A 230686-nucleotide genomic window follows, 5' to 3' on the forward strand; every position below is an offset into this window, starting at 1 on the left:
GAGACTGTCGTACATGTTCGCGCCGGACACGGCGACGGCGAGCGGGATGCCCTGGGCCTCGGACAGCACGTGCAGCTTGCTGCCCTTCTTGCCGCGGTCAACCGGATTCGGCCCCGGTCAGCGGACCCCCCTTTTCGCCCGCACCGACGCGGCGTCGACGATCACCGAGTTCCAGTCGATCTCGCCCCGGGCGCCGAGTCCGTCCAGGACTCCCCGGTGCAAGCGGCGCCACAAGCCCGCCCCGGTCCACGCGGTGAACCGGCGGTGTGCCGTGCGGGCTCCGAACGTCTCCGGCAGATACCGCCAGGCACACCCGCTGGTTAGCACGTACACCATCGCTGTGAACACCGACCGCTCGTCCAGTGGGGCAGTCCCGCCGGCCTGCGGACGGGAGTTGAACGGCGGCGGCCAAGGTTGCGACGAGTTCCCATAGTCCCTCAGGAACCAACCGCTGCGACAGATCGGCACTCACAAAGACACATCATGCCTCGGCTCACACCATCACCACGTGAGACAACCTCTTACTGTCACGTCTATGACCTACCGACGGACGTCTTTTGAACTTCATGACCGGCGAAGGTTACGGAGGCTGAGCCACCCAGGTATAGGTCGGAAAGGCTCTCTTGCTGGTGGGCTTTTACCTCACGGCACTGACACATGGCGAGTGTGGCTTCAGCCAGAATCGCCACGATGATCAGCACGGCTCCGGCACAGATCGCTAGTGCGGCCAGCGTGGTTAGCTGGGATGGTCTCCTCGGAGGTCGTGGCATGGTCCTTCCTTGTCACTGTCAGGGCGGGGGTATCTGCACAGACAGCGCACCCGCTATCAGCTTCTTCTGCTCTTTGGAGGTATAGGTGCTTGTTAGTCAGCGTGGTGTCCGGGCTGTGGTCAGATAGCAATACCGGTTCAGAGTCGGACACTGCTGCGATCAGTACACGATAGGCAAGGCACTCAGCAGGGCTCTGCTGGGGTACCACGTTGCACAGCTCCCCCGCTCCGACTGGCAGAAAATCAGCCTAAGTGGGTTGTCACCCTTGAGTGCAGCTTGCGGACCGGGCTGATGTGAACGGCTGACGAATTCGAACCAGCCCTGGGAGCCGATTCAAAACTCTCTGCATCACGAGAAGGCAGGAATCATATCGGTGATTCGATCAATGTCTCATCGCTGGCGGGCGCCCTGATAAAGCGGCCTCCGTCTGCGCGAGGGCCCCTGAGGAGAACCCCCACCTCCGACGCGCATAAAAGGCTCCCTGGGTTCTGTTGCTCAATTCACAGGATCTGCGGATCTGGCTGATCTTGGTCGCCAGGCAAACTATGCCGATACAGGTCTTGGCAGTCGATTCGGCTGCTACGAGGTATGCAGCAAAAGAGTCGCCCCGAGCTGGCTGGATAAGCGAGGTGATATCAGGGTGTTTGTCAAATACCTCTATTCTGCACGTCATGAAGGAGGCTGGTGAAGGCGATGGAGTCTCCCAGGTGTTACCAACGGTGTCTCGGGGAGAGGCAGTCGCCGGTGAAAGCCTGCAGGTGCCCGTGCGGGTTGTCGTAGACCAGGGGTATGCAACTCGGCGTGTGCCCCATAAGGTGGCGTGCGATCAGCTCGACGTGCCCGCGCGGTGGTAGTGTCCCGGTCGTCGACGTGAACGTTGATGGGGGCAGTGACCCACTCAGCACTGTCGCCCTCTCTTGTTGCTGAGCGCGTATTCATCGCATTCACAATTTTTCGCAGCGCCCCAACTGATCCTCGTGCCGGCGCGCACTCAGGACGGAATCCAGACCGCCACCAATCGTCCGCAGGCTGTGCCCGGTTCGGTAGCCGCATCGATAAGCAGTTCTCGCCGGTGGCCTGGCAACGCGCAGGCAGGTGTTGTTGTTCCAGAGGACCTACCGCGACCCGCAATGCCCAGGTTGCCAAGGTGACGACCGCTGCCGAGCCGCCAACCGTGGCTAGTCCGCCACCATAGCAGGCCTTATGCAGGGCATGGAGTGACCTCGCCCATCTTATCCCAGCCGTTCCCTCCCGGGATTTCGGTGTAGACGATCTGCGGAGTCATGGCGACCGCGTACGATATGTCCTCCATGGCTTTCTTGAAGTACGTGGATTCCACGTGTTCCCGGCCCGCCTCTCTGTCACGGAACGCCTCCACCAGGAAGAACTGGTGGGGGTTGTCGAGGCTGTGGGACCACTCGAAGAAGAGGTTGCCGGGCTCCCGACGGGTAGCTTGGGTGAAGCTGTCGACGAGGTCCAGCCAATCGTCGGCACGCTCGGGAAGGATAGTGAACTTGACAGTAATGAATATCACAGCAATGCCTTCTTTTCAGAGAAAAGGGGTTCAAAGGGAGAGAGCGGGAGCTCTGTTTTATGCAGCCCGGTAGGCTCCGTAACAGATTCGGCAGGTGATGCGCCGGGCCGGGACGGGCGAGGAGGCCCGTCCCATGCCTACTGTGTAGCGCACATCACGCCCGGTGGTGATGCTGTGCTGCTGACACAAAGCCGCGCCGCACCCGGTGCAGATCGCAGTCGCCACCGTGTCGTGACCGCTCGAGGCGCAGTCGAAGCACCCCATCAGTCTGTGAGTGGGGCACTCTGCCGCAGGAGCTTCAGGAACTCGCGGAAGAGTTGCGGGTTTTCGGACCAGTCGCGGGCACCGACGAGATTGCCGTCGACGACAGGAGCCGCGTCGACGAATGTGCCGCCGCCAAGCTCTACCTCGGGGGCAACCTGCGGGAACGTGGTTGTTGTTCGCCCCTTGAGAACGCCGAGCGGCGCGAGGGCGATCGCAGCGTGGCAGGTGTGGGCCACGGGCTTGTTAGCAGTGAAGAATGCCATGACGACGCGTCGAAAGTCAGCATTGTGGCGCAGGTGTTCGGGCGCACGGCCTCCGGGCACGAACAATCCAGCGTAGTCCTCGGGATTGACGTCCGCGAAGGCTATGTCAGCGGGCCAGGACTTTCCGGGGAACTCGGTGTATGTGTCCTCGTAGGTGCCGTCGAAGTCATGTGAAACGAGCTTGAGCTTCTTCGCCTTAGGGGCGGCGATGGTGACCTGATATCCCTCTTCAGTCAGGCGCTGCATTCCATAGAACAGCTCCAAGTCCTCGGTGGCGTCACCGGCGACTATGAGGATCTTCGAGGCTGGCATGAGAGGTACTCCTTACGTTGCAGGGCTGCCGGGCAGCGGGAAGGGAGGCGCGGTAGGACGGTGGGGCGGGACGATGCCGGGGATGAGCACGCGTCTGAGAGGGATGCGCGTCTGCTCTCGGTCAGGGCGTGGGGACACCACAGGAGACGGCGGCTTGGCGCCGACCGGTCTGGCCGCTGGTCTTCTTGGTGTACTCGGCCTCGTAGTTGACCATCGCGTCTATCAAGGGCGCCCACTCACAGGTGGGGTCGTAGCGCAGGCCAAGCCACTGGTCCACCAGGGCCAAGGCGTGGTGCAGGCTCACACTCATCTGCCCCATGGCCATCACTTGGGCGTTGTTGAGGAGTACCGAACCCTCCACCTGGTAAGCGTCGTTGACGGTCACGGCACGGATGCCCGGGACCAGACCCGCGCTGATGGCCATGCCGAGGCCTGTACCGCAGATCAGCAGGGCTCGGTCGGCCTCTCCGTCGGCGACGATCTCAGCGGCGTCCACGGCAATGTGCGGGTAGCCGGTATCGGTGTCCTTGGTGGTGCCGACGTCCTGCACGCACTCTACGCGCTGGTCATTGCTGAGGAACTCCTTGATGGCCTCCTTGTATTCAAAACCACGGAAATCGCTTCCGATGACAATGCGCAACTGGCCACTCATGACATTCCCTTCAGGGGCCAGGGAACTTCTAGATAGTCCCACTGGATTCCCGATCCAATTTCAACGATGTGTCCACTGTGTGGGCACATCCATCCGAAAACAAGCCCCCAGGTAGGCCTGCTGCTCCCCTCGGTTTGTAAGTGCCAGTCTCTGGCATCCATGGGTGCAGCGTTCCTGGGTCTCTTGGTACCACCCGCAGCGCACGGCATGATGGGGGCATGGATCGTCGATCGGAATTGCGTGAGTTCCTGCGTTCACGACGGGCCCGGGTGCGGCCTCAGGACATAGGCATGAAGGGCTATGGCGTCCGCCGCCGGGTGCCAGGACTGCGCCGCGAGGAACTGGCGCAGCTCGCCGGTGTGAGCGTGGACTACTACATACGTCTGGAGCAGGGACGCGGCGGCAAGGTATCCATCGAGGTCCTCGACGCCATCGCCCTGGCACTGCAACTGGATGACACTGAGCGGCAGCACTTGCACTCCCTGGTGCACCACGGCAGCGGCACCACCAAGACGAAGGAGGGGTACGCCACACAGCAACAGCACGTCAGGCCCGGCCTGCGATGCATCCTCGACACTCTAGAAAATGCACCTGCTTATGTGGTCGGCCGACGCCTGCAAATCCTCGCCTGGAATGACCTGGCCCGCATACTCATCGCCGATTTCCCCAGCCTGCCGCTTGAGCGCCGCAACCTGGCACGCCTGACGTTCCTCGACGAGACGGCACGGCAGCGGTACGTCAACTGGCAGAAGAAAGCCGATGACACGGTGGCGTTCCTTAGGGTCGACGCGGGCCGCCATCCACACGACGATGAAGTGGTGAAGCTGATCGCCGAACTCTCCGAAAAGAGTGAGGACTTCCGCCGGATGTGGGCAGACCATACCGTCCGAGACGAGACGCACGGCCACAAGCCCTTGTACCACCCAGCCGTCGGCAAACTCGACCTGTCCTTTGAGACCTTCCGTATCCCCGACGACCCGGACCAGGCACTGACCGTCTACACTGCCGTACCCGGCTCACCAGCCGCGAGCAGCTTGCGCGAACTGGCTGCAACCGCACAAGCCGGGGAGTGGGGGTAGGGCCCTACGACACCGACGCCCACACACCGGCACGGTGTCGTAGAACACGCCACCCTCGGGGCCGTGGACCACCCGCCATCGCTAACCTCGCGCTTTCACTTGGGGTGAGTGCGGTCACCGTGTTGTGAACGCGAAAGTGCCTCCTGACCAGGGACGATGAGACTTGTTGAGGGTCTCTGCTGTCTCGGTTGGAAGGCACTTTCTGCGTGAAGGCTATCGGTTCGCGTCCCAAGGTCCATGTCACGGCGGACGGTTCGGGGGTGGTCGGGCATGCCGGGGCACGCCTGCTCGTGGATCTCGCCGATGCGACGGGACTGACGGCGGCGTACTCGAGCGTGCTGGGTTCGCTGCGGCCACGCGGGACCGGCCACGATCCCGGCCGGGTCGCCGTGGACCTTGCGGTGATGATCGCCGACGGCGGCGAGACGATCACCGATCTCGCGGTACTGCGGGACCAGGGCGAGGTGTTCGGACCGGTGGCGTCCACAGCCACCGCCTGGCGGCTGCTCGCCCAAATCGACGACAAGGTGCTCACCCGGGTGCGGACAGCTCGCGCCCAGGCCCGGGAGATAGCCTGGCTGCAGGCCGCCGAGAGCGGCGAAGGCATTCCCACAGTACGAGCCGGCGGACGCGAGGTGCCCGGTCTCGTGCTGGACCTCGATGCCACCCTGGTGACCTGCCATTCCGAGAAGCAGGACACCGCGCCGGCATACAAGGGCGGCTTCGGCTACCACCCGCTGCTGTGCTTCCCGGCCAGCACCCGCGGTGCCCTGGCCGGACGACTGCGTCCCGGAAACGCCGGGGCGAACACCGCGAGCGATCACATCACCGTGCTCGACGATGCCCTCGCTCAGCTCCCCGACGCCCACCGGCACGGCACCGACATCCTGATCCGCACCGACAGCGCCGGATGCTCCAAGCTGTTCCTCGCGCACATCCGTGACCTGCGCGAGCGCGGGATACGTACGTTCTTTTCGGTTGGCCATGCCGTCACCGAGCCCATCCGCAGGGCGATTCGCGCTGTTCCCGACCGGTTGTGGCATCCGGCCCTCGACCAGGACGGCAGCCTGCGCGAGGGCGCCGAGGCCGCCGAGCTGACCGGCATGGTCAGCCTGGTGGGCTATCCGGCCGGAACCCGGATCATCGTGCGCCGTGAACGCCCGCACCCCGGCGCCCAGCTCTCCTTGCTCGACACCGTCGAGTAGGACTTTGTTAGGTGGGTTGGCGTAGTTCGGGGTTGGTTGTTGGCTGGGGGTATGACTCCGGAGGAGCTTGCCGGGTGCCGGGACCGGTTGGAGGAGTTCGCGGCGGAGGTGTTCGCTCCGCTGGTGCGGTCGGACCAGCGGGCCAAGGGCGGGTTGTATCTGCGGGGCCTGCTGCTGGACGGGCGGCGCAAGTCGATGCAGCCGATGGCCCGCCGCCTCGGTGTTGATCACCAGCGGTTGCAGCAGTTCGTCACGTCGTCGACCTGGCTGGCCGCTGTGGTTCAGCGGCGGCTGGCCAGGCGGGCGGTGGCCGCGGTCTGTCCGGAAGTGTGGGTGGTGGATGACACCGCCTTCCCCAAGGATGGTGATCACTCGCCGGCGGTGGCAGTGCAGTACTGCGGCACGCTGGGCAAGAAGGCCAACTGCCAGGTCGCGGTGAGCGTGCACGCGGCCACCGATGCCGCTTCCTGCCCGCTGGCCTGGCGGCTGTTCGTGCCTGCGTGCTGGGACGGGCCAGCGGCCGCCGAGCGGCGCCGGCGCTGCCGGATCCCGCCCATGGTGCGTCACCGGCCCAAGTGGCAGCTGGCGCTGGACATGCTGGATGACCTGGCCGGGACCGGACTGCGGCCGCCAGTGGTGACCGCGGATGCCGCCTACGGCAGCAACGCCGCCTTCCGCACCGGGCTGGAGGAACGGCACCTGGCCTACGTGCTCCAGGTCAAAGGCGAGCTGACGGCCTATGCGGCGGACGCCCAGCCGGTGACACCGCCCTATGGCGGGCGGAGACCACGCCCGCTGTCCCGCTACCGCACCCGTCCGCTCAGCCTGCGCGGCCATGTGCTGACCGCCGGCCGCCGCCAGGCCGTCACCATCACCTGGCGCCACGGCTCCAAAGACCGTATGCGGTCCCGGTTCGTACTCCTTCGCGTCCGCCCGGCCGGGCGCCGCCCCCGGCCCGCCGCCGACGGCACCCTCTCCCTGCGCTGGCTGATCGCCCAGTGGCCCCCGGACGCCGACGAGCCGGTCAGGTACTGGCTGTCCAACCTGCCCGCCGACCTCCCGCCCAGTGTCCTGGTCCGGCTGGCCAAGACACGCTGGCGCATCGAGCACGACTACCGCGAACTGAAGACCGCCCTAGGTCTGGACCACTTCGAAGGCCGCAGCTGGAACGGCTGGCACCGCCACGTCACCCTCGTGACCGCCGCCCACCTCTTCCTGACCGAACAGCGCACCGACCCAAAAGCCCCTGCCAGGGCCTGACCCTCTACCAGGCCCTCGACCTCCTCCAGCACCTCCTCGCGACCTGGAACGGCCGCTGCCCCACCTGCAACCAACCCGCCCCCTGGCAGCCCTACGACACCACCTAACAAAGTCCTACGAGGGCCTGCGCCACCAGGTCTTCCTCACCGACACCCCCGTCGCGGGGAGTGGACCGGCCCAGTTCCCGGAAGTACGCCACCGCGGACATGCCACCGTGGAGGATCGCATCCGCTGCGGGAAGGACACCGGCCTCGGCCGTTTTCCCTCCCGCCAGTTCAACATCAACACCGCCTGGCTCGAACTGTCCCTGGCCGCCGGCGACCTGATCGCCTGGACACAGCTCCTGCTGCTGGACGGCGAACTGGCCACCGCCGAGCCGAAGCGACTCCGCTACCAGTTCCTCCACCTCGCCGCCCGCCCCACCCGCAGCTGCCGCCGTCTCCGCCTGCGGATCTCCGCGACCTGGTCCTGGCGAAATGAACTGGCCGACGCCTTCCATCGGCTCGCCGCCCTGCCCCGACCCGCCGGCTGAACGGTGCACCCCTGACCGCCCACGACCTCAAGGATCTCGAAGACCCGGCCACCGCGCCGGAACTCAGCCATGCCCCACGGCCCGAACTCATCGGGGCCACCCACAAATTAACGATCAGCAGCACCCCACCACCCCAAGTGAAAGAGCCAGGCTAGCCCTGCGTGATGCGGCGCCCCGGCATGCGGCCATCCTGCGCCGACAGGTCGGCAACCCCCACCTCACCGAGCCGGAGGCCACACAGATTCGCGAGATCCTCACCGTCACTGGAGTCCGCAAACACGTCGAGCACATGATCAGCCAACGGCGCGAGCAAGTCCTGCGACTGCTCACCACGTCGCACACCCTCCGCCCTGACGCCCAGCAGGCCCTGCGCAAGCTGGCCGACATCACGACCAGACGGACCTCATGAGCACCCCCGTCGGCTCCACCCACAGGCAGATGCTGCTGGCCACGCCGCACCCACCTGCGCCGACGTCGTCCACGCCATCACCGCCGTCGAGAAGGCCCTGGGAGACCTACGGCCCACCCATCTACATGCGCCACGTTCCCGAACCTTCTGTCCCCACCGAGCGATGACATCTGCAGTCGTATCGCTGACACACCCTTCCGCGCGACATTGCCTGACCTTGAGAGCTCCGTCACCCGGCAACAGAGGCGGTCTGGACATCGGCGTCCGGTCCTCCCCCCTCCCCGACACATGTGAGGGCGCCCCACGTCACGAATCGCACAGCAGTTTCGGCCGCAGGCCAGGCTTGGGATGCCGAGTTGGCAGAGACCAGTTCATCACCGCGCGTACCCGGTCGGCCTGCACCTCATACGGGTCCGCCTCTGCTTCCAACTCGAGGGCTCGCGCCCGGGTAGCGCGGACCTCGTGGAGGTGCTGTTCGAGAAGGTGGTGCGCAGTCTTCCACCGAGCGGTCTCGGAGGCTTCCCAGGCTGCTTCTTTGGCCGCTTCCCAACTGCCGTGGTTGTGGCGGCAGCGCATCTCGGCCGCGAAGACGCGTTCGGCCTCTCTACCCGCAGTGTCCCCGGTGGCTAGGCAGTGGAGCGCCTTTTCACGCACGGCATGTAGCTGGGATTGGATAGCCAACCGCTCGGCCAGGTCCAGGGCCTCGGATTCGTTTGTGCCCGCATGGCGCAGGTCCCGTAGCACTTGCTCAACCGCTTGTTGTAGGTCCCCTCTAGTCTGCTCGGCGAACTGCTGAGCCTGTTCCTTGGACGAACGGCCCCAGGTCGCCACCGCAATGTCGACGGCCTCGTCCTTGAACGCCAGGAGCTGACGTCCATCACGGCATCTCCCACAGAGTCCTGCCGACTGAGGATGCCCGCAGTCGACACAAGGCTGAGCTTTCGAGACGGTGAAGCGGCCCTGAAGCTTGGCATCGTGTTCGGCTGCGGCGGCCGCTGTGGTTTCCCGCATGCGGATGGTCCGCGCGTGCCGGGCGGCGGTTGCTTTAGCCTCACGCAGCCACAGCGCACGCAATTCGCTGTCCCTGACGGCCTTGGGCACATCCCCGTCGCCGTGGACAGGTACCGATGCCAGCTGTGCGGCGCGCGCGCGCAGGGTACGCCTGTCGAGGATGTGCAGATTACAGGCCTGGCAGTCGGCCCGGGAGTCCATCCGGCGTCCGTCATCGCAGCGGGACTCCAGGCACACCGACCGGCGAGGCAGGGCACGGCTCATCAACCACCCCACAGGGTCGGTGATCTGGATATGCCCCTGCTCGGCGAGGCGGCGCTTGAGCCGCTCCCGCAGCACTCCTTCGGCATCCGCGTCCGGGCCGCATACGCTGAGGACCTCGCAGAGATGGCGTCGGACAGCCTTGATGAGCATCCTTCGAGCACCCACGCGGTCGACACGGCCCCAGACCATGGCTACCGGCTCCAGCACATTCTCCAGGCCAGTAGGAAGCGGCGCCCACACCCGCGGCGGGCCTCCAGTGACAGAACGCCAGGAGTCCAACGCTTTCGCCGCAGTGGCCAGCCCCGTCTCCACTCCCCCGTCAGATGCCTCGCGGTTTTCCCCGCGCAGCGGGCCTCCAGTGTCGGGAGCTGCCAGTACTGGGGAAGCGGCTGAACCCAACTGATTCTCGCGAGCGCTCGTGCGTCCCCGCAATGACGAGCAACCCCCAACGGCAAAGCCGGAAAAACTTCCCATGGAGCGCGCAAGAATCGCAGAGGGAGTAACCCCAGGTGCGTGGTCCGTGTGGAGATGCGCACTGGTTTCTGCCAACGAACTATCCGCAAAAATGGCTTTGACCTGCTGTGATGCATCAGAGTCAGGGCCCAGTAGCGGGGTTTGATCTCCACATGCACTACCGGTCTGTTCCACCTCAGCCGTCACATCCTCAAACGAAAGCTGCGCCCACCCCTCCCCCTCGAGCGCCATCTCGTCGCCCGTGTCCTGGAAGCCAGTAGCATCTGCGCACCGAGTGCATGACGATGCCCGCGAAGGTGCTGTGCCCTCCCCTGTGGGGGGCTCCTGTGGCACTGACGTCTCGTCAACTCGCCGACGTGCACGATCGAAGGCCTCCCGCACTGTGGGGATCACCAGGCGCTGCTCGCCGTGGACCCCAGGCCGGTCCCATGCCAGCACGCCAGAATCCAGTAGTCGCTGTAGCACCGCAGCACCAACCTCGGGCGGACGGCGCAGCAGCCGCGCCACGGTGACCTCGGCACGGCTGTATCCGGCGGGCAGGCGACCGGGAGCCATGCGGACCCGCCCATCCTGACGGCCCTCGAGAACGAGCAGCAGCATCGCCAGCCGGTCCGATGCCGAGCCCTTTGCCGGCCGATGGACAGCCATGAAGCCCGCAGGCGTCGCCTCCTTGTCCTTGGGGTTCCAGCCGGGGCAGAACACTGCCTCACAGAGACTGAGCATGGTGGCCAGTTCCCGGCGCATCAGCACAGACAACGGCGTCACAGCTGCGGAGGCGCGGGCCTCACGCAAGGGCAGCAGCTCCAACCGCAAACGCTCGACCCGACCCGTCGGACCTCGCTTGACCTCGCAGGTGAGAGCCTCATTGCCTCGCACGCGGGGAACGACGGTGTGCGCGACGTGGGAGAGCCCGTAGCCGAGCCACCCGCCGAGGTCCCGCTGCGACATCATCACGACCGCGGACGAGACCGGAGCCTTGGCCAACAGCACTACACAGACCAAGCGGACGAGATCACAGGCTTCTGCCAGGCGTGAGTCATCCAGAAGGGAGCGCACGGCAGACCGAAGAGCTGTACGCATGCTGCGAGTGAGCAGCAGTGCCTCGTCTGAGGCACGAACAGTGGACGGGAGGCTGGCTGTACCTGTGCGGGAATGGAAACGGGAAGGGCCATGAGGTGCGGCGCGGGGTGAAGTTGTGGCTGGCGTGCTCGTCTGACCTGAATCAGGCATAAGTGAACCAGCCCTCTGACGGGTAGCTATGATCTGCTCCTGTCGAGGAGGTGAAAGGGAAACCCTCATCGCCGACTGGCTCTGCCTGTAGGAGGTAGGGAAGTCAGCCGTGCGACGGTATTTAGCTAGGTGTTAGAGGGTTCACCTCTTTCTGGACAACGTGGGTGGTCTGGGACTGGGGGTCCCAGGCGCTCCGCATGCGATGGAGTTTGCGTCGCCGACCACACGGAGAGCGCGAGCATCCCCCGTCAGCAGCGGTCGGCGAGGGCTCATGAGACAAGCCCAGGAGCTGTGATGAGCTCCCGGGCTGCCGAGGGGTGGGCGTGCCAGCCTGTTCGGAGAGCACGGTATGTGCGGGGCGGGCTCACCAGGCTTGGATCAAACGATGCGGGGAACCCTGTGTGAGTTCCATCACGTGTTGGTGATGACAGCATGGGCTACCAGTTCCGGTGCGTCGTGATGGGCAAAACACATCGAGCCGGGACCCCTGGGCGTAGAGACGTCTCGGCTGGATGGCTGGTAACCTCAAGGTGGCGAGAGAGGCTACTTGGCCTTTTCGAGACGGCACCCACTCTGTTTGCGGCAGGTATGTGGGTGCCGTTCTGTTTTCTATGCGGCTATGTGCCCCTCCTCTTCGAACGGCGACGAGAGGCGTGCCTGAAGGTCGGCATGCCAGGCCCCGACTGGCAGGACATCAACTGCGCACTGCTGCTCCAGAGCCTGCTCGCTGAGATGGAGCAACTCATAGTCCTGTTGGATCAGGTAAGCGGACTCAGGAAAGGCCACCAAGCGAGTTCGGGGGTGCACCTCGACGTCCGTGCTGGGGTCATCGGCTGCGATGAGTAGCTCCATCACGACGCGAACGGCGTCCCAGTCACGCTGGAAGGCAGTATTGGTTCTTTCGCCCTGCTGGGTATCCCGGTTTGTCGAGCGTGTCGCCCCGAGTGCCGCGGCCACTCGGGCAACGACGACATCGTTCGGACGAAGCTGATTCGCGTCGGGTAGCAGGCCAATACGAGCCAAGTTCTTGAGTGTGCCTGCGCTGACGCCAGACCACTCGGACACGGTTCGCTGGGACATGGTCCCGTTTCGGCGCACGGGCGAGCGTCGTGGTGACACCTGAACCTCCCTCGGTGTGCAGAGAATCGTTCCGATATGAGCGCAGCACGAGCGTACTCAACCCACACCGCGAATCATACGACCCTCGTGCACCTTCGCTGCAAAACGCCCCTTGCTCCGCGTGTCGACTCTCTGGACGGGCGCGCCGAGTTCAAACCTGACGAGAAGGCATTGATGCAGGTAGGCGAGGTGGAGCACAAGTGTTGCTGGCCTAGGTGCGGTGATTGCCTCGGAGTCGGCTCGGCCAGGAAACCAGCTCGCGATGACGAAGGTTTGAGCAGGGTGCACGAGGGTCGCGCAGCGCCAACGGCAACAGTGGGGCGTTGGCTTCGTGAAGCGCGGCAAGATGCCGCGAAGCGTCAAGCCGCGAGCCGCGCCCTGAGGAGAAGCGCCGCAGCCCGCAGTCTTACTGCAGCGTGGACGTGGACAGAGGGGGCGCGGAAGGCTGCCGTGTCCTCGTGTTCTCTCGCGTGTCCCGACGTGTAGCCCGCATTGCGCAATTGTGAACACAGGATGGGGGAAGGTCATTTGAAGTCGGTGGATCTTTTGTGGAGTTGACCGCTGAACGCAAGATCGGTCCCCTCGGCCTAGCGTGTGAAATGACAACCAGCACACGCTCGTTCGTGGGCCGATGCGTTTCCACCGTACTGTCGGGCTGAGTCCGCATCAGCTGCCGTTGCTCATCGGTCGGGTGGAACGAGGACTCCCGGGCGGGGACGGGTTGACAGGCCGTCAATGCCCTCGCGCTGTGGGGATCTTTCGAGTGGCCAGTTCCATCGTGGGGTCGGTGAGCTACCCCGGCGGTGTGGACACTCTGATAATCGGATCTTGTGGTCCGAGGAAGGGTGTCCTAGTGGGACGTAGGTCTCCGTATCCGGTGGAGTTCAGGAAGGATGCGGTGGCGTTGTACCGCGTGGAGGGCGGGGAGCGCACGTATGCGGCGGTCGCGGCCGATGTCGGGGTGACCGGCGAGACATTACGCAGTTGGGTGCGCCAGGCCGGCGAACTGGCCGGCCGCGGCACGCGTGGTGAACAGCCCGTCGAGAGCCGGGACGAGGAACTGGCCCGGCTGCGGGCGGAGAACGGCCGACTGCGCGTGGCCGAGAAGGAATGGGGACTCGAGCGGGAGATCCTGCGCCGGGCGGCCCAGTATTTCGCGCGGGAGATGAGGGCGTGACCCGCCGCTGGGACTTCATCTCCCGTGAGCGCGCCGCCTTCGGCGTGAAGCGGTTGTGCCGGGTCCCAAGGTCTCGCGGTCCGGCTTCTACCGGCACCTGGCCTCGGCGGAGTCCAGGGCGGCCAGACGGCGGGGCGAGGAGGAACTCGTCGGAGAGATACGCAAGATACACGCCAGCCACAGGGGCGTCTACGGAGTGCGGCGCGTCCATGCCGAGCTGCGGGGCTTCGGGCACACAGTCAACCGCAAGCGCGTCGAACGGCTCATGCGGCGTGAGGGGATCGAAGGCCGGCACCTGCGGCGGCGCAAGCGCACCACGGTCCCCGACCGCCTCGCGCCACCCGCCCCCGATCTTGTCCAGCGAGACTTCACCGCCGGGCTGTTGGATGAGAAGTGGTGCGGGGACATTACATACGTGCAGGTCGGCGGCGCGTGGCTGTATCTCGCCTGCGTCCTGGACATCTGCTCGCGCCGCGTACTGGGCTGGTCGATGGCCTCGCACATACGCGCCGAACTGGTCATCGACGCGCTGAAGATGGCCGTGACGGCCCGGGGCGGCCGCGTGACCGGAGTGATCTTTCACGCGGACAGGGGATCCCAGTACACCTCCGCCGCGTTCGCCCAGGTCAGCGACCAGCTCGGGATCCGCAGGAGCATGGGTCGGGCCGGCTCGAGCTATGACTGTGAGGATGATCAGGTGCCGCTTCGGGCGGTGGCCTGACCCGAGTTACGACTGGCGTTGTTACCTTGGCGTTGATCTGTCGGCCACTGCCGGGAGCGGCATTCGCTGCCGCCGGGCAGGGGACGTGTCCCGATAGGGGCCTTCGCGACAGGCACGTCACAGTCTTGACCGCCCCGGCCCGGCGACGGCCACCCGTATCCGAGGCGATCAGGAGACAGGCAACCTTGCCCAGCATCACGCAGCCCACGGCCCGATGTCACATACCGGCCCATTCCACCGAGGAAGTCCTGCTCGGCGTCGACACCCACAAGGATGTTCACGCCGTGGCCGTCATCACCACACTCGGCGCCACCCTGGACGGCCGCAGCTTCCCGGCGACCGCCGAGGGCTATCGCCAACTCATCTCCTGGGCCCGTGCGTTCGGCGTTCTGCGACGTGCTGGGGTAGAGTGCACCGGCTCCTACGGGGCCGCCCTGACACGGCATCTGCGGGCCGAAGGCATCAAGGTGACCGAGGTCAACCAGCCGACGTCACGGCAAGACCGACGCCGTCGACGCCGAAGCCGCTGCCCGAGCCATGCTGTCCGGCCGGGCCACGGCGAAGGCGAGCGACGGCCCGGTGGAGATGCTGCGGCTGGTCAAGCTCGCCAAAGGCTCGGCGGTCACGGCCCGCACCCAGGCCATCAACCAGCTCGAGAGCGTCCTGGTCCGCGCCGATGCCGAACTCCGGGAATTCCTGGCCGGGCTGAGCAACCCCAAGCTGTTCCAGCAGTGCGCCACCGGCCCGGAATCTGCCGTCTCCGGGCCGGCAGGGGCCGCGCGGCATACCCCTGAGACTGCTGGCCCGCCGTATCCAGAGCCTGACCGAGGAGATCAACGACCTCACCCAGCGGATAGCAGAAACGATCACCGCGAGTACCCCTGCTCTGCTCGACGTGAACGGTGTCGGCCCGGACAGCGCGGCGGCCCCGCTCATCTCCGCCGGTGACAACCCAGAACGCCTCGACAGCGAGGTGTCCTTCGCGGCCCTGTGCGGCACCAGCCCGGTCGAGGCCTCCTCTGGAAAGACCCAGCGCCGCAGGCTCAACCGCGGCGGCGACCGCCAGGCCAACGCCGCCCTGTTCCGGATCGTCCTCTGCCGTCTGCGCTGGGAGGAGCGTTCCCGGGAGTACATGCGGCGACGCCTCGCCGGGGCAAGACGCGCAAAGAGATCATCCGCTTTCTCAAGCGGTACGTCGCACGAGAGATCTATCGAATCATCGTTCTCAAGAGCATCGTGCCAGACCGCACGTGACCGGCCCGAGACGCTACTTGACATCCATAGGGGCATCAACGCCCTCGCCGAGAGCTTCTGGCAGGGACTCAAGAGGGAGACGATGCGCCGGGCGAGGCTGGAGATCTTCCAGCGGCTCACGTACTACAACGCCCGCAGGTGCCACTGTCCGTCCTCTCTGTGTGTGGAGGGTTTCGTTAAGTGGCCTGGGGCTGTTGTTCTGTGGTGTGGTGTCGGTTCTCGTGGTCGATGGGTGACGGCTGGTCGCAGGCTGAGTGTCTGCGGCGGGGGTTGTGCCAGTCGGTGGTGCAGGTCGCGGTCTTGATTGGGGCCTCGGCCCGTGTCGTGAAACGGCGCGGGTGGATGGACTCGGTCTTCAGGGTCGAGTTGGTCGCCTCGGCGGCCGCGTTGTCCAGGGCGGAGCCGGCACGTCCCGTGGGTTGCACCACGCCCAGGCGGTCACATGCCTCGCCGGAGATCCTGGGCGTACTCGCTGCCCCGGTCCGTGTGCGTGATGACGCGGTGCGCGTTGCCGCCGCGGGTGGCGGCGGCCATGTGCAGGGCGCCGACGGCGGGTCCGGTGTCGTGGCGGGTGTCCGTCGCGTGGCGGAGCAGGCGGCGGGAGTGTGTAGGTCGATGACGGTGGCGAGGCAGAGCTTTGCCTCGTCGGTGGAGATCTCGGTCATGTCGCCGCACCAGGCGGCGTCCGGGGCCGGCGCGGTGAACTTGCGCCGGGCCAGGTCCGGGGCGACGGGCCGTTTGCCCTGCCGGGTCAGTGACCGCCGTCGCTTCCTGGCCCGGCCGGCCAGGCCGAGCTCGGCCATGACCTTCGCGACCGTGTTCTTCGACATCCGCCAGCCCTTCGCCTGCGGCTCGATGCGGACACGCGGGGAGCCGCAGGTGCCTCCCGGGGCGTCGAAGACTCCGCGGATCGCCAGGGCGAGATCGGCGCGGGTGGTCGGGGCTCGTCCCAGCCACTTGCGGAACCAGGACTGCGAGACCTCAAGGGCCCGGCACGAGACGGCGTGCGGCACGTTGTGGTCGGCCCTCCGGGAGGCGATGAAGTCCGCAACCGTCACTTCGTCGCCTCCTTGACCCACAGGAGCACCGATCGCTTGAGCACGTCACGCTCCATGCGCAGCTCGTGGTTCTCCCCGCGCAACCGCTGCAGCTCAGCGCGTTCACTCGGGGCCAGGCCGGCCCGGGACGTCTCCTCCTTCCGGGAGATCCACGTGGCCAGCGTGCCCTCGCTGACCCCGAGGCCCCCCGCAACCCGGGCGATCGGCTTCCCGGCCTCACGGACGATCCGGACGGCCCCGGCCCAGAACTCCGCCTCGAACCTCTTGCACATCTCTGCCATCAAACTTCCTCATAGCGGACATCTCCAACACTACGAGGAGAGAGACAGCGAGCCGTACGTGCCACCCGGCGCGTCGAAGACCTGCCGGATCGCGGCGGCCGGCTTCCCGCGCCGCACCCCGCGGAGAACTCAAGAACGAGCGCGTGTTTGCTGGCACTTCACACGATACGCCGAGGGGACCGATCGAACTTGGGGCTCACCGCCACCGCAACGAAGTGAGCAACGGTTTTGAGATTGCTTCGGGGTGGGACCTCAGAGGAGATCCCACCCCAGCAAGCACAGCGTGTATGCGTCAGCCTTTTTGCGGACCTTCGAACTGGTCCAAGTAGGCCTTGATGATGACGTTGATCATGTGACCGTGCAGACCTGTGGTGTTCGCTAGGAGAAGCTCATCCACCATGTGGTCGAGCCAGGCGTAGTTTCCAAGACTGATGCTGTAGTGGTTCGGAGAGGCGAGGACGTCCTTTTCTCCAAGATGGCTGTCCCGAAACTCGTCGGCCGCCCTGATCAGATCCGAAACCGAGACGCCCTGAGCAAGAGTGATGGCTGCGTCGACGTACTGACTGCTCTTGAGGTCCGTCAAGCCCAGCATGCGCTTGTCAGAGACGAGTTGGTGGTTCAGACGCTGAACCACCTCTTGATGCAGTCTGATGTTCCGTTTCCTCGTAGGCTTGACGCCTCTACGAGTCGACTTTGCGATGCGGTAGCTCTTTGCTAGCTCCTCGTATACCAGGGGAAGCCCGTCGATCTTGTTAGCGAGTGCCTCCGGAAGGGCCTTCTGCATGCCTGACTCGGAGTAGCCGGAGGTGCTGAGGAGAGGAGCAGAAGCGACTGCCCGAACCGCCAACGAGGACCCATCAGACTGAGAGGCCTCGTGCCTGAGGTCAGATTCCGGTTGCTGGAGACGGTGTACTGGCCCCAGACCCAGTGTCGCGGCAGACCGGTCCACTCCCGAAGTCGATTGCACCGTAGGAGGTTCCGGCGAAGCCGACTGAACACTTACATCTTGCGTGGGGAGTACATCTTCCAGCGCAGGATCAGTGATGTGAGATGCATGTTCCGCAGCAGGTGACGGCGCCGGAGCATGGTGATCCTCCGAGCTGGGAGACGGCACACGCAGGGCGTTGACCTCTGGCGGCGTAGAAGGCTCCTTGGCAGCCTCTGGCGACGGCGAATTTGAGATGGCCATCGCCGAGGCCTCTGGAGAAACTACCAGGGACTCCTCCCCGGGAGCTTGGGGGGAAGCCTTGTCGATAGCCCGAAGCGCTCCGCTCGACGAGAGGGCGTTCAACCTGCCGAAGGCGGCGCTAGCGGGTGGCTTCTTCCGCCCTGAAGTGCTTTTCTTGCTCGTCGCCATTGCTACTGCTCCTCAAGTGAAGCCAGCCACTTGGCTTCGCGCTCTACGATCACTGCTCGCGGTACACCCAGTGCCTCCGCAAGAACAGAGCCGAAGTGGGAGAAGTCATCCGGAATCGATCCCCAGGTCTCGGCGATGTCTTCCAGGAGCGGGACGGTGGTCTCCAAGAGGCCCACCGAGGGTAGGCCATCAGGGTGATCGGCGCTCCTGCCTTCGATGAGGTCGACCACGTAGTTCCGGGCGTTTGTGTAGCTACGGCGCTTAGGGAAGGACTTGGCCAACATGACGCTGAGGTCAATTGGCTCGCCCATCTCTTCAAGGAGGGCAAAGGTCGTGGGTAGCTGAACGACGTCGCCGACGTGCTGTTGGGTAGGCACAATACCGCGCTTCGTGAGCATCCAGGCGGTCTTGAGGACACCGACGTCCTGTGGGCCGACGTCAATGATGAGGTGTTTGAAGCCGCGAGCCATCAGGTCGTTTACCTGCTTAGCCATGGCAGGACTCGTGTACCCGACGACCGTGATTGAGGACGGCCAGTCCTCGCCAGCGGCAATTTGCCACTTGAGGCATGTCTTGTTGGTGCCATCCGCGTCCACGAGGAGGACTGGCTCCCCGGTCAGGGCAAGGATGAGTGCGATGTACACCGATAGCGTTGTCTTCATAACGCCGCCCTTGGCGTTTCCCATGGTGAAGCTGACTCCGTCGGGGGTGTTGACGGCGGCAACCACAGCAGTCCGAAGAGGCTCGGGCAGCCCTTCGATGATGCTACGGACCTCAGGGGCAAGGTCATCCGGGAGCGCCAGAGAGGGAGTAGCTCTTTGCTCGGGGAGGAATGCCTCTGGGACGAGCTCGGTGGAGGGAGCCGCTGCGGCTGCGGCCCCCCCGGTCGGCTCCTGAGTGATTTGCTCAGGCATATCTGATGTCTACCTGCTTCTTGTTGGGCGAGTTAGTACTTGGCGCCCCTTAGGGGCTGGTTGTGCGAGGCGGTCCGCTTCGCAAGGTTGGTGCTGCTGAGGCCCTCAAGTTGCGGTGAGTTCCATCGCTTCGGTGATGCCCCTCAAGCTGTGCCTGAGTGAAGACATTCCTGCATCTCACCTCTTCAAGCGCTGGTCGGCCTTAGCGGCATCGGCTCGCGTTAGCGGACTGCCCGCCACCACTCCTGCTGGGAAGTTGCGTAGACACGCTAGCAGAGCGCCGCGTGCCCTCTCAGCTGGACGTGGCCGTTGAGGGGCGCAGGAGACCTCAGATGCGCCTAGGGGGATGCCCCCTGAGGGAGTCGCATCCCCTCAAGGAGGCAGGAGTCGAGTTGGTCCGCCAGTTGATTTCGTGCGCTAGATCGCAAGTTGTGTCCCCGTGTCCTTCCGCGTGTCTCCCCTCGTGTCCCGATTAGTGAATATGTGAAAGCGCAGGTCAAGGGGCATTCCTTGCTCTCTCTTTGCAATTCCTGAGTCCCTTTGGATCGCGGAACTTCTTGCACAAAACAGATCTTCGCGGCATCTAGCTGCAAGTGGCATGAATCTTCTGTTCTTCTCCATGGGCCCAAACCCAACGCGAGTTGGATGCCATAGGCTAGGGCGGTCTCGACTCTGGGGCGATGCTCATCCTCAGCTGGCGGGCCGAATGAACGTGCCTGGCGGTGCCGTCATGTGACGTGCTGCCAGTGCGCGAAGTGCCAGAGTGACGCCTGACGGGAGATAGTCATCCCCCTGTGCCCTCACTGGTGGAGCCGTTCAAGACATACTTCACAAAGGCGCATTCTGGAACACAGGGCGGGCTACAAAGCGGGACACGAGGACACGAGTGGAGGGCCGCCAGGCCCGTTTGTGGCCCTCGCGGTGGATGCCGCATGCCGAGGACGTTCCATGTAAAGAGGCGCGAGGTAGCGCTCCTTGCTGGCATGTGTCATCCCGCCGATGTTGCACACACATGCTCGCGAGTGCGTCTATGGAGGAGGGATGACACATGAAGATGTCGGCGACCAGCCACTCGACCCTCTGTAGGGCCTTCGATCGGGACAGGGTGACCAGGCGCCGCCGGTCGGCCTTGTGGATTCCCGTGGGCGAGCTGAACTGTTCCAGCAGCGTGAGCACGGTCGAATACTGGATGCGTGGGCCCAGACCTCGTTTCAGGTGCGGGTGGATCTGGGCGAGCAGGCTACGGAGCCGGTTGGTGACGCGGGTGGCCTCGCCTACGAGGCCGTCGTCGAACCCGACGATAATGTGGAGTTCGGTGACGGCCTCATTCGCCAACTCGATGGGGTGGAGTGCGTGGGACATGGTGCGGGCGGCGTCCGCGATGATTGCCGCGTCGCGGACGCCGGTCTTGCCCTCACCGGGGTAGAGGTCGGTGGTCCGCCGCATGGTCAGTCCCGGAAGATGGGCGGCTTCACCACTGCCTGCGTCGCGGGCCGGGTCACGGCCAGCGGCAGGGCGCCGATCGAGGCGGGCTGGTCGACCGCCACGAGCACGCGGTGGCACTTCTTGTCAAGCATGGTCCGCATCTTCGGGCTCGCTGTTGGGCAGTGGCTTGTCGATGACCTGCCGGTGGCTTGCGGGCCGGTGATCAGTCGGCCACTGGTTTTGTGTCAGCGTAGTGTGCTGCCTCGTACTCGGTGGGGCTGATCATGCCAAACTGGAATGCAGGCGGCGGTTGTTGTACCACTCGACCTACGAGGCTGTGGCGTACTCGACGTCGGCGACGGTCCGCCAGGGTCCGTCGTGGAAGACCTTCGTGTGTATGCGCTCGCCTTTGTAGAGGCCGTTGATTGTCTCCATCAGCGCGTTGTCGTAAGCATCTCCGACGCTGCCGATCGACGGGCGGATGCCCTCGATGTGCAGGTGCTCGGTGAAGCGCACCCTCGCGTATTGGGCGGATTCATCTGATCGTCGTAACACCTCTGTGAGCTGGGGGTTTGCGGTTGGGTGTGGGGAATCGGCAGGGGGCGGCGCGGGAGTATCGCGGGCGGGTGCCTTTGCCGGGTCGGCCGGGTGTGGCCTGGTGTGAGGACCGGGTCGGGTTCTGGCAGGCGATTGCGCGAGGGCTGAGCTCGGTGGACGCGGTGGCCGCGATCGGGGTCTCCCCGGCCGTGGGGTCGCGGTGGTTTCGGCATGCTGGCGGGGTGGATCCGTGTCTTGCGCCGACTGTCCCGGGCCGATATCCGTCGTTCGCCGAGTGGGAGGAGATCGCTCTGCTGCGGGTCCGGGACCTGGGCGTCCGTGCGATCGCGCGGTGTCTGGGGCGTTCGCCCTCGGCGGTCTCACGGGAGCTGCGGCGCAATGCCTCGGCCCGGAGCTGCCACGTGGAGTACCGGGCCTCGCTGGCGCAGTGGCGTGCTGAGCGGCGTGCGCGGTGGCCGGAGACTGCGAAGCTGGTGGCCAGCCAGCGTCTGCGTGGCTACGTGCAGGATCGGCTGGGATGGTGTCCCACTGGGGACACCGTTGGCGAATTCGGCGGTGTCTCATGCGGGGCGAAGGCGCGTGAAGCGTGAGGTTCGGGTCTTGGCGAGTGGGGTCTGGGTCAGCCAGGCGTCCGTGCGGATGAGGTTGAGGGCGGTGGCGGTGAGTACGTGCTGGAGGCGGGTCTTGTGCAGGCCGGTGAAGCGGCTTCTGCGCAGGCCGCAGCGGCGTAACCCCTGGGCGAGGGTGCCTTCGACGCCGGCTCGGGTGGCTTAGTGGCTCCGCCACTGGTCGGTTTCCTGGAGCTGTCGCCTGGCGCGGATCGCTTCGTGTTCCTCGCGCGGGGCCAGGGAGAGTTTGCGTGGCTCGGTCTTCGAGCGGGTGCATTTCGACCGTACCGGGCAGGCGGCGCAGTCGTGGCGGGCGAAGAACACGTCGGACTGCCAGTAGCCGGGCCGCTGCTGGTGGGGTTTCCAGCGGACGCTGCGGTGCCCTTGCGGGCAGACGGCCGTGCGGGTGTCCCAGTCGATGAGGAAGCCGTCGATGGAGAAGCCCTCGTTGGCCCTGCCCTGCCAGGTGATGTCGTGGCGGATCGGGCCGGTCAGTTCCACGCCGTGGCTGGAGACGCTGGTGGCCAGCAGTTTGGCGCTGACATAGCCCCGGTCGACGAAGTGCTCCCCGGCCAGCAGTCCGGCCCCATCGAGAGTGGCGTGAACCGACTCGGTCACCTCGACATCGGTGACGGTGGCCTCGGTCGTAACGACATGCGTGATCAGGTGCGGGGAGTGCGCGTCGCAGGTCTCGGTCAGATGGACCTTGTAGCCGGTCCATTCGGTGGCGTTCTTGACGCAGTAGCGGGCCTCGCCGTCGTAGGGGGACTCGATGCGGTCATGGGAGGGCGGCATGTCCTTCGGGGCGCGCATCCGCACCCGGTCCTGCGTGATGAAGAACTCCTGGACCCAGTAGCGACGCAGGGCCTCAACGGCCGGGATCTGCCGCAGCCACGACGGGGCGCCGGGATCGTGGATCGCGGTCAGCAGCCGGATGCCGTCCTGGCCGGTCTGCTCCATGTACTGCGTGCGCGGGCCCTCGCCGCGAGGCAGGCGATAGTCCTCGATGCGCCGCTGGTAGCGGTCGAACCAGTCGGCCGGCGCAGTCCCCAGCAGCCAGTCGGGAGCCGCGGCGGCCAGCGCGTTCAGGGCGGCGCGCAGGTGTTCCGCGGTGTTCTCCAGGCGGTTCAGCCGTCGCACCGCAGCCAGGACATGCGTGGAATCGGTGCGCTGGCCGCCGGGGCGCGGCAGCAGACCGGCCTCCCGCAGCCGGTCCAGGACCAGGTCCAGCACCCGCTGTGGTACCCGGTCATTCACCAGACGGTCCCGGAACTCGCTCAGCACGGAATGGTCGAATCCGGGATCGGTCAGTTCCAGCCCCAGAAGAAACTTCCAGTCGATGCGTCCACGCAGGGCAGCCGCCGTCTGGCGGTCCGACAGGCCCTCCGCGAACTGGAGCACCGAAACGATCGCCAACTGGTGGGGCGGCCAGGCGGGTCGACCTCGCTGCGGGAACAGATCCACGAAGTCCTTGTCGGCGAACAGCGGCCCGAGCGCCTCCCGGATCCGCATGCACAGACAGCCCTTCGGGAACGCTAGCCGGGCCACCTCGGCGGTCCGGGCCGGAACCTCGCCCGGCAGACGTGGACGCAGCGACACGTTGATCACCTCACGCTCGCGCCCCCACGCCGCTCCGGCCATCATCCCGCCACGACAACAGCACGTGAAGGCCGCCGCTGAATTCACCAACGGTGTCCACTGGGGGACATGACCTTCAACGAACTGGCAGCGGTTCACCAGCGTGCCTCCATCGCGAATTGCCGGGCCGCCTTGCGGAGGATGTCGCGCTCTTCCTCCAGCTCACGGATCCTTTTCCTGGAGCGGCGCCCGCCGGAGGCCCGGATCCAGTTGCGCAGCGTCGCGGCGTTCACTCCCAGGCCGGCGGCGACCGACTTGATCGTCGCTCCCGGACGGGACCGGTACAACGCGACCGCGTCCGCCTTGAACTCGGCAGGGCAGTGAGCGTTTTCCAACCTCACGCTGATGCCTGGTGGAGGATGAGGGCGGCCTTCACGACGTCGGTGATGCGGTTGGTGCTGCGGCGGAGTTTCCGCAGGAGGCGCCAGCCTTTGAGAACCGTTCTCGAATCCGGTGACCTTGAAGCGGTCTCTTGATCGTTTTGGCTGGGGAGGGATGGGCGGGGCAGGTTCGGTGCCGTTCATGTCCCCGGCTGACAGGGAGATCGGTTCGTGTCGCAGCTGACGCGTGACAAGGTCGTCGATGAGTGGCTGGCCGAGGCTGAGTCGGAAGTGCGGGCCGCGCGGGAGGTCGTCGAGGCGGCTGAGCGGGGACTTCAGGCAGTGCAGGGGCGGTTGGTGCGTCTGCGGGCTGCGCGGGAGATCGCGGCCGGGGCTGATGCGGTGGTGCGGGAGCAGGCCGGCCAGGTGCCGGAGGGCGGCGTGCCGGAGGCTTCGGCCGAGCAGGCCGTGGTCTCCAAGTGGCGCCCGGAAGCCGATCTTGCGCAGCTGCCGCGGGACTGCCTAAAGATCGCCTCGGTGGTGAGGGAGGCCGGGCCGGCGGGGATCCGGGTCATCGAGGTGCACCGGCTGCTGGGCCGGCCGGACACCGACAGCTCGCGGCAGAACGTGCGGAACCGGCTGCAGCGTCTGACGCAGAAGGGCTGGCTGCGGCTGGTGAGCCGCGGTGTCTGTGCCTGGGCCGGGACGTCCTCGGCCTGAGTTCCGGCGGTGACGCGGCGGGCCATGATGCGGATCATCGCCCGCTTCACCATCGCCTCGTGCACGAGGGGCAGGTACTCGTAATCCCTCGCCAGGCGGCGGGAGTTGACCAACCACGCGAGTGTGCGCTCCACGATCCACCCGCGCCTGAGCAAGACGAACCCCTTCGCCTCGTCGGGACGGCGGACAATCTCGACGTCCAGCCCCAGCTTCGCGGCGGCCCATTGGGTCAGCGAGCCGGTGTATCCGCCCTCAGTCCACACCTTGCGAACCGTGGCGAAGCCGCGGCGCAGTCGCGCAAGCAGGGGCACGGCCACGTCCCGGTCCTGCAGGTCGGCCGTGGTCACCGGCACCACGAGGAGCAGGCCGAGGGTGTCCGCCACCAGGTGCCGCTTACGGCCCGTGACCTTCTTCCCGCCATTGAAGGCGCGGGGCTCCGCGGCGACGTGCCAGGACGCCTTCACGCTCTGAGAGTCCACGATCGCGGCCGTCGGCCGCGCCTTCTTCCCCGCCGCCTTGCGGGCCAGCTCGCGCAGCGCGTCATGCAGACAGTCGGGGAATCCGCACTGCTGCCAACGGCGGAAGAAGCGATAGACCGCCTTCCACGCCGCGAAGTCCACCGGCACCTCGCTCCCACTTGACCCCGATGTTCACCAGGTACAACACCGCGTCGATCATGACCCGGTGGCAATAGCCTTCCGGCCGCCCGCCCCGCCCCCGCAACCACGCCGGCACCGGAATCAGTGCCCGGACCACCCGCCACTGCCGCCGGTTCAGATCCGAGGAGTACACACGCTCACGCTGAGTGCCGTCGGCTGCGTTCCCCGCCCGATGCGCCAGGCAGTCACAGTCGTGACCAGCCGACTTGCCCGACACCGACGACTCGGATGTACTGACGCGCACCAACGGGACCTCGGATCCCGCGTGTTGAGGAAGTAGAGACCCCTCACGCCAGAACCAGGTCCCGTCGCCATGCCGCGAACTCTCGCCGCCCGGACCACCTCGCACAACAGTCCAGATCACACCCTCGCTACCCGGATTCGCGAAGGGTTCTCAAACCCGGAACCCGCCAGTGCCCTGCTCCGTCGTCTGGAGCAGGACACCGCGATGCCCGGCATCACTTCTGGCCTTGCGTACGGACTCGCTGGTCAGCCGGTCTACGCCCTGGACGAGTTCTGCCGCCTCATCCAGATTCCTGTCGGGTTCGCACTGTGGGGCTCTAAGTCGCGTACGGCTCAGGCGGTCCTCCGGTTCTTGAGGCAAGCGGCGAACGCGTGGCTGGCCATCACACAACGTGCCGCCGCCGACGTGGATCTGGCCTCAGTCGATCACTACGCGTTCTTCGGCCCTGTCCCACCCCATGCCGCGTCGCCGTGCGGCATCCTGCGGCTGGCAGTGCCGATCGTTCCCGGAGCACCCTCCTCCCGGCCATCCCCCTCCCAGAAGGCACTGGCCATCGCCGCGTAGCCCCCGTGCGGGCCGCGGCCCTGCATGAGGATGAACGTGAACGCCACCTACCTACTGGTCGCCTTCGCCGCGATCTCAATTCCGCGCGTGGTGAGCTGGTACGGCACCAAGCTCCGGCGGGGTGCCCGCCGACTCCACACGTGGCTGGGTCAGCTGCAGTCCAGGGCTGCTGCGGCGCTGCGGTACCGGCTTCGTCGCTTTCTCACCGAGGAAGACGACGTCAAACGCGCACCTGGAGTGCCGCGGTCCTGAGTGAGGCCGCCAACCTCCGGTTGGCGGCCTCTGGTTCAGCAAGCTGCTCAGCTCATGGGCCACTCGTCGAACGGCACGGGAGCCTGACTGTTCGCCTCGCGGATTGCCTCGTCGGTTCCGCACGCCGTGCAGATCATGACGGCCCTGGCGATGGTGAGACGTGAGCGGGCGGGCCGCTCGCCGAGCGGTCCGCCGCAGCGGGGGCAGCGGTCTTCGGCCACGTCACTCCTCGGGGTGTTCACGGGCCGACTTCAAGATCAGGTTCCAGGTCGGACGGGAGTACGTCTTCTCGGTCTGGAGCTGGAGCTGGGGGATCAGCTCAGCGTTCGTCGCTCCCGGGTTCGCCGTGATGGCCTTGCGCGCGAGCGCGAGCCGCTCGTCCCCCTGGTAGGGGTAGGCCAGTCCGCGACGGCCCTTGGGCCGTCCGCCGGCGTGGCCGCGCCCTTTGCGGTTCGCGACGTACTGCCAGAGCTTCCACCGCTTCCACTTCGGCCGCTGGCGACCGCTGGGCAGCATGTCGTAGTCGTCGGGGGCAGGCCAGCCCTCGGGCGGGTTCTTGACGTAGTGGGAGACGGTGGCGCTGTCGGCGAATCCGCAGACGCGTGCTGTTTCGGCGGGGCCCACTTCCTCGTCCGGGTCGTCGGTGAGGTTCGGGGTGTTGGTGGTGACGGCGGCGGCGCGCTGCCGCTGGAGCTCTTTGTACCAGACCACCCAGGCCGTGCCGTCCCAGTGCATGACGCCGTCGGTGACCTCGTTGTCCGGGTGGCCGTTGTTGGCACGGTCGGTCCAGAGGTTCTGGAGGGTGGATTCGCTCAGGCCGTGGACCTTCTGTAGATCGGCGCGTGAGTAGAGCGTGCGGCCGTTGTCGCGGTGCACGGGGTCTCCTGTTCGTGCTGGGGATGGCTGGTGACCGGCGGGATCATGTGTCGGCCTCCGGGTCGGCGGCGGGCGACCATGTCCGGGCGCCTGCGGAGCCCAACCTGGTCAGGCTGGCGACCTCGCGTTCCGAGATGGCCGCGGCCCAGTCCTCGCGGTTCGGGTGGCCGACGGGAAGGTTGAGGACGACGCGCTCGATGCCGGGTGGAACGTCCTCGGCGATGACGAAAGCGTCACCTGGCTCCGCGTCGATGCTGTTACCGGCTCTGAGCTGGGCGATGTCTCCGGGGCGGGGACGGTCGGGGTGCGGGTCGCTTAGCATGGTGGGGTTCTTTCTGGTGAGAGAACATTGACGGCCAGCGCCTTGTTGCCCTTGTGCGCTGGCCGTCGCTTCATGTCTGGTGAGCCGGACGCGGTGGCGCGCCGGTGCCGAGAGGGGGTTACCCTCCCCGTCTCAGCGATGGATTTAAACCACCTTTCTTGATGGGGGTGGGAGACGCGCCCGAAGGTCGCCTTGAAGGTTCAGAAGAACGCCCCCTGGCCGTTGCTTTCGAACGCCTTGTCCTGATGAGCTTCCGGACACGGAGTTCGTACCGGGAGCGGCGGCTGTGCGGCAGCTGGTGGAGGTCGGTTCGGTGGCGGGCCCAGACCACTGGTGTCCTGCGCCAGAAATCCCGAGGGTTAGTTCTGCTCGGGTTTGTGAGTGTTGGCTCCGACCTTGGCGAGGTAGTCGGCGAGGGAGTTGAGGATCTCGTCGGCGGTCTTGGTCCAGGTGAAGGGCCGCGGGTTCTCGTTCCAGGTGTCGATCCACGCGGTGATGTCGTCCTCCAGGGCCTTCACCGACGTGTGGACGCCCCGGCGGATGAGTTTGTCGGTCAGCAGGCCGAACCACCGCTCGACTTGGTTCATCCAGGAGGAGCCGGTGGGGGTGAAGTGGACGTGGAAGCGGGGGTGTTTGCCCAGCCACGCCTTGATCTCGGCGGTGTTGTGGGTGGCGTAGTTGTCACAGACCAGATGGACGTCGAGGTCGGCCGGCACCGCCTTGTCGATCCGGATCAGGAACTTCTTGAACTCGATGGCCCGGTGGCGGCGGTGCAGTGCCGATATGACGGTGCCGTCGGCGATGTTGAAGGCGGCGAACAGGCTGGTGATGCCGTGCCTGTAGTAGTCGTGGGTACGCCGCTCGGGCATGCCCGGCATTATCGGCAGCACCAGTTGTGACCGGTCCAGCGCCTGGATCTGGGACTTCTCGTCGACGCACAGCACCACCGCCTTCTCCGGCGGGTGGTGGTACAGCCCGACTACATCGACGACCTTCGCGACGAACTGTGGATCGGTGGAGAGCTTGAAGGAATCCTGAAGGTGCGGCTTGAGGTCGAACCGCTTCCAGATCCGCCCGATCGTCGACTTGGACAGTCCCGAGTGCTTCGCCATCGAAGCCCGTGACCAGTGGGTGTCCTTGCCGGGGCTGGACTCCAAAGTCGCCACGATGACGTCCTCGACCCGGTCGAGGAGGATCGAGGGCGGCCGGCCCACCCGGGCCTCATCGGACAGACCGTCAAGACGTTTGACGATGAACCGGGCCCGCCAGCGTTCCACCGTCGATTCGTCGACGCCGAGGTCGGTCGCGGCCTGTCGGTTCGTGCCGCCCTCCGCGCAGCGGAGCACGATTCTTGCGCGCAGCGCCAGGTACTGGGCGGTCCTCGCCCGCCTCTCCCACCGGATGAGCTGATCCCGTTCACCCTCGCTCAGGACCAGGTCGGCCTTCGGCCGACCGATCGGGCCGGTGTCCTCGAGCCCGGCCATCCGCTCCATCGCGAAGGCCCCGCGCCACTTCCGTACCGTCTTGAGCGCAACGCCAACGGCCCGCGCGGCGCCCGCATTCGACATCCCATCGGCACACGCCAGGATGATCCGGGCCCGCTCGGCGGGCCGCCGATCCGGCGACCCCGCCCGCCGCAGCAACTCGACACGCTCGTCCTCGGACATCGTGATCTCCACCGCGGAAGGCCCCGGATGCGACATACCAAGCAGGGTACTTACTAACCCTCGGGATTTCTGGCGCATCACACTACTGAGTTTTTCGTTAGTTCTGTGGTGGTTTGGGGTGGAGTGTTAGTCCGGTATGGGTGAGGAAGGACCACGGGAGTTGTTCGTTGGAGCAGATCCGGTGGATGCCGCTTTCGGCGGCGTCGGCGATGTCGGCGAGGTGGTCGCCGGCGAGGTTGGCCAGCTCGCGGGTCTTGATGGCCGACCACAGCAGTTCCACCGGGTTGAGTTCGGGTGCGTAGGCCGGTAGCCGCTCCAGGGTCAACCAGTCCTGTTCGGCCGCCCAGGCCCGCATGTCCCGACTCCGGTGGGCCGACAGTCCGTCCCACACCAACACCACCGATTCGCCAGCGTAGAAGGCCTTGACCTGTTCCAGCACCTCGTTCAAGGAAGTGGTGTTGCAGCTGCCGGGTTTGAGGTGGAAGCACATTCGCGGGCCGCGTTCGGGGTCCGCGGCGTGGTAGCCCAGCGCGGCGGCCATCCCGGCGCGCTTCCAGTTCAGCCGGTGCCGCAGGATGGGAGTGTGCCCGCGGGGTGCGTAGGTGCGGCGTACCTGGGGCAGCAGCGACACGCCTGATTCGTCGAAGAATACGATCCAGGCACGTTTCTTCACCGCCCCTTTTTGATGCGTGGCCACTCCTTGGCGACCCATCGGGCGATCTCGGGCTCGTCCCGCTCGACGGCCTGACGTCGGGGACGCTGCAGACTCCACCCCAGCCGCCCGGTCAGCAGCCGCCACACGGATGCCCGGGCCAGCCTCACCCCGGTCACCCGCTCCACCAGCACGCCGACCCGTTCCAGGGTCCACAGATCCGCCTCGAACCCGTGCGCCTGGGCGCCTTGTTCCAACGCGGCCCGCACCAGCCCGACTTGGGGGTCATCCAGCTTGGGCGGCCGGCCGGTGGCAGGCCGCCGCCGCAGAGCTTGAGCTCCACCCTGCTCCCACAGGCGTCTCCACCGGCGCACGCTCTCGGGATGCATCCCCACCATCCGCGCGACCTCGGATGTAGAACGTCCCAGTTCGAACAACTCGACCGCGCGCATGCGACGGGCCTCGGCCAACTGCGGCCGCGTCAAAGGCAGAACGGAGACATCGGAAACAACAGCCTGCGACTCGGAAGACACACCAGCATGCTCACACCGCCGAAGCCCCTGCACTCACAGAACCAACGAAAAACTCAGTAACGGTAGTTCGTTAAATCCGGCGGTAGAGGTCGAGGGGTTTGCCGGTGGTGACCGCGTCGATCAGGGACTGGAGGTGAGCGGGTGGGTCCTTGTCGGTCCAGGCCTGCCACCAGCGTTGCAGGGTGGTGGCGGGGGTGAGCCAGGCCCGGATGGCGCGTAAAGCCCTGGGCCAGCAGGGCAGTTGGGGCTGGTGGGGCATGGGGGTGCCCCCTCTCTGCCCGGTCGTCGGGGCAGGGGTCGGGAGCGGTGGTGTCCACGGGTCCGGGTGGGGCGAACCATTGGTCCCAGCAGAAGGAGAACGCGCAGTTCACCAGGGTCTGGTGACGTGCGATAGCGCGGGCGGACCGGACCTGGAAGTCGGCCCACCCGAGCTCGTCCTTGATCTGTTTGTAGCTCTGCTCGATCCAGGGCCGCAACCCGTACAGCCGGACGATCTCGGCGAGGTCGGCGGGCGGGTGGGGGTCGGTGGCGGCGTGGGGTGCGTCGGGGTGGGGCAGGTTGGTGGCCAGGTACCAGGTGGCCTTGGGCGGCAGGGTGGCCGGGTCGGTGGTGGCCACGACCAGCCGTACCCGGTTATGGGGTCCCCAGCCGCTCAGGCGGGCGTCGGCGGCCCACCAGGTCTCGGTGTGCCCGTCGCGGAAGTGGCGCTCAACCGGTGTCCAGTCGCCGGGGTGTTCGGGGTCGTGCCAGGCCAGGGCGCTGGCGGCGTCGACGGGGGTGTGCGGCTGGTGGGCGGGTGCCCAGGTGCCGCGGTGCGGCTTGAGGTGAACCACGTAGGGCAGGCGGGCCTCGCGCAGCGCGAGATACCAGTCGTCGCTGACGGAGTAGGCGCAGTCGGCCACCACCGCCCGGCACGCGAAGCCCGCCTCCTTGCCCCGGGCCGTAAGAGCTGCGGCGATCTGCGGCTTGGTGCGGAAGGCGGGATCACGCCGGCCGCGCGGGAAGTGGTGGGCGGGGGTGTAGGGCTGGGCGTGCAGCGGGTAGTACACCCGCCCATCGGTCCATACCGTGGTCACTGTGACGATGCAGTTGTCTGTCTTGCCGTACCGGCCCAGCCACTGCCGGCCCACGTGGGCGGTGGCCGTGCCGTCCTTGCGGTCTCCGGAATCGTCGATCACGATGACCCCGCCCGGGTGCGGAGCGGTTTCCGGCTGCTCGCGCAGCAACTCAAGCCGTCTGCTGTTGACTTGCCCGGCGTCCCAGGCAGACTCGGACAGGAAGAACTGCAACCGTTGCACCGCCGGGTTGCGGGCACCGACGACCGGTTCCGCACCGGCCAGACAGGTCAGCGTCTTGTTCCGGTCCCGCGGCGCCAGCAGGCCCGTGAGGTACTCGCGGAATCCCCGCCGTTGGGCCAGGGAGGCGAACAGGTCGTCGAAGCACGCGGCATACCTCTCCAGCGGTCCCGGCGCCGGTGGACACGGGCGACGAGCGGTCATCGTCACCACCCCCACCATCCGGACTACCGCTGCCCTGCCCCCAAGTCAACGAACTACCGGTAAGAGATCATCTCATTTGGCCAGTCGGCGATAGCGGATGAGGGTGCAGGCGATGCTGGCGAAGGCAGGGAAATGGATGGCTTTGCGTTCGTAGCGGCGGTGGAGTCGGCGGCATCCTGCGGGCCAGGACATGGTGCGCTCAATGGTCCAGCGGTGGCGTCCGAGTCGTTCTGAGGACTCGATGCCTTTGCGGGCGATGCGGGGTGTGATGTGCCGGGACCGGAGCCATTGCCGCAGGCGGCGGTTGTCGCAGGCCTTGTCCGCATGCAGTTTGGCGGGGCGGCGCCGGCGGGGTCCGCGGCGGGACCGGATGGGCGGGATGCCTCGGACGAGCGGTTCGAGTGCCTGGCTGTCATGGAGGTTCGCGCCCGAGATACCGGCCGGAAGGGGCAGGCCGGTCCGCTCGGTGATCAAGTGGATCTTCGAGCCGTACTTGCCCCGGTCCAACGGATTCGGACCCCTCAGGTCCCCTTTTCCAGGGCGCGCATGTTCACCGAGTCGATCGCGCACCGCGACCAGTCCAGCTCGCCACGGGCGCCGAGGCCATCCAGCACCAGCCGGTGCAGCTTCGCCCACACCCGCAGCCGGCCCCGCTCCATGAACCGGCGGTGCGCCGTTACCCCGGACGGCCCGAACACCGCCGGGACCTGCGACCACGCGCATCCCGCCGTCGCCACGAAGAGGATCGCCGCCAGCACCTCACGGCCCCCGTACCGACGCCGCCCACCGCCCTGCGGACGCGACGGCGCCTCCGGCACCACCCGCTGAAACAACTCCCACAACCCGTCCGGCACCAACCACTCAACCATCAACACCCAGACAGACTACCGGCACCCCAAATGAGATGATCTCTAAACCGCGACCACGTCGCCCGCCGCCCCGGCTCCTTCATCACATCGAACCCACTACACCGCTCACCCGCCGGCACCACCAGCAGGTTCGCGATCCGGGCGAGGGTGGCCTCGCTCATCCGCCCCACGATCCCCGCACAGATCTCCCCTTCCACCCGCGCCCGGACCGACGCCGCCATCCGGTCCAGCGTGGAGAACCCCGGCAGCTCCAGCCGCGCCCGTACCAGCTCCTCCAGCGCCACATTCACCAGATCCGCCGCATGCGCCCGCACCGGCGCCGCCGCCTCCATCGCCCCCGCCGCAACCTCCCGCGCCCGCGCCGGATCCCGCACCAGACCGATACGTTCACGGATCCAGGAGCGGTAGCGCTCCTGCGACCGGGACGAGCCGGACTCCAGCGGCACCCCGGGCGCCAGCGCCAAGACAGCGAGTACCTGCTCGGTGACCGCATCAGGCACCTGTTCCAGGTCCGGGAAGTGCCCCAGCCGCCCGCAGGACTTCAACAACACCAGCAACGTGAGCATCCGCCCCGGCCGGTGGTGCGTACGCTCCGCCGCCCACCCCACCTCCTCCACGGACGGCGTGAAGAATTCCCGCAACTCCCGCGCCGACGTGATCCGCTTGAAGCGCGGATACGCCGTCCGCTCCACCGACGCCACGCCACACACCCCACAAGATCACGAACAGGATGTGTGCACCGTAACCGCCCCGGAAACTCCCACCCCAGGCGGCCCCAGCAGCGACACCAATCACTACACACAGCACGCAAAGCTAACCTAACGTCATCAAGTGGCGGGTCTCACACGTATCTCCTCCGACTCCCTGACACAGGCCGTACGCTCCAGGCCCCAGGACGGGAAACTGTGGGCCCCGTCCGGGCGCCTTCTATCAGGTGCGGCCGCCGTGCCTGGGCGTTTCCCGGATTTCCGCGCCTGGTGTACAGCGCCGCCTCTACTGTCCAGCCCGATACCAGGTACGGGGTTGGCGGAAGGGGCTGTGGAGTGGGGCGGGATCTGGGTCTGGACGGGGTGGTGGACCACTTCACCCTGTCCGGCGACGAGGCGGGATGGTTACGGAACAAGACCGGGGCCACGAGGTTGGGCTTCGCCGTTCAGCTGAAGTTCCTCCTCTGGCGCGGCCGGTTCCCCAAGATGCGCCTAGTACTCCAGCAGCGGTTCGCTATCTGGCCTGGTCGAAGGCGTCGTCGGGAGTGTAGTGGTTTGGTCGTGGGTCGGGGGTGGTCTGGCCGGACCGCCCCTCCAACGTGTGGAGTCGTCGCTGGTAGTGGCAGCGGCGGGAGACGGCCTGGTGTCTGCGGCGCCAGCGAGACCAGTTCAGAGCGTGCGTGCGAAGCGGCCGCCCGGTTTGGCGGTTCGGGCCGAGGCGAAGTGCCAGGAGCCGGCGGACTTCTGCCACGGTGAGCGGAGCCAGGGTGCCGGAAGCGTTTCTGCACCCCCCTTTCCCGCCGCGTCGGCTGCCATGACCGCGAGGTAGGCGTGAGCGAGCATGGCCAGGGTGATGTGCCGGAACCAGCCGACGTAGCGGCGGACCTCGTACTGGTCCAGGCCGCACTCGTTCTTTGCCGCCTGGAAGCACTCCTCGATCTGCCAGCGCATCCCGGCGATCCTCACCAGGTCGGCCACTGTGGTCTCCCGCGGTGCGTAGGCGAGGAAGTAGGCGATCTCCTGGGACTTGCTGATGCTGCGGCGGGCCAGTGCCCAGCGTCGGCGTACGGGGGCCTCGCCCTGGCAGTCGAACTCGGCCACCGTGGGCAGCTCCAGTGCCGCCCAGTGGTAGCGCCTTGGTCCTTTGGCGCCGTCACCGCACGAGATCGTCTCCCACGCCTCGCCGGGGGCCTGGGCAAACAGGTAGTCGATGCGCGGGCCGAAGACCTGCTGGGACTTGGGCACTGCGAGCACGTAGCCGAGGCCGGACTGCTCGATCAGGCGACGAAAGCGTCCCTCCTGCCCGTAGGCGGAGTCCGCAGCCACCCACGCAAGAGGGAGATCCGAGGCCAGAGCACGCAGCACCAGGCGCTTGGCCAGCTCGCCCTTCGTGGCGAAGCCTCGTTCGTCGGGGACCTTCGCCGCCCGGCAGCGTTCCCGGTCCTCCGTCCAGGACTTGGGCAGGTAGAGCTCCTGGTCCACCAGGGCGCGGCCGCGGGTGGTGGCGTAGGCGGCGAAGACGCCGATCTGGCAGTTCTCGGTGCGGCCGGCGGTGCCGGAGTACTGACGCTGCACCCCGGCGGAGGTGGTGCCCTTCTTGACGAAGCCGGTGTCATCGATGACGAGCACCCCGCCGTCTACGCCGAGGTGCTCGGCGACGTATGCCTGAAGGTCGTCGCGGACGTCGTCGGCATCCCAGTTCGCCGCGTTCAGCAGCCGCTGGAAGCCATCAGGGGTGTGGTGCCCGGCGAACTCGGCCAGCTGCCAGCCGTTTTTACGGCTGACGGGAGCGAGAAGCCCCCGCACATAGTCCCGCATCCGACGCCGCAGGTCCGCGCGGCCGAAGCGGTGGCCAATGCGCAAGAAGAGAGTGTCGAGTTCCCGCTCCCAGGTCACGTCCGCATGCTCGTCGATCACCTTGGAAGGCTGTCGGCACCGGAGTCGGCCAGCCAAATCCTGACCCACACGTGGGAGGGGCGGTCCGGCCAGACCACCCCCGACCCACGACCAAACCACTACACTCCCGACGACGCCTTCGACCAGGCCAGATAGCGAACCGCTGCTGGAGTACTAGTACTCCAGTTGCAGTTCGCTATTCCTGCTGTTCAGGAGCCTGTTTCCGAGTGTAGCGAGCTGACGTTCCGTCATGTTGCTGGAGTTCGTGACTGGCAGCGCGTGATTGCTGTTGTGCTGATCATGCAAGACGATGTGCGGCCTGATGTCTGGGCGAGGGAGCTGGAGGAGATGCTGCTGCGGGTCGGTCACCGGTTCGGCCGGGCCGACCTGCGGCGGCGGATGCGCGCGTATGTGCACGGGCTGCTGGGGTCGGTGGGCCGGAAGAACAGCTGGCAACTCGCAGAACATGCAGGTCACAACACACCACATGGGCTCCAGAACCTCCTGAACCGGGCCCGGTGGGACGCGGATGAGATCCGCGACGACGTGCAGGCATACGTCGCCGAACGGCTCGGCGAGGACGGCGGCGTACTCGTGAGCGACGAGACGGGCTTCCTCAAGAAGGGCGACACCTCAGCCGGGGTGCAACGGCAGTACTCGGGCACGGCAGGACGTACCGAGAACTGCCAAGTCGCCGTGTTCGCCGCCTATACCTCGTCCCGGGGACGCACCCTGGTGGACCGGGAGCTCTACCTGCCCAAGTCCTGGACATCCGACCGCGAACGGTGCCGGGCGGCAAAGGTGCCCGACGACCGCGGCTTCGCCACCAAGACCGAGCTGGCCCGAACCCTGGTCACCAGGGCGCTGTCCTCACCACTGCCCGTCTCATGGGTGACCGCGGACGCGCTCTACGGCCAGGACTGGCACTTCCGCCGCATGATCGAGGAGGCTGGCCTCGGTTACGTCGTCGCCGTGCCGAAATCGCAGCAGGTCAAATCGCTTGCGGGATGCTGGCGCATCGACCAGCTCGTCGTCGACGCACCCGATGACGCCTGGGAACGGCTCTCGTGCGGAGACGGCGTCAAGGGCCCGCGTGTCTACGACTGGGCGGCCGCGCAGCTGCCGGCCGTCCCGTTCTTCGACGGCGGTGAGCCCTCCCACCGCGGGTGGGTGATGGCCCGCCGCAGCATCGCCCGGCCCGACGAGATCGCCTACTACCTCGCCCACGCACCCACCGGCACCACCGCGGACCAGCTGGTCACCGTGGCCGGCAGCCGCTGGTCCATCGAATCCTGCTTCCAGAACGCGAAGAACGAGTGCGGCCTGGATGAGTACGAAGTCCGCCGCTACGTGGGCTGGTACCGGCACATCACCCTCGCCATGCTCGCACACGCCTTCCTCGCCGTCATGACGGCCCAGGCCAGAACCGAAAGGGGGGCCGCAGAAACGGATCACCCCTCGCCCCGCTCAGCCTGGCAGAAATCCGCAGGATCATGGCAACTTGCGGCACCGGCCACCACCGCCCTCGCCACACCGGTCACGCACTGAGATGGTCCCACTGGCGCAGCCAACACCAGGCCACCGCCATGCGCTGCCACTATCACCGACGCACCCGGTATCACGAACTCCAGCAACATGACGGAACGTCAGCTCGCTACACTCGGAAACAGGCTCCTGAACAGCAGGAATAGCGAACTGCAACTGGAGTACTAGTACTGCAACGGTGCTTGCTGTGATTGGTGGCCAGTTCGGTCGTTGGCGTGGTTATGGGTGGAGACCTTGCTGATGTCAGGTTGTGGGCGGGTGAGCTCGAGGTGGTGCATGAGCGGTTCGTGCATCGGTTCAGCCGGGAGGAGCCGTGTCAGTCGGCGCTGGCGTATATGCGGGGGCTGGTTGCTCCGCTGGAGCGTAAGAACGGCTGGACACTGGCGGAGGAGGCCGGGCATAGCGGTCCCGATCGCATCCACCGGCTGCTGAACTGCATCGAGTGGGATGCCGACGAGGTCCGTGACTACGTCCGTGACTACGTCGTCGAGCACCTCGGAGACGAAGGCGCCATTCTGATCGTTGATGACACCGGCTTCCTCAAGAAGGGCATCCGCTCGGCCGGGGTCCAGCGGCAGTACTCCGGCACCGCGGGACGCACCGAGAACTCCCAGATCGGCGTGTTTCTCGCCTACGCCACCGGCCAAGGACGCACGCTCATCGACCGGCGGTTGTATCTGCCCACCTCCTGGACGGACGACCGCGAACGCTGCCGCCGGGCCGGCATCGACGACGACGTCGCCTTTGAGACGAAGGTGGCCATGGCCAAGGCAATGGTCCGCCGCGCGATTGCGGACCGGGTTCCGTTTCGGTGGGTGACCGCGGATGCCGCCTACGGCTTTTCCAAGGGCTGGCGTTTTGAGCTGGAGCAGGCCGATGTCTTCCACGTCATGGCCACCACCCGGCACGACACCGTCGTCACCCGCTGGGCGATCGACCACCCCGTCCACGAGCTGTTCACCAGGCTCCCCCGCCAGAAGTGAAAGCGCCGGTCCTGCGGCAGCGGGGCTCACGGCCTACGGATCTACAACTGGGCACGCGTCGAGGTCAGGCCCTGGCACCGGCCCGACCGCCGCCACTGGGTCCTCGCGCGCCGCAGCGTCAGCCGGCCTGGAGAGGTCTCCTACTACATCGCCTACTGCCCCGCCCGGACCACCCTCGACGACCTGATCCGCATCGCGGGCAGCAGATGGGCGATCGAGGAATGCTTCCAGAGCGCGAAGCAGGAGTGCGGCTGGACGACTACCAGGTCCGCCGCTACCCCGGCTGGCACCGCCACATGACCCTGGCCATGGCCGCCCACGCCACCTTGACCATCCTGCGGGCCCGCGAACTCGACACGGACAAAGCAGAAACGGATCCTCCGACCTCATCCACCTCAGCCTCGCCGAGATCAGACGCCTGACCTACCGCCTCACCCAACGCCGGCCCGTATCCGTCGAGTGCATCCTGCACTGGTCCCGCTGGCGCCGGAAAAGGCAGTACCAAGCCCGCCGCAGCCACTACAAACGACGCGGCCACACACCACCAGAAACTGCCCACCCGTCACAGCAAGCACCGTTGCAGTACTACGGCATCGCCACCAAGCTGGGCCTCGATAAGAAGGACTTCCAAGGCCCGGCTGACAAGGGGCGCGTGCCCGGCGTGCTGCCGCTGGCCCAGGACAAGAAGGTCATGGTGCTCGGCGGCGGTGGAGTGGGCGAGTCCGCGAAGGCCACGGCCCGCACCGCGATCGTGGACCTGGACGGCCCCCGGCCGGCCTTCAGGCCCGGCCCCCGACTGCCGGAGAAGAGCCGTTACCCGAACAGCGTGATCCTCCCCGACGGCACGCTGTTCACGACCGGTGGCAGTCGTGGCTACCCGGGCCGGAGCCGGGGCGGAAGCGACATCCTGCGCGCGCAGATCTACCACCCCGCCACCAAAACCTTCACCCGGGCGGCAGCCCCCGCGGTGGGCCGCAACTATCACACCGAGGCGCTGCTCCTGCCCGACGGGCGGGTCGCCGCCTTCGGCTCCGACCCCCTCGGCCCCGACTGGACGGCGTGACTGCTTCGACGCGAACTTCGGACAGCGACCGCATCCGTCGAAGGCGCGATGTGTGCACGTCCGGCAGGCGCGACAGGCGTCGGCGCGCCTGCCGGTACGGGGGCCGAGGGGGCACGTGAGAGCACCGGTCAGACGACGTGCGAGGCTGGCGCGTCCGCCCACCCCAGCGGGCACACGGTCGGGCTGCCCGCTGGGGTGGCGGGGGGCTCGCCGCCCGCCTCGTTGAAGGCGGTGAGCGCCTCGACGAGAGCCGCGCGCGGCTCCGGCTCCATGCGTTCGACGATCGAAGCGATCTCCTGATGGCGCCGCGCGGTGACGTTCTCGACCGCGAGCCGTCTTGCGTCGGTGAGTTCCAGCAGCGTCTCGCGCCGGTTCGCCGGGTTGAGCCGCCGGTGCGCCAGGCGGCTTTGCTGCTGTAGCCCTGCTCCATGAGCTGGAAGTATGCGGCCCGTTCCCGGGTCAGCTTCTTCCTGCCCTGCGGCTTCGTCCGGTCCTTGCGGATCTCGAACTCCATCGAGCACCCCTGTGAACTGGGGTGTTGCGACAACCGCTAGAACTCAAGGCCGGGAGGCGGGGCCTTTTCGTGTTCTCCGTAACCGTCGGCGGGCATACGCTGGACATCCAAGAGCACGACACCACACGCACTAGGCGGGGACCATGAGCGCTCTAGGGGAGAACGTCAGGAAGCACCGGCGGCTTGCCGGACTCACACAAGAAGAACTGGCCCACGCGGCCGGGGTCGCGCCGTCGACGGTAAGGAAGCTGGAACAGGGCGGAAACGTCCGTATCGAAACGCTTCACATTCTGGCTCGCGCACTGCACCTGAAGACCTCACAGCTTATGGCGTCAGGTACACCAGAACCTGTGCGCGCGGAAGATCCGACGCGCGTAGGGTTGGCCGAACTACGGAGTGCGCTCAATCCTGCTGCAAGCCTGACCAACACCGGAGGCGAACGGCCGAACGAAGATCCGAACCTCCCGGCACTATTGGAAGTAGTTCGCGCTGGTTCCGCTGCGTACGACTCGGACAACTTCGATTGAGTCGCCGGAAAGATGCCTCAGATCATCCGCGATGCGGATTCCGCTGTTGCCCACTTCGACAATGGAGATGACCTGTTCGCGCCGTTCCCTGATCATGTGCTCGACGTGTGTGCGGGTTCCGGTGATGGTGAGGATGTCGCGGATCTGGGCGGCCTCGGCTTCGGTCAGCTGTGGGTTGCCGATCTGTCGGCGAAGGATGGCCGCGTGCCGGGGTGCGGCCTCTTAGAGGGCGAGGGCGACGAGAAGGGTGTGTTTGCCCTCGCGGAGGTCTTCCAGGCGGGACTTGCCGGTGGTCTTCGGGTCGCCGAAGACACCCAGGAGGTCATCGCGTAATTGGAAGGCTTCGCCGAGTGGGAGTGCGTATGCGGACAGCTCCTTGAGCAGTTGCGGGGAGGTACCGGCGAGGGTGGCGCCGATGCGCAGGGGCCGTTCGATCGTGTATTTGGCGGTCTTGTAGCGGATGATGCCCAGGGCGCGTTCCAGGTCCGGGGTGGGGGTGCCGGTGGCGGTGACGTCCAGGTACTGGCCGTAGATCACCTCGGTGCGCATGGTGTCCATCACCGGTAGGACGGCGGCGAGTTGGGGACCGGTCAGACCGGCGGTGTGCAGGAGTTCACCGCTCCAGGCCAGGGCCAGGTCCCCGATCAGGAGGGCGCAGGAGGCGCCCAGGTGCTCGGCGGGTGGGTCATGGCGGCCGGCTGTATGCCGTGCGGTGAGGGTGCGGTGCATGGTGGGGGCGCCGCGGCGGGTGGTGGAGTTGTCGATGATGTCGTCGTGGATGAGGCAGAAGGCGTGGAACATCTCCAGGGCGGCCGCCGCGCGTATCACCGCCCGGGTGGGCGGCTGTGCGGTGGCCGCCTGCCAGCCCAGCACACACAGGATGGGGCGCAGCCGCTTACCCCCTGCGGCCAGGAACTTGGCCGTCATGTGGGCGGCTTCGTCCGGCAGGTCGTGCGCGAGCGCGGCTGCCGCCTTGCCAGCCAGAAATTCCTCAAGCACCTTTTCGACATGGCGGCGTACGTCGGTGAGGTCAAGCGGCTGCGGACAGAGTGCGGGAGTGGTGGTCATGCTCGCTCACCCGCCCCAGCCTGACCGTCGGTGCTTTCGGCGAGCTTGAGGGCTTCGGCAAGGAGGGTGTCAACGATGCGGGATTCGGGGACGGTCTTGATCACGTGGCCGTGGCGGTAGATCTGGCCTTTGCCGTTGCCGCAGGAGACGCCGAGGTCGGCTTCGCGGGATTCGCCGGGTCCGTTGACGACGCAGCCCATCACCGCGATGCGCAGGGGGTGGGGAAAGCCAGTGAAGGCGGCCTCGACCTGGGCGGCCAGTTTGTGGATGCCGACCTGGAGGCGGCCGCAGCCGGGACAGGAGACGATCTCCAGTGCCCGGGGGCGCAGGCCCAGGGAGGCCAGGATGTGGTTGCCTGCCTTGACCTGCTCGACCGGGTCGGCCGACAGGGAGACTCGGATGGTGTCCCCGATGCCCTCCGCCAGCAGGATGCCGAAGGCGACGGCGGATTTGATGGCGCCCTGGAAGGCGGGACCGGCTTCGGTGACGCCCAAGTGGAGGGGGTAGTCGCAGCGTTTGGCCAGCAGCCGGTTCGCCGCGATCACCGTGAGGGGGTCATGATGCTTCACCGCGATCTTGAGATCGGTGAACCCGTGTTCCTCGAACAGGGAGCACTCCCACAGCGCGGACTCCACCAGGGCTTCCGGAGTGGCAGCCCCGTACTTCGCGAGGAGGCGGGCGTCGAGGGAGCCTGCGTTGACCCCGATCCGGATCGGCACGCCCGCGGCTGCGGCGGCTTTGGCGATGTCGCCCACGCGGTCGTCGAATTTCTTGATGTTGCCGGGGTTGACGCGGACGGCGGCGCAGCCGGCGTCGAGGGCGGCGAAGACGTAGCGGGGCTGGAAGTGGATGTCGGCGATCACCGGGATCGGCGATCTCGCCGCGATCTTGGGGAGGGCGTTGGCGTCGTCCTGGGTGGGGACGGCGACGCGGACGATGTCGCAGCCGGCGGTGGTGACCTCGGCGATCTGTTGCAGGGTGGCGTCCACGTCGGCGGTCAGGGTGGTGGTCATGGTCTGCACGCTGATGGGTGCGCCGCCGCCGACGGGCACCGACCCGACGCGGAGTTGACGGGTGGGGCGACGGCGCACCGGAACCGGAACAGGCGGGGCAGACGGGGTGGGTGGGGTGGGCATGCCGATGTTGATCGTGGTCATCGGGCCCTCCCGGAGGCAGTGGGAGTAGGACCTGCGGCGGTGTGGCCTGGACGGTGGCCGGTGAGGGCATCCAGCACCGTCCGGGCGATGCCCGGCCCGTCCAATCCGGCCCGGGCCAGCAGCGTGGTGCGGGAGCCGTGGGGGATGAAGGCGCGGGGCAAGCCAAGCGTGAGCATCGGGGTAGTGACGTGGGCGTCACGGCAGGCCTGAGCCACCGCCGATCCCACCCCGCCCGTGCGGATGCCGTCCTCGATGGTGACGGCCAAGCGGTGGCGGGCCACCAGCGCGGGCAGGGCCGGGTTGACGGGGAGTACCCATCCCGGATCGGCCACTGTCACACCCAGCCCCTGCTCTTCCAGCAGTACGGCGGCCTCGAGGGCAGCGGAGGCCAGGGGGCCGATGGGGATGAGGAGGATGTCGAGGGGGCGGTGGGGGCTGCGGTACAGGATGTCGATGCCGCCGATGCGGGCCACCGCTTCGATATCGGGCCCGGCGGTAGTTTTGGGGATGCGTAGTGCGGTGGGCCCGTCCTGCACCTGGCAGGCGGCCTTCAGCAGGGACCGCAGCCGAGCCGGATCACGGGGAGCGGCGATGCGCAGGCCGGGCACCGCGGAGAGCAGGGCCAGGTCCCACATGCCGTGGTGGGAGGGCCCGTCGGGGCCGGTGATGCCGGCCCGGTCCGCCACGAAGGTGACCGGCAGGCGGTGCAGGGCAACATCCATGAGAACCTGGTCGACGGCCCGGTTAAGGAACGTGGCGTAGAGGGCGACGACGGGGTGGAAGCCGCCCATCGCCAGCCCCGCCGCGCAGGTGACCGCATGCTGCTCGGCGATCCCGACATCGAAGACCCGCCCGGGGAAGCGTTGCGCCATCAGGTGCAGGCCGGTGGGACGGAGCATCGCCGCGGTCAGTGCGACCACGTCCTGCTGCCCGGCCGCGATCTCCGCCAGCGTCTGCCCGAACACGTCGGTCCACGACAGCCCCGACGGTGTGTGGGGTGCGCCGGTGGCCGGATCGACGGATCCGACCGCGTGCAGGCAGTCCGCCTCATCCGCCTCCGCCGGACCGTAGCCCTTGCCCTTGACTGTTATCGCATGCACCATCACCGGACGGCCCAGCGCCCGCGCCCGCCGCAGCACGGCTTCCACCTCCGCGACGTTGTGGCCGTCGACGGGCCCGAAATAGGTGAAACCCAGATCGGTGAACACGTTCCGGCACGCCTGCATGCCACCGTCCTGTCTCAGCGCCGCCAGGTGGGCGGCCAGGGCGCCGGTGGTGGGGGCGTACGAGCGGCCGTTGTCGTTGAGGACCACGACCACCGGACGCCCGGAGGCGGCACCGATGTTGTTCAAAGCCTCCCACGCCATCCCACCGGTCAACGCCCCGTCACCGATCACCGCGACCACCGCCCGGTCGCCCTGGCCGCTCAGGGCATATGCCTTGGCCAGCCCGTCCGCGTACGACAGAGCGGTGGAGGCGTGCGAGTTCTCCACCAGATCGTGCACCGACTCCGCCCGCGACGGGTACCCGGACAGGCCCCCCTGCTGCCGCAGCGTGCCGAAACCCTCACGACGGCCGGTCAGGATCTTGTGCACATACGCCTGATGCCCCGTGTCGAACACCAGCGCATCCCGCGGGGAATCGAAGACCCGGTGCAGGGCCAGGGTGAGCTCCACCATCCCCAAATTCGGCCCCAGATGCCCACCCATGGCGCACACCTTCTCGATCAGGAACGCCCGGACCTCCCCCGCCAGCCGCGGCAGATCTCCCACCGGCACCGCCCGCAACTTCCCGGGACCGTCAAGGCCCGACAACACCGGGGCGCTCGTCTGCACAGGCGAGGACACGGCCATCAGGACCCTCTCTTCAACCGAGGTAGGGGTACCGGCGGCCGGGCCTCACCCGGATGCGTCATCCACCCGCTCCCGCCACAGCGACAGCGGACCAGAGCCCGACCGGCTATCACGCATCAAGCCGGAGGAAGGATCCCCACCCGGAGCGAACACGCAAACGAAAGGGGCACGTTCATCGGGAGCGCGGGGAGCACGCGGCGCATCCACCCCCGCCTGCATGTACCCCTGGCCTATAGTGTGCGCCCCGACACCCCCTCAACCGCCCCCGCACGCCCCGCCCGGCCACCCAACGGCAGGCTCCTCTGCGCGGCCGATTGCCGGCGGGGGGCACGTGCACCGTGTGGCGTAGCGGTGGGGAGTTGGCCTTGAGCGTCGTGGTCGGTGCAGATCTCGCGTCCATGCTTCCAGCTCATGACGGACATCTGCCGCTTCGCTTTCCTCATCGACGACTTCGTTGGCGGACCCGTCCCCGTCGAGGGGATGTCCGGGGACATGCGAACCGTGCCGCAGGTCTGCCATGCCTCCCTCCAGGTGCTGAAGGAACCAGACTCCCGCACTGAACAAGCAGCACCGTCAGATCGGGCGTGGCGTAATCGTCCGAGTCTTCCAGCATCGCGACCGACGACATCTCGTACGGGGCCAACGTCTCGGGGAGGCGGGGTTCGATCTGCACCCGCAGACGGCGGGTGGTACCCGCACGCTTGCCACGCGGGGCGGGGGACACCACGAGGCTGCCTCCGATGATCAGGCCCGTCGACACCTCGATCCGCTCAGCGACCTCACGCAGATTCCCCGGCGCGGATGCAGCACGGAAGCATCACAGCTGCCCACCTCCTCAACGGCGGCCGGTCAATCGTTACGGAACCGGCCCAGACCCCGCACGGCAGACACAAGCCAAACGGGCAACCGTGAGCCGCGAGAGCCTAGGAGATCCACCAGGAGAGCACGGGAACAAACAAACCCCAAAAATCACGGGCCCCTGCCACTCCCAGCGAGCACTACCGCGCCCACTGATGGGCACAAAAAGTACCCTCCGAAGCCGCGTTTCCGCAGGTCAGAGGGCATTTGATGGTGGAGCCTAGGGGAGTCGAACCCGGAACTGAGACCCTTCTCACCTGCGGTCTTACCCAAGAACCCGAACAATACAGCCCTCTTGTATCCTGCTGCGTCCTGTTGAGTCCTGCTCTGTTGGGGAAGGGTGCCCACTCGTGGGCACGGCGCACTCATCCATTGCATCAGCAATCACAGGGCATCGATATCCCTTACAAGGAGAGACTCCCCGGCGTCATGACGCATATTTGCGCAAATCTTTGTGCCTCGGCCACCAACAGCCTATCGAGACCCCGTCGACCGTGGGGGCGAGCGGTCGAGCGGTGAACCGACCGGTTTCAGCAGGTGGGCTCAGTCGTCGAGTTCATGTTGGACGCGGCGGGAGGGTTGGAAGGTGTAGAGGTCGAGGATGTCGGGTGGGTCGGCGAGGCCGGGGCCGCCGTTCTTGACCCAAGTGGTGATGTCGGCGGCGGCGTCGGGGTCGGTGACCTGACCGAGCCAGACGGGTCGCCCACCGGCCTGGCGGCCTTCGGCGGAGGGCTGGATGACGATGACGTTGGCGCGTTCGCAAGCGTCCAGGCAGTCGGTGCGCCGGACCATGGCGACCCCGGCCAGGGCGGTGCGCAGGTCGGTGAGCTGGGCTTCGTGGTCGAGGCGGGGGACTTTGGCCTGGGTGCCGCAGCAGCAACCACGGCAGACAGTGACGGTGGGTCGGGCCGCTCCTACCTTCGTGGCGGAGACGGCCCGGCGGGTGCGCTTGCTCATTGGCCCTCGGTGCCGGCGCGCTTCCAGGCGGCGTCGCGCAGCAGGCGCAGGCCGTTGAGGCCGACGATGACGGTGGAGCCTTCGTGGCCGAGGACGCCGAGCGGCAGCGGCAGGGTGGCGACGAGGTCCCAGATGACCAGGCCGGTGATGAACACCCCGGCGATGAGCAGGTTCTGCACCACCAGGCGGCGGGCGGCACGCGACAGGCTCACCACGGTGGGGACGGTGGCGAGCTCGTCGCGGACAATGACGGCGTCGGCGGTTTCCAGGGCGAGGTCGGAGCCTGCGCGTCCCATGGCGATGCCGGTGTGGGCGGCGGCCAGGGCGGGGGCGTCGTTGACGCCGTCGCCGATGACCAGCACCTTGCGTCCTCGGGCCTCCAGGCGGCGTACCGCTTCGACCTTGTCCTGGGGCAGCAGCCCGGCGTGGACGTCGTCGGCGACGATGGCGACCTCGGCGGCGAGGCGGGCCGCGGCGCGCGGATTGTCGCCGGTCACCAACAGCGGGCTGGTGCCTGTCAGCGTTCTGAGGGCGGCGACCGTGGTGGCGGCGTCGGGGCGGAGCCGGTCGGCGATGGCGAGGAGCCCGACCGGGATGCCGTCGCGTTCGACGAGCACGGCGGTGCGGCCGCCGTGCTCCAGCCCCTCGGCGACGGACGCCGCCCTGGCGGAGCGCGCGTCGGTAGCGCCGCCCAGGAGCCGGGCCGGGGCGCCGACCGCAACCGCGGCGCCGTTGATGGTGGCGGTCACGCCGATGCCGGGGGCGGAGTTGAAGTCCCGCGTCTCCCGGATGTCGAGGCCGCGCTCGCGGGCGGCGTCCACAATGGCGCGGGCCAGGGGGTGCTCGCTGGGGTGCTCGGCGGCGGCCGCCAGGGCTAGCAGGGCGTCCTCGTCGAGGCTGCTGCCGGTCAGGGGGCGGATGTCTGTGACGCGGGGGGTGCCTTCGGTCAGGGTGCCGGTCTTGTCCAGGGCGACCGCGTCGACCTGGCCGAGGCGCTCCATGACGACGGCGGATTTCACCAGGACGCCGTGGCGTCCGGCGTTGGCGATGGCGGACAGTAGCGGCGGCATGGTGGCCAGTACCACGGCGCACGGTGAGGCGACGATCATGAAGGTCATGGCGCGCAGCAGCGAGCTGGTGAGGTCGGCGCCGAATCCGACGGGGATGGCGAAGACGGCCAGGGTGGCGGTGACCATGCCGAGGGAGTACCGCTGTTCGACCTTCTCGATGAACAGCTGGGTGGGGGCCTTGGCCGCGGAGGCTTCCTCGACCATGGCCACGATCCGGGCGATCACGGAGTCGGAAGCGTCCCGCTCCACCTTGACCCGCAGGGCGCCGGTGCCGTTGAGGGTGCCGGCGAAGACCTCGTCACCGGCCTCTTTCGCGACCGGCAGGGGCTCGCCGGTGATCGTGGCCTGGTCGACCTCGCTGGCCCCGTCCAGGACCCGGCCGTCGGCGCCGACCCGCTCGCCGGGGCGGATGAGGATCGTGTCCCCCACAGCCAGGCCGGCCGTGGCGACCGTCTCTTCACGGCCATCGTCGCCCAGGCGGGTCGCGGTGGCCGGGGCGAGGTCGAGCAGGCCGCGCACCGCATCCTGCGTGCGGGCGGTGGCCAAAGCCTCCAGGGCGCCGGAGGTGGCGAAGATGACGATCAGCAGCGCGCCGTCCATCACTTGCCCGATGGCCGCTGCACCGATCGCGGCCACGATCATCAGCAGGTCGACGTCCAGGGTCTTCACACACAGCGCCGTGAGCCCGGCCCAGGCAGGCTCCCAGCCGCCCGTCACGTAGGCCAGTGCGTACAGCGGCCCCCACGTCCAGGCCGGGGCCCCGGTCAGCTGGAGCGGCAGCGCGATCTGGAACAGCACCAGGGCGGCCGCCGCCCAGCGGGCCTCGGCCAGCGCGAACACCCGGGTGCGGCGCTTGGGGGCGGCCGCGCCGTGCGCAGCCGTTGCCGCAACCGGTGCTGGTTCGGTAAGGGTGGAAGGCATGACGAATGGACCCTTCGCGGGCGTGGGGACTGCAATACCCCCACCATACAGGAAAGAATGAACACCTCTTCATTAGTTGTCTGTAGGATGGCTGCCATGGGTCATGGAGTCGACGACAAGAACGCTGCCACCCCGCGCGAACGGCTGGAGGCGGTGGGTGCTGGTGACGTCGCCGCCACATTGCAGGCGCTGGCCACGCCGTCCCGGCTGCGGATCCTCGCGCGCCTCCAGGAGGGCCCCTGCGCAGCCGGTGAACTGGCCGACGCGGTGGGGATGGAGCAGTCCGCCTGCTCCCACCAGCTGAGGCTGCTGCGCAACCTCGGCCTGGTTACCGGCGAGCGGCGCGGCCGCTCCATCGTCTACAGCCTGTACGACAACCACGTCGCCGAACTCCTCGACCAGGCGCTGTACCACGTGGAACACCTGAGGCTCGGTCTGCACGACGCCCCCGCAGGGGCCGATATTCCGGCAGCGGTCGAACCGGCCGTCGCCCCGCACTGACCTCCGCGCCAGCAGGCGTCATCTGTGCCCGAGTGCGCCTTGGGGCTGCTGCCTGTGTGAACGGCAGCATATGGCAGCGCTCCATGGAGGGTGCCGGTCGAGGTGTGTCGCCGCTGGCGTCACAGGGCTTCTGGCGTCTGCCGGGCGGTGGCCGTCTCGCGGGCGGGCGGGCCGATTGCCGCGCCAAGTACGGCGTTGTTGGGCAGGAGCATCTTGCCGTAGTCGCTGTGGAGTTCGATGAACAGCAGGGGCATGTCGGTGACTTCGCCCTCGATGCGGCCGCCGAGCGGGCCCGACTGGACACTGATCTTCTCACCGATCGTGAAGGGGTGCGCGACCAGCAGCACCAGACCGGCGAAGATGTTGCCGAGGACCGGCTGGGCGGCGATGTCCAGGATCACGCCGGTCAGTGCCCCTCCGACCAGGAGTTTTTCCCACGGGACCCGGACCAGGCTCAGTGTGCCGAGGATCACGAGTGCGTAGCCGGACAGCAGGCATATCACGCGCAGTGCGGCGGACCGGTTGTCTCTGAGCCGTCCGGTCAGCAGCTTCACCAGGTCGTCTGTGGCCCCGCGCACCGCGATCAGTGTGCCCACCAGGAAGACTCCCACGCTGATACCGGCGATCACCCGGGAGGTCATCGACTGGTAGCTGTCCGGATTGCCGAGCAGTCCGCCGAAGTTGAGCGACACGATGAGCCCGCCGCGGGCGAGCGACGTGGAGATGACGGCCCGCCTGGTGCGGATCTCCCCGCGCCAATGCAGGTGGTGTCCAACGGTGGCACTGCCTGCGGGTTTGTGGTCGTGGTGCATCGATGGGCCCCCAGCGGCGTGAACGTCGCGGAGCAGAGTATCCGCGCCCCGGGCCCCGGTTCGATTGCGGTGCCGTCCCACAGGTTGAGCAGTCGGCCCGCGTCAAGAGTTCCCCAAGCAGTTGCGTGATCACGCAAGAAGGAGGCTATGCTTCTGGAGGTTTGAAGAAGGCACCTCGTTCGGTGAGGTGTCTGCGCGGACACAGGCCACTGACCCCACGACGTCGAGAGACGCCCAGGTTCAGGACAGGTCTCCCCGACTTAAGGGGTGACCCCAAGTGGCTTCCCCCGTCCGGGGATTACGCCGTGCAGTGCCAAAGCTCTGACGAGTCGGGGTGAACCGGGTCGCACCCGGTCTACTCCTTGCTGTGTCGTTCGGCGCCCGCGTGCGCCCTGGCCGGGAGGAGGCGAGAGACATGGATTGCAGTTGCAGTAGTCCGGGCCGCAGTAGGCCCCGCACCCGTATGTCTTCTTTGACCTCCGGTACGCGGTAACCACCTTCCCTGCGCGTCTTCGCGCCCCCCCATGTACCCGTGCGGCCTTCGCCGTGCCGGGTGTCCGGGTTGCGCGCTCGCAGGGCGGATTGCTGCCGCGTGCCCTCAACACCTCTCCCTGCCAGGGGATTTGGGGGCTCTTGCCATGACCAGCGTGATCAATGACAAGACCATTCCGGCACCGCGCAGCGCGGTCCTGGACGACGCGCACGTGGGCGACATCCGCGGCGCGCTCGGCACCATCAAGCAGGACGACCGCGGCGAGCGCCGGGGCCTGTCCGCCAAGCTCAAGATCCTGCTCGCGATAGTCGGCCCGGGCCTGATCGTGATGGTCGGCGACAACGACGCCGGTGCCTTCGCCACGTACGGCCAGGCCGGACAGAACTACGGCACCAATCTGCTGTGGACCCTGCTCCCTCCTGGTTCCCGTGCTCTACGTGAACCAGGAGATGGTGCTGCGCCTGGGTGCGGTCACCGGCGTCGGACACGCCCGCCTCATTCTGGAGCGGTTCGGGAAGTTCTGGGGCGCGTTCAGCGGGATCGACCTGTTCCTGCTCAATGCGCTGACCCTGGTCACCGAGTTCATCGGGATCACGCTGGCCGCGGGGTATCTGGGGCTGTCCAAGGTGGCGTCGGTGGTGCTGGCCGCGGTGGGCATCATCACTTTCGCGTTCACCGGATCCTTCCGCCGCTTCGAGCGCATCGCGATCTTCCTGTGCGCGGGTTCGCTGCTGCTGGTTCCGCTGTACTTCATCATCCACCCGGCCTCCTCGCAGATGGCGCACGACTTCGTGGTGCCCAACATGCCCGGCGGCTCGGGCGAGTCGGCGACCGTCATGCTGCTGATCATCGGTATCGTCGGCACGACGGTGGCTCCCCGGCAGCTGTTCTTCCAGCAGTCGTACGTCATCGACAAGGGGATCACGCCGCGCTTCATGAAGTACGAGAAGGCCGACCTCGTCATCGGCATCGCCATCATCGGCACCGCCGCGATCATGGGTATGGCCGCCGCCGCATTCGCCGGGAGCAACGCCTTCGGCAACTTCGACGACACGGCCGGTGTCGCGGCCGGTATCGAGGCCCCCGCGGGCAAGGTCGCCGGAGTGCTCTTCGCCGTGGGCCTGCCGGATGCCTCGATCATCGGCGCGTTCGCGGTCTCGCTCTCCACCGCCTACGCCATCGGTGACGTGTTCGGCATGAAGCACTCGCTGCACCGCGGGGCCAAGGGCTTCTACGCCATCTACGCCGGTCTGGTGGCCGTGGCCGCCACATCATCCCGATCCCCGGCTCCCCGCTCGGTCTGCTCACCCAGGGCGTGCAGACCCTCGCCGGCGTGCTGCTGCCCTCGGCTTCCGTCTTCCTGCTGCTGCTCTGCAACGACAAGGCCGTCGTGGGCCCCTGGGGCAACGGCCCGAAGACCAACGCGTTCACCGCGGCGGTCGTCGGTGTCCTGGTCACCCTCTCCGTCATCCTGACCGCCTCCGTCCTGTTCCCCGACATCACCGCGAGCGCGATCCTCGACATCATGGCCGCCTGCGGGGTGGCCGGAGTTCTGGCGGCCGGGTACTCCTTCACCCGCCGGCGCACCGGCACCAAAAAAGGACCCGATCGACCGCACCGGCCGAGAGGGCTGGCGGATGCCGCCCCTGGAGACGCTTACCCGGCCGACCATGTCCACCACCCGCACACCCGCAAGATCGGCATGGGCGCCCTGCGCACCTACCTGCTGATCGCGATGATCCTGGTCGTCATCAAGATCGTCCAGGTCGCCCTCGGCCAGTGAGCCCCGCGCGGGGCGGCACCAACGCCGCCCTGCGGGCCGCATAACCAGACCATCGCCAACTCCCCTTGAACAAGGAAGGACCCCATGCATCTCCTTCAGCGCCTCGCGAAACTGACCGCGCCCGCCGTCCGCCGCCTCGCACCGGCCGGGTGTGCCTGCCCGTCGCTGCCTCTGACCCTGTTCGACGGCACCCCGCGCACCTATCTCCTGGACGACCCGGCCGGATGCCCCGGCCCGCACGCCCGGCACGCCGCCTACCACCCCCGCGTCCACCTCGCCTACCTGCTCGCCCGCCAGGGCCACGAAGCCCGCTGGCTGGCCCAGTTCACCGACCTGCCACTGGCGGCCGCCCACCGCATCAGCCGAGCCGCCACCAGCGCCCCGTCAAACCACCCGTCCTCTCCCGCCCGCGCTACGAGCCCCGCACGGAGGTGAGTCACCCATGTCCGCCCTGACCGCCATCCACTTCCCCGTCCACCGCGCCACACCCCGTAAGCACGGCGCCGTGCGCGAACGGCTCACCAGCGTTCTGCGGCGGCTCGCCGACAGCCCCCTGGACATCCGCGCTGCCCCCGGCCCGGCGGCGGCGCGAACCCCCTCGGCGCGCGCTCAGAGCAGTACCGCCCCGCACGCTCACTGGCACCCCGTCACCGGCCCCGACGGCCGACGCCACCTCGAAGCCACCTGGCACTAGCACCAGCTGCCGGCAGGCGACAGTGCCCGTGGGCGCCCATGGCGCCCTTCGCCCGGTGCGGCTGGAGCGCATTTCCCGCCCGCGACACCAGCTTGCAGGGGGCTTCGTTTCCCGGACCCGCGCCCTGTGGCACTGCGCTGACCTGACAGGAGAGGATATGTCCCTGAGTTACCGATCGGCCCACCGGGTTCACCACGATCCGCTGACCGCGCCCACGGGTACGCGGCGGCATCGGCAGGCCCCGGCACGTACCGCAGCCACCGGCCCGGACCGAAGCAGCAGAACTGCCGATGGCCCCGGAGTACCGCGCGGGCGGTCTCGTCGTCGACTGCGGAACCCGCCGCATCTCGGTCGACGGCCACCAACTGGAACTCACCTGCATGGAGTTCGAGCTGCTCGCCCACCTCGTCGCGCACCCGAACCGCGTCTACACTCGCCGCCAGCTGATGGAACTCGTCTGGCAGCAGAGCCCCATGGGCGATATGCGCACCGTCGATGCCCACATCGCCCGCCTGCGCCGCAAACTCGGCCCCGGCCACCCTGCGCTGATCCGCACCGTTCGGCAGGTCGGCTACGCCTTCGACCCGTCACCCGCCCCGGCGTTACCCGCAACCGACTGACCCGTTCCCTTCCGCCGCAACCCGGCGGAACGCATACCTCAAGGAGGCGCTCACGTGTGATTCCTGCCCCGTGTACGGGTGAGGAGGGCGGGGCCGCCTGCCGCCTCGCCGTCATCCCTTGCCACCGTCCACATCCACTGCGACCAACGTGCGGAGACCAAGGTACGAGCACTGTGCGTGCTGACCCTCGCCAAGCCCAGCGCCCGCCTCCTGGGCCTGCACGTCAACCGGCACGACGCGGCCACCGCGCATCTGCGGCTTGCGATCGCCCTGGACGGCGTGGGAACCGTACCCCCACATCCCGAGCTGGGCCACGCCGCCCATTGTCCGGGGAAAGCTGGAATCTCAGCACCACTGTACGGAGTGGCCTCACCATGAGGAAGCTCCTATAGATCGTCAAGCGGTCTGTGGGAGCGATTGAGCGGGGTAGGTCGCGTGGGGTAGGTGCCGGTAGATCTCACGGGCGACGAACCGTTTCAGGCACCGGACGATGTCCTTCTTGGTCATGCCTTGGGCTGTGCGTCGGGCGACGTACTCCCGGGTGCGCTGGTCGTACTTCATGCGGACCAGCACGATGGTGTGCAGGGCGTTGTTCGCGGCACGGTCGCCGCCTCGGTTGAGTCGGTGGCGGTGGGTGCGGCCGGAGGACGCGGGAACCGGAGCGGCCCCGCACAGGTGGGCGAAGGACGCCTCCGAGCGGAGCCGGTCGGGGTTGTCGCCCGTGCTCATCAGCAGTTGGCCGGCGGTTTCGGGGCCGACGCCAGGCAGGGCGATCAGCCTGGGGGCGGCCTGGGTGACCAGCGGTCCGATCTCCCTGTCCGCGTCCTTGATCTCCTCGTCCAGCTGCTGGTAGCGGCGGGCGAGCCGTCGTAGCGCGATTCTCACCGCGCAGGCCGGGTCGTCGAGTTCGCCGGTGGGGCGGCAACGGGCCAGGGTGTCGACCAGCTCCCGCGCGGACAGGCCGCGCAGCTTGTCCCGTACTGCGGACGGCGCGGTGACGATCAGGGTCCGGATCTGGTTGATGGTCTGGGTGCGGGCCTTGACCGCGCTCTTGCGGACCACCCGCAGGGCCCGGATCGCCTTTACGATCCCGTTGCGGGACTTCGGGATACCGTCGGCCCGGCCGGACAGCACGGCGGTCGCGGCCCCGTAGGCATCGATCGGGTCGGACTTGCCGTTGTCCCGCCTCGCCTTGCGGTCCGGCCGGTCCACCTCGATGACCGTGACCTCGTTCGTGGTGAGGAACCGGGCGATCTCAGCTCCGTAGGCACCGGTGCCCTCGATCCCGACGGCGAGGACCTCTCCGTGGGACCGGAGCCAGTCCAGCAGCCGCTGGTATCCCTGCGGGGTGGTCTCGAACTGCTGGGTGGCCAAGTGTCGGCCGATGCTGTCGATGACCGCGGCCTGGTGCAGGTCGGTGTGGGTGTCAATCCCGCCGAGCACCGCTATCTCGTCTGCCATGCTGTTGTGTGCTGCCCTTCCAACGCTCACCGGTGGGAGGGCGCGAGCCGGTCGGGCAGACGGACAAGACAGTGATGGGACCTCTAGCCAGGCTCCTATGAAGTCACCCAAGCCCGACCGGCCACGCGCCAGACGGCATCGCCCGGTCGGCCGACGATTCCCCCAAAGGACAACCGAAGCGTCAGTCAGGTGAAGAGTCAGACCTTCGGGCGATGCCATGGTCAATCCTCACTGTCAGGAGTCGACGAGCGCGCTGATCAGCTTGCGGGCCGCCTTCGTCAGCTGTTTCGCGGCCGTGCTGGTCCGCTCCCTGGAAGCACGCGGCGTGGTCGTCCGTTCAGACGAACTGTCCAGCGATCTCGAGGAAAGCGTCGTTCGCTTCGGAGGTTGTCATCGTGACTCGGACGCCTTCGCCGGTGACTGGATGGACTGTTGCGTCGGCGGCGGTGCACGCGGCTGCGAAGTCGAGGATTGAGGTACCGAGCGGAAGCCAGGGGACATTGGCTTCGCTGTGCGGGAGTGCCCAGCCCTGCCCGCGCAGGGCTGTTGCCAGGAGGTTGCGTTCCCTGACGACAGCGTCGCAGCGCTCTATGAGTTCGTCGGCAGCGTGCAAGGAGGCGATCGCGGCAGTCTGCGCGAGTGAGTTGACTGCGTAGGGCACGGAGGTGGTGCGTACGGCGTGGGCGAGCGGGTCAGGGGCGATGAGGTATCCCACACGGAGTCCAGCCAGCCCGTGCGCCTTGGAAAAGGTCCGCAGGATGGCGACGTTGGGGTAGCGACGGTAGATGGCCACGCCATCCGGGACTTGAAGGGCGCGGACGAATTCGTGGTAGGCCCCGTCGATGACGACGGGAACTTGGGCTGGGATGTTGCCGAGGAAGTGGTCCAGTTTCGGCTCTCCGTGCTGCCGTTCCCGTGGGGCTGTTGGGGTTGCACAGGATGACCAGCCTGGTGCGGTCGGCAATTGCGGCGGCAATGGTGTCGAGGTCGTGTGCCTCGTCAACGAGCGGTATGGGCACGAGGTGGACACCGGGGCTCAGGATGAGCGCCGGGTATGCCTCGAACGATCGGCAGGGGTAGATGACTTCGTCGGCGCTGTGGGCTACAGCCCTGATGAGTTGCTGTGTCAATGCCACCGACCCAGCGCCGGTGACGACATGGGGGGGACCGGGACGTCGAGATGCTCGGCGATTGCCGTGGTCAGCTCGGTGCAGAGCATGTCCGGGTAACGGTTGAGGCGTTGCGCAGCCCCGTTTACAGCGGACAGGACGCTGGGCAGTGGCGGGTAAGGGTTCTCATTCCTTGACAGGTCGTACACGGTCGTCTCCTGGGGCTGGTGCTGAGGATCTCCAGGTGTCGAGCACCCGGTGCCGTGTCTCGGACGGGTAGTTGTCGGCGAAGGCCGTACTGCGGGGCCGGCCGGTACCGTCGGGCAACAGACAGTCGAAGATGCTCTTGGAACCGGTGGCCGTGGACCGTTCGACGGCGGAGTAGCAGACCTGCAGCGGGAGGATGGGGACGTCGTCGACGGGGATGACACCGTGGGTGGGGTGGGACCGGGTGGCGAAGGCCCACAGAACATCGCGGAGATCGGTGGGATCGATGTCGTCGTCGATGATCATCAGTCGGCTCAGCCAGCAGGCCACGCGGGGGTAGGTGAGGCAGGCGTCGAGAATCGCCCGGCAAAATGCGGCGGAGGTGGTGGCGCCGGAGCGTTGCTTCCAGTCCCGTGGCACGGTGATCGCCATGATGTGAATGGCGCTTTCCGGGATCAGCCAGGTGGCGGTGACCGGCAGGCCGGCGGCGCGCAGATGGTGCATCCACATCGCCGAGTTCACCAGCGCGACCAGGGAATGGTCTTCGTCGACGGGCTTGCCTGCGCAGACGATCGGCAGGATCGGGGCGTTGCGGTGGGTGATCGCGGTGATGTGGTAGACGGGACGGAGTTCGGGGGCGGTTGTCACGTAGCCTGCGTATTCGCCGACGGGCCCCTCGGGCGCCATCTCAGTCAGGGAGACATGGCCCTCGATGACGATCTCGGCGGTCGCCGGGACCTCCAGATCGACCGTTTTGCACCTGACGAGCTGCAGGGGTTCACCGAAGTACGCGCCGAGGTAGTCGGCTTCGTTCACGTGCTCGGGCAGGGCCATGCCCGAGATGAACGGTACGGCCGGCTCGGCACCCTGGACCAGGGCGAAGGGCATCGGCTCGCCCTGTTCCCGCCACAGCTCGCGGATCATGCCGTTGTGCTGAACGGGCAGGATGAGTCCGGTCATCCGGTGTGCGTCGATCTTCATCGCCCGGGCGATCGACCAGTTGGTCCAGGATCTGTCCGGACTACGCAGGACGAACGTGCCGAAGGTGTTGACGTAGCTGCCGCCGTCTCCGTGGTGCAGCAGCGGTATGGGAAACGTGTCGAGGTCGGCCTGGTCGCCGAGGAGGACGTTGTCCTGGCAGGGGCCGGAGTCGAGGACGACCGGTGGGACGGGTGCTGCGTCCTGGGCAGCTGTGAGGCCGTCCATGATCTGCAGTGGTGGGGTCGCCGGGTCCAGCCCCAGGGCGATCGCGCATCGCGCGTAGGGGGCTCCGGGAACGGTACTCAGTGAGGCGGGTCCGCCTAGCACACGGAACCCAGCCCGATAGCCGCGTACGCGGTCGAACAGTACGGCAGGGCCACGGGTCTCGGTGGTATGCCGGGCAAAGGCGCCGATCTCCAGGTCGGCTTCCACCTCGCGGTCGATGACGCGCAGGTCGCCGAGGGCGTCCAATGTCGCCAGGTAGTCCCGCAGGCTGGTCAGGTGTTTCATCGCTCGGCCTCCCTTGCCTCGTCCTCTGCGCCGGTCCAGGCGCTGTCTCCGGGATGGTTTGGAGCATCGGCCAGTAGGCTGCCCTGGGCTGGATGGAGTGGTGCATGCCCTGCCAGCGGCGGGCGTGGGCGGTGTCGATGCCGAACTGGTCGAGGACTCTGGCCACAATGTGGTCGACGACGTCCGAGGCACGCACTGGGTGGTTGTAGAAGGCCGGCACGGGCGGGGCGAGCACGGCATCCATCCGCGCGAGCGCGAGCATGTTGTCCAGATGGATCTGGCTCAGTGGGGTCTCCCGAGGCACCAGCACAAGTTTGCGGTGCTCCTTGAGCGTGACGTCAGCCGCGCGGGCAATGAGCCCCTCGGCGCAACCCGTGCGGATGCCGGCCAAGGTCTTCATGCTGCACGGGATGATCACCATGCCGTCGGTGCGGAACGAGCCCGAGGAGATCAGCGCGCCCTGGTCGTCAGGGGCATGGCTGACGTCGGCGAGCGCAGCGATATCGCGGATCCTGCGGCCAGTCTCCAACTCGATGTTCACCCGGGCCCAACGGCTGATCACCAGGTCGGTCTCGATGTCTGCGTGTCCGCGTAGCTCCTCGAGCAGCCGCACGCCCAGCACGGCGCCTGTGGCACCGGTCATGCCGACGACCAATCGCATACGCCCGCCCCTGCCTCATGGCCCCGGCGATCAGGCGCCGTGCAGTCGGACGCTGCCCCGGATGTCACCGAGTGCGTCTGGGGCAGCGAGCTGAATGGCTTTCAACTCGTGGTACTCGTCCAACCCGTAGGGACCGCATTGCCGACCGAGGCCCGACTGCCGGTATCCCCCGAAGGGGGCGATGAAGTTCAGCGGGGCGCCGTTGATGTCGACCTGCCCGGTGCGCAGTCGCCGCGCAACTGCGAGTGCCTCGTGATCGCTGCCAGACCATACGGATCCGTGCAGGCCGTAGGGAGAAGTGTTGGCCATCCGTACCGCGGCGTCGGTGTCCCGGTACGGGATAATGGATAGCACCGGACCGAAGATTTCCTCTTGGGCGAGCGTCATGTCGTTGCGGACACCTGCAAACACCGTCGGTCGAACGTAGTAGCCGCGATCGAGGTCGGCCGGCCGGTCGATTCCCCCGGTGCGCAGGTCTGCGCCCTCCTCGATGCCTTGGCCGATGTACCTGCGCACCCGGTTCAACGCTGCTTCGGACACCAGCGGACCCAGGTCGCTCGCCGGATCGTATGGATCACCGACCCGATAGGAGTCGGCGGCCTCGACCGCGAGGGCCGCCGCCTGGGCGTGCTGGGTGTCTTGGACGAACATCCGGCTCCAGGCCAGACAGGTCTGGCCGGAGTTGACGCACAGCTGATCCACACTGCTACGGACGGCAGAGGCCAGATCGGCGTCACTAAGGATGATGTTGGCGTTCTTTCCGCCCAGTTCGAGGTGGACCCGTTTGGTCGTCGGTGCCGCCAGCTCTGCGACTCTTCGTCCCGCGCGGGTTGATCCGGTGAGCGTGACCATGTCCACCAAGGGGTGTGCGGCCAGCGCCTCCCCCACGCCGGGTCCGTCTCCGCTGACCAGGTTGAATACGCCCGCGGGCAGATCACAGTCGGCAAGGACGTCAGCCAGCAGAAAAGCATTGAGCGGGGCGACCTCGCTCGGTTTGAGAACCGTCGTGCAGCCTGCGGCAAGGGCCGGTACAACCTTCTGCAGGATGAGTGCCAGCGGGAGGTTCCACGGCGTGATGCAGACGACGACCCCGATCGGTTCGCGGACGACCAGGGAAGACCCGAGCCGTTCCTCCAACGGGTAGTCGGCGAGCACCTGCAGATAGGAGCGCACGGTCTGCAGGCCGAAGCCCACGTGCAGGGCGCGGGCGAGCGTGACGGGCGCGCCCACCTCGAGGCAGGCGAGCGCGGTGAAATCGTCTGCCCTCGCCTCGAGTCCGGCGAGTAGGCGTTCCAAGAACGCCACCCTGGTCTTGGGCGGGGCGGCCGACCAGCGCGGGAATGCCGCCGCTGCCGCGGCCACCGCGCGGTCGACATCTTCTGAGGTTCCTGCGGGTACTCTACCCGCGGCCCGTTCCGTGCTGGGCTCGATCACCGTCAGGCAGTCGTCACCCGTCGTGGGGTGCCACCGGCCGTCGATCCACAGGTCGGTCCGTTCGGTGAGTGACTTGGTCAGCATGGTCTGCCTCCGCTCAAGACCGGTGCGCCTGCCGTGACTTACGACTCTTTGGGATCGTTGAGCACGATGACGCTTTCCTGCTCATTGGGGTCTGTGCGGGCGACGATCGCGATGAGCGGCTCGGTCTGGCTCCGGTTGGCCGGCTGGTGCGGCACGCCTGCGGGGATGTACACGAAGTCACCTGCATCGGCGGTCAGATGCTTCTGCATGCCTTCGCCGTACCAGCCCTCGGCCTGGCCGGAGATGATGTAGATGGCCGATTCATGGTGCTCGTGCAGGTGCGGTTTATCCTTGGCGCCCGGCGGGATCGTGACCACGTGCATGCACAGGCCCCGAGAACCGGCAGTCTCCCGCGAAATACCAGCGAAGAAGGTGTGGCCCTGCTTGCCCTGGTAGGTCTCTCCGGTGTGTACGAGTACGAGTTCTGTCGGGTTCGGCGTTTTCATGATGGTGTCCCCCCTCACAGAGCGGCGGTCGGTGATCGTCCCCTCGACGGGGACGGGAAGCGGTGGCCGGTCGGTCCGGTAGCGCGGCGGAGGATTGACACTGTGCAGCTCGGGCGACCAGTAGGCCTTCACCCGGTACTGGCCGGACGCTGGCCGCAGCGAGATATAGTTGTGCAGGCCACCTGCTGCGGACAGGGGGCGGCGGGCGACCCCGGCAAGGCAGCGGTCGTAGAGGGCCGTGGGGTGGCCGAGCCGGGCGAGGACCTGATGAGTGTGCTGGCGGACCAGGTCGTCGCGCGATTCGCCGCCCCACAGCGGGACATAGAGTGTTGCGGAGCCTAGGGGGGTGTCCGGTGTGAGGGAGAGGCAGGTGACCGCCGGTTGAACATCGAAGTCCGGTCGGCCCCCGGTCGCCAGGCGGCAGAACTCCAGGATCTCCACCGCCTCGAACCCGTTTGGGGCAAGGAGCGCTGCAAGATCCTCGGAGCGCGCGCCGTAGTGCCGGAAATAGATCTTCGTGCGGGCCTCGGCGGCTGCCGTCAGGTCCAGGGAGAACAGGATGGGGCGGCTTCTGCCGAATCCGCCCCAGGCATGTGCCTGAACCGCCTGCCAGCTCGCCTCCAGCTGCAGCAGGGCCAGCGCCTGACGCATCAGACTCTGCGCCCGCTCCCGCCCCGTGACGGACGGATAGAACCACACCTTGCAACCCGCAAGCCCTGAGCGGGAGATCTCCGCCCCAAACATGGCGACGTGCCGCTGCGCGGCACCGGCGGGCAGAAAGATGCCAGCAACATCCATCCACTGATCCGCACGCGAGCTGTACCGATTCGCCAGACTCTCCATGACCCGGCGCGCTGCCAGCACCTGTCCTGCCGGGTCTCCTTCCGTCGCCATGGGTTCGATCGCGAACTGCAGTGACGGGTCAGGCCCACCGATCTCCGCGGCGAACTCGACGGGAGACCCGTCCGGGGAGACGTCCGACATCGGCAGCGCGGACACCGGCTTCTCGTTCCACGGATCAGTCAACTCGCGGAAGAGTTCCACGGCCAGGTCCGCATATGCGCCCAGGTCTAGACCGACTGCCAGCCGACGCAGTTGGAGCTCACACACTTCGGAGATTGTTCCCGTAAGCACAGTCATGGCCTGGTCCTCCCGAACAGGCGCGGCGCTCTCATCAAGAGAGGCGATTGAGCACCCGGTCAATATCGGCTACGTATCAGGGTCAGGAGAGTTTCCTGCTTCCACACAGCAGCACCACAGCAGCACCACAGCACACGACTCCCAGGATCACCTGTCGGATCGAGTTCGCAAAGGCGCACACCACTCACGATTGATGCGTACACGCACGACGAAGTGCGCCGTGTCGCACGCAACGCCGATCCGTCGGCAGCCGTGCTCCTGAACGGACACGGAGCGCACTAACGACCTCGCGCGCCCCGGGGCGCGTAGCCCGACACCCGGGTGTCGGGAAGGGAACGAATAACGACAGGCGTCGCAGGCGTCCAATGAGCTTCTTCGAGTTGGCCACCGATCAGGTGACGGCCTATAGCGCAGCGAGCGAGGCCCCCGGGATGTTGATCGAGATGTCTGACGTCTCAACCATGCTGCTCGGGGGCCTCGTTGGTCATCCATCCTGCCGCACTCGACCTGCCCCGTGCACTCGTGGAGTGGGTCACCATGCTCATTGTCACGCGTGAGGGCGACCGGCGCTGCAAGCTCCGCCCGTCTCAGCGCGCGATGGTGGCACCGGTGTACCTGCGCGAACACACCACCCTGGCGAAGATCGCTGCCGGGTTCGGGATCAGCCAGCCCACCGCCCACGCCTACACCAGCACGGTCATCCACCTGCTCGCCGAGCGTGCACCGGGACTGCTGAAGGTCCTGCGCGAGACCGGTCCCGACTTCGTCCTGCTGGACGGCACCCCCGCCGAGTGCGACCGGATCGGCGACGGACGAGCCGACTACTCCCACAAGCACCGCCGGCACGGGGGACAACTCCCCAAAGCGGCAATGATTCCTTTTGCTGCTGGAGCCCATAAATGCATCGCAGATGGCTTCGCCATCACCGAGATAACTACCGCGCTGGCGGTCGTCTGCTCCCGCTGGCGGCTGCGTCCGATGCCCGACTACGCCGTTCAAGAAATCGCGGCCGCCACCGTACACCCCAGCCGACTGCCAATGATCGCCGAAGCACGGTCTCCAACGACCGCAAGTACCTAGCTCCTTGACAGTTGGAGGAGATACGCCCGAAGGGCGCCCCCGCCCTTCGGGCGTATCTCCTCCAACTGCCTCGATGGCGTCTGTCTTGCCTCGCTTGCGTCGGGTGGCACGGTCGGGCTGGTTGATCTCGACGACGTCGATGCCTTCGCGGCGCAGGACCCGGGCCAGCGCGGTCCCGAGGGATCCGGTGCACTCGACACCCGCCCGCCGCAGCACACCGAACATCCTGCCCCAGGCCAGCAGTTGACGATATCCGGTGGCAGTTGCCGAGAACTCCTGGTGGGCGAGTGAGGCACCCAGGGTGGTGATGACGGCGGCGACGTGGATGTCCTTGTGGGTGTCCACTCCGAGGATCACCTCCTCCGCCGGGCCCGAGAGCCGCTGCGCGGGCAGCGTCGGCTGGGGCATGCTGGTGACGCGGTCACGAGGCTCCCTTGGACTGGTGTCACACAGACGGGGAAGCCGAACGGCCGCCAGCGGGGAGCACGAGGGCTCATCCAAGATTTCCGTGAAATCGGTCATGAAGCTGTCGCCGTTGTGACTCTGGGTGTTCGGCGACTGGCAGCCACGAGCAGGACGCGCTTCCGCAGCAACGGGAAGCCTGCACGTCCTGCCATCTGCCTCCTGATCGATTTCAGATCCGTGACTCGGCCTTCGACGATGCCCGAGCTTGAACGGACTGGTCAGGCCCTGGATGACGGCGTCGAGGTCGTTGCGGAGGTTGCGCGCGAAGCCGCGGATCACCGGAAGCTCGGCGTTCTCGGCTCGGTCGATCCAGCCGGGCAGTCGATAGGCGCCGTCCAGCCGGTCCATGATCTTGGCGAACTCCCGGACGTGAGCGGCGGTGTCGGCCAGCTCCGGGCAGCGGTCCGCGAGTTGCTTGAGGCGAAGGGATTCTTCACTGGTCAGGCCGTCGGGGTGACGGGTGAACCAGGTGGTGGCCTGGCGCACGGTCGGTGCCTCGGGCAGCCCGTTCAGCGGCGGGTTGGTTCCGCGCAGGGGTTCCAGCCAGCGGCGCACGCTGCGGGCGCTGCCGAGATAGCCGAGCTCGCGCAGTTCGCGGTGCAGCCGTCCGCTGTCGGTGCAGCCCTCGTTCCACCGCTGGTTGAGATAGGGGGCGTAGCGGGCGAGGCCATGGCGGCCGCGCCGAGGAGCGTTGCCGATGATGTCGTCGGTGGTGTCGGCTTGGGCGTAGCGGCGTACGGTCTTGCGGTCCAGGCCGAGTTGGGCGGCGGTGCGGTCGATACCGACACCCTTGTCGTAAAGGGCATGGACTTCGGCGTGCCGGCGCCGAGTCTGTGCGGCCTGCACTCCCTCCGTTCTGGCGGCCTTGGCAGGTGCGAGCCGGGGTTCGTTCGGCGGATCCAGGCAGCTGCGGTGTGCGCCGATGGCCTTCTCGACGGTGTCGCAGAGGTTCCGCCAGACATGCCACCGATCTGCGATCTGGACAGCGTCCGGGGCCGCGGCGGAGGCGGCCGAGGCATACGCCCCGGCACGGTCTCGGCAGATCGCCTCGATGCCCTCGCGTCCGGCGAGCCAGCGGGCGAAGGTGTCCGCTTCCCGGTCTTCCAGCAGGTCAACGGGTGCGCCGGTCTCGCAGTCCACCAACACGCTGCCGTACACGTACGAGCGTTTGAAGGCGAAATCGCCCACGCCGAGCACCCTCGGTGTCGGCGCGGGAGCGTCCGGCGTCAGCATGACCAGGCGCAGGATGGTGGTCCGGCTCCCCGGCGTGGGCAACAGCGCCGCGAGCCTCGCGCCCGGCAGGCCCGACAGCGCGATGCCGATCGCCGTGAGCAGACGGTGAAGAAGGGGCGTGCGCCTTTGGTACCGCCCCGTCAACCCTTCGGTCTGTTCGGCGAACGTCACCCGCTCGCAACGAGAGTTGTCACAGAACAAGCGCCGGACCACCAAGGCGATCACGACCATGCGCCCGCCAACCGCACCGTCGGCCACCGTGCGCTGGTATCCGCTGTGTCGCCGTCTCGATCGGGCCCCGCAGTCTGGACACGGCAGCGCCGCCTCGCCGCGAGTGCGCGCCGCGATGCGTAACATCCGCTCTCTACGCTCACTTGCTCCACCAGTACACCACTCAGGTGCGGCAACAGTGTCTTCAGCAGGTCCTCACACGGCCCTAGTACTCCAGTGGGACTTCGCCATTCCTGCTGGTCAGAGGCGTTCTTTCGAGCCTAGTGGGCTGATGGTGCGGCAGGGGCCGGTTCCGGGAAGGTGTCGTGGACGGCGGGCCGGGACGTGCAGGCTCGGGGCATGATGGCGGACTTCGTCACGGGACGCTGGGGTGCCGAGCTTGAGGACCTGTTCCTGCGGGTGAGCGGAAGGTTCGGCCGGGTCGAGGTGCGGCGCCGGATGCGGGATTACGTCCGGGGCCTGCTGGGTCCGGTCGGCCGCAAGAACAGCTGGCAGCTGGCCGAGTACGCCGGTCACAACGGCCCTTACGGACTCCAGCACCTGCTGTCGCGGAGCAAATGGGACCCCGACGAACTCCGGGACGACGTGCAGGAATACGTGGCCAAACGGCTCGGCGCCGCGGACGGCGTCCTGATCGTCGACGACACCGGATTCCTCAAGAAGGGCGTCGTCTCAGCCGGGGTGCAGCGGCAGTGCTCCGGCACGGCCGGGCGGACCGAGAACTGCCAGATCGGCGTGTTCGCCGCTTACGCCTCCAGCCGCGGACGGGCCTTGGTGGACCGGGAGTTGTATCTGCCCAAGTCGTGGACGAACGACCCGGACCGCTGCCGGGCCGCTCGCATCCCCGCTGAGCGCGGCTTCGCCACCAAGGGAGAACTCGCCCACACCCTGGTCCTGCGGGCCCTGGCCTCACCACTGCCGATCACCTGGGTGAGTGCCGACAGTCTCTACGGGCAGGAGTGGCGCTTTCGCCACCTGCTCGAGCAAGCCCAGGTCGGCTACGTGCTCGCGGTGCCCAAGTCCCAGCAGATCAAGTCGCTGTTCGGGATCTGGCGCATCGACCAGCTCATCGACGACGCCCCCACCGATGCCTGGCAGCAGTTGTCCTGCGGCAACGGCGCCAAGGGCCCGCGCGTCTACGACTGGGCCGCGGCGAAGCTGCCCGCCAACATCGTCTTCGACCCCGATCCGCCCACCCACGAGCGGTGGGTGCTGGCCCGCCGCAGCCTCAAGCGTCCCGACGAGATCGCCTACTACCTGGCCTACGCGCCCGTCGGCACTACGGTCGAGAAGCTGGTGGCCGTCGCCGGCTCCCGCTGGGCGATCGAGGAGTGCTTCCAGGCCGCCAAGGGCCAGTGCGGCCTCGACGAGTACGAGGTGCGACGCTATCCGGGCTGGTATCGGCACATCACCCTGGCCATGCTCGCGCACGCCTTCCTCGCCGCCATGGCCACCGCGGCAATCGAAAGGGGGGCGGCAGAAACGACACAGCCGACCTGGCCCCGCTCACCGTGGCTGAAGTCCGGCGCCTGCTGGCAGTTGTCGACCCCCGGCCCGCGCACCGCGGTGTCGGCGCACTGGCCTGGTCGCGCTGGCGCAGACACCACCAGGCCATCGCCCGCGCCTGCCACTACCGCAGACGCACCCGCGCCTGAAACACCTTCCCGGAACCGGCCCCTGCCGCACCATCAGCCCACTAGGCTCGAAAGAACGCCTCTGACCAGCAGGAATGGCGAAGTCCCACTGGAGTACTAGTGCTGCGTTCCCGTTTGGGGGGTAAATGTGCTGGTAGCGGGGCATGCGCGGATGCTCGGGGTGGGTGCTGAGCGATGGTGCTGTGGGCGCGGCCAGGCCGCGGCGAGGAAGAGCAGAAGATCGTGAACCGGCTGGTGCGGGCCCGGAAAGCGCCGCGCGATCTGTCGATGCGGGCCTGCATGGTTCAGCTGAGCTGGTCCGGACAGCGGGTGCCGGCGATCGCGGACACGTTGGGGTGCAGTGCCAAGACCGTGCGGCGCTGGCTGCACCGCTTCAACCGTCAGGGCATTGCTGGGCTGGAGGACCTGGGCGGGCAGGGCCGCAAGCGCCGGATCACCGAGCAGGAACGCTCTCGCATCATCGCGCTGGTCAGAGGGCTGCCACCGGGCCGACTGCGCTGGGAACCCGTCGGCGAGCTGTGGGCACCAGATGAGTTGGGCCCGGCGGAGTGGACCTTGTCCGCGCTGGCCGCTGCAGCCCAGGCCGGGGGAATCCAGGTCGGCCGTTCACAGGTCCGCCGGATCCTGTTGGCCGAGGGGGTGCGATGGCGTCGTCCCCGTTCGTGGACCCGCTCGCGTGATCCGGACGCCCCAAAAGGACGCGGATCATCGGCCTGTACACCAGTCCGCCGCCCGGCGCCACGGTCATCTGCGCCGACGAACTCGGTCCGGTGATCCCGCGTACGTTTCCACCCGCACCGGCCTGGTCGCGGATGGGCACCGGATCAAGTCCGAACTTGACTACGGACGCGGGCCGGAGAAGACCTGGGTCTTCGGCGGGCTGCGTATCCGTGACGGTCATGAGGTCACGATGACCGCACCATCGCGCAGCAGCGTCTGCTACCAGCAGTTCCTCGAGCGGGTCGAGCAGGCCAACCCGACCGGGACGATCTGGATCGTCACCGACAACCTGTCCGCGCACCGCAGTGTGTCCACCCGGGCCTGGCTGGAAGACCACCCGCGTATCCACCACGCGTTCATCCCCGTCGGCGCCTGCTGGCTCAACCTGCAAGAAGGCTGGTGGCGGCTGTTCCGCAAGGCCGCCCTCGCCGGTCGTTCCTTCTGCAATCCTCACGACATCACCTACGCCACCGAAATAGCCACCACCCAGCTCAACGCCCACGCCAGACCCTGGGTCTGGGGCCGACCGGCCCCTCCCACCCGCACACGCAAGCGTCGATATGTGTACGTCTTATGAGGAACGCAGCACTAGTGTCCACGGAGGTGTGACTGAGCGGCACGAGCGCATGGTGACACACTTCGATTTCACGGAAATCTTGGATGAGCTGCACGAGATGGCCATTGACACCTTCAACGCCGCCCTCATCGAGACCGAATAGCGACGTCACAGCCACACACAGGGCCCGACCGTCGCTGATGCACCGTCTGGTCTAACCTGCTGTGCCCTTGGTGGATGGCCAGGGCATGCTCAGCCGTATGGAAGCTCCATCGGTCGGGGCTTCAAGCGATGTCCCGGATCAGGGCAGGGTTCGGTTCACCATGTCCGTCCGTTCCTGCCCTGTCTGACCAAGATCAGTCACAGATGGAGATGTCATGCTCGCTCGCGCGCGTATCAGGGTCAGCCTGCTGGCAGCCACGGCTCTCGCTGCTGTGGTTTCTGTCCTGCCACCTCCTGCAATGGCGGCCCAACCGGCAGGAATGGAAACCTCTCAGGCTACCCGCACAGGAGATCCTTGTGATGGTTGCCTACCCGCTGAACACGATCTTTTTCCTAGTCTCTCAGTGTGGGCCAAGGACAATTGCGACGACGAATTTTCACAAACATGCTACGAGGCCTACCTAGTAGCTGCTGCGGCCACTCAAGAGGCTAGACCTGAGGTTGCGAAGCCATGTTTGTACCGGACTAGGGGAGAAACCGTCTTGTACAAGTATGAGGAGGAAAAGGCGATCGGGGGTGGCTATAAAGTCGTAGCCACTTCGGACAAGATTGCTGATCCCGGTCGGTGCATCACCGAGGTCGGAAAATATCTTCCCGATATGCATGACCGTCGACGGCGCTTCCTGCACCTCAAGGAGGACGAGACGAGGAGATATGATGACAGAGAGGTCTTCGTCCAGTTGGAGGAGGGGGTGGTGAAGTGTCCGAGTCAGGAGTGCACCAGGCTTGAGGAGAACCGAAAGAAGCCGAAATCCCAACGCTGCGAGGCCCGCGTAAGTGCGGCAAAGGGGCTGCTCTACCATTATGAAGAGACAGGGCTCGGCGGGACATATAAGATGAAATTCGAGGGTCGCGGATATGGTACGAGATACCTCGAGCGCGGCACGTGTCTGATGTCCTTCGGGAAGACCATCAGTGGCCTCTTCGAAGTCGAGTACGTCGAGACAGTCAACAGGCTCGTCAGAGTTGGTTATTCGTATACCGGACTCTTTGGAGAGCAGAAAGCGTTCTATAGGCTGCTCGATACCCCGGGTAGTAGCTTCAGGAATGAAGAGGTTTACCTCGACGACGCGGATATCGTCGTCTGCTCGTCGAATCCCGAGCGGTGTGCCCAGCTTCCAGATCCGGTGCAGGTGAGGCCCTCCCAGGATCCAGAGGAAGTTATCCATTGAGGGGCCTCGCGTTTCCCGGATAGGCGTCTGACGGCCTATTTCACGCGGCGATTCGCAACTTCTCGTATTCGGCATGAACTTCGTGCGGAGGGTGCGGTAACCCATTGCCGAAGGGAGGCGTTTGTGATTGTGTCAGAGTTCGATGAAGCGAGTGATGTCCTGCCGGGTGGCCTCGCGGGTCAAGTACGTCACGCGGGATGCGCGCTCATTCTTCAGGACTCCGAAAAATGATTCAGCCATCGGGTTGTCGAAACAGACGAAGAGCGCCGCCACCGCCAGCGCGGCGGCAACCGGCGTCCAGGCACCCGCGGCGGCGTGTTCCGGCAGAAGATCACCGACGGCGACCGGATCCTCGCCGCGATCCTCTACCACCGCCGCGTCTGCGGCCTCGACGCTCTCGCCGAGCTGTTCGGCGTCTGCAAGAGCACCCTGTGGAACGCGATCCGCGACGTCCTGCCCATCCTCGACGACCGTCGCATCGACATCGCCCCGGCCGACCATCGTCACCCCACCGCAGCCGACCTGCTCACCTCAGTCGGCGCCGATATCCACCAGGTTGTTAATTGACGGCTTCACCTGATCAGGGCGTCGTTCCGTTACGCGGCCCGGCAGGACTGGGACAAGATCGCACGTGCGCTCAAGGTCGTCTGCACCGCCGCCACTCAGGACATCGCGGGGGAGCGGTTCCTTGAGTTCCGCGACGCCTGGGGCGGCGAGTACCCGGCGATCGTGCGGTTGTGGGAGAACGCGTGGGCCGAGTCCGTGCCCTTCCTCCAGGGGTGTGGCTCTCTTCGAGTGAGCTCGCCGATCAGGCTGTGAGAGCGTATTGGGCCTGGTCGGGGGTGGGGTAGAGGCGTTGGTCTTCTTGGTCGATGTGGAATCGCCAGTAGGTTTCGAGGTGCCCGTTGGCGGTGACGGCGCGGAGTTTGAGTATGGCTTCGGCGCCCTCGAGGCCCCACCTGGATCCGGTCACATCGAGGCGGTCGGCGAGCAGGTGTCTGGCTGCGCCCTCAATGACCCCAGTCGCGATGGGCCAGCCGGCGGCGAGGGCCTGGTCGTAGTGTATGAACTCGGCGTTCGCATACAGATAGTTGACGCAGCGGTCGGCGCCGCGACGTTGATCGTCGTCCAGCTGGGCGGCGTCAGCCTGGGCTTCGATGGCATCGGCGACCTGAACGGCTCCGCTGGCCAGGAGTGTCAGCGCATGGGTGGCGACCCAGTCCTCTGCCACCGGATCATCGCCTGCGTGGAAGCTCCATGCCCCGGCCCAGAGGTATTCGAGAGCGTGGACGATATCGATGACGATGTCCAGGGTGACACCACGGCGTTCGGCTTCAGCTTGGATCATGTCGAGTTGGTGGCGGGCGCCGTCGACCAGGACGACCCAGCGCCGCCAGTGGCCAGGGTCTCTGGCCTCGGCGTGGTCGAACACGCGGGAGATGACGTGGCCGACGCCGTGGATGACCGAGCCGCACAGCCACTTTCCCCTCGCCTTGGGACCGGGCCGTGGGACATCGCCGTCCTGGCGGCCGCCGGGCAGGGTGATCACATCATGCGGACGGTGGGGTGCGGGCGTCGTGTCGTAGACCACCCCCAGGGTGGCCATGCGTTTGCGCGCGCTCCTCTCCCCAGAGGCCAGGCAGCTCGAACAGCCCGGGATCGCTGGATGCGGTCCGAACCGTCGCTACCCCCGGATCAGCAATCCGAGCGCCCTGCGGGCGCCGCCCCGAGGGCGCGAAAATGGGCCTGCGGCCGTCCGGTTGACGTCGTTCAGCCTTGGCGTGTCCGACCCCGTGGATTTGCAAGACGCTGGAGATCACTCGACAGGCACCCGGAAGTGTTGCTTCGAGCACGAGTATCAGGATCTTTCGCCTTCCGGATCTCCCCGGGCGGCCGTGCTCGGGGCGAACGGCCCAAGGGAGGTGCCGGAGCGATGGACGTGGTCTACGAGCGGTGTGCGGGGATCGACATCAGCAAGGCTGACGTGAAGGTCTGTATCCGGGTGCCCGGCGCCGGCAGGCGGCGCCGCGGCGAGGTGCGGACCTTCACGTCGATGACCTCAGGCCTGCTGGCCATGCGGGACTGGCTGCTGGCCGAAGGGGTCACCGTGGTCGGGATGGAGGCGACCGGGATCTACTGGAAGCCGGTGTTCTACCTGCTGGAGCACGACATGGAGTGCTGGCTGCTCAACGCCCGGCACATGAAGGCCGTGCCGGGGCGCAAGACGGACGTGAAGGACGCGGAGTGGATCGCCAAGCTGGTCGAGCACGGCCTGGTCCGCCCCTCGTTCGTGCCACCCGAGCCGATCCGCCAGCTGCGGGACCTCACCCGCTACCGCACCGAGGTGATCCGCGAGCGAACCCGGGAAGCCCAGCGGCTGGAGAAACTCCTGGAGGACGCCGGGATCAAGCTGTCCTGCGTGGTCAGTGACATCCTGGGCGTGTCCGGGCGGGCCATGCTGGAGGCTCTGATCGCGGGCGAGCGCGACCCGCGCGTACTCGCGGACCTGGCCAAGCGCCGCCTGCGGCTGAAGATCCCGGACCTGATCGAGGCCCTGACCGGCCGCTTCGGCGACCACCACGCGTTCCTCGCGAGGGCGATGCTGGACCGGATCGACGCCGCCACCGCGATGGAGGCCCGCCTCAGCACCCATATCGGGACCGCGCTGGAGCCGATGCGCCGCAGCGTGCAGCTGCTGGCCACCATCCCCGGCGTCAGCACCCGGGCCGCGGAGGTGATCCTGGCCGAGATCGGTACGGACATGTCCCGCTTCGCCTCGGCCGAGCACCTGGCCTCCTGGGCCGGGGTCTGCCCGGGCAACCACGAGTCCGCCGGCCGCCAGCCCACCGGCCGGACCCGGCACGGCGACCCCTGGCTCAAGGCCGCCCTCGGCCAGGCCGCGATGGCCGCCGCCCGCACCAAGAACACCTACCTCGCCGCCCGCTACCGACGCCTGGTCGCCCGCCGCGGCAAACGCCGGGCGGTGGTCGCCCTGGAACACTCCCTCCTGATCGCCGTCTGGCACATGCTCACCGGCGACGTCCCGCACCAGGACCTCGGCGGCGACTACTTCCTGGAACGCACCGGGAAGACCCGGGCCACCCGACGGCTGGTCAGCCAGCTCAACCAACTCGGCTACCAGGTCAGCCTGCAGCCCGCCGGGACTTCCTGACCGCCAGTTGATGTTTGCCAACGAAGAATTTTCGTATCAGGAGGGCGAGCGCCTGGGCCCGGAGTTCGGGGACTTCGCAGGTGACTGCCTGTTCAGCCTCATGACTCTTCACACCACGAGCGCCATACATGCCGAACTCGCCATTCCTCTCCGGCATCCGTGCTTTCCCTCTCCTGATACCCGTACACCACGGATTCTTGCATACCTCAAGTGCCTTCACTCTGCTGTGAATTAACGGGTACCCAACGTGCGAAATCCGCCAATGCTCTGGGTCGGCAGATAACAAGGCGCTACAGCTCGCGCTCCGGTGCAGCGAGACAAAGAGCGTTTTCCAACCTTACGCTGATGCCTGGTGGAGGATGAGGGTGGCCTTCACGACGTCGGTGATGCGGTTGGTGCTGCGGCGGAGTTTCCGCAGGAGGCGCCACCTTTGAGGGTGGCCATGGCCTGCTCGCCGAGGCAGCGGATCTTGGCGTGGGTGGTGTTGTGGCGCCGCTTCCATCGCTTGAGTCGGCGGCCGCGAAACGGGACTCGGATGGTTCCGTCGGCGCCTTGGTATGCCTTGTCTGCCCAGCATTTGAGGTCCGTTTCGGCGAGGGTTTCGATGAGCTTCTTCGATGTGGCCACCGTTTGGGTGACGGTCCGTGAAGCGCAACGAGCGAGGCCTCCGGGCTGTTGATCGAGATGTCTGACGTCTCAACAACGCTGCTCGGGGGCCTCGTTGGTCATCCATCCTGCCGCACTCGACCTGCCTCATGCACTCGTGGAGTGGGTCACCATGCTGATCGTCACGCGTGAGGGCGACCGGCGCTGCAAGCTCCGCCCGTCACAGCGCGCGATGGTGGCACTGGTGTACCTGCGCGAGCACACCACTCTGGCGAAGATCGCTGCCGGGTTCGGGATCAGCGAGTCCACCGCCTATGCCTATACCCGTGCGGTCATCCACCTGCTCGCCGAGCGTGCTCCTGGTCTGCTGAAGACGCTGCGCGAGCATGATCCCGACTTCGTCCTGCCCGACGCCACTCCCGCCGAATGCGACGGGTCGGCGACGGCCGGGCCGACTACTCCCACAAGCACCGACGCCACGGCGTGAACGTGCAGGTTGTCACCGATCCCGGCGGCCGGCTCCTGTGGCTCTCGCCCTCTCTGCCGGGCCGCACCCACGACCTGACCGCCGCCCGCACCCACCGGATCATCCGAATCTGCGAGCGCCAGGGCGTTCCCATCCTGGCCGATCTCGCCTACCAGGGCGCCGGTCCGTGGCTGACTACCGGCGTCAAACGCAGGCCTCTGCAGGAACTGACCCCCACCGAGAAAACCGTTAACCGGGCCCTGGCCGCAGTACGCGCACCCATCGAACGCGGCATCGCCCGCCTGAAGTCCTGGCGGATCTTCCGCAGATCCCGAGGCAGCCCCAGCCGCATGATGTCCATCGCCAAAGCCGTCCTCACCCTGGAGCGGCAACGCTGAAGAACGATGATGTCGTGGTGTCGTGCGGCGGTCAGGTCGTGGGTCGAGCCGGGCAGGGCCGGTGAGGCCCGGAGCAGCCGTCCGAACGGATCGGTGAGCACCTGGACGTTCGTGCCGTGGCGTTTGTGTTTCCCGGAGTAGTACGGGGTGTCGGCGGCGGTGCGGTCGATGGGCAGCAGGGTGCCGTCGAGGATGACGAACGCCTTCTTCCGGATCGTCTTCATCGCGTCGGCCAGGGACGGGGCGAGGGCGGCCAGGACGTCGACGGCCTCGCGTATGTAGCGGAAGGCGGTCGTGATCCCGATGCCGAAACCGGTCGCGAGAGGGGCGTAGGTGCCACCGCACCGCAGGTGGGCCAGGGCCAGCAGGGCCTGTCGTGCTGCGGGAAGCCGCCGCCACCGCGTGCCGGTCTCCTGCCGCCTGGCGGTCAGGTGCCCGGTCAGGAACCGCAGGGTGCGGGTGGACAGATCGATCGACGACGGGCAGACAAGCAGCCGAAGCTCCTGGCGGACACGGGTGATCTTGGCCGAGAACCCGTCTGCCAGGAGCTTCGTCGTTGCGCAGGACTGTCCAACTCGCCGCCAGCACCGCCAGCTTGGAAAACGCTCATTGTGCGCCCCCGTACTACTCGGCGATCGCGGTGCTGTAGGCGAACTGGAAGACCGGAATCTGCTGCCCGTCGACCAGGGCCACCTCACCCGTGGCCTCGAAGCGCTGATGCCGCCCGTAATAGGCCACCACCACCCGCGAATCATCCGCCGCACCGTCCAATACCTGGTGCACTCGCGGGATTTCGGGAGGGCTGCCCTGTAGCACCGCCAGCCGCCCCGAGTTCGTCAGCACATACCTGACCATGAGGCCCTCCTCTCCAACTCAACTTCTGTGGTGCTCGGGGGTCACACCGTGCTATCGATGTCACTCCCTTTGCACTGCACAGAAAAGCCTGATCAGGGGGCGCACTGATCGGAAAGGAGCACTTCAACTTTGCTGCGGACGTCATAGGGGCGCTCCGAGCGCAAGAGCCCCCCCTTGAACTCCAGTGCGCAGCCAAGAGTTCTGCCGTGCAATGCGGCGCCGTCATCCGCGAGGACGCATCGGCCAGGCCCAAAGCCAAGGGGCAACGCTGCATGCTTCTCACAGATGGGTGAGAAGCAGCCTCGGCCGTCCACCCGGTGTCCGAAATGACCGCCCTCCACGTTCTCAATCGGCTTCTTGGAATGCTTTCTTGAAACGTCGTCACACCTGCAGCTTCTGAGGGATGACTGGCGAGGAGTTCGACGCCGCCTGCGCCATCGAACGTCACCCCTGCCCGACCTGCGACGCGCCCGCCGGGTCGGCCTGCCGCACCGGTGCGGGGAAGACCGCGGCGAAGTACCACACCCGCCGCCTTCAGCTCGTGCCCCGCGTCGCCGAGGAACTCCACGTCCTCACCCCGCCCGACCGCCACCCCGGCAAACGCTGGACGCTCGGGTCCGAGCTCGGCGCGCACGTGCCCGCCCAGGCCCCACCCCTGGAAGCGGGGATCACGGCGGTCCGCATCGGCTACGCCCGCTGCACGACGGCCCCCCAGGAACTCCAGTCCCAGCTCGACGCCCTCAACCCCGGCCTGCTTCGACGTCTTCCACGAGAAGGTCTTCACCCGCGTCAAGGTCTGGCCCGAATACGAGAAGTCAGGGGCCTCCTGCCTGGGGGCGAAACTTCTCTCACCTGGACCGAGCATCGTCCGCTCCCGGCCGGAGCGGGAGGCTCCGCCCCTTCATCGCATCAGGTGAAGATCAAGGCCCCGGTCACGGCGGTGAGGGTGTTCAGGCCCGCCATTGGACAGCTCGTATTGAGGGTAACCACTGGTACGGCGTAGAGGGTGTCACCCTCCATTGGTCCGCTGGTCACCGTGCCGCTGAGCTTTACCCCCTGGCTGGGGTCGGTGCTGAGGGTGAAGCTGATTCTGCTCTTCTCACCATTCTGCCAGGCCAGGGTAGCGGTTGCCGTTACGGTCAGCAACGCTGGGCACCGAAGGACGAAACCGGTCGCCGTCGCTGTGCCCTCGGTGCCGGTGATGGTGGCCGACTTCAGCTGGGAGAACTTGCCGTTGGCCGAGGCGCACGTGGGCAGCGTACCGGTGGCGCTCACCGAGGACTCGGTGGCTGGTCTGAGCGCCGGGCTGAAGGTCACCGTGGCCTTTGTTGTACATGCCAGGTCGCCGGTGAGGGCGTGGGCCGGTGCGGTGGGGAGAATCAGTCCCGCACTGGCCAGGGCTACCGAGACGGCCATCGCCGCAGCGGTTTTGAGCCCGGCGTAATGGGGCCGTGCCGAACGCGGAATCATTATGTTCGTCCTCCTTGTAGACGCGGTGCCTCTTGAGCTGTTGGGGCACAGCATGCGCCCGTTTTGAACGCGTAGCGCCCGCTCGTATGGGAACGTACCGGTGGAATCGGACCGCGTACGGTTGCACACACTGGCGCACTGGAGGTCCAGTGCGCCCAGCGCCGCCCGGGCGGCTTCTGAGGTCTTTGCTCGGGGGTGACGGGGTGGACTGGCGGGTGTATGTCGGTAGGTGTGCGGTATCCCGATGGGGGTGGCCTGACCCCGAAAGAGCGGGCTGTGAGGGAGCAGGTTCGTTTTGAGGCTGCTGCGTTGTTTGCTCGGCAGGTTCCGCCGCAGGCAGTGGCTAAACGGCTGCGGGTGTCGCGGAAGACCGCTTATGTCTGGTGTGCGGCGTGGCGGTCCGGTGGTGTGGAAGCACTGCGGTCGCGGGGCCCTTCGGGCCGGCCGTCGCGGATGAAACCCGCCTGGCGGGCGTGGCTGGCACAGGCTCTGGAGGAGGGGCCGGCCGCGCATGGCTGGGCGGGGGAGCAGAGATGGACGACGGCCCGGGTAGGGGTGCTGGTCTCACGCCGTTTCCATGTCCGCTTCAGCGACGTACAGATCTGGCGGATCCTGCACCAGATGGGGTTCACGGTACAGGTCCATCGGGCGGCTGGGCGGGACGAGAAGGTGGTGGTCACCTGGGGCAAGGAGACCCAATCAGGCGTGGAATGAAGGTGAGCGGTCGTGCCGACGGGAAGCTGGCTGTCGGCGGGTGAATCGTGGCTCTGAGGTTCCCGGCGTGTGGGAGGTGTCGATTAGCTGGTCAGCGAGGGTTTGGCGGGTGTTCAGGTTTCGCTCGTTCGGTCGATGCCTGTTCGGCGTAGTGCTTCTCTTCGGACTCGATTGGGCTGAGGTAGCCGAGCCGCTCTGGATGCGCCGGAGGTTGCAGAAGCCGTCGACGGACCCCGTTGCGCAATTGATCTCACGCGGCGAAGTTGAGGTGTCCCCGGGAGTGTGGCCACAGGGGTTCATGCTGCGAGTGTGAGTCTATGGACTCGCTGGTGTTGTTGTTCGAACTCGAAGACCGTGAAGTTCCACCTGTTGCTTGGGTGCCTGGATACGGGGACATGTGAGCCCAGGGAAAGCAGTGCCGGGTGGGAAGTAAGTACACGGAGCGGTACACCGCGGAGTCCAAAGGGGATGCGATCGCGCTCGTCGGCTCCACGGGCCGCACGGTCGCCGAGGTCGCCCGGGAGGTCGGGGTCAGCCCGGAGTCGCTGCGCGGCTGGTACAAGCAGGCCAAGACCGACCGCGGTGAAGGCCGCCCCGGCGAGCTCAGTACGGCGGAGCGCGAGGAGCTCAAGCGGCTGCGCAGGCTCGCTGCCGAGCAGGCCAAGACGATCGAGGTACTGCGAAAAGCCGCGGTCTTCTTCGCGAAGGAGAGCGACCGGTGAACGACACGTTCGCGTTCATCGAGGCGGGGAAGACCATCCATGGCATCGCTTTCCTGTGCCGGCTGCTGAGTGTGGCCCGCTCCTCACTTCTACGCCTGGCAGGCCGCCGCGAAGGCCCGGGCCGCCCGGAAAGCGGCCGACGAGGCCCTCGCGCACGAGATCACCGTGCTGCACACCGTCTCCAGGGGCACCTACGGTGCCCCACGCGTCCACGCCGAACTCCGACGCCTGGGCAGGCGAGTGAACCGCAAGCGGATCGAGCGCATCATGCGTGAGCGCGGCATCAGCGGCGTGACCCGCCGCAGGCGCCGGAACCTGACCCGGCAGGTGAAGAAGGCCGTGCCCGCACGCGCCCTGCCCGGCCGCGACTTCACCGCGCACACGCCAGGCACCGAGCCGGTCGGCGACGTCACCCACATCCCCACCGCCGAGGGCCGGCTCTCCCTCGCGACCTGGCTGGACCCGGCCACCCACGAGACAGCCGGCTACTCGATGGCCGACCACCATCGCGCCGGCCTGGTCGTCGACGCGCTGATGACGGCCGCTGGCCGTGGCCCTCTGAAACCCGGCTGCATCGCACATTCGGACCGCGGCAGCGAACACCTCGGGTGAACTGCGCCGCGACATAGGCAAGTTGAACCTGAGGCAGAGCGTGGGAAGAACGGGCTCCTGTTACGATAACGCCGCGGCCGAGAGCCTTTTTCGCCGTGCTGAAAGAGGAGATCAACACCCGTATCTGGCCCGACCGGGCCACCGCGAGAGCGGAGATCTCCTCCCTCGCCGAGACCTTCTGCAACCGCCGACGCCTGCGCAAGCATCCGCAGCGGGGCTGTCCCACCCCGCTCGAGACGCGTCAGCGCCACGAACAAACTCACACCCTCACAGCGTAACGACCGACTGTCCAGTCGCGGTGGAACTCCAGGGGCTGCTCGATGGATCGCCCACTGCCGACGCCAGCTAGCAGAACGAGTTGCTTCCGGAACTTGAAGAGTCTGGCGCGGCGGACAGCGAGCCGATTGTCAGCGCAGCGCAGCGGGTGCTGGAGTTGACCGATCCGTCCGGCGTTGCGAATGGAAAGTACCTCGTCGACGCACGACAGGCAAAGGGTGTTCAGGTCGGTGACCACAACGTGCAGCACAACACTTTCTCCTGAGCAGCGCCCGGCTGGCTAGGCATCCTCGAAGGACGGTGAAGGGTGGTCGCGTGCGGAGGCGCAAGGACTGAAGCGACGCAAGCTGACTGACAGGACACCGCCGAGGCCAGCGGGTGTCGCGCTTGCACATGTCGACCTAGGCCCAATACCGGTGGCTTTGTGGCTGGTTGGTCGTTGGTTGTGGTGTGCCGAGGCCTGGACAGGTGAAGTCGTCGGATGAGCGGTTGTCGGATCGGATCGCTCTGGGTGTGCTGACGCGGGTGTTTCCGCCTGAGCTGGTGGATGAGGTGGTTGCCGAGTGTGGGCGTACGGAATTGCGGTCGCGGTTGCTGCCGGCTCGTGTGGTCGTGTACTTCGTGTTGGCGATGTGTCTGTTCTCCGGGCAGGGCTATGAGGAAGTCGCCAGGTTGCTGACCCAGGGGTTGGAGCGGGTGCGGCGGTGGGAGAAGCCGTGGCGGGTGCCGACGACGGGGCGATCGGCCGGGCCCGCTCGCGGTTGGGGCCGGAGCCGCTGAAGGCGTTGTTCGCGCGGGTCTGTCGGCCTGTTGCGACGCCCGAGACGGTCGGTGCCTGGTATCGGCAGTGGCGCCTCGTCGCGGTGGACGGCACCGTTCTGGACGTCCCGGACACCGATGCGAACGCCGCCTTCTTCGGCCGGCCCGGCTCGGGGCGCGGGTTGCAGCGCAGTGCGTATCCGCAGATCAGGGTTGCCGCACTGGTCGAGTGCGGCACCCACGCGGTGTTCGCCGCCGCGACAGGCCCTTTGCCCGTGCACGAACAGCGCCTCGTCTCGGACCTGTTGGAGCACCTCGCGCCGGGGATGCTGGTACTCGTGGACCGGGGCATCAAGCGAGCGCGAGGCCCGTCTTTCAGCACTCAGCCAGCTCGGCGCGTCAGGTTCGTGACGGCATAGGGATCATGGTCAAATTGGGACCATTGCGACTTGCCCCAAACAGGGAGGTACCTGTAATGAGGCGTCATCCGCGTTCCACGGTGGTCAGAGCGTCACTGGCCGCGTTCAGTCTGCTCAGCACCGCCCTGCCCCTGACCCTTGCCACCCCCGCCCACGCCCGGCCCCTTGGGCCCTGCCCCCGCGTCTTCACCACACCCGGCACCACCCTCTGCTTCATCCCCAGGGGCGTCACTGCCTTCACGATGCATGTCGTTGGCGGGGGCGGGGGCGGGGGCGGGGGCGGGGGCGCGGCGTTCAATTACTCTGCCGGGGGTGGGGGCGGAGGCGGGCAGGCAGGCAGTGTCGTCTCCCACTGCGCCGCGGACCTCTCGAGGGACTTCTTCCTGCTTGCGGTTACTGTCGGTGGCGGGGGCGCGGGGGCCGGGGGCGGAGTCAGCTCGTTCCCCGATTCCGGTGCTGGTGCCGGTGGCAGTGGTGGGGGGCGAGGAGGCGGTGCCTCCAGGGTCGTTGGCCTCACCCTGATCGATAGCCAGTTGCGGCCGGCCCACGTCCTGGCTGCTGCCTCCGGTGGCGGCACGGGTGGCGGTGGCGGAGGCGGCACCTCCGACCCCAGCTCCCCCGGGGGTGGTGGTGGCGGCGGCGCGGTCGCCGGCGCCTCCGGAACCGGCGCCTCGCCCGGCGTCGGCGGTGCCGGCGGCGTCGGCAGTGGTGGCGGCGACGGCGGCAGCGCACAGAGCAATAACGACTTTGTCCCCGGTGGGCCGGGAGGCAAGTCCCCCAGTGCTGGTGCCGCCCACTGCTACGAAGAGAGTGGCACCGGTATCGGCAAGCGCGGCAGTAACGGCGCAGGACGCACGGGCAGCAACCCTGGCGGTGACGGCGGGGCACCGAGCCTGGCACCACCAGCCGAGTGCGGTGCCGTCGGCGGAGGCGGCGGAGGCGGCGGAGGCGGCAGAAGGGATTTCCCCGCCACCCCTGCCTCTGGTGGTGCCGGAGCCAGCGGCGGCGGCAGCGGCAGCGGCAGTCGTAGCAGCGGCGGCAGCGGCGGCTTCCCCGACAACGGTGGGGCTGGCGGGACTGGTGCGGGCGGCTGCGTCGTCATTGAGCCCTTTCCAAGCTCACGCTGATGCGTGGTGAAGGACGAGGTCGGTCTTCACGATGTCGGTGATGCGGTTGGTGCTGCGGCGGAGCTTTCGCAGGAGGCGCCAGCCTTTGAGAGTGGCCATGGCCTGCTCGCCGAGGCAGCGGATCTTGGCGTGGGTGGTGTTGTGGCGGTGCTTCCATCGTTTGAGCCGACGGCCCCGAAACGGTACCCGGACGGGTCTGCCGGCACCTTGATACGCCTTGTCTGCCCAGCATTTGAGCCCTGCGTCAGCGAGGGCTTCGACGCTCCCGTGCTGTCGTGCGGCGGGCAGGTCGTGGGCCGAGCCGGGCAGGGCCGGTGAGGCTCAGAGCAGCCGTCCGCACGGGTCGGTGAGGACCTGGACGTTCATGCCGTGGCGTTTATGTTTCCCGGAGTAGTACGGGGTGTCGGCGGCGATGCGGTCGATGGGCAGCAGGGTGCCGTCGAGGATGACGAACGCCTTCGTCTGGATCGTCCGCATCGCCTCGGTCAAGGTCGGGGCGAGGGCGGCCAGGACGTCGACGGCCTCGCGTATGTAGCGGTAGACGGTCGCGATGCCGAATCCTGCGGCGAGCTGGGCGTAGGTGTCGCCGCACCGCAGGTGGGCCAGGGCCAGCGGGGCCTGACGTGTGGCGGGAAGGCGTCGCCATCTCGTTCCGATCTCCTGCCGCCTGGCTGGTCAGGTGCCCGGTCAGGAACCGCAGGGTGCGGGTGGACAGATCGATCGACGACGGGCAGACAAGCAGCCGAAGCTCCTGGCGGACACGGGTGATCTTGGTCGAGAACCCGTCTGCCAGGAGCATAGCTGTTCCACAGAACCGTTCAACGCGCGGTCAGCACCACCAGCTTGGAAAAGGCTCAGTGAGGTTTTCTCAGCGAGTGGGTGCAGGGATGGAGGTGTTCGTCCTGTCTGGGCTCTGAACAGCACGTGAAGCCCCTGGTAGGACGGGACTTGCGACAATTCCTGTCCGACTCTGGAGGCTTCACGTGGTCTCTCATCGTGCCATGCCCGATGTCCCACGTCCCGTGGTCGAGTACCTCGCTCGTTTGCTCGCCGGACATCGGCGTGCGATCGGTACCCGTCGTGGGACACGGGCACTGGGCCCGTTCCGGCAGGCGGTACTGGTCCTGCGCTGGTTCCGCGACTGCACATGTGTCCACTGCCTGGCCCGGGATGCCGGTATCTCCCAGGCCACCGGATACCGCTACCTGAGGGGTCTCGCGCTTTCCGGGCAGGTGTCTGGTGATGACTTCACGCCGTGATGTGCAATGTCTGGTATTCGGTGTGGGCTTCGCGAGGTGGGCGGTTACCCACTGCCGAGTGGAGGTGTTTGTGTTTGTGCCAGGATTCGATGTACCGAGTGATGTCCTGCCGGGTGGCTTCGCGTGTCAGGTAAGTCATCCTGGATACACGCTCGTTCTTCAGCGCCGCGAAGAATGATTCCGTCATAGTGTTATTGAAACAGGTCCCGGTCCGTCCGGCGGAACGTGGAAGGCCGAGGTGTTTCAATGTCTCACCGTGCTCGGCTGGCCTGTAGTTCGATCCGCGGTCCGAGTGGAATATTGTGCCGTCTGTGAGTTTCCTGTTCCGGGCTGTGTTGCGGATGGCCCGGGATGTGAGGGGGGTGTGGTAGTGGTCGTCCATGGCGTAGCCGATGGCTTCCTTCGTGCGGCGGTCGATGGCGGTCGCCAGGTACAGCCACCTCTCACTGGTGGACACGTAGGTGATGTCCCCGACCGGCTTTTGGCCGGGAGCGTCGGCGGTGAAGTTCCGGCCGGCGAGGTCAGGCGCGGGGCCGGGGGTGCCCTGGGTGAGGCCGAAGCGTTTCGGCTTCGGCTGGGAGGGCTCCAGGCCCGGTTCGCGCGTGAGGCGGCGGGCCGGCTCCAGGCCGGCGGTGACGTCCCGGCGGTGCGGTTGTGCGTGGATGCGCCGGTGGCTGTAGGTGCTGTCGGAGTCCTCGAACGCCTTCGTGATGAGCAGTTTCAGTTCCTCACGCCGTTCGGCTGTCGCGGATTCGGGACGGCCTCACCAGTCGTAGTAGCCGGATTTGGAGACGCCGAGTCGCTTGCACATGTACTCGACGCTGTACGCGTACTCCGTCGTGTCGAGCCGCGTCTCGTTGATGAACTCGTACGTGCTCGCTGCCGGGGATCCCCCGCGAAGTACGCTGCGGCTTTTTTGAGGAAGGCTCTTCCATCTCGGCTTCGCGGATCCGGCGTTCCAGCTCTTTGAGGCGTGCTCGTTCGCTGAGCGTCAGTTCCGCGTCTGGCGCCGGCTCCTGGCGTGCCTTGTGTTTCTTCACCCAGTCCCGGAGGGTTTCGGGGTTCATCCCGGGCTCGCGGCCTGCTTCGGAGATCGTCTTACTCGAGCTCAGCGCGATCCGGATGGCTTCTTCACGGAACTCGGGTGTGTACTTGCTGAGTGGCGCCACTTCGTGCTTCCTCGTTCCCTGTTCAGGGAAACCCTATTGGGTCCCTGTCCGGAAACTTCGGGGCCCTCACCTGGACCCCGCCGAAGCCGCGAGGCCGACCGCTTGATCAAACGGCCCGATTCAAAGTACTCCTACCGGACCAAAGGGCAAGTACTCCGGCCCACCCGCAAGGCCTCGGCGAAGGTCATCACCTTGCACCCAGCGATAGTTCAATGACTCAAGCAACGGCATTGAGTACCGGGAGGAAAGTGACACACGGTGATGTCCAGGCCGGTCTCCAGAGCCAGGGTGGCCAGCTCGAACTTCCAGGCGCGGGTGCGGTAGCCGTTGGAACCACCCGCGTCCGCGGTGATCAGCAGGCGTCGGGAGTTCGGGTAGGCATCACGCCCGATCGTGTGCCACCAGCGGCGGATAGAAGCGACGGCGAAGGCGGCGGTGTCGTGGTCGGTGCCGACGTTGACCCAGTCGGCATCCGCGGCCAGGTCGTAGATCCCGTACGGGATCGCCTTGCCCAGATCCGCGTCGGGAAAGTCGTGGGTGCGGACCCGGACCGGATCACCTTCACGCCGCCACTCGTGGCCGGCGTTCTTGTAACTGGCCGACGAGCTCCTTCTTCTTGGTGTCCACGCTGACCACCGGGTCCCCGGCGGCCTGGAAGTCCTTGGTCTCCTCGTTGATATAGCGGAACTGCCCGTCCCGGTCGGGGTGTTGGGCGCCCTCGACGGTCTTGGCGTTGCCCTGGAGGCTGAACCCCTCCTCACGCAGCACGGCGGCCACCGTGTCTGCCGAGACCCGATGCCCCAGGCGGGTCAGCTCGGCGGCCAGCTGCCGCGTCGACTCCGTCGTCCAGCGCAGCGGCGACATCGGATCCCCGCGCATGTCCGGCTCCACCGGAGCGAGCAGCGCGAGCCGCAGGCCCGGATCGAGGTCCACCGCCCGCTTTGCGGCCCCCGCCAGCCCGGCGGACCCGCCCCAACGGAGCTTCACCGGACTCCAGTTCCGTCACCCCACGCGACACCGTCCCCTCACGCACCCCGGCGGCACGGGCAACGACACGAATCCCGCCATGCCCCAGCGACCGCGCCTCCGCCCCTATGGCCAGCCGCCGCTGCCGCTCGTCCAGGTGCGGAAACAGCGCCTGGAACTTCGCTGCCAGCACGGTCTCGATCCCCTCCGGCGTCCCCATACCACAACAACGACACTCGACCACGGAAGCGACGGCTTGTTTCCCGGCAGGCCCCAACTCCGTGGCCTTGGGGGAAGCCCCCTATCTGACCGAGCACATCAACAGGTTCGGCGAGTACAGCACACACGAGCTCGGCATCCAGCCCGAGGCGTACGATCCGAAGCTGGACGTCGACTTCACCCAGCTCCGCGACCAGGACCAGGCCGCCGCTGGCTTCGGCCAGGCCGCCTGACCGGCCGCGGCCGGGTCGGCATCATGAGGGCGATGGACGAAACGCGCGAGCTCACCGAGGACGAGCTGGACGACCTACCCGGCGTCGCCTTCATGCTCCGCCCCGCTGCTTGCGTGCCGCGAAGTCGGTGAGGGTAAGTTCCCACTGCACACGCCCGAAGTCTGGCCAGAGCACGTCGGTGAACTGGAGTTCCGCTTCGGCCGCTTGCCACAGCATGAACCCCGACAGGCGCCGCTCACCGGAGGTACGCACCACCAACTCGACCGGTGGCTGACCGGCCGTGGCTAGGGACGCCTCGAACTGCTCACGGGTGGGGCCGTCCCATCCGGCGCATGCCTGCGCTGCCTGGAGGATGTCCCAGGTGCCGTTGTAGGAGCACGCCAGGTTCACCACCATGCCTCCCACCTGCGCGGTACGGATGCGGGCGTCCTCCAGCACCTTTGTAAAGGGCTGCGGGAGCAGTGACAGGTCACCGATCGGGACCAAGCGGTACCGGGCCGAGGATGCCAGGGTTTCCACCGCTTGGCGGGTGTACTCCAGTGCCGCTTCGACCTGCTCGGGTGGGCGCTTGGCCACGTTGTCTGGCGAGGACAGCCACAGGGTCACCACCTCTACCCCCGCCTCGGCGCACCAGCTCAGCACCGGCGCGAAGCGGGCAGCGCCCTGACACAGGCCCTCGGCCATGGAAACACCGCGAGCGCGCGCCCAGCGCCGGTTACCGTCGGGGACGAACGCCACGTGCCGAGGCACCCGCCTAGCGCCTGGCCGAGCGTAACCACTGTCATAGGCCGAGTGGGCCCCGCTGTCCGAGTAACGCGCAGTGCCCAGGCGCAGCCACTCATAGGCACCCCGCGGCAGGTCCCGCATCGCCTGCACATGGAAGGAAAGCGCGGCGGCCCCAGGTGCATCCAGAGTTGCGGCCAGTGCCGGCAGACGCTGCTCCAGATAGAGGAACCGCTGCCCGGCGTCGCGGACCATACAGCGGACGTCGCCGATCGCCTGTTCACGAGTGCAGCCGGTAGTGGCCTCCAGCACGGTGACCATGTTGCGTACCTCGCCCCGGACCCGCTCGCTCTCCAGCGAAAACAGGTCATTGAGCAGGGCGAACATCCGGAAAGACTCCTCCTCCAAGTCCCGAACTACTGCGGAGTTGCGGGCCGACTTGGGCAGCTCGTAGTGCCCCACCCGTTCGTTGAGGTCCAAAAACACCGGCAGGCCGACGTTAGCGCGCCGCCATTCCAGATAGTCCGCCGGGGACAGCAAGTGCTGCTCGCCCAGGTTCGTCTGCCACATGCGCGTCAGGTCCCGGCGGGCGCGGACACGCCATTGGAGCGACATACCCGCGCCCAGGGTCGGCCACAGCGAGCACCACGCCGCACCGACCGCCGTGCGCGCCTTCGTCAGTTCTGGGGCGTCGTCGATCAGGAGATCCAGCAAGTCCTCGAGGATGTCCCGGGCGCTCTCCGTAGCGCTGTCGGCCTGGTCGTCGACCAGCAGGCCGAACGCAATCATCAGGGCCGCCAGCTCCAGGTGCCGCCCCCTGGCTCCCGGATAAGTCAGGGCCGCGCACAGTCCCGTACGCATGGACGCGAAGTATCCGGCCTGGTCGGCACCGAGGAGCAGACCCTCCTCCTCCAGCCACGCCACCACCGCGTCATCGGCCTGCTGCGCGCCCGGAGCACGGCGTACGGGGAAGGGGATGTCCACACGCTCATACGGCATTGGTGGCCTCCCAAGCACTTGCGCCCGGGATCGCCAAATCGGTGAGGGTCCGCAGCGCATCCTTGGCGTCAGGCTGGAACGGCGCCGTATCCAGCACATCCAGCGCCTGCCGTCGGCGGGCGCCGACCATCGCACGCACGATGGCCGGCGCACCGGAGTCGGTGATCAACTCACGCGCTTCCCTTACGCCGTCCTCGTCCAGCCCGCCGTCCGCCACCAGATTCCGCAGACGACAGGCGTTGCGCTCTCCAGCGTGGCGCAGAGCCAACGCCAGCACTACCGTGTGCTTGCCATCCCGCAGGTCCGCGCCGCTAGCCTTTCCCCCGTCCACGTCCTCCAAGTCGTCGTACATCTGGAACGCCTCGCCCAGCGGGTGGGCAAAGGCGCGGCATGCTTCCAACACGGCACCGCCAGCGCCGGCCAGCGCCGCGCCGATCTGCAACGGTCTCTCCACCGTGTACTTCGTCGTCTTGTAGTGGATCGTCCGCAGCGCGCCCTCCACGCTCCCGAAGTCCTCGCCGCAGGAGTTGAGGTCGAGCAGTTGGCCGAGGACAACCTCGCTGCGCATGCGGTCGATCACCCCGCGGACCGTGTCGGGTGCGGCTCCCTCCGGCGCCCCCAGTAGCTCCGCGGACCACGCTTCGCACAGGTCGCCCAGCAGGATCGCCGACCCCTGCCCGAACCAGTCGACACGCGGCACGGAGCTGCGCGCACCGAAGTCACGGTGCACAGTGGGCCGGCCGTGGCGAGTGTCGGAGCCATCGATCAGATCGTCATGGATGAGCACGTAAGCGTGGAACAACTCCAGGCCGGCGGCTGCGCGCAGCACAGACCGCTCCAAAGGTCCGGTTGCGACAGCCAGCCAGCCCAAACAGCAGAGCAGTGGGCGCAGTCGCTTACCCCCGCCGTCCAGGAAGTTGCCCAGCACTTGCAGTGGGATTCCCAGCAGCTGGCCGTCCCCCGCGCGTTCCTTGTGCTCTAAGAAGGTCCGCAGGAACGCCTCGACCTCGCGACGGATGGCGTGCAGGTCGGTACGGGCATCACCGGTACTTCCGACATTCATTCGCAGAACCCGCCTCTCAGGCCCCGAACAGATTCGGGCGCATTCGACTCAACTCTCAGAGGAACGCCGTCGGGCGGGTAGAGTCGCGTGCCCGGCGCACGGAGGTACTCGGGAATGAGAGCGCGTCCCCCCTGGTGGAACTTCTCACAAATGAGTAGTTCTGAGAGACCGGAGACTCTCACCGGACCATGTCCGGTTTGCCCCTGATCTTCGTCCTCACAACCTCTCGCACAACAGCCTTCGCATCATGCCCCTCGCGATAGGTTCTGCGGCATGCCAGACCTCGCCAAACCGGCCGCTGCCGTAGAACAGTTCGACTGCCCCACCTGTGAAGTGCCCGCCGGAAGCACCTGCCGGACCCACGGCGGCAAAGTCGCCCCGAAGTACCACACCCCCGCGCTTCATGCTCGTCCCCCAGCTCCGCGCCGAGCTGGAGGTGAAGACCCCCGCCGATCGAGGCCCCCGCCGCGCATGGGAGATGGGCCCTGCGATCGACGCTGCGGTGCCCGAGGCCACAACAAAGCCCACGAGGGTGGGGTACGCCCGGTGCAGTACCGCCTAGCAGGAGCTTCAGAGTCAGCTCGATGCGCTCCAGGAAGCCGGGTACTGATCTGGTCTTCTCGGAGAAGACCAGATCAGTACCCGGGTCAAGATCCGGCCCGAGTTCGTCAAGGCGATGGACTTCGCCCGCACCATCAAGAAGGCCGTCCCGCACCAGCGGGTGATCTTCACCGCGTATGAGATGAAGCGCCTGGGCCGCGGTGCCGCCGAGCTGCTCACAATCGCGGAAGACCTGCGCCACCACAACATCCAGCTCGAACTCCTCACCGGCCCCCTCCAGGGGGTCTACGACCCCTCCGGGCACGGCGCCGCCCTGTTCGCGTTCTTCGCGGCGATGGCCGATACTGATCTCGGCGCGTCAGGGTGATGTGGGGGTATCCAGGGGCAGGCCGGTTTCGGCTATGAATCCGTTGAGGATGCCGGGGCGGTACTGGAGACGTTTGAGCCGGTTGCGGACGAGTGCCTCGAGACGGTCGAGAGTGGCAACGGCGAGGTTGGCCAGGCTCCGTTTGATATGCGCCCACGCCCATTTGCACCGGGTCCAGCTGCGGCGAGTAGGCGAGCAGCAGGAACACCGTCAGCCACGCGCGTCCAGAGATCAGCTGCCGCATCGTCTTGGAGACATGGGTGTTGAGCCGGTCCCACACCAGCACGAGGGGCGCCTTGACCAGCTGGTGGACCCCGTCCGGGAGCGCGATGCAGTCGCGTTCGCTCATGCTGCGCCGCTGGCCCTTGCCCGCGGGGTGACGGAGCGGGCGGTGGCACAACCAGGTACGCGAGCCCGGCCGCCAGGCGATCAGCCCGGCCACCGACAGCCGCCCGGAGCGCCGCCCGCTGACCGTCACGACCGGGGTGATGCCGCGCCGGCCCCAGGTGCGTCCACGGGGCGGCCGACGGGTGAAGCCTGCCTCGTCCTCGAAGCAGATGGGAATGGCGTCCCCGGGGCAGCGACAGCGCCGCGTCGGCCGGATGCACGTTCGATGCGTCCAGACGGCGTCAGGCACACCGCGAGACCGTGACGAAAACCGTGGCCAGCAGCCGCTCATGGCCCCACTCCAGCCGCAGCCGCACCAGCCCCTCCGGACCCCTCACCAGAGGCCAGCACCGGTGCACGGCCTCCGCCTCGCGCCGCTCCCGCAGCTGAAGGTGGTCCTGGAATAGCTGGCGCAGGACCACTCGCCCGCGCGTGTCGATGAATTCCTCCAGCTCGTGATAGCTCAACTCGCCCGCGGCCGGGGCCTGGAGATCCTTCACGAGGGTGCCGAACAATTTCGTCGTGGCCTCAAAGGAGTCAGACTCCCAGAGCACGTAATAGCATTCTACCTGGCTCTTCTTCCTACGGGGGTTGCTTGTCACTTCCGACGGTAGGAAGAAGAGCCCTCACCCGCCAGAGTCCTCCCCAGGGCCACCGGTGTGCTCCACCAGGCCGAACAGCCCAGGACTGCGCTCGGTCAGCCACCCCCTGGGGGCCAGACGCTTCAGCCTCACCCGCATCGACTCCACCTTCTAGGCCCCCTCACCCAGCCCCAACACCGGACGCAGCGCCTTCGACCGCATCGCAGAGCCCGCGTCCGCGAGGGTCTCCAGGACCTCCTGATACACCTCCAGCAACACCAGCACATCCAGGCCCGACCGCCACACCGTGGCTTGAACGGGTGTGGTGCTGGTCGTGGCCGGTCCAGTGGGCGTCGAGCCGGATGATGTTGAGCGCGGTAGCGGAGAAGGTGTGTTGGAGGCGGACTTTCGGCAGGCCGCGGTAGCGGGCCCGACGAATTCCGGTGATGTCGAGGGCCTGGTTGGTGGTTCCCTCGACGCCGACGCGGAGGGCGTACTCGTTCTTCCAGGTGTCGGTCTTCTGCTCGGCACGGGCCCGGGCGAGGTTCTCGTGGAGTTCCTCGGGTCGCAGGGTCAGCATGCGGCGCCCGAGTCTCGAGGTGGTGCACTCCTGCTGGAAGGGGCAGTCACAGCAGGTCAGGACGCTGAAGGCGATCACGATGGCGTCGGTGCCGTGCTGTGTGACGGGGTTCCAGTGGGAGCTGGTTTTCCCGGCGGGGCAGCGGACCTGCCTGGTCTTCCAGTTGATGGTGAAGGCGGTTTTGTCGAAGCCGTCGGCGCCCTTGGCCCGCGCGGAGTGGTCCAGGAGGACCGGGGTGACCATACGGATGCCGTTCTTCATGGCCTTGGTGATCAAGTCGGCCGACGGGTAGGCGGAGTCGAGGTAGTGCTCGGCCGGTTTCAGGCCGTGCTTCGCGAGGCTCTGCTGGACGGGGGCGGTGGCCTTCACGTCGGGCACGGTTGCGTCAGTGGTGTGCACGTCGGTGATCAGATTCGGCATCTTCCCGGCTCCGGCGTCGGGGAGAGTGCCGCACGTTTCGCTGAGATGGATCTTGTAGCCCATCCAGAACAGGTCCTCGCCCTTGGCCGCCCAGCGTGCGTCCGCGTCGTAGGGGGAGGCCAGACGGTGGAGTTCCACCGCGACTGGACAGTCGGTCGTTACGCTGTGAGGGTGTGAGTTTGTTCGTGGCGCTGACGCGTCTCGAGCGGGGTGGGACAGCCCCGCTGCGGATGCTTGCGCAGGCGTCGGCGGTTGCAGAAGGTCTCGGCGAGGGAGGAGATCTCCGCTCTCGCGGTGGCCCGGTCGGGCCAGATACGGGTGTTGATCTCCTCTTTCAGCACGGCGAAAAAGGCTCTCGGCCGCGGCGTTATCGTAACAGGAGCCCGTTCTTCCCACGCTCTGCCTCAGGTTCAACTTGCCTATGTCGCGGCGCAGTTCACCCGAGGTGTTCGCTGCCGCGGTCCGAATGTGCGATGCAGCCGGGTTTCAGAGGGCCACGGCCAGCGGCCGTCATCAGCGCGTCGACGACCAGGCCGGCGCGATGGTGGTCGGCCATCGAGTAGCCGGCTGTCTCGTGGGTGGCCGGGTCCAGCCAGGTCGCGAGGGAGAGCCGGCCCTCGGCGGTGGGGATGTGGGTGACGTCGCCGACCGGCTCGGTGCCTGGCGTGTGCGCGGTGAAGTCGCGGCCGGGCAGGGCGCGTGCGGGCACGGCCTTCTTCACCTGCCGGGTCAGGTTCCGGCGCCTGCGGCGGGTCACGCCGCTGATGCCGCGCTCACGCATGATGCGCTCGATCCGCTTGCGGTTCACTCGCCTGCCCAGGCGTCGGAGTTCGGCGTGGACGCGTGGGGCACCGTAGGTGCCCCTGGAGACGGTGTGCAGCACGGTGATCTCGTGCGCGAGGGCCTCGTCGGCCGCTTTCCGGGCGGCCCGGGCCTTCGCGGCGGCCTGCCAGGCGTAGAAGTGAGGAGCGGGCCACACTCAGCAGCCGGCACAGGAAAGCGATGCCATGGATGGTCTTCCCCGCCTCGATGAACGCGAACGTGTCGTTCACCGGTCGCTCTCCTTCGCGAAGAAGACCGCGGCTTTTCGCAGTACCTCGATCGTCTTGGCCTGCTCGGCAGCGAGCCTGCGCAGCCGCTTGAGCTCCTCGCGCTCCGCCGTACTGAGCTCGCCGGGGCGGCCTTCACCGCGGTCGGTCTTGGCCTGCTTGTACCAGCCGCGCAGCGACTCCGGGCTGACCCCGACCTCCCGGGCGACCTCGGCGACCGTGCGGCCCGTGGAGCCGACGAGCGCGATCGCATCCCCTTTGGACTCCGCGGTGTACCGCTCCGTGTACTTACTTCCCACCCGGCACTGCTTTCCCTGGGCTCACATGTCCCCGTATCCAGGCACCCAAGCAACAGGTGGAACTTCACCACCCCCTCATCCAGAAGGTAAGAGCGATCAGCATCCACGGCCAGCCCAGCAGGGAAAACCCCAGCTCAGCCAGTCACTCAAAACGAGCCGGACCCGTTTGAAATGGTGGGGGGATGCAAGCGAAGCATCAGTTACCGCGCCAGCCGCCGACTTTACCAATCCGTGATGGACCCGAGTGCGCAGGAGCGCTCTTTTGAATGCCCCCGCCCCTATATACGCGCCGCGCTCACTCCCCCCAGTGAACTTCGTGTCAAGTGCATAGACCAATGCTTGGTGTGCACGTTGCACTGGCGGGGCCTCACGAGCGGTGCGGTGCTGACGCCGAAGTGCCCAGCACACCCGTTCTTTCGCCGTGGTGCGGTGTCGGTAGACGCCGCAGGGACTGCTGCAGAAGGGAAGCTGTGATGGCACTGATGAGAATGAGGTTTGGCGCTTCAGAGTGGCTTGCAGCCGCTTCCGAGGATCCTCGGGCTTGTAAGCGTGAGTGGCGACTGAGCATCTGTGGGATTGCGCTGCTTCCAGCGGGACGCCTGTGGGACGTTCTGATCGTTCCGGAGGAGCTGGGGTTGCGTGTCGCCGACATTCTCAACGACCTGCCGCTGCTAAGGCCTGGACCTATCCTATGGGATGCCAGGCACTGTCAGGTGGGCTTCTTCGTACCGCTGGGCACCGCGTCCCACGCCAAAACCGGTAAGTGGTGCCCTGGCCTGCGCTGTGCGAGCAGCGGCGTGTGGATCACAGCCCCAGCGCCTTACCGTCGCTGGGGATCTCTACGCTGGCTGGTTCCCCCCGACGGCGTCGGCACACTCAACCGGCCAGAAGTCCTAGAGCTAACACTCCGGCGCACCGTACACTCCCTTCAGTTGTAGGTCAGCGGGCCCGCTGTCGTTCCCTGATCTCCCGGCTCGGGTAACACCTGGTCATGCAGGTGAAGTTGCTGGACGTCGCGGAGTCCGTGGCCGATCGGGAACGTGCAGAGGAGTGGAGGCGCCAGCTCGAAGAGCTGATCCTTCGGGTAGGGAAGATCTTCCCTCGTGACGAGCTGGAATGCCGTGCGGCCCTGTGCCTGCGCGGACTGCTGGCTCCTGTCTCCCGCAAGAACGGCTGGCAGTTGTCCGAGCAGGTGGTGAGACGAGCCCGTGGGGCCAGCAGCACCTGCTGGACCGTGCGGTGTGGGACGTGGACGGGCTGCGCGACTTCACTCGTCGCTATGTTGTCGGGGGTCTAACCGGCGATGGTGAGGGCGCCGGTCCGGGCGGGTGCGGGGTACTGGTGGTCGACGAGACCGGCTTGGGTGCAGGTTCGCGGCTCATACAAGATTTTCGTGAGCGTTGATCGTCCATGGGTCGTCGGTGGCGTCTGGGGGTGGGGTGCGGCGGGTTTGGGCCATGAGTAGGACTCGCTTGCGCAGGAGGCGGATGCCAGCACGGTCGGCCATCTGCCTCTTGAGCAATTTCAGATCCGTGATCCTTCCCTCGGTGACGCCCGGGCTGTAGGGCAGGGTCACGGCCGCGGTGACCGCGTCGAGGTCGTTTGAGTAACCCCGCGGTGAAGCTGACCAGTTGGGCGATGCCGCGGGTACGGGCCCGGCGGATCCAGTCGCCAAGCTGCGCGGGGCGCTGTTTGCTGAAAACCGTCGTGAAGGCGCGGATGATCTGGTGGGTCGTGTGCAGCGTTGGAGAAGCTCCTTGGCGAAGACGCGCTGGTCCTCGTTCAGGCGGTCGGGGCGGCTCATCAGCAGGCGGGAGACCTCGAAGGCGCTGCGGGCTGGAGCGGGAGGGGACAGGCCGGCATCCAGGGCTTCACGGTGGTCGGTGACGTAGAGGCGGACGGTGGACTCGCTGCCCTTGAAGCCGCGCGGCGTGCTGTCAGGTGTCCGCGCGGGCGAGGCAGCGGACTACGTTGCGGTCCAGGTCCAGGTGGCGGGTGATGGCGCGCAGGGCCATGCCCTGCTCCAGCAGCCAGTGGACCTCGGTGTGGTTGTGGCGGACGCGGGCGGCTGTGCGGCCCCCGAGGTGGCGCGGTGCGGTGGTGTGTGCCGCGGGGCCGGGCAGGCAGCCGCGGTGGGCCGCGACCACTTCGTAGACCTTGCGGCCGAGCCCCTGCCACAGGTGAAAGCGGTCGCTGACCTGGACAATCTGCGGGGAGGCGGCGGTGATTGCACCGTGGTAGACCGCCGAGCCGCCCCGGCACACGGTGCGGACGTGTGGGTGCGCGCGCAGCCAGTCGGTCAGCGGCTCACGGTCGCGGGTGTCCCAGGCGTCCAGGGGCAGTCGGCTCTCCACGTCGGCGATGAGAGTGCCGTAGCGGCGGGAGCGGCACAGGGCGAAGTCATCCGCGGCCGCTCCCCGCACGGACGGTGGCGTTGGGGCGGGCGATCTCATCAGGCAGCCTAGCAGGGCCGCCCAGCTCAGGTACTGGTGCAGGAGCCGGGTGTCGGCCATGCCGGCCAGCACCGTGACCACGGCGATGACGATCGCCTGCAGCCCCGGAGTGCGGCTCTGGTAGCGCACGGTGAGCCCGTCGACCTGCTCGACGAACGTGACCTTCACACACTGCGGATTCCCGCAGTACAGCCGGCGCACCGACAGGTCGATCCGCACCGGGCGGCCGCCGACCGCCTCGTCCGCGACATGCCGCACATACCGGCCCCAGTCCGCTACCGTTCCGCACCCCGGACAGACGACGGGACTGCCTCGCGTGTGCGCGGTGATGGCCAGCACGTCATCGGCCACCGCGACCGACTCGACTGCCACCGGCGCCAGTTGAGGAAGCAGCAGCAACAGCGTCTCGTCACACAGCTCCAGCATCCCGCCGAGCGCGTTTGGTGTCACGCCCTGCCGACAGCCAAGTGATCAACGCTCGCGAAAAACTTGTATGAGCCGAGAGCCGCACCCATGGCTGACTCATCGCCGGACGGGTGCAGACCGGCCAGAGGAGCTCAGCTCCACTACGGTAAAAAGGGTGAAGAAGGTAAAGCATGATAGATCCTGAAAGCATAGCAAGTAGATATTTTTGTCTTAATGGTATACTGCATCCCGATAGGGGGCCTTTGGTGTCGTTGGCGATACTGCTGGTTGAGGATGATGAGGCGATTCGGCGCTCGGTTCAGTTGGCGTTGGAGCGTTATGGCTACGCCGTGGCCGTGGCGGGTGACGGTCTCAGTGCGCTGGAGCTGTTCCGGCAGGACGCATACGATCTGCTGATCTTGGATGTGATGCTGCCCGAGTTGGACGGCATCGGGTTGTGCCGCTGGGTCCGGGAGTCCAGCCAGGTGCCGGTCCTAATGATGTCCGCTCGTGGGGACGCGTTGGATGTCGTCTCGGGCTTGGAGGCAGGCGCCGATGACTACGTGGTCAAACCAGTCGATACCGCAGTGTTGGTGGCCAGGATCCGCTCTCTGCTCCGCCGAGCCAACCTCACCTCTCACGTGTCCGTCACCGAGCTTGAGCAGAGCTCGGACGCAGATTCCACCCCTGGTTCTGATGTGCTGGTCTTCGGCGACCTAAGCGTGGACAGGCTGGGGATGGAGGTGCGTTTGCGCGGCGCGCGGATAGCGTTGACTCCGACGGAGTTGCGGGTGCTACTGGAGTTCGCGGCGCAGCCGGGAACAGTGCTGAGCCGTCAAGTGCTGCTACGTGAGGTGTGGGACTACGACTGGGAAGGCGATATCCGGGTGGTCGACCTGTGCGTGCAGCGACTGCGGAAAAAGATCGGTGCCGGACAGATTGAGACGGTCCGGGGATTCGGCTATAAGCTGCGCCGAGCATGAGGGGCCTACTGAGTCCGGCTAGGCTGTCATTGCGCTGGCAGATCGCCGCGCTGGTGACCATCTCATGCTGCGCGGTGTCAGTCGTGGTTGGGATATTGGTGCACGACACTACGCAGGCCCGCTCGCTCAATGAGTACCGGATCAGGGCCGAGGAGCAGTTGGAGAGCGCTCTTGAGGCACACGCACGCGGCGAGGAGAAGCCGGGTGCCGAACTCGAAGACCCCGCAGGCATCTTCGAGGAATTGCGAGGGGCAAGCACAGGGAGCCCGGCCACCTGGCATGACCAGCGCAACCCGCAGGAGCCTCGGATGTGGGCGGCCGAGCCAGCCGGTGACCAGGTGATGGTTGTGTCGGTTGACATGACCTATGACCGTCTGGCTCGGGATGGTTTGGACCGGGACATGGTCAAGGCCGTGCTGGTCGCCCTGGCCATCGTTGCGCCCCTGGCCGCGCTAGTGGCCGAGCTTTTGAACCGGCGCTTGCGGCGCGTCGCAGCGACCGCGCGCCGGATCACCGCCGGAGCCTTGGAGGCCCGTATCGGAGCCAAGAGCCCCCTCTGCGATGAGATCAGCGACATCTCTGCTGCCCTTGACACCATGGTAGCCGCACTCCAGCGGCGCCTGCTGAGCGAACAGCGGTTCACCGCGGACGTCGCCCACGAGCTGCGCACTCCGCTGATGGGCCTGGTCACCTCGGCAGGGCTTCTTCCTGAATGTGAGGCCACCGAGTTGGTACGGGGTCGGGTCCGGGTGCTGCGGAAGCTGGTGGAGGACCTGCTGGAGATCTCCCGGCTGGACGCGGGCGCCGAACAAGCCCATCTCGTCGAGGTATCGCTGCGGGAGGTCGTGCGGGACTGCGTTGCCCGTACCGGATACCGGGCCCGTGTGAAGGCCGTAGGTACCGCGGTTGTCGAGACGGACCCGCGCCGCCTCGACCGGATCATCGCCAACCTCGTGGTCAACGCTCACCGGCACGGCAGCCCGCCCGTGGAGGTGACTGTGCACGGCACGAGCGTGGTGGTCCGCGATCATGGTCCGGGCTTCCCCGAGGCAGTGCGGGAAGGAGGACCACAACGCTTCCGCACCGGTGCGGCTGAGCGCGGGAACGGACACGGGCTGGGGCTGACGATCGCTCTGGGGCAGGCGCTGGTCCTCGGAGCGAACCTTACCTTCACCAATGCCCCCGGCGGCGGCGCCACCGCCACGCTCCACCTCACACCCGGACACCACTAGGCACTGTTTCTCGGATCACGTGCGAAGCCAGATGGCGAGGGCTGCGAGGGTGATGGTGCCGAGGTAGATGTAGCCGCGTTTCTCGTAGCGGGTTGCGACGGCGCGGAAGCCCTTGAGGCGGTTGATGGCCCGTTCAACGGTGTTGCGCTTCTTGTAACGCTCGCTGTCGAATCCGGTGGGCCGACCGCCGCGGGAACCTCGGTTTCGCCGGTGTCTTTGCTGGTCGAGGCGTTCGGGGATGGTGTGCCGGATTCCGCGTCGTCGCAGGTAACGGCGGTTCTTCCGGGACGTGTAGGCCTTGTCGGCCAGCACGTGATCGGGGCGGCTCCGTGGCCGCCCAACTCCGCTGCGGGGCACGGAAATCTGGCTCAGCACCCGCTCGAACTGAGGCCCGTCACCGTAGTGTCCGGGTGTCAGGACAAAGGTGAGGGGTCTGCATCGTCCGTCGGCAGCGAGGTGGATTTTGGTGGTGAACCCGCCGCGGGAACGTCCCAGGCATTCGCCGAGCGGACCACCTCCTCCAGCCGGACGACCAGTTTCCGCACCACCGGATCGACCTGGTTCGTACCCCGCCCCGCCCCCTTTTGAGGGGGCGGGGCCGAGGGGGCTTTCCTCGCGCCGGCAGCATGCTGGTGCGCCCGCACCGTGGTGGAGTCCACCGAGATGTCCCAGTCGATCCGGCCCTCTGCGTCCTCGGCCGCCTGGGCGCGAGACAGCAGCATCGCCCACGTTCCGTCCGCCGACCAGCGGCGATGACGTTTGTAGACCGTCTCCCACGGTCCGAACCGCTCCGGCAGGTCCCGCCACTGCACACCCGTCCGCACCCGATACAACACCCCGTTGATCACCCGCCGATGGTCACTCCACCGGCCTCCACGCGCACCACCACGAGGCAGGAGCGACTCCAGGCGATCCCACTCCGCATTCGTCAAATCCCCACGACCCATACACCCAGCCTGACCCCAACACCCATGTCACGTCAGGAGATCCGAGAAACAGTGCCTAGTACTCCAGCAGCGGTTCGCTATCTGGCCTGGTCGAAGGCGTCGTCGGGAGTGTAGTGGTTTGGTCGTGGGTCGGGGGTGGTCTGGCCGGACCGCCCCTCCAACGTGTGGAGTCGTCGCTGGTAGTGGCAGCGGCGGGAGACGGCCTGGTGTCTGCGGCGCCAGCGAGACCAGTTCAGAGCGTGCGTGCGAAGCGGCCGCCCGGTTTGGCGGTTCGGGCCGAGGCGAAGTGCCAGGAGCCGGCGGACTTCTGCCACGGTGAGCGGAGCCAGGGTGCCGGAAGCGTTTCTGCACCCCCCTTTCCCGCCGCGTCGGCTGCCATGACCGCGAGGTAGGCGTGAGCGAGCATGGCCAGGGTGATGTGCCGGAACCAGCCGACGTAGCGGCGGACCTCGTACTGGTCCAGGCCGCACTCGTTCTTTGCCGCCTGGAAGCACTCCTCGATCTGCCAGCGCATCCCGGCGATCCTCACCAGGTCGGCCACTGTGGTCTCCCGCGGTGCGTAGGCGAGGAAGTAGGCGATCTCCTGGGACTTGCTGATGCTGCGGCGGGCCAGTGCCCAGCGTCGGCGTACGGGGGCCTCGCCCTGGCAGTCGAACTCGGCCACCGTGGGCAGCTCCAGTGCCGCCCAGTGGTAGCGCCTTGGTCCTTTGGCGCCGTCACCGCACGAGATCGTCTCCCACGCCTCGCCGGGGGCCTGGGCAAACAGGTAGTCGATGCGCGGGCCGAAGACCTGCTGGGACTTGGGCACTGCGAGCACGTAGCCGAGGCCGGACTGCTCGATCAGGCGACGAAAGCGTCCCTCCTGCCCGTAGGCGGAGTCCGCAGCCACCCACGCAAGAGGGAGATCCGAGGCCAGAGCACGCAGCACCAGGCGCTTGGCCAGCTCGCCCTTCGTGGCGAAGCCTCGTTCGTCGGGGACCTTCGCCGCCCGGCAGCGTTCCCGGTCCTCCGTCCAGGACTTGGGCAGGTAGAGCTCCTGGTCCACCAGGGCGCGGCCGCGGGTGGTGGCGTAGGCGGCGAAGACGCCGATCTGGCAGTTCTCGGTGCGGCCGGCGGTGCCGGAGTACTGACGCTGCACCCCGGCGGAGGTGGTGCCCTTCTTGACGAAGCCGGTGTCATCGATGACGAGCACCCCGCCGTCTACGCCGAGGTGCTCGGCGACGTATGCCTGAAGGTCGTCGCGGACGTCGTCGGCATCCCAGTTCGCCGCGTTCAGCAGCCGCTGGAAGCCATCAGGGGTGTGGTGCCCGGCGAACTCGGCCAGCTGCCAGCCGTTTTTACGGCTGACGGGAGCGAGAAGCCCCCGCACATAGTCCCGCATCCGACGCCGCAGGTCCGCGCGGCCGAAGCGGTGGCCAATGCGCAAGAAGAGAGTGTCGAGTTCCCGCTCCCAGGTCACGTCCGCATGCTCGTCGATCACCTTGGAAGGCTGTCGGCACCGGAGTCGGCCAGCCAAATCCTGACCCACACGTGGGAGGGGCGGTCCGGCCAGACCACCCCCGACCCACGACCAAACCACTACACTCCCGACGACGCCTTCGACCAGGCCAGATAGCGAACCGCTGCTGGAGTACTAGCCCTTGCCCTGTACGTCACCCACGATCACGTGGACGCCGTGCGAGGAAGCCACGACCTCGTACAGGTCACCGCCTGCCCGTGCGCCGGCGACGGCGGACATGTAGGAGACCGCCACCTGCAGGGGGCCCGCGGTGCGTGGCGCGGCAGTACCCGTTGGGTGACCTCCGCGATGGAGCGCATGGTGGCGAGTTCCGCCTCGCGTCTGCCGCGCATTACTGCGGCTGTGACGCCGGCTGCGGTGACGCCGCCGACGGACGCCAGTGCCGTGTAGCCGGGGCGCGAGTCGAACAGTCCGTCGTAGATCCCCAGCGCCGTGCGGAGCAGCAGGGCCACCGCACCGATCGCCGCTGTACGTCGCCAGGTGCCGACCAGCCCGGCGAACGCGGGCCCGAGCGAGACCAGCGGCAGGAAGCCCACCCCCGGACTAGTGTCCAGGGGAGGCAGCAGGGGAGGAGCCGGTGGGCAGCAGGCCGAGGGAGTGCGCCAGCCCGTACTCGTCGGCGAAGAACCACGCCTCCGCGACCTTGCCGTCCACCAGGCGCCAGATGCCGAGCTCAAGGACGCGCAGGCGCCTGCCGGTCGGCTCGACGCCGAACAGCGGTCCGGTGTGGGTGCCTTGGATCGTCCACACCGCCCAGACGCGGTCCCCTCGGGCGATGATGTCCTCGATCCGGTCCCGCCGGTCCGCGATGGACCCGGCCGTGTAGCCGGTGCCGTCGGTGAAGCCGCCGAGCGCGGCCAGATGGGCCATGCCGTGGCGGTGCACCCGGTAGCCGGGGGCGAAGAACGCCGCCCGGCCCTCGACGGTGGCGCGGCGCAGCGCCAGGACCGTGTCGAGGTTGCGGTGCTCCTCCGGAGTGTGCGGGCCTGGCCCCGCCGGGCCCACCAGGGAAGTCACGGGCCCCTACCTCCCCGCCGCGAAGTAGCCGGACACGTCTATCGGCCGCTCCGCCAGGCCGTAACTGTGCATCGCCGAGGCGATGCGCCGCACCAGCGGCCGTACGGTGGCGGTGTCCTGCCGCTCCAGGTACCGGTTGATGACGACGTCAGCGGCGACGTCCGCGTCCGTGCCCGTGAATGTGGGCAGCAGCTTCCGCACCTCGTCGGGGTGCGTGTTGGCGTACCGCGTCGCCTTGTTGAGGGCCGTGCGGAAGGCGCTGATCTCCTTGGGGTGTGCCTTGGCGAAGGCGGAGGTCACCAGGTAGCCGCCGACCGGGTAGCCCTTGAGCTCGCCGGTGTCGGTGTCGAACACGGACCGGGCGCCGAGCTTCTGGATCATCTGGGTGCGGAACGGCTCGCTGGTGCAGGTCGCCGCGACCTCGCCGGAGGACAGCACGTTGGCGTGCTCGGGCGGAGAGACTGGAGTGAACTCGATGGCGTCGGTGGGCAGTCCGCGCGCCGTCAGCTCCGCGCGGACGTTGAGGATGCACACGGTCGTCGGCGCGAGCACGGCGAGCTTCTCCCCCTTGAGGTCGGCGAGGTCACGGGCCTTGGACGCGCGGGGGACCAGGACCTGCTGGTTGCCGTGCGTCGCGGTGTCGGTGACTGCGACCAGGCGTACGTCGATGCCTTTGCTGTACGCGGTGAGGCCGCCCACCGAGTTCGCCCACGCCATGTCGACCTGACCGCCGACCACCGCCTCCACCGTGCTGCCCGAGCCCAGGTCCGCCTCGGGCTTCACGGTGAGGCCCGAGGCCTTGAAGTAGCCCTTCTTCAGGGCGATGTGGAGGGGGACGTTGCTGACGTTGGTGGGGTAGGTGACGCGGATGACGGTACGGCCCGCGTCGTCCTTCGCGGCCTTCGCGTCCCCGCCGCCGCACGCGGCGAGCAGCGCCAGGGCACAGGCTGCGGCGGTGCCGGTGAGGGCGGGGGCGGGGACGCGAAGGCGGGCGTATGGGGTGATGTGGCGGCGGAGGGAGGGAGAGTGGGGCATGGGGGGCCCTTTCCGGGTGCGAGGTGCGAGGTGCGAGGTGCGGGGTGTGGGGTGCGGGGGTGTACGGGGCCTGGGTCTAGGACGGCACCGCGTCACGGGGCGGTACGGGAGCCGGGGCGGACGCCGTGCGGATGTGCTCGGCGACCAGGCGGCGCTGCCCGACGAACTCCGGCAGCGCCCTCGTCGTGATCTGGTCGCGGGCGTCCGGCAGGTCGACGGTCAGCTCGGTGAGGACCGCGCCGGGCGAGCGGCGGAGCACCAGGACCCGGTCGGCGAGGTACACGGACTCGTCGATGTCGTGTGTGACGAAGAGGATCGTCATCCGCGACTCCTGGTGGACGCGGCGCGTCAGGTCCTCAAGCCCGGCCCGGGTCTGCGCGTCGACGGAGGCGAACGGCTCGTCCATCAACAGCACGCGCGGGCGGTACGCGAGCGCCCGGGCGATCGCCACCCGCTGCTGCATGCCGCCGGACAGCTGCCACGGATAGTGGTCCGCCCGGTCGGCGAGGCCCACGGACGCGAGCGCCGCGGCCACCCGTTCCCGCCGCTCCGCACGGCGCAGACCGGCCGAGCGCAGCGGGAAGCCGACGTTCCGGCCGACGCGCATCCACGGGAACAGCGACCGGCTGTAGTCCTGGAAGACCACGGCGAGACCGTCCGGCACGCCGTGGGCCCGCTGTCCGAGGACCCAGGCGCCGCCCGAGGTCGCGGGCAGCAGCCCCGCCACGCACTTCAGCAGTGTTGTCTTGCCGCAGCCGGACGGGCCCACCACGGAGAGGAGTTCGCCCTCGGCCACGTCGAAGGAGACGCCGCGCAGCGCTGTGTGCGCGGTCGGTCCCCTGCCGTACTCCTTGGTGAGGTCCCTGACCTCCACTGCGCTCACGGTCGTCCTCCTGCGGTCGGGGTGCGCGCGGTGCGAATCCGCGCGGCTCCGGGCGGCTTCGGGCGGTGGGGACGCGGACGGCTCAGCCTCGGGCGGAGAGATGGCGGTGCCAGCGCAGCAGCCGCCTCTCGGTCGCCACGAACAGCAGGTTGAGCAGATAGCCGACGATGCCGAGCAGCGCGATCGCGGCCCACATGTCGAGGATGTCGAAGGAGCGCTGCGCCGTGATCAGGAAGTGCCCGAGCCCGCTGTCGGCGAGCAGCCACTCGGACAGGACCATGAGGATCAGCGAGAGCGACAGGGTGATCCGCAGGCCCGCGGCGGTCTTCGGGAGTGCGGCCGGGACGACGACGCGGACGAGCTGGACGCGCGTGGGCACGTGGAAGGCGCGGGCGGTCTCCCGCTGCACGGGATCGACGGACCGCACGCCCTGCATGGTGTTGAGGAGCACCGGCCAGGTGCAGCCGAACGCGATGAGCCCGACCCGCATCAGGTCACCGGCCCCGAACACCAGCAGGAACACCGGGACGACGGCGGGCTTCGGCAGCGAGCGCAGGAACGTGACCGGCGGGTCGACGTACCCGGCGGCGCGCGGCCACTGCCCGGCGACCAGGCCGACGACGACCCCGACGGCCCCGCCGAGCGCCCAGCCGCCGAGCGCCCGCAGTAGGCTCGGCCCGGCGTCGTCCCGGAACCGGCCGGTGAGCACGCCGTCGGCGAGCGAGGCGCCGAACCACAGCTCGCGCACGCGCGCCGCGGTGTCGAAGGGCGGCGGGAAGTAGGGGGACTGCTCGGCGGTCGCCGCCCACTGCCACAGCAGGACCGCGACCAGGGCGGGGCCGACCCGGATCAGGACGCCGCCGAGCACCCGAAGCGCCCGGCGCGCCACGCGCCCGCGGGTCACGGTGCCCTGGGCGGCGTCCGCGACCGAGGCCGGCGTGAGGGCCGTCGTCACGACGCCTCCCGGGTGTCCCACCTCGTCACCCGCCGTGCGACGACGCTGGTGAGGAAATTGAGCAGGAACCCGATGAGACCGGCGACGGTGACGGCGGCGAACACCTCGTCGGCGTGGAAGCCCGCGTACGACGCGGCGAGGATGACGTGTCCGATGCCCTGCTGGGTGCCGACGGCGATCTCGGCGGCGACGGCCACGGTGAGCGCGGTGGACAGGGCCACGCGCAGACCGGTGAGGATCAGCGGCAGTGCGCCGGGCAGCACGACCCGCCACCAGGTGGCGAGCGTGCCCACGCGGAAGCTGCGGGCGGTCTCCACGGCGACGCGGTCCGCGCCCCGCACGCCGTACATCGTGTTGAACAGCAGCGGCCAGGTGGTGACGAACGCGACCAGCGTCACCTCCATGCGCAGCCCCTGCCCGAGCACGAGGACGAGCAGCGGGATGATCGCGATGCCCGGCACCGACCGCAGCGACTCCACGATCGGCGTGAGCGCCTTGGTCAGCGGCGCGTACGAGCCGAGCAGCAGCCCCGCGGGCACGGCCACCGCGCACGCCAGTCCGGTGCCGGTGACCACGGCGCGCAGCGTGTGCCCGGCCTCGCCGAGGAACTCCGGGTCGACGAGCAGCCGGGCCGTCTCCGGCAGGATCACGCTGGACGGCGGTAGGAGTTGACGGTCGACCAGGCCGAGCCGGGCGAAGCCCTCGAAGGCGAGCGCGAGCACGGCGGCCCCGACGAGCCCCCGCCCCAGCGGGGCGAGGCGCCGCCGCACGGCCTTGCCGCGCCCGGCCGCCGGATGCGCGGTCGCCGGGCCCGGGCCCTGGGCGGGCGTCCCGGCACTGGCGCGTCCGGCGTCGTCCCCACCGCCGCCCCGCGCGCGGCTCGCCGACACCGCAGCCCCGGCGAGCGCCCCGGCCGCCACGGACACCCACCCCCACGGCCCGAAGTCGTCGCGGACACCGGCGAGTTCGTCCAGCGACCAGGTGCCGGGCCCCGCGAGCGCCACACAGCACGCGCAGGCGAGGAGGACCAGCTCGTACTCGAAGCCGTTGCGCTTGCGCGACAGGCCGTTGCGCACATGGAGTAGCAGGATGTTCACGAACGTGCCGATCAGCGCGGCGGTGGCGAGCGGCGTGAGCGCGCCGAGCGCGAGGAGCACGCCGCCCGCCGTCTCCGTAAGGCCCGCGACGGCCGCCATCACGCGCGGCGGCCGGTAGCCGACGCGCGCGAAGAACGCGGCCGTCCCGTCCAGGCCTTCGGCTCCCCACCAGCCGAAGAGCTTCTCGGTGCCGTGGTACGTGATGATCACGGCCACCGCGAGGCGCAGCGCGCACAGGCCCGCGTCGACGGCGGCCGGGACGTCGATGGCGTACGAGGCTTCCATGGCGGCTCCACGGAGTCAGTAGGGCGGGGGAGGAGGCGGTGCCGGGCGGGCTCAGCTTCGGAACGCGGGGAGCACCTCGTCGAGGAACAGGCGCAGCGAGCGGTCGGAGGTGTCGGGGTCCATGAAGCCGTAGTGGAACAGCAGCGCGAGGTGGCGGATTCCGGCGCCCTCGTAGGCGCGGATCTGCCGGACGACCGAGGCCGGGTCGCCGACGAGCATGGCGTGCGTGAGGAACGCGTCCGGGTCCCGAGGTGACACGCCGACCACGCTCGTGAGGTGCTCGGCGTCGCGCAGGTCGCGCACGGCACCGAAGCTGCGGCGCTGGTGCTCGGCCATCAGGACGAGCCGCTCCCGGATCTCGCGCTCCGCCCGCTCGCCGGATTCGGCGAGGTAGACCTGCTTCTGCACCATGCTCCAGTCGAGCCGTTCCTGGACCTGGTCCTCGGCCAGGGCGGGTTCGGCGTTCCGTAGCGCCTGCTCGTACACCCGCCAGCGGGCGGCGAGCGGTCCCGGTGTCTCGCGGGCGGAGAACAGGTACCAGCCCCGGTCGCCGGTCCACCGGGCGCCGCTGTCGCTCTGGGTGGCGCGGGCGAACGGCGGGGCCGCGCGGTGGTAGCCCGACGGCATGATCCGGGTGTGCAGGGTGCCGCGTTCGAAGGCGGTCTTCCACTCCAGGGGCGGGTCATCGGGGCGCTTGGCGAGCGCCGCTCGGAGGACGTCGAGGTTGTGCGACAGCTGGGTGTGCCGTTCGCCCGGGTCGCGGCCCATGCCCGCGTACTCCAGCGGCGAGCCGCCCGCGGCGAAGCCGACGATGAGCTGCCCCCGGGTGAGGATGTCGAGCAGATTGCACTGCTGGGCCAGGCGCATCGGGTGGTGCAGCGGCGGTACCGCCACCGCGAGGCAGAACCGGACGCCCGCGCGCACCCGGGGCGCCAGGTGGGCGGCGAACAGGAAGTTGTCGCCGTACGTGTTGTAGCCGGAGAAGTGGTGCTCGGTGAGCACGACGCCGTCGAGGCCCGCGTCGGTGGCCGTCACGGCCTGCCGGATCAGGGTCTCGATGATGCCGACGTCCTCGTGCGGGCCGCGGGTCTGGGCGTTGAGGTAGATGGAGAAGCGCATACGGGGCTCCCTCACTGGGGCGGGCCGGCCTCGGGGACCTGCGCGGTGGCAAGGAGTGTCCGGAGGCGGCGCGACCGTGGTCAATGCGGTTGTGGAGTTCTTCACGTCCGGCGGCGCACGGGGTCGTACGGCCGCGGGGGCGGACCGCGGGACCCGGCCGGTTGGGGTAAGGCAGGTCGGGGCGGGGTGAGGGCGGGTCAGGGTGGGGGCGGGAAGCCCGCGTAGCGCCTGCGGTGGTACAGCAGCGGCAGCACGTCCGGCCGCCCGTCCCCCTCCACGACCAGGCCGATGACCATGGTGTGGTCGCCCCCGTCCACGGTCCGCAGTACCTCGCACGCCAGGTGCGCGACCGTGTGCTCGGTGAGCACCGGGGCCCCGGCGCGGCCCGGCCGCCAGCTGACCCCCGCGAACTTGTCGGCGCCCCGCCCGGCGAAGCGCTCCGCCAGGGTGGTCGCGTCGGCCGCGAGCACGTTCACGCAGAACGCCCCGTGACCGAGCACGGCGGTCAGCGTGCGGGACCGCTCACCCATGCACACCAGCATCAGCGGCGGCTCACACGACAGGGAGCACACGGCTCCGGAGGTCATGCCCATCGGCGCGCCCAGCACGTTCAGGCTGGTGACGACGGACACCCCCGTGGGCAGCGCGGCGGCGAGCGGCAGGAACTGGTCGGCGGGCAGACCGCGCGGGGCGGTGGCGGGGCGGGACGGGGCGTTGGACACCGGGGCCTCCACGGCACGGACGAACATGGACGTGTTCAGCCTGGCCGGACGGGCGCGCCCCGCACCGCGCCCTGTGGAACACCGCACACCCGGGAAGCGAGCACGGCGCGCTGACGCACGCGCGCGGCCCCGCGCCCTCATAGCAGCAGCCGCACCGGCTGTTCCAGGAGCGCGGTGAACTCCCGCAGCCACGCGGCCGCCACCGCCCCGTCCACGGCACGCGGGTCCACCGAAAGCGTCGCCCGCAGCACCGTCTCGACCCGCACCCGGCCGTCCACCACCACCGCTTCCGGGCGGGCCGCGCCGACCGCGAGCACCGCGGACCGGGGTGGTGTGACGGACACGGTGGCCTCCTCGACGCCGTAGCCGCCGAGGTTCACCAACGTCAGGGTGGCGCCGTCGGGTCGGCCGGGCCGTGGCCCGTCCGCACGGGCGCGCCGCACCAGGTCCACCACCGCGTCGGCGAGCGCGGTCAGCGGCAGCCGGTCGGCGTCGCGCAGCACGGGCGTGACCAGGCCGCGCTCCGTCGCGACGGCGAGCGCGAGGTCCACGGCGGTGTGCGGGCGGACACCGGTCCCGGCGGTCTGGCCGGCCCGCATCGAGGGCACCGCCCGATGGGCGAGCGCGGCCGCCCTGACGAGCAGATGAGTCAGGGAGACATGCGGCACCCCGCCCACCTCGTTCAGCCGGTGCCGCAGGTCGAGCAGGTCGCCGACGGGGACCGGGCCGCGCAGCGTGAGCGCCGGGCACGCCACCGTGTCCCGCCGTCGCCGACGGTGCGTGACCGCCGCGAGCACGTCGCGGCGTACGACCCGGCCGCCCGGGCCGGTCCCGGGAATCTCCTCGCACACGAGCCCGGCCGCGCGTGCCAGACGCCGGGCCAGCGGGCTGCTGAAGACCCGGCCGGGCGGCGGGGCAGCCGTCGTCGCCATCTCAGCGCTCCGTCGTCTCGGGCACGTCGGATACCTCGGCCATCTCGGTCGCCTCGGTCATCTCGGTGAGTTTCGCGGCCACTTCGGCCTCGCCCGCGAGCGCCGCCCGCTCCAGGACCTCGCTGATCGCGGGGGACGCCTCGCCGCCGGTGAGCCGCTCGACGGGGTGGTCGAGCCAGTCGAAGAAGCGGCGCTGGATCTCGTCGGCCAGCCAGCCCCCGTACGAGGTGCCCGCGGCGCCCTGCTCGGCCACGAGGACGACCCCGGTCCTGCGGACGCTCCCGCCGATGGTGTCCCAGTCGACGCTCGCCCGGTCCAGCCAGCGCAGGTCCACCACCTCGGCGTCCACTCCCGTCCGGTCCACGGCCCGCAGCACCGGCTCGGTCATCGCGAGGTACGTCAGGACGGTCACGCGTTCGCCCGCACGGCGGACGGCGGCCTTGCCGACGGGCAGGCAGTAGTCCCAGTCGTCGACGGGCGCCGGGCCCCGGCTCCGGTACAGGTCGACGTGTTCCAGGACGACCACCGGATCCTGGCAGCGCAGGGCGCTGTTCATCAGGCCCACGTAGTCGAACGGAGTGGACGGCGCGACCACTCGCCAGCCGGGCGCGGTGGCGAGGACGCCCGCCGGGTCCATGGAGTGCTGCGCGCCGTAGCCGGTGCCGATGGCGACCTTGCTGCGCAGCACGAGGGGCACGGGCGTGGCGCCGCCGAACATGTGCCGGACCTTGCCGATCTGGTTGAAGAGCTGGTCGGCGGCGACCCACATGAAGTCGGCGTACATCAGCTCCACGACCGGGGTGAAACGCCCGTCGAGCGCGATGCCGCCCGCCGTGCCGGTGAAGGCGTTCTCGCAGATCGGGGTGGCGAGCACCCGGTCGGGAAAGGCCTCGGCGAGCCCGCGCGTCGCGCCGTTGGTGCCGCCCTTGAGCCGGTGCACGTCCTCGCCGAGCACCACCACCGAAGGATCGGTCTCCATGCGGCGGGCCATGACCCGCGCGACCGCGTCGACGAACCGGGTCTCGGTGAGCCGCCCGGCGAACGTGCCGGCCTCCGCGTACCGGGCGCCGTCGAACTCCGACAGGTCCCCGCGCACGCCCACGTCGGCGAAGGCCGCGTCGGGCCACTCCGAGGGCCGGATCCGCCGCTGCCCGGCACGGCCGCCGGGCGCCGGTTCGAGCAACTCCGCACCGAGGCCCGCCATCAGCTCCGCCGCCCGCTTGCCGCACCCGGCCACCTCGTCGGCAGTGAAGAGGCCGAGCCACTCCAGCTGACGGGCCATCAGCTCCACCGGATCCCGCTCGCGCCAGGCGCGCTCCTCCTCCTTGCCGCGGTAGCCGAACGCGCTGCCCGGCAGTGCCCCGTTCTGGTGGAAGTAGCGGTACACGTCCACCTCCACCAGGGCCGGGCCGAGCCCGGCCCGCAGATGCGCGAGCGCCGCCCGCATCGTCAGATGCACGGCGAGCGGGTCCATGCCGTCGGTCTTCCAGCTCGCGATGCCGAAGCCGGGGCCGCGCGCGGACAGGCGCGGTTCACCCGTGGCCTCCGCCACGGAGGTGGCCACCGCGTACTGGTTGTTCTCGACGAAGAAGCACAGCGGAAGCCGCCACGCCGCGGCGAGGTTGAACGTCTCCAGAGTCGAGCCGATGTTGATCGCGCCGTCCCCGAAGTACGTCACCGCGACGGCGTCGGTGCCCGCCCGCCGGTGCGCCCACGCCGATCCGGCGGCGAGCGGCACGCCCCCGCCGACGATGGCGTTGGTGCCCAGCGCCCCCGCCTCCCGCCAGCGCAGATGCATGGAGCCGCCGCGCCCGTGGCTGAACCCCCGGTCCAGGCCGCAGATCTCCGCGAGGGTGCGCAGGAGCATGGTCCGCACTTCCTCGGAGACCTCCGCGCGGGGATCGAAGCCCTGGGGCTCGACGTGGTGCAGGGCCTTCGCCAGGAACTGGTGGTGGCCCCGGTGCGAGCCGTTCACGGTGTCCCCGTCACGGAGCGCGAGGACGGAGCCGACGGCGCCGCCCTCCTGGCCGACGCTGGAGTGGGCGGGCCCGTGCACGAGCCCGGCGTCCGCGAGCTGAAGGACGTACTCTTCGAAGGCGCGGATCAGGACGAGCTGCCCGTAGACCGTGGTGAGCAGCGCCGGGTCGGCGGCGTCCCAGTCGGCGGCGGTCGCGGTGACCTCGGTCCAGGGTGCCGCTTGTGCCAGGTGGCGTTCACTGGTCATGGCGTTCTCCACAGTCGGTTGCGGCGGGCGGGGCGCCCGCGTGAACGTGCCGGTGTGCCACGGGAGTCGTGGCCCCGGCAGCGCCGAAGGAGCGTGCGTGATGAGCGAGGGTATTCCGGGCCTGGCCCGCCTCGACCACATCGGCTTCACTGTCCCCGACCTCGACGAGGCCCGAGCGTTCCTCGTCGACGTCCTCGGGTGTGCGTACCTGTACTCGCTCGGGCCTTTCCGCGACGACGACGGCGACTGGATGGCCCGGCACCTGAACGTCGACCCGCGGGCCGTCATGCGGGAGCTGCACTTCTTCGGCTGCGGCGGTCAGGCGGTCTTCGAGGTGTTCGCTTACGAGGCGCCCGACCGCTGTGCGCGGGTGCCCCGCAACAGCGACATGGGCGGTCACCATGTGGCGCTGTACGTGGACGACCTGGACGCGGCCGTGGAGTATCTGCGGGCCATGGGCGTGCGGGTGCTCGGCGGGCCGACGGTCAGCCGGGGGCCCAGCGAGGGGCAGCGCTGGGTGTACTTCCTCGCGCCGTGGGGGATGCAGTTCGAGCTGGTCTCCTATCCCGGCGGCAAGGCCTACACCCGTATGCGACACGGGAGTTGACGGCAATGCCGGTGTCACCAGTCGACGGCGGTGTACTGCGTCTCCAGGTAGTCGAGCAGCCCGTCGTGCCCGCCCTCCCGGCCGATGCCGCTCTGCTTGACCCCGCCGAAGGGCGCCGCTGGCTCGCTCACCAGACCCCGGTTCACGCCGACCATGCCCGCCTCCAGGAGCCCGGTCAGGCGCAGGGCCCGGGCCAGGTCACCGGTGTACACGTACGACACCAGGCCCATGTCGGTGGCGTTGGCGTGCCGCACCGCCTCCTCCTCGCGGTCGAACGGCACGATCGGCGCGACCGGAGCGAAGATCTCCTCGGCAAGGATCGGGGCGCCGGGCGGCACGTCCGCGAGGACGGTCGGCGGGTAGAAACAGCCGGGCCCTGACGGGCGGGCCCCGCCCGTCAGGGCCCGGGCGCCGCTCGCCACCGCGGACGCCACGAGCCGGTCGGCCTTGGCGACGGCCGCCGCGTTGATCAGCGGCCCGATGTCGGTGCCTTCGGCGTGGCCAGGGCCCACGGTGAGCGCGGCCATGCGCGTGGCCAGGCGGCGGCCGAACTCCCCGGCCACGGGAGCCTGGACGTAGAACCGGTTGGCGGCCGTGCAGGCCTGCCCGGCGTTGCGTGTCTTCGCGAGCACCGCCCCGGCGACGGCGGCGTCGAGGTCGGCGTCCGCGAAGACCAGGAACGGCGCGTTGCCGCCCAGCTCCATCGAGACGTTGAGGACCCCCTCCGCCGCCTCGCGCAGCAGCAGGCGGCCCACCTCGGTCGAGCCGGTGAAGGACAGTTTGCGCACCCGAGGGTCGCGCAGCAGGGCCCCGACCACCTCGCCCGGCCTGCGGGACGGCACGACGTTGACCACACCCGGCGGTACCCCGGCCCGCTCCAGGAGCGCGGCGACGCACAGGGCGGTCAACGGGGCGTCGCTCGCCGGTTTCAGGACCGCGGTGCAGCCCGCGGCGAGCGCGGGCGCGAGCTTGCGGGTGGCCATGGCGGCGGGGAAGTTCCACGGCGTGACGAGCGCGCAGACGCCGACGGGCCGGTGCTGGACGAGGATCCGGTGACCGCCGGCCGGCGCGGGCACGAGCGACCCGGCGGCGCGGACGGCCTCCTCGGCGTACCAGCGGAAGAATTCGGCGGCGTAGCGCACCTCGGCGCGCGCATCGGACAGGGCCTTGCCGCTCTCCCTGGTGATCAGCGCGGCGAGCTCCTCCGCCCGGTCCTGGAGCAGGCCGAAGGCGGCCAGGAGGAGTTCGGACCGGCGGCGCGGGGACGTGGCGGCCCAGCGCGTCCCCGCCTCGTGCGCCGCGGCCACCGCCCGCACGGCGTCGTCGGCGGTGCCGTCGGCGACCTCGGCGATCACGGTGCCGGTGGCGGGATCGCACACGGGGAAGCGGGCGTCGGTGGCGGTCGCGTGGCCGCCGATGTGCAGGTCGGTGTGGAGGGCGTGGCGGCCGGTGCGCGTGGCGGTGGCCCCACGCGTGCCGGTGCCGGCTCCGGTGAGCCCGGGTGTGCCCATGGCGGAACTCCCCTCGGAGGGCGGGTGTCGGGTCCGTGCCGCGCCGTCAGCAGGCGGCCGCGACGATCAGTTCGTCGGCCGGGAACAGGGTCAGGACGTGCGCCCCGCCCGCGGTGACCACGACCTCCTCTTCGATGCGCGCGGCGGAGAAGCCGTCGTCGGCCGGGCAGTACGTCTCCAGGGCGAACACCATCCCGGCCTTGAGCTCCACGGGCTCGCGCAGGCTGTTCAGCCGCGAGATGACGGGGCGCTCGTGCAGGCCGAGCCCGAGCCCGTGGCCGAACTGGAGCCCGAACGCGGCCATCTCGTCCGCGAAGCCGAACGAGGTCGCCTCCGGCCACAGGCGCGCGACGGCGTCCGTGCCGACGCCCGGCCGCACGGCCGCGATCGCGCGGTCCATCCACTCCCGCGCGCGGGCGTAGGCGTCCCGCTGCGAGGCGGTGGCGCGGCCCACGCCGAAGGTGCGGTAGTAGCAGGTCCGATAGCCGTTGTAGGCGTGGATGATGTCGAAGAAGGCCTGGTCGCCGGGGCGGACGAGCCGGTCGGAGAAATTGTGCGGATGCGGGTTGCAGCGCTCGCCGCTGACCGCGTTGACCGCCTCGACCTGCTCTGAACCCAGCGCGTACAGGCGCTCGTTGACCAGTGCCACGATCTCGCTCTCGCGCACGCCGGGCCGCAGCGCCGCGAGGACGTCGTGGTACACGCCGTCGACCATGGCCGCCGCCTGGCTGAGCAGAGTGATCTCGTCCGGTGACTTGATCGCGCGTGCGTCGAGGAGGTGCTGCTGGGCGTCGACCACGCGCAGCCCCTGCCGCTCGGCCTCGAACAGGAACGGCGGCTCGACGAGGTCCACACCCACCGGCTCCCCGGCTACCCCGGCCTCGTGCAGCAGCGCCTTGACCTCCCGTACGGCGTCCCGCATCAGCCCGGCGGTCGGGGCGATGGCGCCGCGCAGCCCCAGCATCCCGGCGCGGCAGCGGTCCGGCGCGAGCCAGCGGCAGTGCGCCTGGTGGTGGCGGGCCGCGGAGCCGAAGTCCCACAGGTACGGTTCACCGCCCCGGGGCAGCAGGGCGTAGCGCGTCATCTTGTCGCCGAGGCCGCCGCCGATCCACGTCGAGGTCGTGTAGCGGATGTTGGCGGCGTCGAAGAGCAGGAAGGCCCCGCAGCCGGAGGCGTTGAGCGCCGCGCGGGCGCGGTCGAGCCGGTAGCGGCGCAACCGGTCGACGTCGAGGCGCTGTTCGTGGTCGACGCTCATGTGACCGGGCGCGGGCAAGGGGGCCGAAGGGGGCGACACGGCGGGGGATGCGGCGGCCGGGCTGGTCATGACGGCGCTCCCGGGTTCTCTGGCTCGGGCGCGGTGGTCAGGCCGTCGGACACCGCGCCGTCGTCCGGGGCGAGCGTGAGGCCCGACGCGGCGGCCTGGAGCTCGAGGAGGACCGCGAAGTCCGCCGCGCCGCGCCCGGTGCTCACGCAGGACTGCACGAGCTGCGCGGTCGCCGCAGCCAGGGGGAGCGGCACGTCGAGGGCGCGGCCCGCGTCGAGCCCCAAGTCGAAGTCCTTGCGCAGCAGGACAGGGGTGAACGTCGGTGTGTAGTCGCGGCTGACGAGCGCCGGGGTCTTGTACCGCGTGAACTCCGAGCCGAGCACACTGTCGTTGAGGAACTCCAGATACGCCCGGCGCGGCACGCCGCCCTTCTCGGCGAGCACCGCCGTCTCGGCGAGGGCCTGCGTGACGATGCCGAGCACCAGGTTGTGCGCGATCTTCACCAGGCGGGCGCTGTCGCCCTTCCCGGCGTAGGTCACCGAGCGCCCGACGAGCCGAAGGAGCGGCGCCACCCGCTCGTACGCCGCCCGCGGCCCGGACACAACGACGCCGAGGCGGCCCGCCGCCACGGCCTTCGCGTTGCCGCTCACCGGCGCCGCCAGGAACGCGGTGCCGCGCTCGGCACAGGCCTTCTGCAGCGCCCGCGAGGCGCCGGGTGAGACGGTGGAGCAGTCCACGACGATCCCCGGCCCCCGGTCCGGCCCGGCGCGCAGCAGCCCGTCCTCGCCGAGCAGGACCCGCTCCAGGGCGCCCTCGTCCGCCACCATCGTGAACACCACGTCCCGGGAGCGGAGTCCGGCGAGCGAGCCGACGACCTCCGCCCCGTACGCGGCGAGCGGCGCGGCACGCTCGGCGGTGCGGTTCCAGGCCGCCACCGCCACACCCGCCTCCGCGAGGCGGCGCGCCATCGCCACGCCCATCCGGCCCGTCCCGGCCCAGCCGACACTCAGGTCGCATCGCTCCACGGGACCCTCGGAGCTCTCGTACATCACAGGGGTGCTCCTTCGAAGACATGCGCTGACAATCGATTGCGGTCACTCCAGCGTCTTCCCTCGCCTCCCCCTTGTCATGGGCGAGTTGAAGTCTCCACAATCGATTGCACACAGATGGAGTCCACCACGGAGCCCTCGTCCCCCTCCAGGAGCGCACCTCATGCGCCATCGCTCCCTCGCCGTCGGCGTGTTCAGCCCGTCCGTCCTGCTGCGCGTCGCACGCGCCGCGGGCCTCTTCGACCAGCACGGCCTCACCGTCACCGAGGTGCCCGTCGCCTCCTCGCCCGACCAGTTCCGCGCGCTGCTCGACGGCGAGCTCGACGCGGCGTTCACCAGCCCGGACAACGTGCTCGCCTACCGCTTCGTACCGGACAACCCGCTCGCCCGCACGGGCGATGCCCGCATCCTGGCGGCCCTCGACCGCGGACTCGGCCTCGGCGTGTACGCGGCGCCGGGGATCACCGGCGCCGACCAGCTGCGCGGTGCCGCCGCGGGCGTCGACGTCCCGGACTCGGGCTTCGCCTTCGGTCTGTACGCGGTGCTCGAGTCCCTCGGCCTGAAGTGGCCCGGTGAACCGGCCGGAGCGGCCCGGGAGTCCGGGCAGGCGGAAGCCTGCGGCCCGGCCCCGGCGGCGTCCGGCCGGGCGGCGCCTGATCCGGGCGCGCACGGACCTGCGGCGTCCGGAACCGCCTTCGGCGACTACGCCATCGTGTCCCTCGGCGCGACCCCCCGGCGGCTCACCGCCCTCCTGGACGGCCGCTGTGCCACCACCGTGCTCGGCGCGGGCAGCGACCTGCGGGCGGAGGCCGCAGGAGCGGCGCGGCTCGCCGGGCTCACCGACGTGTGCGGGCCGTATCTCGGCACCGCCCTCACCGCCGTCGGCCCCCGGCGCTCCCAGGCCGCGCACGCGCTGACGTCCGCGCTCGCGCAGACCTCCCGCCTGATCGTCTCGCGCGTCCTGGACCCGCTCGTCCTGCGCGAGACCCAGGATGCCCTCGGCTTGCCCCTCGACCTCGCGACCCGGTTCGCCGAGCGGCTGCGGGACCCCGCCGACGGCCTCGTGCCCGACGGCGTCGCCGACCGCGCCGCCCTGGAGACCGTGCTCGGCCTGCGCCTGCGCTACCGCCCCGGAGACGACACGCTGGCCACCGCCCTCGACCCCGCCCGGGGTTTGCTCGACCCACAGGCATGCTGAGCCCGCGCCCGGTCCGCCTGCAGGACGTCGCCGACACCGCGGGCGTGCACCCCGCCACCGCCTCCCGCGCGCTCAACCCCGCGACCCGCACGCAGGTCAGCGCCGACACCGCGTGCCGCGTCCTGCGCGTGGCCGAAGACCTCGGCTACCGCCCCAACCCGATCGCGCGCAGCCTGAAGACGGCCCGCTCGCACACTGTCGGCCTGGTCCTGCCCGACCTCACCAACCCGTACTTCCCGCCGGTCGTGCGCGGCATCGAGAGCGCCCTGGAACCGGCCGGGTACCACGCCTGGATCGTCGACACCCACAACGACCCGCTGCGCGAGCGCGCGCAGATCGAGTCGCTGCGGGCCCGGCGCGTCGACGGCCTGATCGTCGCCACCGCCCGGCGCGACCACCCCCACCTGCGCGCCCTGCACGCCGACGGGGTCCCGCTGGTCCTGGTCAACCGCTCCGTCGACGACCTCGACGTGCCGTGCGTCACTCCCGATGACGCCTCCGGCGTCACACAGGCCGTCGGCCACCTCGCGGCCCTGGGACACCGCCGCATCGCCCTGGTCGGCGGCCCGTTCACCACCTCGACGGGCGCGGCCCGCACCCAGGCGTTCCGGCACGCGGTACGCGACCTCGGCCTCGCCGACGACCCCGCCCTGCAGGCGGAGGCGACCCGGTGGAGCGAGGCGGCCGGGGCGGGCGCCCTGCGGCGGCTGCTTGACGCGGGCGCCGACTGCACGGCCGTCGTCGCGGCCAGCGACCTGCTGGCGCTCGGCTGTTACGACGTCCTCGCTGAGCGCGGCCTGCGCTGCCCGGGCGACGTCAGCGTCGTCGGCTTCAACGACATGCCGTTCCTGTCCCGGCTCCGCCCGGGCCTCACCACGGTGCGGGTGGCGCACCACGACATAGGCGCCGAGGCCGCCCGGATGCTCTTCGAGGCCATGGCCGAGCCGCAGCGCCCCGCCCGCTCCTCGCTGCTCCCGGTCTCCCTGGTGGTCCGGGAGTCCACCGCGCCCCCACAGCGCGCCGAGCGCCCGCCCGCCTGACCCTGGAGGTGGCCCATGGACACCCCGTACGCCACGCACCGGACCGAAGGCCCGCGCACCGCCGCCGCGCCAAGCACCGTCGCCGCCGTCACCGCGGACGGCCACCGGGACGTGCCGCTCCTCGCGGGCCTGCCCGGCGCGGCACGCGCGGACTTCGACCGGGTCGCCGTGCGCGGTACGTACCGGCGCGGCGCCCGCGTGTTCGTCGAGGGCGCGGCGGGCGACTGCGTCTTCGTGATCCTGGGCGGCAAGGTGAAGGTCACGCGCGTGGACAGCGAAGGCAGAGAGGTGCTCTTCACCATGGCTGGGCCCGGCCAACTCCTCGGTGAGCTCTGTGTCTTCGACGGCGGGCCCCGGCACGCCACCGCCACCGCCGTGCACGTCACCGAGGTGTGCCGGGTGCCGGTGGCCGCCATGCGGGACTGGCTGGGGCGCCATCCCGAGGCGGCCCTGCGCATGATGCGGCTGCTCGCGACGCGGATCCGGGGCATCAACGACCGCCTTGAGGACGTCACCGGCGTTGACGTCGCCACGCGGGTCGCGCGCGCCCTGGTGGAGCAGGCGAGCCGGTTCGGCCGTCGTACGCCGCTCGGGCCGCGCTTCAGCCTCGACCTGAGCCAGGACGAGCTGGCCCGCCACGTGCGGGCCTCGCGGGAGCGCGTCAACCAGGTCCTGATGGACTTCTCGCGGCGCGGCTGGGTGCTTCGCGAGGGCGGCGAGTGGATCGTCCTCGACCCGCCCGGCCTGACCCGCCGCGCCCGCTACCGCGCGGAGACGGCGGCACGCCGCCCGTCGCTCGCCCCGGCGGCGCGGGACCGGAGCCTTGGCCTCGGGAGGTCCTGGGCAGCCCCTTCGGAGTGAGCTCGAATGACCGGACGGCCTCGTTCCGCAGCCCTCAGTCGGTCAGCGCCTTGGCGTAGGCGCCGTCGTCGATGAGGCGGTTGAGCGCCTTGTGGGGGGCCTCGACCAGGCCGTTGTCTGTGACTTTGACAGGTAAATGGCGCGGAATACTCGGAGGTATGTGGCGTCATCGGGCTGCCGGTGCCTGCTCTACGGTCGCGGCTGCCTGCCGCTCGTCGTGTTCGCGCAGCATGCGCATCACGGTAGCGGGCGAGGGGTGCTCGCCCTTCTTCTTTCCGGTGGTGATGACGAGCTTCTTGGCGATGTCGCGCAGGCTCATCTTCTGGTCGCGCAGTTGGAGGGCCACGGTGAGCATGTTCTCGTCGGTGACGCCGGCGCCGCCGATGGTCTTGCCGCGCTTGCGGGCGGACTCGTGGCCTTCGAGGGTGCGGTCGCGGATGTACTCGTGTTCCATGCCCGACATCGCGGCCAGCACGGTGAAGTGAGGGGCCCCGAAGTTTCCGGACAGGGACCCAATAGGGTTTCCCTGAACAGGGAACGAGGGAGCACGAAGTGGCACCACCCAGCAAGTACACACCTGAGTTCCGTGAAGAAGCCGTCCGGATCGCGCTGAGCTCGAGTAAGACGATCTCCGAAGCAGGCCGCGAGCCCGGGATGAACCCCGAAACCCTCCGGGGCTGGGTGAAGAAACACAAGGCACGCCAGGAGCCGGCGCCAGGCGCGGAACTGACGCTCAGCGAACGAGCACGCCTCAAAGAGCTGGAACGCCGGATCCGCGAAGTCGAGATGGAAGAGCCTTCCTCAAAAAAGCCGCAGCGTACTTCGCGGGGGATCCCCGGCAGCGAGCACGTACGAGTTCATCGACGAGATGCGGCTCGACACGACGGAGTACGCGTACAGCGTCGAGTACATGTGCAAGCGACTGGGCGTCTCCAAATCCGGCTACTACTCAGGTTGGATCGGCGATGTCCGGTTCGTCGATCAGCCCGTGGAGATCCAGGCCGGTGGTCGGCAGGCAGCCAGCGGTCAGATGCGGCCGGTACTGGATCTTCTTCAGCTTCTGCTTGATCGCCCGGGTCAGGTGCGCGAGGTCGGTCGCGGCGAAGTCGGCCAGTGATCGTTTGAGCAGGCTCCAGGTTCCTTCCTGCGGATTGATCTCGGGTGCGTACGGCGGCAGGTGGAAGAAGACGAGCCAGTCCTTGTGTTCCGCCTCGAAGTCGAAGAGCTCCTGCTGGAGATGCACGTTCAGGTTGTCCCACACCCACACCACGGGGGTGCCGAGTTCGGTGTGCACCATGCGGATGAAGTCCCGGTAGTCGTTCCAGGTGAAGGTCTTCGGCTCGCCTCGTCGCTGGTGGTAGACGTGCAGCTTGAAGAACATCCGCGGCCGACAATCGGGCTTGAAGCACACCGCGTCGGCGACGTTTACCCGGCCTCCGCGCCGCCCGGCCACCCGCACCACGGGTCTGGCCCCGCGCGGCGCCCAGGTGGTGCGCGGTACTTTACCCGCGGCCACACCTCGGCCTTCCACACCTCGATGGCCGCCTCGTCGCGTTCCAGTGCGCGGCGGACGGGAACCTGGCAGCTCCAGCCGTGCCGGCGCAGCAGCCGCCACACCCCCTGGATCGTGTAGCCGACGTGGAACAGCCGCCCGATCAGCAGCTTTACGCGCTTGAGCGTCCAGCCCTGGTCCTCGTCACCGAAGCCGTGTGCCAGCGGGCCGCGACGCAACCCGCTCTCCAGCCGCTGCCATTGCCGCGGGCTGAGCCGCTCCACCGCCATCGGCCCCGCCGATGCCAACGCCGCCGCACCTCCGCGCCGCCAGGCCGCCTTCCACCGGCGCACCGACCGGTCCGTCACCCGCAGCTCCGCGGCGATCTGCGCCGTGCCGGCCCCGGCCTCGAACCATCTGGCCGCCTCCAGCCGCACGGCCTCCCGCTTCTCCTGCTCCGCGGGCGTCAGCCCACCCCCTTGCGCATACCGCATGCCGCCGTCGTACCGCAGGGATCACCGCTCGTCACGGCCGCCCGGACATCACCGATTCAACCTGAGTAGTTGTCATGAGGTGTCGTCCGCGTTCCGTTGTGGTGAGAGCGTCGCTGGCCGCGTTCAGCCTGCTGGGTGCTGCTCTGCCCCTGGCCGCCCCGGCCAGCCCTGCCCTCGCGGCCCCTGCGGTTGCCCCGGATCCCAGGTGCCCGTCCGGTCCGGGCACCTACTGGTACACCACCGGGACGGACCTCCACTGCCCCTCCGGTACTTTAATGCAACCTACATGGACATGGAGGGGATCGGTGCAGGAGGCGGCAGTATCGACGGTGGCCAGATCGCAGTACTGCCGTTGGGCCTGAACGGGGGCGGGGGCGGGGGCGGCTCGGGTGCCCACGTGGAATGTACCTTCACGGTCATCCCGGACGCCACGGTCAATTTCAAGGTTGGTCCCGGCGTTGAGTCCAACCTGTATGTCTTTCCCGGCGAGCGCAGTAGTGCGACCCAGGTCCTCCTGAATAGGCGAAACGAGGAGAGGCGGAATCTCCTGACTGCAGAACCAGGATTGGGCGCCGTCGCTAGTACTGGGGGCGCTGGTGCGCCCGTCGGATCGTCTACCAATCCTTATGCGAAAGGGAGTTGCCAGAACAGCCAACTCAAGAGCGCCCAGCCCGGAAGCCGGGGAGGTAACGGCCAAGTCAAAAATCTCCTAGCCGATCCCAGTTCCGGTCCCGCGCAGGGTGGGACTGGTGGTGTGGCGGCAGCGCCGGTACCCGCAAAGTGCATTGACCCTGCCACCGGTATTGCTTCCGGTACTGGTGGTAAGGGAGGCAGCTCGGGACTCTTCGGGATCCAGCGCGGTGGGAACAGCCAGTCGGGGTGCCTGAAGATCGTCATCCGCCGGTAACAGCTAAGGTTGCTGGAGGGGTTGACAGTTCCCCCGGGCCAGGCATCTGCCCCTTGCGTGTTGTTGCGGGGGGCCTCTATGTCCTTCGTCAAGGACGTGGGGCCGAGTTTGAAGCGATTTGGGAGGGTCATGCGGCGAGGGTGATGGTGGGGGTTCTTGACTCGTAGAAGGTGCCGTCGCGGAGCATCGCGAAGAGGACGCTGATGCGTTGGCGGGCGAGTCTGAGGAGGGCTTGTGTGTGGGTCTTTCCGCGGGCTCTTTGCCGGTCGTAGTAGGTGCGTGATGCCGGGTCGGCGTTCATGCAGGCGAAGGCGGAGAGGAACATGGCGCGTTTGAGCTGCCGGTTTCCGCCTCGTGGCGCGTGTTCGCCATGGATCGAGGTCCCTGAGGATCTGGTGGTGGGTGCGAGGCCGGCGTAGGAGGCGAGGTGGGCGGCGGTGGGGAAGCCGGTGCCGTCGCCGATGGTGACCAGGAGGACGGCTGCGGTCCTCACTCCGACTCCCGGCATCGAGGTCAGGACCGGGTGAAGAGGGTGGGCCTCCAGCAGGGTGCTGATCTGGGCTTCCAGGGCCCGGCGCTGGTCGTGGACCGCGGTGAGGGAGGCCGCCAGGGACGGGATCACGATGTCGAGGGTGCCCTTGCCGGGAACGATCACGGTCTGCTCGTCGAGGGCTTCGAAGACGTCATCGATCAGCCGGGCGGCCATGCGCGGGGCCTTGGGCCGGATGACTTCGACGAGTCTGCGGCGGCCGGCCTTCCTCAAAGCGGCGGGGGATCCGTATCGCTCGAGGAGCCAGGTGACGGCGGGATGGTCGAGCCGTGGATCCAGGACTCGTTCCAGGGAGGGGTGGAACTGGGTGAGCAGGCCGCGTATCCGGTTGGAGGTGCGGGTGGCTTCCGCGGCGAGGTCCTGGTCGAAGCCGGTCAGGACGGTGAGCTCGGCGGTGATCTCGTCGGTCAGCTCGAGCGAGCGCAGGGTGTGGGGCATGGTGCGGGCGGCGTCCGCGATGACCGCGGCGTCCTTCGCGTCGGTCTTCGCCTCGCCCGGGTAGAGGTCGGCGATGCGGCGCATGGCGAGTCCGGGCAGGTAGGCGACTTCGCAGCCTGCGTCGCGGGCGACGGTCAGGGGCAGGGCGCCTATGTACGCGGGCTGGTCGACGATGACCAGGACGGTGCCGAACTTGGCCTTGAGCTTGTCGAAGACGGCCCGCAGTTTCGGTTCGCTGTTGGGCATCGGCTTGTCGAAGACCTTCTTCCCGGCCGGGGTGACCCCGTGGCCGTGGTGGGCGGTCTTGCCGACGTCCATCCCGAGGAAGACGCCCACGCCTTCGGTGTCGAACATCACACCCTTCCTGAGGTGTTGACCGTGCCGGCCTCGGCGGTGGCGCCGTGCTCGCGCATTCACGTTATGCAGACCTGCCGCCCGCAGACTGTCCGGCATTGCGCCGGACCGGGTGGTGGCCGGGTCTCTCATCAGCGTCTCCGACGGCACCTCCCGGGCCCGGCGACACCCCCCCAGGTCATCCGTTCGACAGAGGGGACACAGTCATACCGGACCCGGAGGCCAGCGGCCCCATTGCAAGACCGCGAAGAACATAACGGGGGCAGGTGGGGTCTGGGAGGTGATGGTGTTGCTGCCACCTGGGCCAGCCGGGCACGGGTGTGCCGATGATGGTCTTCCAGGTACGGAAGCGTTCGTTCATCTCAGTCCGGTATCCACTCGCTGTGATCAAGTGGCGTCGGGGCCGGAAGAGGGTCGTGTCAATCCCCTCGCTGCGTGGAGACGATCTATGCGGCCGGTCCCTCGGCGAGGGTGGCTCGGTAGTCACGTTCGTAGTCGATCGGGCTCTTGAACCCGCATACGCTGTGTAGCCGCCTAGCGTTGTAGAAGTCGGTGATCCAGGTGGCGATCCTGATCCGGGCCTCGGTGCGGGTGGCGAAGGTGTGCCGGTAGACGTACTCAACCTTGAGGACGCTGTTGAACGCCTCGCTCACGGCATTGTCGAAACAAGATCCGACTCTGCCCATGGACTGGACCACGCCGAGCTTGCGGCAGGCCCGCCGGAACTTCCCCGAGCAGTATTCGCTGGCCCTGTCCGTATGCATGATCACGCCACGGACGTCGCCACCTCGGGTGGCCGCGGCCATGTGCAGGGACGCGACAGCGAGTTCGGCATCCTGCCGGGCGCCCATTGCATATCCGAGCAGCCGACGGGAGAACAGACCGATGACGGTGGCGAGGCAGAGCCTGCCCTCGCCGGTGTCGATCTCGGTCATGTCGCCCGCCCAGACGAGGCCGGGCTCCTCGGCATGGAAGTCGCGGCGCACGAAGTCCGGGGCCGGCGCCCGCTTGCCCGGCCGGGTCAGGCCCCGGCGCCGGCAAATTTTCCGCCCGGCCAGACCGAGTTCGGCCATCAGCCTGGCGACGGTGTTCACCGAAACCCGCCATCCTCGGCAGATCAGCTCGATGAACACCTTCGGCGAGCCGTAGGTGCCGCCCGAGCCGCGGAAGATCTCCTCGATCTCCTCTGCCAGGTGCTGTCGGCGTATCTCCCGCGCGGTGGGCGGACGGTCGCGCCACTTGTAGAACCACGACTCCGACACCCCCAAAGCGCGGCAGGCGGCTCGGTACGGAATCTTCTGCCCGGCCTTGCAACTGCTGATCACCCCGACCGCGACGGCCGGGTCAGCGTCAGCTGCTTCACCCACAAGGCCACGAATCGCTTGCACACATCACGCTCCCTCTCCAGCTCCCGGATGCCCTTGTCCTTCTCCCTCCTCTCGGCCCGCAGCCGCTCCAACTCCGACCGCTCACTCTCCCGCAGCCGGCCACCAGGCGGCTCGGCCACCGGCCGGTCCGACGACGGCGAGCCCGTTTCGCCGGGCCCGCGACACCCAGCTGTGCAGCGTCCCGGCATGGATGCCCAGATCCGCAGCCACCTCCGGAATCGGCTTCCCGGTCTCCAACACGATCCATACCGCCCCCTCGCGGAACTCCGCATCGTAGAGGCGCTTCTTAGAGGACGTTAAGTCCGTTTCTGGTAGCGGCCGCGTTCGGGTTGGGTGAGGAAGCCTTGGCGGGTGAGGCGTCCGAGGCGGCTGGGGGTGATGTTGACGGATGCCTCGTCGGTGGGCATGCCGAGGAGTTCGTGCAGGTCACGGGCTCGGAACACCTGGCCGGGGTGCTGGTTGAAGGCGTTCACGATGGTCTGGTGGGGGGTGTTCGTCTCGGGCGGATCGGGGTCGCCTCCAGCGGGTGCGAGTTCGGCGATGACCTTGGCGGTGGTGGCCAGGTCCGCGAGTCGTGCTTCGGTCTCGGCCAGGGCGGTGGTCAAGTGCTGTATCTGGTCGTGTAGTTCACCGGCCCGGGCGGCGGTCTCGTTATGCCGGGCCTGGAGGCCGGCCAGGGGCTCGGTGACGTTCACGCGGCCAGCCCGAGGGTGTCGCGCCAGGCCGGAGACGGTGTGGTGAGGCGGCGGGCCATGTTCGCGACCGAGGCCCAGGAGACGCGTGAGGCGGAGGTGTCGGGCCGGTGGTCGTACTCACGGGCCAGACGCCGGTGCAGCATCAACGTGCCGTTGACCTGCTCCACGATCCACCGCCTGGGCTGGGGGATGAAGCCTTTGCCCTTGTCAGCGGGGTCGCGGCGGACGATCTCGACGTCGTGTCCAGCAGTGCGCCGTGGATGAGGACCTCGTCCTTGGAGCCCTGGTCCACCAGGGTCTTCTCCAGGCGGTTGCCGCACCGCTCGGCGGCCTGGCCGAGCAGGGCGGTCCCGGCGGCGTTGTCGTGGGCGGAGGCGGCCATGACGACGACGCCGATGACCAGCCCCATCGCATCGACGGCCAGGCCGCGCTTGCGGCCCGACACCTTCTTGTGCGCGTCCAGTCCCGTCGTGGTCTTCGGGACACCCGCCGCGGCGCGGACGGACTGGGTGTCGATGATCACGAGGGACGGGTCCTACTGATCTCTTCGGGGTGTTGTCGGGTGGTGACGTTCCTTGATCCCTGCGGTAAGCCGGGACTATGCGGTATGCGCAGGGTGGAGGGCTGACTCCGGAGCGGCAGCGGTTCCGTGAAGGGATCCGGTTTGAGGCCGGTCAGCGGTTCGAGCGGGGTGAGAAGACCGCGGCGATCGCGAGGGAATTGCGGGTGAGTGAGCGGTCGGTGGAACGCTGGCGGCATGCGTGGCGGCACGGCGGCATGGGAGGTCTTGCCTCATCGGGGGCGGCGAAGCTGCCCAAGGTGTCCGATGGCCAGTTCGCCGCTCTGGAGGCTGAGCTGGCGCGGGGGCCGGCCGCACACGGCTGGGAGGACCAGCGGTGGAAGAAGGAGGTGTGGCCGCAGGTGGAACTATAGCGGCGACGCTCGGGGCCTACCTCGTGTTTGAGGACGAGGCCGGATTTGCAATGACGCCGTCCATCGCCCGCACCTGGGCCCGACGTGGCCACACGCCCGTGGTGCAGGTCCGGGGCCGGTCCTGGCGCCGCTACTCGATCGCCGCAATGTGCTGCTACAAGCCCGGCGAGACCTCAAGGCTGATCTTTCGGCCGAGGCGAAACCCGTCCCCCAATCGCTCCGGACGCAGGAGCTTCGACTGGTGCGACTACCGCGACCTGGCCGTGCGCGCGCACATCCAGCTCGGCGCCCCCATCGTGCTCGTCTGGGACAACTTGAGCACGCACAGAGCCGCCGCGCTACGCAAGTACGCCGATGCCCATGACTGGCTCACTATTGTCCACCTTCCCTCCTACGCGCCGGAGTTGAACCCGGTCGAGGGAGTGTGGTCGCTCCTGCGCAGAGGACCGCTGGCCAGCGTCGCCTTCACCGACGACGACCACCTCGAACGTACCCTCCGCCGCGGACTACGGCACATCCAGCACCACCCCGAACTCATCGACGGATGCCTCGCCAGCACCGGACTCACCATCACCGACTACCACCCGACAACACCCCGAAGAGATCAGTAGGTCACGAACGCCTGGCCGGCCACGCGCACTGCGGCATCGCTTCGGAGGACCGACAATTCACGAGCCGGACAGCCCAAAGGCGTCGGTGGGTGATGGGGTCAGGCCCGCGGTGATGCTCCGCAATCATCACTGTGCATGATGGCGCCCTTGAGGCTGCCCCGGGTCCGCTCGGCTGCCGCCAGGGCATCGATGACGAGCTCGGTGCGCATGTGGTCGGCCAGGGCCCAGCCCGCAGGCGCCGTGATGCCAGGCCGATCACGGTCGCGAGATAGCAGAACTTCCCGCCGCCGACGCTCACGTATGTGATGTCGCCGACGTACTTGGTGTTGACTTCCCCGGCGGTGAAGTCGCGGCTGATCCGGTCCGGGGCCTTCGCGGCGGCCGGGTCCGGGACGGTGGTGCGGTGGCGGCGGCGCAGGCGGACGCCGGCCAGGCCGATCGTGCGCATGACGCGCGCGATGCGCTTGTGGTTGACGTGCTCGCCGTCCTCGCGGAGTTCGGTGGTGATCCTCGGGACGCCGTAGGTGCCGTCCGATTCCCGGTGAACGGCGCGTATCCGGGCGGCGAGTTCCGCGTCGGCCGCCTGGCGGGCGGCTCGGTCGGCAGCGGTCTTGCGCCAGTAGCAGAAGCTCGAGCGGGCGATGGCCAAGACGGTGCACAGCCGCTTCACGCCGTGACGGCGCTGGTGATCTCCAACGAACTGGAAGCGGTTCACCAGCGCGTCTCCGTCGCGAAATACCGTGCCGCCTTACGCAGGATGTCCCGCTCTTCCTCGAGTTCACGCACCCGCTTGCGCAAGGCAGTCACCTCCGCCGAATCGGGAGCCGGCGCGGATGGCTGGGTGGCCGAGTGCGAGCCCGCGCGCCGCCCGTCGGCGGCCCGTATCCAGTTCCTGAGCGTCTCGGTGTTGACCCCCAGAACAGCAGCGACCGACTTGATCGTGGCTCACGGCCGTGAGCGGTACAGCGCGACCACGTCCGCCTAGAACTCCGGCGGATAGTGCTTCATCCCCACAGGGACTCCGTTCTCCCAGATCCTCAAGATCCAGTGTCTACGGTGTCCAGGACGCAGGGGCAGGGCCCGTGGCACAGCTCGCCTGGAACTCAGGCATCGTCGAGGACAACGTGAACCGCATCAAGACGATCAAAAGAGCCATGTACGGCAGAGCCTCCTTCCGACTCCTCCGCACCCGTATCTTGCTGCGATCATGACCCGGGGATTCACGCAATCACGGCCAGATCCGCGATTTTCCCCAGCCTGAACGTTACGCATTGGGCCAGGTGAGGGGCCCCGAAGTTTCCGGACAGGGACTCAACTTGTGATTTATGGTGTGGCGTCGAATGCGACTCGAACTTGATCAGTGTTTTCGCAGTTCAGCGGACGCGAAGGCGGCCTTCGTCTGATCCTGTGCTCCGTCACAGAGGCAGAGGAACAGCACGAAGGCCGTGGTTGTGAGTCTGGAGCATCAGGATGTCCTGCGGGATGCGTTCGCGGAAGTGTCACGCTTCAGGACGGAGTTGTACGCATCTCTGACCGCGCGGGGCGACGCCATGTTCGAGTTGTGTGATGCGTTGTTGTGCACGGACGGGCCAGTGCGGACGCTGGTCGATCTCGCACTCGCACCGGAACACCGCCGCGGGCACGGTGCCCTTTACGGTGGCCTGAACCAGGGGCGGATCGATGTCGCCCGATTGCGTCGCGCGCTGGCCGGGATGCCGCTGCCGAAGGCGGCGGACGGCCGGATCGTCCTGGCCGCGGACGTCTCGCCGTGGCTGCGGCCGGGCGCCGGTACCTGCGCTGACCGGGCCTTCGGCCACACCTTCGGCCGCGGGGAAGGCAAGCACCAGATGGTCCCGGGCTGGCCCTACTCGTTCGTCGCCGCGCTGGAGACCGGCCGCACGTCCTGGACGGCAGTGCTTGACGCGGTCCGTCTGGAGCCCGGCGCTGACGTCGCTGCAGTGGCCACGGTCCAACTCCGCGAGGTCGTCGAACGGCTCGTGGCCGCCGGCCAGTGGAAGCCGGGTGACCCGAAGGTCCTGGTCGTCCTGGACGCCGGCTACGACGCACCCCGCATCGCCCATCTGCTGGGCGGCCTGCCCGTCGAGATCCTCGGCCGTCTCCGCTCCGACCGCGTCATGCGGCGCCCGACACCACCACGAGTGTGTCGGCCAGGCCGTCCGCCCAAGCACGGGGGCGAGTTCGTCTTCGGCGACCCCGCTACCTGGGACACCGAGCAGGTGGTGACCGTCACCGACACCCGGCTCTACGGGAAGGCGACCGCGCAGGCGTGGGACCGACTGCATCCGAGGCTGACGCGTCGGGCGGCCTGGCTCGACCACGAGGGCCGCTGCCACTCATCGAGGGCACTGTCATCCGCCTGGTCGTGGAGAAGCTGCCCAGCGGCGGGGTCAACAAGCCGGTCTGGCTGTGGTGGTCGGGCACCGACGCCACCGCGGACGACGTGGACCGCTGCTGGCAGTCCTTCCTGCGGAGATTCGACATCGAGCACACGTTTCGCCTGTTCAAGCAGACCCTCGGATGGACCAAGCCCCGGCTTCGCAGCTCGGAGGCGGCCGACCGGTGGACCTGGCTGGTGATCTCCGCATATGCCCAGCTTCGGCTCGCCCGTCCCCTGGCCACCGACCTCCGGCGTCCCTGGGAGAAACCGTCTCCGCCGAACAGACTCACACCCGCCCGCGTCCGCAGGGGTTTCAGAAACCTGCGCACGAAGACCGGCTCTCCGGCCGGTGTACCGAAACCGACACGGCCCGGCCCCGGCCGTCCGCCCGGCTCGAAGAACCACCGCCCGGCCACCCGCCATGACGTGGGCAGAGTCCTCGCGACCGGCGAGGCCTACGCACGACCCGCCCACCACCAGAAGGGCACGAAACCCCGGCGAACTGGATAAATGACAAGCTCAATAGGGTTGCCCTGAACAGGGAACGAGGAAGCACGATGTGGCGTCACTCAGCAAGTACACACCCGAGTTCCGTGAAGAAGCCGTCCGGGTCGCGCTGAGCTCGAGTAAGACGATCTCCGAAGCAGGCCGCGAGCCCGGGATGAACCCCGAAACCCTCCGGGGCTGGGTGAAGAAACACAAGGCACGCCAGGAGCCGGCGCCAGACGCGGAACTGACGCTCAGCGAACGAGCACGCCTCAAAGAGCTGGAACGCCGGATCCGCGAAGCCGAGATGGAAAACACCTTCCTGAAAAAAGCCGCAGCGTACTTCGCGGGGGATCCCCGGCAGCGAGCACGTACGAGTTCATCAACGAGACGCGGCTCGACACGACGGAGTACGCGTACAGCGTCGGGTACAGGTGCAAGCGACTCGGCGTCTCCAAATCCGGCTACTACGACTGGCGAGGCCGTCCCGAATCCGCGACAGCCGAACGGCGTGAGGAACTGAAACTGCTCATCACGAAGGCGTTCGAGGACTCCGACAGCACCTACGGCCACCAGCGCATCCACGCACAACCGCACCGCCGGGACGTCACCGCCGGCCTGGAGCCGGTCCGCCGCCTCACGCGCGAACCGGGCCTGGAGCCCTCCCAGCCGAAGCCGAAACGCTTCGGCCTCACCCAGGGCACCCCCGGCCCCGCGCCTGACCTCGCCGGCCGGAACTTCACCGCCGACGCTCCCGGCCAAAAGCCGGTCGGGGACATCACCTACGTGTCCACCAGTGAGAGGTGGCTGTACCTGGCGACCGCCATCGACCGCCGCACGAAGGAAGCCATCGGCTACGCCATGGACGACCACTACCACACCCCCCTCACATCCCGGGCCATCCGCAACACAGCCCGGAACAGGAAACTCACAGACGGCACAATATTCCACTCGGACCGCGGATCGAACTACAGGCCAGCCGAGCACGGTGAGACATTGAAACACCTCGGCCTTCCACGTTCCGCCGGACGGACCGGGACCTGTTTCAGTAACACTATGACGGCATCATTCTTCGCGGCGCTGAAGAACGAGCGTGTATCCAGAGTGACTTACCTGACACGCGAAGCCACCCGGCAGGACATCACTCGACACATCGAATCCTGGCACAAACACAAACACCTCCACTCGGCAGTGGGTAACCGCCCACCTCGCGAAGCCCACACCGAATACCAGACATTGCACATCACGGCGTGAAGTCATCACCAGACACCTGCCCGGAAAGCGCGAGACCCCTCAGACGAACCTCAAGATCCCCGACAGAGTCGCTCAGTGAGCTTCTTCGAGTTGGCCACCGATCAGGTGACGGCCTATAGCGCAGCGAGCGAGGCCCCCGGGATGTTGATCGAGATGTCTGACGTCTCAACCATGCTGCTCGGGGGCCTCGTTGGTCATCCATCCTGCCGCACTCGACCTGCCCCGTGCACTCGTGGAGTGGGTCACCATGCTCATTGTCACGCGTGAGGGCGACCGGCGCTGCAAGCTCCGCCCGTCTCGGCGCGCGATGGTGGCACCGGTGTACCTGCGCGAACACACCACCCTGGCGAAGATCGCTGCCGGGTTCGGGATCAGCCAGTCCACCGCCCACGCCTACACCAGCACGGTCATCCACCTGCTCGCCGAGCGTGCACCGGGACTGCTGAAGGTCCTGCGCGAGACCGGTCCCGACTTCGTCCTGCTGGACGGCACCCCCGCCGAGTGCGACCGGATCGGCGACGGACGAGCCGACTACTCCCACAAGCACCGCCGGCACGCGGTGAACGTGCAGGTGGTCACCGATCCCGGCGGCCGGCTGCTGTGGCTTTCACCCACGCCGCCGGGCCGGTCTCACGACCTGACCGCCGCCCGCACTCACTGGATCATCCGCATCTGCGAGCGCCAGGGCGTCCCCATCCTGATCCTGGCCGATCTCGCCTACCAGGGCGGCGGCCCCTGGCTGACCACGGGCATCAAACGCAGACCCCTGCAGGAACTCACCCCCACCGAGAAAACCGTCAACCGGGCCCTGGCCACAGCACGGGCACCGGTCGAACGCGGCATCACCCGCCTGAAGTCCTGGCAGACCTTCCGCAGATCCCGATACAGCCCCAACCGCATGACGTCCATCGCCAAAGCCGTCCTCACCCTCGAGCGGCAACACTGAAGAAGCTCAATGATTTGCCTGCGTGCCCGAAAAGTTCGGGGCCCCTCAGAAGAGCCGTCTATTGGTACTCCCCACCGGTCGCACGGGCGGAGCCTGCGCCGCAGACGAGCGCGTTGTCGATCAACTGTCCGTTCTGTTTTCCCGGCCCGCCACTGGCCCTGGACCGGTGTGATCACCAGTGCTTTCGCATTCCTGCACGCCCTGCCGAACCCGGTTGGCCAGCAACAACGCCCCATCCCGCCGAGCACTTGGCAACCTCCAAAGCTGTGGGACTCGGCGCCTACCCGACGCGACAGCCGGGCCCCTCGCCATGTCCACAAGCAGAAACACCCAGCCATGACACGCAGAAACGGCCCGCCAGCCGAGCTGACGAGCCGTCATGCCAAATCGAAGCTACTCTTCTGGTACTCGCCGCTCCGTCCCGCCAGGGCGGACCCGAGGCATCACACCCGTGTCGGAAGGCGCCCAGGCGCTTCCATTGCCTCGAAGGAGAGGTACCGTGCGACGGATCAATGTGTCAACGAAGGCAACAAGAAAGCTGCTGTCTTGTGCGGCGGCTGGGGCGCTGATCGCGGCCTCCGCCTCGGCGGGCGCGTCGGCGTCCTCAGGCGACCCGACGTTGCTGACCTGCAGCGTCAACGGCGAAGCGAACTTCAACCGGTCCGGTCCCGTCCTGGGCACCAGGAAGGGACTGGTCGCCTTCAACTATGTCGGTTGTTTCCCCCTGTTGTCCCCAGCCGAGTCCAGTGACCTGGCCACGTGGACGGCTGCACCCCAACCCGCGACGATCACAACGCTCGCCCTGCCCACGGTCCTGTCGATCGACGCCACGCTCAACATCACCTGGATCCGAAAGGGAACACCGCCCGCCACCAGCACCGGAACCTCGCACCTGCACCTGGACATCACGCTGTCCGGGGCGACGCCCGGGGTGGAACTGGAACACAGAATCGTCACAGGCCCCATGGCCGGTAAGGGCTTCCACGTGTTCGTCCCTCTCGGGGCCGTCAAGACCGAACTAGTCGAAGGTAAACTCACCCGGCTGACGCTCGAGAACGCCTCGACCACTCTGGGGCCACCACCCTTCTGATCAACCAGCGAGTCCAGCAGGGTTGGACCGGCGGGCGTGTCTGGAAGGTAGCGTAAGTCCGTGATCTGATGACTCTGGCGGGGCCCGGGTGCCCCGCCGGGGCGGAGAGGCAAGATCGCGTGACTGAGACTCAGATCTCCAAAGCTGCTGGTGACGGGCAGCTCCCGCAGGAACAGGCTGGGTGCGTTGCTTCTTGAGTGATGTGGGTGGTTGCGGTCACGCTGCGGGGGCGGGTTGTCCCTGGTAGCGGACGGCGTGGGTGTGCAGGTGGTCGAGTTCGGTGAAGGAGCGCCAGTACCGCTCGACGTTGCCGTTGTCGATGACGGCGCGCAGGAGGAGGACCGCCTCGGTGCCGGGCAGGCTTCCTCTGGCCCCGGTCGTGTCCAGGCGGTCCTTGACGAGGAGGCGGCAGCTTCCCTCGATCACCCCGGTCGCGATGGGCCAGCCCATAGTGAGGGTGAGGTGGTAGCGCAGGCAGGGCTCCTTGGCCTGCAGGGGAGGCGGCGGTGCGGGCGACGGCGGGCAGTTGCTTCGCGTCATCGGGGCGGGTGCGCAGGTGCTGGCGCAGTGCGACGACGCGGGGACTGTGCCCGTCCAGCACGGTGCGGGCGGCGCCGGCGGCCCAGGCCGCGCGCGCTGCGTGGCCTGGGTGGAGGTCCTCGGCGGCCCGCCACAGATATTCGATTACATGCACGATGTCCACGGTCGTGTCCGCATGGACGCCGCGGGTGCCCGCTTCCCTTGCGATGCACCCGGTCGGGTTGGTGGTTGGCGCCGTCGACCGGGACGATCCGGCGGCGCCGGTGGTCGGGGTCTCGCTGTTCGGTGTGGTCAAACATGGCGGTGACCATGGCCGCGGCGGACCGCTGAAGGGAGCCCAGGTGTCGGCCCCGTGCGCGCGGGCCGTGGGTGCGGGCAGCGCGTTCGGCCGCGGTGGCCGGCAGGACGTCCGCACCGGTGCGTGGGACCCCCACGCACCGGTGCGTGGGACCGGGTCGGCGTCGTAGATAACGAAGACGGTCGCCATCCGCCGGCGACCGGTGTGCTCGCGACTGGACAGCTGGGCCGAGGGCGGCTTGGGGCCGTCGGCTGCCCGTGCGGTGCGGACCGGCTCCCGCGGATCAGACGGGATCATGTTCACGCCGGTCGCGTCGCAGCTGAGCACCAGCAGCCGGTCCCCCTCGCTGCCGGCGGCCGGGGCGGACACACCCTGCTGGCAGAAGGCGGGGATGCGGGCGGCGACGCGACAGGCGATCTCCATCAACTGCCCGGTGCCGGGCCGGCGGCCGGTGGTGCGCTCAAGGTGCGCGCCCGCCCGGCGCAGGGGTGTCTGTGCGGCCTCGAGGGCGACGGCGCGCTGCAGCGGGGAGGAGCAGACCTGCTGCGGCAGGGACAGGGCGGCGTCGCCGGGGTGCAGGTTGGCCGCACCGGGGGCGCGGTAAGCCATCCCGGTCGCCTCCACCCGGCCCAGCGTGGTGGCCAGCAGCCGGCGGTGGCTCCGTTCGGCCCAAGGACGCACCACCGTGTCGCTGCCCGTGACGACCTCCACGCGCACCTCGGCGGCGGCGCGGGCATCCACCTGGGGTAGCGCCGAGGGAAGCCCAAAAGCCGCCAGATCTTGATCGTGGTGGGTCTTTTCAGCTCCGGGTGTGAGCCCCGAGGGCGTTGACGCGGTTCTCGTACTCGCGGCGGGCCTTCCGCTGGGCCGGGATCGCCGCGGTGCCGTCGAGAGGCTGGCAGCGGTCGAGGAGTTGGCGGTGGACCGCGGGAGTGGCGGTGAACGGGCCGGGGACCTGGGGCGCGGACATGTAAGGCGCCACCGGGTCTTCTTCCTTGCCCGGTCTGGCTCCTCACCCGACCAGCAAGAAGGAGGCCCGTCCCCGTACCGGCAGGAAACCCGCGCACCGCGGCACCTCCACGCGCCAGGGTGAAGAGGCCGCCCGGGGTCTGCACCACCCGCCCGGCGGCAGTAGCCTTCTTCAACTGGTGGCGCACCCGCTCCACTTCACGGGACACCGCCTCCAGCCCGAGCCCCTCCACCACCTGCCGACACCGCACCGGACCGGCCTACGCGGCCAGCACCCCCAGCATCCGCCCCGTGAACTCGCCAGCTTCCTCGGCAGCTTGAATGCCGACGGGACCCGACACCTCCGCTCGCGGGGCCGGGGCCCGACCCCGACCCGGCCTCGCCGTGCGCCGCCGGGAGCCCGCCTACGACCTGGCATGCCGTCGCCACCCGGGCCAGCTCCTGCTCGCACACCACCAGCAGCCCCGCGCCCCGCACGGCCTCCCCGCGCAACCGCTCCGCCTCCCGACGGCAGGCCGCCTCCCGCTCCCGCAGCAGCAAGAGCACCTCCCCACAGCCCATCCGGCCCCGCCTCACCCACACCAGCTGATCAACAGCTACCGCAACGAGAAACCCGGCCCACCAGACACACACTCGTCACTCAAGAGGAAACGCACCCCTTCTTTCCTCCGTTCCTTCTGGTCAGAGTGGTTGTTCAGGCCGGAGGACGGAAGGCTCTGACGTGGCCTGATCCACGACGGCCACCGCCTGACGGGCCGGGCAATCTCACCGTCCATCACCCTGCCGGGACAGAATGAATGCAGCTCAGCGTCGGCGAGTACGAAGTTGTGCGCACCATCATTCAAGGTGCCGGGCGACACTGGGGCGTTGCCGGAGAGAGCGAGGCAGAGCAGCCATCTGAGGGCTTCATGCGGCCAGTTCGTCCCAGGGCAGGGGGGCCTTGACCCCGGATTTTGAACACGTCTATGTGGCTTGGGCCAGGGTAGTTGCTGTTGGTTGGAGGTCGTTCTCGTAGGCGATCGGGGACCGCTGGCCGAGGCGGGAGTGCCGGCGTCGGGTGTGGTATCGGGTCAGCCAGCGGAAGGCGTCGAGCCTGGCCTGGCGCTCGTCCGGCCAGCCTTTGCGGCCCTTGAGCGTCTCTCTCTTGAAGGCGGCGTTGAAGCTTTCCGCAGCGGCGTTGTCCGCGCTGGACCCGGCCGCTCCCATGCTGTGCCAACCCCGGCTGACCTGCAGATTTCAGCGAAGGCTCTCCTCGCATATTGCGACCTGTGGTCCGTGTGCATGAACGCTCCCTCGAGACTGCCACGGGTCTGCTCGGCGGCCGCCAGGGCGTCGATGACGAGCTCGGCCCGCATGTGATCGGCGATCGCCCACCCGGCCAGCCGGCGTGAGGCGAGGTCGATGACGGTCGCGAGATAGAGCGGCTTCGAACCGCTGACCGGCAGATGCGTGATGTCGCCGACGTACTTCGTGTTCACCTCGGCAGCGGTGAAGTCACGTCCAATCAGGTCCGGCGCCTTCGCCGCGGCCGGGTCGGCGAGCGTGGTGCGGTGCCGGCGGCGCAGGCGGACTCCCTCGAGACCGATGCTCCGCGTGATCCTCGCGACGCGCTTGTGGTTGACCACCGGGCCGCCCTCGTCGCGGAGTTCAGCGGTGATCCTGGGGGCTCCGTAGGTGCCGTCGGAGTCCTGGTGGACCTTGCCTATCCGGGCGGCCAGCTCGGCCTCGACGGCTTGCCGGGCCGCCCTGGCGGCCGCGGTGCGGCGCCAGTGGTAGAAGCTCGAGCGGGATAGGCCGAGGATGCCGCAGAGCCGCTTCACGCCGTGACGGCGCTGGTGATCCTCAACGAACTGGCAGCGGTTCACCAGCGCGTCTCCGTCGCGAAATACCGGGACGCCTTGCGGAGGATGTCCCGCTCTTCCTCCAGCTCACGGATCCTCTTCCGGGCAGCGGCCAGCTCCGCCTCGACGGCGTCACCACCGGCCGGGATGGCGGCCGGCGGCGAGGAACGGGCGCCGGGACGACGTCCGTCGGCGGCCCGAATCCAGTTCCGCAGCGTCTCGGTGTTCACCCCGAGATCGTCGGCGACGGACTTGATCGTCACTCCTGGCCTCGACCGGTACAACGCGACCGCGTCCGCCTTGAACCCGGCGGGGTAGTGCTTCATCCCCACAGGGACTCCGTTCTCCTGGACCATCAAGATCCAAGTGCCTCCGGTGTCCAAAATCCGGGGGCAAGGCCCCGCCGGGCCTACGGCCTGCCCTGGACAGCGAAACCGTCCTGAGCACCCGCAAGTTGACCATCAACACGGCTGTCCCGCTCGAAGCGAAACAGCGAGGCTAAACTTCCTCCACGGCCTCAGCCGACACCGTCACGTCTGTCATCAGATGTCACTCCACTTTCAAGATCCACCGTACAGACCCTCGAACTTGCGTGTGGGTGCAAATGGTCGCGCACCGCCCGGGATTGCGGGCTTCGGGCGCTCGGTAGATGCGCTGAATGCGCCCTGCGTGTGGAAGTCGTGCGTGCACTACCCTCGCATCGCGGACGTGAACACGTCAGGGTAGCTCTGCTATCGAGGGGTGAAACAGTCCTGCATTGCCACTCGCATCCATCTGAGAATGTCGATTCATCGCGATGGGGGTCTTATGGACATGCGTTATGAGGCATTCTCGTATGTCGATCCGGTGTTTTACGACTCGCCTGTGCGGTGGGCCACGGTGGAGGAGTTCGACGCCGTCGGTGCTCCCATACCCGTCGGCTGGGTAGGCAACGCGAGAGACGTGTGGGTGGGACGGCAGCTTGCGGGTGTGGTGCTGCCCGACCAGGGTTGGAAGATCCATGTGTCTGCGTGCATGGACAACGCGGAGCACGTCCTGACCGTGGTCGCCGCCTACTGCTACGAGAACCGGGTGGCGTTCAAGTTCCTGCGCAGCCCGGTGCTGGTGCAGACTCAAAATGCTAAGTACGCCTCGCGGGGTTCAAGCGGAAAGTTCATGACGCTGTACCCGGCTGACGAGCCGACGTTGGAGCGATGTCTCCAGGAACTCGGCACGGCGCTCGCGGGGCAGCGTGGGCCTTATATCTTGAGTGATCTGCGCTGGCGCGAGGGGCCACTGTTCCTGCGCTACGGAGGGTTCACCGAGCAGTTCTGTCGGTCGGAGACCGGCGAGCTCGTTCTGGCTCTACGGGAACCGTCGGGTCGGCTGCGGCCGGATGTGCGGCGGGCGGTGTTCGAGGTGCCCGACTGGGCTCCCGTTCCAGGAGTGTTGGCCCAGGCGCTGGCCGACCGGGCGAGACTCGGTACGTCCGAGCTCCGCTACTCCGTGGAACGGGCCCTGCATTTCTCCAACGGAGGCGGCATTTATGTCGCCCGGCCCGCCAGCGGTGGCGAGGAGGTGGTCCTCAAGGAAGCCCGCCCGCATGCCGGGCTGGACCAGCGCGGGGACGACGCGGTCCTGCGGCTCGGTATGGAACGCGACATCTTATGTCGGCTGGACGGGGTGTCCGCCGTACCCGCCGTGCTTGACTACTTCACGGCCTGGGAACACCACTTCCTGGTCCAAGAATACATAGAGGGCGAGCCGCTCAACCGGTGGTTCGGACGACGCTACCCGCTGGTCCATCCCGATCCGAACCAACAGGACATCGACCGCTACAGGACGGAGGCGCTGGAGGTCCTGGAGAGCATTGAGGAAGGCCTTCGCTCCGTCCACGACCGCGGGGTGGTCTTCGGAGACCTGCATCCGCGCAATCTGATCGTCCGGCCGGACGGGCGGGTGTGCTTCATCGATTTCGAACTCTCCTCTCCTGTAGATGCGTTCGTCAGGCCTGGCCTTGGCGCCGCCGGTTTCGCGGCCCCACCCGATCTGCAGGGGTTCGCGATCGACCGGTACGCTCTTGACGCACTGCGCCTGTGGATCTTCATGCCGCTGGTGCAGCTGACGTCACTGGATCCGGGCAAACGGCGGCAGCTGGCCGACGCGGCGGCGGCCCGTTTCGGGCTGCCGAGACCGCTACCCACGGATCCGCCCCACGGACACGACACATTGAGCGCTCTGTTCAGTGGGGAGCGCACGGACTGGCCTGCATTGCAGGCTTCGATGGCGGCGGCGATCACGGCGAGCGCCACCCCGGAGCGCACCGATCGGCTCTTCCCGGGCGACCCCAACCAGTTCACCCACGACGGACTCGGGCTCGCCTACGGTGCTGCGGGAGTCCTGTGGGCCCTGCACTGCACTGGTGCCCCCGTCGATACCGACCACGTTCAGTGGCTGCTGGGCGCCGTCGCCCGCGAGCCCTGCCGCCCCGGTCTCTACACCGGCTCGCATGGAGTCGCTCTGACCCTGGATCGCCTCGGCTACACGCGGCAGGCGCATAACCTCCTGGACCATCTCCTCAAGGACCCGCCGGACGCCCAGGGCAACGATCTCGCTGGGGGACTGCCCGGCATCGGACTGACCTTGCTGCACTTCGCCGCCTCCACGGGCGACTCCACTCTGTACACCGCTGCCGCGGAGACCGCCGACCGGCTCGCCGAGCGGTTGCAGACAGCCGCTGACGCGGGCGGCCCGTCGGCTAGCACACGCAGCGGACTGATGCACGGCAGCACCGGAGCCGCTCTGCTCTTTTTACGCCTGTACGACAGCACCGGCGACCGCGATCTGCTTGACCTGGCGGAACTGGCACTCGGCCGGGACCTGGACCGCTGTGTCCTGGCCGACGACGGCACTCTCCAGGTCGACGAGGGCAACAGGGTACTGCCCTACCTAGAGTCAGGCAGCGCAGGCATCGCTGCCGTCCTCCACACCTACCTGGGCCATCGACCTGATCCGGACCTGCAGCAGAGGCTGGACCTCATCCGCGCCGCCGCCGAGCCCGAGTTTATCGTCCAGCCCGGTCTGTTCAACGGGCGGGCGGGCCTGGTCTGGCTGCTGCACCTGCTCCAAGAGGACACCGGGGTTCACGACCGGGTTATTCGGCGTCATATCCGACGGCTTGTGTGGCATCTCGTTCCTCATCAAGGACACGTGGCCTTCCCCGGCGAGCAGCTTCTGAGGCTCTCCATGGATCTGGCAACCGGTTCCGCTGGCATCCTGCTTGCCCTGGGCTCGATCTTCGACAACACCCCAGCCCTCCCCTTCTGGCCCGATGCTCGGGCCGCCGCACCCGCGCCCCTACCTCGCCCACGGGCGTCCTGAACAACCGCAGCAAGCTACCTCTTGCGAAACACCGTTCGCAGCCCAGAGTTTCCGGCGTCCGCCGGGAAACAGAAGCGCCAACCGAAGTGACAGGAGTGCACCATGTCGATCCTCAGTCTGCAGGCCATGGAGACCCCGGAGGAGACCACCGAGTACATGTCGGTCCTCAGCTCCCTCTCCGCGGTGAACTGCACCAACAGCACTGTCAGCACCCTGCTGTGCCTCTAGTCGGGCGCCCTCGGGGCGTCAGCGCGCTCCACTCCCGGACGGCAAGGTGACCTGACGCCGGGATGAACAGAGCCGGCCCGGGCTGAGATGGCGTCCCGGGCCGGCGCTCACGTGCCAACCGCTTCGACTGCCCGTACATCTCCCGCAGGAGCCCCGCATGGGACAGGACTACCCAGAACAGCCACTGAGGGGCGGGGGCAACGAACACACCGGTTCTTTCTCCACCGCGCGGGCGACAGGAACGCCCGCGCGGCACGGCTGGATTGCCACCGCAGTCCGACTGTGGTGGCCCACCGCTCTCGCCCTGTCCGTGGCGGCCAGCGCGCTGGCCGCGCTGCTTCTGCCCGCCACCATTGCCCGGGCCGTGGACCGAGCCCTGTCGGGCGGCGGCACTGCGGGGGTCGTTCCCCTCACCGCAGTCGTCGGCCTGCTCACGGCAGCGGAGGCCGCCGCGCAGTACGCGGGACCACGCACCACGGCCGAGACGACGGCCCAGCTGCGCGCCGCCCTGGTGCGGCACACCATGGCCGGAGGTCCCCACCCTGTACGGCGTACGTCGACCGGCGACCTGGTGACCCGGCTCACCGTCGGCGCCGCAGAGGCGGGCCTGGCCAGCCAGGCGATGGTCTACGCGGTCACCCAACTCGTCATGGCGGCCGCAGCCGTGGTGGCCCTCGGGCTGCTCGCCCCCGAACTGGCCGTGGCCTTCCTGGTCACTACACCAGTTGGCTGGCTCCTGCTGCGCAGGCATCTGCAGTGCACGGTACGGCGCGGCAAGGGCTACCAGAGCGTGCAGGCCGACGTGACCGCCCGGCTGCTCGACGCCCTGGCGGGCAGCCGCACCATCGCAGCCGCTGGAACCGTCGAGCAGGAGATCGAACGCGTACTGCGGCCGGTTCCCGAACTCTCCCGGCACGGACGCGCGTTGTGGGACTGCCAGCGCCGCGTCGCCTGGTCCACCGGCCTGCTCGCCCCCGCCATCCAGATCACCGTGCTCACCGTCGCCGGACACCAATTGTCCACTGGAACGCTCAGCACGGGCGAGGTAATTGCCGCGCTTGGCTACACGGTGCTCGGGCTCGGCGGTTTCGGCGCGGCGCAGAGTCTCCTGGACCTCGCCCGCGCACGGGCGGGGCAGGCCCGGGTGTCGGAGGTCCTTGGCTCTCCCCTGGCGCCCGCGGGGCTGTGCGGCCTGCAGCCGGGGCTCGGACGCGTGGAGATACGCGGGGTCACCGTACGGCGGTCCGGACGGGCCGTCCTCGACGGGCTGGACCTCATCCTCCCTGCCGGGACCTGCACCGCGTTGGTGGGGAGTTCCGGGTCGGGCAGATCTCTATTTGCCGCGGTCGCCAGCGGACTGCTGGTCCCGGAACAGGGCCTTGTCCTGCTGGACGGAGTGCCGGTGAACGAGATCCGTCCCTCCGAACTACGGACCGCAGTCTCCTGCGCATTCGCGGATCCCGAGCTGACCGGGGCCACCGTCCTCGACGCCATCACGGCCGCCGCGCAGCCGGTCTCCGCGGCCGAAGCCCGCCGCGCCGCGCGCACAGCACAGGCAGACCTATTCATCCGACGGCTGCCCGCCGGTTACGAGACCCCCCTGACCGACGTACCTCTGTCTGGGGGGCAATGGCAACGGCTAGGACTCGCACGGGCCTTGGCCCGCGACTGTCGGCTGCTCGTCCTCGACGATGCCATGTCCAGTCTCGACACCGCCACCGAGGCCTCTGTCCTGAACGCGATGGGCCTCTCCCACGGAGACCGCACGCGGCTGGTCGTGACCCAGCGGACGTACACGGCGGCTCGCGCGGACACGGTCGCATGGCTGGACGAGGGGCGCATCCGGGCCCTGGCCCCCCACCGGGAGCTATGGCGCATACCAGCTTACCGCCTCATCTTCACGGGCATGGGGGATCCCGCAGAGCCAGGGGGCACCGAGGGCTGAGTTTGTACGACCGGATACGGAACACGGACGAAAGGACAGCCACGCATGGCCCAGCGCACTGCCGACGCCTCCCGCCCGTACCCGGTAGGTGGCTCTGGTCCAGACACACGCCCGGAGCCGGACCCGAACTCGGCGGCCTCGCCCCCGCGCGTGACTGGCGCCGCAGCACTGCACCTGGTGGGCAGCAGTCTCTCCCACAGCCGTAGCGCAGCGTTTCGGCTGGCCTGGTGGACGCTGGTGTCGGCTGCCCCCGCCCTCGTCTCCGGAAAGGCCCTCGCCCTCGCCGTCGACGATGGCTTCCTGCCCCACCGCCCCCGAACAGCAGCGCTGTACCTGGTTCTCTTCGCCCTGTGCGCCCTGGCCGGATCCTGGGCAAGCCGACAGACCTACCCCTCACTCGCCGAGATCGTGGAGCCACTGCGGGACAGGCTCCTCGGCGACGTCGTCCGCGGCACGCTGCGCCGGGCAGAGGCGGGGGGCGTGCGGCGCAACGATATCAACGCCGTCGTCGTCGCCCAGCTCACCCGACAGGTAGAGGTGGTACGGGATACTCTTGCCGGACAGCTCATGCTGGTCTGGCAGTTCGTGCTGACGGCGGCGGCCGTCGTCGTGGGCACCGCCGTCATCGCCCCAGCCGCCATGCCCCTCGTCGCGGTGCCGCTGCTGATCGCGCTCGGCGCGTTCGCCGTGCTGGCACCGGTGACAGTCCGTTGGCAGCACAGGGCGTTCCAGGCAGAGGAGACACTGGCACAGCAGGCCGTGGAGACCGTCAGAGCGCTGCGCGACATCGTAGCCACCGGCACCCACGACCGGGCAGAACTCAAAATGCTCCAGGCCGTACGGGAACACCTGCTGGTCTCCCGGAAGCTGGCCGCCGTCGCGGCAGTGCGCCGGCTAATCGTGGGGCTCGGAGCGCACAGCCCACTGCTGTTGGTCGTACTCGCCGCGCCGAGGCTCCTGGACCGCGGCATGACCCCGGGAGACGTGGTCGGCGTACTCAGCTATGTGCTGACCACCCTCGAACCCGCCGTCCGGCTGCTGATCCAAGGGGTTGGCGCCTCCTGGCTCCGGCTGTCCGTGGCGGCCCAACGGCTCGCCGGAGCAGCCCGCACTCCTGAGATCCCCAAAGCTCCATCTCTCCCGCTCAAGCCGGCCGACGGATCGGTCCTCATGTCGGGCGTCACCTTCGCCTACGGCCCGGACGCCGCACCAATCCTCGATGGACTCGAACTCGAACTCGCCCACGGGGAGCAGTTGGCCGTGGTCGGCCCATCCGGTGTGGGGAAGTCCACGACGGCCGACATCCTGGCCGGAGTTCTCGTGCCCGACAAAGGGCGGATCACCCTCGGAGGCGTGCCTTTGGGCCGCATTGCGCGGGACGACCTGTGCCGGGCGCGGGCGCTGCTCCCGCAGAACCCGTACGTTTTCGCCGGGACATTGCGGGAAAACCTCTGCCAGCTCGCTCCCGGCACCCGGGACGACGCCGTCGACTTCACTGTCGCGGAATTGGGCATGGGCCCGGTCGCACAACGGCTGGGCGGACTCGACGGCCGGGTGGACCCTTCCGCACTGTCCTCGGGCGAGCGACAGCTCATCGCGCTGGCGCGGGTCCACCTCTCCTTCGCCGCCCTTGTCATCCTGGATGAGGCGACGCGGCACCTCGACGCCGAGGCTGAACAGCGGGTCGAGGAGGCGTTCCGACGGCGGCCCGGCACCGTCGTCGCCATCACTCACCGGATCTCGCTGGCCCGCCGCGCGGACAAGGTGCTCCTCCTGGACGGACAACGGGCATGGATTGGCACGCATGACACCCTCCTGGTGGACGTCCCCCTCTACGCAGACCTGGTGGGTATCTGGAACACCGGTGCCGTCGGAACCGGCAAGGACGGAACCGGCGACATCGGAGACAGTGCAGATGAACGCTACGCCAGCGCGGACCGGGTCAGTACCCCGGACGCAACATCAGATCGCTCACCGTCGCGTCCCTCGGCAGACTGAGTGCCATGCCGACGGCGGCAGCCACGGAGGCTGGGCTCATATGTGTCTCTGACTCGTACGGCAGCCCGAACTGTTCGTGCAATCGGACTTGCATCGGCGTGTCGGTCTCGCCCGGATAGACGGTTGTGACCCTGACTCCGTACTCGTGTTCCTCCGCTCGCAAGGTCTCGGCCAGCGCCTTCAGACCAAACTTGGACGCCGCGTAGGCACCCAGACGTGGCGGCGCATTCACGCCCGCGCCCGAGTTCATAAAGACGACCTGCCCGCGGGCCGCCCGGAGCGCGGGCAGCAGGAGCCGGGTGAGCTCCGCCGGAGCGATCAGGTTGACCGCAAGCGTGTGCTCCCAGACCTCCGCACCTACGTCAACGATCCGCCCCGACTCGGCCACACCGGCCGCATGCAGAAGTAAGTCCAGCCGCTGGGGCAGTACCTCCGCCGTCAGCGAGCCGCGCAACGCACCAGGAACGGCCAGGTCCGCTACCAGGATCCGGCTCTGCGGGAACTGCGCCCATAGCGTCTTGGCTCGGGACTCGTTCCGAGCCAAGAGCCACAACTCGTGCCCCCGCGCTGCGAAATGATTCGCCAGAGCTGCTCCGATACCAGAACCACTACCTGTGATCATAAAGACTCCCATAGCATGGTACTTACCCAATATTCTTTTTCTTCCTCCTGCCTGGAAGACAAGTTCGGCACCGGAATGAGCCACTACTGGTTTCGGGGCTAACCCGAAGAAGAAGGATGGCCCCAGGGCAGTGGGGTGATCGGTGGAGTGCGGTCACGGTGATGCGGTCTCGATGGGGTCAAGCGGACGGCGAAGCCGAGGTGGTTGGCCTGGCGGGCGATGCGGCGCATGGCGTTCGGGGCCGTACTTCGCGTAGTAGTCCCCGCCGAGATCTTGGTAAGCGGCGTCGTGGGTGAGCATGTGCCAGATCGCGGTCAGGAGAGAGTGTCCCAGGGTGACGAGGGCCTTCTTCTTGCCGGGTCGGGGCATGAGCCGGTGGTAGCGGGCGCCGAGGTAGGTGGTCTCCCGGGTACGGGAAGCTGCGATGGCTGGCAATCCCCTGGGATCGTGGAGTCTTCGTCTATGCGGTTTGAGTCCGTGAACGGGCCTCAGCACGCTGTTGGTTGATGGTGTGTTCGAACTCGATCGGCGGCAGTCCGTCGGCCGCGCTGTGCCTGCGGCGCGGTTGAAGAAGTCTGCGATCCACGTGGCGATCTTCAGCCGGGCCTCGGCGCGGGTGGCGAAGCGGTGCCGGTGGATGTACTCGGCCTTGATCGACGAGTGGAACGATTCCGCGGCCGCGTTGTCCAGGGCCGACCCCACCCGCCCCATGGACTGCACCACGCCCAGCCGGTCGCAGAGGCTGTTGTGTACGCCTCACTCGTATATTCCGGGCCCCTGTCGCTGTGGAAGATCACGCCGTCCACGGCGCCGCCGCGGGTCGCGGCGGCCATCTGCAGTGACGCGCCGACCAGGGACGCATCATGCCTGGGGCCCATCGCGTAGCCCAGGACCCGGCGTGAGAACGCATCGTGCACGGACGCGAGGTAGAGCTTGCCCTCACCGGTTTCGGCCTCGGTCATATCGCCCCACCACAACACGTCCGGCGCGATCGCGTCGAAGCGTCGAAGTACCAGGTCACGGGCGGCTTTCCGCTTGCCCTGACGGGTCAGGTTCCGGCGCCGGCGCGGGGGCTTGCGGCCCTGGAGCCCGAGCCCGGCCATGATCTGGGCGACGGTGTTGGGCGAGACCTGCCAGCCCTCGGCCCACAGGTCCAGCGTGATCCTCGGCGACCCGTACGTCCGCCCCGACGCGTTGAAGAAGTGGATGATCCGCTCTGCCAGAGCGGCCCGTCTGACCTCGCGTTTCGTCGGCTGTTCGGGGCGGCGGCGCCACTTGTAGAACCAGGACTCGGACACTTCCAGCGCCCGGCAGGACACGGTGTGCGGGACATGGTGCTCGGCCCGCTGGCCGGCGATGAAGCCCGCAACCGTCACTTCATCGCCTCCTTCACTCAGAGGACCACGGAGCGCTTGAGGACATCGCGCTCCATCCCGATCTCGGTGTTCTCCCTGCGCAGCTGCTTGTTCTCCTCGCGCAGCCGACGCAGTTCCTCGCGTTCGGACTCGTTCAGTCCGCCCACGGCCTCCGCGTCCGCACGGGTCTTCGCACGGTGGACCCAGGTCTGGAGCGTGCCCTCGTGCACCCCCAGGTCCCACGCGACCTGCGCAGACGATTTCCCGGTCTCCAGCACGATGCGGACCGCACCCTCACGAAACTCGGCATCGTACTTCCGTCGCTTCTCCGCCATGACCCTCAACTACCCCTATGGTCACGACTCCACAGTACGAGGGGAGACCCAGGATGCCTCGGACGAGCGGTTCGAGTGCCTGGCTGTCATGGAGGTTCGCGCCCGAGATACCGGCCGGAAGGGGCAGGCCGGTCCGCTCGGTGATCAAGTGGATCTTCGAGCCGTACTTGCCCCGGTCCAACGGATTCGGACCCCTCAGGTCCCCTTTTCCAGGGCGCGCATGTTCACCGAGTCGATCGCGCACCGCGACCAGTCCAGCTCGCCACGGGCGCCGAGGCCATCCAGCACCAGCCGGTGCAGCTTCGCCCACACCCGCAGCCGGCCCCGCTCCATGAACCGGCGGTGCGCCGTTGCCCCGGACGGCCCGAACACCGCCGGGACCTGCGACCACGCGCATCCCGCCGTCGCCACGAAGAGGATCGCCGCCAGCACCTCACGGCCCCCGTACCGACGCCGCCCACCGCCCTGCGGACGCGACGGCGCCTCCGGCACCACCCGCTGAAACAACTCCCACAACCCGTCCGGCACCAACCACTCAACCATCAACACCCAGACAGACTACCGGCACCCCAAATGAGATGATCTCTTACGCAAGAATGCGACCTGCCAGCAGGTCGGCGCCGGATTCGGAGTGTCCGAGGCAACCGCCTGGCGCTACGTCGACGAGACTCTCGACGTCCTGGCCGCCTGGCCGCCTGGGCGCCGGGCCTGCACGAGGCCCTGACCGGGCTGGGCGAGGGCGACTTCGTCATCGTTGACGGCACCCTGATCCCCACCGACCGCATCGCCGCGGACAAGCCGTACTACTCGATGAAGCACAAGCAGCACGGCATGAACGTGCAGGTCATCGCCCGCCCGGACGGCACACCCCTGTGGTTCTCCAGGGCCACCCCCGGCCGCACGCATGACCTGACCACGGCCCGCGCCCACAGCATCGTCCAGGCCTGCCTCACCCGGCAGATCCTCATCCTCGCCGACCGCGCCTACCAAGGAGCCGGCGCCACCGTCCGCACCCCCTCCAAGGGAATCCGTGAACAACCCGAGCACTACCAGCAATTCAACCGCGAGCACGCCCGGCTGCGGGCTCCTGGGGAAGGCGCCTTCACCCAGCTGAAGACCTGGCGACTGCTCCGACAGGCCAGATACTCCACCCGCCGCATCAACACCATCGTCCAAGCCGTCCACACACTCCTGACCTGCACGTACCCAGGATCAAAGAGGTTCGCTCAAGAAGCAACGCACCCCGTAGAAAGTGCCCTCCGCCTGGACCGACCGAATCCCTCAGCAAGGTTCATCGCCCCAGGTCAGGAAGGTACTTTCGCGTTTTCGACCCACAGGCAGCCATCCCCAAGCGAGAGCGTGAGGTTAGACATATCCCTCCCCCGGGCGCGGATCAACGGTGCGGGCACCCAGGCGGAGGCTGGGGTAGTACGGGAAGGGACTCCCGTCCGGCGCGGTCGGTGGGGAGAAGTAGCGGGTGGCACGGTAGAGGGCGAGGGTCTCGCCGGCGACATTGTTGCGGGCGGTCTGGACCCACCAGGCCAGGGAGGGTTCAGTGCTGAGCAGGGTCTGTTCGAGGGCGGACCAACGGGCGACGGTGGAGGCGTGGAGGTCGGCGAGGTGGAGGGCAGCTTGAGTCCAGGAGATTTCCTGTTCACGGGCGAGGATGGAGACAGCATTGGGGAAGTTGCTCTTCGCGTCTTTGCCGACGGTGAAGATGTCGTTGTAGAGGGCGGCGAAGTGTTCGGCGAGGTAGTGGAACTCCTCGACTTCGGTGCCGTAGGCGTGTTCGGGGAGTTCGCGGTCGGTGCCGTATTGGGCGAGGTGGAGCCAGATGGTCTGGCCGGTGATTCCGCGCCTGACAGGCAGGTACTCGTCGAGAGTCGGGGGAGGATCGCAGCGACTGGCCAGGGCAGCCTCTCCGTTGGTCCCGCGGTACCAGGCGGTGACGTGTGTGCCGAGGCGCTGGCGCCAGTGCGGGCTCATTGCTGCCGCACGAAACGCTTGGCCGACTTCCCACCATCCGTGCAGGTACCTGTTGTCGAACGAGGGCTCGGGGAGGTCGCCGCTGGCCGCCCGACCTAGAACGTCGGCTTCCCAGTCGCTGATGCCATGTCCTTCAATTTGGTCATCGTGCCTTGTCCACACGGCCAACATCTTGCCGATCACAGTCTGTCGGTCGACGTCAGCGGAGGGATAGCAGTAGAGGGCGAACTTACTCGCCCCCATGATGGCCGAGTAGGTTTCCCGATCGAGGTCCGATGAGACCAATCCGAGGTGGTCCATCCAGGTACCCACTTCACGGTCTACCTCGGGCGACAACTGCCTCTTGTCGAGTGGGTAGTTCCACTCATCTGGGTAGGCCAGGACGATCTCCTGCTTCTGGCTGGTTGCGGGAGTGCTACTCATGACGGCACCGCCTTCTCTGACTGCGGGGTTAAGTTGTTGGTGTGGTAGGTGAGTTGTGGTGTGAGCCGTCAGTGGATCCATGCTGGTTGTGCAGGCGCGCGGGGTCCGGCCAGGTTCCGTAGCAGGGCGAAGCGCTGGTGGTCTTCGGCGGCGGTGACGGTCTCGACGTCGGTGTAGCCGTGCTGGACGAGCTGTTTCAGGACGTGGTTGACGAGGACGTCTGGGACGGAGGTGCCGGAGGTGACGCCGACTGTGGCCATATCTTTGAGCTACACCTCATCGATCTCTCCTACGGATGAATTCGCCGAGCCGACCACGATCATCAGGTCGCATGCGTCGGCCATCTGCTTGACCGCGAGCTGTCGGTTCTGGGTGGCGTGGCAGATGTCGTTGCTGGGCGGGGAGATGAACTGTGGGAGTCTTCCTTTCATGGCGATCCGGGTGCGGACAGCGCCTCCGGGCAGCGGTGTTCGGCAAGGACCATCGGCAGATGCCGGGGCTGCACGACGGCGCGCAGCCGGGTCCGCCGTACGGGGCGGCGGCCCGCCGGGACCAGCACCCACCGCCGGGTGATGGCGCCCAGGATTTCACGCATCGCCAGATAGGCGAAGTGCTCGCCGATGCACCTGCGCGGCCCCACACCGAACGGCAGCAGCATCTGCCGCTCCTCTTTCCCCTTTCCCTCTGCCCACCGGTCCGGGTCGAAGACGTCCGGCCGCTCGAAGATCTCCGGGTCGTGGTGAAAGGCGTTGATGGACATGATGAGCGGGGTCTGGGCGGGGATGTCGAAGCCCTCCAGGCGCATTGGCTCGTCGGAGAACCGGGTGACGAGGGAGGCGGGAGGGTGGAACCGCAGGGCCTCGGTGATCACCTGGCCCAGATAGGTGCCGTCCTCGTTGCGGTGCAGCCGGTCCTGGATGTCGGGGCGCCTGCTGACTTCATGGCAGAACCAGCCCAAGGCGCCGCTGGTGGTGTCGTAGCCCGCGACGATCATCGCGAGATAGTCGTCCCGGATGGCCTCCGCCGCCTTCCTTTCCCCCATAGAGCCGCGCAGGGTGAGCATCGTCTCCATGGTGCTCCCCGGCACCGGGGTCTTGGCCCCGGCCAGGTAGGGGGCAAGGAGCCCCTCCACCATGCGCTGCATCCGGCTCACCGCCCAGCGGCTGCGCGCCCTGATGGGGGTGGGCATCCGGCCCGAGGAGGCAGCCGGCGGCAGCATGGCCTCGCACATCACCATGTGCAGCGCTGTGGAGGTCCAGGAGCGGAAGTCCTGTGCCTGGTGGGGGGAGAAGTCCAGGCGCGCCAGGGCTTTCGTGGTGACGAAGAAGGACAGGCGCGACAGAGAGGGCTGCAGGTCCATCACCCGGCCGGTCGGCCAGGTGCCGAGCTCGTCCCTGACCGAGGTGCGAACGCTCTCCAGGCATCCCTGGCGGATCTGCCGAACGGTGAAATGCCCCTGCATCAGGTGGCGCCGGTCCTGGTGCTCCTCGCCCGTGATCATGGGCAGGCTCACTCCGAGCATGTGACGGGCCGCCGGGTGCAGGGCCGGGCTGTCGAAGAGGGCATAGGACTTCGCCAGCAGATCCTGGGCCAGGGTGCGGCTAGTGACCACATAGGCTAGGACAGTGCCCATCCGGATGGGCACCAGGGGGGCGGTGCTGCCCTGGCACACGGTACGGAAGAATCCCAGGTTGTCGGCTGCCAGGTACGGCAGGTGTCCGACGGCCGGCCAGGGACGGGGAATCGGGTGCGTCGTGGTCACCGGTCCCGCCCCGTTGGACCCGTGAGCGGTTAGCAAGGTCTTCTTCTCATCCATGGCGGGGTGTCTCCTTCGTGCGGTAGGAAGTCCTGGGCGCGGTAGAACCGCACACTGCGCTCGGTCATCCCGGCCAGGGCCGCCTCCGGCCAGCCTGTTTCGGTCACCCGCTGACGCCCCAGCCGCCGGCACTGCGCCAGGTGCTCCTCCACCCGGCGCCACACCGCCGCACGGGCGAAGGAGAGCGCCGCTTCGAGGGGGGCTCCGCATAGGAGGCGGGCCTGCTGGTGACGCAGTACCGGATTGACGGTGCCCTCGCCGAGTTCCCTGCGGCAGCTGCGCAGGTCATTGGCCCGACGCAGGGCCAGGGAGGCGTGCTGCTCGCAGCGCAGAAGATGGGTCAGGTGCTCGGGGGTGCTGTGGTCGGCAAGGGTGACCAGTGCGGTGTGCATGGCCGACGGTCCGCCGAGGGTGTGCCGGGCCGAACACAGGTACCGCTCCAGGCCTGGCAGGCCGCGTGGGCCGCTGCGCCGGTAGGTATCCCGCCAGTGCGCCTCGTCGAGCATCCCGGGCAGGACGGCGGCGATCCCGGCATCCCAGGTTCCCGCTCGCCGGCCAGCTGGCCGGCCTTGGCCCGGCCGTCGGCGTACGCGAGCGCGGTGGAGGCGTGGGAGTTCTCCACCCAGCCGTGCACCGACTCCGCCCGCGACGGATACCCGGACAGGCCACCCGCCTGGCCCAGGGTGGGGAACTCCGTGCCCGGCCGGTGAGCAGCTTGTGCACATACGCCTGGTGACCGGTGTCGAAGACCAGCGCATCGCGCGGGGAGTCGAACACCCGGTGCAACGCACGGGTGATCTCGACCATGCCCAGGTTCGGGCCCAGATGCCCGCTCGTGGAGCACACCGTCTCGATGAGGAACCGGCGGATCCGTCCGACCAGCACCAGCAACGCGTCCCTGGGCACGGCGCGCACCTCGTCCACCCCTGCCGGCAGGACCGGCGCTCGGGCGGGGGGACGGATCGGTCGGCAGTCATCTGTGTGTCTTTCAGTGGGGTCCGGGCTCCTTGGGACACGCACAGCCCCCGGCACCGGGCTTCACACTCCCGGACATCGGGGTATCGAACAGTTGACTGCTCCACGCCCGGCCGGACCAGGGGGCCACAGCTGTGCATGCCATGCACCGCATGCAGTTTTGTGCCCTTGTGAACGAATGGTGCGGCGCGGGCGCGGGCCGAGTTCGCGAGGAGGGAGCGGAGATGGACGTGGTGGACCACAAGCCGAATGGGCTGCTGCGGCATCTGGTGGAAGAGGGCGGGCTGAGCGAGGCCCAGCTGGCTGCGGAGATACGGCGAGTGGCCGCCGAGCACGGACAGCAATTGGCGTGCCATCAGTCGTCCGTCTCGCGCTGGCTGTCGGGGGTGCGCCCGCGCCCTCCGGTCGACGTGTTCCTGCTGGAGGCACTCGCCCGGCGCTTGGGCCGCCCCCTCACCCCTGCCGAGGCGGGCCTGTCGAAGACGGTCCCGGATGACATTCCGCGAGGGGGCCGGTCCTGGGAGGCTGCCCCTGTGCACACACTCTTTGCCCTGCTGCGCGCCGACCTCGACCCGGCCCGGCGCCGCCTGCTGGCCGCCGACGTCTACAGCCTCACCTCCCTCGCCCTCCCAGCCCCGGCCGGGCCGCACGCCTCCAGCCCGGCAGCCGCCCACCGGGCACCGACGCCAGCGCCCTTACCCGCCCGAGCCCAGCAGATGGACACGATGGCCCGCCACTTCGCCGACGCGGCCGAAGCCTTCGGCGGCGGCGCGGTGCGCACCGCGCTGGCCGGCTACCTCGCCCACCCCGTGAACGGCTGGCTCAACGCCCCGGCCCCGGAGCCGGTACACCGCCACCTCCTCGCCGCAGCGGCTCGTCTGACCCTCCTGCTGGGCACCATGACCGCCGACGACGGCCACGACGCCCTCGCCCAGCATTACCACCACACCGCCGCCCGCATGGCCACCGACGCCGACGATGCCACCGCCCTCGCGATCACACTGCGGACCATGGCCGCCCACGCCAGTGACCTCGGCCACCACACCCCCGCCGTGCTGCACCTGTCCCAGCACGCCGTCGACACGGCCCGCGGCGCCCCGCCCCCGGTCCGCGCCTACACCCACGCCCAGCTCGCCACCGCCGCCGCCCACCACAACCGGCGCGCCGCGCTGCTGGCACTCAACCGGGCCGAGCAGCTGTACGAGAAAGCCGACACCGTCCTCGGCCCGTTCACCGCCTACCCCCTCGCGGCCCTGCACTACCAGCGCGCCCAGACCCTGAACATCCTCGGTGACACACGCGGCTCGATCGGCGCCTACACCGCCTCACTGCGCCTGCGCACCCCCACAGAACGCCACGCCCGCGCCCTCACCCAAGCCCGCCTCGGCGAAACCCTCCTCGCCCAGGGCCACCTCGATGCCGCCCTGACCCACTGGACACACTTCCTCGACGCCTACCCCCACCTCAGCTCCCTACGAGCCACCCGCCACCTGCACACCATGCGGCAACTCCTCACCCCCCACCAACGGCACCGGCCCACCGGCCACCTCCTCGACTCTGCCCTCACTCTGCGCTGAACGAGTCACCACAGGGGCGTGTAACGAATTAGGTGGATACCCGAACAGAGGGGACACCTGATGTCCTGTGTCACCGAGTCCTCCCTGACGCGGTCGCTCTGACCTGCGACGAGGAATCTTGAGTGGCGAAGTGGCCGTGAACCGCGGGTGCCGCCGTTCGGAGGTGCGGAGAGTTTTCGCCAGTGGATCTTGCTGGATCGTGAGGATGCTTGGCGAGTGCTGCTGCCGCGAGTTCGATGGCGTCGGGGTAGATCGCGGCGTGTGCGTAGGCGTCGAGGTCGGTCGGGATGCCGCGTTGGTGATTGTGGGCTTGCAGTGCGAGGAGCCGGTATCTCCAGTGGTTCGGGACGGCGGCCGGGGAGGCCGGCCAGGGCGGGACGGCTTCGACCGCGGTTTGGTGGGCGAGGGTGAGTTGCTGGGGTGTGAAGCGGCGGAGGAGGCGGCTCGCCCCGTGTTGGGCGGTGGTGATCTCGGGGCATATGGAGAGGTCGAGATGAGGTTCTCCGAGATCGCTGAGCCAGATTCCGTGCCGTGTGCAGACCTTGTGGTGAATCGGGAGGTGGACGGGAATGGGCTCCCGGAGGCCGAGACTGGCAGTGCACCGGTGGCAGGCGGTTGTGGCCCGGACGGGGCTTTCGCCGGTGCCGAAGGCGGGGAGTGCGTGAGCCAGGCCGACGGGAGTCGTGCTGGTGAGGTGAGCGAGTTCGTGCAGGGCGTGAGTGGCTGCGGGGGCGAGCATGTGGTGCTGGGCTCGGTCGTCGAGGTTGTTGGTCTTCGTGGAGAACCAGGTGGGCAGTACTGCCAATACCTCGCTGACGGTGAGGTGATTGGCCTGGGAGATCCGGGCCAGGTAGGAGCTGAGGGTTTCCCCCGCGATTGGCGCAACTCGCTGTGGCAGCACCGGCGTCCGCTCGCGCCTGCGGGCGAGTGTGCGGGACGTCCCGGATGGGATCTGAGGGCTTTCCTCCTGCAAGTTGGTTTCCCGGCAGTCGGCCAGGACCAGCAGGCGGCGTCGGCGGATCAGCTCGCGGTAGAAGGTTCTCTGGCTTCCCTGGAAGCCGAGGTCGGCGACTTCTTTGAACAGGACACTGGTCCGCAGGTGCGGATCCTCGGTGAGCCGCTGACGGCAGTAGCTGGCGAGGGGTTCGGTGAGCAGACTTGGCCGTGGGGCCCGGAGCCCTGGCGTTCTGCGGCCGTTGATGTAGTCGCGGACGGTTTGATGACTGTGGCCGATGTGGTCGGCGATGGCCTGCCCCGGCCATCCGGCCGTATGCAGGGTGAGGATCTTCTCGGCTCGTTCTCGGGGCAGCATGAGTGTTGATCACGTGGCAGGTGGCCGTGGGGACTGGGAAGTGAAGTCGGCGTCAACGGCGTCGAGAGCCTTCTTGGTGATCTTCTCAGTGCCGTCCAGGACCGCGTTGATGGCAGCGCCGCGAACCAGCCAGAGCAGGCTCCCGATCATCCCGTGAGTGCGCTGGTGCAGATATCGGTCGAGTCGGGTGAGGGCACCGGACCGGTGGCTGTGGAGCCTCAGACTGTCCTCCAGAGCTGCGATCAGCGCGGTCCACTGCTGGTCCTGGCCGAACGGTCCGGTGCGGACCATGCCGAACCGGCCAGCGATCTGTTCTCCGCGGGCGCCGGAGAGCAGGCCGGTGGGTTCGAGGCTGATTCCGGCGTAGACAAAAGTGGCCGGGATGCGTTCAGAGAAGTACTTCAGGGTGTCGGAGGCTTCGGCGCCGGCGCGTGTGGCGGTGTTGAGGTTGTGGAGTTCGTCGACCGCGACTAGGGTCACGTGGGCGTCCGTGCTGACGCCGCAGACCGCGTCGGCGATGTCGGTGATGTTGCTCCTGGTGGAGATCGGCAGGTCGAAGAACCGGGCGAACTCCATCGCGATCATCTTGGGGGTGGCGGCGGGTGGGACGGTGATGTAGATGACCGGGATGTCGCTGGAGGAGTTCGGGTGACGCCGTCGGTGGATCACCTCGACGGTCTTGCCGAGTTGGGTGAGCGCGGTGGTCTTGCCAGTTCTGGCGGGGCCGGACACCATCAGGCCGCATCGTCCGTAGTGGGCGTTCTTGTTCATCTGGATCAGGCGGCGGCCCGAGGTGATGACCTGGCGGATCGTGGGAGTCTGGACCACCAGCAATCGTGAGTGGTGGTCGATGCGGTCGTCGTCGTAGCAGGCTCGTTTGTCGTCCGCGAGACCCGACCAGATCGCCTCGGGCAGCAGCTGGGGCACTGCGGGTATCTCGGTGACGAACCCGCGCCAGCCCGGCAGGGTGGTCAGCTGCAGATGCCCGTACCCATCTGCGGAATCCCCACCCTGCCCCGGCTCCTGTCTCACCACCGCTTGTCCGCCTCGGTGAACGGATCGAAGATCGGCATCGGTATCACCTTGGCGATGTTCTCCTTGGGAGCGTCGTCGGCCTGGCCCTCTTCGCCGTCGGCAAGGCGGTCGGCAGGGGGCGCCTCGGGCGCGATTGGAGTGGATGGCGGGCTGGACTTGGTGCGGGCGGCGACACGACGGTCCCGGCGGCTGAGTCGGACTCTGCCGCCTGTGTCACCGCTGTCAGCGGGTCCCCGATGGGCCCGTTGCAGCAGGTCGGCGACGGCATCGGCGAGTTGCTCCTCACTCGCTCCGGGCAAGGTGCGGCGGGTATGGTCCCAGGCCAGTTCGCCGAACGGGGCGGCGACGCGGTGCAGTTGCTTCCAGAACAGGGTGATCCAGCCGCCCTTCCAATGGTCACGGACCCAGATGCGGGACACGTCGTAAGGGTCGTAGTGGATCTCCCATAGATCCTTGCGGTCCTTGGCGCCCGACCGCTGTTGCCGAAGCGGGTTGAGGGCCTGGTCGTCGTAGGTCCGGTGTTTGATCTTCACGCCGTAGGCGTTGATCGCCCGCCAGGTCGCGGGCAGCAGTTCGATGTAGTCATCAGCCGACAGCGCGACCGGGACATAGCCAGCCGTCTCGACGAGGGCGGCGTACTTCTCGTTCGGGCTGAACATCCGCCCGGGGTGAAGGGGGTCGCGCAGTCCGTCGTGGGGCTGGCTCTGCCAGACCACGATCCACTCGTCCAGGAGTTCCTGCAGTTCCAGCAACGACCAGAGCGGCTGCTGTTCGACGTGCCGACCGCGGCGTTCGGCGTTGAAGCCGGTGTAACCGGCCACGAACTGAGCGAACAGGGTTCCGACGGAGCCCAGCATGCGCTCGATGTGGGGCTTGTCCCGAGTCGTCGACTGCACCCGATGCGAACGGTCGGCCCGGAGTTGTGAGGGTGACGCACCCGTTCCATCCGTTGTTCGGGCGCGAGTTCGCTTTCGTTGACCGTCGTGTGGCCTGGGACGCGGACCGGGTCGCGGTCCGAGGCGAGGACGGGGTGGTGATGTCCCTGCCTGCGGCGTGGACGGACATCGACCTGGTGGACCCGGTCGTGGTGATCGCGGCGGGACGTTGCCCGTTGCGGCTCGTGGATCTGCTGGCGGTGGGGGACCTGGTGGATGCGCTCCGCGCTGGTGGTGTCGGTGGGTTGACGCCGTGAGCGTCAGGCGATTGATGCCGCTCCCGCCCGCCGGAATAGCGTACGTCCTGGTCGGGGGAGCATGCGGGCGCGCGCTGCACCTGCTGCTTTCGCTCCTATGCGCCGTGCTGAAGGGCTTGGCCAGGTGGTGGGGCGGCGGGATTGTGCCGACAGGAGTCCGGACTGGGAGGTGGCACGGTGGTGGCAGCAGCGGATCCCAAGGTGACGGCGCTGGCGGCGTCCAGGTCGCTGAACCCGTGCCCGGAGTTGGTGACCGACGCGGAGTTTCTGGCCTCGCCGTTCTGCGATCCACGCGATGTGGTGCAGGTCAAGTACGAGATGGTGCGCCGAGTGAGGGTCGACAAGGTGTCGGTCGCCGAGGCGGCCCGCGCGTTCGGCTACTGCCGCCAGACGTTCTACGAGATCGCTGCCGCGCTCGATGCCGGCGGCCCGATGGCACTGGTGCCGGGCAAGCCCGGTCCGAAGGGGCCGCGCAAGCTGACCGAGGCGGTCATGACCCGTGTCGAGGAGTGGACCCGCGACGCCCCGGTGCCCGGTGCCAGGGCTCTGGCGGTGCGAGTCGAGGCCGAGTTCGGGTTCACCGTCCACCCCCGGTCGATCGAGCGGGCTCTGGCCCGCCGACGGGAGGCTCAGGAGGACGGGGATACCAGAGCCCGGTCCTGGACCGGGCTCTGCTACCGGGTCTGTTGACCTGGCCGGCGAGTACGAGTTGCTGCGCCAGGCAGCCGGACGGCGTGCGGGTCATCGCCGCGGGCTGGCCGTGCTCGTGGACAAGGGCATGGTCGCGTTCCTCACGGTCGCCGCGGCCCTGTCACCTCGCGTTCCGCGGGCACCCGTGCCGCCCACGACGCCGGATGCGGTCTGTGGTCTGGAGCCGGAGGTCGTCCGCATCTGGGCGTCCATGGTGCTGGCGCATGCTCCCTGACCTGCCTTTTCGCCGGAGTTAGCGATGACTGACGTGCTGTTCGGCCCCGCGCTCAAAGTGACCGCCGGGCATCTCGCGCGGGACGCGTACCTGTACGTCCGCCAGAGTTCGCTCAAGCAGGTCCTCAACAACACCGAGTCAGCGGTGCGGCAGTACGCCCTCAGGGGACGGGCCGTCGCTCTCGGCTGGCCGTAGGACCGGATCATCGTGATCGACACCGATCAGGGCCAGTCCGGGGCTTCGGCGGCGGATCGGGAAGGCTTCCAGCGGCTGGTCACCGAGGTCGGCATGGGGCATGCCGGGATCGTGCTCGGGCTGGAGGTGTCCCGGCTCGCGCGGAACAATACCGACTGGCATCGGCTCCTCGAACTGTGCGCCATGGCCGGCACTCTGATCCTGGACGAGGACGGCCTCTATGACCCCTGCGACTTCAATGATCGTTTGTTGCTCGGCCTCAAAGGGACCATGTCCGAGGCCGAGTTGCACCTGCTCAAGGGCCGTCTTCGCGGCGGGCAGCTGTCCAAGGCCCGGCGCGGGGAGCTGATCAGCCCCCTGCCGATCGGGCTGGTCTATGACCTGTCCAACAAAGTCGTCCTCGACCCGGATGCCGCCATCGTGAAGGCCATCACCCTGGTCTTCGAGCGGTTCGACACCACCGGCTCGGCCACCGGCGTGGTCAAGTCCTTCAACCACGACGGGTTGAAACTGCCCCGCCGCCTGGCCTCCGGCCCCAATAAAGGCACCGTGGTCTGGGCGCCGATCGCGCACTCGCGGGTGCTGCAGATCTTGCACAACCCCCGCTATGCGGGTGCCTTCGTCTATGGCCGCCACGGCCACAGACTGGGCGCGAGCGGCAAGATGGGATCACAACTCCTGCCCCGTGACGAGTGGTTCGCGCTGTTCCCCGATGCCCACGTCGGATACATCAGCTTCGAGAAGTACGGGGCCAACCAGGCCAAACTGACCGCGAACTGCACCGCCCACGGGCAGGAACGCGAAGCCGGCCCGCCCCGGGAAGGCCCAGCCCTGCTGCAGGGCGCGGTGGTCTGCGGGATCTGCGGCAACCGCATGACCGTCCGCTACCACCAGCGCAAACACGGCCTCGAACCTGAATACAACTGCCAGGCCCAAGGCATCGAATACGGCGGCTCGATCTGCCAGCGCATCCCCGGCGCCGGCGTCGATGCCGCAGTGGGACGCCTCCTGGTCGAAGCCCTCACCCCGCTGGCGATCGAGGCCGCCCTCGCGGTCGCTGAAGAACTCACCATCCGGGCCGCCGAAGCCGACCGGCTGCGTCAGGCCGGCGTCGACCGCGCCCGCTACCAGGCCGACCTCGCCCGCCGCCGTTACCTCGCCGTCGACCCGGACAACCGCCTCGTCGCCCAGAGCCTGGAGGCCGACTGGAACACCGCCTTGCGCGAGCTGAACGACGCCACCGACGCCTACGAACAGGCCAAAGCCACAGGCGGCTCACCACTCGATGACACTCTGGTCCGCGATGACGAGCAGATCACCGCACACGTCCGGCTCCGCGGCGGCCAGGCCCACACCCTGACCATGCCGGCCCCCCTCACCTCCTGGCAGATCCGCCAGACACCTCCCGGCGTCGTCGCCGCCGTCGACCAGCTCCTGGACGAGCACACCGACGGCCAGATCGCCGCGATCCTTACCGCCAAGGGCCACGTCAGCGGCACCGGACAACCCCTTCAACCCCGGATGGTCCAGAACATCCGCCGGGCCTACGGCCTGCGCAGCCACCCGCAGCGGCTCGCCGACCAGGGCATGGCCAGCCTGCGCGAGATCGCCCGCCGGCTCGGAGTCTGTCTGAGCACCGTCCAGAACTGGCGCAACCGCGGTCTGCTGACCGGCCGCGTCGCCAACGACAAAGGCGAGTACTTCTACTACCTGCCCCGCCCGGCCTCCAGCGACCTCGCGTCGGCCGACCACCGAAGACCCCAACACCCATCGAATCAACCGGAAGAGACGCAGTATGAAGCACGAGGTTTGTCCTTCGGCTTCGCCGCCCGGGCCGGATCCACCAGGGCGCCGTAGTGGCTGGCGAGTTCGGCATACGCCTTGTTGATTTTGGGGTCGTAGAGGTCGGGCTTGTCGACACCGGTGCGCAGGTTGTCCGGCACCAGCCGGCGCGGGACACTGCCGAAGTAGCGGAAGGCGGCGACGTGGGCCTCGGTCCACGCGTGCTGGTGCAGGGTCAGGACTGGGCGGATGAACATGTGCCGCGAGGTGGGCAGCACCATCACGAACACCCAGATCCGGCGCCGCTGACCGGTGCGCGGATCAACCCACTGGCCCAGGAAGCCGTAGTCGGTCTGAGCCTCCGAGCCCGGTTCGACGTCATCGCGCAGGACGGTGACCTGCGAAGCGTTCACCTCGTCCGGCAGCGTGGCGTGCACCCAGCGGCGGAAGGACGACAGCGAAGCCTGCAGCTTGTGCTCGTCCCGCAAGCGTTGGTGGATCGTGGAGACGCTGACCGTCCCCAGCAGGTTCTTGATGTAGTCGCGGTGGGCGTCGATGTCCGGCCAGGTGATCTGTCGCAGCCGCCGGTCGGCGAGCTCCGGGAACCAGCTCTTGATCAGTTTCTTCCAGTCGTCCTCGCTCATTAGGAGACCATCCCTTCTGCAGCCCTCTTCGGTAGGGTTGTGACCTCTCGGTCCCGGTGGGTGCACGGCCATGTTCGCGAGCCGCTCGACGGCCACGATGAGTTCCGCCGGCCCCACCGGGCCGAGGCCGTCTGATCGGCTTCAGGGACACGCCCCGCAGAGGGCCGATTAATGAGCTCCCGGCAGACGTCCTCGCCACCGAGCAGGTGCTCCGCGCACGACACAGGAGTACTTCTTCCGTGTACATCGGCTGGGACTGGGCCACCGACACCCACGACGTGACCGTCATGGACGACACCGGCAAGCGCATCGACAGGTGGGAACTGCCCCACACCGAGGAGGGGTTCACCAAGACCCTGGCGAGGCTGCGCAAGCACGGCGACCCGGCCGACCTGCCAGTGCCCATCGAGACGACCCGTGGCTTGGCCGTCGACCGGCTGCTGGCCGCCGGCCATCCGGTCATCCCGGTCCACCCCAACGCCTTCCACGCCATGCGCCCGCGCTGGGGCGCCTCCAAGGCCAAGACCGACGCGGGCGACAGCATGAAGCTCGCCGACTACCTGCGCACCGACGGGCACCTGCTGCCCCGCCTGGGGCCCACCGAGCAGGCCACCTTGGACCTGCAGGCCCTCACCCGCCAACGCGCCGACCACATCCACGCCCGCGTCGCCGCCGTCAACCAGCTCGCCGCCCTGCTGGACGAACACTGGCCCGGAGGCAAAGTCCTCTTCTCGACCCTGGACAGCGACATCGCCCTGGCCTTCCTGGAGCGTTACCCCACCTCCGGCTGGGCCGCCAAGCTCACCGCCGGGCGCCTGGAAGCCTGGTGCAAGCGCCGTGGCTACTCCGGAGGCAAGACCGGCAGCGTGCTGATCGAGCGCCTGCGCTCGGCCCCGGCCGCGGCCTCCCGCCTCAGCGAACCTGTCGCCCGACAGCTCATCCTCATGCAGGTCCAGCTCGTTCAGGGCATCCGGGCGACCATCCGCGCCTCGGAGAAGGCCATCACCGCGGCGGTCGAAACCCACCCCTACGCCCCGCTGTTCGCGACCATGCCGCGTATCGGCAAAGTCAACCTGGCGCAGATCATCGGCGAGATCGGCCCCTTCCTGGAGCGCGCTCAGAACTGCGAACAGCTCATCGCGGAGACCGGAGTCGTCCCCGTCACCCGCGCCTCGGGCAAAACCCGCTCGGTCGGCTTCCGTTTCGCGGCCAACCGCAGAGCGCGCCTTGCGATCGCCACCTTCGCCGACAACAGCCGCCATTCCAGCGACTGGGCATCCAAGATCTACAACGACGCCCGGGACCGGAAGAAGCGCCACCCCCACGCCACCCGCATCCTCGCTCGCTCCTGGCTTCGCGTGATGTGGGCCTGCTGGCGCGACGGCACCTGCTACGACCCCGAAATCCACCAGGCCAACGGCAAGATCAAACCGGCAGCCGACGAGCCCTTGGCGGCCTAGAGGTTGACTCAGGAAACTCATCGGCGGCCCGCCCGGGCTGAGCCCGGAGGCTTCCGCCGGAGCCAGGTACTTCCTGACCGTCTTGCGGTCCACGCTCAGTGACGCGGCCAGCTCGCTCTTGGAGCGGCCCGCGTACCAGTGAACGTAGATCTCGGTTCTGGCACAGATCTTGGGGAGCCGTCGCGGAGCGTCACTGAAGCAGAATCATCTTGCGGAGTAGTTCGAATCCGGCACGACCATAGAGCTGTCTCTTGATCTTCTGATGCGGTTCACGGCGCCTTCGGTGCCGCCTGAGCTCCACTCAAGGGTGAGTCCGGCGGTCACGGCGTCGAGGTCGCGGAGCAGGTGGAGTGCGAAGCCGGTGAGGCCGGGCAACTGGCTGGCGTCGACGGCGGTGATCCAGGTGGGGAGTGTGGCGCCGAGGCGGTCGGTGAGGATCTCGCCGAAGTCGCGGATGTGTCCGGCGGCCGTGTCCAGTTCGGGGCAGCGGGTGAGGACGTCCTTGAGGTCGGCGCGGTCCTGCTCGGCCAGGGCCGTGGGGTGACGGGTGAGCCAGCCGGTCACCTGCCGCACTGTCGGCGGCGGGGGTGGTGTGCCCGACGGGGTGGATCGGAGGGTGGCGATGAAGGCACGGACCATCTGGTAGGTGACCGGGGCGTGCTCGGCCAGCAGTTCACCGTGCAGCTGGGTGACGTTCGTGCATCCTGCGGCAAACCGTCGCTCCAGGTATGGCTTGTAGGGTCCAGTCTGCTGGGCCGGGGCCGGTTCTCGCGGAAGGTGTCTTGCCAGCGTCGGGCGGCCGCATACCTGAGCACGGTGTTCAGGCCCCACCCCAGGCGCCGGGCGATCGCCCGGCGTGAGTGGCCCTGGTCGAGTAACTCGTGGACCAGAGCGTGCGCGGCCTTCTTGCGCTCGGCCCGCCGACCGGCAGGATCCGCGTCGTCCTGCGGGTCGGCGGGCGAGCGCGCGGCCAGAGGTGGGCTGTCGTTGGCTGACGGGCTACGCAGACAGTCGCGGTGGGCGGCGACACATGTCTCCACGGCCCGGCCAAGGCTCTGCCACAGATGAAACCGGTCCGCGACCTGCAAGGCGCTGGGGGCGCCGAGTCGTGCACCCTCGGCATAGGCGCCCGCCCGGGCCCGGCAGATGATCTCCACGCCTGGGTGGGTGGTCAGCCACGCGGCGAGCGGGCCAGCTTCGCGTGTCGGGAGCACATCGACGACGTGGTGGGCTTCACCGCAGGTCAGGACGGTGGAGTAGGTCTGACCTCGACGGATCGCGAAGTCGTCGACGCCCAGCACGCGCGGCGTGCTGAGCTGCGGATCAGGCAGAGCCATGACCCGGCGCAGCAAGGTCATCCGTCCGGCCCCGAAACCGAGGTGGGTGGCCAGACGGGCGCCGGCCCGTCCGGCCAGTGCGAGCCCAACGTGTTCCAGGACGTGGTTGAGCCGTGTGGTGAACCGGGCGTACGGGGCGGCCAGCCGGGGGAACGGCTCGGCGAATGTGCGGCGCGGGCAGTCCGCCGCGTCGCAGATGAAGCGCCGGACCGTCAGCCAGATCACGACGTTCTGCCCGCCGAGCGGGAGATCCCTCAACCTGCGCTGATAGCAGTCATGCACGCGCTCCCAGAACCCACCGCAGTCCGGACACGCCGCCCCGGCTGCCCGGCCTCTCGCTACCACATCGACCGTGCCGAAGGCATGGGTCACCGCCTCGACGTCCAGCTCGTCGATCCCGTTGAACACCAGTGAGTCCCAGAGCGATCCATCGGCCTGCATAGCCAGCACGGTCACCGGCCACCGCGGGCTGCGACGGAAGCGGCCATCGACCTGATGAAGCGTCACTCCGAGCCATCGGGCAGCAGGGCGTACGCGGTCTCACGTCACCCGGCCTTCTCACAATCGAACACCGTAGTGACGCTCCGCGACGGCTCCCCAAGATCTGCGCCAGAACCTAGATCTCGGTGATGTCGACCACGGTGAAGGTTCTCCTCGTCATCCGGTGCGTCCATCGACCTCTCAACCCGCAGGTCAAGGGACGGCACATGCGACTCCGCGATGACCAGGACCCTCAATCCCAGCTCCGTCATACCCATAGGGATTTCGGTGGATTCCGGGTGTCCCATTACATGGATCTGGCCGTGATTGCGTGAATCCCCGGGGCATGATCGCAGCAAGATACGGGTGCGGAGGAGTCGGAAGGAGGCTCTGCTGTACATGGCTCTTTTGATCGTCTTGATGCGGTTCACGTTGCCCTCGACGATGCCTGAGCTCCAGGGAGGGTGAAGCCGGCGGTGACGGCGTCGAGGTCGTCGCGCAGGAACCCGGCGAAGGAGCGGACCGGGTCAGGGGCGTCGAGCTCAGCTTGGCGGATCCAGTCCAGCAGCAGGTGGCCCCGTCGGTGCTGAAGCAGGTCGTGGAAGGTGCGGGCAAGGTCGCAGGCCCGGGTGATGTCTGGGCAGGCCAGACGGGCGGCCAGTAACTGCTCCTTCTCGTTGGCCGTGAGAGTGGGGGTCCGAGTAGGAACGGAACAGAAAACCGGCGTAGCTGTCAGATCTTTTGACGGGCCATGAGGTGGGCTTCGGGTCCTGCGTTCACGAGGCCGCTTCCGTCTCCTGTTCGGCTTCGGCGAAGGCTCGGTACAGCGAGGCAACCGATGGGTTCTTGTCCTTGTTCTTGCCGGTCTTGATGGTGAGTTTCTTCGCGATGTCGGGGACGGGGACGCCCTTGTCCTTGAGCGCGAGGGCGAAGGTGAGCATGTCATCGTCGATGACCTTGGGGCGGGCCGCCGTGATTGCCCTTCTTCGCGGCGCTGACTTGGCCTTCGAGGGTCTTCTCCCGGATGTAGTTGCGTTCGATCTGCCCGGCGACGGCGAGGACGGCGAAGAACATGGCGCCCATGCCGTTGGGGTCGTAGATGCCGGTGAGCGGGCCGGTGAGGAGTTCGAGCTGGATGTCGCCGGCTTGGAGCTTCGCGGACAGCGTCATCAGCTCGGCAGCGTTGCGGGCGAGCCGCTTGAGCTCGTGGACGGTGAAGATGACCGGGGTGTCCGGGGCGGCTTCTTTGAACTGGTGGGCCAGCTTGAGCGCGGCTTCCAGCTCGGGCCGAATCTTGATCCGGGTGCTGATCTGCTCGTGGAAGACCTTGTGGCAGTCGGCCGCGTGGAGGGCTTCGAGCTGGCTCGCCAGTTCTTGGCGGGCCGTCGACGTCCGTGCGTACCCAATGCGGATGGGCTTCGCGGTGCGCTTCGCGGGCACCGCGGCGGGCGCTGGTCCCTGCTTCCAGGGGCGGCCGGGCGAACGGTCGGCGGGGACGGGGACTTCGAGTTCCTCGCGCAGCGCGGCGATGAGGACGAAGCGCGGCGTGTGGTACTTCGTCGCGGTCTTCCCGCCGCGCGTTCGGCAGGCGCTCCCCGCAGGTACTTCGCACTTGGGGCAGTCTTTGCGTTCTACCGCGTTTGCAGCTTGATCAGGCGTCAGGTCCACGCGATCAGTGTGTCAGAAGTGTCTCGCAGAACAGGTGAGTTCTGAGAGGACTTCTGCGAACGGCGACCTGCGGAAACAGATCACGCCCGGGGAGTCTCGCAGAACTCGCGCAGATGGTCGTTTATGAGAAGCGGGGTATGCGGGGTTCTGCGGGTCCCGCGTTTCCGTCTTCTCGGGCGTCACCGGGGATGCGGGGGAGATGCCTCGGCTCTCGTATTGGGTGTGTGTGAGGCGAGTCGAGGCCACAGCGTTTTGAGCGAGGTGCTGCCGGATGGTGCGTTCATCGGCTGTCGTGGAGGGTTTCGTCGGCGAGGGTGAGGAGTGGCTGGGCGCTGTTGTAGCCGATGAGGTGGGTGCCGATCTGGTCGCGGGTGGCGCGGGCCGCTTCGTCCGGGATGAGGACGGGGCGGCCCGCGGCGTGGGCGAGGAGGCTGATCTCGCAGGCTTTGTCCATGAGGGTGAACCACCACGCGGCGGCGTCGAGGGTTTCGGCTGCGGTGAGTAGGCCGTGGTTGCGCAGGATGAGGGCTTTCCTCGGTCCCAGGGCGGTGGCGATGCGTTTGCCTTCGGTTCGGTCTAGGACGATGCCGTTGTAGTCGTTGAAGACGGTGTGGTCTTCGAAGAACGGGCAGTGGTCCTGGGTGATGGGGGCGAGTGGTTCTCCGAGTGCGGACCATGCGCGCCCGTAGGTGGAGTGCAGGTGGACGACGGCTTGGACGTCGGGCCGGGCGGCGTGGATCTCGGCGTGGATGTAGAAGGCGCCGATGTTGACGACGTGCCCGCCTTCCACGGTACGTGCGGTGTCTCCGTCGACCCGGACCAGATGGTGCGGGGTGATGTGGAGGAAGGGGACGCCCAGCGGATTGGCCCAGAAGGTCCCGGTGTGCTCGGGGTCTTGCACGGTGATGTGCCCTGCGATGCCCTCATCGAAGCCGAGGCGGCCGAAGTGGCGGAACGCCGCTGCCAGGCGCTGCTTGAGATGGGTGCGGTGTTCGCCATGGTTGGGGAAGGCCGGGGGGTGGAGGAAGAAGCTGTCCGGTGGCATCTCGCCCGGCTTGTTGATCGTCACTGGGTTTCTCCTTCGGGTCGGGAGCGGGCCGCCGGCCGTTGTCGTCTTGATGGCGGGTTACGCAAGTTGTGCCCAGAGGTGTTTCAGAGTGCGTTGGGTAGTGCCCAGGGCGTAATCGGGGGTGAGGGCCGGGGCGAGAGCACCGAGATGGCGGTGGAAGGCCGGAAGCAGGATCGTCATTTCCAGCGTGGCCAGTGATGCTCCGGCGCAGCGGTGGATTCCGAGGGAGAAGCTGATGTGGGTCTCGGCGTTGGTGCGTTGAGGGATGAAGGTGTCCGGGTTGTCGTACTGCTGCGGGTCGCGGTTGATGGCGCCGGGCAGGAAGTGGACGCCGCATCCTTCGGGGACGTGCACTCCGGCGATGTCAAGGTCTTTCACGGCGGCGATGCGCGAGGCATTGATCATGAGTGGCGCTTCGTAGCGGAGGCATTCGTGAATGTAGTTCGTGAGGGTGTCCGGCATGGAGACCAGGGGGGCGTGCTGGGGGTGGGCGACGTAGGTGATGAGTGCGTGATCGAGGGCAGCGATGGAGGATTCGTGAGCCCCCATCCACACCACCCACAGCAGGTTCTGCCGTTCTTCTTCGGTGATGTGGCAGCGGGCCGGAGCGTCTGGTCTGCCCAGCATGTCCAGGGCGGTCCCGGGAGGGGGATCTTCCCTGTCCATGAGGTCGGCGTAGTAGGCGTACAGGTGGGAGGTGGCCTGGTCTGCCTGGCAGTGGACGGCGTCGGTGGCAGCGGGGTGGAAGGCCGCGAAGGCGCTGTGGACGTAGTGCTGCAGCGGAACGCGGTCGGGTTCGGGGATGCCGACGTGGGCGCCGACGGCGTCGGCGACGAACGGAGACGTCAACTCGGTGTGCAGGTCGACGGTTTGGCCGTCGAGCAGCCGCTGCTTGATCCCGAGGATGCGCCGGTTGAGGTTCTCGGTGACCTGTACGCGGAGTCGCTCCACGGTGGCCGGGGCGTACAGCGGGGAGAGGACCTTGCGCAGTCGTGTGTGTTCGGGGCGGTTCTTATTGACGACGGAGTTCATCATGATGCGCAGGGTATGGGAGGTGGCGTAGCGGGGGTTGGCGCCGGCCAGCCGGTCCTGGCTCATGCCGCGTAGAGCGGGGTCTTTCATGATGCGGGCATGGCGCCAGGCGCTGATCAGGGCAATGTTGCCGGTGGGGTTGAGGTAGACGGGATGGTTCGCCCGCAGCCAGCTGTACAGCGGGTAGGGGTTCTCCCGTATCTCGTGCTGCCGCATCAAGTGCAGGACGTCAACGGGTTCGGTCCAGTGCATGGGGCCTCCTCGCCTCGGTGTCAGGCTCCGCGGCTGGGGGAGATGCGCATCGGCAGTTCGGTGGGGCCCTGCAGGGAGTTCGGAGGCCGCCAGGTCGCAGGCCGCAGGGGGGTGAGGTGGGTGATGCGTTCGGTGAGCACGGCGAGGGCTTCGTGGATCTCAGCGCGCCCCAGGGCGTTGCCGAGGCAGAAGTGGGCGCCACCGCCGAAGGACAGGTGCGCTTGGGCGTTGGGGCGTGTGAGGTCGATGCGGTACGGATCGGGAAAGACGTCGGGATCACGGTTCATGGTCGGGATGGCCAGCGTGACGATGGTGCCCGTCGGGATGGCGAGCCCGCCGAGGTCGACGTCTGCGGTGGCAGTTCTGCGCAGGAGACTGGCCACCGGGGTGAGGCGGATGATCTCCTCCGCGGTGGCCGGGATCCGGGCGGGATCCTTGCGCAACGCCTGCCACTGCTGGGGGCGGCGGGCGAGGTGTTCGATGATGCTTGCGAGCTGCACGCGGGTGGTGTCGGTGCCGGCGACGATGAGTGCGGAGAGCAACTCAATGAGGGTCCGCGGCTCCCAGATGCCGCAGCCGGTCTCCTGCGCGAGGAGTTCACTGATGAGGTCGCGGCCCGGGGCACCCCGGCGCTGGTCGATCAGACGCGCGGTGTAGGTGTCGATGGCCTGGTGGGCGTCCAGGGCTTCGGGAACAGCGGCGGAGTCGAAGAAGGCACGGGTCCAGGCGTCGGCGACGCGGGAGAACAGTGCGGTGTCGCTGGTGGGAACACCGAGGGCGGCGCAGATCACGGGGACGGTGCAGGGGCGGGCAAGGCTGGTGACCGCGTCGCAGATACTCAGGTTGGATCGGCGATGTCCGGTTCGTCGATCAGCCCGTGGAGATCCAGGCCGGTGGTCGGCAGGCAGCCAGCGGTCAGATGCGGCCGGTACTGGATCTTCTTCAGCTTCTGCTTGATCGCCCGGGTCAGGTGCGCGAGGTCGGTCGCGGCGAAGTCGGCCAGTGATCGTTTGAGCAGGCTCCAGGTTCCTTCCTGCGGATTGATCTCGGGTGCGTACGGCGGCAGGTGGAAGAAGACGAGCCAGTCCTTGTGTTCCGCCTCGAAGTCGAAGAGCTCCTGCTGGAGATGCACGTTCAGGTTGTCCCACACCCACACCACGGGGGTGCCGAGTTCGGTGTGCACCATGCGGATGAAGTCCCGGTAGTCGTTCCAGGTGAAGGTCTTCGGCTCGCCTCGTCGCTGGTGGTAGACGTGCAGCTTGAAGAACATCCGCGGCCGACAATCGGGCTTGAAGCACACCGCGTCGGCGACGTTTACCCGGCCTCCGCGCCGCCCGGCCACCCGCACCACGGGTCTGGCCCCGCGCGGCGCCCAGGTGGTGCGCGGTACTTTACCCGCGGCCACACCTCGGCCTTCCACACCTCGATGGCCGCCTCGTCGCGTTCCAGTGCGCGGCGGACGGGAACCTGGCAGCTCCAGCCGTGCCGGCGCAGCAGCCGCCACACCCCCTGGATCGTGTAGCCGACGTGGAACAGCCGCCCGATCAGCAGCTTTACGCGCTTGAGCGTCCAGCCCTGGTCCTCGTCACCGAAGCCGTGTGCCAGCGGGCCGCGACGCAACCCGCTCTCCAGCCGCTGCCATTGCCGCGGGCTGAGCCGCTCCACCGCCATCGGCCCCGCCGATGCCAACGCCGCCGCACCTCCGCGCCGCCAGGCCGCCTTCCACCGGCGCACCGACCGGTCCGTCACCCGCAGCTCCGCGGCGATCTGCGCCGTGCCGGCCCCGGCCTCGAACCATCTGGCCGCCTCCAGCCGCACGGCCTCCCGCTTCTCCTGCTCCGCGGGCGTCAGCCCACCCCCTTGCGCATACCGCATGCCGCCGTCGTACCGCAGGGATCACCGCTCGTCACGGCCGCCCGGACATCACCGATTCAACCTGAGTAAGAAGAAGTACTTCGAGCTGCTGCGCGAGGGATACAAAGGTGCTGCCGCTGCTCGGCGGGTGGGGGTATCCACCAGCTGCGGTTCGTTGTGGTTCATCGATGCTGAAAGCATGATCGTTCCCGACCCCGGCCCGATATCCCCGCGCTTCCTCACGCAGGACGACCGCATCGCCATCGCTGACGGACTCCACGCCCAGCAGGGCGTCAAGCAGATCGCCGCGTCGATCGGCAAGAGCTTTCAGACCGTCTACCGGGAGGTCAAGCGCAACGCGAAGCCGGACGGCCGCTACAACCCCTGGCGGGCTCACAATCAGGCCCTGCTGCGGCGCCACCGCCCCAGGCAAGAGAAGATCCGGGCCAGCAGCCGCTACGGACGCTGGTGCGCGAGAAGCTCACCCAGAAGTGGTCACCGCAGCAGATCGCCCGCTACCTGGCCCGCGAGCACACCCACAACCCTGCGATGCGGGCCTGCCATGAGACAATCTACCGGGCCCTGTTCGCTGGCCTCCTCGGCCGACGCGACGCCAAACTCCGCACCGGCCGTACTCGCCGCAAGAAGCAGCGCCGCGGCGTCCCCACCCTGAACAAGATCAAGAACATGACGCTCATTCACGAGCGTCCCGCTGAGGTCAACGACCGCACGATTCCTGGGCATTGGGAGGGCGACCTCATCATCGGCCGAGGACAGAGCTCGGCGATCGGCACCCTCGTCGAGCGCACCACCCGCTACGTTCACCTGATCCACCTGCCCGGCGGCTGGAAGGCCCCGCAGGTCCGCAACGCGCTGATCACGCAGACCGCGCACATCCCGCCCCAGCTGAAGAAGTCCCTCACCTGGGACCAGGGCCGTGAGCTGACCCTGCACGAGGATATCGAGGCCCTGACCGGCTTTCGGATCTACTTCTGTGAGCCCCACTCGCCCTGGCAGCGCGGCACAAACGAGAAGGGTGCGGATCCTCTGAAGTGATTCGTCGAAACGCGGTAGTTGTCACAGGGGGTGACACCAGACCGACTGCGACGGTGTTGTCGCTACCCCGTTGAACGCAGCTCAGCGCATTCCTCGGCGAAGGCGCAGAGTCGGCGGATCAGGCTCAGGTAGGTCACGTAGGCGTTGGCGTGCTGCCTGTCGGGTCTGTCCTGGAGCCACTGATGCCACAGTCCGTCCGGAGTTAGGAAGCGGGCGGCCTTGTTGTCGCTGAGGTTCAGGTCGATGTACAGAAGGGCGCCCATCGCTACGAGTTGGTCGTAGTCGAGGTCGGGGCGGCCCAGGTAGCGATCAAGGTAAGCGGTCAAGTGATCGGCGTCCTCCGGTGTGCCGAAGGAGGCCAGAGCCACGCAGTATGCCAAGCCTGTGCAGCAGACCTCGCTGGCCAGCAGGAGCTCCCCAAGGCGCTCGCGGAACTCGGTCCGGCGAGACACGGCGATGAGCCATGCGGCGGTTCGTCGCTCACGCCACCCGCCCTCAAGAAGGGTGAGGAGTTCATGCGCGGTGATGAGCTCGGCATCCTCGGCAAGACGTCGCGCGAATTGGCCGTACTCGGGTTCGTCAAACTGCCGCCGAGCTTCAGATAGCGGCGGCCAGGCGTTACGTAGCGGCGGACCAGGTCCAGAAGTTCGGCGTCCTCGTTGGCATAGCGCACCACAGGATCCTGACTCGACGAGGGCAATCGGGCCAGCACTTTTCGATGCGGGATCAAGCAGAGAGGCCGTAGTTTTGCTGGTTGGGGCTGGGATAGAGACGTTGGTGTTCGCGGGCCGAGTGGAAGATCCAGTAGCCCTCGAAGTCGCCGTTCGTGATCAGTGAACGGAGTCGGAGGACGGCTTCGGCGCCGGTGAGGCCCCAGCGGGCTCCGGTGATGTCCAGGCGGTCGCCGATCAGGTGGCGGCAGGCACCTTCGATCGCGCCGGTGGCGATCGGCCAGCCCGCGGCCAGGGCAATGTCGTAGCGGAGCTGGTCGAGGTGACCAGTCAGATAGCGACGACAGATATCGACGGCTTCTCGTCGGCTGGCGCGGAGGCCGGCCTGTTCAGCTTGGGTGCTCATCTCCTGGGCGGCGCGGAATGCTTGACCTGCAAGGATCATGGTCAGATGGTCGGCGACCCAGGCGTCGGCCTCTGCGCTGCCGACCTTGTGGAAGGCATGGGCCGCGGTCCAGACATACTCGGTGACGTGCACGAAATCCAGGAGCACGTTGATCGTGCAGCCGCGACGGGCAGCCTCCTTCTGGATCAGGTCGAGTTGGTGGCGGGCGCCGTCGACCAGAACAACCCAGCAGCGTTGGTGACCGGGATCGCGGGCTTCGGCCTGGGCGAAGACGTCGGCGATGACCTTCTCAGGCGGATGCAGGAGGGAAGCAGTGCACCACTTCCGTATCGCGGCCGGGCCGCGGCGGATGCGGCGGCGGGTGCTGCGGCCGCCGGGCGGATGGATCACATCGTGCGGGCGCCGGGGAGCGGGGACGGCGTCGAAGACGCAGGCCACGGTGGCCATCCTCTTGCGGTTGGGCTTCTCGCCCGGCGCAAGTCGGCTGCGATGTCCGGACTCGGCGGCGAGACGGGCTCTTTGAGTGGCGGGCCGCAATGCCTCCGGTCGCATGACCACGCCCTTGCCGTCGACCTCGATGACCAGCAGGACGTCCCGGCTGCTGGGGACGGGAATGTGCTGCTGGTAGAAGGAGTCGATGTCGCCGGAGGCGGCGGCCACGAGTTGTTCAAGACGGCGCTTGCCCAGCACGGGTCCGCAGCGTCGCTCGATCGCCTGCTGAGACTGGTCGAACGAGCCTCGGACCGCCTCGGTCACCGCCAGGCGCCGCAGTCCCATCGAGTGCCGACCCGCGGGAAGCGACAGCGTCGCATCGGCCGGGTGGACGTTGGCCATCGACGGGCCTCGATAGGCCATGCGTTTCACCCGCACCAGGCCGAACATGCAGGCCAGCCAGCGTGCATGGCCCGTCTCCCGCCACGGACGCGACCGCCCGTCCGAGCCGGTCACTCGTGGCCGGGCTTCCCGCCTGGCTGCCTCTTGTTCCCTGCGGGCCCGCAGATCCAGGTGATCCTGCAGTAGCTGCCGCAGCAGCCCGCGTCCGGCTTCTTCCAGGTGTTCTTCCAGCTCAGCATGGGTCAACGACTGGGCTGGCTCGCCTTGCAAGGTGCGTAACAGCGATTCGAAGGCACTGACCGAGCCGGCAAACAGGTCAGCACTCACGCTTGTGTCATACGGTTCCATCCCGGGGCTCTTCTCGGCGGGCGTCGATTTGGTTGGCACCTTCGACTCTAAGGAGAAGAGCCCCTTCCTCAAGAGGAGTTGGACCCCGTTTCCGTCTCGTGACGGGCCACCGTGAACAGGCCCGGATCACCCTCAGCCAGCCAGCCCCTGGCGACCAGCCGCTTCAGCTTCCCCCGTGTCCCCTCGATCTTCCCCACCTCGGCAGGCAACCCGATCCTCGGCACGACCTGCTTGGCCCGCACCGGCCCCGGCGCATCCCGGACCACTTCCACGATGTCCCGGTAGATCTTCGGGAGTGCACCTGTTTCCATCCCCGGCCGCCAGTGGGGCACCGCCAGCACCCCCACCATCTGCCGCTCGGCTCCGGCGTACGCAGATGAATCCTCGGCGTCCTCCGCCCCGACTGCCTCCGGCTCGGCATCCACCGCGGCGGATGCATCAGCCGACATCTCGGCCATCACCTCGGACACCGTATCCCGAGCGATCCGCAACCGCTGCAGATGCTCACGAGCCTCCTCCAACCGACCCGTCACCTCGGCCAGTTGTTCCTCAAGCTCGTCCACCCGCACCCGGGCAATCGCCTCCCGGGCCTCCAACTCCTCGAACAACGAGCCCATCAGGATCGCCTCCTCCACCGTCCACGGTAGAGAGGACCCAGGCCGAGCACACCCCGATCAGCACCGACCTACTGGCTGCTTCCCTTCAGAAGAACCGCACCCAAACGAGAACACGAATGGCCTGCTGCGGCAGTACTTTCCCAAGGGCACCGACCTGTCCACCCACACCGCCCGCGACCTCCACGAAGTCGCTCGCCAGCTCAAACGCCGCCCCCGCATCATCCTCGGCGACAGGACCCCCGCCGAGGCCATGCGAGAATGCCTCACAGGCCCATTGACCAGGTGATTCGCAACCATTGCTGGAAACCGCCCGCGGCCCAGGGGCCGGTTCTGCCAGTCGGCCATCCCCTCCATCACCGCGTCGGTGATCGTCGAGATGGTCGTCTTGGAGACCTCGGCGCCCTCCACCTCAGCCAGATGAGCCGGGATCTCCCCGTGCGTGAGCCCCTTCGCCGAGAGCGACAGCACCATCTCGTCCACCCCGGTCAGCCGGCGCTGACGTTTCTTGACGATCTGCGGCTCGAACGAGGCCTCCCGCGGTCCCGGGGCACCTCGATCTCGACCGGCCCGACGTCCGTCAGCACGGTCTTGGACCGCTTGCCGTTCCTTGAGTTGCCGCCGTTCTTGCCCGCCGGGTCGTGTTTGTCATAGCCGAGGTGATCCGTCATCTCACCGTCGAGCGCGGACTCCAGCAGCCGCTTCGTCAACTGCTGCAACAGCCCACCCTCGCCCGTCAGCTGCAGCCCATCGGCCTGGGCCCGGGCCACGAGCTCCTCAAGGAACCGCTCATCCAGCCCGGCTGACGGCATCTTCTTCGCATCGGCCGGAGACTCCGCCGCGACTACGTTCTCGCTGGTCATACAGGTGATCCTCCATGATCGGAGTTACACCGTTCCTTTTGCAGGCCCAGCGGGAGGTCTGTTCAGTTTCCGAGTGGCGCCCTTGAGTAGTGCCTGCGGGGTCGTTCCCAGCGCCTCCGCCTGCCGGCTGGTCAGCAGCGCGGTCAGGCATACGGTCGCGCCGTACAGGGCGTGTATCCCGATGGCGCCCTGTTCCTGGACGGCGCTGGCGTACGCCGTGTTGGTGACGGCGACGGCCTCGTCCAGTCCGCATTGCCCGGCGGCCCGCTTCGCCCAGACCGTCAGCACGCGCGGCACGAGCGAGCTGACAGCGGCGTCCTGCTGGAGGGCCGATGCCAGCATGGTGCGCAAATGCCCTTCGCAGTGGTCGGGCTGATGGTCGTTCCACAGCAGTCCGGCGAGCTGGCTGGTCACCATGGCCAGGTGCTGCACGCCCCGCGCGCCGTTGAGGTTCCCCGCTTCTCGCAGCGCGGTCGAGGTCACCGCGATGGCCAGGGACTGCGGCACCGCCGGGTCGTTCCAGGCCCGCAGCGCACGCAGGGCGAGTGTCTGGGAGGTCTGCTGCAACAGGATCGTCACGGCTCCCCAACGAGGCGAGCAGCCTTTCGGTAGCGGGCCAGGTCCGGGACGGTGAACGAGCGGCCGGGTTACTGAACCGTTTTCATCTTGAATGACTGCAGGTCATCAGGGTGTGGATGGCCTGGACGGCAGTGCCGATGCGACGGGTGGAACATCGGGCTCGTCGCAGGAGGCGTCAGGACTTCAGCTGGGCGAAGGCGCGCTCGTCAGGGGCCCTCGGCCGGGCGTGGTCACGGTTGAACTGCTGGTAGTGCTCGGGTTGTTCGCGGTGATGTTTGAAGGGGGTGCGGACGGTTGACCCGACGCCCTGGCAGGCGGGGTCGGCCAGGATGAGGATCTGCGCGGCGCTGGACGAGCCGCTGACCGCGTTCCGTACCCGTGCGCTGGATCATGTCCGCTTCCCCTACGTTTACCTGGACGCGACCTACTGCAAAGCGCGGGTGAACCACCAGATCGTCTCGCGGGCCGTCGTGGTCGCCACCGGCATCACCGAGGAGGGAGGCCGCGAGGTCCCCGGCCTGATGGCCGGCGACAGCGAGAGCGAGGCGTTCTGGAAGGAGTTCCTGCGCTCCCTGCGCGAACGCGGTCTGTCCGGGGTCCGCCTCGTCGTCACCGGCCAGCACTCGGGCCTGGTCGCCGCGGTCCGCAAGGTGATGCTCGGCGCCGCCTGGCAGCGGTACAGGGTGCATTTCCTGCGCAACGTCTTCGGCGTGATCGACCAGGACTCCGGGGAGATGGTTGCCGCGACGATCCGCACCGTCTTCACCCAGCCCGCCGCGGAACTCGTGCGCGCCCAGCTGGACACCGTCGCCGACATGCCCGGCGCCCAGTTCCCCCAGGCCAAAGCCATGCTGCTGGGCGCGAAGGAAGATCTGACCGCGTTCGCGGACTTCCCGCCCAGGCACTGGAAGAAGATCCAGTCGACGAACCCGCTGGAGCGGATTGACCGGGAGATCAAGCGCGGGGCCGACGCCGTCCAGGTCTTCCCCAACGACGACGCACTGCTGCGGCTGGTCACCGCCGTGCTCTTCGAGATGCACGACGAATGGACCGCCTTCCCCCGCCGCTACCTCCCCGAAGGCAGCATGGAAAGGCTCTACCGTGAGCTCCCCGAAAGCGCCCCGGCACTACCGAACGCCACGGACACGCCCGCCAGTTGATCCCATACACCACGACAAGGGACACGGTCCCGATCACGGCTCGCAACATACGAGTCGGGCCTTCGTTGCAGTCTGCAGGTCAGCAGGGGTGCAGCAGAGCATGAGCGCAGTCGGGTCCAGCGCGGACAATGCCGCCGCGGAGAGCTTCAACGCAACGTTCAAAAGGGAAACCCTCCAAGGCCGAAAGAGCTGGCCGAACGAGCGCGAAGCCCGACTCGACGCCTTCCGCTGGCTGACCCGATACAACACCAGACGCCGGCACTCCTACCTCGGACAGCGATCGCCAATCGCCTACGAGGACGTCCTCCAAACAACATCAACTACCCTGGCCCGAGCCGCATAGACGTGTTCAAAGTCCAGGGTCAAGGCCCGTGATAGGACGGGCAGCCCACGCACTGGAACCGGATCGGAGACGCGTGCCCGCCCGCTTTCACGTTCGACGGCTCGGTGCAGTTCCCGAACGGCACCTGCACCGACCCCCGCAGATAGGCTGTCTGCGACAGCGGGGTCAGGCGCCCCTTGCGGTCGGTGGTGTGCAGGCGCATCACGTTCACCGCCTCCCGCTTCCGCTTCGCGGTGATCTTGTAATAGGCAGCCGTGGTGGCCTGCGAACGGTGGTCCATCAGCTCGCGCAGCACGTCCGGGTCGATGCCCGCGTCCGCGTGCCGCTGGCAGAACGAGTGCCGGAACGCGTAGGGGAAGACCAGGGACTTCTCGAACGGAACCCTCCTCCCGTCCGGCCCGAACTCCTCGGCCAGCAGGACCACGTCCTCATGGTCGGCCCAGGTGCGGATGATGTGGGCGACCTGCTCGGGCGTCAGGTGCCGCAGCTGGCCGTTCTCACCGGCCGGCGGGAACAGGTACCCCTCGCTGCCGGTGGGCAGGTCCAGCTTCGCCCGCACGGCCAGCCACCGCTCGATGGTCCCGACGGTCTCCGAGGTGACCGGCAGGTGCCGCCGGTTGCGGCCGGCCTTGCGGTTATCCCAGACCAGGGTCCGTTCTTTGCCCTGCCGTTTGAGGCAGTTGAGCCGCAACTCGCCTATCTCGTAGGGGCGGCGGCCGGTGTCCCGCAGCAGCTCGTAGACGGCCCGGCACATCTCGTGCACCTCTTCGGGGGTCATGCGGCCGTGGGTGATGCCCCGGCCGATCAGCTGGATCTGGTCGTCCAGCTGGTAGATGACGTCCTCGGGCAGGGCCCGCCCGGCCTCGTCCTCCTCGCTCACCTCGTCCGGGGCGACCGCGTGGCTGGGGTGCCGGGCGAAGTAGGCCGACATCCCGCCCAGGTGCCCAGCCGCCCGGCCGTAGTCCAGGACCTTGAAGAAGAAGCCCATCAGGCCCTTGCGGGCCTTGTTCTTCATCGGGCCACCGTCCAGCTTCGGCAGGTGCCGAAACGCCTCGACCACGGCGCCCATGTCGGCGAACGCCAGCACCGCCTCGTCGGCGCCGCCGCCGGGCCGCAGCGCGAGCGCCCGCGCGGCGGTGACGCAGGCACGGTGCCCGTGTCGGACCTCGCCGGTATTCGGCTTCGTCTCGTCGATCCAGGCGATCAGCACTCTTCGCAGCCACGGCTGGGCCACCTCGGTCAGGTCCTGATCGCCCGGACGGCTGGTCCGGCCTCCCCGCTTGCCGCGCACCCCGAGCTCGGTGAGGTCCAGCGTCGGCTGCTCGGCAGGGTCGGCGCCGCGGAAACGGGCGAAGGACGCGGCGACCACGCGGTGACTCTCGCGCAGCAGCGCGTCGATGTTGCTTCCCGAGCGCCCAGGTAGATCGCCGACGGGCAGCACGGCCACGCTGCCGCACGTCTCGGCCAGGCGGGCGATCATCTGCCGGGTGGCATACGGGTCGATCTTCTGCCCGCGCGCATCCCGCTGCTGGAGCGCGTACAACACCTCCAGGCGGGCGAGCGGGTGCAACGGGGCGAGAGAGAACTGATGGACGGACAGGTAAGGGGCCTGCTGGTCCAGCCAGTCGGCCGGCACTCCGGCACCGGCCACCCGGGAGGCCGGGTGGCGGGTGAAGTGACGGTGATGCTGCAGACACAGGGTGTGCGTACCGCGGCCGTCGTAGCGGCACCCGCGCACCCGGCAGCTGGCCACCGGCGGGTACGGCTTCTGCCCGGCAACCCACACCTCCAGCGCCGAGTGCGGGTCACGCTCCAGGTGCTTCTGCCGCAACGAGGCGTGCGAGCTGCACAAGCCCCACGTATGCGAATCGCGCGGGCACCCCTCGACACGGCACCTGGCCCGCACGCCGGTCATCGTCCGGTTCCGCACCGGCACGAAGACCGCCTTGAACTCCTTCATCGACAGCCCGCTGACCCGCTGGGCCTTCGCACAGGTCGTGCACAGGCTCCTGGCCCGCGCCAGCGCGTCGCACGCCTTCGTGCCGCACCGGTACACCCCCGTGCGCGGATGCCCGGCATCGCCGGTGAACACCAGCGTCTGCGGATCCCATTCGCCCTCGCGCCAGCCGTCCACCACCTGCTCGCGCAGCCACGCCGACCGCTCTTCGGCCCCGGGCGGCGCCCACCTGACTGACCATTCGTCACCGGCTGGCCGCCGGTGGAGCGGTACGACGTTACCCATCGTGTTCCACCCTCCCCTGCCGGCGCCGGGCTGCCACCAGCTCGATGGCGTCGTGTTTCTCCTGGTCACTGGCGTGCGAGTAGCGGTCCTGGGACGCCGGCGACTGGTGCCCGGCCAGGTTCTGCCGCACATCCCGCGGCACCCCGTTCCGCCGCCACCGGGTGATCGCCGAGTGCCGCAGCATGTGCGGCCTGGCCCTAGGCACTGTTTCTCGGATCTCCTGACGTGACATGGGTGTTGGGGTCAGGCTGGGTGTATGGGTCGTGGGGATTTGACGAATGCGGAGTGGGATCGCCTGGAGTCGCTCCTGCCTCGTGGTGGTGCGCGTGGAGGCCGGTGGAGTGACCATCGGCGGGTGATCAACGGGGTGTTGTATCGGGTGCGGACGGGTGTGCAGTGGCGGGACCTGCCGGAGCGGTTCGGACCGTGGGAGACGGTCTACAAACGTCATCGCCGCTGGTCGGCGGACGGAACGTGGGCGATGCTGCTGTCTCGCGCCCAGGCGGCCGAGGACGCAGAGGGCCGGATCGACTGGGACATCTCGGTGGACTCCACCACGGTGCGGGCGCACCAGCATGCTGCCGGCGCGAGGAAAGCCCCCTCGGCCCCGCCCCCTCAAAAGGGGGCGGGGCGGGGTACGAACCAGGTCGATCCGGTGGTGCGGAAACTGGTCGTCCGGCTGGAGGAGGTGGTCCGCTCGGCGAATGCCTGGGACGTTCCCGCGGCGGGTTCACCACCAAAATCCACCTCGCTGCCGACGGACGATGCAGACCCCTCACCTTTGTCCTGACACCCGGACACTACGGTGACGGGCCTCAGTTCGAGCGGGTGCTGAGCCAGATTTCCGTGCCCCGCAGCGGAGTTGGGCGGCCACGGAGCCGCCCCGATCACGTGCTGGCCGACAAGGCCTACACGTCCCGGAAGAACCGCCGTTACCTGCGACGACGCGGAATCCGGCACACCATCCCCGAACGCCTCGACCAGCAAAGACACCGGCGAAACCGAGGTTCCCGCGGCGGTCGGCCCACCGGATTCGACAGCGAGCGTTACAAGAAGCGCAACACCGTTGAACGGGCCATCAACCGCCTCAAGGGCTTCCGCGCCGTCGCAACCCGCTACGAGAAACGCGGCTACATCTACCTCGGCACCATCACCCTCGCAGCCCTCGCCATCTGGCTTCGCACGTGATCCGAGAAACAGTGCCTAAACCCCGCCCGCTTCGCCAGCCGCTTGAACAGCTCGTAGGTGTTGTCGTAGCGCATCGGCCGCCCCAGCGGGGCGCGGAACAGGTTGACGAACACCATGTCGCTGGCCACCGCCTGCGAGACCGCCTCCCGCTCATAGCGGTACTCGGTGTACAGACCGACCGTGTCCTCCTCCACCGGAATCCAGCGCGGCTGTACCGACTTGGCGAAGGCATCGTTGCTGTTGACCCGGCGCCTGACGTGGACGTGCGGGCCCTTGACATGGCAGCCCAGCAGCCGCGAGTCGGGCAACAAGTGCATATCCTCGCGCCGCAGCCCCAGCGCCTCACCGATCCGCATCCCCGTCACCGCGAGCAGACCCACCAAGAAGCGGTCCCTGGCATGCGTCGTCACCGCGAGGAGCTGGTGGACCTCCTCGTCCGTCAGCCACCCGTAGCCGGGCACCGCCACCCTGAACTTCAGGCGCCGGCCGTCGATCTTCAGGTTCTGGCTGTCCTCGCCCGGATCGAAGCCCGCCGGGGGAAAACGCAGGAACCGGGGCTCCACCAGCATCGTCACCACCGTGGCCGGAACACCAAGCCCCGCCAGCGAGCACCACCGCAGGAAGTCGGTCATCGTGTCCGTGATCTGGTTCGCCGTGCCCCTCTCCCGGTAACGCCGCTCAGCCCCGGGCCGACGGCTACGCGGTGCAAGCGGCTCCTCCACCAACCACCGCTGAAACGCCATCAGCTGAGCCAGCGACGGCTCAGTCCACTCGACACCGAACTCCATGCACCATGACAGGTACAAAGCGACCCGAGGAGCGTACGTCCTGCCGGTGTTGAACTCCCGCCCCGAAAGGAACGAGCACGCCTGCGCGTGCAGCCCGAAGGACTCGTCGACAACCACCCACCGGACACTCCCGTCCGCCGACACAGCACGCTCAGCCCGGTAGTGACGAGGTAACGCGTCTGCTGTAACCAACGTGCCTTACCCCCCAGATATCGTGCAGGCAAGTAGAGATCCACCCTACTTACCTCACATGCCTGAAGGGAATCGGTCACCCTAGATAACGAAGACGGTCGCCATCCGCCGGCGACCGGTGTGCTCGCGACTGGACAGCTGGGCCGAGGGCGGCTTGGGGCCGTCGGCTGCCCGTGCGGTGCGGACCGGCTCCCGCGGATCAGACGGGATCATGTTCACGCCGGTCGCGTCGCAGCTGAGCACCAGCAGCCGGTCCCCCTCGCTGCCGGCGGCCGGGGCGGACACACCCTGCTGGCAGAAGGCGGGGATGCGGGCGGCGACGCGACAGGCGATCTCCATCAACTGCCCGGTGCCGGGCCGGCGGCCGGTGGTGCGCTCAAGGTGCGCGCCCGCCCGGCGCAGGGGTGTCTGTGCGGCCTCGAGGGCGACGGCGCGCTGCAGCGGGGAGGAGCAGACCTGCTGCGGCAGGGACAGGGCGGCGTCGCCGGGGTGCAGGTTGGCCGCACCGGGGGCGCGGTAAGCCATCCCGGTCGCCTCCACCCGGCCCAGCGTGGTGGCCAGCAGCCGGCGGTGGCTCCGTTCGGCCCAAGGACGCACCACCGTGTCGCTGCCCGTGACGACCTCCACGCGCACCTCGGCGGCGGCGCGGGCATCCACCTGGGGTAGCGCCGAGGGAAGCCCAAAAGCCGCCAGATCTTGATCGTGGTGGGTCTTTTCAGCTCCGGGTGTGAGCCCCGAGGGCGTTGACGCGGTTCTCGTACTCGCGGCGGGCCTTCCGCTGGGCCGGGATCGCCGCGGTGCCGTCGAGAGGCTGGCAGCGGTCGAGGAGTTGGCGGTGGACCGCGGGAGTGGCGGTGAACGGGCCGGGGACCTGGGGCGCGGACATGTAAGGCGCCACCGGGTCTTCTTCCTTGCCCGGTCTGGCTCCTCACCCGACCAGCAAGAAGGAGGCCCGTCCCCGTACCGGCAGGAAACCCGCGCACCGCGGCACCTCCACGCGCCAGGGTGAAGAGGCCGCCCGGGGTCTGCACCACCCGCCCGGCGGCAGTAGCCTTCTTCAACTGGTGGCGCACCCGCTCCACTTCACGGGACACCGCCTCCAGCCCGAGCCCCTCCACCACCTGCCGACACCGCACCGGACCGGCCTACGCGGCCAGCACCCCCAGCATCCGCCCCGTGAACTCGCCAGCTTCCTCGGCAGCTTGAATGCCGACGGGACCCGACACCTCCGCTCGCGGGGCCGGGGCCCGACCCCGACCCGGCCTCGCCGTGCGCCGCCGGGAGCCCGCCTACGACCTGGCATGCCGTCGCCACCCGGGCCAGCTCCTGCTCGCACACCACCAGCAGCCCCGCGCCCCGCACGGCCTCCCCGCGCAACCGCTCCGCCTCCCGACGGCAGGCCGCCTCCCGCTCCCGCAGCAGCAAGAGCACCTCCCCACAGCCCATCCGGCCCCGCCTCACCCACACCAGCTGATCAACAGCTACCGCAACGAGAAACCCGGCCCACCAGACACACACTCGTCACTCAAGAGGAAACGCACCCAAGCCAAACTCGACCTGGCCGATCGGGTCCTGGCCACCGCACTGCAACAAAACCTCGCCCTGCCGCCCACCGTGCTGGCCCGCCTCTTCGCCGTCAGCAAGGACACCATCCGCCACACCACCAGCGAGACCCGGCGCCTGATGAACCAGCACGCACGCACACTCCGGCCCCCAGCGGCACACCTCAACACCCTGGCAGGACTCCTCGTCCACGCCACCACACACGGCGCGACCCTCACAACAGAGATCAAACCAACGCGTTGATTCTTTACGGGCCCCAACAAACGCGGGTGGGTGGGCAATCAAGGGGCCGTGCCCGCGCCGTTCGGCGCGGGCACGGCCCCCCGATGCGGGTCAGGCGTCCTTGCTGACCACGACTAGCTTCTGGTTGACGAACTCCTTGATGCCCAGGTCGCCGAGTTCACGCCCGTAGCCGGAGCGCTTGATGCCGCCGAAGGGCAGTTCGGGCACCGACTCGTGCATGGTGTTGATGAAGACCATGCCGGTATGAATGCGGGAGGCCAGGCGCTTGGCCCGGTCGGTGTCGCCGCTGAAGACGGTTCCGCCGAGGCCGTAGTGGGAGTCGTTAGCCAGGGCAACGGCCGCATCGTCGTCGGGGACGACGTAGACCTGGGCCACGGGGCCGAAGAACTCCTCGTAGTAGGCCGGGTTGTCGCGGTCGATGCCGGTCAGGACAGTGGGCTGGAAGAAATTGCCCGGGTGCTCAATCGGCTCGTTGCCGTAGTGCAGCGTCGCTCCGTTCTTGAGCGCCCGCTCCACCTGCTCGGCCAGGTCGTCGCGGGCCGTCTCGGACGCCAGAGGTGCCAGGGTGGTCGACTCGTCCAGCGGATCGCCGATCTCGACGGCCTTGAAGCGTTCGGTGACCGCCGCCAGGAAGTCCTCCGCAACGTGCTCGTGCACGATGTACCGCTTGGCGGAGGTGCACACCTGCCCGGAGTTGAACAGGCGCGCCTGGGTGGCCACTGCCGCGGCTTGGGCCACGTCACAGTCGTCCAGGACCACGAACACGTCGTTGCCGCCCAGTTCCATGGTCGACTTCTTCAGGTACTTCGCCGCCTGGGCGGCCACCGCGCTGCCAGCCCGCTCCGAACCGGTCAGTGCCACGCCCTGCACCCGGTCGTCGGCGATCAGGTCAGCGACCTGTCCGGACGAGATGAACAGGTTGGTGTAGGCGCCGGTCGGCGCCCCGGCCTCGGTGACCAGCTGCTCGAACGCCTCGGCGCACTGCGGCACGATGCAGGCGTGCTTGACCAGCACAGGGTTGCCCACCGCCATGGCCGGGGCCATCACCCGGATCAGCTGGTACAGCGGAAAGTTCCACGGTTCCACTGCGACCAGTACGCCCACCGGGTGGGGCTGCACCCAGGCGTCCCCCAGCTGGGTGCGGTAGGGGACCGGGGCAAGGAACTCCTTCGCGTTCTCGGCGTAGTAGTGCGCGATGTCCGCACATACACGCACCTCGGCTCGGCTCTGCTCGATCAGCTTGCCCATCTCGGTGCTGATGATCCGGGCAAGGTCCTCGGCGCGCTCAGCGAGCAGGTCACCCAGCCGACGCAGCACCTCAAGCCGCGGGCCGATGTCGCCTTGCGCCCACGCGGAGTGGAACAGTGCATCGGCCCTTGCCAGGGCCTGCTGGGCCTGCTCGTCGGTGTGCTGCCGGTACTGCTTGACCACTTCGTTGGTGAACGGGTTCACGCTCTGGTAGGCCATGATGCGCTGCCTTCGCTGATGTCGTTCTTCACCGCTGGAGGCGCCGGTGACTACGGCGACGCGGCCTGCGAGCGGGTTGTTCCGGGGAACAGCTGACATGAGGGATCTCCTCGGGGATCGAAGGGGAAACGGGCGAAGAACCGGCGAGCACCGCCGTCGGTGTGGACATTCACCGGTCGCCCTGTGTCCGTGCCCCACTAGCCTGACATCGCCGCCAGACCCGCAAGGGGCCTGGAGAACGCCCTGCTGAACCTAGGTCCAGCAGGGCCACCCTCAAGCAGCCGGGCGTGGCGCTCACGGGGGACACCGGCCTCATGGACCGCAACATCGAGCTCGGGGAATTCCTCCGCGCCCGCCGCGCCCGCCTGGCCCTTGGAGGAGCTACAGGTCGGCGATCCGTCGCATGGACAAGCCGGGTAGGTAGACACCTTGCAGCTCGCATCTCGGGCGACCGCGAGCGGGAGGGCTCCGATGGAGGCGGGCTGGTCCACGATCACCAGCACGGTGGCGAACTTCGCGGCCAGTTTGTCGAAGATGGCCCGCAGGGGCCCTGCCCCTGCGTCCTGGACACCGTAGACACTGGATCTTGAGGATCTGGGAGAACGGAGTCCCTGTGGGGATGAAGCACTATCCGCCGGAGTTCTAGGCGGACGTGGTCGCGCTGTACCGCTCACGGCCGTGAGCCACGATCAAGTCGGTCGCTGCTGTTCTGGGGGTCAACATCGAGACGCTCAGGAACTGGATACGGGCCGCCGACGGGCGGCGCGCGGGCTCGCACTCGGCCACCCAGCCATCCGCGCCGGCTCCCGATTCGGCGGAGGTGACTGCCTTGCGCAAGCGGGTGCGTGAACTCGAGGAAGAGCGGGACATCCTGCGTAAGGCGGCACGGTATTTCGCGACGGAGACGCGCTGGTGAACCGCTTCCAGTTCGTTGGAGATCACCAGCGCCGTCACGGCGTGAAGCGGCTGTGCACCGTCTTGGCCATCGCCCGCTCGAGCTTCTGCTACTGGCGCAAGACCGCTGCCGACCGAGCCGCCCGCCAGGCGGCCGACGCGGAACTCGCCGCCCGGATACGCGCCGTTCACCGGGAATCGGACGGCACCTACGGCGTCCCGAGGATCACCACCGAACTCCGCGAGGACGGCGAGCACGTCAACCACAAGCGCATCGCGCGCGTCATGCGCACGATCGGCCTGGCCGGCGTCCGCCTGCGCCGCCGCCACCGCACCACCGTCCCGGACCCGGCCGCCGCGAAGGCCCCGGACCGGATCAGCCGCGACTTCACCGCCGGGGAAGTCAACACCAAGTACGTCGGCGACATCACATACGTGAGCGTCGGCGGCGGGAAGTTCTGCTATCTCGCGACCGTGATCGGCCTGGCATCACGGCGCCTGCGGGCTGGGCCCTGGCCGACCACATGCGCACCGAGCTCGTCATCGATGCCCTGGCGGCAGCCGAGCGGACCCGGGGCAGCCTCAAGGGCGCCATCATGCACAGTGATGATTGCGGAGCATCACCGCGGGCCTGACCCGATCATGCACTGACGCTCCGGCTGTCCTGTCTGTGAAGCGTCGGCCCGCGATGATGTGGTTGGCATCGTCTCGGAGGGCCTGACCCCATCACCCACCGACGCCTTTGGGCTGTCCGGCTCGTGAATTGTCGGTCCTCCGAAGCGATGCCGCAGTGCGCGTGGCCGGCCAGGCGTTCGTGACCTAATAGGAGCCTGACCAGAGGTCCCATCACTGTGCTGTCCGTCTGCCCGACCGGCCCGTGCCATCCCCCAGAGCGCGTTTCGGAAGGACAGCACCACCAGCATGGCAGTACACGAGATAGCCGTGATCAGCGGCATCGACACCCACACCGACTTCCACCAGGCCGCGGTCATCGACACGGTCGGCCGGCACCTGGCCACCGAGCAGTTCGAGACCACCGACGACGGCTACATGCAGCTGCTGGAATGGCTCGCCTCCCACGGCGAGATCCTGGCCGTGGGGATGGAAGGCACCGGCTCCTACGGCGCCGAGCTCGCCCGCTTCCTGCGCGGAACGGTCTCACCGTCATCGAAGCCGACCGCCCCGACCGCAAGGCTCGACGCGCCAACGGCAAGTCCGACCCCGTCGACGCCTACGCCGCCGCCGTCTTGTCCGGCCGTGCCACCGGAACCCCCAAGACCCGCGACGGGATCGTGGAAGCCATCCGCGTCCTGCGCGTGGTCCGCAACTCCGCCGTCAAGGCCCGCACCCAGGTCATCAACCAGATCCGCACCCTGATGGTCAGCGCCACCAGCGAGGTCCGCGACAAGCTCCGAGGCCTGCCCACCAAGGCCCTGATCGACACCCTCGCCCGCTCCCGCCCCACCGGCAGCCCCGATGACCCGGCCTACACGGTCAAGGTCGCCTTGCACAGGCTCGCCCGCCGCTACCAGGTACTCGACGACGAGATCCGGGACGCCGAGGCCGAGACCGGACCGCTCGTGACACAGGCCGCCCCCAGGCTCGTCGCCCTGCCCGGCGTCGGCCCCGAGACCGCCGGCCAGCTTCTGGAGACCGCGGGCGACAACCCCGAACACCTCCGTTCCGAAGCGTCCTTCGCGCACCTCTGCGCGGCCTCGCCCATCTCCGCGTCCTCCGGCCGCACCCACCGTCACCGACTCAATCGCGGCGGAGACCGCCAGGCCAACAAGGCCCTGCACACCATCGTCCTGGTCCGTATGAAGTACGACCCGCGCACCCAGCAATACGTCTCCCGGCGCACCGCCGAAGGCATGTCCAAGATGGAGATCATCCGGTGCCTGAAACGCTTCGTCGCCCGCGAGATCTACCGCCTGCTTCCACACCCACAGATCACCTCCGAACAGCTCTGCCCCACGACTTGACGATCTATAGGAGCGTCACGGATCACGGGGCCCTATACACGAGTAGGGCGTTCACCGACGCCTGCCACCGCGCGGGCGTGCTCCAGAGCATGAGCGCCGTGGGCAGCCCGGCGGACAACGCCGCCGCGGAGAGCTTCAACGCCAGCTTTTACCTTGTGATTTATGGTGTGGCGTCGAACGCGACTCGAACTTGATCAGTGTTTTCGCAGTTCAGCGGACGCGAAGGCGGCCTTCGTCTGATCCTGTGCTCCGTCACAGAGGCAGAGGAACAGCACGAAGGCCGTGGTTGTGAGTCTGGAGCATCAGGATGTCCTGCGGGATGCGTTCGCGGAAGTGTCACGCTTCAGGACGGAGTTGTACGCATCTCTGACCGCGCGGGGCGACGCCATGTTCGAGTTGTGTGATGCGTTGTTGTGCACGGACGGGCCAGTGCGGACGCTGGTCGATCTCGCACTCGCACCGGAACACCGCCGCGGGCACGGCGCCCTTTACGGTGGCCTGAACCAGGGGCGGATCGATGTCGCCCGATTGCGTCGCGCGCTGGCCGGGATGCCGCTGCCGAAGGCGGCGGACGGCCGGATCGTCCTGGCCGCGGACGTCTCGCCGTGGCTGCGGCCGGGCGCCGGTACCTGCGCTGACCGGGCCTTCGGCCACACCTTCGGCCGCGGGGAAGGCAAGCACCAGATGGTCCCGGGCTGGCCCTACTCGTTCGTCGCCGCGCTGGAGACCGGCCGCACGTCCTGGACGGCAGTGCTTGACGCGGTCCGTCTGGAGCCCGGCGCTGACGTCGCTGCAGTGGCCACGGTCCAACTCCGCGAGGTCGTCGAACGGCTCGTGGCCGCCGGCCAGTGGAAGCCGGGTGACCCGAAGGTCCTGGTCGTCCTGGACGCCGGCTACGACGCACCCCGCATCGCCCATCTGCTGGGCGGCCTGCCCGTCGAGATCCTCGGCCGTCTCCGCTCCGACCGCGTCATGCGGCGCCCGACACCACCACGAGTGTGTCGGCCAGGCCGTCCGCCCAAGCACGGGGGCGAGTTCGTCTTCGGCGACCCCGCTACCTGGGACACCGAGCAGGTGGTGACCGTCACCGACACCCGGCTCTACGGGAAGGCGACCGCGCAGGCGTGGGACCGACTGCATCCGAGGCTGACGCGTCGGGCGGCCTGGCTCGACCACGAGGGCCGCTGCCACTCATCGAGGGCACTGTCATCCGCCTGGTCGTGGAGAAGCTGCCCAGCGGCGGGGTCAACAAGCCGGTCTGGCTGTGGTGGTCGGGCACCGACGCCACCGCGGACGACGTGGACCGCTGCTGGCAGTCCTTCCTGCGGAGATTCGACATCGAGCACACGTTTCGCCTGTTCAAGCAGACCCTCGGATGGACCAAGCCCCGGCTTCGCAGCTCGGAGGCGGCCGACCGGTGGACCTGGCTGGTGATCTCCGCATATGCCCAGCTTCGGCTCGCCCGTCCCCTGGCCACCGACCTCCGGCGTCCCTGGGAGAAACCGTCTCCGCCGAACAGACTCACACCCGCCCGCGTCCGCAGGGGTTTCAGAAACCTGCGCACGAAGACCGGCTCTCCGGCCGGTGTACCGAAACCGACACGGCCCGGCCCCGGCCGTCCGCCCGGCTCGAAGAACCACCGCCCGGCCACCCGCCATGACGTGGGCAGAGTCCTCGCGACCGGCGAGGCCTACGCACGACCCGCCCACCACCAGAAGGGCACGAAACCCCGGCGAACTGGATAAATGACAAGTTTACTGACTGTTTCAAAATGAGGTCCGCAGTCGTCGTAAGCAGATGATGCTGCAGGCGAGTTGGAGTAGGCCAAGGTGGAGGTCGGCGCATATCTCGTAGCGGATGCGGAGGCGCTTGAACTGGTGCAGCCATGCGAAGGTCCGCTCGACGAGCCAGCGGGTCTGGCCCGGGCCGGAGCCGTGGGCGGTGCCCTTGCGGGCGGTCTTCGGGGTGATGCCGCGGGCCCGCAGGGGGCGGCGGTAGCAGTCGTAGCCGCGGTCGGCGAACAAGCGGGCCGGCCGGTGGCGCGGGCGCCCGCGCACCCCGCGGATGCGGGGGATCGCGTCCAGCAGTGGCATCAGCTGGGTGACGTCGTGGCGGTTCACGCCGGTCAGCGACATGGCCGGCGGGGTGCCGTGCCGGTCGACGATCAGGTGATGTTTGCTGCCCGGCCGGGCCCGGCGGACCGGCGAAGGTCCGGTGTGCGCCCCCCTAATCCAGTGCGTAAGCAGATAGCCCGGGCCCGTGCAACGACCCGGGGCGACTGCTCGCGCAGACAGCGAATGCCTGGGTCCCCCCTGGCCGTCAAGGCCTCCTCAAAGAGCGGCATCGCTGTCCGTTGCGGGGCTCGCGGTGCTGACGCGGGGCGCCGGGCTGATGCCTCCGTTTCTCCCGGCCCTTGAGGCCTCTGTCAAGAGCGGCGCAGCCCGGCGCCTCCGTGATCACCGCGAAACTCGCGGCGACTGCTCGAACGTTGATCGTCACGGCGCGAGCCCGCTCCAGAGCCGACCTCTTGTTCATCCGCGAGCCCGCGAACTCTGCAGAAAGATCGAGCCTCTGGAGTGCGCTGGTGTCGCGAACGGCTACTGAGATGGCGGACCAACGAGTCCTTGGATTAGGGCGCCGCGTGACCCGCATGTGCTCGTGACCTGCGTAAACGAACGGATCGGGGAGGATCGCTTGACCGTGTTCTGCGGCATCGACTGGGCGGAGCACCACCACGACGTCGCCCTCGTCGACGAAGCTGGCACTCTGCTCGCCAAGGCCCGTATCACCGACGACGCCGCCGGCTACCACCAGCTCCTAGCGGTCCTGGCCGAGCACGGTGACAGCCCAGAAGACCCGATACCGGTGGCCATCGAGACCAGCCACGGCCTCCTGGTCGCGAGCCTGCGCACTGGTAGTCGTCGGGTCTTCGCGATCAACCCGCTCGCCGCTGCCCGCTACCGCGACCGCCACGGCGTCAGCCGCAAGAAGTCCGACCCCGGCGACGCCCTGGTCCTGGCGAACATCCTGCGCACCGACATGCACGCCCACCGGCCCCTGCCGGCCGACTCCGAACTCGCCCAGGCCATCACAGTCCTGGCCCGAGCCCAGCAGGACGCCGTCTGGACTCGGCAGCAGGTCGCCAACCAGGCCCGCTCGCTCCTACGCGAGTACTACCCCGCTGCTCTGCTGGCTTTCCAGGGGAAACAAGGCGGTCTGACCAGGGCTGATGCCCGTGTCATCCTCACTTTGGCCCCGACCCCGGCCAAAGCCGCGAAGCTCACCCTCACCCAGTTGCGGGCCGCCCTCAAACGCAGTGGCCGCCTCCGCGGCTGCGACGCAGAAGCCGAACGGCTGCGGGCTGTCTTCCGCGCCGAGTACGCCCACCAGCTGCCCGGCGTCGAGGACGCCTTCGGTCACCAGCTCCTAGGCACTGTTTCTCGGATCTCCTGACGTGACATGGGTGTTGGGGTCAGGCTGGGTGTATGGGTCGTGGGGATTTGACGAATGCGGAGTGGGATCGCCTGGAGTCGCTCCTGCCTCGTGGTGGTGCGCGTGGAGGCCGGTGGAGTGACCATCGGCGGGTGATCAACGGGGTGTTGTATCGGGTGCGGACGGGTGTGCAGTGGCGGGACCTGCCGGAGCGGTTCGGACCGTGGGAGACGGTCTACAAACGTCATCGCCGCTGGTCGGCGGACGGAACGTGGGCGATGCTGCTGTCTCGCGCCCAGGCGGCCGAGGACGCAGAGGGCCGGATCGACTGGGACATCTCGGTGGACTCCACCACGGTGCGGGCGCACCAGCATGCTGCCGGCGCGAGGAAAGCCCCCTCGGCCCCGCCCCCTCAAAAGGGGGCGGGGCGGGGTACGAACCAGGTCGATCCGGTGGTGCGGAAACTGGTCGTCCGGCTGGAGGAGGTGGTCCGCTCGGCGAATGCCTGGGACGTTCCCGCGGCGGGTTCACCACCAAAATCCACCTCGCTGCCGACGGACGATGCAGACCCCTCACCTTTGTCCTGACACCCGGACACTACGGTGACGGGCCTCAGTTCGAGCGGGTGCTGAGCCAGATTTCCGTGCCCCGCAGCGGAGTTGGGCGGCCACGGAGCCGCCCCGATCACGTGCTGGCCGACAAGGCCTACACGTCCCGGAAGAACCGCCGTTACCTGCGACGACGCGGAATCCGGCACACCATCCCCGAACGCCTCGACCAGCAAAGACACCGGCGAAACCGAGGTTCCCGCGGCGGTCGGCCCACCGGATTCGACAGCGAGCGTTACAAGAAGCGCAACACCGTTGAACGGGCCATCAACCGCCTCAAGGGCTTCCGCGCCGTCGCAACCCGCTACGAGAAACGCGGCTACATCTACCTCGGCACCATCACCCTCGCAGCCCTCGCCATCTGGCTTCGCACGTGATCCGAGAAACAGTGCCTAGGTCGTTTCTGATGGCTCTTGCTGGACTGGGTGGATCAGTTCTGGGGCTGGGCAGGTGCCTCGTATGGTGCGGCGTCACGAACTGACTGATGCACAGTGGCGGAAGATCGAGCCCTTGTTGCCGGTGAACGGCGACCCGGGTGGGCAGTGGGCGGATCACCGCAAGGTGATCAACGCAGTGCTGTACCGGGCCCGTACGGGGGTGCCGTGGCCGGACCTGCCGGAACGCTACGGGCCGTGGCAGACCGCATACGAGCGGCATCGCCGCTGGTCGGCGGACGGAACGTGGCAACGGCTCCTGGCCGAGCTGCAGCTCGAGGCCGACGCGACCAACCCGGACCAGGCCCTGGCCCGCTCGGCGGACCAGGAGGCGGAGTGGGCGGTGAATATCGACTCCACCTCCTGCCGGGCGCATCAACACGCGGCCGGGGCCCGGCACCAGCCGCCACGCGACTTCCCGCAAAAGGGGGGCGGGGCGCGTGTGGAGACCGGTGGACGAGAGGCGTTGGGGCGCTCGCGGGGCGGGGTGACCTGCAAGATCCACCTGCTGGCCGACGACCGGGCCCGTCCGCTGGTCTGGCTGACCTCGCCCGGTCAGCGGGGCGACAACCCCATGCTCATCCCCGTGCTGGAGGAGCTGCGGATCCAGCGAGGTGGTCCGGGCCGCCCACGCACCCGCCCGGACCGGCTGCGTGGCGATAAGGCGTACTCCAGCCGTGATACCCGCGCCTACCTGCGGCGGCGGCACATCAAGGCGACCATTGCCCAGCCCGACGACCAGCGTGAACACAGGCGCAGTAAGGGCCGCTTGGGAGGGCGGCCTCCGGCCTTCGACAGAACCCAGTACCGTCGCCGCAGTGCCGCCGAGCGGTGCGTGAGCAAGTGGAAGCAGTTTCGCGCGGTCGCCAGCAGGTATGACAAGCGCGACTACGTCTTCAACGGCACCCTGGCCGTCGCCGCGATCGTCATCTGGCTCCGCGACACCGTCCAAGAGCCATCAGAAACGACCTAGCCCTGCTCAAGCAGCTGGACGCCGCCTGCGAGGCCGCTGACGACCTCGCGGAGGCGGCCACATCCGCCTTTCACCAGCACACCGACAGCGAAATCCTGCTCAGCTTCCCGGGCCTTGGGCCCATGCTCGGCGCCCGCGTGCTCGCAGAGCTGGGCGACGACCGGGCACGGTTCGCCGACGCCCGGGCGCTGAAGTCGTACGCCGGATCCGCGCCGATCACCCGGGCCTCCGGCAAGAAGCGGTTCGTCGGCCGCCGCTTCGTCAAGAACAATCGCCTCATCAACGCCGGCTTCCTCTGGGCCTTCGCCGCCCTCACCGCCTCACCAGAAGCGAACGCGCACTACCGACGCAGACGCGAACACGGAGACTGGCATGCCGCCGCCCAACGCAACTTGCTGAACCGCTTCCTCGGCCAGCTCCACTACTGCCTCAAGACCCGGCAGCATTTTGACGAACAGGCGGCCTTCGCACCGCTCCTGTCACCTCCGACCGACCAGGCGGCTTGACTTCCTGGCCCCCTGAGATGTCTTTGAGAGCCCGGACATGCGAGCCATCGACTGCAGCATCGTCCATGTCCAGCAAGCCCGCCGCCCGCAGCTCCGCGAGCAGCACCTCGTGCAGCTGCGGCCAGATCCAGGCCGCGGTCCAGTCCCGCAGCCTCCGCCAGGAGGTCACCCCGCTGCAGCCGACCTGCTCGGCCGGCACGTCCCGCCAGCTCACGCCCTTGCACAGCACATACACGATGCCGCGCAAGGCAGCCCGGTCATCCGCAGGCAACCGTCCGGGATACCGCGCTCGCCGCGGAGGACGAACAGGCAACAACGGAGCCACCCGATCCCACAAGTCATCAGGCACGAGGTCAGTGGCCACCCAGCTCATCCTGCAGACCCAGGAACCAACCGCCAAGACTCACAGCAAACTTCATTGCGAAACGGTCAGTTACTGAGTTTTTCGTTAGTTCTGTGGTGGTTTGGGATGGAGTGTTAGTCCGGTATGGGTGAGGAAGGACCACGGGAGTTGTTCGTTGGAGCAGATCCGGTGGATGCCGCTTTCGGCGGCGTCGGCGATGTCGGCGAGGTGGTCGCCGGCGAGGTTGGCCAGCTCGCGGGTCTTGATGGCCGACCACAGCAGTTCCACCGGGTTGAGTTCGGGTGCGTAGGCCGGTAGCCGCTCCAGGGTCAACCAGTCCTGTTCGGCCGCCCAGGCCCGCATGTCCCGACTCCGGTGGGCCGACAGTCCGTCCCACACCAACACCACCGATTCGCCAGCGTAGAAGGCCTTGACCTGTTCCAGCACCTCGTTCAAGGAAGTGGTGTTGCAGCTGCCGGGTTTGAGGTGGAAGCACATTCGCGGGCCGCGTTCGGGGTCCGCGGCGTGGTAGCCCAGCGCGGCGGCCATCCCGGCGCGCTTCCAGTTCAGCCGGTGCCGCAGGATGGGAGTGTGCCCGCGGGGTGCGTAGGTGCGGCGTACCTGGGGCAGCAGCGACACGCCTGATTCGTCGAAGAATACGATCCAGGCACGTTTCTTCACCGCCCCATTTTGATGCGTGGCCACTCCTTGGCGACCCATCGGGCGATCTCGGGCTCGTCCCGCTCGACGGCCTGACGTCGGGGACGCTGCAGACTCCACCCCAGCCGCCCGGTCAGCAGCCGCCACACGGATGCCCGGGCCAGCCTCACCCCGGTCACCCGCTCCACCAGCACGCCGACCCGTTCCAGGGTCCACAGATCCGCCTCGAACCCGTGCGCCTGGGCGCCTTGTTCCAACGCGGCCCGCACCAGCCCGACTTGGGGGTCATCCAGCTTGGGCGGCCGGCCGGTGGCAGGCCGCCGCCGCAGAGCTTGAGCTCCACCCTGCTCCCACAGGCGTCTCCACCGGCGCACGCTCTCGGGATGCATCCCCACCATCCGCGCGACCTCGGATGTAGAACGTCCCAGTTCGAACAACTCGACCGCGCGCATGCGACGGGCCTCGGCCAACTGCGGCCGCGTCAAAGGCAGAACGGAGACATCGGAAACAACAGCCTGCGACTCGGAAGACACACCAGCATGCTCACACCGCCGAAGCCCCTGCACCCACAGAACCAACGAAAAACTCAGTAGTACTGCAACGGTGCTTGCTGTGACGGGTGGGCAGTTTCTGGTGGTGTGTGGCCGCGTCGTTTGTAGTGGCTGCGGCGGGCTTGGTACTGCCTTTTCCGGCGCCAGCGGGACCAGTGCAGGATGCACTCGACGGATACGGGCCGGCGTTGGGTGAGGCGGTAGGTCAGGCGTCTGATCTCGGCGAGGCTGAGGTGGATGAGGTCGGAGGATCCGTTTCTGCTTTGTCCGTGTCGAGTTCGCGGGCCCGCAGGATGGTCAAGGTGGCGTGGGCGGCCATGGCCAGGGTCATGTGGCGGTGCCAGCCGGGGTAGCGGCGGACCTGGTAGTCGTCCAGCCGCACTCCTGCTTCGCGCTCTGGAAGCATTCCTCGATCGCCCATCTGCTGCCCGCGATGCGGATCAGGTCGTCGAGGGTGGTCCGGGCGGGGCAGTAGGCGATGTAGTAGGAGACCTCTCCAGGCCGGCTGACGCTGCGGCGCGCGAGGACCCAGTGGCGGCGGTCGGGCCGGTGCCAGGGCCTGACCTCGACGCGTGCCCAGTTGTAGATCCGTAGGCCGTGAGCCCCGCTGCCGCAGGACCGGCGCTTTCACTTCTGGCGGGGGAGCCTGGTGAACAGCTCGTGGACGGGGTGGTCGATCGCCCAGCGGGTGACGACGGTGTCGTGCCGGGTGGTGGCCATGACGTGGAAGACATCGGCCTGCTCCAGCTCAAAACGCCAGCCCTTGGAAAAGCCGTAGGCGGCATCCGCGGTCACCCACCGAAACGGAACCCGGTCCGCAATCGCGCGGCGGACCATTGCCTTGGCCATGGCCACCTTCGTCTCAAAGGCGACGTCGTCGTCGATGCCGGCCCGGCGGCAGCGTTCGCGGTCGTCCGTCCAGGAGGTGGGCAGATACAACCGCCGGTCGATGAGCGTGCGTCCTTGGCCGGTGGCGTAGGCGAGAAACACGCCGATCTGGGAGTTCTCGGTGCGTCCCGCGGTGCCGGAGTACTGCCGCTGGACCCCGGCCGAGCGGATGCCCTTCTTGAGGAAGCCGGTGTCATCAACGATCAGAATGGCGCCTTCGTCTCCGAGGTGCTCGACGACGTAGTCACGGACGTAGTCACGGACCTCGTCGGCATCCCACTCGATGCAGTTCAGCAGCCGGTGGATGCGATCGGGACCGCTATGCCCGGCCTCCTCCGCCAGTGTCCAGCCGTTCTTACGCTCCAGCGGAGCAACCAGCCCCCGCATATACGCCAGCGCCGACTGACACGGCTCCTCCCGGCTGAACCGATGCACGAACCGCTCATGCACCACCTCGAGCTCACCCGCCCACAACCTGACATCAGCAAGGTCTCCACCCATAACCACGCCAACGACCGAACTGGCCACCAATCACAGCAAGCACCGTTGCAGTACTACGACAACCGCCGCCTGCGGCAATGGCTCCGGTCCCGGCACATCACACCCCGCATCGCCCGCAAAGGCATCGAGTCCTCAGAACGACTCGGACGCCACCGCTGGACCATTGAGCGCACCATGTCCTGGCCCGCAGGATGCCGCCGACTCCACCGCCGCTACGAACGCAAAGCCATCCATTTCCCTGCCTTCGCCAGCATCACCTGCACCCTCATCCGCTATCGCCGACTGGCCAAATAAGATGATCTCTAAGCCTCACCACAGCCCGAGTTTAAAGCCGCCCTGGCTGGTGACACGGACAGCTCTCTGGGAAAAAACCGTCCTAACAGGGGCTTCACGTCTACCCGGACCCGGCAACACGCCCCACACCATCTTATTGGGAACACCTCAGTCCTTTCATCCTCAGTGAAACCACCCCCTATGTCGACTTCACCGCAGTCACGTAGTTTACTCCAAGCGTCAGGTGGCGGATGGCGTTCCGCTCCATCCATTCATTGATGTCGCGGCGAATTCGCTCCACTGTGTCTTTATCGAGCTGCATGATATAGTTTCTGAATCCACTCCCCATAAGATATTCCCATCCATCCTTCGCGCTCTCGAGGTTCATTACAGCATCCTGGTGATCGAGTGAAATTCTTTCATAGGTGCCCGCTTCCTCGACGAGGCGGCGAAGATGACTCAGATCTTCCACTTTATTCCAAGGTGCGCTGACATCCAAGTCTGGGGTGTAAAGTTGAGCCAAGTCCAAGAATGCGCCGGAGACGGGGTGGAGGATGTTTCGGCCGAGCGTGGCGAGGGCGAGCCTCCCTCCCGGCCGGAGTAGCCTCCAGAATGACGAGATCACTTCCGGCATATCCCGGGAGAAAAATAACGCCAAAGCGCACGCGAGAGAGTCAAATGACTCCGCCGGGAAATTAAATTCATCCATATCGCAGACGATGAATTCGATATTATCGACCCCGGCATTCCGTGCATTGATGCGAGCGAACTCGACCATGCTTTGCGAGATATCCACGCCTACCACCGATCCAGCCCCGGTGGCCAGTCGAGCCGCACTCAAGGAAACGGATCCGGTGCCACATCCGACATCCAGAATGCGATCACCCGAAGAGATATCAAGATTTCTGGTGATTGTGTCAGTCACTGTCACCAGTGAGCTACTTAGGTCACGAAGCTCGTTGTACGTCTTGGACGCGAGATCGTACGTACGCTGCACATCAAATCCAGTCATGTCGGAGATCTCCTTACGTTGTTGGTGGGTCGATTCCGGTCACTCGTAGGATCGGAAGGCCCAGGGATACTGGGTGTGGCTTGGTTTCTCCAGCCCATCGGTGGCTTCAAAAGGATTGGCCGCCCGGCATCCCGCGACGACTCGGCCACTGATACGAAAATCCGTTGTCGGTGCTGGTCAGCCCGTCTCATGTGACTCCCACGGGTCGGAGGCTGACCTGGTAGTCTAGGTGGTTGAGCTGGCTGACGAGGCGGCGGGTGGCACGGTTCTTGCCGGTGCGTTCGAGGAAGTAGTCGCCGCCGAGGTCTGCGTACTCCTTGTCGTGGGTGAACATGTGCCAGATCGAGACGAGGATGGAGTGCTCAAGGGCGACCAGGGCCCGGCGGCGGCCTGCCAGGCGCCGATAACGGGCGGCGAGATAGGTGTCTTTGGTGCGGATCGCGGACAGTGCGGCCTGACTAAGCACGCCCTTGAGCCAGGTATCGCCCGGGCGTGTGCGGCCCGAAGGGCTCTTGCCCGCGAACTCGTGGTTGTCCGGACACACTCCGGCCCAGGAGGCGAGGTGGCCGGCCGAGGGGAAGCGGGTGATGTCCGCACCGATCTCGGCGAGGATCACCTCGGCGGTGTGCGCGCTCGCCCCGGGGATGGTGGCCAGCAGCTCGACCTTCCGCTGAAACGGCCGGACGTGTTCCTCGATCCGGGCGTTGAGGCGCCGCTCCATCGCGGTCGCCTCGTCGATCTGGTCCAGCATGGTCCGCGCCAAGAACGCGTGATGATCGGTGAAGTAGCCGGTCAGCGCCTCGACCAGGACCTCGCGCCGGGTCCGCAGATTCGGAGCGGCCAGCTCGGCCGGCACCTTCGGATCACGCGTGCCGCCGATCAGGGCCTCGAGCATCCGGCGCCCGGAAACACCGAGAAAGTCGGAGACCATCGAGGTGAGCTTGATCCTGCAGTCCTCCGGCAGGTTCTGCAGCCGCTGGGCCTCCCGGGCCCGTTCGCGCACCACATCGGTGCGATACCGGGTGAGACCGCGCAGTTGTCGGATCGGCCGCGGCGGCACGAACGAGGGGCGGACCAGGCTGTGTTCGACCAGCTTGGCGATCCACTCGGAGTCCTTCACGTCGATCTTGCGGCCCGGAATGGCCTTCATGTGACGGGCGTTGAGCAGCCAGCAATCCATGTCGTTGTCCAGCAGGTAGAACACCGGCTTCCAGTACGAGCCGGTGGCCTCCATCCCCACCACCGTGATCCCCTCGGCCAGCAGCCAGTCCCGCATCGCCAGCAGTCCCGAGGTCAGGGCCGGGAACGTGCGGACCTCGCTGCGGCGCCGGGTCCCCTTGCCCCGGTCCAGCACCCGGATAGACACCTTCACGTCCGCCTTGCTGATGTCGATCCCGGCGCGGCGTTCATAGACCACGTCCACGGTCGACTCCTTCCCTTCGCCACCCAACTGGGGCGTCGGCGGGGACCCGAACGGCGAAAGAAGCTGATACGCGTGCTCAAGGCAACACTTCCGAGCGCCTGACAAGCAGGTCCCCCAGCGTCCTGCTGATTGACGGGCTCGGACACGCCAAGAGGCCACGACGTCGGCCGGACGAGACCCATTTCCCCGCCTTCGGGGCGACGCCCGCAGGACCTCCGGCTTGCTCATTGGGACACGCGCGGCAAGATCGCTTGGTAAGGACTCGCTGGCGAGGCCGTCTGCTGGGATCAGTACTGGAACGACTTCGGAGGTGGCCGTGCCCGAGCTCCGGGCCGGTACGGACGCGGGCAAAGCCGAGCATCACTGTGTGGTGATCGACGCCGACGCCTAGTGCAGACTGCCGCGGCGGGTGGCCAACGACGAGTCCGCACTGCTCAAAGTGATCAGTGATGTGCTGGAGCTGAGCGAAGGGGAGCCGGTGACCTGGGCGATTGATCTGAATGCCGGCGGGGCCGCGCCGATGATCGCGCTGCTGGCTGGCAACGGGCAGCAGGTCCTCTGCATCCCCGGCCGCACTGTCCACCACGCCTCGGGCTCCTGCCGGGGCGACGGCAAGACCGATGCGAAGGACGCCTTGGTCATCGCGGGCCAGGCACGCATGCGCCGCGATCTCCAGACGATGCACCACGGCGACGACATCGCCGTTGACCTGCGTATCCTCACCTCGCGCCGCCTGGACCTGGCCACTGACCGCACGAGGGCGATCAACCGGATGCGGGCCCAGATGCTGGGGTACTTCCCCGCGCTGGAGTGGGCCTTCGACGACAAGATCTCGAAGGCCTCCCTCGTGCTGCTGACGGGTTACCAGGCCCCGGCCAGTCTCCGCCGCGTGGGCAAGAGCAGGCTCGAGACCTGGCTGAGGAACCGGAAGATCCGCAACCATCAGCTCGTCGCGGCCATTGCTGTCGAGGCAGCCGAAGCCCAGCACACCGCCGTCGCCGGGGAGAAGTTCGCCGCGGTCGTGGTGGCCAAGCTGGCGAGGGAGGTGATGGCCCTCGGTGAGGAGATCGCCGAGACCGACGTCCTGATCGAGGGTCGGTTTCGCGACCACCGACACGCCGAGATCATCCTGAGCATGCCCGGCCCCGGCCCCGGCCCCGGCCTCGTCCTGGGCGCCGAGTCCATCGCCCACACCGGTGGGGGCATAAGCGTCTTCGGTACCTCCGACCGCTTGGCTGGCGTCGCTGGCCTGGCCCCGGCGCCAAAGGACTCGGGGCGAATCAGTGGGAACATGCGTCGCCCCCGCCGCTACTGCCGACGCTTGCCGCGAGTCTTCTACCTGCCCGCGATGGCCGCGGCCAGGTGCTGCCCAGCCTCGGAGGCGTTCTACGACCGCAAGAGAGCCGAAGGCAAAGGCCACCGCCAGACCGTCATCGCCCTTGCGCACCGCCGCCCGAACGCCCTGTGGGCCCTCATGCGCGATGGCCGTGCCTTCCAGATCACCGCTCCGCCGAGCCCGATCGCGCTGGGCCGACCCGCTCACTGCGAGTCACCAGACCTGAATGACAACTTCATTGAGAATCCTCACTTACACGCTGCGAGGTACTTCTTCCCGTTCTGTCGCCTCCCGGTCCGTCGACGCACGATGGGACCGGGGCTCAGCGTGCGCTGCCTTTGCGTCGGCCGCTGGCGGAGAGGAGGAGGAAGGCAAGGTCGGTGAACCCGCTGGTGTCCAGCAGGTCGCTGCAGGCGGTCAGGTCTTGCTGGGTGAGGAGTCCTTGTCTGGTCATGGCAGGCCCTGTCTGTTCGAGGGTGAGGCGCAGGAGTGCGTCAGCGTTGCGGCCTCGGCCGACGAGGCCTGGGGTGCAGTGGAGGCCGATGTCTTCAAGGCCAAGCTGCGTGAGCAGTCCGGGCAGGGCAGTGGCCCATCGGAAGTCAGCCTGCATGGAGCCGGCGGCCAGGTTGATCAGGGCGGTGACACTGCGGTGGTAGGCGTTTCGGTGAGTGTCCGGGGGCGGAATGATGATCACGCCGTCCACATGTACCCAGCCACCGGGGGCGGTCCAGTCGACCATCCGGGCGAGGACTTCCTCGCGCTCGGGCAGGTGCTCGAGCAAGGCACGGGTGTGCACGAGATCGAAGGATGCGAGGGGAAAGTCCTCATGGACTGCGTTGTGGCGCAGGGGGGAAAGGTTCGGCACATCCCGGGGCAGCAGCCGGATATCGATGTCCGTGGCCACCACTTGTCCGGGCGCACACCGCGCGGCCAGCCACCGTGCCACGGAACCAGCCCCACTGCCCAGTTCCAGACAGCGCCAGCCCGCCCGGATGCCGCGGTGCTCGATGGCAGAGCACGTGCCCGGATCCGCGAACGCCTCCAGGGCTTGCAGACGCCGTCGCTCCTGCGGGATCCCGTGGTCGAGCAGCCCCGCCCCATAACCCTCATCACGAGACCCCTCCGATACCGCCGCCATGACATACCTCCCATAGTCCCTCAGCCCTCCGCCTCCAAGCGGAATCCTTACCCGGATCAAGGGAAGATAAAGGAACGTTAGGTGTGCGCCCGGCGCATCGAAGAAGCTTCATTGCGATTCGCGCTATCCATGAAGGCCAGGGAACCTCGAATCCGAGTTCGACATACTGACGCGATGACAGGGCGAGGTCTCCCACTCCTGTGCGCAGGACGCTCGGCTCAGGCTGGAGTCCGAACTCGGGGAGGCCTGAGGTTGATCCCGGGAGCGGGCAGTGGGCTTCATGCGATGAGTGACAGCTCACGTGACGTGATCAGCTATTGTTCGAACTCGTTCGGTTGAGCCGCCCTGCGTTTCTCGGACGGTGGTATCGAAGGGCTTCTACGCTGCGGCCTGCAACTCTTCGTGCTCGGCGTGCACTTCCGCGGCCGTTTGGTAGCAGAGTCCGGAGTGGAGGCGTCGATGATTGTAGAATATCTCGATGTATCGGACGATTGCCTACTGAGTTTTTCGTTAGTTCCGTGGTGGTTGTGGGTGGATTGTTAAGAAGGCATCTCACTTGGTGAGTTTTCGGTAGCAGATGAGGGTGCAGGCGATGCTGGTGAAGGCCAGGAAGTGTTCGGCCTTACGTTCGTAGCGTCGGCGCAGGCGGCGGCAGCCGGCGCGCCCGGCCATCGTGCGTTCCACGATCCAGCGGTGGCCGCCCAGCCGTTGGGAGGACTCGGCTGCCTTGCGGGCGATGCGGTGGGTGATGCCTCGCCCGCGTAACCATTGCCGCAGGTGGGCGTAGCCGTAGCCCTTGTCTGCGTGGAGCTTGGCGGGCTTGCGCCGCCGGCGTCCCCGGCGTGAGCGGATAGGTGGGATGCCCTTCACGAGAGGGCTGAGGGGCCCCGAAGTTTCCGGACAGGGACCCAATAGGGTTTCCCTGAACAGGGAACGAGGAAGCACGATGTGGCGTCACTCAGCAAGTACACACCTGAGTTCCGTGAAGAAGCCGTCCGGGTCGCGCTGAGCTCGAGTAAGACGATCTCCGAAGCAGGCCGCGAGCCCGGGATGAACCCCGAAACCCTCCGGGGCTGGGTGAAGAAACACAAGGCACGCCAGGAGCCGGCGCCAGACGCGGAACTGACGCTCAGCGAACGAGCACGCCTCAAAGAGCTGGAACGCCGGATCCGCGAAGCCGAGATGGAAAACACCTTCCTGAAAAAAGCCGCAGCGTACTTCGCGGGGGATCCCCGGCAGCGAGCACGTACGAGTTCATCAACGAGACGCGGCTCGACACGACGGAGTACGCGTACAGCGTCGGGTACAGGTGCAAGCGACTCGGCGTCTCCAAATCCGGCTACTACGACTGGTGAGGCCGTCCCGAATCCGCGACAGCCGAACGGCGTGAGGAACTGAAACTGCTCATCACGAAGGCGTTCGAGGACTCCGACAGCACCTACAGCCACCGGCGCATCCACGCACAACCGCACCGCCGGGACGTCACCGCTGGCCTGGAGCCGGTCCGCCGCCTCACGCGCGAACCGGGCCTGGAGCCCTCCCAGCCGAAGCCGAAACGCTTCGGCCTCACCCAGGGCACCCCCGGCCCCGCGCCTGACCTCGCCGGCCGGAACTTCACCGCCGACGCTCCCGGCCAAAAGCCGGTCGGGGACATCACCTACGTGTCCACCAGTGAGAGGTGGCTGTACCTGGCGACCGCCATCGACCGCCGCACGAAGGAAATCATCGGCTACGCCATGGACGACCACTACCACACCCCCCTCACATCCCGGGCCATCCGCAACACAGCCCGGAACAGGAAACTCACAGACGGCACAATATTCCACTCGGACCGCGGATCGAACTACAGGCCAGCCGAGCACGGTGAGACATTGAAACACCTCGGCCTTCCACGTTCCGCCGGACGGACCGGGACCTGTTTCAGTAACACTATGACGGAATCATTCTTCGCGGCGCTGAAGAACGAGCGTGTATCCAGGATGACTTACCTGACACGCGAAGCCACCCGGCAGGACATCACTCGGTACATCGAATCCTGGCACAAACACAAACACCTCCACTCGGCAGTGGGTAACCGCCCACCTCGCGAAGCCCACACCGAATACCAGACATTGCACATCACGGCGTGAAGTCATCACCAGACACCTGCCCGGAAAGCGCGAGACCCCTCACAGGTCCTGGCTGTGAGGGGGATTACTTGATTGGGGGCTTGCGGGGCTTGTCGGTCGGGTTCTTGGGGCGTTTGTTCGGCCGGTAGCTGGGGCTGTTCATGATGACTTGGTGGCTGGTGTTGATCAGTCGGTCCAGGAGGGACTCGGCGACGACGGGGTTGGGGAAGAGGGGATACCAGTCGCTCGGGGCCCGGTTGCTGGTGATGATCAGAGAGCGGCCCTGTCGCTCGGAGACGAGTTCGTAGAGGTCGTCGGCCTGTGCCGCGGCGAGCTGACGCATCGCGAAGTCGTCGAGGGTGAGGACGTCGGGCCGCACCAGCTCCTGGATGCGTTTCTCCCAGGTCCGGTCCGCGTGGCCGCCGGCCAGGTCCGCCAGGAGTGTGCACGGACGGGTGCACACGGATGCGGGGGTTCGGGCTGCGGTGTGTGTCAGCGGTCTCCCGGGCGCGCTTCGTAGGCCGTGTCCGCATCAACGCGCGGGTGGGTTGCGCCTTGTGTGAGCTGGGCTGGCCGGGGCCATGGTGAGGTGATGTCCACTCACCGCGGCCTCCAGGGGTTTCTGGGCGGGTGGGTTCCCCCCTCGACAACTTAGGCGTCAGGCAGGTGCTGAATCAGCCGCGGGTTCGGGTGGGTCCGTGCGTCGGCACTCCGTCGAAGGAACTTTCCGTAGGCTTCCCCACCCCGTTACCCACGACAGCCACCTTTAGGGAGGTAATCCTCATGGCTGAAACGCTTCTTGCTGGAGCTGGGAAGGTTGCATTGATCACCGGTGTCGCATCGGGGATCGGGGTGGCGGTGGCGACCATCTTCGTAGTCCATGGCGCCGCCCGGCAGGGCGCGGTCACCGAGGAGCATGCCGCAGTCTCAGGACCGATCGGCCAGTTCGCGGTACCCGAAGAAGTCGCCGAGCCCGCCGCATGGATCCGCTCCGGCAAGGCACCCTTCATCGTGGGCATTGCCATGGCCGTCGGCGGCGGATGGACTACGCGATGACGCACCTTCCTACCATGCCTCCCGGATACACCTCGGCTACGGCTCCCGGCGTACTACCCCTGCTCGGCCACGCACCGTACTTTGTGTACGATGCGCTCGGCTTCCTGGAATCGCTACCCACCCACGGAGACCTGGTACGGATCAAGCTCGGCCCGATCCGCGCGTACGTACCGTGCCACCCTGCGCTGCTACGGGAAATACTCAACAACGACCAGGTGTTTGACAAAGGCGGGCCGTTCTACGACCGCGTACGAGAAATTGCAGGCAATGGTCTGGCCAGCTGCCCGCACGCAGATCATCGCGGCATGCGGCGAATGCTCCAGCCAGCCTTCAGCAGACGACGGACGGCTGAGTACGGCACATTTATGGAACAGGAGATCTCGGCTCTGACCAAGAGCTGGGAAGAAGGAAGCGTCATCGACGCTTTACCCACCTTCTACGGTATCGCTGTGCGTACGGTGGCACGCTCTCTCTTCGCGACCAATATCGGTGATAACACCGTGGAGGACATTCGACAGTCCTACGAGATTGCGTTCGGCAACGTGTTCGCGCGCATGCTCATGCCCAAGGTGCTGGCGCGATTCCCCCTTCCCGTTAACCGACGCTTCCAGCAGGCCAACGCACAATTGACCATGACAGTGAACGCGATCATGGCACAGTACAAACGCAGCCCAGTCGAACACCAAGACATACTCAGCACATTGCTCGCTGCCCGCACCGAGGACGGGGCCGCGCTTACTGGAGACCAGATCCGCGACCAGGTCGTCACGCTCATCGCGGGAGGCTCGGAGACCACGGCAGCAACGCTCTCCTGGGCCTGCTACCTACTGACGCAGCATCCCGCGGCAGAGAAGCGACTCCACCGTGAAACCGACTCGGTCCTTGCCGACCGGCCTGCCCGCTGGGAGGACCTCGCCCAGCTTCCGTACACGACAAGAATCATCACCGAGACCCTACGGCTCTATCCGCCGGGCTGGTTCCTCACACGGACCACCACCAGGCCGGTCACACTGGCGGGCACAACGCTCCCGACCGGCACCACCGTCGTCTTCAGCCCCTATGTTCTGCACCGCAACGCTGCGGTCTTCGATAATCCCAGGACCTTTGACCCCGACCGATGGCTGCCTGAGCGCGCCGCAACACTGCCGCGCGGCGCCTTTGCCACCTTCGGGCACGGCGCACGCAAGTGCATCGGTGATAACTACGCCATGGCGGAAGCTATCCTCATGCTGGCCACTCTCGCGGGCCGATGGCGATGGGAAATTGCTCCCGGGGCCGATCCGCGCCCACAACGACTAACGACCTTTCTCCGCCCGCGGCGGACTCTGCTGAAGCTGCACGCCCGGACCGTCACGACCGAGGAGAACACACCATGACCTTCTCTCCTGAAACACATGACGGACGCCGCAATGTGGTTCATCCCGACATGTCACCGGGTCTCAGAGATCTCGACCCTGCACCGCGGCCGCGACATGTTGCCTTCATCGTGGACGGCAACCGTCGCTGGGCTCACGCCCACGGTTATGGACCGGGAGAAGGCCACCGACAGGGCGCGGAAACCATCTGCAGTGCCCTGGAGTGGTGTGAGTCCGCAGGAATCGAGATCACCACATGGTGGCTACTCTCGAAGGATAATCTGCACCGGTCCGCATCCGAACTTTCCGAACTCCTGGAGATCATTACCTCCCTCATCGGCCGGCTGGCCGACAGGCAGCGCTGGAGGATCCGTCACCTCGGCGATCCTGCAGTTTTGCCTGCCGACATGGTAGCTGAGCTGAGCACGGCGGAGAAAGGCACCTGTGATGCCCTGGGGCTCCAAGTCAACCTCGCGGTCGGCTACAGCGGCAGAGCGGACATCGTCAGCGCGGTACGTGAGATAGCTCGGCGGGCTGCGGACTCCCCGAGCCACTCCAAGGCCACGCCCGTAACCGAGGAGCAGTTCAGCCGGGCCCTGACCACCGGTGGACTGCCGGACCCGGAACTGGTCATCCGCACTTCCGGAGAACAGCACCTCTCCGGATTCATGCCTTGGCAGACGGCTCTGTCCGAAATCTATTTCTGCCCCGTCTTGTGGCCGGACTTCACGCAACCTGATTTGATGAACGCACTCTCTTCCTACGCAAAACGGCAGCGGCGCCATGGCATTTAAACAAAGATGCACCAGCAGAAGGCGCGCCGCCTCCGAACGCCGTACTGGGGTCTGAAACCCATTCCCAAACGGCACACGCCACACTCTGTCCACCGTCCTCAGCTTGCGTGGTCCCTTTACGTGGCCAGCGCACATTACAAATCAATGCGCCTGCACCAGGAGAAACCATGACATTCTCACAGGCCGGCACCAAGTTATTCGGCAGCGAATCAGAGAATATCGCTGAAGTCCATCGCGGCTTGCGCCCGTGGCTCGTTGAACGGCTGAGTAGGAATCGGGAGACGCCCCCCGATCATCCGCTGACGGGTCGACTCGAATCAGCTCTCGCTGAGTGGGCCATGACGACCGGTATGAGTGAACGGTACAGACGAACGATTGTCGAAGCCCGGCTAGGGCACTTCGCCGGACTCGCCGCACCGAATGCGCCCGCCCGCGTTCAGCTGCTGATTGCAAAATCGGAAGCGTTACCCATCGTCATCAATACGATTGATCTCCATGAGCGCCCGATCGCGGCTCTCACCAAGCCGCTCGTGGAGATCTTGGAAGGCAGTGCACCCCCACGGCCGACCGGCGGCTATCATGATGCCGTCACCCACTTCCGCAACGAGATTGTCGAAGCCGGGGGAGCAGAGCTCCTCCCAGGTCTGGCTGATGTGTATCGCGCGCTGTTCCGCGAATACGAGCGACGACAGGAGTGGGCCAAGACAGGGCACCTTCCTTCCATGGCCGAGTACTTGAGCCATCGCAAGATCGCAGCAGGGGCCATCCCGGGAATGTGGCTTCAGCGTCTCCAGTCGGGGCTCGTCGGACCGGGAGAAGGGCTTCCGGGCAGCCTGCTACGACTGTTCCAGCAGGTCAACCTACTCATTGGGTTGGACAACGACCTGCAGAGCTGCCACAAGGAAGCGGATAACGGTGAAGATCCAAGTCTCATCCGCATCATCGCTCGTGAATACGCGGTCCCGACGAGCAGCACCTTCCCCTGCGCGCTCGCCCTCATCAGCGGACTCCGTCATGAATGCGCCACCACCGTAAACGAAGTGTGCGTGAATCCCGCCGTCACGGAGAACGTCCGGAGACACGCATCCGTGATGCTCCGCTGGGTCGACGGCGTCTACACGTGGGGGCTGAAGACACCGCGATACCAGGCCCTGGACACTCAGGGGCGTTCCAAAGTCGGTTGAGTCGGTGAAGGTGAGGGGCCCCGAAGTTTCCGGACAGGGGCCCAATAGGGCAATACGGCGTTGTCACGTTGTTGGGGTGCCATGAGATGATCTTCGAGTGGGGTGTCTCGTGGAGGGGCCGTTCGTGGGTGCGTCGCCGTCGTACAAGAACCACCGGTACCCGGTGGGGGTCATCACTCACTGTGTGTGGCTGTACTTCCGGTTTCCTCTGTCGTACCGGGAGGTCGAGGAGCTGATGCTCGAGCGGGGCGTGGTGGTCTCCTACGAGACGGTCCGCCGCTGGTGCGTCAAGTTCGGCCCTGTGTACGTCGCTTCGCTGCGCCGGCGCAGCCCTCGGCCCGGGGACAAATGGCACCTCGACGAGGTCTTCATCAAGATCAACGGCGAGACCCGCTACCTGTGGCGCGCCGTGGACCAGGACGGCGTCGTCCTGGACATCCTCGTTCAGGGCAAGCGGGACACGGCTGCGGCGAAGCGGTTCTTCCGCAAGCTGCTGCAGCACACCGGCCAGACGCCCCGCGTGATCGTGACGGACAAGCTCCGCAGCTACAGGGCCGCCCACCGCCAGGTCATGCCCTCCGTCGAGCACCGCTCCTCGAAGTATCTGAACAACCGGGCCGAGGACAGCCACCAACCGACCCGGCAACGGGAGCGGGCCATGAAAGGCTTCCGCTCAGTCGGCGCGGCGCAGAGATTCCTCGCCGCCTTCTCCCGGATCTGAAGCTCCCCTCGTGCTGTGGAGACCGTGACCGGAGGGACAGTTGAGGTCATGGCATCTAAGAAGCGCCTCTACGATGCGGAGTTCCGCGAGGGGGCGGTATGGATCGTGTTGGAGACCGGGAAGCCGATTCCGGAGGTGGCTGCGGATCTGGGCATCCATGCCGGGACGCTGCACAGCTGGGTGTCGCGGGCCCGGCGAAACGGGCTCGCCGTCGTCGGACCGGCCGGTGGCCGAGCCGCCTGGTGGCCGGCTGCGGGAGAGTGAGCGGTCGGAGTTGGAGCGGCTGCGGGCCGAGAGGAGGGAGAAGGACAAGGGCATCCGGGAGCTGGAGAGGGAGCGTGATGTGTGCAAGCGATTCGTGGCCTTGTGGGTGAAGCAGCTGACGCTGACCCGGCCGTCGCGGTCGGGGTGATCAGCAGTTGCAAGGCCGGGCAGAAGATTCCGTACCGAGCCGCCTGCCGCGCTTTGGGGGTGTCGGAGTCGTGGTTCTACAAGTGGCGCGACCGTCCGCCCACCGCGCGGGAGATACGCCGACAGCACCTGGCAGAGGAGATCGAGGAGATCTTCCGCGGCTCGGGCGGCACCTACGGCTCGCCGAAGGTGTTCATCGAGCTGATCTGCCGAGGATGGCGGGTTTCGGTGAACACCGTCGCCAGGCTGATGGCCGAACTCGGTCTGGCCGGGCGGAAAATTTGCCGGCGCCGGGGCCTGACCCGGCCGGGCAAGCGGGCGCCGGCCCCGGACTTCGTGCGCCGCGACTTCCATGCCGAGGAGCCCGGCCTCGTCTGGGCGGGCGACATGACCGAGATCGACACCGGCGAGGGCAGGCTCTGCCTCGCCACCGTCATCGGTCTGTTCTCCCGTCGGCTGCTCGGATATGCAATGGGCGCCCGGCAGGATGCCGAACTCGCTGTCGCGTCCCTGCACATGGCCGCGGCCACCCGAGGTGGCGACGTCCGTGGCGTGATCATGCATACGGACAGGGCCAGCGAATACTGCTCGGGGAAGTTCCGGCGGGCCTGCCGCAAGCTCGGCGTGGTCCAGTCCATGGGCAGAGTCGGATCTTGTTTCGACAATGCCGTGAGCGAGGCGTTCAACAGCGTCCTCAAGGTTGAGTACGTCTACCGGCACACCTTCGCCACCCGCACCGAGGCCCGGATCAGGATCGCCACCTGGATCACCGACTTCTACAACGCTAGGCGGCTACACAGCGTATGCGGGTTCAAGAGCCCGATCGACTACGAACGTGACTACCGAGCCACCCTCGCCGAGGGACCGGCCGCATAGATCGTCTCCACGCAGCGAGGGGATTGACACACCGTCGGCCACCGTGCGCTGGTATCCGCTGTGTCGCCGTCTCGATCGGGCCCCGCAGTCTGGACACGGCAGCGCCGCCTCGCCGCGAGTGCGCGCCGCGATGCGTAACACCCGCTCTCTACGCTCACTTGCTCCACCAGTACACCACTCAGGCGCGGCAACACCGTCTTCAGCAGGTCCTCACACGGCCCTAGTGTCCACGGAGGTCTGACGGAGCGGCACGAGCGCATGGTGACACACTTCGATTTCACGGAAACCTTGGATGAGCCGCACGAGATGGCTGCCCCTCAGCCGCGCGCGTGGGGAGCCGCGGGCGCCTCGCGGAAGCCATCCGCTCCAGGCTCTCTGCCCGCGCTCGCTTCGCCGTACGGTCAACATGCTGGCCTGCGCCACCCTATCCGGCGGCCTCTGACGCGGCACACAGTAGCAGCCGGACGTATTACGCGGATCATCCCGCTATTCCACGCCCTGGCCGCAGGCCCGGTCAGGCGCCGGGGCTGGCTTTGGTCCCCCGCACTGGGCTGCGCGTCTTTCCCCAGGGTGGGCCTGCGGGCGCGGGGTATCGCCTGTTTGAATGGGGAGTATGGCGCAGTCAGCGGGTTTCACCGAGAATGATCTGCGGGCACTTTCGGGGGAGCGTTCCTTTGCACGGGGGCTCGGATACGTTGATGCGGTGACGGCGGTGGAGGTCGGTGACGGGTGGGTCACGGCCACGGTGCACGGGGGTGACGCGTATGCGGTCGAGCTGTCGTTCGGCGCCAGCCTGGATGGGGAGTGTGACTGTCCCTATGGGCGGGAGGGCAATTTCTGCAAGCATCTGGTCGCGCTCGGCTTGACCGTGCTCGCCCGCCCGGACCTGCCGCAATTGCGGGCCCGGGCCCAGGAGCGGGCCCACCAGCTGGAGGAGTGGCTGGCCGTACTCTCCCGTGACGAGCTGCTCGCGCTGGTGCACGAGCAGGTCGCCTTCGACCAGCAGCTGCGCCGCCGCCTGGAGGTCCGCGCCAGCGCTGCCGGAGGGGACCTGCCGGAGGCCCGGGTCCGCATCGCAGAACTCCTCGACCCCGCCCCTTTCGCCCGCTACGGCTACGTGGAGTATGAGGACGCCCAGGGTTACGCCGAGCAGGCCCTGCAGGCGGCGGCTGTGATCACCACGCTGGTCTCGGGCGGACGCGCGGCGGACGCGATCGGTCTGGCCGGGGAGGCGATGTGCCTGCTGAGCGGAGTCCAGGACGGCATCGATGACTCTGACGGGCACCTGGCCCGGATCGGTGCCGCCCTGGCTGCAGCCCACCTGCAGGCCTGCCGCGCCGCGCGCCCCGACCCCGCCCGGATGGCACGCTGGCTGCTCGAGCACGCCCTGGGCGACCCGGACCATCTGACCGGCATCGACCCGCTCGACTACGCGGACGTCCTGGGCGACCGGGGACTCGCCACGCTGCGGGACCTGGCCGTCGCGGCCTGGCGGGACAAACCCGCGGGCTGGGCGGAGAAACACGTGCTGCACCAGCTCGCCGCGGCGGTCGGTGACGTGGATATGGTCATCGCCGTGCACGCGGCCGACCTCGCGCCCGACGGCAGCACCCACCTGGCCATCGCCCGCCACCTGGACGCGGCAGACCGCCCCGGCCAAGCCCTGCGATGGGCCCAGGACGGCCTCACCGCGACACTAACCCACCCGCCTCACGCCGCCGCCGTCGACAGTGCGCTGATCGACTACCTCTGCGCCCGCTACACCCAGACCGGCCGTCTCCCCGACGTCGTGGCGCTGCGGCGGGAGGACTTCGTCGCCCGCCGCAACCTGGAAACCTACCGGCGGCTGCGGGATGCGGCCCAGAGCGCCGGGTGCTGGCCGGCAGAGCGCTCCGCGGCCCTCGCGCGGCTGCGCGCTGATGCAGAACAGCACGAGCACGGCTGGTATGGCGAGCCGGTCCTCATCGACGCTCTGCTCGACGATGAGGACACCGATGCCGCCTGGCAGGCCGCCCGGGAGCTGGGGGCCCACGACCGTCAGTGGCACAGCCTCGCCGATCAGAGCCGCGCCACCCGGCCCGCCCATGCCCTCGAGGTCTACCTACGTCTGGCAGAACCCCTCAGACAGCAGACCGGCAACCGTGCCTATGAGGAACTGACCAGTTTGCTTCTGGCCATCGGTGACTGCCACCGCCATCTGGGCAGCGAGGACGACTTCACCACCTACCTCACCACTCTGCGCACCGGCCTCAAACGGCGGCGGAACCTGATGCTCCTCCTCGACCAGCACGGCCTGTGAACGCACCCACCACAGCGGCACAGCGCACAGAGCACGCATACTCTTCCGCGCGCCCTGAGCAACGTCCCTGGGCGGGACTACCGGCGGCGTGTCACCTGCGCGGCGGACAGCACATTGCGGATTTCGGTGACATCGCTGCCGGTGCGCTGGGCGATCCGGGCCACCGGCTCCCCGCCCCGGTACGCGGCCACAATCGCCGCCGTCATATTCCGGCGCGCCACCACCACGGCATCCTGCGCGGCGCGCAGCGCCTCGACCGCCGCCTCCAGCCCCTGCTCCCCACTCGTCATACCCCTCATCGTGCCAGCGACGCCACCAGCCCGGCCAGGCACACCCCCACACCGTGCCCGCGAAAGCCTCCCGTCCACAGCCGCACAAGACACAGGACCGTCCCCACCTCCCCCGCAACACGCCTGACGGCCCGTAGCCATCCTGGTATCACCCCGGATGAAAGGGCATCACATAGCCGGAGCAGGACCGTCTCTCAGGTGCGCGGCATCGCTGCCCTGCCTCCGGGCAGCGATGCCGCAGCGCTACGGACGGGCCCTGTCCCCAGTCCCGCACTCCTCTCCGGGCGCCTGAGCCGATCATGCGCGACAACACACTCCACGTGGCAGGTGGGCAGCCGCCACGGCCGCTGTCCGCGCCCAAACTGCACCGCGAGCGGAAACCAAGGAGGACAATTATGAACAGGCGCTCTGCTTGTCATTTATCCAGTTCGCCGGGGTTTCGTGCCCTTCTGGTGGTGGGCGGGTCGTGCGTAGGCCTCGCCGGTCGCGAGGACTCTGCCCACGTCATGGCGGGTGGCCGGGCGGTGGTTCTTCGAGCCGGGCGGACGGCCGGGGCCGGGCCGTGTCGGTTTCGGTACACCGGCCGGAGAGCCGGTCTTCGTGCGCAGGTTTCTGAAACCCCTGCGGACGCGGGCGGGTGTGAGTCTGTTCGGCGGAGACGGTTTCTCCCAGGGACGCCGGAGGTCGGTGGCCAGGGGACGGGCGAGCCGAAGCTGGGCATATGCGGAGATCACCAGCCAGGTCCACCGGTCGGCCGCCTCCGAGCTGCGAAGCCGGGGCTTGGTCCATCCGAGGGTCTGCTTGAACAGGCGAAACGTGTGCTCGATGTCGAATCTCCGCAGGAAGGACTGCCAGCAGCGGTCCACGTCGTCCGCGGTGGCGTCGGTGCCCGACCACCACAGCCAGACCGGCTTGTTGACCCCGCCGCTGGGCAGCTTCTCCACGACCAGGCGGATGACAGTGCCCTCGATGAGTGGCAGCGGCCCTCGTGGTCGAGCCAGGCCGCCCGACGCGTCAGCCTCGGATGCAGTCGGTCCCACGCCTGCGCGGTCGCCTTCCCGTAGAGCCGGGTGTCGGTGACGGTCACCACCTGCTCGGTGTCCCAGGTAGCGGGGTCGCCGAAGACGAACTCGCCCCCGTGCTTGGGCGGACGGCCTGGCCGACACACTCGTGGTGGTGTCGGGCGCCGCATGACGCGGTCGGAGCGGAGACGGCCGAGGATCTCGACGGGCAGGCCGCCCAGCAGATGGGCGATGCGGGGTGCGTCGTAGCCGGCGTCCAGGACGACCAGGACCTTCGGGTCACCCGGCTTCCACTGGCCGGCGGCCACGAGCCGTTCGACGACCTCGCGGAGTTGGACCGTGGCCACTGCAGCGACGTCAGCGCCGGGCTCCAGACGGACCGCGTCAAGCACTGCCGTCCAGGACGTGCGGCCGGTCTCCAGCGCGGCGACGAACGAGTAGGGCCAGCCCGGGACCATCTGGTGCTTGCCTTCCCCGCGGCCGAAGGTGTGGCCGAAGGCCCGGTCAGCGCAGGTACCGGCGCCCGGCCGCAGCCACGGCGAGACGTCCGCGGCCAGGACGATCCGGCCGTCCGCCGCCTTCGGCAGCGGCATCCCGGCCAGCGCGCGACGCAATCGGGCGACATCGATCCGCCCCTGGTTCAGGCCACCGTAAAGGGCGCCGTGCCCGCGGCGGTGTTCCGGTGCGAGTGCGAGATCGACCAGCGTCCGCACTGGCCCGTCCGTGCACAACAACGCATCACACAACTCGAACATGGCGTCGCCCCGCGCGGTCAGAGATGCGTACAACTCCGTCCTGAAGCGTGACACTTCCGCGAACGCATCCCGCAGGACATCCTGATGCTCCAGACTCACAACCACGGCCTTCGTGCTGTTCCTCTGCCTCTGTGACGGAGCACAGGATCAGACGAAGGCCGCCTTCGCGTCCGCTGAACTGCGAAAACACTGATCAAGTTCGAGTCGCGTTCGACGCCACACCATAAATCACAAGCTCAATAGGGTTTCCCTGAACAGGGAACGAGGAAGCACGATGTGGCGTCACTCAGCAAGTACACACCCGAGTTCCGTGAAGAAGCCGTCCGGGTCGCGCTGAGCTCGAGTAAGACGATCTCCGAAGCAGGCCGCGAGCCCGGGATGAACCCCGAAACCCTCCGGGGCTGGGTGAAGAAACACAAGGCACGCCAGGAGCCGGCGCCAGACGCGGAACTGACGCTCAGCGAACGAGCACGCCTCAAAGAGCTGGAACGCCGGATCCGCGAAGCCGAGATGGAAAACACCTTCCTGAAAAAAGCCGCAGCGTACTTCGCGGGGGATCCCCGGCAGCGAGCACGTACGAGTTCATCGACGAGACGCGGCTCGACACGACGGAGTACGCGTACAGCGTCGGGTACAGGTGCAAGCGACTCGGCGTCTCCAAATCCGGCTACTACGACTGGCGAGGCCGTCCCGAATCCGCGACAGCCGAACGGCGTGAGGAACTGAAACTGCTCATCACGAAGGCGTTCGAGGACTCCGACAGCACCTACAGCCACCGGCGCATCCACGCACAACCGCACCGCCGGGACGTCACCGCCGGCCTGGAGCCGGCCCGCCGCCTCACGCGCGAACCGGGCCTGGAGCCCTCCCAGCCGAAGCCGAAACGCTTCGGCCTCACCCAGGGCACCCCCGGCCCCGCGCCTGACCTCGCCGGCCGGAACTTCACCGCCGACGCTCCCGGCCAAAAGCCGGTCGGGGACATCACCTACGTGTCCACCAGTGAGAGGTGGCTGTACCTGGCGACCGCCATCGACCGCCGCACGAAGGAAATCATCGGCTACGCCATGGACGACCACTACCACACCCCCCTCACATCCCGGGCCATCCGCAACACAGCCCGGAACAGGAAACTCACAGACGGCACAATATTCCACTCGGACCGCGGATCGAACTACAGGCCAGCCGAGCACGGTGAGACATTGAAACACCTCGGCCTTCCACGTTCCGCCGGACGGACCGGGACCTGTTTCAGTAACACTATGACGGAATCATTCTTCGCGGCGCTGAAGAACGAGCGTGTATCCAGGATGACTTACCTGACACGCGAAGCCACCCGGCAGGACATCACTCGGTACATCGAATCCTGGCACAAACACAAACACCTCCACTCGGCAGTGGGTAACCGCCCACCTTGCAAAGTCCACACCGAATACCAGACGCTGCACATCACGGCGTGAAGTCATCACCAGACACCTGCCCGGAAAGCGCGAGACCCCTCAGTACTCGCTCTCAGCGATCTCCCGACGTCTGCACCTGGACCGCAAGACGGTCCGCCGGTTCCGTGACACCGACCTCAGCTTGGGATTTATCCTCGCTGGTCGAATTGCGCCTCGAACTTGATCACTCGTAGTGATAAGGGCCGTTCAGCGGGGCGGCCTTCGTCTGATTCTGTGCTCCGTCACAGAGGCACCGGATCAAGCGAAGGCCGTAGAGGTGAGTCTGCTGCATCACGATGTCACGCGGGAGCCGTTCGGGCTGCTGTCAGCCTTCCGTGCGGAGTTGTACGCGTCCCTGACCGCACGGGCGGACTCCTTGTTCGAACTCACCGACGCGATGCTGTGTGCCGACGGGCCGGTGAAGACCCTGGTCGGCCTGGCGCTCGCGCCGGAACACCAGCGTGGGCATGGCGCGTTGTACGCCGGGCTGAACCAGGGGCGCCTTGATGTGGACCGGCTGCGGCGGGCCCTGGTCTCGGTACCGTTGCCGAAGGCGGCCGATGGCCGCCTGGTCCTGGCCGTCGACGTCACGCCCTGGCTGCGTCCAGACGCGGACACCGCTCCTGACCGGTGCTTTTGCCACACCTACGGCTACGGAGACAACAAGCACCAGATGATCCCTGGCTGGCCTTACTCCGTCATCGCCGCGCTGGAGACCGGGAGGACCTCGTGGACGGCGGTCCTGGACGCGGTCCGCCTCGGACCCGGCGCCGACGTCGCGGCAGTCACCACCACACAGATCCGCGAGGTTGTCGAGCGCCTCATCACGGCGGGACAATGGCGCGAGGGCGACCCGGACGTATTGGTCGTGGTCGATGCCGGATACGACGCCCCGCGCCTGGCCCACCTGCTGGCCGGCCTGCCCGTCGAGATCCTGGGCCGGCTCCGTTCGGACCGCGTGATGCGCCGTCCGGCACCCTCCCGCAAGGAGTTCCACCAGGCCAACCCCTTGGGCGGCCGCCCGCCCAAGCACGGCGGCGAGTTCGTCTTCGGCGACCCGGCAACCTGGGGCACCGAGCAAGCCATCACCATCACCGACACCCGCCTCTACGGGAAGGCAACCGCACGGGCCTGGGACCGGCTCCACCCCCGCCTCACCCGGCGATGCGCATGGATCGACCACACCGCCGAGCTGCCCCTGATCGAGGGCACGGTGATCCGGCTCCAGGTCGAGCACCTGCCCTCCGGCGGCGAGCCCAAGCCGGTGTGGCTGTGGTGGTCCAAGACCGGCGCCACCGCGGCCGACACCGACCGTTGCTGGCAGGTCTTCCTGCGCAGATTCGATGTGGAGCACATGTTCAGGTTCTGGAAGCAGACACTCGGCTGGACCGCCCCACGGCTGCGCAGCCCCGAGGCCGCGGACCGGTGGACCTGGCTCGTCCTCGCCGCCCACACTCAACTCCGCCTCGCCCGCCCGCTGGTGAAGGACCTCCGCCATCCATGGGAGAAGCCCGCCCCGCCGGAACGGCTCACACCCGCCCGAGTCCGCCGGGGGTTCAGAAACCTGCGTCCGACAGCCGCTTCACCAGCCGGTGCGCCGAAACCTTCACATCCTGGCCCAGGGCGTCCAGTTGGCTCGAGGAACCGGCGGTCCGCCACCCGACATGACGTGGGCAAGGTCCTCGCCACCGGCGAGCGTTACCAGCGCCCCGCCCACCACAAGGTCGGCACGAAACCACGGAGAGTCACCGCCGCAGGATAAATCCCAAGCTCAGAAGCTGTGTCATAACCACTGATCTGTGACGAGGGAACAATCCAGCGGCTCCCGGGATCCGAAGCCACTGGGGCGCAAGGGGCGCTGCCCGGAATCATTGGCATGTACGGGGCTTCGCCGATGCTTCAGATCGATCCGTGCGCCCCCGCCCCCATGTCGCCGTGGCCAGGCCCCATCCCGTAGACCGGAACTGCCGCCAAGATTCCGTCGGCCGGGCCCTGCGGTAATTCACGCGCATCCTCCGAAGCGGTAGTGCGGTCATTCCAGTGCGGAAGGTTCACCCATGGGACTCTTGCCTTCGCCCACTGAACGGGTCGACCTTGACGGTGTCCCCGCGCAAGTCGACGCGGTCCTGGACGATTTCCTGTCCGTTAAGTCCAAGGCGGCAACGAACAATCGGATGCCGGCGGAAGTCACCGAGGTCCTGCACGACTTCCTGTTCGCTGGCGGCAAGCGGCTGCGCCCGGTGCTGTGCGTGGCCGGCTGGCACGCCGCCGACGGAGGCGGGGACCTTCTCCCGGTGGTCCGCGTGGCGGCCTCGCTGGAGATGTTCCATGCCTTCTGCCTCATCCACGACGACGTCATGGACCATAGTGACGTGCGCCGTGGCCAGCCCACACTCCACCGTGCTCTCGCTCACCACCACATGGACGGTCGCGGCGGTGCGGCTGCCGAAATCCTCGGTGAGGGCGCCGCGATTCTCGTCGGCGATCTAGCCCTGGCTTGGTCAGACGAACTCCTGCACACCGCAGGTCTCACCCCCGGTCAGGCCGGCAGGATCATGCCGTTGATTGCTGCGATGCGTGCCGAGGTCATGTATGGCCAGTACCTCGACCTGACGGCTACGGGCCGGCCGACCGCCGACCTTGATCAAGTGTTGAGGATCGCGCGGTACAAGGCCGCCAGGTACACCGTTGAGCGGCCTCTGCACATCGGTGCCGCTCTCGCCGGAGCGGACACCGCGCTTCTTGCTGTCCTCAGCAAGTTCGCGCTGCCGGTCGGTGAAGCCTTCCAGCTCCGTGACGATCTGCTGGGGATCTTCGGCGACCCGTTGAGGACGGGCAAGCCACACCTGGACGATCTGCGGGAGGGCAAGGCGACGGCCCTGATGGCGCTCGCCCTGCGCAGCGCAGGCCCGGCACAGCGGAGCCTGCTGTCCCGCATGGTCGGCGACCCGCACCTGAAGGAAGCCGATGCTGCCCGTATCCGCGGCATCCTGATCTCAAGCGGTGCCCGCGACGAAGTCGAACGGATGATCCGTCAGCGCCTGGAGGCGGCCGAACTCGCCCTTGCTGAGGCCTCGCTCCCGGCTGCTGTAGCGGTCCTGCTGAGGCAGCTGGGCCAGGACGCCACTGCGAGGGCCTCATGAGGGTGCCGGGCAACCCCGCGCGCCCGCTGTCCGGGACAGGCCTGGTAGGCCGCATCGGCTTTGAAGCGAGGGTGACGGGCCGGATGATGGCGGCCAACGCCCCGGCCGCCTTCCTGTCACCGGTGCTCTTCACCGCTGTCGCCTGCGTCCACCATCACGTTGGCGGCCCGGCGACCGCTCTGCACGTCGCAGTCAGCACACTGTGGTTCGCTCTCTTCCTCTACGTGTTCGACGCTTCGAACCAGGTGCGCGGAGCGACCGAGGACGCCTTGAACAAGCCCTACCGTCCGATTCCCAGCGGCCTGCTCACCCCTCAGGCCCTCATGCGGCGCTTTTGGTGCGCCATGCTCCTCTACGCCCTCCTCGGCTTGGTGACCGCCACCCTGCTGTGGGTGCTGCTCTGGCAGGCTGCAACGGTCGTCCTGCACTTCGTCTCCGCTCCCCGCATCTACTTCGCGGTGAAACCGATGCTGATGCAGCTCGGCATCATCACCCAGCTCGCTGCCGCCTGGCAGCTGGTGGCTCCGCTCGACACCACAGCGTGGGCCTGGGTACTGGTCACCGGGGTGGGCTACAACCTCGCCATGATCTACGAAGACGTTCGGGACATGGAGGGCGACCGCAGCATCGGCCGCCGCACCCTCCCTCTCATCGTCGGTCACTGGCCCGTGCGGATCTGGTTCGCCGCCGTCATGACTGCCCTGCCCCTGGCACTGCATCACTGGCTGTTCGCACCGAGCAACGCCCGTCCCGCCCTCATTGCCGCCTGCACCCTCACCGTCACGGGGATGAACTGGTACGCAGCTTTGCGCAGCCTGGTGATCCGGAACGCGCGCGCGGACCGGATCACTTACCAGCTCTACGGTCTCGCCTTCGGCGTGACACTCACGTGCGGGCTCGTACTGCTATAAAGCGCCAGAAGCTTTGCTATATCTCCTTTATGCAGGTCAGTGGGCCGTCCGTGGTGTACCCCACGGACGGTGTCGTGTGTACGGTGCCGATATGGCCGGGAAGAGGGTGCCTCGGCTGCGGCTGGTGGCGCCCGTGGACGTCGGTGGGGGCCCGCGGTTGTGCCGGGGGTGCGGGGAGCCGTTGATGCCGGGGGCGAAGGCCTCGGCGGTGTTCTGCTCGTCGAAGTGCCGGTCGCGGAGCTGGCGTGAGGGTCGGCAAATACGGGCGAGGATCGAGGCGGTGCAGGCCGGACGGAGAGCGGAGTGCCCGCAGTGCGGGCAGTCGTGGATGGTCGGTGTCGACCGTTCTGCCTCGGCAGCGTACTGCTCTCCCCGCTGTCGCAAACGTGCCTGGCATGAGCGGCGCACGGGGCAGGCTGGGGTGTGAGCCGCGCGCCCGGCCCGGGCGGGTGCTGCTTCACGCGCCGTGCGCGTGCGCTCTGTCCGGCGGCCAGAGGCCGCCGGATGGTGCCACGTAGCGGTATTCCGGGGCGAGTTGACGGCATCGGAAGGGTGTCGCACCCGGACCTGTGTGGGGTGGTCATGGTGTCCGGGAAAGTCGGGAGTGTGACCCGGGAGCGCTACGACGAGCTGGTCAAGCTGGGGCGGGACTGGGTCGCCACGATGAGCAGTGCCCAGTGGCGGATCGGGGATGCGGCCCTGGAGATCGAGCCGATGCGTCCGCATGGGGGCGCGAAGGCACTGTTCGACGTCAGTGAGGCGATCCGCCTGTTCGCGGAGGACATCGGCCTGTCGTATTCGACGGTCCGCGGCTACCGGTGGGTGTCCTCGCGCTGGCCGAAGGAACGTCGGCTGGCAGGCGTGTCGCACACGATCCACAAGATCCTGGCCAGTATTCCGGACGAGCAGGAGCGCTTCGAGGCGGTCCGCAACCCCCCGCCCAACCCGCGTTACGGGTCGCCGCGCTGGACCCGCGACAGCGCGAAGAGGGTGGTGGGCTGGAAGGTCGACTCCCCGCAGGACGTCCAGGAGAAGGTCGAGGCAATCCATGACCTGGCCTCGGACGACGCGGTTGCCGCGGTGGTGACCACCGACTTCCTGCGCAGGCCCGCGGTCGCTACGAAGGCGATGGCCGATGACACGGCCCGGCATGCCGTGAACGAGGCCCAGTTCGACCGGTTCCGCCAGCAGGCCCAGTACGTCCAGCAGGAAGCCGCCCCGCAGCTGCAGCGGATGGAGCACGGCACGCAGTTCATGGACCTGGTCGCGGCCTGCGCCCAGTTCGTCGCCACGGCCGGCCGGATCGTGCCGAACCTGAAGGGCGAGCACTACGACGACGCCGAACGCGACACCATCGAACGCGGCCTCTCGCGCGTTCGCGCCGCGGCCGACTGGATCGAGAACGCCGTCACCCGCGGCGAGGTCGACCTGGACGAGCAGCTCACCCGGCTGCTGAAAGGCTCGGGTGAGTAGGCGATGGGGCGGGGCTGCCCCGCTCACGTCCACGCCGAAGCCGTCCTCAGGGCCCTCCAGGAGGCCCGCCCGTCGGGGCTGACGATCACCCAGCTGATGGCCGCTACCGAACGCACCCGCGCGCAGGCCTACACCGGGATCGCACATTTGCGGAAGATCGCGGCTGCCCGCGGTCTGCCGCCGGTGACCTGGGACAAGACCTGGGGATACCGGATGCTGGAGGACGCCCCGGAGGTCTGGATCGGTTACGAGCGGGCGTTCTTCGACCTGTTGGGCCACCGGGTGACCAACTTCATCGAGGGCATCCTGCTCTCCCACGAGAAGAAGGAACCCGACGACCCCTACATCCGCACCGTGATCACGCAGATGAGAGCGGTCGAGTCCACCTTCACCCTCCTGGCCCGCCTGGAATAGCACAAGCAGGAAGGCAACGGGCCGCGACCGCCCAGCAGATGGCCTCCCCACTCACGGTCGCGGCCCGGCTCCTGCCATGCCGTCCCTGCCGCGCTACCACTACCCCTCGGACCTGTCCGACCTCGAATGGGCCCAGCTCGAAGGGCTGCTGCCGACTCCTGCCTGCCAGACCGCCAAGGGCGGCGCGCCCGAAAAGTGGCCGCGGCGCCGGGTGATCGACTGCATCCGCTATATCGTCGACAATGGGGCGAAATGGCGCGCTCTGCCCGCCGACTTCGGCATCCCCTGGCGCACGGTGTTCGGATACTTCGCCCGCTGGGCGAAGGCAGGCGTGCTCACGCAGATCCTCGACCAACTGCGGCGCCGCATCCGGCTGAACAGCGACCGCTGCCCCTGGCCGGTCCGCGTGATCATCGACGCGCAGTCCGTCAAGGGCGCCGAGACCGTCTCCAGAGCCACTCGCGGATATGACAAACGCAAGGACATCAACGGGAGGAAGCGCCACCTCATCGTTGACCAGGACGGCCTCTACGTCGATCTGCTCGTCACACCCGCGGATGTCCAGGAGCGGGCCGCCGCCCGCATCCTCCTCACCCGCCTGCACGCGGCTCACCCCGAGATCGTCCTGGTCTGGGCCGACAACGCCTACGGCGGCGAGGAGTTCACCGCCTGGGCGCAGAACACACTCGGCATCACGATCAAGGTCGTGCCCCGCCCCGACGACGCGAAAGGCTTCGTCTTGTTGCCCAAGAGGTGGGTAGTGGAGCGGTCGAACTCGTGGACGATGCGCGCCAGGCGCAACGCGAGGGACTACGAACGCCTCATGTCCCACGCCGAAGCCCATATCCAGTGGGCCTTCATCACCCTCATGACCCGTCGGCTCGCCCGCCAGCGCCGCCGCGGAGCGGCGGCCCTGGCACAGGACCAGCTCACGGCAGCCGCCTGACCTTCCTGCCGTTCGGCTGCCCGTCCATCGACGCCAAACCGAACGGCAACCAGGATCACCGTTCCAGATCACGCCCATGACCTGCACAAAGAGATGTGACACAGCTTCTCAGACTGCTGCTGGCCTCCGCCCGCCACGGCCGCGACGACGGCACAACGCGGCTCTGGGGCACAGCCAAGACTGCTAGCCAGCCACTCGCCTAGGTCACCGCAGAGTTCGAATGCGAGGGATTGGTCTCGGGTGAGACCGCGTACGCCTCCGCGCCGGACAGACGGTAGTGACGCTCCATCAGGTCGCTGCTGGCCTCTGCGGTCGTCGACCGCGGCCGGTGACGGTGCTGGTCATGCAGGCCGATGCATCGTTCTGGGGCATGCTGGTGTTCGACGGGTCGACGACGTGGAAGTCGAGGCGGTGACCGCTGTCTTCGGCAAGGTCGACATCGTGGCGAGAGGCCGGGTGGTGGGGGCGGTGTGTCCAGACTGTGGTCGTTTCTCGGGCCGGGTGCACGACTCCTACCAACGCAGGCTGAAGGATCTTCCGCTCGGTGGGCAGAGCGTCGTGATCCTGCTGCGGGTCCGGCGCTTCATCTGCGGCAACGCCAGCTGTTCGCGCCGCACCTTCGCCGAGCCGTTCGCGCAGCTGACCGCCCCGCACGCGCGCTTCACCACGCGGTTGAACCGCATCCTGGAGCGCGTCGGACTCGCGCTGGCCGGACGGGCCGGTGCCCGGCTAGCCGCCCAACTGGCCCTTGGCGCTGGGCGGATGACACTGCTGCGCCGGGTCATGGCGATACCGGACCCGCAGTTCACTACGCCGCGGGTGCTCGGGGTGGACGATTTCGCCACCCGGCGTGGCCACTCGTACGCCACCGTGATCACGGACGGCGAACGCCACCGGCCCATCGATGTCCTGCCAGGACGCGAAGCGGCACCCTTGGCAGCGTGGCTGGCGTCCCATCCGGGAGTTGAGGTGATCTGCCGTGACCGCGCCGGCGCCTACGCGGAGGGCGCCGCGCTAGGAGCCCCGCACGCGCTCCAAGTCGCAGACAGGTATCACTTGCTGCAGAACCTCGGCCAGGCCGTCGAGAAGTGCGTCGCTGCGCACCGCGACTGCCTGCGTTCCATCGCACCGCAGCCGGACCAGACGGTGGCCGACGAGAACGCCGACGGGGCCTTTGCCGTCGAGCCGCGCTCACCCGCTTTGCCTGCCGGTCGGCGGGCCGAGCGGATGCGCGCCCACCACGCCTTGGTCCACGGCCTGTTGAGCGAGGGGATGGGGCTCCGTGCCATCGCCCGCCACCTGGGCTGGGGACGGCACACTGTCCAGCGGTATGCGCGCGCCGCCCGCTGGCAGGACATGGTCACCGGACGCAGTTCCCGCACCAGCCGCCTCGACATGCACCAGCCCTACCTACAGCGGCGCATCGACGAAACCGAAGGCGAGATCACCATTATCGAGTTGAGCAAGGAGCTCGCCAGCCGCGGCCATCCGGTGCCATACATCAGCCTGCGAGACTGGGCCCGCATCCGCCTGCAGTGGCCCGACGCACCCGCCCCGGCCGCCGCGGCGCCCTCGGTCCGCACCGTCGTCGGCTGGATCACCCGGCACCCCGACACCGTCACCGAGGACGAGAACAGGCAGCTCAAGACGGTGCTCGACGCCTGCCCGGAGCTGGAACAAACCCATGAACTCGTACGGGACTTCGCCCAGATGCTCACCCAGCGCACCGGCGCTGACGTGCCGGACTGGATCAACACTGCCCGAGCCGCACAGCTGCCCGGGATCACCGGCTTCGCCCGCGGACTGACCTCCGACCTTGAGGCCGTGATCGCCGGACTGACCCTGCACTGGAGTTCCGGCGGCACCGAAGGCGCAGTGAACCGCATCAAGAAGATCAAGAGGCAACTCTACGGCCGAGCAGGATTCGAACTACTCCGCAAGATGATCCTGCTCCAGTGACCCTCCGCGACCGCTCCCCAAGATCTGTGCCAGAGCCCAGAGAACACTCCTGAAGCCATGATGACCGCCTCCCGGGGGTGCGTTGGCGGTGCCCGGCCCGCACCACCGGCGCCACGGGGCTGTCCTCGGCCGCATCCCGGCCGTCGTCGTCCTGGGCCGCAGCGGTGTCGGCGCGCTGGTACCGGGCGCGGCCGGGGAACTCACCCGCCTCAGCCGCCAGGGCCGTCTGGATGATCAGCTTCGCGCCGGGCCGGGCCACCTGCTCCAGGCAGTCGGCCAGCGGCCGGCCCTCAGCGAAGACGGCATCGATCCCGGCACGGAACGCCCCGGTAGGCGATACTCGCTCGTGCACGAGCATGGGTTCTTCCGTACGAACTTGGCGGTTCAGTACGAAACCTATGCTCGTCGCCTTTTACACCACTTTCTGGACACGACCCCTAATGAAACCCCATCATCGCAGGCCACAAGGCATCTTCTCGTTCTCGGCCTTCACCCCGACCGGACACCAACCGGTGGATCCGGGTTCAGCGATCACCAGCCCGCCAAGGTCACTGACTTTTGAATGGCCTTCCGGGCATGTTTGTGTGCCGACTTGGATAGCCACATTGCGAGCCCCAACCAGTCGAGGCAGCACATGATCACGTAAGAGGACTGACCCAAAGGAGACCGAGCATGTCCACTGAAGATTCCCCCTCCGAGGCTACGGGGATGATTTTCGTCCCCAACGAAGAAGTCCAGCCCGAGGAAAGGAGCACCTTGTCTGTCCATTACATGAATGGACAGCCTGCCCTCGTCTTCACGGGCGGTGTATGTATCCCTACCAAACTTCCCATCATTGACTCAAGTGGACAGCAGGTGGGCGCATTTGGGCTTCTCGTGCCGACTGATAACCTTTCTCCTCAAGTTCAAGCGGATATCCTGAACGGCATCAACGCAAAGTTCGTACCTGTCAGAATTCTTAGCTCAAGTCGTGAGCGTTTTCCAACCTCACGCTGATGCCTGGTGGAGGATGAGGGCGGCCTTCACGACGTCGGTGATGCGGTTGGTGCTGCGGCGGAGTTTCCGCAGGAGGCGCCACCTTTGAGGGTGGCCATGGCCTGCTTGCCGAGGCAGCGGATCTTGGCGTGGGTGGTGTTGTGGCGCCGCTTCCATTGCTTGAGTCGGCGGCCGCGAAACGGGACTCGGATGGTTCCGCCGGCGCCTTGGTATGCCTTGTCTGCCCAGCATTTGAGGTCCGTTTCGGCGAGGGTTTCGATGATGCCGTGGTGTCGTGGTGTCGTGCGGCGGTCAGGTCGTGGGTCGAGCCGGGCAGGGCCGGTGAGGCCCGGAGCAGCCGTCCGAACGGATCGGTGAGCACCTGGACGTTCGTGCCGTGGCGTTTGTGTTTCCCGGAGTAGTACGGGGTGTCGGCGGCGGTGCGGTCGATGGGCAGCAGGGTGCCGTCGAGGATGACGAACGCCTTCTTCCGGATCGTCTTCATCGCGTCGGCCAGGGACGGGGCGAGGGCGGCCAGGACGTCGACGGCCTCGCGTATGTAGCGGAAGGCGGTCGTGATCCCGATGCCGAAACCGGTCGCGAGAGGGGCGTAGGTGCCACCGCACCGCAGGTGGGCCAGGGCCAGCAGGGCCTGTCGTGCTGCGGGAAGCCGCCGCCACCGCGTGCCGGTCTCCTGCCGCCTGGCGGTCAGGTGCCCGGTCAGGAACCGCAGGGTGCGGGTGGACAGATCGATCGACGACGGGCAGACAAGCAGCCGAAGCTCCTGGCGGACACGGGTGATCTTGGCCGAGAACCCGTCTGCCAGGAGCTTCGTCGTTGCGCAGGACTGTCCAACTCGCCGCCAGCACCGCCAGCTTGGAAAACGCTCACTGTCCGAGAAATTCGGGGCGGCTCACCAAGTCCGGCCGCACCCAGCCGGGCAACGCTAACCTCAAACGCCTGCTCGGCAGCGCCGCAATGTCAGCGATCAGGAACAAGGACTCCTGCCGGGCCGTCTTCTGCCGGCGCCTCGCCGCCAGGGGAGGCGCCGGCACACCCTGGTCGCCGTCATGTACAAGCTCGCCATCGCCAGCTGGCACGCGCTCCACGACCGCACGACCTACCATGACCTCGGCGCCGGCCACTTCACCCAACGCGACCCTGAACGCGCCATGCGCCGCATGACCAAGGAGGCCAACAGTCTCAGGCTCACCGTCCGCTTCGCACCGATCACCACGACGGCCTGACCAGAACTGGACTCAACTTTTCGTGTCAGCGTCGAAAACCGTGGAAGAGCCGTCTGTTAGGCACTCTCGGTCTTGTGGGGCGTGAATGACGGCCGCGGTCTCGTGGAGTGCGGAGGGTTGGGGAAGCGTTCAGTAACCCTTCGGGGGGCGGTTCGGGTCGGCTTGCTGGACTTTGGCAGTAAGATTGGAGGCGTCGCGGTGTACACCGTAGCGGTCGATGATGTAGTTGATTCCCGCTGCCGTTGACGCGACAGGGTCGTAGATCTTCATGGATGTGCCGCCTTGGTGATAACGGGCGAAGGTCTGAGGGATCGCCTGGATCATTCCCCGCGAGCACATGGCTTTATGGCCGTCAGGTGCATCTTTGCCGCCGAACAGTTCGGGCGTGTTTCGGGCATTGGAGTCATTGGTGTTGATCTGCCAGTGCGGTGAGTTATATGCAGTCTCGCGCGATGCGATGGTCAGCATTCCGGGAAGCCAGTGCTCTGTCGGTAGCCCCATGATCCGAAGAGCTTCTCTGATGTATCCCTCACATGCCGAATGCCCGGAGTTCCATGTTCCCATTCCTGAAAAGTCGATTTGGCTGGTGCTAATGGAGCCTTGAGTGTTTCCTGCGTGACCTTCTGCATGATGGATATCAAAGTTGTTCTTGTTGCCGAGGGCGGTCAAGGAGGCCGGTCCGGGGATACCATCGGCGTCGGTCCCGGAATATCCCAGTGACTGTTGCCAGCGGGCATAGGCTTTCCTCGTCTGGTCGCCCCATAGCCCGTGGTCCGCTGTGAAGTCCACGTCGGGGAACTCGTTCTTCAGAGCTAGCTGGACGATCCGCGTGCTGCCCGGCCAGGGGTTGGGGGAGCGATTGGTGGCAGAGCCCACTTCCGCCCAGACCCACGGCCTGGATCCCGGATGGGTAGTGGGGGGCTGGGTCGGCGGAGTCAGGCGGGAGGTAGAGGTCGCGGGGTCGTGGGGATCCTGGGCTAGTTGGTTGGTGTGCGATGCCGGGGGAGTGGTGCGCTGATTGGAAGCGGAGGTTGCTGCGTGTGTGAACTGCGGCGAGAATGTACCGTTGGTGTCCCTCACTTGGAATTTGCCGGTCCGCTCGCCTAGGTGTGTCAGGGAAACCACGCCTGGGATACCGTCGGCATCGGCCCCGGCATAGCCCAGGGAGCGTTGCCAGGCCGCGTATGCACCCACGGTCGCCACGTCGAAGAAGCCGATCTGGGCACGGCTGTCCAGTCCCGTGGCGGCCTTCAGGCCTTCCTGGACATGCCGCACGTCGTCCTGCGGATTGTCCGGCCCGGGGGCCACGCGCCGCTGATTCTCGACCGGTGCTTGTGAGGCCCATCTCACCTGCCGGTAGGAGATATACGGGGCAGTTAATGGCGGGACAGTCTGGGTGTTGGGCTTGGTTGGGGGAGTGGTGTCCTTGAGATGAGGGTCGGCTGAGTGGATCCCTTCCGCATATTGCGGATACCCATACCCGTAAACGTGCGAATCATGGCGGAGGTGGGTCTTGCGGTACACCCCGTCTCCTTCGGCGGATCCTCCTGCGTTCGTGTTGCCTTCGATTGTGTAAACGTGCTGATCATCGTAGCTGGCGACGATTCCGACGTGATTACCGCCGCCAGCCCCGAAGTAGACGACTGCACCGATAGCGGGGTAGTCCGACCAGCGGCCATGGTTCTTGAACCATTGCACACCTGCTGAGCAGGATGCGGTGATAGGAGCGAGGTTCTTCAAGCCTGCTTGCTGGAAGACCCAGGAGACGAATGTGTGGCACCAAGCCTGTCCCTGGGACCACTCGAGTCCGGGTACGGCAGGACTGAACTTTTGCTGGTTGTTCCAGTGGCCACCGCTGAATCCTTCATGATATCCGACTTCGCGAGTGGCAATGTTGACGACGTTCTGTGCTTGTTCCATTTCTTCTCCCTGGGATGTCTTGGCTGGTGTGATGAGGATGTAGTTGGTGCTATGGCTTCTGTCCCCGCCTCGGCAAGTGGGGTCCGTTGTTTGGGGTGGCGGCGCCGAGTGGGGCGGCTGTTTCGTGAGCTGGGCTGTCGGCGTGCCTGGCTGGTGTGCGAGGGACGAAGCGGCGCAGGCTTGCTCTGGCGTATGCGCCGCTTGCGGCTCTAATGGCGTCGTGGGCGAACTATTCCCAGGCGCGGGCTAGTGCTGGTTTGTCTGTGAGCAGTGGAGTGAGCGCTTGCACCATGGCTGATTCAAAGACGGATACCGCTGTGATCCAGCCACGACAGGCAAGGCGCTCGACAGGATGCTGCTAGTGGTCACAGCATTGTGTGGCTCTCCATTCTGGCTGACGGGTCATCAGCGAAGTGAGCCGTCAGCCGCGAGCGCTGATCATTGACCAGGGCCGGTGCGAGCTGCTCACGACCTTGAATCAGCCCTGGTGCTTGCGCAGAGGTTCACGGCACCCTCCTGCTGGCCACAGTCCTGGGCGGTGTCCTGGCGCGTCCGGGGTTCTACCTAAGCGCGCATCGCTTGTGGTGCGGCCAGGGGAAGGAGAGGCCTGGGCTCGCTCCTTGGCGAGTACCCGAAGGCTAGTCAGAAGTGCTTTTGCAGGTTCGGGACGGGCGTCTTGGCGATCAAATTTCCACTGAGGTGCCTCTGGCGTCGAGGAAGGGTGTGGCTCCTTTGGAGGGACTGGCTGAGCTGGGGTTTTGGCAAAACGATCGCGCGAGGTACCACTGCTCGTCGGTCGAACGCCGCAGATGGCTCTGTCGGCCGTATCCAAGGTCGACGGGGAGGTCGCCGTTGGAATATGCAGAACGGGCGGAAGGATCACATATCACTTGCGAATCTGCGGGTCTGTGCTGGTGAACAGGTCCCTTCAAAGGAGCTACACCCATCGAGGAATCGGCCTTAGCGAGTGGTGGGTAAGGAGAGGTCACCGACGTGCCGCCACGGGAGCGGTCAGAGGTTTTGGTTAATTCAAGGGCATGCCTCCGGGAGGGCCCGATTCTGATCCAGGGAATGTTCCGGGCGGCTGGCGGTCTGGCGGGTACGGTGGCGGGTAGGCCGGATACGCAGGGTGTGTCGGCTGAGGATAGGACGCTTGCGGGTATGACGGCCCGGGCTGTTGCGCCTGGGGCTGGTCGGGATAGGGCGTCTGTGGGTACAGCGCAGTTAGCGGCACCGGAACGGAGGGCTCCTCGTCCGGCTCGGTGCGAACCAAACTCGGGGTGCCTTGTTCGGTGATGCGCTCGGAGGCAATGGATGTCAGTACGGACAGGAGGGCGGCCAGCCCGGCCGATGACAGGGCAGAACCCCAGGAGACATCGAACAGGCCTACATGGTCACTGGCGAGAATGCCGACCAGGGCCTGGGCGAATGTCTTGACCGCGCGTTCCAATGCAGAAACCCAGAAAATTGTATGCCACATGAAAGGCTTCTTTCTCGTGATCTGTGTACTTTCTCGTTTTCCGTTGGGTGCCAACGCGAGGTATCCCAAAGCAGGTTGAGAACGTTTCGCGGATGCCGGGCCGATGCCCCAACTGATACCGCAGCGGAACCAGGACTACTCCTGCTATAGGGGCGAACTGTTGCGTTTTCGTTTGGATGACATCCCTGTCAGGGATGTTGGCGATCAGGGCAGAAGTGCAGGCCGTGGCCAGATCTAGGTGCTTGTCGACAGCAGATCTGGCTCCACTACTTCAGTTGCTGCTGGCCGTGACACGGTGGTGCTGACTTGGCCGTATCTCTCTCCGAGGCCAGCGCCGGGGCCTCTGCAGCCGGCTCACGGCCAGGGCCCGGTACCCCGGCGGTCAGTCAGACCGCCGGGACACCGCTCAGGAGGATCCAGCGCACGACCCGCCGCCCTGGAGCGGTCGCCTCTACACCACACAGCAGGACACCTCTCTGTTTGTCCTTGTTGCGGCACTGAGGTAAGGCGGCCCCTTCAAAAGGAGCTACACCCGAGTACGGGTTCCCCAGGGCGGGGGAGTGCTGGGTATTAGCGGAGGGCTTGTTCTTGGGTGAGGTCTTCGCCCGCGGAAGGCGGTGGGGTGTCGGTGCGGCGGTCCCGTTCGGCGTGCAGGACGTGATCCTCGCGGTACAGATTGCGATTGCCGTAGTGGGCGAAAGGCTTCAGGTAGCCGCGCCGCACCCATTGGCGGATGCAGGCGGGAGAAACACCGGCGCTTTCGGCTGCTTCGGCAGTGGTCAGTAGACGAAAGCGGGGAGCGGCGTGGTCGGGTGTGACGCGCAGTTGGCGTCGTGAGGGTGCAGAGGGCATAGGGTTCGTCCGGGGGAGGAGAGTGTGGGCGTACGGATGGTGCGGTCGGTGATGATTCTTTCTGTTGGTCGGCTGGAAGATTCACAAGTTGCTGGGCCACAGAGCACTGCAGGAGCGGCAGACGATGGTGCCGCCTGCTCTGCGGGTCAGCGAACGCAAGCCACACGCGGGGCATGGTGAGGGCAGACGCCGGGAGGGTTCTTCGTAGTCCAGGAGTTGGCATGCACGGGTGTATGCGGTCCACACGTGTGCGGCGCAGGTGGCGTGGTCGATGGTCCCGATGACGGCTGGAAGGTCTTCGGACAGGGCCAAGCACAGGTGCTGCAGGAGCGGGCCGGGGCGGACGGGGCAGTCTGGGAGGGCGTGGGGAAGGGCTTGGGTACCCCAGGAGCGGACTGTTGACACACAGTGCTCGGCGTGGGCGAGTAGGGAGAGCCGTAGGGGAAGAGGGATCCTCCGGCTCCGCCACGGGGTGCGGTTGGGTGTCCATTCGACTCTGCGGCGGGGTGTGCAGTGGGGGAGTTCGATGTGGAGTTGCACATAGAGGCGTGGCAGGTTTTCCAAGGCCCACTGCAGTCGGGACATGCATACCTGACAAACCTGCGGGGACTGTGCCGCCTGGGTGATGTGGACTGCACAGATCAGACAGGGTCGGTCCATAGGGCACTTCCAGTAGGGCCTTTCGTTCCGTGGATGCGCGCATGCCTGCGGCAGATAGATGTCTTCTGGCCCGGGATGTAGGCATGTTGAGGGACCGGCGACTCGTGGGGCGTGGGACGGTGGGGGAGCGGCAGGGCCGTCGAGGGTAGGCATGACTGCGAAGCTGCCCCGAGGCGGTGGGCCAAGGCAGCAGAGGCGGTGGGGGGAGTCTGGGACGAAAGGCGGTGAGGGGGCCGTTCACCAGGGGTGAAGCCGAGGCGGTACAGGGCGTTGCCAATTTCGGGTCGACGGCCGAGGCCGAAGGTGGAAGGGCCAGCAGAGCCGATGCGGTGCTTATGAAGGGGTCAGCTGCAGGAGTGCTGGACTCAGGGCTGTTCGTGGCTGTCGGCGGAGGTGCCGGGGCGCTCTGGGCCCCCTGCGGCCAGCGTGTGCCTGCTGTGCGGATCTGGTGGACCCGCTGGTGTACGCCGCGAAGGCACGGATCGTGTCGAAGTGGGTGTTGCTGCTCTTCGACGTGACTGTAGGCGATCAGGTGGAGCTGGAGGGGGGGGCAACGACGAGGGGATAGCCCTGGGGCCGAGTGTGATGGCGCTATGGGGGTAAGGCGGGGGAGTATCAAGCGTGGATGGGGCGTGCGGGTGACTGTGGGTCGGGTGTGATCTCTGCCGTGCGCGATCCGAACTCGGTGGGTTTGTGCACTGCGGGCAGCGCAGTGACAGGGCTGTGTAGGGGCTAGGCCTATCGAAGCCGTGCTTCGGGGGGAGCACGGGGAGGGAGGCATGTGAGGTTCGGGCACCCGTCCGGGGCTGCGGGCTGCGAGTATGGCTGCGTTGCCGATCTGGGACATGGAGGGACCTTCTTTCGGTGCTGGAAGCCCTGCGGGTGCGGGTGCGCTGGCGCGGCAGATGTTTGGTGGGGGCCGGAGGGCTGTCGTGGTGGCGTCCATTCCGGTGGCGTGGTTCACGGCCTCAGCGGCTTGGCGGGACAGGGTGGCTTTGTGGGACGCAGAGTTGCGATGAGGGAGCCAAGCTCAGCGCCTGAGAGGCGAGAGCACGTGCCAGGGCCAGGTCTTCTGGGTGACCGATTGGGCTGGTTTCGGGCAGGTGCATGGCCTGATGCAGACTGAGGGTCTCGCGGGTGCTGGTCGGTCGCTGTTCACGGGTGAATCGCTGGTGTTCCCGAGGGAAAGACATCAGGCAGCGGCGCAGGAAGTAGGTCTGGGCATGGGCACCATGGCCGGGGTGCCATCCTGTGCCGGCCAGAGCGCGGCGGCGGAAGATATCCAGAGATACGGCGATTGTTAGCCCTAGTAACTCGCCCGCTGCCTCGTGATCGCTTGGCAGCCTGGGGTCGAGGCGGATTGCCTGGCCGGTCAGTCGGCGGATTCGCGTGGGCAGACTCATGTCTGCGATCCAGCCTTGCAGGATGGGCAAGGCGTATGCCGTGAGCTCGTCGTTCACCTGCCTCCACTGCCGCGGCGCGCAGGTGTGTCTCTGAAGCAGCTGGGCAACATGCCGGTCGAGCCGATGCACCCTCTGTGGACGGTGGCGTGTAGGTATGCTGCTGAGCTTTTGGGGGGAAGTGGGCATGAGTTGGCCTTTCGTGGGGAGCGGTGGGGCAGCCAGGGCGGGCAGCGAATCCTTGGACCGCCGGTCAGATCATGCCGGGCACAGAATCTGCTCTATCGGTGGCGGGGCAGCACAGGTCCAAGTCGGTCAGATCGTCGGGTGACAGGCGTGGGCCGTTCACGGCGGCGTGATCGCTCATCAGGTGGGGCAGCTGGGACGTGGTGGTCACAGCGGATGCGACGATCGGCTTGCGTAGGCACCATGCGAGTGCCACCTGCTCGGCGCTCTGTCCGCGAGCGTGCGCGAGCCGGCGCAGTGCGGGGCGGGTTGCTAGGCGGCCGCGTGCCATCGGGGCACAGGCAACAAACCCCATGCCGAGATCCTGGAGTGTGTTGAACACACCGTCCTCGGCCCAGCGGTCCGCTAGTGAGTAGGCTCCTTGGTATGCGACGGGAGCAGCGCCTTGGGACGAGAGCAGAACGCTGGCGTGCCGTACGGCTTGCACCGGGAACGAGGACAAACCCACGTACAGTGCTTTGCCGCAGTGCACCGCACTGGCCAGCGCGCCCGTGGACTCTTCCAGGGGAGTGCCACAATCCAGATGGTGCGCGTATAGCACGTCCACATACTCCAGACCGGTCCGACGCAGGATGCCGTTGAGGCTGGACAGAATCTGTTTGCGTGCTCCAAAGCCCGTCAGCGGCTGTGGACCGCATCCCAGGCCAACCCTCACGGAAATCACCATCTCGTCACGCCAGTCGAGCCACGGGCGCAGGCTGCAGCCAATCTCGGTGTACCGGTCTGGAGAGCTACCTGCGTCAGCTGAGATGTCGAAGTGCGTGATCCCCAGGTCGAGAGCGTGGCCGACCAAGGGCTCGTACTGAGATAGCGGGCTTTGACCGTCCCCCAGACCGAGTCCCATGGCCGACAGGAACAATCCGCTGGTGCCACAGCGGCGGTGTGAGGGGCCGCTTACGACAGGGCTTTGGCAGGCGGATGACATGTCACGGTCTCCTTGACGAATCGGGGTGGCGG

170 protein-coding genes, 67 pseudogenes and 1 riboswitch (1 of these 238 cut by a window edge) are annotated in these 230686 nt (G+C 67.7%); of the genes and pseudogenes, 98 read left to right on the top strand and 139 right to left on the bottom strand.

Features of this window, described 5'->3' with window-relative positions; all coding sequences use genetic code 11:
- The 4 genes and pseudogenes from C9F11_RS45500 to C9F11_RS45525 form a co-directional block, all read right to left on the bottom strand.
- A pseudogene (locus C9F11_RS45500) lies at positions 1-472 on the bottom strand (IS5 family transposase); it reaches 323 nt to the left of the window's first position.
- Between the two features lie 1499 nt (positions 473-1971).
- A complete protein-coding gene (locus tag C9F11_RS45510; RefSeq protein ID WP_138968369.1) occupies positions 1972-2304 on the bottom strand; it encodes a putative quinol monooxygenase in 333 nt (110 codons plus the stop codon).
- A gap of 263 nt (positions 2305-2567) precedes the next feature.
- Entirely contained in the window at positions 2568-3143 is a 576-nt protein-coding gene (locus C9F11_RS45520) for a DJ-1/PfpI family protein (RefSeq protein WP_138968373.1), read from the bottom strand.
- A gap of 121 nt (positions 3144-3264) precedes the next feature.
- Positions 3265-3795: an RpiB/LacA/LacB family sugar-phosphate isomerase gene (locus C9F11_RS45525; RefSeq protein WP_138968375.1), complete on the bottom strand. Its 531-nt coding sequence runs from the start codon at positions 3793-3795 to the stop codon at positions 3265-3267.
- 218 nt (positions 3796-4013) lie between these two features.
- Here C9F11_RS45525 and C9F11_RS45530 point away from each other — a divergent pair, with 218 nt between their 5' ends.
- From C9F11_RS45530 to C9F11_RS45545, 4 genes and pseudogenes are all read left to right on the top strand, one after another.
- Positions 4014-4874: a helix-turn-helix transcriptional regulator gene (locus tag C9F11_RS45530; RefSeq protein ID WP_138968378.1), complete on the top strand. Its 861-nt coding sequence runs from the start codon at positions 4014-4016 to the stop codon at positions 4872-4874.
- Between the two features lie 188 nt (positions 4875-5062).
- Positions 5063-6076: pseudogene (locus tag C9F11_RS45535) on the top strand (transposase); the annotation flags it as partial.
- Positions 6077-6130: 54 nt separating this feature from the next.
- Positions 6131-7339: an IS701 family transposase gene (locus C9F11_RS45540; protein ID WP_138968380.1), complete on the top strand. Its 1209-nt coding sequence runs from the start codon at positions 6131-6133 to the stop codon at positions 7337-7339.
- A gap of 112 nt (positions 7340-7451) precedes the next feature.
- Positions 7452-7871, top strand: a pseudogene (locus C9F11_RS45545) (transposase); the annotation flags it as partial.
- 715 nt (positions 7872-8586) lie between these two features.
- Here C9F11_RS45545 and C9F11_RS45550 read toward each other — a convergent pair.
- Positions 8587-11019, bottom strand: a complete 2433-nt coding sequence (locus tag C9F11_RS45550; protein ID WP_138968382.1) for a hypothetical protein — start codon at positions 11017-11019, stop codon at positions 8587-8589.
- A gap of 849 nt (positions 11020-11868) precedes the next feature.
- Positions 11869-12282, bottom strand: a complete 414-nt coding sequence (locus C9F11_RS45555) for a hypothetical protein (RefSeq protein ID WP_138968384.1) — start codon at positions 12280-12282, stop codon at positions 11869-11871.
- Positions 12283-13231: 949 nt separating this feature from the next.
- On the opposite strand from C9F11_RS45555, the pseudogene C9F11_RS49430 reads away from it, so the two are divergent.
- A pseudogene (locus C9F11_RS49430) lies at positions 13232-14237 on the top strand (IS3 family transposase); the annotation flags it as partial.
- Between the two features lie 323 nt (positions 14238-14560).
- A pseudogene (locus C9F11_RS50040) lies at positions 14561-14740 on the top strand (IS110 family transposase); the annotation flags it as partial.
- 13 nt (positions 14741-14753) lie between these two features.
- Here C9F11_RS50040 and C9F11_RS50045 read toward each other — a convergent pair.
- The gene (locus C9F11_RS50045) at positions 14754-15062 is read right to left on the bottom strand and encodes a hypothetical protein (RefSeq protein WP_346347498.1); all 309 of its coding nucleotides are present in this window, start codon (positions 15060-15062) and stop codon (positions 14754-14756) included.
- 109 nt (positions 15063-15171) lie between these two features.
- On the opposite strand from C9F11_RS50045, the pseudogene C9F11_RS50050 reads away from it, so the two are divergent.
- Positions 15172-15351, top strand: a pseudogene (locus C9F11_RS50050) (transposase); the annotation flags it as partial.
- Positions 15352-15706: 355 nt separating this feature from the next.
- On the opposite strand, the gene C9F11_RS45575 reads toward C9F11_RS50050, so the two are convergent.
- From C9F11_RS45575 to C9F11_RS49440, 7 genes and pseudogenes are all read right to left on the bottom strand, one after another.
- Positions 15707-16588 (bottom strand): IS3 family transposase, encoded by an 882-nt coding sequence (locus C9F11_RS45575; RefSeq protein ID WP_138968390.1) that lies wholly within the window; start codon positions 16586-16588, stop codon positions 15707-15709.
- Positions 16585-16869, bottom strand: a complete 285-nt coding sequence (locus C9F11_RS45580) for a transposase (RefSeq protein WP_249402368.1) — start codon at positions 16867-16869, stop codon at positions 16585-16587. The genes C9F11_RS45575 and C9F11_RS45580 overlap by 4 nt, the downstream gene beginning before the upstream one ends.
- Positions 16870-17161: 292 nt before the next feature.
- Positions 17162-17653: a hypothetical protein gene (locus C9F11_RS45585; RefSeq protein ID WP_138968392.1), complete on the bottom strand. Its 492-nt coding sequence runs from the start codon at positions 17651-17653 to the stop codon at positions 17162-17164.
- A 575-nt stretch (positions 17654-18228) separates the two neighbouring features.
- Complete coding sequence (locus C9F11_RS45590) at positions 18229-19140, bottom strand: AAA family ATPase (RefSeq protein WP_138968394.1); 912 nt, start codon at positions 19138-19140, stop codon at positions 18229-18231.
- Between the two features lie 828 nt (positions 19141-19968).
- Positions 19969-20586: a transposase gene (locus C9F11_RS50055; RefSeq protein WP_138968396.1), complete on the bottom strand. Its 618-nt coding sequence runs from the start codon at positions 20584-20586 to the stop codon at positions 19969-19971.
- A gap of 2 nt (positions 20587-20588) precedes the next feature.
- Positions 20589-20717, bottom strand: coding sequence for a hypothetical protein (locus C9F11_RS50060; RefSeq protein ID WP_346347488.1), 129 nt, complete (start codon positions 20715-20717; stop codon positions 20589-20591).
- A gap of 71 nt (positions 20718-20788) precedes the next feature.
- Positions 20789-21093 (bottom strand): annotated as a pseudogene (locus C9F11_RS49440) (integrase core domain-containing protein); the annotation flags it as partial.
- A gap of 50 nt (positions 21094-21143) precedes the next feature.
- Here C9F11_RS49440 and C9F11_RS45605 point away from each other — a divergent pair.
- Positions 21144-21638, top strand: a pseudogene (locus tag C9F11_RS45605) (helix-turn-helix domain-containing protein); the annotation flags it as partial.
- Positions 21639-21683: 45 nt separating this feature from the next.
- On the opposite strand, the pseudogene C9F11_RS45610 reads toward C9F11_RS45605, so the two are convergent.
- From C9F11_RS45610 to C9F11_RS49450, 4 genes and pseudogenes are all read right to left on the bottom strand, one after another.
- A pseudogene (locus C9F11_RS45610) lies at positions 21684-23330 on the bottom strand (IS1182 family transposase).
- A 155-nt stretch (positions 23331-23485) separates the two neighbouring features.
- A pseudogene (locus C9F11_RS49445) lies at positions 23486-23704 on the bottom strand (transposase); the annotation flags it as partial.
- 2 nt (positions 23705-23706) lie between these two features.
- Positions 23707-23805, bottom strand: a pseudogene (locus tag C9F11_RS47965) (IS5/IS1182 family transposase); the annotation flags it as partial.
- Positions 23806-24024: 219 nt separating this feature from the next.
- Positions 24025-25035 (bottom strand): IS5 family transposase, encoded by a 1011-nt coding sequence (locus C9F11_RS49450; RefSeq protein WP_138968404.1) that lies wholly within the window; start codon positions 25033-25035, stop codon positions 24025-24027.
- 481 nt (positions 25036-25516) lie between these two features.
- Here C9F11_RS49450 and C9F11_RS45630 point away from each other — a divergent pair, with 481 nt between their 5' ends.
- Together C9F11_RS45630 and C9F11_RS45635 are read left to right on the top strand one after the other, a co-directional pair.
- Positions 25517-25876 (top strand): hypothetical protein, encoded by a 360-nt coding sequence (locus tag C9F11_RS45630; RefSeq protein WP_138968406.1) that lies wholly within the window; start codon positions 25517-25519, stop codon positions 25874-25876.
- A 36-nt stretch (positions 25877-25912) separates the two neighbouring features.
- On the top strand, positions 25913-26128 hold the full coding sequence (locus tag C9F11_RS45635; protein ID WP_138968408.1) for a hypothetical protein: 216 nt from the start codon (positions 25913-25915) through the stop codon (positions 26126-26128).
- 47 nt (positions 26129-26175) lie between these two features.
- Here the strand turns inward: C9F11_RS45635 and C9F11_RS45640 are convergent, their stop codons facing one another.
- From C9F11_RS45640 to C9F11_RS45685, 10 genes are all read right to left on the bottom strand, one after another.
- Positions 26176-26349: a hypothetical protein gene (locus tag C9F11_RS45640; protein ID WP_249402369.1), complete on the bottom strand. Its 174-nt coding sequence runs from the start codon at positions 26347-26349 to the stop codon at positions 26176-26178.
- Between the two features lies 1 nt (position 26350).
- The gene (locus tag C9F11_RS45645) at positions 26351-27004 is read right to left on the bottom strand and encodes a hypothetical protein (protein ID WP_138968413.1); all 654 of its coding nucleotides are present in this window, start codon (positions 27002-27004) and stop codon (positions 26351-26353) included.
- A 43-nt stretch (positions 27005-27047) separates the two neighbouring features.
- Positions 27048-27326 carry a DUF6211 family protein gene (locus C9F11_RS45650; protein ID WP_138968415.1) on the bottom strand — a complete coding sequence of 93 codons (279 nt, stop codon included), beginning with the start codon at positions 27324-27326 and terminating at the stop codon, positions 27048-27050.
- A gap of 359 nt (positions 27327-27685) precedes the next feature.
- Entirely contained in the window at positions 27686-29029 is a 1344-nt protein-coding gene (locus C9F11_RS45655) for an IS630 family transposase (RefSeq protein ID WP_212767956.1), read from the bottom strand.
- A gap of 61 nt (positions 29030-29090) precedes the next feature.
- The gene (locus C9F11_RS45660) at positions 29091-29666 is read right to left on the bottom strand and encodes an IS630 family transposase (RefSeq protein ID WP_138968161.1); all 576 of its coding nucleotides are present in this window, start codon (positions 29664-29666) and stop codon (positions 29091-29093) included.
- Entirely contained in the window at positions 29663-30178 is a 516-nt protein-coding gene (locus C9F11_RS45665) for a winged helix-turn-helix domain-containing protein (RefSeq protein ID WP_138968417.1), read from the bottom strand. Before C9F11_RS45665 ends, C9F11_RS45660 begins: the two co-directional genes overlap by 4 nt.
- 53 nt (positions 30179-30231) lie before the next feature.
- The gene (locus C9F11_RS45670; protein ID WP_138968419.1) at positions 30232-31677 is read right to left on the bottom strand and encodes an IS701 family transposase; all 1446 of its coding nucleotides are present in this window, start codon (positions 31675-31677) and stop codon (positions 30232-30234) included.
- A gap of 72 nt (positions 31678-31749) precedes the next feature.
- A protein-coding gene (locus tag C9F11_RS45675) for an IS5 family transposase (RefSeq protein ID WP_171076261.1) occupies positions 31750-32546 on the bottom strand; the annotation gives its coding sequence in 2 pieces (ribosomal slippage) (positions 31750-32210 and positions 32210-32546; 798 coding nt in all).
- The gene (locus tag C9F11_RS49835) at positions 32546-33247 is read right to left on the bottom strand and encodes a DUF4158 domain-containing protein (protein WP_171076230.1); all 702 of its coding nucleotides are present in this window, start codon (positions 33245-33247) and stop codon (positions 32546-32548) included. Before C9F11_RS49835 ends, C9F11_RS45675 begins: the two co-directional genes overlap by 1 nt.
- A gap of 675 nt (positions 33248-33922) precedes the next feature.
- Entirely contained in the window at positions 33923-35149 is a 1227-nt protein-coding gene (locus tag C9F11_RS45685) for an IS701 family transposase (RefSeq protein ID WP_138968789.1), read from the bottom strand.
- Between the two features lie 312 nt (positions 35150-35461).
- Here C9F11_RS45685 and C9F11_RS45690 point away from each other — a divergent pair, with 312 nt between their 5' ends.
- The 3 genes and pseudogenes from C9F11_RS45690 to C9F11_RS45700 form a co-directional block, all read left to right on the top strand.
- Positions 35462-36697 carry an IS701 family transposase gene (locus C9F11_RS45690; RefSeq protein WP_249402407.1) on the top strand — a complete coding sequence of 412 codons (1236 nt, stop codon included), beginning with the start codon at positions 35462-35464 and terminating at the stop codon, positions 36695-36697.
- A 218-nt stretch (positions 36698-36915) separates the two neighbouring features.
- Positions 36916-38099, top strand: a pseudogene (locus C9F11_RS45695) (IS701 family transposase).
- A gap of 242 nt (positions 38100-38341) precedes the next feature.
- A pseudogene (locus C9F11_RS45700) lies at positions 38342-38719 on the top strand (kelch repeat-containing protein); the annotation flags it as partial.
- Positions 38720-38868: 149 nt separating this feature from the next.
- Here the strand turns inward: C9F11_RS45700 and C9F11_RS48375 are convergent.
- Positions 38869-39261, bottom strand: a complete 393-nt coding sequence (locus C9F11_RS48375) for a hypothetical protein (protein ID WP_212767958.1) — start codon at positions 39259-39261, stop codon at positions 38869-38871.
- Between the two features lie 136 nt (positions 39262-39397).
- Between C9F11_RS48375 and C9F11_RS45710 the strand changes: the two genes are divergently transcribed.
- Positions 39398-39781, top strand: coding sequence for a helix-turn-helix transcriptional regulator (locus tag C9F11_RS45710; protein WP_138968426.1), 384 nt, complete (start codon positions 39398-39400; stop codon positions 39779-39781).
- A 222-nt stretch (positions 39782-40003) separates the two neighbouring features.
- Here C9F11_RS45710 and C9F11_RS45715 read toward each other — a convergent pair whose 3' ends face one another.
- From C9F11_RS45715 to C9F11_RS45740, 5 genes are all read right to left on the bottom strand, one after another.
- Positions 40004-40849 (bottom strand): polyprenyl synthetase family protein, encoded by an 846-nt coding sequence (locus tag C9F11_RS45715; RefSeq protein WP_249402370.1) that lies wholly within the window; start codon positions 40847-40849, stop codon positions 40004-40006.
- Positions 40846-42006, bottom strand: coding sequence for a flavodoxin-dependent (E)-4-hydroxy-3-methylbut-2-enyl-diphosphate synthase (ispG, locus tag C9F11_RS45720; RefSeq protein WP_138968428.1), 1161 nt, complete (start codon positions 42004-42006; stop codon positions 40846-40848). The genes C9F11_RS45715 and ispG overlap by 4 nt, the downstream gene beginning before the upstream one ends.
- A complete protein-coding gene (locus tag C9F11_RS45725) occupies positions 42003-43859 on the bottom strand; it encodes a 1-deoxy-D-xylulose-5-phosphate synthase (RefSeq protein ID WP_138968430.1) in 1857 nt (618 codons plus the stop codon). The genes ispG and C9F11_RS45725 overlap by 4 nt, the downstream gene beginning before the upstream one ends.
- Before the next feature lie 1401 nt (positions 43860-45260).
- A complete protein-coding gene (locus C9F11_RS45735) occupies positions 45261-45674 on the bottom strand; it encodes a (2Fe-2S) ferredoxin domain-containing protein (RefSeq protein WP_138968432.1) in 414 nt (137 codons plus the stop codon).
- A complete protein-coding gene (locus C9F11_RS45740) occupies positions 45671-47665 on the bottom strand; it encodes a heavy metal translocating P-type ATPase (protein WP_138968434.1) in 1995 nt (664 codons plus the stop codon). Before C9F11_RS45740 ends, C9F11_RS45735 begins: the two co-directional genes overlap by 4 nt.
- 96 nt (positions 47666-47761) lie before the next feature.
- Here C9F11_RS45740 and C9F11_RS45745 point away from each other — a divergent pair, with 96 nt between their 5' ends.
- Positions 47762-48166, top strand: coding sequence for a metalloregulator ArsR/SmtB family transcription factor (locus tag C9F11_RS45745; RefSeq protein ID WP_138968436.1), 405 nt, complete (start codon positions 47762-47764; stop codon positions 48164-48166).
- Between the two features lie 119 nt (positions 48167-48285).
- On the opposite strand, the gene C9F11_RS45750 is transcribed toward C9F11_RS45745, so the two are convergent.
- Positions 48286-48978 (bottom strand): mechanosensitive ion channel family protein, encoded by a 693-nt coding sequence (locus tag C9F11_RS45750; protein WP_138968438.1) that lies wholly within the window; start codon positions 48976-48978, stop codon positions 48286-48288.
- A 167-nt stretch (positions 48979-49145) separates the two neighbouring features.
- Positions 49146-49319: riboswitch (M-box (ykoK) riboswitch) on the top strand.
- 297 nt (positions 49320-49616) lie between these two features.
- Here C9F11_RS45750 and C9F11_RS45755 point away from each other — a divergent pair.
- The 4 genes and pseudogenes from C9F11_RS45755 (at position 49617) to C9F11_RS45770 (ending at position 52568) form a co-directional block, all read left to right on the top strand.
- A pseudogene (locus tag C9F11_RS45755) lies at positions 49617-51254 on the top strand (NRAMP family divalent metal transporter).
- An 84-nt stretch (positions 51255-51338) separates the two neighbouring features.
- Positions 51339-51689: a hypothetical protein gene (locus C9F11_RS45760; RefSeq protein WP_249402371.1), complete on the top strand. Its 351-nt coding sequence runs from the start codon at positions 51339-51341 to the stop codon at positions 51687-51689.
- Positions 51690-51696: 7 nt separating this feature from the next.
- A complete protein-coding gene (locus C9F11_RS45765; RefSeq protein ID WP_138968440.1) occupies positions 51697-51948 on the top strand; it encodes a hypothetical protein in 252 nt (83 codons plus the stop codon).
- A 290-nt stretch (positions 51949-52238) separates the two neighbouring features.
- On the top strand, positions 52239-52568 hold the full coding sequence (locus C9F11_RS45770; RefSeq protein WP_138968442.1) for a winged helix-turn-helix domain-containing protein: 330 nt from the start codon (positions 52239-52241) through the stop codon (positions 52566-52568).
- A gap of 396 nt (positions 52569-52964) precedes the next feature.
- Here the strand turns inward: C9F11_RS45770 and C9F11_RS45775 are convergent, their stop codons facing one another.
- The 7 genes and pseudogenes from C9F11_RS45775 to C9F11_RS50065 all read right to left on the bottom strand — a co-directional run.
- A complete protein-coding gene (locus tag C9F11_RS45775; protein WP_138968444.1) occupies positions 52965-54029 on the bottom strand; it encodes an IS110 family transposase in 1065 nt (354 codons plus the stop codon).
- Between the two features lie 337 nt (positions 54030-54366).
- Positions 54367-55059: an aminotransferase class I/II-fold pyridoxal phosphate-dependent enzyme gene (locus C9F11_RS45780; RefSeq protein WP_138968446.1), complete on the bottom strand. Its 693-nt coding sequence runs from the start codon at positions 55057-55059 to the stop codon at positions 54367-54369.
- A 265-nt stretch (positions 55060-55324) separates the two neighbouring features.
- The gene (locus C9F11_RS45790; RefSeq protein ID WP_138968448.1) at positions 55325-56836 is read right to left on the bottom strand and encodes a UbiD family decarboxylase; all 1512 of its coding nucleotides are present in this window, start codon (positions 56834-56836) and stop codon (positions 55325-55327) included.
- A 103-nt stretch (positions 56837-56939) separates the two neighbouring features.
- A pseudogene (locus C9F11_RS45795) lies at positions 56940-57497 on the bottom strand (UbiX family flavin prenyltransferase); the annotation flags it as partial.
- 30 nt (positions 57498-57527) lie between these two features.
- The gene (locus C9F11_RS45800) at positions 57528-59015 is read right to left on the bottom strand and encodes an aldehyde dehydrogenase family protein (RefSeq protein WP_138968450.1); all 1488 of its coding nucleotides are present in this window, start codon (positions 59013-59015) and stop codon (positions 57528-57530) included.
- A 38-nt stretch (positions 59016-59053) separates the two neighbouring features.
- Positions 59054-59461, bottom strand: a complete 408-nt coding sequence (locus tag C9F11_RS49460) for a cupin domain-containing protein (RefSeq protein ID WP_249402420.1) — start codon at positions 59459-59461, stop codon at positions 59054-59056.
- Positions 59462-59719: 258 nt separating this feature from the next.
- Positions 59720-60601 (bottom strand): annotated as a pseudogene (locus C9F11_RS50065) (tryptophan dimethylallyltransferase family protein); the annotation flags it as partial.
- Between the two features lie 480 nt (positions 60602-61081).
- On the opposite strand from C9F11_RS50065, the pseudogene C9F11_RS49470 reads away from it, so the two are divergent.
- Positions 61082-61450 (top strand): annotated as a pseudogene (locus C9F11_RS49470) (transposase family protein); the annotation flags it as partial.
- A 309-nt stretch (positions 61451-61759) separates the two neighbouring features.
- Here the strand turns inward: C9F11_RS49470 and C9F11_RS45820 are convergent.
- Positions 61760-63736, bottom strand: a pseudogene (locus tag C9F11_RS45820) (ISL3 family transposase); the annotation flags it as partial.
- A gap of 216 nt (positions 63737-63952) precedes the next feature.
- Between C9F11_RS45820 and C9F11_RS45825 the strand changes: the two are divergent.
- The 6 genes and pseudogenes from C9F11_RS45825 to C9F11_RS45850 all read left to right on the top strand — a co-directional run.
- A pseudogene (locus C9F11_RS45825) lies at positions 63953-65077 on the top strand (IS701 family transposase); the annotation flags it as partial.
- Between the two features lie 362 nt (positions 65078-65439).
- The gene (locus C9F11_RS45830) at positions 65440-66039 is read left to right on the top strand and encodes a helix-turn-helix domain-containing protein (protein ID WP_138968254.1); all 600 of its coding nucleotides are present in this window, start codon (positions 65440-65442) and stop codon (positions 66037-66039) included.
- Positions 66036-66562: pseudogene (locus tag C9F11_RS45835) on the top strand (transposase). The gene C9F11_RS45830 and the pseudogene C9F11_RS45835 overlap by 4 nt, the downstream one beginning before the upstream one ends.
- A 683-nt stretch (positions 66563-67245) precedes the next feature.
- Positions 67246-67935, top strand: a complete 690-nt coding sequence (locus C9F11_RS45840; RefSeq protein WP_138968456.1) for a hypothetical protein — start codon at positions 67246-67248, stop codon at positions 67933-67935.
- 315 nt (positions 67936-68250) lie between these two features.
- Positions 68251-68502 (top strand): transposase family protein, encoded by a 252-nt coding sequence (locus tag C9F11_RS45845; protein WP_138968458.1) that lies wholly within the window; start codon positions 68251-68253, stop codon positions 68500-68502.
- A gap of 3 nt (positions 68503-68505) precedes the next feature.
- Positions 68506-68712 (top strand): annotated as a pseudogene (locus C9F11_RS45850) (transposase); the annotation flags it as partial.
- A 31-nt stretch (positions 68713-68743) separates the two neighbouring features.
- On the opposite strand, the gene C9F11_RS45855 reads toward C9F11_RS45850, so the two are convergent.
- A complete protein-coding gene (locus C9F11_RS45855) occupies positions 68744-69541 on the bottom strand; it encodes a hypothetical protein (RefSeq protein WP_138968460.1) in 798 nt (265 codons plus the stop codon).
- Between the two features lie 327 nt (positions 69542-69868).
- Here C9F11_RS45855 and C9F11_RS45860 point away from each other — a divergent pair, with 327 nt between their 5' ends.
- On the top strand, positions 69869-71107 hold the full coding sequence (locus tag C9F11_RS45860; protein ID WP_138968462.1) for an IS110 family transposase: 1239 nt from the start codon (positions 69869-69871) through the stop codon (positions 71105-71107).
- A gap of 337 nt (positions 71108-71444) precedes the next feature.
- Here the strand turns inward: C9F11_RS45860 and C9F11_RS45865 are convergent.
- A pseudogene (locus tag C9F11_RS45865) lies at positions 71445-71716 on the bottom strand (transposase family protein); the annotation flags it as partial.
- A 112-nt stretch (positions 71717-71828) separates the two neighbouring features.
- Between C9F11_RS45865 and C9F11_RS45870 the strand changes: the two are divergent.
- A pseudogene (locus C9F11_RS45870) lies at positions 71829-72577 on the top strand (transposase family protein).
- 5 nt (positions 72578-72582) lie between these two features.
- Here the strand turns inward: C9F11_RS45870 and C9F11_RS45875 are convergent.
- The 3 genes and pseudogenes from C9F11_RS45875 to C9F11_RS45890 all read right to left on the bottom strand — a co-directional run.
- Positions 72583-73071 (bottom strand): annotated as a pseudogene (locus C9F11_RS45875) (transposase family protein); the annotation flags it as partial.
- A 130-nt stretch (positions 73072-73201) separates the two neighbouring features.
- Entirely contained in the window at positions 73202-73432 is a 231-nt protein-coding gene (locus tag C9F11_RS45880) for a DUF5988 family protein (RefSeq protein ID WP_138968464.1), read from the bottom strand.
- 909 nt (positions 73433-74341) lie between these two features.
- A complete protein-coding gene (locus C9F11_RS45890) occupies positions 74342-74902 on the bottom strand; it encodes a hypothetical protein (protein ID WP_138968466.1) in 561 nt (186 codons plus the stop codon).
- Positions 74903-75178: 276 nt separating this feature from the next.
- Between C9F11_RS45890 and C9F11_RS45895 the strand changes: the two genes are divergently transcribed.
- The 6 genes from C9F11_RS45895 (at position 75179) to C9F11_RS49480 (ending at position 78404) form a co-directional block, all read left to right on the top strand.
- On the top strand, positions 75179-75616 hold the full coding sequence (locus C9F11_RS45895; RefSeq protein WP_249402372.1) for a winged helix-turn-helix domain-containing protein: 438 nt from the start codon (positions 75179-75181) through the stop codon (positions 75614-75616).
- A gap of 422 nt (positions 75617-76038) precedes the next feature.
- Positions 76039-76338 (top strand): transposase, encoded by a 300-nt coding sequence (locus C9F11_RS45900; RefSeq protein WP_138968470.1) that lies wholly within the window; start codon positions 76039-76041, stop codon positions 76336-76338.
- 69 nt (positions 76339-76407) lie between these two features.
- Positions 76408-76950, top strand: a complete 543-nt coding sequence (locus tag C9F11_RS45905) for an IS3 family transposase (RefSeq protein WP_138968472.1) — start codon at positions 76408-76410, stop codon at positions 76948-76950.
- 358 nt (positions 76951-77308) lie between these two features.
- Positions 77309-77491 carry a hypothetical protein gene (locus C9F11_RS45910; RefSeq protein WP_138968474.1) on the top strand — a complete coding sequence of 61 codons (183 nt, stop codon included), beginning with the start codon at positions 77309-77311 and terminating at the stop codon, positions 77489-77491.
- 287 nt (positions 77492-77778) lie between these two features.
- The gene (locus C9F11_RS49475) at positions 77779-78006 is read left to right on the top strand and encodes a transposase domain-containing protein (protein WP_249402421.1); all 228 of its coding nucleotides are present in this window, start codon (positions 77779-77781) and stop codon (positions 78004-78006) included.
- Positions 77943-78404: a hypothetical protein gene (locus C9F11_RS49480; RefSeq protein ID WP_249402373.1), complete on the top strand. Its 462-nt coding sequence runs from the start codon at positions 77943-77945 to the stop codon at positions 78402-78404. The genes C9F11_RS49475 and C9F11_RS49480 overlap by 64 nt, the downstream gene beginning before the upstream one ends.
- 1118 nt (positions 78405-79522) lie before the next feature.
- Here C9F11_RS49480 and C9F11_RS45925 read toward each other — a convergent pair.
- Positions 79523-80273 (bottom strand): annotated as a pseudogene (locus C9F11_RS45925) (transposase family protein).
- A gap of 259 nt (positions 80274-80532) precedes the next feature.
- On the opposite strand from C9F11_RS45925, the pseudogene C9F11_RS49490 reads away from it, so the two are divergent.
- Positions 80533-80739, top strand: a pseudogene (locus tag C9F11_RS49490) (IS5/IS1182 family transposase); the annotation flags it as partial.
- 40 nt (positions 80740-80779) lie between these two features.
- Here C9F11_RS49490 and C9F11_RS45935 read toward each other — a convergent pair.
- Both C9F11_RS45935 and C9F11_RS45945 read right to left on the bottom strand, forming a co-directional pair.
- The gene (locus C9F11_RS45935) at positions 80780-81514 is read right to left on the bottom strand and encodes an IS3 family transposase (RefSeq protein ID WP_138968476.1); all 735 of its coding nucleotides are present in this window, start codon (positions 81512-81514) and stop codon (positions 80780-80782) included.
- Between the two features lie 678 nt (positions 81515-82192).
- Positions 82193-83145: pseudogene (locus C9F11_RS45945) on the bottom strand (ISAzo13 family transposase); the annotation flags it as partial.
- A 67-nt stretch (positions 83146-83212) separates the two neighbouring features.
- Between C9F11_RS45945 and C9F11_RS47980 the strand changes: the two are divergent.
- Positions 83213-83377, top strand: coding sequence for a hypothetical protein (locus C9F11_RS47980; protein ID WP_171076173.1), 165 nt, complete (start codon positions 83213-83215; stop codon positions 83375-83377).
- A gap of 90 nt (positions 83378-83467) precedes the next feature.
- Here the strand turns inward: C9F11_RS47980 and uppS (C9F11_RS45950) are convergent, their stop codons facing one another.
- Together uppS (C9F11_RS45950) and C9F11_RS45955 are read right to left on the bottom strand one after the other, a co-directional pair.
- Positions 83468-85099, bottom strand: coding sequence for a polyprenyl diphosphate synthase (gene uppS, locus C9F11_RS45950; RefSeq protein WP_171076232.1), 1632 nt, complete (start codon positions 85097-85099; stop codon positions 83468-83470).
- On the bottom strand, positions 85089-86162 hold the full coding sequence (locus C9F11_RS45955) for a polyprenyl synthetase family protein (RefSeq protein ID WP_138968481.1): 1074 nt from the start codon (positions 86160-86162) through the stop codon (positions 85089-85091). Before C9F11_RS45955 ends, uppS (C9F11_RS45950) begins: the two co-directional genes overlap by 11 nt.
- Before the next feature lie 676 nt (positions 86163-86838).
- Between C9F11_RS45955 and C9F11_RS45960 the strand changes: the two genes are divergently transcribed.
- On the top strand, positions 86839-87090 hold the full coding sequence (locus C9F11_RS45960) for a recombinase family protein (protein ID WP_249402374.1): 252 nt from the start codon (positions 86839-86841) through the stop codon (positions 87088-87090).
- Here the strand turns inward: C9F11_RS45960 and C9F11_RS45965 are convergent.
- The 6 genes and pseudogenes from C9F11_RS45965 to C9F11_RS45995 form a co-directional block, all read right to left on the bottom strand.
- Positions 87082-87769, bottom strand: a pseudogene (locus tag C9F11_RS45965) (transposase). The gene C9F11_RS45960 and the pseudogene C9F11_RS45965 overlap by 9 nt on opposite strands.
- Positions 87720-88031 (bottom strand): hypothetical protein, encoded by a 312-nt coding sequence (locus C9F11_RS45970; RefSeq protein ID WP_138968485.1) that lies wholly within the window; start codon positions 88029-88031, stop codon positions 87720-87722. Before C9F11_RS45970 ends, C9F11_RS45965 begins: the two are co-directional and overlap by 50 nt.
- Before the next feature lie 208 nt (positions 88032-88239).
- Positions 88240-89196 carry a transposase gene (locus C9F11_RS45975; RefSeq protein ID WP_171076233.1) on the bottom strand — a complete coding sequence of 319 codons (957 nt, stop codon included), beginning with the start codon at positions 89194-89196 and terminating at the stop codon, positions 88240-88242.
- A gap of 298 nt (positions 89197-89494) precedes the next feature.
- The gene (locus tag C9F11_RS45980) at positions 89495-90037 is read right to left on the bottom strand and encodes an IS3 family transposase (protein WP_138968472.1); all 543 of its coding nucleotides are present in this window, start codon (positions 90035-90037) and stop codon (positions 89495-89497) included.
- A gap of 69 nt (positions 90038-90106) precedes the next feature.
- Positions 90107-90406, bottom strand: coding sequence for a transposase (locus C9F11_RS45985; RefSeq protein ID WP_138968470.1), 300 nt, complete (start codon positions 90404-90406; stop codon positions 90107-90109).
- 1937 nt (positions 90407-92343) lie between these two features.
- Positions 92344-93309: a transposase gene (locus C9F11_RS45995; RefSeq protein WP_138968489.1), complete on the bottom strand. Its 966-nt coding sequence runs from the start codon at positions 93307-93309 to the stop codon at positions 92344-92346.
- A 221-nt stretch (positions 93310-93530) separates the two neighbouring features.
- On the opposite strand from C9F11_RS45995, the gene cseB reads away from it, so the two are divergent.
- Positions 93531-94247, top strand: a complete 717-nt coding sequence (cseB, locus tag C9F11_RS46000; protein WP_249402375.1) for a two-component system response regulator CseB — start codon at positions 93531-93533, stop codon at positions 94245-94247.
- A gap of 29 nt (positions 94248-94276) precedes the next feature.
- Entirely contained in the window at positions 94277-95479 is a 1203-nt protein-coding gene (locus C9F11_RS46005; protein WP_346347489.1) for a HAMP domain-containing sensor histidine kinase, read from the top strand.
- A 15-nt stretch (positions 95480-95494) separates the two neighbouring features.
- On the opposite strand, the pseudogene C9F11_RS46010 reads toward C9F11_RS46005, so the two are convergent.
- From C9F11_RS46010 to C9F11_RS46065, 12 genes and pseudogenes are all read right to left on the bottom strand, one after another.
- Positions 95495-96426, bottom strand: a pseudogene (locus C9F11_RS46010) (IS5 family transposase).
- A 232-nt stretch (positions 96427-96658) separates the two neighbouring features.
- Positions 96659-97885 (bottom strand): IS701 family transposase, encoded by a 1227-nt coding sequence (locus C9F11_RS46015; protein ID WP_138968789.1) that lies wholly within the window; start codon positions 97883-97885, stop codon positions 96659-96661.
- Positions 97886-98062: 177 nt separating this feature from the next.
- Positions 98063-98487 (bottom strand): annotated as a pseudogene (locus C9F11_RS46020) (hypothetical protein); the annotation flags it as partial.
- A 1-nt stretch (position 98488) separates the two neighbouring features.
- Positions 98489-98962 carry an ester cyclase gene (locus C9F11_RS46025; RefSeq protein WP_138968495.1) on the bottom strand — a complete coding sequence of 158 codons (474 nt, stop codon included), beginning with the start codon at positions 98960-98962 and terminating at the stop codon, positions 98489-98491.
- Positions 98963-98968: 6 nt separating this feature from the next.
- Entirely contained in the window at positions 98969-99997 is a 1029-nt protein-coding gene (locus tag C9F11_RS46030) for an ABC transporter substrate-binding protein (RefSeq protein WP_138968497.1), read from the bottom strand.
- A 76-nt stretch (positions 99998-100073) separates the two neighbouring features.
- On the bottom strand, positions 100074-100880 hold the full coding sequence (locus C9F11_RS46035) for an ABC transporter ATP-binding protein (RefSeq protein WP_138968499.1): 807 nt from the start codon (positions 100878-100880) through the stop codon (positions 100074-100076).
- Between the two features lie 82 nt (positions 100881-100962).
- Positions 100963-101835 carry an ABC transporter permease gene (locus C9F11_RS46040; protein ID WP_171076234.1) on the bottom strand — a complete coding sequence of 291 codons (873 nt, stop codon included), beginning with the start codon at positions 101833-101835 and terminating at the stop codon, positions 100963-100965.
- The gene (locus C9F11_RS46045) at positions 101832-103217 is read right to left on the bottom strand and encodes an ABC transporter permease subunit (RefSeq protein ID WP_138968503.1); all 1386 of its coding nucleotides are present in this window, start codon (positions 103215-103217) and stop codon (positions 101832-101834) included. The genes C9F11_RS46040 and C9F11_RS46045 overlap by 4 nt, the downstream gene beginning before the upstream one ends.
- 51 nt (positions 103218-103268) lie before the next feature.
- Positions 103269-104336, bottom strand: coding sequence for an LLM class flavin-dependent oxidoreductase (locus C9F11_RS46050; RefSeq protein ID WP_138968505.1), 1068 nt, complete (start codon positions 104334-104336; stop codon positions 103269-103271).
- 197 nt (positions 104337-104533) lie between these two features.
- Positions 104534-105085, bottom strand: coding sequence for a flavin reductase family protein (locus C9F11_RS46055; protein ID WP_171076235.1), 552 nt, complete (start codon positions 105083-105085; stop codon positions 104534-104536).
- Positions 105086-105195: 110 nt separating this feature from the next.
- Positions 105196-105990, bottom strand: coding sequence for a 2-oxo acid dehydrogenase subunit E2 (locus tag C9F11_RS46060; protein WP_138968509.1), 795 nt, complete (start codon positions 105988-105990; stop codon positions 105196-105198).
- Position 105991: 1 nt separating this feature from the next.
- Positions 105992-108214 (bottom strand): alpha-ketoacid dehydrogenase subunit alpha/beta, encoded by a 2223-nt coding sequence (locus C9F11_RS46065; protein ID WP_138968511.1) that lies wholly within the window; start codon positions 108212-108214, stop codon positions 105992-105994.
- Positions 108215-108314: 100 nt separating this feature from the next.
- Between C9F11_RS46065 and C9F11_RS46070 the strand changes: the two genes are divergently transcribed.
- Positions 108315-108821, top strand: coding sequence for a VOC family protein (locus C9F11_RS46070; RefSeq protein ID WP_138968513.1), 507 nt, complete (start codon positions 108315-108317; stop codon positions 108819-108821).
- A 14-nt stretch (positions 108822-108835) separates the two neighbouring features.
- Here C9F11_RS46070 and C9F11_RS46075 read toward each other — a convergent pair whose 3' ends face one another.
- Genes C9F11_RS46075 through C9F11_RS46085 form a run of 3 tightly spaced genes read right to left on the bottom strand, consistent with a single transcriptional unit; the run spans position 108836 to position 112645 of the window.
- Positions 108836-110332, bottom strand: coding sequence for an NAD-dependent succinate-semialdehyde dehydrogenase (locus C9F11_RS46075; protein WP_138968515.1), 1497 nt, complete (start codon positions 110330-110332; stop codon positions 108836-108838).
- Positions 110333-110378: 46 nt separating this feature from the next.
- Entirely contained in the window at positions 110379-111656 is a 1278-nt protein-coding gene (locus tag C9F11_RS46080; protein ID WP_138968517.1) for a Xaa-Pro peptidase family protein, read from the bottom strand.
- Positions 111653-112645, bottom strand: a complete 993-nt coding sequence (locus tag C9F11_RS46085; RefSeq protein WP_138968519.1) for an NAD(P)-dependent oxidoreductase — start codon at positions 112643-112645, stop codon at positions 111653-111655. Before C9F11_RS46085 ends, C9F11_RS46080 begins: the two co-directional genes overlap by 4 nt.
- Before the next feature lie 163 nt (positions 112646-112808).
- On the opposite strand from C9F11_RS46085, the gene C9F11_RS46090 reads away from it, so the two are divergent.
- The 3 genes from C9F11_RS46090 to C9F11_RS46100 are packed head-to-tail and all read left to right on the top strand — an operon-like array spanning position 112809 to position 115744.
- Complete coding sequence (locus tag C9F11_RS46090; protein WP_138968521.1) at positions 112809-113843, top strand: ABC transporter substrate-binding protein; 1035 nt, start codon at positions 112809-112811, stop codon at positions 113841-113843.
- Positions 113837-114883 (top strand): LacI family DNA-binding transcriptional regulator, encoded by a 1047-nt coding sequence (locus C9F11_RS46095; protein ID WP_138968523.1) that lies wholly within the window; start codon positions 113837-113839, stop codon positions 114881-114883. Before C9F11_RS46090 ends, C9F11_RS46095 begins: the two co-directional genes overlap by 7 nt.
- A 15-nt stretch (positions 114884-114898) precedes the next feature.
- A complete protein-coding gene (locus C9F11_RS46100; RefSeq protein ID WP_138968525.1) occupies positions 114899-115744 on the top strand; it encodes a Crp/Fnr family transcriptional regulator in 846 nt (281 codons plus the stop codon).
- Positions 115745-115910: 166 nt separating this feature from the next.
- Here the strand turns inward: C9F11_RS46100 and C9F11_RS46105 are convergent, their stop codons facing one another.
- The 8 genes and pseudogenes from C9F11_RS46105 to C9F11_RS46145 all read right to left on the bottom strand — a co-directional run.
- Positions 115911-116198 carry a hypothetical protein gene (locus tag C9F11_RS46105; RefSeq protein ID WP_249402376.1) on the bottom strand — a complete coding sequence of 96 codons (288 nt, stop codon included), beginning with the start codon at positions 116196-116198 and terminating at the stop codon, positions 115911-115913.
- A 495-nt stretch (positions 116199-116693) separates the two neighbouring features.
- A complete protein-coding gene (locus C9F11_RS46115) occupies positions 116694-117260 on the bottom strand; it encodes a transposase (protein ID WP_138968529.1) in 567 nt (188 codons plus the stop codon).
- Positions 117170-117730 carry a winged helix-turn-helix domain-containing protein gene (locus C9F11_RS46120; RefSeq protein WP_138968531.1) on the bottom strand — a complete coding sequence of 187 codons (561 nt, stop codon included), beginning with the start codon at positions 117728-117730 and terminating at the stop codon, positions 117170-117172. The genes C9F11_RS46115 and C9F11_RS46120 overlap by 91 nt, the downstream gene beginning before the upstream one ends.
- A 1034-nt stretch (positions 117731-118764) precedes the next feature.
- A complete protein-coding gene (locus tag C9F11_RS46125) occupies positions 118765-119979 on the bottom strand; it encodes an IS110 family transposase (RefSeq protein ID WP_138968533.1) in 1215 nt (404 codons plus the stop codon).
- A 446-nt stretch (positions 119980-120425) separates the two neighbouring features.
- A complete protein-coding gene (locus C9F11_RS46130; RefSeq protein ID WP_138968535.1) occupies positions 120426-121367 on the bottom strand; it encodes an IS3 family transposase in 942 nt (313 codons plus the stop codon).
- Positions 121368-121448: 81 nt separating this feature from the next.
- On the bottom strand, positions 121449-121607 hold the full coding sequence (locus tag C9F11_RS49500; protein WP_249402378.1) for a helix-turn-helix domain-containing protein: 159 nt from the start codon (positions 121605-121607) through the stop codon (positions 121449-121451).
- Positions 121608-121663: 56 nt separating this feature from the next.
- On the bottom strand, positions 121664-122062 hold the full coding sequence (locus C9F11_RS46140) for a hypothetical protein (protein ID WP_171076237.1): 399 nt from the start codon (positions 122060-122062) through the stop codon (positions 121664-121666).
- Positions 122059-122612 (bottom strand): annotated as a pseudogene (locus tag C9F11_RS46145) (transposase); the annotation flags it as partial. The gene C9F11_RS46140 and the pseudogene C9F11_RS46145, both read right to left, overlap by 4 nt.
- 50 nt (positions 122613-122662) lie before the next feature.
- On the opposite strand from C9F11_RS46145, the gene C9F11_RS46150 reads away from it, so the two are divergent.
- Together C9F11_RS46150 and C9F11_RS46155 are read left to right on the top strand one after the other, a co-directional pair.
- Positions 122663-122995, top strand: a complete 333-nt coding sequence (locus C9F11_RS46150; protein ID WP_138968025.1) for a helix-turn-helix domain-containing protein — start codon at positions 122663-122665, stop codon at positions 122993-122995.
- Positions 122996-123018: 23 nt separating this feature from the next.
- On the top strand, positions 123019-123606 hold the full coding sequence (locus C9F11_RS46155; protein WP_269078162.1) for a transposase: 588 nt from the start codon (positions 123019-123021) through the stop codon (positions 123604-123606).
- A gap of 1 nt (position 123607) precedes the next feature.
- On the opposite strand, the gene C9F11_RS46160 is transcribed toward C9F11_RS46155, so the two are convergent.
- Positions 123608-124321: an IS3 family transposase gene (locus C9F11_RS46160; protein ID WP_171076238.1), complete on the bottom strand. Its 714-nt coding sequence runs from the start codon at positions 124319-124321 to the stop codon at positions 123608-123610.
- A gap of 736 nt (positions 124322-125057) precedes the next feature.
- Between C9F11_RS46160 and C9F11_RS46170 the strand changes: the two are divergent.
- The 4 genes and pseudogenes from C9F11_RS46170 to C9F11_RS46190 all read left to right on the top strand — a co-directional run bounded on the left by C9F11_RS46170 (position 125058) and on the right by C9F11_RS46190 (position 129780).
- Positions 125058-126514: pseudogene (locus tag C9F11_RS46170) on the top strand (NF041680 family putative transposase).
- A 174-nt stretch (positions 126515-126688) separates the two neighbouring features.
- Positions 126689-127744, top strand: coding sequence for an IS3 family transposase (locus C9F11_RS49505; protein ID WP_138968539.1), 1056 nt, complete (start codon positions 126689-126691; stop codon positions 127742-127744).
- 190 nt (positions 127745-127934) lie between these two features.
- Positions 127935-128690 (top strand): transposase family protein, encoded by a 756-nt coding sequence (locus C9F11_RS46185; RefSeq protein WP_138968541.1) that lies wholly within the window; start codon positions 127935-127937, stop codon positions 128688-128690.
- Between the two features lie 499 nt (positions 128691-129189).
- Positions 129190-129780, top strand: a complete 591-nt coding sequence (locus C9F11_RS46190; protein ID WP_138968543.1) for a hypothetical protein — start codon at positions 129190-129192, stop codon at positions 129778-129780.
- 216 nt (positions 129781-129996) lie between these two features.
- Here C9F11_RS46190 and C9F11_RS46195 read toward each other — a convergent pair whose 3' ends face one another.
- From C9F11_RS46195 to C9F11_RS46205, 3 genes and pseudogenes are all read right to left on the bottom strand, one after another.
- The gene (locus tag C9F11_RS46195) at positions 129997-130320 is read right to left on the bottom strand and encodes a hypothetical protein (RefSeq protein ID WP_138968080.1); all 324 of its coding nucleotides are present in this window, start codon (positions 130318-130320) and stop codon (positions 129997-129999) included.
- 1097 nt (positions 130321-131417) lie between these two features.
- Positions 131418-131558 (bottom strand): annotated as a pseudogene (locus tag C9F11_RS46200) (recombinase family protein); the annotation flags it as partial.
- 992 nt (positions 131559-132550) lie between these two features.
- A pseudogene (locus C9F11_RS46205) lies at positions 132551-133760 on the bottom strand (IS3 family transposase).
- Between the two features lie 475 nt (positions 133761-134235).
- Between C9F11_RS46205 and lanKC the strand changes: the two are divergent.
- The 4 genes from lanKC (at position 134236) to C9F11_RS46225 (ending at position 140959) form a co-directional block, all read left to right on the top strand.
- Entirely contained in the window at positions 134236-136788 is a 2553-nt protein-coding gene (gene lanKC / locus C9F11_RS46210; RefSeq protein WP_249402379.1) for a class III lanthionine synthetase LanKC, read from the top strand.
- Between the two features lie 102 nt (positions 136789-136890).
- A complete protein-coding gene (locus tag C9F11_RS46215; protein ID WP_138968545.1) occupies positions 136891-137016 on the top strand; it encodes a SapB/AmfS family lanthipeptide in 126 nt (41 codons plus the stop codon).
- Positions 137017-137173: 157 nt separating this feature from the next.
- Positions 137174-138961 (top strand): ABC transporter ATP-binding protein, encoded by a 1788-nt coding sequence (locus C9F11_RS46220; protein WP_138968547.1) that lies wholly within the window; start codon positions 137174-137176, stop codon positions 138959-138961.
- A 177-nt stretch (positions 138962-139138) separates the two neighbouring features.
- Positions 139139-140959, top strand: coding sequence for an ABC transporter ATP-binding protein (locus C9F11_RS46225; protein ID WP_249402380.1), 1821 nt, complete (start codon positions 139139-139141; stop codon positions 140957-140959).
- Here C9F11_RS46225 and C9F11_RS46230 read toward each other — a convergent pair.
- The 5 genes and pseudogenes from C9F11_RS46230 to C9F11_RS46245 all read right to left on the bottom strand — a co-directional run.
- Positions 140904-141593 (bottom strand): SDR family oxidoreductase, encoded by a 690-nt coding sequence (locus C9F11_RS46230; RefSeq protein ID WP_138968551.1) that lies wholly within the window; start codon positions 141591-141593, stop codon positions 140904-140906. The genes C9F11_RS46225 and C9F11_RS46230 overlap by 56 nt on opposite strands.
- Positions 141594-141734: 141 nt before the next feature.
- The gene (locus C9F11_RS49510) at positions 141735-142292 is read right to left on the bottom strand and encodes an integrase core domain-containing protein (RefSeq protein WP_249402381.1); all 558 of its coding nucleotides are present in this window, start codon (positions 142290-142292) and stop codon (positions 141735-141737) included.
- Positions 142178-142957, bottom strand: coding sequence for an IS3 family transposase (locus tag C9F11_RS46235; RefSeq protein WP_249402382.1), 780 nt, complete (start codon positions 142955-142957; stop codon positions 142178-142180). Before C9F11_RS46235 ends, C9F11_RS49510 begins: the two co-directional genes overlap by 115 nt.
- Before the next feature lie 17 nt (positions 142958-142974).
- The gene (locus C9F11_RS46240; RefSeq protein WP_138968121.1) at positions 142975-143271 is read right to left on the bottom strand and encodes a transposase; all 297 of its coding nucleotides are present in this window, start codon (positions 143269-143271) and stop codon (positions 142975-142977) included.
- A gap of 52 nt (positions 143272-143323) precedes the next feature.
- Positions 143324-143820, bottom strand: a pseudogene (locus C9F11_RS46245) (transposase); the annotation flags it as partial.
- Between the two features lie 37 nt (positions 143821-143857).
- Between C9F11_RS46245 and C9F11_RS46250 the strand changes: the two are divergent.
- A pseudogene (locus C9F11_RS46250) lies at positions 143858-144483 on the top strand (transposase family protein); the annotation flags it as partial.
- 153 nt (positions 144484-144636) lie between these two features.
- Here C9F11_RS46250 and C9F11_RS46255 read toward each other — a convergent pair.
- The 5 genes and pseudogenes from C9F11_RS46255 to C9F11_RS49515 form a co-directional block, all read right to left on the bottom strand.
- Positions 144637-145680: a terpene synthase family protein gene (locus C9F11_RS46255; RefSeq protein ID WP_138968553.1), complete on the bottom strand. Its 1044-nt coding sequence runs from the start codon at positions 145678-145680 to the stop codon at positions 144637-144639.
- Positions 145681-145748: 68 nt separating this feature from the next.
- Positions 145749-146114: pseudogene (locus tag C9F11_RS46260) on the bottom strand (hypothetical protein); the annotation flags it as partial.
- Positions 146108-147496, bottom strand: coding sequence for a cytochrome P450 (locus C9F11_RS46265; protein ID WP_171076240.1), 1389 nt, complete (start codon positions 147494-147496; stop codon positions 146108-146110). The gene C9F11_RS46265 and the pseudogene C9F11_RS46260, both read right to left, overlap by 7 nt.
- Positions 147472-148122, bottom strand: coding sequence for a terpene synthase family protein (locus tag C9F11_RS47990; RefSeq protein WP_269078184.1), 651 nt, complete (start codon positions 148120-148122; stop codon positions 147472-147474). The genes C9F11_RS46265 and C9F11_RS47990 overlap by 25 nt, the downstream gene beginning before the upstream one ends.
- A pseudogene (locus C9F11_RS49515) lies at positions 148041-148420 on the bottom strand (1-deoxy-D-xylulose-5-phosphate synthase N-terminal domain-containing protein); the annotation flags it as partial. The gene C9F11_RS47990 and the pseudogene C9F11_RS49515, both read right to left, overlap by 82 nt.
- Positions 148421-148695: 275 nt before the next feature.
- On the opposite strand from C9F11_RS49515, the gene C9F11_RS46275 reads away from it, so the two are divergent.
- Positions 148696-150048: a helix-turn-helix transcriptional regulator gene (locus C9F11_RS46275; protein ID WP_249402384.1), complete on the top strand. Its 1353-nt coding sequence runs from the start codon at positions 148696-148698 to the stop codon at positions 150046-150048.
- Between the two features lie 70 nt (positions 150049-150118).
- On the opposite strand, the gene C9F11_RS46280 is transcribed toward C9F11_RS46275, so the two are convergent.
- The 3 genes from C9F11_RS46280 to C9F11_RS46290 are packed head-to-tail and all read right to left on the bottom strand — an operon-like array spanning position 150119 to position 153252.
- Complete coding sequence (locus C9F11_RS46280; RefSeq protein ID WP_138968557.1) at positions 150119-151360, bottom strand: TniQ family protein; 1242 nt, start codon at positions 151358-151360, stop codon at positions 150119-150121.
- Between the two features lie 9 nt (positions 151361-151369).
- Entirely contained in the window at positions 151370-152392 is a 1023-nt protein-coding gene (locus C9F11_RS46285) for a TniB family NTP-binding protein (RefSeq protein ID WP_249402385.1), read from the bottom strand.
- The gene (locus C9F11_RS46290; protein ID WP_346347490.1) at positions 152389-153252 is read right to left on the bottom strand and encodes a Mu transposase C-terminal domain-containing protein; all 864 of its coding nucleotides are present in this window, start codon (positions 153250-153252) and stop codon (positions 152389-152391) included. The genes C9F11_RS46285 and C9F11_RS46290 overlap by 4 nt, the downstream gene beginning before the upstream one ends.
- A 71-nt stretch (positions 153253-153323) precedes the next feature.
- Here C9F11_RS46290 and C9F11_RS46295 point away from each other — a divergent pair, with 71 nt between their 5' ends.
- The 5 genes from C9F11_RS46295 to C9F11_RS46305 all read left to right on the top strand — a co-directional run bounded on the left by C9F11_RS46295 (position 153324) and on the right by C9F11_RS46305 (position 156564).
- Complete coding sequence (locus C9F11_RS46295) at positions 153324-153587, top strand: DUF5372 family protein (RefSeq protein ID WP_249402350.1); 264 nt, start codon at positions 153324-153326, stop codon at positions 153585-153587.
- Positions 153588-153767: 180 nt separating this feature from the next.
- Positions 153768-154277 carry a helix-turn-helix domain-containing protein gene (locus C9F11_RS46300; RefSeq protein ID WP_249402349.1) on the top strand — a complete coding sequence of 170 codons (510 nt, stop codon included), beginning with the start codon at positions 153768-153770 and terminating at the stop codon, positions 154275-154277.
- A 70-nt stretch (positions 154278-154347) separates the two neighbouring features.
- A complete protein-coding gene (locus C9F11_RS47995; RefSeq protein ID WP_171076213.1) occupies positions 154348-154512 on the top strand; it encodes a hypothetical protein in 165 nt (54 codons plus the stop codon).
- Between the two features lie 24 nt (positions 154513-154536).
- Positions 154537-154707, top strand: coding sequence for a hypothetical protein (locus C9F11_RS49520; protein WP_249402348.1), 171 nt, complete (start codon positions 154537-154539; stop codon positions 154705-154707).
- A gap of 12 nt (positions 154708-154719) precedes the next feature.
- Positions 154720-156564: a recombinase family protein gene (locus C9F11_RS46305; RefSeq protein WP_249402386.1), complete on the top strand. Its 1845-nt coding sequence runs from the start codon at positions 154720-154722 to the stop codon at positions 156562-156564.
- On the opposite strand, the gene C9F11_RS46310 is transcribed toward C9F11_RS46305, so the two are convergent.
- Entirely contained in the window at positions 156483-157133 is a 651-nt protein-coding gene (locus C9F11_RS46310; protein ID WP_346347491.1) for a DDE-type integrase/transposase/recombinase, read from the bottom strand. The genes C9F11_RS46305 and C9F11_RS46310 overlap by 82 nt on opposite strands.
- A gap of 239 nt (positions 157134-157372) precedes the next feature.
- Here C9F11_RS46310 and C9F11_RS46315 point away from each other — a divergent pair, with 239 nt between their 5' ends.
- Positions 157373-158593: an IS110 family transposase gene (locus C9F11_RS46315; protein WP_138968559.1), complete on the top strand. Its 1221-nt coding sequence runs from the start codon at positions 157373-157375 to the stop codon at positions 158591-158593.
- A gap of 204 nt (positions 158594-158797) precedes the next feature.
- Here C9F11_RS46315 and C9F11_RS49525 read toward each other — a convergent pair whose 3' ends face one another.
- The 9 genes from C9F11_RS49525 to C9F11_RS46360 form a co-directional block, all read right to left on the bottom strand.
- Entirely contained in the window at positions 158798-159157 is a 360-nt protein-coding gene (locus C9F11_RS49525; protein ID WP_249402387.1) for a hypothetical protein, read from the bottom strand.
- Positions 159154-160386: an ISL3 family transposase gene (locus C9F11_RS46325; protein WP_249402388.1), complete on the bottom strand. Its 1233-nt coding sequence runs from the start codon at positions 160384-160386 to the stop codon at positions 159154-159156. Before C9F11_RS46325 ends, C9F11_RS49525 begins: the two co-directional genes overlap by 4 nt.
- An 800-nt stretch (positions 160387-161186) precedes the next feature.
- A complete protein-coding gene (locus C9F11_RS49530) occupies positions 161187-161351 on the bottom strand; it encodes a hypothetical protein (protein WP_249402389.1) in 165 nt (54 codons plus the stop codon).
- Position 161352: 1 nt separating this feature from the next.
- Entirely contained in the window at positions 161353-162078 is a 726-nt protein-coding gene (locus tag C9F11_RS46335) for a recombinase family protein (RefSeq protein ID WP_249402390.1), read from the bottom strand.
- A 280-nt stretch (positions 162079-162358) separates the two neighbouring features.
- Positions 162359-163147: a class II aldolase/adducin family protein gene (locus C9F11_RS46340; RefSeq protein WP_249402366.1), complete on the bottom strand. Its 789-nt coding sequence runs from the start codon at positions 163145-163147 to the stop codon at positions 162359-162361.
- A gap of 57 nt (positions 163148-163204) precedes the next feature.
- The gene (locus tag C9F11_RS46345) at positions 163205-164431 is read right to left on the bottom strand and encodes a cytochrome P450 (protein ID WP_138968361.1); all 1227 of its coding nucleotides are present in this window, start codon (positions 164429-164431) and stop codon (positions 163205-163207) included.
- 20 nt (positions 164432-164451) lie between these two features.
- Complete coding sequence (locus C9F11_RS46350; protein WP_171076242.1) at positions 164452-165222, bottom strand: cytochrome P450; 771 nt, start codon at positions 165220-165222, stop codon at positions 164452-164454.
- Between the two features lie 47 nt (positions 165223-165269).
- A complete protein-coding gene (locus C9F11_RS46355; RefSeq protein WP_138968529.1) occupies positions 165270-165836 on the bottom strand; it encodes a transposase in 567 nt (188 codons plus the stop codon).
- The gene (locus tag C9F11_RS46360) at positions 165746-166306 is read right to left on the bottom strand and encodes a winged helix-turn-helix domain-containing protein (RefSeq protein WP_138968531.1); all 561 of its coding nucleotides are present in this window, start codon (positions 166304-166306) and stop codon (positions 165746-165748) included. Before C9F11_RS46360 ends, C9F11_RS46355 begins: the two co-directional genes overlap by 91 nt.
- Before the next feature lie 178 nt (positions 166307-166484).
- On the opposite strand from C9F11_RS46360, the pseudogene C9F11_RS49535 reads away from it, so the two are divergent.
- A pseudogene (locus C9F11_RS49535) lies at positions 166485-166583 on the top strand (hypothetical protein); the annotation flags it as partial.
- 170 nt (positions 166584-166753) lie between these two features.
- Positions 166754-167341: an IS30 family transposase gene (locus C9F11_RS49540; RefSeq protein ID WP_249402391.1), complete on the top strand. Its 588-nt coding sequence runs from the start codon at positions 166754-166756 to the stop codon at positions 167339-167341.
- Between the two features lie 62 nt (positions 167342-167403).
- On the opposite strand, the pseudogene C9F11_RS46370 reads toward C9F11_RS49540, so the two are convergent.
- The 3 genes and pseudogenes from C9F11_RS46370 to C9F11_RS46380 form a co-directional block, all read right to left on the bottom strand.
- A pseudogene (locus tag C9F11_RS46370) lies at positions 167404-168017 on the bottom strand (DUF6000 family protein).
- A gap of 50 nt (positions 168018-168067) precedes the next feature.
- The gene (locus C9F11_RS46375) at positions 168068-169600 is read right to left on the bottom strand and encodes an ISKra4 family transposase (RefSeq protein WP_138968252.1); all 1533 of its coding nucleotides are present in this window, start codon (positions 169598-169600) and stop codon (positions 168068-168070) included.
- Between the two features lie 68 nt (positions 169601-169668).
- Entirely contained in the window at positions 169669-170235 is a 567-nt protein-coding gene (locus C9F11_RS46380) for a hypothetical protein (RefSeq protein ID WP_249402353.1), read from the bottom strand.
- A gap of 85 nt (positions 170236-170320) precedes the next feature.
- Here C9F11_RS46380 and C9F11_RS46385 point away from each other — a divergent pair.
- Positions 170321-170503 (top strand): annotated as a pseudogene (locus C9F11_RS46385) (IS30 family transposase); the annotation flags it as partial.
- Positions 170504-170535: 32 nt separating this feature from the next.
- Here the strand turns inward: C9F11_RS46385 and C9F11_RS46390 are convergent.
- The 3 genes and pseudogenes from C9F11_RS46390 to C9F11_RS46400 form a co-directional block, all read right to left on the bottom strand.
- Positions 170536-171026 (bottom strand): annotated as a pseudogene (locus C9F11_RS46390) (transposase); the annotation flags it as partial.
- Positions 171027-171101: 75 nt separating this feature from the next.
- Positions 171102-171656: a hypothetical protein gene (locus C9F11_RS46395; protein WP_138968563.1), complete on the bottom strand. Its 555-nt coding sequence runs from the start codon at positions 171654-171656 to the stop codon at positions 171102-171104.
- Between the two features lie 82 nt (positions 171657-171738).
- Positions 171739-171996: pseudogene (locus C9F11_RS46400) on the bottom strand (IS5/IS1182 family transposase); the annotation flags it as partial.
- Here C9F11_RS46400 and C9F11_RS46405 point away from each other — a divergent pair.
- Positions 171989-172816, top strand: a pseudogene (locus C9F11_RS46405) (IS256 family transposase); the annotation flags it as partial. The pseudogenes C9F11_RS46400 and C9F11_RS46405 overlap by 8 nt on opposite strands.
- A 31-nt stretch (positions 172817-172847) precedes the next feature.
- Positions 172848-173159 (top strand): annotated as a pseudogene (locus C9F11_RS48000) (integrase core domain-containing protein); the annotation flags it as partial.
- A 19-nt stretch (positions 173160-173178) separates the two neighbouring features.
- Here C9F11_RS48000 and C9F11_RS46415 read toward each other — a convergent pair.
- On the bottom strand, positions 173179-175401 hold the full coding sequence (locus tag C9F11_RS46415; RefSeq protein ID WP_138968567.1) for a tyrosine-type recombinase/integrase: 2223 nt from the start codon (positions 175399-175401) through the stop codon (positions 173179-173181).
- Positions 175394-175750: a site-specific integrase gene (locus C9F11_RS46420; RefSeq protein ID WP_346347492.1), complete on the bottom strand. Its 357-nt coding sequence runs from the start codon at positions 175748-175750 to the stop codon at positions 175394-175396. Before C9F11_RS46420 ends, C9F11_RS46415 begins: the two co-directional genes overlap by 8 nt.
- Here C9F11_RS46420 and C9F11_RS46425 point away from each other — a divergent pair.
- Positions 175658-176589, top strand: a pseudogene (locus C9F11_RS46425) (IS5 family transposase). The gene C9F11_RS46420 and the pseudogene C9F11_RS46425 overlap by 93 nt on opposite strands.
- Here the strand turns inward: C9F11_RS46425 and C9F11_RS46430 are convergent.
- The 3 genes and pseudogenes from C9F11_RS46430 to C9F11_RS46440 all read right to left on the bottom strand — a co-directional run.
- Entirely contained in the window at positions 176538-177494 is a 957-nt protein-coding gene (locus C9F11_RS46430) for a tyrosine-type recombinase/integrase (RefSeq protein WP_249402392.1), read from the bottom strand. The pseudogene C9F11_RS46425 and the gene C9F11_RS46430 sit on opposite strands and share 52 nt — an antisense overlap.
- Before the next feature lie 156 nt (positions 177495-177650).
- A complete protein-coding gene (locus tag C9F11_RS46435; RefSeq protein WP_138968571.1) occupies positions 177651-178226 on the bottom strand; it encodes a hypothetical protein in 576 nt (191 codons plus the stop codon).
- Between the two features lie 58 nt (positions 178227-178284).
- Positions 178285-178425, bottom strand: a pseudogene (locus C9F11_RS46440) (recombinase family protein); the annotation flags it as partial.
- A gap of 686 nt (positions 178426-179111) precedes the next feature.
- On the opposite strand from C9F11_RS46440, the pseudogene C9F11_RS46445 reads away from it, so the two are divergent.
- Positions 179112-179375: pseudogene (locus C9F11_RS46445) on the top strand (ISAzo13 family transposase); the annotation flags it as partial.
- Positions 179376-179465: 90 nt separating this feature from the next.
- Here the strand turns inward: C9F11_RS46445 and C9F11_RS46450 are convergent.
- Positions 179466-180842, bottom strand: coding sequence for an NAD-dependent succinate-semialdehyde dehydrogenase (locus tag C9F11_RS46450; protein ID WP_138968856.1), 1377 nt, complete (start codon positions 180840-180842; stop codon positions 179466-179468).
- Between the two features lie 384 nt (positions 180843-181226).
- A pseudogene (locus C9F11_RS46455) lies at positions 181227-181387 on the bottom strand (transposase); the annotation flags it as partial.
- 367 nt (positions 181388-181754) lie between these two features.
- Here C9F11_RS46455 and C9F11_RS46465 point away from each other — a divergent pair.
- The 4 genes and pseudogenes from C9F11_RS46465 to C9F11_RS46480 all read left to right on the top strand — a co-directional run bounded on the left by C9F11_RS46465 (position 181755) and on the right by C9F11_RS46480 (position 185463).
- Positions 181755-182387, top strand: a complete 633-nt coding sequence (locus C9F11_RS46465) for an IS3 family transposase (protein WP_171076244.1) — start codon at positions 181755-181757, stop codon at positions 182385-182387.
- Between the two features lie 270 nt (positions 182388-182657).
- Positions 182658-183718 (top strand): annotated as a pseudogene (locus C9F11_RS46470) (IS110 family transposase).
- Between the two features lie 17 nt (positions 183719-183735).
- Positions 183736-183864 (top strand): annotated as a pseudogene (locus C9F11_RS46475) (IS3 family transposase); the annotation flags it as partial.
- Between the two features lie 142 nt (positions 183865-184006).
- A pseudogene (locus C9F11_RS46480) lies at positions 184007-185463 on the top strand (NF041680 family putative transposase).
- Between the two features lie 21 nt (positions 185464-185484).
- Here C9F11_RS46480 and C9F11_RS46485 read toward each other — a convergent pair.
- Positions 185485-185934, bottom strand: a pseudogene (locus C9F11_RS46485) (IS5 family transposase); the annotation flags it as partial.
- 463 nt (positions 185935-186397) lie between these two features.
- On the opposite strand from C9F11_RS46485, the pseudogene C9F11_RS46490 reads away from it, so the two are divergent.
- From C9F11_RS46490 to C9F11_RS46505, 4 genes and pseudogenes are all read left to right on the top strand, one after another.
- Positions 186398-187165 (top strand): annotated as a pseudogene (locus C9F11_RS46490) (IS110 family transposase); the annotation flags it as partial.
- 38 nt (positions 187166-187203) lie between these two features.
- Positions 187204-188135 (top strand): annotated as a pseudogene (locus tag C9F11_RS46495) (IS5 family transposase).
- 82 nt (positions 188136-188217) lie between these two features.
- The gene (locus C9F11_RS46500) at positions 188218-189165 is read left to right on the top strand and encodes an IS5 family transposase (RefSeq protein ID WP_212767959.1); all 948 of its coding nucleotides are present in this window, start codon (positions 188218-188220) and stop codon (positions 189163-189165) included.
- Positions 189162-189671: pseudogene (locus C9F11_RS46505) on the top strand (IS110 family transposase); the annotation flags it as partial. The gene C9F11_RS46500 and the pseudogene C9F11_RS46505, both read left to right, overlap by 4 nt.
- 22 nt (positions 189672-189693) lie before the next feature.
- Here the strand turns inward: C9F11_RS46505 and C9F11_RS46510 are convergent.
- The 4 genes and pseudogenes from C9F11_RS46510 to C9F11_RS46530 form a co-directional block, all read right to left on the bottom strand.
- Positions 189694-190035: pseudogene (locus C9F11_RS46510) on the bottom strand (transposase); the annotation flags it as partial.
- An 84-nt stretch (positions 190036-190119) separates the two neighbouring features.
- Positions 190120-190695 carry an IS630 family transposase gene (locus C9F11_RS46515; RefSeq protein ID WP_138968161.1) on the bottom strand — a complete coding sequence of 192 codons (576 nt, stop codon included), beginning with the start codon at positions 190693-190695 and terminating at the stop codon, positions 190120-190122.
- Positions 190692-191207, bottom strand: a complete 516-nt coding sequence (locus C9F11_RS46520; protein WP_138968163.1) for a winged helix-turn-helix domain-containing protein — start codon at positions 191205-191207, stop codon at positions 190692-190694. The genes C9F11_RS46515 and C9F11_RS46520 overlap by 4 nt, the downstream gene beginning before the upstream one ends.
- A gap of 223 nt (positions 191208-191430) precedes the next feature.
- Positions 191431-192614, bottom strand: a pseudogene (locus C9F11_RS46530) (IS701 family transposase).
- A gap of 48 nt (positions 192615-192662) precedes the next feature.
- On the opposite strand from C9F11_RS46530, the pseudogene C9F11_RS46535 reads away from it, so the two are divergent.
- Positions 192663-192908 (top strand): annotated as a pseudogene (locus tag C9F11_RS46535) (IS5/IS1182 family transposase); the annotation flags it as partial.
- A gap of 178 nt (positions 192909-193086) precedes the next feature.
- On the opposite strand, the gene C9F11_RS46540 reads toward C9F11_RS46535, so the two are convergent.
- Entirely contained in the window at positions 193087-193899 is an 813-nt protein-coding gene (locus C9F11_RS46540; RefSeq protein ID WP_138968577.1) for a class I SAM-dependent methyltransferase, read from the bottom strand.
- A 187-nt stretch (positions 193900-194086) separates the two neighbouring features.
- On the bottom strand, positions 194087-195322 hold the full coding sequence (locus C9F11_RS46545; protein WP_138968580.1) for an IS110 family transposase: 1236 nt from the start codon (positions 195320-195322) through the stop codon (positions 194087-194089).
- Positions 195323-195632: 310 nt separating this feature from the next.
- Between C9F11_RS46545 and C9F11_RS46550 the strand changes: the two are divergent.
- A pseudogene (locus C9F11_RS46550) lies at positions 195633-196805 on the top strand (IS110 family transposase); the annotation flags it as partial.
- A 175-nt stretch (positions 196806-196980) separates the two neighbouring features.
- Here C9F11_RS46550 and C9F11_RS46555 read toward each other — a convergent pair.
- Together C9F11_RS46555 and C9F11_RS46560 are read right to left on the bottom strand one after the other, a co-directional pair.
- Positions 196981-197796 carry a class I SAM-dependent methyltransferase gene (locus C9F11_RS46555; protein ID WP_138968582.1) on the bottom strand — a complete coding sequence of 272 codons (816 nt, stop codon included), beginning with the start codon at positions 197794-197796 and terminating at the stop codon, positions 196981-196983.
- Between the two features lie 552 nt (positions 197797-198348).
- Positions 198349-198657 (bottom strand): annotated as a pseudogene (locus tag C9F11_RS46560) (transposase); the annotation flags it as partial.
- 509 nt (positions 198658-199166) lie between these two features.
- Between C9F11_RS46560 and C9F11_RS46570 the strand changes: the two are divergent.
- Positions 199167-199925: pseudogene (locus C9F11_RS46570) on the top strand (IS3 family transposase); the annotation flags it as partial.
- A gap of 64 nt (positions 199926-199989) precedes the next feature.
- On the opposite strand, the pseudogene C9F11_RS46575 reads toward C9F11_RS46570, so the two are convergent.
- Positions 199990-200346: pseudogene (locus C9F11_RS46575) on the bottom strand (ATP-binding protein); the annotation flags it as partial.
- Between the two features lie 341 nt (positions 200347-200687).
- Here C9F11_RS46575 and C9F11_RS46580 point away from each other — a divergent pair.
- From C9F11_RS46580 to C9F11_RS46615, 8 genes and pseudogenes are all read left to right on the top strand, one after another.
- Positions 200688-200960: a hypothetical protein gene (locus C9F11_RS46580; RefSeq protein WP_138968586.1), complete on the top strand. Its 273-nt coding sequence runs from the start codon at positions 200688-200690 to the stop codon at positions 200958-200960.
- A 14-nt stretch (positions 200961-200974) separates the two neighbouring features.
- The gene (locus C9F11_RS46585; protein ID WP_171076246.1) at positions 200975-202336 is read left to right on the top strand and encodes a cytochrome P450; all 1362 of its coding nucleotides are present in this window, start codon (positions 200975-200977) and stop codon (positions 202334-202336) included.
- On the top strand, positions 202333-203109 hold the full coding sequence (gene uppS, locus C9F11_RS46590; protein WP_249402393.1) for a polyprenyl diphosphate synthase: 777 nt from the start codon (positions 202333-202335) through the stop codon (positions 203107-203109). The genes C9F11_RS46585 and uppS (C9F11_RS46590) overlap by 4 nt, the downstream gene beginning before the upstream one ends.
- Positions 203110-203276: 167 nt before the next feature.
- A complete protein-coding gene (locus C9F11_RS46595) occupies positions 203277-204293 on the top strand; it encodes a terpene synthase family protein (RefSeq protein WP_138968591.1) in 1017 nt (338 codons plus the stop codon).
- Between the two features lie 124 nt (positions 204294-204417).
- Positions 204418-205011, top strand: a pseudogene (locus tag C9F11_RS46600) (IS6 family transposase); the annotation flags it as partial.
- Between the two features lie 51 nt (positions 205012-205062).
- Positions 205063-205278, top strand: coding sequence for a transposase (locus C9F11_RS49545; protein ID WP_249402394.1), 216 nt, complete (start codon positions 205063-205065; stop codon positions 205276-205278).
- Between the two features lie 144 nt (positions 205279-205422).
- A complete protein-coding gene (locus C9F11_RS46610) occupies positions 205423-206301 on the top strand; it encodes an IS3 family transposase (RefSeq protein WP_269078183.1) in 879 nt (292 codons plus the stop codon).
- 613 nt (positions 206302-206914) lie between these two features.
- On the top strand, positions 206915-208600 hold the full coding sequence (locus tag C9F11_RS46615) for a hypothetical protein (RefSeq protein WP_138968593.1): 1686 nt from the start codon (positions 206915-206917) through the stop codon (positions 208598-208600).
- Between the two features lie 77 nt (positions 208601-208677).
- Here C9F11_RS46615 and C9F11_RS46620 read toward each other — a convergent pair whose 3' ends face one another.
- Both C9F11_RS46620 and C9F11_RS46625 read right to left on the bottom strand, forming a co-directional pair.
- On the bottom strand, positions 208678-208890 hold the full coding sequence (locus C9F11_RS46620) for a hypothetical protein (RefSeq protein ID WP_138968596.1): 213 nt from the start codon (positions 208888-208890) through the stop codon (positions 208678-208680).
- Between the two features lie 419 nt (positions 208891-209309).
- Positions 209310-210766 (bottom strand): annotated as a pseudogene (locus C9F11_RS46625) (NF041680 family putative transposase).
- A gap of 302 nt (positions 210767-211068) precedes the next feature.
- Here C9F11_RS46625 and C9F11_RS49550 point away from each other — a divergent pair.
- The 10 genes and pseudogenes from C9F11_RS49550 to C9F11_RS46680 all read left to right on the top strand — a co-directional run bounded on the left by C9F11_RS49550 (position 211069) and on the right by C9F11_RS46680 (position 221945).
- A complete protein-coding gene (locus C9F11_RS49550) occupies positions 211069-212124 on the top strand; it encodes an IS3 family transposase (protein ID WP_138968598.1) in 1056 nt (351 codons plus the stop codon).
- Between the two features lie 256 nt (positions 212125-212380).
- Positions 212381-213865 carry an NF041680 family putative transposase gene (locus C9F11_RS46640; protein WP_249402094.1) on the top strand — a complete coding sequence of 495 codons (1485 nt, stop codon included), beginning with the start codon at positions 212381-212383 and terminating at the stop codon, positions 213863-213865.
- A 295-nt stretch (positions 213866-214160) separates the two neighbouring features.
- On the top strand, positions 214161-215246 hold the full coding sequence (locus tag C9F11_RS46645) for a polyprenyl synthetase family protein (RefSeq protein WP_138968600.1): 1086 nt from the start codon (positions 214161-214163) through the stop codon (positions 215244-215246).
- A 2-nt stretch (positions 215247-215248) separates the two neighbouring features.
- A complete protein-coding gene (locus tag C9F11_RS46650; RefSeq protein ID WP_171076248.1) occupies positions 215249-216157 on the top strand; it encodes a UbiA family prenyltransferase in 909 nt (302 codons plus the stop codon).
- Positions 216158-216763: 606 nt separating this feature from the next.
- The gene (locus C9F11_RS46655; RefSeq protein ID WP_249402395.1) at positions 216764-217630 is read left to right on the top strand and encodes a DUF6192 family protein; all 867 of its coding nucleotides are present in this window, start codon (positions 216764-216766) and stop codon (positions 217628-217630) included.
- A 3-nt stretch (positions 217631-217633) separates the two neighbouring features.
- Entirely contained in the window at positions 217634-218044 is a 411-nt protein-coding gene (locus C9F11_RS46660) for a hypothetical protein (RefSeq protein WP_138968604.1), read from the top strand.
- A 76-nt stretch (positions 218045-218120) separates the two neighbouring features.
- Positions 218121-218933 (top strand): annotated as a pseudogene (locus C9F11_RS46665) (IS5 family transposase); the annotation flags it as partial.
- Positions 218934-219386: 453 nt separating this feature from the next.
- Entirely contained in the window at positions 219387-220949 is a 1563-nt protein-coding gene (locus C9F11_RS46670; RefSeq protein WP_249402396.1) for an ISL3 family transposase, read from the top strand.
- Positions 220950-221037: 88 nt separating this feature from the next.
- The gene (locus tag C9F11_RS46675) at positions 221038-221511 is read left to right on the top strand and encodes a hypothetical protein (RefSeq protein WP_138968608.1); all 474 of its coding nucleotides are present in this window, start codon (positions 221038-221040) and stop codon (positions 221509-221511) included.
- Positions 221512-221621: 110 nt separating this feature from the next.
- Positions 221622-221945 (top strand): hypothetical protein, encoded by a 324-nt coding sequence (locus tag C9F11_RS46680; RefSeq protein WP_138968610.1) that lies wholly within the window; start codon positions 221622-221624, stop codon positions 221943-221945.
- Here the strand turns inward: C9F11_RS46680 and C9F11_RS46685 are convergent.
- Positions 221937-222699 (bottom strand): annotated as a pseudogene (locus tag C9F11_RS46685) (transposase family protein). The gene C9F11_RS46680 and the pseudogene C9F11_RS46685 sit on opposite strands and share 9 nt — an antisense overlap.
- Before the next feature lie 295 nt (positions 222700-222994).
- Between C9F11_RS46685 and C9F11_RS48010 the strand changes: the two are divergent.
- The gene (locus C9F11_RS48010) at positions 222995-223171 is read left to right on the top strand and encodes a hypothetical protein (RefSeq protein ID WP_171076249.1); all 177 of its coding nucleotides are present in this window, start codon (positions 222995-222997) and stop codon (positions 223169-223171) included.
- A gap of 129 nt (positions 223172-223300) precedes the next feature.
- On the opposite strand, the gene C9F11_RS48380 is transcribed toward C9F11_RS48010, so the two are convergent.
- From C9F11_RS48380 to C9F11_RS46710, 4 genes are all read right to left on the bottom strand, one after another.
- Positions 223301-225091 carry a CHAP domain-containing protein gene (locus C9F11_RS48380; RefSeq protein WP_138968612.1) on the bottom strand — a complete coding sequence of 597 codons (1791 nt, stop codon included), beginning with the start codon at positions 225089-225091 and terminating at the stop codon, positions 223301-223303.
- A gap of 1024 nt (positions 225092-226115) precedes the next feature.
- On the bottom strand, positions 226116-226571 hold the full coding sequence (locus C9F11_RS46695; protein ID WP_138968870.1) for a holin: 456 nt from the start codon (positions 226569-226571) through the stop codon (positions 226116-226118).
- A gap of 2480 nt (positions 226572-229051) precedes the next feature.
- On the bottom strand, positions 229052-229543 hold the full coding sequence (locus tag C9F11_RS46705) for a hypothetical protein (RefSeq protein WP_138968616.1): 492 nt from the start codon (positions 229541-229543) through the stop codon (positions 229052-229054).
- A 193-nt stretch (positions 229544-229736) separates the two neighbouring features.
- Positions 229737-230573, bottom strand: a complete 837-nt coding sequence (locus C9F11_RS46710) for an aldo/keto reductase (RefSeq protein WP_171076250.1) — start codon at positions 230571-230573, stop codon at positions 229737-229739.
- Positions 230574-230686: the final 113 nt, after the last annotated feature.

This window comes from Streptomyces sp. YIM 121038 (assembly GCF_006088715.1).
GTDB lineage: Bacteria > Actinomycetota > Actinomycetes > Streptomycetales > Streptomycetaceae > Streptomyces.

Bases quoted from the DNA above. Each gene is read 5' to 3' on its own strand.
- C9F11_RS46045 (WP_138968503.1), bottom strand. From the start codon at position 103,217: ATGGAAGCCTCGTACGCCATCGACGTCCCGGCCGCCGTCGACGCGGGC.
- C9F11_RS48010 (WP_171076249.1), top strand. From the start codon at position 222,995: ATGTACAAGCTCGCCATCGCCAGCTGGCACGCGCTCCACGACCGCACG.
- C9F11_RS46555 (WP_138968582.1), bottom strand. From the start codon at position 197,796: ATGGCGGCGGTATCGGAGGGGTCTCGTGATGAGGGTTATGGGGCGGGG.
- C9F11_RS46345 (WP_138968361.1), bottom strand. From the start codon at position 164,431: ATGCACTGGACCGAACCCGTTGACGTCCTGCACTTGATGCGGCAGCAC.
- C9F11_RS46710 (WP_171076250.1), bottom strand. From the start codon at position 230,573: ATGGGACTCGGTCTGGGGGACGGTCAAAGCCCGCTATCTCAGTACGAG.
- C9F11_RS46310 (WP_346347491.1), bottom strand. From the start codon at position 157,133: ATGAGCGAGGACGACTGGAAGAAACTGATCAAGAGCTGGTTCCCGGAG.
- C9F11_RS45585 (WP_138968392.1), bottom strand. From the start codon at position 17,653: ATGCAGAAGGCCCTTCCGGAGGCACTCGCTAACAAGATCGACGGGCTT.
- C9F11_RS46450 (WP_138968856.1), bottom strand. From the start codon at position 180,842: ATGGCCTACCAGAGCGTGAACCCGTTCACCAACGAAGTGGTCAAGCAG.
- uppS (WP_171076232.1), bottom strand. From the start codon at position 85,099: ATGCCGTATGAGCGTGTGGACATCCCCTTCCCCGTACGCCGTGCTCCG.
- C9F11_RS46195 (WP_138968080.1), bottom strand. From the start codon at position 130,320: ATGACGCGAAGCAACTGCCCGCCGTCGCCCGCACCGCCGCCTCCCCTG.
- C9F11_RS45540 (WP_138968380.1), top strand. From the start codon at position 6,131: ATGACTCCGGAGGAGCTTGCCGGGTGCCGGGACCGGTTGGAGGAGTTC.
- C9F11_RS49460 (WP_249402420.1), bottom strand. From the start codon at position 59,461: ATGAAAACGCCGAACCCGACAGAACTCGTACTCGTACACACCGGAGAG.
- C9F11_RS46125 (WP_138968533.1), bottom strand. From the start codon at position 119,979: ATGTTCGACACCGAAGGCGTGGGCGTCTTCCTCGGGATGGACGTCGGC.
- C9F11_RS50045 (WP_346347498.1), bottom strand. From the start codon at position 15,062: ATGCCGCGCGGCCCCTGCCGGCCCGGAGACGGCAGATTCCGGGCCGGT.
- C9F11_RS45800 (WP_138968450.1), bottom strand. From the start codon at position 59,015: ATGCTGACCAAGTCACTCACCGAACGGACCGACCTGTGGATCGACGGC.
- C9F11_RS46660 (WP_138968604.1), top strand. From the start codon at position 217,634: ATGGGGCGGGGCTGCCCCGCTCACGTCCACGCCGAAGCCGTCCTCAGG.
- C9F11_RS46290 (WP_346347490.1), bottom strand. From the start codon at position 153,252: ATGCTGGGCTCCGTCGGAACCCTGTTCGCTCAGTTCGTGGCCGGTTAC.
- C9F11_RS46645 (WP_138968600.1), top strand. From the start codon at position 214,161: ATGGGACTCTTGCCTTCGCCCACTGAACGGGTCGACCTTGACGGTGTC.
- C9F11_RS45650 (WP_138968415.1), bottom strand. From the start codon at position 27,326: ATGCTAAGCGACCCGCACCCCGACCGTCCCCGCCCCGGAGACATCGCC.
- C9F11_RS46265 (WP_171076240.1), bottom strand. From the start codon at position 147,496: ATGGATGAGAAGAAGACCTTGCTAACCGCTCACGGGTCCAACGGGGCG.
- C9F11_RS45725 (WP_138968430.1), bottom strand. From the start codon at position 43,859: ATGGCCGTGTCCTCGCCTGTGCAGACGAGCGCCCCGGTGTTGTCGGGC.
- C9F11_RS45880 (WP_138968464.1), bottom strand. From the start codon at position 73,432: ATGGTCAGGTATGTGCTGACGAACTCGGGGCGGCTGGCGGTGCTACAG.
- C9F11_RS45765 (WP_138968440.1), top strand. From the start codon at position 51,697: ATGTCCGCCCTGACCGCCATCCACTTCCCCGTCCACCGCGCCACACCC.
- C9F11_RS45740 (WP_138968434.1), bottom strand. From the start codon at position 47,665: ATGCCTTCCACCCTTACCGAACCAGCACCGGTTGCGGCAACGGCTGCG.
- C9F11_RS46255 (WP_138968553.1), bottom strand. From the start codon at position 145,680: ATGAGTAGCACTCCCGCAACCAGCCAGAAGCAGGAGATCGTCCTGGCC.
- C9F11_RS49520 (WP_249402348.1), top strand. From the start codon at position 154,537: ATGACTGACGTGCTGTTCGGCCCCGCGCTCAAAGTGACCGCCGGGCAT.
- C9F11_RS46415 (WP_138968567.1), bottom strand. From the start codon at position 175,401: ATGGGTAACGTCGTACCGCTCCACCGGCGGCCAGCCGGTGACGAATGG.
- C9F11_RS49545 (WP_249402394.1), top strand. From the start codon at position 205,063: ATGGCATCTAAGAAGCGCCTCTACGATGCGGAGTTCCGCGAGGGGGCG.
- C9F11_RS45955 (WP_138968481.1), bottom strand. From the start codon at position 86,162: ATGAATGTCGGAAGTACCGGTGATGCCCGTACCGACCTGCACGCCATC.
- C9F11_RS46070 (WP_138968513.1), top strand. From the start codon at position 108,315: ATGAGCGAGGGTATTCCGGGCCTGGCCCGCCTCGACCACATCGGCTTC.
- C9F11_RS46095 (WP_138968523.1), top strand. From the start codon at position 113,837: ATGCTGAGCCCGCGCCCGGTCCGCCTGCAGGACGTCGCCGACACCGCG.
- C9F11_RS45830 (WP_138968254.1), top strand. From the start codon at position 65,440: ATGGTGCTGTGGGCGCGGCCAGGCCGCGGCGAGGAAGAGCAGAAGATC.
- C9F11_RS45530 (WP_138968378.1), top strand. From the start codon at position 4,014: ATGGATCGTCGATCGGAATTGCGTGAGTTCCTGCGTTCACGACGGGCC.
- C9F11_RS46585 (WP_171076246.1), top strand. From the start codon at position 200,975: ATGCCTCCCGGATACACCTCGGCTACGGCTCCCGGCGTACTACCCCTG.
- C9F11_RS45715 (WP_249402370.1), bottom strand. From the start codon at position 40,849: ATGACCACCACTCCCGCACTCTGTCCGCAGCCGCTTGACCTCACCGAC.
- C9F11_RS46230 (WP_138968551.1), bottom strand. From the start codon at position 141,593: ATGGGAGTCTTTATGATCACAGGTAGTGGTTCTGGTATCGGAGCAGCT.
- C9F11_RS46215 (WP_138968545.1), top strand. From the start codon at position 136,891: ATGTCGATCCTCAGTCTGCAGGCCATGGAGACCCCGGAGGAGACCACC.
- C9F11_RS46240 (WP_138968121.1), bottom strand. From the start codon at position 143,271: ATGGCGGAGAAGCGACGGAAGTACGATGCCGAGTTTCGTGAGGGTGCG.
- ispG (WP_138968428.1), bottom strand. From the start codon at position 42,006: ATGACCACGATCAACATCGGCATGCCCACCCCACCCACCCCGTCTGCC.
- C9F11_RS45860 (WP_138968462.1), top strand. From the start codon at position 69,869: ATGGACGTGGTCTACGAGCGGTGTGCGGGGATCGACATCAGCAAGGCT.
- C9F11_RS45710 (WP_138968426.1), top strand. From the start codon at position 39,398: ATGAGCGCTCTAGGGGAGAACGTCAGGAAGCACCGGCGGCTTGCCGGA.
- C9F11_RS46150 (WP_138968025.1), top strand. From the start codon at position 122,663: ATGCGGTATGCGCAGGGTGGAGGGCTGACTCCGGAGCGGCAGCGGTTC.
- lanKC (WP_249402379.1), top strand. From the start codon at position 134,236: ATGGACATGCGTTATGAGGCATTCTCGTATGTCGATCCGGTGTTTTAC.
- C9F11_RS46620 (WP_138968596.1), bottom strand. From the start codon at position 208,890: ATGACGAGTGGGGAGCAGGGGCTGGAGGCGGCGGTCGAGGCGCTGCGC.
- C9F11_RS46105 (WP_249402376.1), bottom strand. From the start codon at position 116,198: ATGGAACACGAGTACATCCGCGACCGCACCCTCGAAGGCCACGAGTCC.
- C9F11_RS45750 (WP_138968438.1), bottom strand. From the start codon at position 48,978: ATGCACCACGACCACAAACCCGCAGGCAGTGCCACCGTTGGACACCAC.
- C9F11_RS45770 (WP_138968442.1), top strand. From the start codon at position 52,239: ATGGCCCCGGAGTACCGCGCGGGCGGTCTCGTCGTCGACTGCGGAACC.
- C9F11_RS46275 (WP_249402384.1), top strand. From the start codon at position 148,696: ATGGACGTGGTGGACCACAAGCCGAATGGGCTGCTGCGGCATCTGGTG.
- C9F11_RS45670 (WP_138968419.1), bottom strand. From the start codon at position 31,677: ATGACCGCTCGTCGCCCGTGTCCACCGGCGCCGGGACCGCTGGAGAGG.
- C9F11_RS46080 (WP_138968517.1), bottom strand. From the start codon at position 111,656: ATGACCAGCCCGGCCGCCGCATCCCCCGCCGTGTCGCCCCCTTCGGCC.
- C9F11_RS46090 (WP_138968521.1), top strand. From the start codon at position 112,809: ATGCGCCATCGCTCCCTCGCCGTCGGCGTGTTCAGCCCGTCCGTCCTG.
- C9F11_RS45890 (WP_138968466.1), bottom strand. From the start codon at position 74,902: ATGATTCCGCGTTCGGCACGGCCCCATTACGCCGGGCTCAAAACCGCT.
- C9F11_RS45760 (WP_249402371.1), top strand. From the start codon at position 51,339: ATGCATCTCCTTCAGCGCCTCGCGAAACTGACCGCGCCCGCCGTCCGC.
- C9F11_RS46055 (WP_171076235.1), bottom strand. From the start codon at position 105,085: ATGTTCGTCCGTGCCGTGGAGGCCCCGGTGTCCAACGCCCCGTCCCGC.
- C9F11_RS46680 (WP_138968610.1), top strand. From the start codon at position 221,622: ATGTCCACTGAAGATTCCCCCTCCGAGGCTACGGGGATGATTTTCGTC.
- C9F11_RS45580 (WP_249402368.1), bottom strand. From the start codon at position 16,869: ATGGCAGAGATGTGCAAGAGGTTCGAGGCGGAGTTCTGGGCCGGGGCC.
- C9F11_RS46065 (WP_138968511.1), bottom strand. From the start codon at position 108,214: ATGACCAGTGAACGCCACCTGGCACAAGCGGCACCCTGGACCGAGGTC.
- C9F11_RS49530 (WP_249402389.1), bottom strand. From the start codon at position 161,351: ATGCTCACCTTCGCCCTCGCGCTCAAGGACAAGGGCGTCCCCGTCCCC.
- C9F11_RS46615 (WP_138968593.1), top strand. From the start codon at position 206,915: ATGGCGCAGTCAGCGGGTTTCACCGAGAATGATCTGCGGGCACTTTCG.
- C9F11_RS46120 (WP_138968531.1), bottom strand. From the start codon at position 117,730: ATGCGGTATGCGCAAGGGGGTGGGCTGACGCCCGCGGAGCAGGAGAAG.
- C9F11_RS45960 (WP_249402374.1), top strand. From the start codon at position 86,839: ATGGACTTCGCCCGCACCATCAAGAAGGCCGTCCCGCACCAGCGGGTG.
- C9F11_RS46085 (WP_138968519.1), bottom strand. From the start codon at position 112,645: ATGTACGAGAGCTCCGAGGGTCCCGTGGAGCGATGCGACCTGAGTGTC.
- C9F11_RS46030 (WP_138968497.1), bottom strand. From the start codon at position 99,997: ATGCCCCACTCTCCCTCCCTCCGCCGCCACATCACCCCATACGCCCGC.
- C9F11_RS46595 (WP_138968591.1), top strand. From the start codon at position 203,277: ATGACATTCTCACAGGCCGGCACCAAGTTATTCGGCAGCGAATCAGAG.
- C9F11_RS46360 (WP_138968531.1), bottom strand. From the start codon at position 166,306: ATGCGGTATGCGCAAGGGGGTGGGCTGACGCCCGCGGAGCAGGAGAAG.
- C9F11_RS45655 (WP_212767956.1), bottom strand. From the start codon at position 29,029: ATGTCGCATCCGGGGCCTTCCGCGGTGGAGATCACGATGTCCGAGGAC.
- C9F11_RS46050 (WP_138968505.1), bottom strand. From the start codon at position 104,336: ATGCGCTTCTCCATCTACCTCAACGCCCAGACCCGCGGCCCGCACGAG.
- C9F11_RS46580 (WP_138968586.1), top strand. From the start codon at position 200,688: ATGGCTGAAACGCTTCTTGCTGGAGCTGGGAAGGTTGCATTGATCACC.
- C9F11_RS45525 (WP_138968375.1), bottom strand. From the start codon at position 3,795: ATGAGTGGCCAGTTGCGCATTGTCATCGGAAGCGATTTCCGTGGTTTT.
- C9F11_RS45745 (WP_138968436.1), top strand. From the start codon at position 47,762: ATGGGTCATGGAGTCGACGACAAGAACGCTGCCACCCCGCGCGAACGG.
- uppS (WP_249402393.1), top strand. From the start codon at position 202,333: ATGACCTTCTCTCCTGAAACACATGACGGACGCCGCAATGTGGTTCAT.
- C9F11_RS45630 (WP_138968406.1), top strand. From the start codon at position 25,517: ATGCCCGGCATCACTTCTGGCCTTGCGTACGGACTCGCTGGTCAGCCG.
- C9F11_RS46075 (WP_138968515.1), bottom strand. From the start codon at position 110,332: ATGGGCACACCCGGGCTCACCGGAGCCGGCACCGGCACGCGTGGGGCC.
- C9F11_RS46695 (WP_138968870.1), bottom strand. From the start codon at position 226,571: ATGTGGCATACAATTTTCTGGGTTTCTGCATTGGAACGCGCGGTCAAG.
- C9F11_RS45855 (WP_138968460.1), bottom strand. From the start codon at position 69,541: ATGGCCACCCTGGGGGTGGTCTACGACACGACGCCCGCACCCCACCGT.
- C9F11_RS45790 (WP_138968448.1), bottom strand. From the start codon at position 56,836: ATGAAACACCTGACCAGCCTGCGGGACTACCTGGCGACATTGGACGCC.
- C9F11_RS45735 (WP_138968432.1), bottom strand. From the start codon at position 45,674: ATGAGCAAGCGCACCCGCCGGGCCGTCTCCGCCACGAAGGTAGGAGCG.
- C9F11_RS46220 (WP_138968547.1), top strand. From the start codon at position 137,174: ATGGGACAGGACTACCCAGAACAGCCACTGAGGGGCGGGGGCAACGAA.
- C9F11_RS48380 (WP_138968612.1), bottom strand. From the start codon at position 225,091: ATGGAACAAGCACAGAACGTCGTCAACATTGCCACTCGCGAAGTCGGA.
- C9F11_RS45520 (WP_138968373.1), bottom strand. From the start codon at position 3,143: ATGCCAGCCTCGAAGATCCTCATAGTCGCCGGTGACGCCACCGAGGAC.
- C9F11_RS46100 (WP_138968525.1), top strand. From the start codon at position 114,899: ATGGACACCCCGTACGCCACGCACCGGACCGAAGGCCCGCGCACCGCC.
- C9F11_RS46375 (WP_138968252.1), bottom strand. From the start codon at position 169,600: ATGGAACCGTATGACACAAGCGTGAGTGCTGACCTGTTTGCCGGCTCG.
- C9F11_RS45590 (WP_138968394.1), bottom strand. From the start codon at position 19,140: ATGCCTGAGCAAATCACTCAGGAGCCGACCGGGGGGGCCGCAGCCGCA.
- C9F11_RS46060 (WP_138968509.1), bottom strand. From the start codon at position 105,990: ATGGCGACGACGGCTGCCCCGCCGCCCGGCCGGGTCTTCAGCAGCCCG.
- C9F11_RS45775 (WP_138968444.1), bottom strand. From the start codon at position 54,029: ATGGCAGACGAGATAGCGGTGCTCGGCGGGATTGACACCCACACCGAC.
- C9F11_RS46500 (WP_212767959.1), top strand. From the start codon at position 188,218: ATGGTGCGGCGTCACGAACTGACTGATGCACAGTGGCGGAAGATCGAG.
- C9F11_RS49510 (WP_249402381.1), bottom strand. From the start codon at position 142,292: ATGGGGCGGGTGGGGTCGGCCCTGGACAACGCGGCCGCGGAATCGTTC.
- C9F11_RS46540 (WP_138968577.1), bottom strand. From the start codon at position 193,899: ATGACTGGATTTGATGTGCAGCGTACGTACGATCTCGCGTCCAAGACG.
- C9F11_RS50060 (WP_346347488.1), bottom strand. From the start codon at position 20,717: ATGCTTGACAAGAAGTGCCACCGCGTGCTCGTGGCGGTCGACCAGCCC.
- C9F11_RS50055 (WP_138968396.1), bottom strand. From the start codon at position 20,586: ATGCGGCGGACCACCGACCTCTACCCCGGTGAGGGCAAGACCGGCGTC.
- C9F11_RS46420 (WP_346347492.1), bottom strand. From the start codon at position 175,750: ATGGTCACTCCACCGGCCTCCACGCGCACCACCACGAGGCAGGAGCGA.
- C9F11_RS46280 (WP_138968557.1), bottom strand. From the start codon at position 151,360: ATGCTGCCCCGAGAACGAGCCGAGAAGATCCTCACCCTGCATACGGCC.